This window comes from Mycolicibacterium obuense (assembly GCF_055397605.1).
This window is the reverse complement of sequence record NZ_AP043663.1, coordinates 4,830,328-5,051,027: the sequence shown is the minus strand read 5'-3', so window position 1 is coordinate 5,051,027 and position 220,700 is coordinate 4,830,328. Positions and strand designations below refer to the sequence as shown.

Here is a 220,700-nt window from a genome sequence, read left to right as displayed (position 1 = left end):
AATCCGGTCTGCAACAACTGGGCCGACATCGGGTTGCCCGAGGTGTACCTCGATCCCGACCTCGCCGCGTTCAACGGCGCGACGGCCCAGGAATCCCCATCCGACATGACGCACTTCGTCAAACAGGCGGTCGGCGTCTTCGCCACGCCCGAGGCCGCCGGCCGCGCGTATCACCGCGTCGTCGATCGGACCGTCGGCTGCAGCGGCCAGACCACAGCGATGCATCTCGACAACGGCGCCACCCAGGTGTGGAGCTTCACGGGCGGGCCCGCCGGCGCCGACCAGGCCGACTGGGTCAAGCAGGAGATCGGAGCCGATCGGCGGTGCTTCGTCACCACCCGGCTGCGGGAGAACGTGCTGCTGCAGGCCAAGGTCTGTCAATCAGGCAACGGCGGACCCGCGGTCAACGTGCTCGCCGGCGCGATGCAGAACACCCTCGGCCAGTAACGCTGCACGCCCGGATGGGCACGTCATAGGTGTGTCACGCCGCCGAGGGGGGAATTGTCGGTGCGGTCTGGAAGATAAAAGGGAAGACTCGTCACGCAGATCGTCAACGATGGAAAGAGGGGGCTGATATGGCCCGCACCATGCCGTGCGACGTTTCCCACGGCAACACCCTCACCAGCGCCGAAGCCGCCGCCGAACGTCTCGTGGCGAGCTGCCTGGTCGACGGGCCGGTCGGCGGGGTGGGGCTGGAGGTCGAGGCGCACTGCTTCGTCCTGGCCGATCCGCAGCGCCGTCCCGGCTGGGACGAGCTGACCGCGACCATCGCGACGCTGCCGTCGCTCCCTGGCGGCAGCGTCGTCACCGTGGAGCCCGGAGGGGCGGTCGAACTGTCGGGTCCTCCTGCGGCCGATCCCGTCGCCGCGATCGCGGCGATGCGCGCGGATCGCGTTGCGCTGCGCTCGGTCTTCCGCGAGGCCGGCTTCGGACTGGTACTCCTCGGCGCTGATCCGCTGCGCCCGCCGCGCCGGGTCAACCCGGGCGGCCGGTACCAGGCCATGGAGCGCTTCTTCGAGACCAGCGGCACCGGGGAGGCCGGCGCGGCGATGATGACGTCCACGGCGTCGATCCAGGTCAACCTCGAGGCGGGGCCGCGGTCGCAGTGGGCGCAGCGGGTCCGGTTGGCGCACGCTCTCGGCCCCACGATGATCGCGGTCGCGGCGAACTCGCCGGTGCTCGGCGGCGGCTTCACCGGTTGGCAGTCCTCCCGGCAGCGGGTGTGGGGGCAACTCGACTCGGCACGATGCGGGCCCGTGCTCGGCGCCAGCGGCGACGACCCGGCCAGCGATTGGGCGCGGTATGCGCTGCGTGCGCCGGTGATGCTGGTGAACAGTCCGGACCCTGAGCCGGTCACGGAATGGGTGCCGTTCGCGGACTGGGCCGACGGGCGGGTGCTGCTCGGCGGGCGGCGGCCCACCAAGGCCGACCTCGACTACCACCTGACCACGCTGTTTCCGCCGGTGCGCCCGCGCGGCTTCATGGAGATCCGCTATCTGGACAGCGTGCCGGACGCGTTGTGGCCCGCGGTGGCGTGGACACTGACGGACCTGCTGGACGATCCGGCCGCCGCCGACATCGCCGCGGAAGCCACCGAGGAAGTCGCGACGGCATGGGATCGCGCGGCGCGAATCGGTCTGGCCGATCGACACCTGCATGCGGCGGCGCTGACCTGTGTGACCGCTGCCGCCGAGCGGGCGCCATCGGAGCTGACGGAATCGATGGACCTACTGGTGCGTTCGGTCGAGCGAGGCCGCTGCGCCGCCGACGACTTCGCCGACCGCGTGGTCAGTTCCGGCATCGCCACGGCGATCACCGAGATGGCAGAAGGGGACCTGTGACGACCCGCGAGCTCCTGGCCGAGGAACTGACCACCGCCCGGCACCGCACCCTGCGATTGGTCGATTTCGACGACGCGGAGGTGCGTCGGCAGTACGACCCCCTGATGAGCCCGCTGGTCTGGGACCTCGCGCACATCGGCCAGCAGGAGGAGCTGTGGCTGCTGCGGGGCGGCAACCCCGATCGCCCGGGCATGCTGACCCGCCAGGTCGATCAGCTCTACGACGCGTTCGTGCATTCGCGGGCCAGCCGGGTGGACCTGCCGCTGCTGCCGCCCGCCGACGCGCGCGCCTACTGCGCCACGGTGCGCAACAAGGTGCTCGACGCTCTCGATGCGCTGCCCGACGACCACCCCGAGGCGTTCACGTTCGGGATGGTGGCCAGCCACGAGAACCAGCACGACGAGACCATGTTGCAGGCCCTGAACCTGCGCTCGGGCGCCCCGCTGCTGGACCGCGGCGCCGCGTTGCCCGCCGGTCGCCCCGGGCTGGCCGGCACATGGGTCGAGGTGCCGGCCGGTGAGTTCGTGCTCGGCGTCGACCCGGCCGCGGAGCCTTTCTCTTTGGACAACGAGCGGCCCGCGCACACGGTCGACGTTCCCGCGTTCCGCATCGGCCGGGTGCCCGTCACCAACGGCGAATGGCAGCAGTTCATCGACGACGGTGGATACGACGAGCGCCGCTGGTGGACGGACGCCGGGTGGGCCCATCGTCAGCAGGCCGGGGTGATCGCGCCGCAGTTCTGGAACACCGGGACACTGGCCGGCACCCGCACCCGCTTCGGCCACATCGAGGACATCCCCGCCGACGAGCCCGTACAGCACGTCGACTTCCACGAAGCGCAGGCGTACGCGGCGTGGGCCGGTGCCCGGCTCCCCACCGAGATCGAGTGGGAGAAGGCATGCGCGTGGGACCCGGAGGTCGGCCGGCGCCGGCGCTACCCGTGGGGCTCGGACACCCCGTCGGCCGAGCGGGTCAACCTCGGTGGTGACGCGCTGCGGCCGGCTCCGGTCGGCGCCTACCCCGGCGGTGCGTCGGCCTACGGCGCCGAACAGATGCTCGGTGACGTGTGGGAATGGACCACCTCGACGTTGCGGCCGTGGCCGGGGTTCACGCCGATGGTGTACGAGCAGTACTCGAGCCCGTTCTTCGACGGCATCACCTCCGGCGACTATCGCGTGCTGCGCGGCGGGTCGTGGGCGGTGGCACCCGGCATCCTGCGGCCGAGCTTCCGGAACTGGGACCACCCGATCCGCAGGCAGATCTTCTCGGGTGTGCGGTTGGCCTGGGATGTGTAGGCACCTGGCCTGGCTGGGCCAGCCGGTGACGGTGGCCTCGCTGATGCTCGAGCCGCCGTCCGCGCTACTGGTGCAGTCGTATGCACCCCGCCGACAGAAGCACGGGCTGATGAACGCCGACGGCTGGGGCGCAGGGTTTTTCGACGGCACGAACCCGCGACGGTGGCGCAGCGCTGCGCCGCTGTGGGGTGACGTGTCGTTCGCGTCGGTGGCGCCGGCGCTGAGCAGCTCGTGCGTGGTCGCCGCGGTCCGATCGGCCAGCGTCGGAATGCCGATCGAACCCTCTGCGTCGGCGCCGTTCACCGACGGGACGTGGTTGCTGTCGCACAACGGGCTCGTCGATCGCGCGGTGCTGCCGTTGTCACCGCACGCCGAGTCGACCAACGACAGTGCGCTACTGGCCGCCCTCATCTTCGAGCGGGGGTTGGATGCGCTCGGAGACACCGTGGCCGCAATCGCCGCCGACGACCCGAATGCCCGGCTGAACATCGTGGCGGGTAACGGTTCTCGACTGCTGGCCACCACCTGGGGCGACACCCTGTCGGTGCTGCGCAGACCTGACGGCGTGGTGCTGGCGAGCGAACCCTATGACGATGATCCGGCGTGGCAGGAGATTCCCGACCGCCATCTTGTCGAGGTCATCGGCCACCACGTCGACCTCTCACCGTTGAAAGGATCGTGATGACTTTCTCGCTGGAGAACTACCTGGCCGCAGACGCCGCCGAGGCCGCGTTGCGCCGCGATGTGCGCGACGGGCTCACCGGCGACCCGAAGTCGTTGCCGCCCAAGTGGTTCTACGACTCGGTCGGCAGTGATCTATTCGATCAGATCACCCGGTTGCCGGAGTACTACCCGACGCGCGCCGAGGCGCAGATCCTCACCGCGCGGGCAGGGGAGATCGCTGCCGCCTCGGGAGCGGACACGCTCGTGGAATTGGGCAGTGGGACCTCGGAGAAGACCCGGCGGCTGCTCGACGCGATGCGTGAGCGCGGTGCCTTGCGCAGGTTCATCCCGTTCGACGTCGACGCCACGGTGCTCGAAGCTGCGGGCGCAGCGATCTCCGATGAGTACCCGGGCATCGAGATCGCCGCCGTGTGCGGTGATTTCGAGGAGCACCTGGGCAAGATCCCGGCCACCGGGCGGCGCCTGGTGGCGTTCCTGGGCTCCACGATCGGCAACCTGACCGCAGGCCCGCGCGCGGAGTTCCTCTCGTCGGTCGCGGCGATGATGCAGCCCGGTGACACCCTGCTGCTCGGCACCGATCTGGTCAAGGACACCGAGCGGCTGGTCCGCGCCTACGACGACAGCGCCGGGGTGACGGCGCGGTTCAATCTCAACGTGCTCGCCGTGGTGAACCGGGAACTCGGGGCAGATTTCGACGCCTCCGCGTTCACCCATGTCGCCCGGTGGAACGCGGAGGAGGAACGCATCGAGATGTGGCTGCGCTCCGATCGCGCGCAGCGGGTGCACATCCCGGCGCTCGAGCTGTCGGTCGACTTCGCCGACGGCGAGGAGATGCTCACCGAGGTGTCGTGCAAGTTCCGGCCGGCCGGCGTGGACGCCGAACTGCGGGCGGCTGGATTGACCCGCACGCAGTGGTGGACCGACGAGGCGGGCGACTTCGGGTTGTCGCTGGCGGTGAAGTGACACTCGCGCAGCAGTGGCGGGCCGCGCGCCCGCCGGCGGCCGGCGTGCACCTGGACAGCGCCGCGTGTTCGCGCCAGAGTGTGGCAGCCCTCGAGGCTGCGGCGCAGCACGCCAGGCATGAGGCGGAGGTCGGCGGTTACGTCGCCGCCGTCGCGGCGGCACCGGTGGTGGACGCGGGCCGCGCGGCGATGCAGGCGCTGGCCGGGATGGCCGATGCAGAGGTGTTCTTCACCACGGGGTCCAACAATGCGCTCGACATCCTGCTCTCCGACTGGGCGGGCGATCGTGTGATCGCGTGTCTGACCGGCGAGTACGGTCCGAACCTGGCGATCATGGCCCGCCACGGCTTCGAGATCCGCGAGCTGCCCGTCGACGGATTCGGGCGGCTCGACCTCGACGCCGTCGGCGCGGTCCTGTCCAACGACCCGCCCGCGCTGGTGCACCTGACGATGCTGGGCAGCCACAGCGGGGTGGTCCAACCGGCACGTGAGCTCGCAGGCGCGTGTCGCAGTCAGGGCCTGCCGCTGATCGTCGACGCGGCGCAGGGCTTCGCGCACCTCGACTGCACAGGCATCGGGGCCGACGCGATCTATTCGTCGTCGCGGAAGTGGTCGGCCGGACCGCGCGGCGTCGGCGTGCTCGCCACGCGACCCGGGCTGCTGTCGGAGGACATGCAGGCGCGGATCGCGCACGCCGAAACCAGCGTCGCCAACCATGTGGGGTTCTCGGTGGCCATCGGCGAACACGTCGCCGCCGGACCGGCGAACATCCAGGCCCGGCTGCGCGAGGTCGGCGCGCAGACCCGCCGTGCGCTGGCCGACGTGCCGGGTTGGCACGTGCGAGAGAACGTCGACGAACCGAGCGCGATCACGACGCTGACCCCGCCCGACGGCGTCGACGCCGCGGCGGTGCGCGCGGACCTGATCGTCCAGCACGGAATCCTCACCACGTTCATCGGCGTCGAGCGCGCGCCGAAGGAGATGACGCGTCCCGCCCTGCGCGTCTCACCGCACGTCGACGTCACCGACGACGACCTGGGGACGCTCGTCGAGGCATTGGTGGCCGTCACGCGGGTGTGACACGGCGCACTTCTGGTTATCCCTGCTGCACCATCACTGGAGGGGGACGCCACGATGACCGCCGCCGAGGCCGACACACCGGACACACCCGAGAAGTCCGGGAAGAAGCGCGACCGGACGCACTGGCTCTACATCATGGTGATCGTCGCGGTGATCGCCGGCATCATCGTCGGTCTGGTGGCCCCCGAGGTCGCCGGATCGCTCGGGGTGCTGGGGGAGCTGTTCGTCAAGCTGATCAAGATGATGATCGTCCCGGTCATCTTCTGCACCGTGGTCTTGGGCATCGGCAAGGTGAAGGCCGCGACCGCGGTGGGCAAGGTCGGCGGGCTGGCCATCGCTTACTTCCTGGTGATGTCGACCGTGGCGCTGGCGATCGGCCTGGTGGTCGGCAACATCATCAGCCCCGGCACCGGGTTGAACGTGCCCAACGATCCCGGCAAGGGCGTCGAGCTGGCCGGTGAAGCCGAATCTGCCGGCGGCACAATGGACTTCATCGCCAACATCATCCCGTCCACACTGTTCTCCTCGGTCACCGAGGGCAACGTGTTGCAAGCGCTGTTCGTGGCGTTGCTCGTCGGCTTCGGCATCCAGTCGCTGGGCGCCACCGGGGAGCCGCTGCTGCGCGGCATCGAGGCGCTGCAGAAGCTGGTGTTCAAAATCCTGATCGGCGTGCTGTGGCTGGCACCGATCGGTGCCTTCGGCGCCATCGCCGCGGTGGTCGGCGACACCGGTTTCGAAGCGGTCATCCAGCTCGGGGTGCTGATGGCCGCCTTCTATCTGACGTGCGTGATCTTCGTCTTCGGCGTGCTGGGCGCGTTGTTGTGGACCGTGGCGCGGGTGTCGGTGTTCAAGCTGGCCCGGTACCTCGCGCGGGAGTACCTGCTGATCGTCGCGACGTCGTCGTCGGAATCCGCGCTGCCGCGGTTGATCGCGAAGATGGAGCACGCCGGCGTCAAACCCGCGACCGTCGGCATCGTCGTGCCCACCGGCTACTCCTTCAACCTCGACGGCACCGCCATCTACCTGACCATGGCCTCGCTATTCATCGCCGACGCACTGGGTGACCCGCTGTCCATCCCCGAACAGCTCGGGCTCCTCGCGTTCATGATCGTCGCGTCCAAGGGGGCGGCCGGTGTCAGCGGCGCCGGGCTGGCCACGCTGGCCGCCGGCCTGCAGAGCCACCGACCCGAGCTGCTCGACGGCGTCGGGATCATCGTCGGCATCGACCGGTTCATGTCGGAAGCGCGGGCGCTGACCAACTTCTCCGGCAACGCCGTCGCCACCCTGCTGGTGGGGCACTGGACGCACAGCGTCGACGAGGAGCGGTTGCGCGACGTGCTCGACGGGAACCGTCCGTTCGACGAATCCACGATGGTCGACGACCACGACACCAGCGACCGGCCCAAGGAGACCTCTCCGACCGGATAGGTGGGGCCCTGCCCGCCCGTCCGCACTTGCGCTGCCCGACGATTCGGTTGTGCCCGTGAGCTGTTCTCCAGCTCACATCTGCCGTGCCATGGTGGTCCCCGACACCACCGTCGAGCACCGCAGAGAGGACCCCGCCATGAAGGTCGAAGATCTTCTGAAGCCCTTCCCCATCAAGGAGTTTCACCCCTTCCCTCGCGCCATGATGGGGCCCGGCGCGCATGAGATGGTCGGCCCGGAGGCCCTCAAGATGGGCTTCAAGCGGGTGCTGCTGATGAGCTCGGGCCTGCGCGGCACCGACATCGTGCACAACATGGCCGAGTCGCTGAAGTGGCACGGCCTCGAGGTCGTCGTCTACGACCAGGTGGAGTCCAATCCCAAGGACTACAACGTGATGGACTCGGTGAAGCTGTACCAGGAGAACGAGTGCGACAGCTTCATCTCCATCGGAGGCGGCTCCACCCACGACGCCTGTAAGGGCGCCCGCATCTCGATCGCCCATGACGGCCGCAACGTCAACGACTTCGAGGGCTTCAACAAGAGCGAGAACCCCAAGAACCCGCCGCACATCGCGATCTCCACCACCGCGGGCACCGGGTCGGAGACCTCGTGGGCCTACGTCATCACCGACACCACCACCGACCCGGACAACCCGCACAAGTACGTCGCGTTCGACGACGCCTCGGTGGCGACGCTGGCGGTCGACGACCCGGTGCTGTACTACGAATGCCCCGTCGACTACACCGCCCAGTGCGGCTTCGACGTGCTCGCCCACGCCTCCGAGCCGTACGTGTCCCGGCTGAACTTCGAACCGTCGCTGGGCAACGCGATCCGCGCGATCAAGCTGACCGCGGAGAACCTGCGCGAAGCCACCTGGAACGGAACGGATCTCAAGGGCCGCGAGGGCATGATGTACGCGCAGTACATCGCCGCGCAGGCCTTCAACTCCGGTGGTCTCGGCATCATCCACTCGATCTCCCACGCGGTCAGCGCCTTCTACGACACCCACCACGGCCTCAACAACGCGATCGCGCTGCCGCGCGTATGGGCGTTCAACATGCCGGTGGCGTACAAGCGCTTCGCCGACATCGCCCAGGCGATGGGTGTGGACACCTACGGCATGACCGACGTGCAGGCCGCCGACGCGGCGCTGGCCGCGGCGATCCGACTGCTGCGCGATGTGAACATCATCGAGCGCTTCGTCGACGTGAAGCAGGACAGCTACTCCAAGAACCGACTGGGCAAGGGCCCCACCAAGTTCTACGAGAACGCGCCGGTGATCAAGGGCGACAAGGCTGACGTCGACCGCATCACCAACCACGTACTCGGCGACGCCTGCACGCCGGGCAACGCCAAGGAGTGCACGTTCGACACCGTGCGTCCGGTGGTCGAGCACTGCATGAACGGCAGCCTCGACGAGCTGCTGCCCTGACATGTTGACTTCGGTGGAGCAGGTGCGCGAGGCGCTCGCCGGCGAGGGATACGTCGCCGACGAGCGCCTGGCCACCACGGTGTTCCTGCAGACCCGTCTCGACAAGCCGCTGCTGATCGAGGGACCGGCCGGCGTCGGGAAGACCGAGTTGGCCAAGGTGCTGGCGGCAGCCACCGGGCGGCGGCTGCTGCGCCTCCAGTGCTACGAGGGCCAGGACGAGACCAAGGCGCTCTACGAGTGGGATTACGGCAAGCAGCTGCTGTACACCCAGATCCTGCGGGAGAAGATCGGGCAGCTGGTGGCCGATGCGACGGACCTCGACGAGGCTGTCGAGCGCATCGGGACCCAGGAGAGCGTGTTCTTCTCCGACCGTTTCCTGGCGCCGCGACCTCTGCTCGAGGCGGTGCGGTCCGACGAACCGGTGGTGCTGCTGATTGACGAGATCGACCGCGCTGACGAGGCACTGGAAGCGGTGCTGCTCGAACTGCTTGGGGAATACCAGGTTTCGGTCCCCGAGCTGGGAACGTTCACCGCGAACCACGCGCCGTATGTGATCCTCACGTCGAACAACACCCGCGACCTGGCGGCGGCCCTGAAACGACGCTGCCTGCACCTGTTCCTCGACTACCCGGCGGCGGAACGGGAACTGCAGATCGTGCAGTCGAAGAACACCGGGCTCTCCGATGCGCTCGCCACCCAGCTCGTCGAGGTGGTACGTGGGCTCCGCGAACTGGAACTGCGCAAGGCACCCAGCATCTCCGAGACCATCGACTGGGCGCGCACCCTGGCCGTGCTCGGTGTGGACGACCTGTCGGCCCAGGTGCTCTCGGACACGGTGTCGGTGGTGGTCAAGTACGACAAGGACGTCCGCAAAGCGCTGGATGCGCTGCCGCGCCTGGTCGATCCGAATGCGACAGTGTCGGAACACAAGCACAACCACCACGATCACGGCCACCACCACGATCATGACCATCCGCACGGTCACGATCACGACCACGACCACGGGGACGACGGCCGGGCCGCGCGACTGGCCAAGGACAAACCCGGTCGCTTCACCGACGGCTACTACGGCACCCCGAAAAGGTCAGAGACCGCGACCTTGGGCCGACGCCGGGCACTGTGACCGATGGAAGCCACACTGCACCGGTTCGTCCGGCTGCTCCGCCTCGGCGGGGTGCGCGTCTCGATCCCCGAGGTGACTGACGCGATGCGGTGCGCTGGGCAGCCCGGTGTGTTGTCGTCCCGGGCTGTCCTGCGCACCGCACTGCGGGTGGCGTTGGTCAAAGACGAGCGGGACGGACCGATCTTCGACGAGATCTTCGATGCGTTCTTCAGCCTCGTGCGCGTCGGAGGCGACGACCGTGGGCACGGGCACACCCACGCCCACGATGACCTCGTCGACACCGGGCAGCTCGAATCCTTCACGCTCTCAGAGCAACCCAGTGAGACCCCGGAGCAGGGTCACGAGCACGGCAAGCCGTCGAGTATCCGTGACTACTTCAAACAGGAGGACCTCGCGCAGCGCTACAACCTGCATCAGGAGGCCAACAAGATCGACCTGGCGGCCCTGACCGACGAGATAGCGTTCAGCGATCAGGCTCGCGCAGGCGCCGACGATGCCTATCGGGTGCAGCTGTCCACCGACCGGCTGCACGGTGCATCGACCGTGGGCACCCTGTCGACATCGGCAGGCACCGCTGTCGACGCCGAGCTAACCATCGCCCAGCAGGAGGCGCTCCTGGGTTGGCTGGACGGCGAATTCGGGGATCAGGCCGGCGACGGCGACGATGCGGCTGCGCTGCGCCGGCGGCTGGCCGGGGTGCTGGAGAATCTGCCGCAGGCGCTCAAGCGTCACCTCGAGGCGCTGCTGGCGCTGGAGACCGCGATCGTCGAGACGCGTGAGCGGCGCGAGGCCCGGGTGGACCGGATCGGGGAGGCCGAACGAGCCGACCTCGAGGACTCGCTGCGCCGGCTCGCCCGCACGCTGCACGGCGCATTGACCCACCGGCGACGGGTCGCTGCCGCGGGACGTGTCGACTCCGGTCAGACGATGCGCCGGAACATGCGCTTCGACGGTGTGCCGTTCATGCCCGTCACCGTGCGGCGCGCCGAGGACCGGCCGAGGCTGGTCGTGCTGGCCGATGTGAGCCTGTCGGTGCGGGCGACGTCACGGTTCACCCTGAGCCTGGTGCACGGCCTGCAGGACCTGTTCACCCAGGTCAGGTCGTTCGTCTTCGTCGCCGACATCGCCGAGACCACCGAGCTGTTCCGCGACCAGCCCGGTGACCGGGCGCTGGGCCAGATCTTCGGCGGGGACGTGATCGACACGGCGGCGAACTCCGACTACGGCAGCGTCTTCGTCGACTTCCTCGCCGAGCACTCGTCGGCGGTGACCCGGCGCACCACGGTGCTGGTACTCGGCGACGGCCGCACGAACGGCCGCGACCCCAACCTCGCGGCCTTCGAGGAGATCACCCGCCGCGCGCGCGAAACCGTGTGGCTCACCCCAGAACCGCGCTACTCCTGGGGCCTGGGCAGCTGCGATCTACCCCGCTACGCCGAGTTTTGCGACCGGGTCCGGGTGGTGGCCGACCTGACGGGCCTGGAAAGCGCCGCCCACGAATTCGCGGCGGAAGCCGTGGGCAGGTGAGGCATGGGTCGTACCCTGAAAACGCGCGATCGCACCACGTGACCGCGGCCCGGGTTGGCGAGGCGAAATGACGACAGGACACACGCACACGGCGGTCGAGTCACGGCTGCTGAAGTTCCACGCCCCCGAGATCGTGTTCGGGGTGTCCTCGATGGTCGAGGCGGCCCACGCGGCGATGCGGCTTGGCGCGATGCGGCCGATGCTGGTCACCGATCCCGGACTGATCGAGGCCGGCTGGGCCGACGAGATGGTCGGCCACCTCGCCGAGCAGGGCATCGCGACGCGGCTGTGGCACGACCTGACGCCCAACCCCAAAGACCACGAAATCGCCGCGGGCTTCGAGCGCTACGCCGAGTACGGCTGCGACGTGCTGGTGGCCGTCGGCGGCGGATCGGTGATCGACGCCGCCAAAGGCGTGGCGATCCTGGCGGCCAACGGCGGCGACATCCTGGACTACGAAGGCGTGGACAAGGCCGAGATGCCGATCCCGCCGCTGGTGGTCGTGCCGTCCACCTCCGGCACCGGCGCCGACGTCTCGCAGTTCTGCATCGTCACCGACACCACCCGCAACACCAAGATCACGATCCTCGGCCGGGCGCTGGTGCCCGACATCACCGTCATCGACCCGCGGCTGCTGACCACGATGCCGGACTGGCTCAACGCCGCCACCGGCCTGGACGCCCTCACCCACGGCATCGAGGCGTTCGTCTCGCTGGGGCACAACCAGCTCACCGATCACCACGCGCTGCGGGCCGTGCAGATGGTGACCGACAACCTGGCCGACACCCTCTCCCGGCCCGACGAGATGTCGTCGCGCGTGCTGATGGCGCAGGCCGCGCTCGAGGCGGGGCTGGCCTTCACCAACGCGATCCTGGGCGCCACCCACGCGATGAGCCACCAGGTGGGCGGACTGCTCGACCTGCCGCACGGCGTCGTCAACGGCGTGCTGCTGCCGCACGTGATCCGGTTCAACGCCGAAGCCGACCCCGAGCCGTACAAGACCATCGCGACCTTCCTCGGGGTGGCCGATAAGGGGGCGCCGGCGGTCGAAGCGGCACTGGCGCTGGCCGATCGCATCGACGCGCTGGCCCGCGACGTCGGGGTGCCCCGCGGGCTCGCCGAACTGGGAGTGCAGCCCGAGGACCTGCCTCGGCTGGCCGAGACCGCGCTGTCGGATGCCTGCATGAGCACCAACCCGCGACCCGCCGACGTGGCCCAGATGCACGCCCTGTTCCAGGCGGCGATGTGAGATGACCGCCGCCGACGCCGGGCCGCCGGACCTGGCCAGGCTCACCGGGCTGCGTTCGGGCAAAGGCCGCTTCTACTCCGAATTGCGAGTCACCGCAGCGCGATTGGATCGGGTGATGGTGGCGCTGGACACCATCTCGCGCGCGCTGGTGCAGACGATCGACGGCCCCGAGAAGCTCGTCCGTGCCGTGGCAGAGGCGGCCCGCGCCACCCTGGACGCCGACTGGGTGCTGCTCGCCCTGGCCGACGGCGCGCTGCCCGAAGCCAGTGTGCGGCATCTGATCCTGGATTCCGGGGGAGTGTCGTATGCGTTCGAGGGACTGTGTGACGCCCGCGATCCGGGGGCCGCGCTGCCCGACGCGGTCCTCAACCGGCTCAACGACATCCTGCGGGGACAGCTCGCCGCGTTCCGGCTCCCGGTGATCGAGAAGCAGCACGCGCATGTACCGATCGAACTCGACGGCACGGTGATCGGAGCGTTCGCGGCCTGGACTCCGCCCCACCGGACGCTCGACGGCACCGACGCGATGGTGATGCGCATCCTCGCCAGCCAGACCGCCGTGGCGCTGCAGAACTCGGCGCTGTTCACCAAATCGGTGTCCCTGCTGGCACAGTCCGAGGCGCGCAACGCCGAGCTGCTGGCCACCCAGCGTGAACTGGGGGCGGTCCAGCGCCACCAGGTGCTCAACTCCGAACGTCACCGCATCGCGCGGGAGCTCCACGACAGCGTCGCGCAGACGGTGCTGTCCGCCGGCATGCAGATCGAGGTCTGTCGCAGCGAAATATCATCGCAATCAGACGAACTGGCGGGTCGGTTGGACCTGGCCAAGGAACTCACCCGGTCGGCCACCGAGCAGTTGCGTTCGGCGATCTATGCGCTGAACCAGCCCGCCGACGCGCAACGGTCCAGTCTGGCTGCGATGCTCGGCCAGCTCGCCACCGTGCACATGCCCGAGGATCTGCGGGTCACGCTGCGCGTCGACGGGTATGCCCGTGAACTGCCCAGCGATGTCGAGCACGCGCTGCTGAGGATCGCGGGGGAGGCGCTGTTCAACACCGCGATGCACGGTCACGCCACCCGGGCCAATGTGCGGCTGACCTACCGGCAGGATGCGGTCTCGCTCTCGATCGCCGACGACGGCACCGGTGACCCGGACAAGCTCCGCCTGATGCTGCGGATGGCCGAGGCCGCCGATGTCGACGGCCGGCACCGCGGCCTGGCCAACATGGCCGCACGTGCGGCCGGGCACGGAGGCACCTTCGGCGTGTACCGCTCCCGCCTCGGCGGCGTCCGCGTCGTGGCCCGCATTCCCTATCGTGCAACGGATCTCGCAGAAAGCCGGACGCCATGACACCCATCAGGCTGGTCCTCGTCGACGACCACGCGATCCTGCGTCAGGGCCTGCGCTCGGTCCTCGAACGTGCCGACGACCTCGTCGTGGTCGGCGAGGCCGCCTCGGAGACCGAGGCGGAGGCCGTCGTACGCGCCACGTCTCCCGACGTGGTCCTGCTGGACCTCAAGCTGTCGGCGGGTTCGGAGTTCGAGGGACTGACTTTGTGCGGCAAGCTCTCCGCTGCGTATCCGGATCTGGGCCTGCTGATCCTCACCACGTTCCTCGACGAGGACCTGGTGGTGCGGGCGGTGCACGCCGGTGCCCGCGGCTATGTGGTCAAAGACGTCGACACCACCGAGCTGGTGCGCGCGATCCGCGCCATTTCGGCCGGAGACAGCGCGTTCGATTCACGCAGCGCCGCAGCGGTGGTCCGGTCCCTGTCAGGACGCGGTGAACCCAAGGCGCAGCTCACCGACCGGGAAGTGGAGGTGCTCCGACTCCTGGCTGCAGGGTTGTCCAACAACAAGATCGGCGAGAAGCTCTACATCTCCGCGACCACGGCGAAGTTCCACGTCAGTAACATCATGCGCAAGCTCGAGGTGAGCAGGCGCGCCGAGGCGGTGTACGCCGCGAGCAAGCGGGGTCTGATCTAGCGATCGAGGATCAGCCAACCGCCGTGCAGTTCGAAGGTGCGCGCGCTGACGGTCGGGTGCCGGCGCATCAGGTCGTCGGCGAGCCGCTGCATCCGGGGCACGTCGAACCGCTGCACGTGGCCGTAGCACTCCCGCGGCTCGTCTTCGAACGGGACTGCGATCACCACGCGGCGGCGTGCCAGCCGCAGGGCTTCATCGCAGACGGCGATCATCACGCCGTCCGGGACGTGCTCGATCAGGTGCAGCGCGGTGACGGTGTCGACACTGCCTGACGGCAGCGGCACGGCCGTCGCATCGCAGGCCAGCGTGGTCAACGGCCGCTGCAATCGCGGGCTGACGGCGGTCAGCAGCCGCATCGTCGAGCCGTTGAGATCGGTTGCCGTCACGTCGATCTGGCGCGCCATGCGCAGCGGGAAGAAGCCGAAGCACGAGCCCAGATCGAGCAGCCGATCCCCTCGCACCTGTGCCTGCGCTTCGGCGTGGATGGGCCCGAAGGCGGTGTCGCCCCGTTCGAGCGCGCGCAGCGAGTTGCGATAGAACCGCAGCCACGACGCCAGGCTCCCGTCGACGGTCGAGCGCACCACACCCGTGAACACCAACTCGAATTCGGCTTGTCCGCGCAGCATCTCGGTGTCGACCAGGTACTCGGTCAGTAGCGATGTCAGTGCATCGGAGAGCTCGGCGGGGCTCAGATCGTGCTCGACGGAGAGCAGATCGTCGCGACGTTGCACACAGAACCGGCCGGCGCACACCGTCGCCGAGCTGCGGTGGGGCCGATGCGGGCCGCGCCGGCGGCTGACCCGGATGTGCTGGCCTCTCCACAGTCCCCGAGGTGACGGTGCCAGCGGATCGAGTTGCGCTGCTTGCATGTTCGACAACGCTAGGAGGCGGTGCGGGGGATTCGCGTGCCCCGATCGGGCGCGATGTGAGGTCCGCCCGGGTGGGTGGCTACTGCCCGATCGGTGAGTTCTTCTGAGCCGTTCCTGCTTCTAGCGTTGACGGCAACGAGATGTGAAGGAGTCACCATGGCCGCCTGGTTCGAAACCGTCGCCGACGCGCAGCGACGAGCCCGAAAGCGTTTGCCGCCCAGCGTCTACAGCGCACTCGTCGCAGGTTCGGAGAAGGGTGTGACGGTGTCGGACAACACCGCCGCTTTCGCCGAGCTGGGTTTCGCGCCCCACGTGGCGGGCCTGTCCGGTAAGCGGGACATGGCGACCACGGTGATGGGGCAGGCGATCTCGCTGCCTGTGCTGATCTCGCCGACCGGTGTGCAGGCCGTGCACCCGGACGGGGAGGTGGCGGTGGCGCGCGCGGCCGCGGCGCGCGGCACCGCGATCGGTCTGTCCTCGTTCGCGAGCAAGCCCATCGAAAAGGTCACAGCAGCCAACCCGGCCACGTTCTTCCAGATGTACTGGACCGGTGGCCTCGACAAGCTGCTGGCCCGCATGGAACGTGCGCGGAGCGCAGGTGCGGTGGGTCTGATCATCACCACCGACTGGTCGTTCTCCAACGGCAGGGACTGGGGGAGCCCGGCGATCCCCGAACGGATGGACCTCAAGGCGATGATGCGGTTCGCGCCGGAGGGAATCCGCAGGCCGCGTTGGCTTCTCGAGTTCGCGAAGACGGGGCGGGTACCCGACCTGACCGCGCCGAATCTCGCCGACGGCGGTGCGGCACCGACCTTTTTCGGTGCCTACGGCGAATGGATGCAGACACCGCTGCCGACCTGGGAGGACATCGCCTGGCTGCGGGAGCAGTGGGGCGGCCCGTTCATGCTCAAGGGGGTGATGCGCGTCGACGACGCTCGGCGGGCGGTCGACGCCGGCGTCACCGCGATCTCGGTGTCCAACCACGGCGGCAACAACCTCGATGGCACACCGGCCCCGATCCGCGCGCTGCCGGCCATCGCCGAGGCGGTCGGCGACGACGTGGAGATCGTGCTCGACGGCGGGATCCGCCGCGGCTCCGACGTCGTCAAGGCGGTGGCGCTCGGCGCCCGAGCGGTGATGATCGGGCGTGCCTACCTGTGGGGCCTGGCGGCCGGCGGGCAGGCCGGTGTCGAGAACGTCCTCGACATCTTGCGCGGCGGCATCGATTCGGCACTGCTGGGGCTCGGGTTGTCCTCCATTCAGGAGTTGGAGGCCACGAGTGTCATTGTGCCCCCGGCCTTTCGGAGAGACCTGGGCGGCTAAGCCGGTTTGTGGGCGGTGAGCAGGAACGCGCTCATCTTCGCCCGGCCCTTGTCGTCGCGGGCGTGCGGCGGCAGAGGAACCTCGGCGGGCATCTTCGCGTGGATGAAGGCCGGCCGGATCTCGTCGATGTCCCAGTACTTGCCGACGACGTCGCGAAGTTCGTCCTCGGTGACCTCGTTGGGCTTCTGCTCGACATCGGCCGGGAACGCGCCGCGCGCGAACACCAGGATGAAGTAGGTCGCGCCCGGTGCTGCGGCGCGGTGCACCGCCTGCACGTAGCCGTCGCGGCCCTCGAGCGGCAGCGAATGGAACAGCGTCGAGTCGATCACCGTCGAGAACCGGCCGTCGAACCCGGTGAAGGACGTGATGTCCGCGGCGAGGAACGTCGCGCCGGTCAGGCCGCGCTCCTGCGCCGCCGCCGTCGCAGCGGCGATGGCGGTCGGGGAGAGGTCGATCCCGGTCACGGTGTAGCCCTGCGCCGCCAGCGCCAGCGACAACTCGGCATGGCCGCAACCGGCGTCGAGTACCTCGCTGCGCACCCGCCCCGCGTCGATCAGGGCCGCGAGTTCGGGCTGCGGCTCACCGATGTTCCACGGTGGCTCAGCGGCGAAATCACTTTCGCCCCGATATGCGCTGTCCCAGTCCATGTCGTGGAGGTTGTCGGTCATGACCACAAGCTACGCGCCGAGCGGGAAGATCCGGCCGCGCCCGAGGCTTGAAGAAGGCAACACCGGCCACTGAAAGGCGGACCGACCATGATCAGGCCCCTGACCATTCCCCGCGGCTCCTTCGACCTCGCGGGTCTGCTCCACCTACCCGACGACCAGGGATCGTTTCCGGCGGTGGTGCTCTCCACCCCGGGCAGCAGCGTGAAGGAGCAGATCGGCGCCAACTATGCGTCCCGGTTGGCTGACCGGGGCATCGCCGCTCTCGTCTTCGATCCGGCGTATCAGGGAGAGAGCGGCGGGACGCCCAGGGATCTGGAAGACCCGTACCGTCGCGGCGAGGACATCTCGTTCGCCATCGATGCGCTCCAACGGGTGCCCGAGATCGATCCCGGGCGCATCGGGGTGCTCGGCATCTGCGCCGGCGGTGGCTACGCCGTGCACACCGCGCGCACCGATCACCGCATCCGCGCGGTCGGCACCGTGGTCGCGGGCAACTTGGGTGAGAGCTGGCGGTCGGCGGCCTTCGCCCCTGACGGCCCCGCTGCGGCACTCGACCGTCTTGCGGCAGAGCGCACCCGCGAGGTCCGGACCGGCCGGCTCGACCGCCTCAACTGGTTACCCGACACCGCCGAGGACGCCGTGGCCGCGGGCGTCACCGACATCGACAACACCCAGGCGATCGAGTACTACCGGACGCCGCGGGGCGGGCACCCGCGGTCGACGAACCGGCGGCTGGCCCGAAGCGATGCGCTGCTGATCGGCTACGACGCGTTCCACCTCGTGGACCGGCTGCTGACCCAGCCTCTACAGGTCATCGTCGCCGGGCGCCGGGGCGTGACCATGTCCTACGAGGCGGGCATGACACTGTGGGCGATGGCGCCGAATCCGATCGACCTGATGGTCATCGAGGGTGCCGGTCACTACGAGATGTACGACGTCCCGGAGTACGTCGACCAGGCCGTCGATCGACTGGCTGACTTCTACCGCGAACACCTGCGCGCGATCACGTAGGCAGCTCCCACGTGTGCACCGGATCGTTGGAGTGCATGCGCTCGCAGTACAGACGCAGCATCTCGGCCAGCGCCGCCGGCCGGCTCATACCGTGACCCTGCAGAGCCGCCACCGCCGCCGTCTGCCACACCGCGCCGTTGCGGCCCGACTTGGCGCGGCCCTCGATCACCCCGAGGTAGCGGTCGCGCACCTCAGCGGCCACCTCCCAGCGGCGCAGCCCCTCGTCGGCCAACGGCAGCAGATGCCGCAGCACCAACTCGTCGGGGGTGACCTCGCCAGCGCCCGGCCAGTACAGGCGCGCGTCCAGACCGTACTGGGCGGCAGCCTCGAAATTCGCCTGTGCCGTCGAGAAACTCAGCTTGGTCCACAGGGGGCGGTCCTCCTCGGACAGCGCCCGCAGCGCGCCGTAGTAGAACGCCGCGTTGGCCATCATGTCGACCACCGTCGGCCCCGCGGGCAGGACGCGGTTTTCCACCCGCAGATGCGGGCGGCCGGCCACCACGTCGTACACCGGCCGGTTCCAGCGGTAGATGGTGCCGTTGTGCAGCCGCAGCTCCGACAGCGTCGGTGTCCGGCCGGCGGCGAGTTCGGCGACCGGATCCTCGTCGGACAGCTCGGGCAGCAGTGACGGGAAGTACCGCACGTTCTCCTCGAACAGATCGAAGATGGAGGTGATCCACCGTTCCCCGAACCACACCCGCGGCCGCACCCCCTGCGTCTTCAGCTCGTCGGGGCGGGTGTCGGTGGCCTGGGCGAACAGCTCGATGCGCGTTTCGGCCCACAGCCGGTGGCCGAAGAAGTACGGCGAGTTGGCGCCCAGCGCGAGCTGCGGCCCGGCCAGCACCTGGGCGGCGTTCCAGTTGTTCGCGAAGTCGCCGGGTGACACCTGTAGGTGCAATTGCATACTGGTGCAGGCAGATTCGGGGGCGATCGAGGCGGTCTGCAGGCTCAGCCGTTCCGGACCGTGGATGTCGATGTCGATGTCCTCACCGCGCGCGGTGAAGATCGAGTCATTGAGCGCCTGATAGCGGGTCGACTCACTCATCCAGTGCCCGGACAGATGCTGGGGCATCAGCGTGGGCAGGATGCCGACCATCACGATGTGCGAACCGTCGCTGTTGGCTTTCGCCTCCGCGGCGTTCAGGCTGGCCCGCACCTCGCCCTCGAGGTCGAGTGCCGCGCGGCCGGGTAGCCGGCGCGGTGGCACGTTGAACTCGATGTTGTAGGCGCCGAGCTCCGTTTGATACGCGGGATCGGCGATCGCGGCGAGCACCTCGGAGTTGTTCATCGCGGGCTGATAGTCGGCGTCGACCAAGTTGCACTCGATCTCCATGCCGGTGAGCGGCTTCTCGAAGTCGAAGCTGGACTGCGCCAGCATCGTCTCGAACACGTCGAGGCACAGCTGCACCTTGCGCCGGTACTCGCGGCGATGCTCGCGAGTGAACTCGGTCTGCGTCAGTTCCTCGCCCACGACAGCCATTCAACGCCATCGCCCGCGATCGGGCGGCACAGTTGGCCGGCAAGGGTCTCAGCCAGCGCGGGTCGCGAGCATCACCTGCGGGCTGAGGCAGCCGCCGCGCAGTTCGACGTGCATGTCCGGATCGGCGTGGCGGGCCAGCGCGCGCAGCGCCGACGGGCTGTACGCCCGCAGCGAGCTGATCACGCCATCGTGGGCGAACGGCAGGAACGGGGCGAGTGGCAGCATCGTCGCCAGCCGGGCCAGGTGCAGCGGTGCGGGCGGCCGGGGTAAGTCGATGATCAGCAGTGTGGTGGCCGCGCGGGTGCCCTCGGCGAGGACCGCCGCCGCGTCCGTCGGCGACAGGTGGTGGAACGACAGCGCGAACACCGCGAGATCGAACGCGCCGTCATCGGCGTCGAGGGCGGTGGCATCCATCTGTGCGACGGTGGCGCGGGGATGGGCGCCCAGCTCGGCGGTGATGGCCGCGACAGATTCGGGAGCGACGTCGGTGACGGTGACGCGGGCGCTCGGATGCCACTCGAGGAGCCGACGCGACAAGCCGCCGTGTCCGGCACCCAGCTCGAGAATTCGCGGGTCGGGCACGTCGGCGACCTGTTCGAGCGCGAGGGTGGCGAACCGGTCGTGGTTGCCGAACACATCACCGGTCCAGTCCAGCGCGCGGATCACGCTGCGCTTGATCTGCGGATCGACGTCGTCGCGGTCCAGGTACTCCTGGCGGTCGGTCTCCAACAGACGATCCAGGCAGGACGCCTTGGGGCCGCCGCGGGGCATGTCCGCCAGGCGCGCGACGTCGCTCGCGGTGGTCAGGGCCCCACCTGGAACGGCACGACGGGCGGCAGACCGCCGCCGGGCATGGTGAACAACTCGGGGATCTGCGGCCGCTCGGTGGGCACCTTCGCCCCGTCGCGGTACACGAGCGTGCCGGTGTAGACGCCGTCGTCGTACCCGTCGTAGTAGAAACTGCCCGCGACGATGTACTGGCATTCGGCGTGTGTCGCGGTCACGGGGACGTAGACGCCGCCGAATTCGGGGTTTTCGCAACCGCTCCGCGGGTCGACGGGTGGGGGCGCCGGCTGGGCGAGGGCGGGCCCGCTGAGCAGGAGCGACGCGGCCGCTGCGGCGGCCATGAGACCGGCGAGCCTGTGGTGGCGGGGTCGAATGTTGATGATCGGCACCTTTCGTCGCGCCTTCGCGAACTCTAGCGCGACCCGGCGAGGTGTTCGGCCGATCGGCCCGGCCCGGTAGTTCATCATGGACGGATGGCCGACTTCGTCGCAGCAATCGACCAGGGCACCACCAGCACCCGGTGCATGATCTTCGACCACGACGGCGCCGAGGTGGGCCGCCATCAACTCGAACACGAGCAGATCCTGCCGCGCGCCGGCTGGGTCGAGCACAACCCCGTGGAGATCTGGGAGCGCACCGGTTCGGTGCTGGCGACGGCGCTGAACAAGACGAACCTGGCCGCCGGCGACCTCGCCGCGCTCGGCATCACCAACCAGCGCGAGACGTCGCTGGTGTGGAATCGCAAAACGGGACGTCCGTACTACAACGCGATCGTGTGGCAGGACACCCGCACCGACCGCATCGCCTCGGCGCTGGACCGCGACGAGCGCGGCGACATCATCCGCCGCAAGGCAGGCCTGCCGCCGGCCACCTACTTCGCGGGCGGCAAGGTGCAGTGGATCCTCGACAACGTCGACGGGGTACGCGACGACGCCGAGAAGGGTGACGCCATCTTCGGCACCACCGACACCTGGGTGCTGTGGAATCTCACCGGAGGGCACCGCGGCGGAGTGCACGTCACCGACGTCACCAACGCCAGCCGCACGATGCTGATGAATCTCGAGACGCTCGACTGGGACGACGAACTGCTCTCGTTCTTCGGCATCCCGCGTCAGATGCTGCCCGAGATCCGGCCGTCGTCGGTGACCGAACCGTTCGGTACCACCCTGGACACCGGCCCCGCCGACGGCGAGATCCCGATCACCGGCATCCTCGGCGACCAGCAGGCGGCGATGGTCGGACAGGTCTGCCTCGCCGAAGGCGAAGCCAAGAACACCTATGGCACAGGCAATTTCCTGCTCCTCAACACCGGGGAGAAGATCGTCCGCTCCGACAACGGACTGTTGACCACCGTGTGCTACCAGTTCGGTGACTCGAAACCCGTGTACGCGCTGGAGGGTTCGATCGCAGTGACCGGCTCGGCGGTGCAGTGGCTGCGCGACCAACTCGGCATCATCAGCGGAGCGTCGCAGAGCGAGTCCCTGGCCCGCCAGGTGGAGGACAACGGCGGCGTCTACTTCGTCCCCGCGTTCTCGGGTCTCTTTGCGCCGTATTGGCGTTCGGATGCGCGCGGCGCGATCGTCGGGCTGTCCCGCTACAACACCAACGCGCACGTGGCCCGCGCGACGCTCGAGGCGATCTGCTACCAGAGCCGCGACGTCGTCGACGCGATGGAGGCCGACTCCGGGGTGCACCTGGAGGTGCTCAAGGTCGACGGCGGTATCACCGCCAACGACCTGTGCATGCAGATCCAGGCCGATGTGCTCGGCGTCGACGTGGTGAAGCCCGTGGTCGCCGAGACCACGGCGCTGGGCGCGGCCTATGCCGCGGGCCTCGGCGTCGGGTTCTGGGAGGGCGCCGACGATCTGCGCGCGAATTGGCAGGAGGACAAGTGCTGGTCGCCGGACTGGTCCGATGACCAGCGCGCCGAGGGATACGAGGGGTGGCAGAAGGCGGTGTCCCGCACGCTGGACTGGGTCGACGTCGAGTGATTTCGGCGTGCTTGTCAACGCTGAGCGACGACAAGCACGCCGAAATCGCTAGTTGTCGCCGGCGGCGACCAGCGAGCGCAACGTGACGTCGGGGTTCTCCCGCGCCACGTTCTCCAGCCGCCACTTGGTGGAGAACACCGCGAGCAGCACGCCATCGCTGCGGGTGAGCACCTCCACCGAGGCCAGCCTCTGCAGCACCTCGGCGCCGTCGGCGTCGCAGATCCGAGCGACGGTGTAGGGCAACGATTCCAAGGTGATCGCGGCGCCGAACTCGCTGGCCATCCGATGGCTGGCCACCTCGAACTGCATAGGGCCGACCGCGGCCAGTACCGGCGCCTGCTCACCGCGCCGATCGGAGCGCAGCACCTGCACCACACCCTCCTGGTCCAGCTGCTCGATGCCCTTGCGGAACTGCTTGTGCTTACTCGGATCCTTGCCGCGCGCGACCGCGAAGTACTCGGGGGAGAAGCTGGGAATCGGCGGATACACCACGGGCACTTCGGAATACAGCGTGTCCCCGGGACGCAGTGCCTGTGCGTTCGCCAAACCGATGACATCGCCGGGCCACGCGGTGTCCAACGTGGACCGCTGCTGACCGAACACCGTCTGCGCGTACTTGGTGACGAACGGTTTGCCCGTCGCCGCATGGGTCAGCACGTCACCGCGCTCGAAGGTGCCCGAACACACACGCGCATAGGCGATTCGGTCCCGGTGCGCCGAATCCATACCGGCCTGCACCTTGAACACGAATGCGCTGAACGGTGCCGTCGCCTCCCGCCGGTGGCCCTCGGCGTCGAGTGCCCCCGAGGGCGGCGGGGCGAGCTCGGCCAACACGTCCAGCAGCTGGTTCACCCCGAAGTTGAGGGCCGCCGAGGTGAACAGCACCGGGCTCGACGTGCAGTTCCGGAACGTCTCGGGATCGAAATCCGCGTCGTCGGCGCTGAGCAGCTCCGACTCCTCGACCGCGGTGTCCCAGTCCACGCCCGCGGCGTCGTGGGCTCGGTCCGGGTCGATGTGCTCCTCGGGCGCCGCGGTGGCGCCGCCGGCGGTGCGGGTGAACCGGATGTAGTTACCGGTGCGCCGATCCAGCACGCCCTTGAAATCGCCGGCGATGCCGACCGGCCACGTCAGCGGTGTCGGCTTGAGCCCGATGCGCGTCTGGATCTCGTCGATCAGCTCGAGCGCATACCGGCCGGGGCGGTCCCACTTGTTGATCACCGTGATGATCGGGATGCGGCGATGGCGGCACACCTGGAACAGCTTGAGCGTCTGCGGTTCCAGGCCCTTGGCCGCGTCGATGAGCATGACCGCCGAATCGACGGCGGTCAGCACGCGGTAGGTGTCCTCGGAGAAATCGGCGTGACCCGGGGTGTCGAGCAGGTTGATCACACAGGTCGAGCCGGTCTTGGTGACGTACGGGAACTGCAGCGCCGTCGACGTGATCGAGATGCCGCGCGCCTTCTCCATCTCCATCCAGTCCGACACGGTGGAACGGCGCCCGGCCTTGCCGTGGATGGCGCCGGCCTCGGTGATGGCTTTGGCGTGCAGCACCAGAGCCTCCGTCAGCGTGGACTTGCCGGCGTCGGGGTGACTGATGACGGCGAAGGTCCGTCGGCGCTGCGCTTCGGCCGACAACTGGTCGGGCCGAGACCCGGCGGTGGAAGTCGTCATGATGACCTCGATGGTATTGCCGCCGGCGGCGAAACGAAGAATCGCTGGTCGAGGCTAGGCGGCAGCGTCGAGTGCCTGCTTGGTCTCGTCGTCGAGCTCGATGTCGGCGACGGCCGTGTTCTCCTCCAGGTGCGCCACCGAGGACGTGCCGGGGATCAGCAGCACGTTGGGCGCCACGGTCAGCGTCCACGCCAGCGCGATCTGCGCCGGCGTACGGCCCAGCTTCTCGGCCTCGGCCCGCACCGCGGGATGACCCAGGACAGGGTTGTCGGCCGCGAACGCCGAACCCAGCGGGAAGAACGGCACGAACGAGATGCCGTGCTCGGCGCACAGCTGAAGGACCGACTGCGACCTCCGGTCGACCAGGTTGTAGGCGTTCTGCACCGTGACGATCTCGGTCTTGTCCAACGCGATGCGCAGGTGGTCTTCCGACGCGCTGCTCAACCCGATGCCCTCGATCAACCCCTCGTCGCGCGCGGCGATCATCGCGTCGAGCTGGCGGGGGAACAGGTCGGTGTCGACGGGCCCGACGCTGTTGGGATCACCCGAGTGGATGCGCAGGTTGACCGCGGCGATGCGGTCGGCGCCCAGGGTCTCGAGGTTCTGTTCGATGTCGGCGCGCAACTCGTCGGGCTGCTGGGCGGGATTCCAGTTGCCGGCCTCGTCGCGGCGGGCTCCGACCTTGCTGACCAGGGCCAGGTTCTCGGGATAGGGGTGCAGGGCTTCGCGGATCAGCTCGTTGGCCACGTTCGGTCCGTAGAACTGGGCGGTGTCGATGTGGTTGATGCCCAGCTCGAGTGCCCTTGTCAAAACTGCGATGGCCTGGTCGTGGTCGCGGGGCGGACCCATCACGCCCGGACCGGGCAGCTGCATGGCGCCGAATCCGACACGGCCGACGACGTGGTTCCCGAGGCTGAAGGTCTCCATGGTGTCTACATACACCAAACCGGCGCGGTTTCATCCCCCATGAGCAGATCCGACACCGACGGTGGAATCCGTCCTCTGCGATCAAGGCGCACTCGGGCTGCGATTGTCACGATCAGCGCAGCCCCACGACACGAGGAGACACCGTGACGACCGTCAGCCAATCACCGACCGCCGCGAACGCGGCCAGCGCTCGTGCCGTCGAGGCCTACGTGTTCGGCTATCCGCTGGTGACCATGGAGTACACCCGGCGAGTTCTCACCAACGCCGCCACCCCCGCGGGAACCGCCGCGCCGATGGGTCAGTTCGTGCGGATGAGGCAGTACCCGAACGCGCAGTTCCGGGCCGTCACGGCGCCCAACGCCGACACCCTCTACACGACCGCATGGTTCGACGTCGACGAAGAACCCTGGGTGATCAGCGTGCCCGACATGGGCGACCGCTACTTCCTGCTGCCGATGCTCGACGGCTGGACCAACGTCTTCGCATCCCCGGGTTCGCGCACGACCGGCGGTGCAGCGCAGACCTTCGCGATCACCGGCCCCCGCTGGCGGGGCACCCTGCCGCCCGGCGTCGTCGAGTACGCGTCTCCGACCGCGCTGGTCTGGCTGCTGGGCCGCATCTACTGCAGCGGCACCGCGCAGGACTACGAGGCGGTGCACGGGTTGCAGGACCAGATAACCGCGGTGCCGCTGTCGAGCTTCGGCACGCCCTACACCCCCACGCCGGGCGCCGTGGACCCGACGGTGGACATGACGACCGCGGTGCGGGAGCAGGTCAACGGTCTTTCCGGAGAGTCCTACTTCACGGTGCTGGCCGACCTCCTGAGGACCAATCCGCCGGTGGCCGCCGACGCGCCGCTGATCGACACGCTGGCGGCGCTGGGAATCGTGGCGGGACAATCCCTCGACGTCGACTCGCTCGACCCGCAGGTTCGCGAGGCCATTGCCGCAGCGCCCGGACCCGCCCAGCGCATGATCATGTCCGGAGCCGATGACGCCGTCGCGGCGGGGACCCTCGCATACGCCAACGGCTGGCAGTATTCGACCCATCTCGGTGAGTACGGCACCGACTACCAGTTTCGGGCATACGTGACCGCGATCGGGTTGGGAGCGAACCTGTCCGCCGACGCCGTCTATCCAAAGTCCGAGGGCCCGGCGCCGGGCGAGAAGTACCGCGGTACGTCGGCCCACGTGCTGCACTTCGAGGACGGAGAGTTGCCCCCGGTGAGGGGATTCTGGTCGCTGACCATGTACGACTCCGACTACTTCTTCGTCGACAACCCGTTGAACAGGTACACGCTGAGCCAGCGAGACGATCTTCAGTACAACCCCGACGGCTCGGTCGACCTGTACATCCAGGCCGACGATCCCGGTACGGACAAGCACGCCAACTGGTTGCCGGCACCGCGAGGCGAGTTCGTCCTGATGTTGCGGCTCTATTGGCCGACGGAGACGCCACCGTCGATAGTGGGCGGCAGCTGGGTCCCGCCGCAGGTCAGTGCGGGCTGATCACTCTGCAGCGCAACGCAATCGGGTGCGATAGGCGCTCGGCGTGCTGCCGAACCAGCGCTGGCACGCACGGGTGAGTACCGCCGGCTCGGCGAATCCGAGTTGGCGTGACAGCTGCACCAGGCTCACGTCGGTGTCTCGCAGGATTCGGATCGCGATGTCGCGCCGGACACCGTCGATCACGGCGGAGAACGAGGTGCCCTCCGCGGCCAGCCGGCGTTGCAGAGATTTGGGATGGAGGCCGAATTGCTTGGCTACGGTCTCGACGGTCACGGTGCCGCCCGGGAGCAGCGGACCCGTCAGCCGCGCCACGGACTGCGCGGCGGACGAGCCGCAGGAGTCGATCACGCCGACCAATGCGTCGATCGCGGCCTGATGACTGTCGGATTCCTCCGCCAGCGGACGAGTCAGATCGAGCGCGTTCAGCGTGAATCCGTTGACGGTGTGGTTGAAGTGGACCGAAGCGCCGAAATACCTGGTGTAGTCCGATTGGGCCGAGAGCGGTGCGTGGGCCAGATGTACAGACAGCGGCGCATAGTCGGCGCCGAGGAACAGGCGCAGCAGGCGCAGCATGATTCCCAGGGACAGCTCGGCGGTCTGATGGTGGCGGACCGGCGGATCCAGGCCCAACCGCCACTGCCAGAACACGACGTCCTCGCGCGGTCCATCATCCCCGAGGTGCACGGCGATCGCGGGACTGTAAGCGCCCATGAAGTTCTCGAGGATCCCTAGCGCCTCGCCGACGGTCTGCGCTGTCCGGGCCGCCACGCCGAGCGGGCCGATTACTTCGATGCCCTGGCGCAAGGCGAGCCGGCGCCCGAAGTCCGGTGTCCGGGTCAGCGCGGCCGTCCGCTCGGCGGCGTGGATCGCATGGCGCAACGGCACGAAAACATCCGTGCGGCCGCAGTCCTCGACCCGCAGACCCAGCGGCGTCAGGACAGCCTCGGCGTCCCCGCCGAGCTCGGCCGTCAGCTCGGCGAAACCGTGCATCGCCGTGGCGGCGATCAGCTCCATGCCCACAGGATCGGGAGAGGGGGGCGACGTGGTCAAGTCCACGCCGCCCCCCTGTTCGATGTTCAGTCCTCGCTGAGGATCTGATAGATCTCCCGTCGCGCGGTGTTGACGATCTCGACGATGCGCTGCTGCTGCTCACTGGTGGCGGCGTGCGCAGACTGCGCGACCGCTCCCATCAGCTGGCCGACGGCGGTGCGCAGGCCCATCGCCGTCGGGTCGGCGCCCGAGGTGATCTCGTCCCACGGCGGGGTCTCGATCTTCTCCGCGGCGGCGCGACCATCGTCGGTCAGCTCGAAAAGCTTCTTGCTGCCTTCGCTTTCGGTCGCCACCAGCAGACCTTCGTCGACGAGCAACTGCAGAGTGGGATACACCGAACCGGGGCTCGGCTTCCACAGCTGCTGGCTGCGCGCGTCGATCTCCTGGATCATCTCGTAGCCGTGCATCGGCCGCTCTGCGAGCAGCGCGAGGATGGCTGCGCGCACATCGCCGCGCCGGCCGCGACCGCCGCCGCGCCGGCCGCCGCCGCGTCCGCCCGCACCGAATCCGAAGGGCCCGGGTCCAGGTCCGAATCCGAAGCCAGGTCCGAACCCGGGGCCGCCGGGTCCACCCGGCGCGAAGGGGCCGAAACCGGCCTGCCCGCGGTGCTCGCGCACGTGATCCCTGAATTCGCGACGAGCCTGCCTGCGGTGTTCATGCAGCGCGCGCCGGTCCTGCGGGCCGAACCCGAAACCGAAGCCGCGCTCTGGAGGGGTGAATGGGGTGTTCATGTGGTGTGTCCTTACGTCATGGGGAGCGCCAGTCTGCGCTCCGATGCATTGACGATATATCGAGAACTATCGAGATGCAACGTCCAATTTTCTCCTGAGGTGTCAGGCTGGGGTGATGACCGACACCGACATCGATGGCCAGGCGGCCCCCGTCGACACGTTCCGCACCGGCAACTACGCGCCCGTGCCCGACGAGCTCACTGCCTTCGACCTGCCCGTCGAGGGTGCGATCCCCGCCGACCTGTCGGGCTGGTACCTGCGCAACGGACCCAACCCCCGCGCCGACGGCGGACACTGGTTCACCGGGGACGGCATGGTGCACGGCGTGCGCATCGAAGGCGGCCGGGCGGCGTGGTACCGCAACCGGTGGGTGCGCACCGACAGCTTCGACGAACCGTTCGGTGTCTACAACCCCGACGGCACGCGCAACCTGCGCTCCAGCGTCGCGAACACCCACATCGTCAACCACGCCGGCAAGACCCTGGCGCTCGTGGAATCCTCACTGCCGTACGAGATCACCAATGATTTGGATACCATCGGGGCCTACGACTTCGGCGGCAAGCTCGTCGACGCGATGACCGCGCACCCCAAGATCTGCCCGACGACAGGCGAGCTGCACTTCTTCGGCTACGGAAACCTACTCGGCCCCAACGTCACCTATCACCGCGCGGACGCCTCCGGTGACCTGGTGATCAACCGACCCGTCGACGTACCCGCGATGACGATGATGCACGACTTCGCGCTGACCGCCGATCATGTTGTCTTCATGGATCTTCCGGTGGTGTTCAACCTCGAGGCCGCGATGCGCGGCACCATGCCGTTCCGCTGGGAGGACGACTACGGAGCGCGGCTGGGCGTGCTGCGCCGCGCGGATCCGTTCGGTGAGGTGCGCTGGTTCGACATCGACCCCTGCTACGTGTTCCACGTCGTCAACGCCCACGACACCGACGATGGATTGATCCTACAGGCGGTGCGGTATCCCGAATTATGGCGAGACAGCAGCGATTTCGGACCCAAAGCCGTCATGTGGACGTGGACGATCGACCTGCGCCGCGGCACCGTCACCGAAGCGCAGCTCGACGACCGGGCGGTGGAGTTCCCGCGGATCGACGACCGGTTGGTGACCCTTCCGGCACGCTTCTCGGTGTCCGTCGCCGGTGCCGGCCTGATCCGTCACGACCTCGTCTCCGGCGCCGCCCAGGAGCACCGCTTCGGCACCGAGGCCGCCCCGGGAGGGCCGGGAGAGGCCGTGTTCGTACCCGCCGACGGCCCAGCCGACGAGAGCAGCGGCTGGTATCTGGCCTACGTCTACGACGCCGCGCGGGACGGCAGCGATCTCGTGATCATCGACGCCGCTGACTTCACCGGCCCGCCCGTCGCCAGAATCACTCTCCCGCAACGTGTTCCGTACGGATTTCACGGCAACTGGATCTCCGACTGAGTCAACGAGCCGCCGTGCGATGCTGCTGCGGGCTCACACCGTACACCCGCTTGAACGCGGTGCTGAGCGCGAACGGGCTGCCGTAGCCCACCTGGCGGGCCACCGCGGCAACCGTGGCGCCCGAGTGGAGCAGATCAGCTGCAAGTGCGAGCCGCCAGCCCGTCAGAAAAGCGATCGGCGGCTCGCCGACCAGATCGGTGAAGCGGCGGGCGAACGCCGCCCGGGAGCATCCGACCGTAGCCGCCAGCCGCTGCACCGTCCACGGATGAGAAGGATTGCGGTACATCAACTTCAGGGCAGGACCGATCAGCGCGTCGTGCTCGGCCCGCCACCAGGTCGGGGCCGCCTCATCGCGGTCGAACCACGCGCGGACCGCGGTGATCAGCAACAGATCCAGCAGCCGGTCCAGGTACGTCTCCTGTCCCGGACCGTCACGGCCGGCCTCGTGCGACAGCAACGTGACCAGCGCCGGATCGGCAGGCATCACGGCCACCGGAGGCAGCGCGTCGAGGAGGCGGGCACCCACGATGCTGTGCCCCTCGTAGGCGCCGATCACCGACCGGCACGCGCCGGTGCTGCTGTTGCCCCAGGTGCGCACCCCCAAGGACATCTCGAAACGCAGATCGTCCCCCGACACCGTCGTGCAGCGCTGACCGGGATGGATGACGATCATCGGTCGTGTGCCGGCATCGTCGGCGAACACGTAGGGCTCGGTGCCGCGCGTCAGCGCCAGCTGGCCCGCCGTCAGCTCGACCGGCTGCCCGTCGGCGGGGACGATGACCGCGCGGCCGTGGGTCTGACAGATGACCGTCAGCGGCGCCTCGTCGCACACCCGCATCGACCACGGCGGGTCCAGCCGCATCCGCAGGATGAAGGCACCCCGGGCGCGGATGCCGTCCAGCAATCCGGCGAGTGCATCCATGCCGGCAGCGTAGACGCTCGATGATGCGTATGCGGTTTTCACCTATGGATAGTCTTCGGTGAGACGTGTGGACTGTGCTGATGACCAGCACCCTGACTGTCGTCTCGTCCGCTTCCGCGCTGGCCAGCGCGGCGGCGGGCGGCATGATGTTCGTGTTCTCGACGTTCGTGATGGGCGGGCTGGACCGCGCCGGCCCGCAGGACGCCATCGCGGCGATGCGGGGGATCAACGCCGCGGCGCAGACCAGCGCGACGTTCCTCCTCGCGTACTTCGGGGCCGCGCTGCTGGCCATCGCGATGGGGGTGATGGCAGCGGTGGTCTCGTCGCCGGGTCGAGGGTGGCTTCTGGCCGGCGCGGTCCTCGGGGTGGCGGGGGCGGTCGTCACCGTGGCGGCGAACGTGCCTCTGAATGACGGGCTCGACGCAGCCGTCGCCACACCTGAGGTGTGGCAGGCCTACCTGGCGAATTGGACCTCGTGGAACCACGTGCGGACGGTCACGAGCCTGGTCGCCGCGGCGCTGACGATGATCGGCGTGGTGCGTCAGTAGGGATTCGGGGCCGGTGGCCGCAGCCGCGACAGGGCCCGGCGGTGCCGCTCGGCGAGCACCGCCGCGAGTACCTGACCGGCCGGCGTGCCCGGCGGGGGCGGCGGGGAGATCTGCGCGACCACCTCCCCGGTGATGCGGCCGGCCATCTCGTCACGCACGCGCGGGTCGAGCTGATGCGCCCGGCTCAGGAATTGCCGCGCCATTTCGGCACTTTCGGGCCGCAGCGCCGACAGTTCGAGAGTCGAGGCCCACGGGGCGAGTTGCGGCGGCATCATCGGCGGCGGCGCCATCCGCGGGCCCCGTTCGGTGATCACGACCGTGCCCGCGAAGATGTCGCCGATCCGTTTGCCCTGCGGGGACACCAGACTGCAGATCACGGCCGGGCCGCCCATCAGCAGCCAGATCTCCAGATAGCCGGCCAGCGCACGAAAAAGGGCCTGGCGGAACCGTTCTGGGCTGCCGTCGTCGGAGACCACGCGCAGCCCCATCGCCATCTTGCCCAGCGACCGGCCCCGGGTGGCCGTCTCGAACGCCACCGGATAGCCGACCAGGCCCAGCACGATGAACACGATCAGCACCGCATCGGAGAGTGCCGAATCCCACTGCGAGAGCGTCAGCGCCCACAGCACCACGCCCAGCACGTAGACGATCACGATGACGACGACGTCGATCACCGTCGCCACGACGCGGACCGGCAACTGGGCGATCTGGATGTCGAGAACGACCGCGTCACCGGTCACCACCGGTTGCTGCGGACTGACCATGACGCCACGCTACTAAAGTCGACCGCGTGGATGTCGACGCGTTCGTGCTGGCGCACCGGCCGGCCTGGGACCGTCTCGACCATCTGGTGAAACGGCGCCGGCGGCTCACCGGCGCCGAAGCCGACGAACTGGTGGACCTCTACCAGCGGGTGTCGACGCACCTGTCGATGGCGCGGTCGTCGTCGGCGGACGCGGTGCTCATCGGAAAGCTCTCCAGCCTGGTGGCGCGGGCCCGCTCCGTCGTCACGTCCGCGCACGCCCCGCTGTGGCGGGAGTTCGTGCGGTTCTGGACGGTGTCGTTCCCCGTCGTCGCGTACCGCTCCTGGCGGTGGTGGGCGGGCACTGCGGTCGCGTTCTTCGTCGTGTCGGTGGCGTTGGCGGTGTGGGTCGCCGGCACGCCCGAGGTGCAGGCGACCATCGGCACACCGAGCGAGGTCCAGCAGCTGGTCAACTCGGAGTTCGCCGACTACTACAGCGAGCATCCCGCCGCGTCGTTCGCGTTCAGCGTGTGGACGAACAACGCGTGGATCGCCGCGCAGTGCGTGGTGGCCGCGATCCTGCTCGGAATCCCGATCCCGTACATCCTGTTCCAGAACGCGCTGAACTTCGGAGTCCTCGCGGGCGTGATGTTCAGTGCGGGCCGCGGCGACGTGTTCCTCGGGCTGATCACACCGCACGGCCTCATCGAGTTGACGGCGGTGTTCCTCGCCGCGGCGGCGGGCATGCGGCTCGGCTGGTCGGTGGTCTCGCCGGGGGATCGGCCGCGTGCGCAGGTGCTCGCCGAGCAGGGCCGGGCGATGATCTCGGTGGCAGTGGGGCTGGTCGCGGTGCTGGCGGTCGCGGGGCTGATCGAGGCCTTCGTCACGCCGTCGCCGCTGCCCACGTTCGTGCGGATCGCGATCGGTGTGGCCGCGGAAGCCTGCTTCATCGGCTACGTGGTGTATTTCGGCCGGCGGGCGATGCGCCGCGGCGAGACCGGGGACATCGACGACGCCCCCGACTACGTGCCGACGGGCTGACCCCCTACAGGCGGCCGGTGGCTTTCAGCGCCAGGTAGTGATCGGCGAGGGCCGGCGCCAGCTCCTCCGGCGGGGCGTCGACGACATCCACACCGCGGCCGCGCAGCCGCGACGCCACGTCCCGCCGATCGCCCCGGGCCCGCTCGGCGGCCGCGGCGTCATACACCTCGACCGCATCGGCGCGGCCCGCCGCGAGCGCGTCGACCCGCGGATCGGACACCGCGGCCAGCAGCACCTGATGCTTGGCCGTCAACTGCCCGAGCACACCCATGAGCCCCTCGTCGATCGCGGTGGCGTTCAGGTCTGTCAGCAGCACCACCAGCGCTCGGCGCCGCACCCGCCGCAGCACCGCCGCCACCATCGCGCGTGCGTCGGACTCCACCAGCGCAGGCTCCAGCGGCGCCATCGCCTCCACCAGCTGGGCCAGCAGATCGTTGCGCGACGCGTTGAACACACCGGCCCGGGTCACCCGATCGTGGGCGAGGAAGTCGACGTGATCGCCGGCCCGCGCCGCCAGCGCCGCCAGCAGCAGCGCCGCATCCATCGACCAGTCCAGCCGCGGCCAGCCCGCCGGCTCTGCCGCCGTGGGATCGACACCGATGCGGCCCGCCGACGTCCGCCCGGTGTCCAGCACGATCACCACTCGACGGTCCCGCTCCGGCCGCCACGTCCGCACCACCACATCGGCGCGCCGGGCGGTGGCCCGCCAGTCGATCGAGCGGATGTCGTCACCGACCACGTATTCGCGCAGCGAGTCGAATTCACTACCCTGGCCGCGGATCATCGCCGGTGTCGCACCGTCAAGTTCACGAAGTCTGGCAAGCCGCGACGGCAGGTGCTTGCGCGAGAGGAACGGCGGCAGGATGCGGACCCCGCCCTCGACCCGATGCGAACTCTGCCGGCCCGCCAACCCCAGAGGACCCAGCGACCGGGCGGTCACCGGCCCGGGCACCTGGTCGCCGCGCCGCACCGGATTCAGCTGCGTGATGATCGAAACCTGTTGTCCAGCAGCGAGATCGACAGGATGGGTGCGCGGTGTCGCGGCCGCGCTGGGCGCCCATGCGTCCCGCACCACGCCGCGGAAGCGCGAGCGCCCGCGATTGACGATGCGCAGACTGGTCTCGACCGGCTGCCCCAACCGGGCCGATCGCGTGCCGCTGCGGGCGAACTCGAGTGAGCGCGGACTACCTGCCAGCACGACGTCGACGAGCACGGCGACAGCGAGCAGCGCCAGCAGGACAACGAAAGTGGTTGCCGGATAGGGTGACAACCCGACCGGCACTGCGCACGCCGCGGCGATCAGCCCCGTGCGCCCGGTCAGGATCACCAGCGGGGCACCGGCACCGCAGAGAGGATGCCGTCCAGCACGCCGTCGGCGCTCGCGCCTTCCAGCTCGGCTTCCGGGCGCAGCGCCACCCGATGCCGCAACGTCGGCCGGGCCATCGCCTTCACGTCGTCGGGGGTGACGTAGTTGCGCCCCGAGAGCCACGCCCAGGACCGTGCCGTGGCCATCAGCGCCGTCGCGCCACGCGGCGACACCCCCAGCTTGAGTGACGGGGAATGCCTTGTGGCGCCGACGATGTCGACGATGTAGCCGAGCACCTCGTCGGCGACCAGCACCCGCCGCACCGCCTCCCGGCCCGCGGCCAACTCCGCCGGTCCCGCGACGGGCCGCACGGCGGACAGATCCCGCGGGTCGAACCCGCGCGCATGCCGGTCGAGGATCGCGATCTCCTGATCACGCGGGGGCAGCGGGATGTCGAGCTTGAGCAGGAACCGATCCAGCTGGGCCTCGGGCAGTTGGTAGGTGCCCTCGTACTCGATCGGGTTCTGCGTGGCGGCCACGATGAACGGGTCGGGCAGCGCCCGTGGATCGCCGTCGACGCTGACCTGGCGCTCCTCCATCGCCTCCAGCAGGGCGGCCTGCGTCTTGGGCGGCGTGCGGTTGATCTCGTCGGCCAGAAGCAGATTGGTGAACACCGGCCCGGCACGGAAGGTGAATTCCGCGGTACGGGCGTCGTAGACCAGCGAACCCGTGACGTCACCGGGCATCAGGTCCGGGGTGAACTGCACCCGCTTGAACTCCAGCTGCAACGCCGCCGCCAGCGTGCGCACCAACAGCGTCTTCGCGACGCCGGGAACCCCTTCGAGCAAGACGTGGCCGCGGCACAGCAGCGCGACGACCAGGCCGCTCACCACCGCGTCCTGACCGACCACGACCTTGCCGATCTCGGCGCGCAGAGCCATCAGCGCGGTGCGGGCCCCCTGCTCGGAGTGGTCTGCTGTGCTGGGCTGTGTCACGACTGCGCGACCTGCCTTTCGATGTCGTCGAGTGCGCCGGCCAGGGCCACCAGCTCAGGGTCGGTCTCCGGCGGCCGCCCGTACAGGATATGGGCGACCCACTGGGGGTCCTGCCCGCTGCGCTGCGCCGCGGCGGCGGCGACGACGGCCCCTGCGACGGCGTCGGGTCGCAGGCCCAGCCGCGGCAGCAGACGTTGCCGGGCCGCGGCGCGCAGCGCGTCGGCGGCGCGATCACGTGCCCGTCGTGACCGGTACAACCGGCCGCGGCCCTCCACGGTCTCCGAGGCACGCACCACCACCGGCAGCGGTTCGGCGACCAGCGGCCCCACCCGGCGGCTCCGCCACAGCGCGAGCAGTGCGACGGCCACCACGAGCTGGAGCACCACCCAGGTGACCTGGTCGGGGATCAGGTCCATGATGTCGGCGTCGCCCGCCGACCCGGCGCCTTCTCCGTGCTGGGGTGCGTACCAGATCACGGTGGTGCGCGTGCCCGCGAGGTTCATCGCCAGCGCGGCGTTGCCCTCGTCGAGCAGACCGCCGTTGGTCAGGAAGCTGGAATCGCCCACCACGGTGACGGTCCGGCCGTCGTCGTCGTACCGGGCCAGCACCCCGCCGTAGCAGCGGGTCACGGCCGTGGAGCCCGCCGCGGTGAACGTGTCTGCCGCGCCGAACTGCACCGGCCCCGCGCGCTGTGCTTCGCGCAGATCGCAGTCCGGTGCCAGGCCGCCGAATTCGGTGGCGTCGCCGCTGCGCACCGCCGGTGCCAGCGCCTCGCGCGTCTTGCCGATCGGGGCGAGGAGAAGCCGGTCACCGGGCAGAGCCGCCAGGCGGCGCAGCTGATCGTCGTCGTAGAGCCAGAACGTCTGCCCGGCCACCAGCAGGGTGTCCGGACGGGCGGCGCGCTCGACATCGGCCAGGGTTTCGGCGACGACGACGTCGATTTCGTTGTCGCGCAACAGGGTGACGAGTGCGCGCGCGCCGTCGGGAGACGTCGATGCGGCCTCCAGTGGACCGCCGGGGCGCGGCGCGGTGAGCCAGGTGCTCAGCGTCGCGACCGCGACGATGGCGGCCACCGCGAGCAGGACCCACCGCCAGGTCTTCCATCGCTGCCCGAGCGTCGGACCGATCGCGGTCGTCATCGCACCGGAGCCCAGGGTGGCTGCGCCGACGATCCCTGCGACGCGGCACCCGTCGACGGCCGTCGACCCAGGGCGTCGTCGAGAGCCGCCACCGTCCGATACCGGTCTTCGGTACCGGGTACCTTGCCGTAGCTGACGTCGTTGAAGACCCCAGCGGCAGAGACGAATTCGGATGCCATGTCGGGCAGCGCGCGGCCGGCGTCCTGGGCCAGTTCGGTCGCCGTGCGACCCGCGGCCGCGCTGAGGACCCCGTCTTCCTCCAGTTGGCGGGCCACCGCGCGCAGCCGGTGGCCGATCGCGGGGGTCCATTCGGCCTGCGCGGCATGACGCTGCGCGGTGGCTCGGTGTTCAGCCGCGGTGAGCACGTGACCGGCGAACAACTCGTCGTCGGCAGTTCCGCTGCTGCGCATGGCTCGTCGCGCGATGCGGATGACCACCAGGACGGCGATGACGGCCAACAGCAGAAGGACCGTCACGGTCACCCAGCCGCCCGGTAGCGATGCTGCCTCGGAAGTGATGCGGTAGAGCAGGCGATCGAGCCATTCGAGGAGTTGATCGGTCAGCGACGGCCGTGGATAGATGGCTTTGGACAGCTCGTTCTGCGCCGCGTCCCGGGCTGCGTCCCGGTCGATGTCGATCGGTGCCACGTCACCGCCGGCCGGTCAGCCACAGATCGTCGGTGGAGTGCGCTGCCGTCGGCGTCTGCACCGCGCCGGTCTGCAGCACGAGGTCGAACGCCTCGGAGCGGATCCGTCGGTCGGTGTACTGCAACACCACGATTCCCGCGCTGAACGGACCGGTGATGATCTGGCCGATCGCCCCCCCGACCGCGATGATGACCAGCGCGACCATGGCAGCCGACACGCTGCTCCCGGTGGTCAGCAGCACCTGGCCGCCGAAACTGAACGGGATCGCGACGGCCCCGGCGACCAGCTGGGCGACCAGCATCGCGAGCAGGCGGATGCCCAGGACCCGCCAAAAGTCGCCGCGGATCAGCGCGAACGAGCGGCGGACCGCCGAGACGATGTCGAGACGCTCCAACACGATCGCGGCGGGGGTGAACGCGAGCATGGTCCCGACGTAGACCAGAACCGCCAGAGCCCCCACGCCGAGCGGGATGGCGACCGCCACGGCCGCCCACCCGTTGACGAAGACCCCGACCGCGGCGACGATCGCCACCCCGATGCCGATCAGCACGAGCGCGCCGACCGCCTCGAGCACGGTGAATCCGAGCAGCGCCCACAGGCGCGGCTTCAACCGCTGCCACGCCTCGCCGATCGTGATGCCGGAACCGAAGATCGCGCGCCCGATGACCACGGTCAGAAGGCCGCTCAACAGGATCGTCGACAGCGCGGTGGCCAGGCCCGCGGTGAGGCTCGACAGCATCGACGCGATGCCCGCGCCCGTCTCGAACATGGTCGCGCCGGTCGCGGCACTGTCGATCGCCTGCTCGACATCACCGCTCAAGGCCAGGGGCCACAGCGACAGGATGAGCGCCAACACCTGCGCGGCGACCACGACGATCGCGGTCAGGCCCAGCGTGGCTTTCGGATTGGCCCGCATGTAGGCGAACGCGCCGTTGAACATGTCCGACAAGGTCAGCGGCCGCAGCGGCACGATGCCGGGGCGCAGAACCGGGGGAGGGCCCCACCCCGGTGCCGGCCCGAAGCCCGGCGGCGGAAACCACCCGGGCGGAGGCCCGTAACCCGGTGGCGGTCCGTAGCCGGGCGGTGGCCCGTAACCGGGCGGTGGCCCGTAGCCGGGAGGGGGTCCGTAACCGGGCGGTGGCCCGTAGCCGGCGGGAGGGCCAGGGGGCGGGCCGTATCCACCGGCGTCATGGGTCATGATCACCATCTTGTCGACCGCGCCGAATCTTGACAACGCGGCCCCCGGGAGGGCGGGTCGTTTCGGCACGGGCGTGCCGGGTACTCCCGCCGCATGACCCGATTCGGCTACACCCTGATGACCGAGCAGAGTGGCCCCAAAGATCTTGTCCGATACGCTGTTTCGGCAGAACAAGCCGGTTTCGACTTCGAAGTCTCCAGCGATCACTACTTCCCGTGGCTGGCCTCGCAGGGGCACGCCCCCTATGCGTGGACAGTGCTGGGCGCGGTGGCGCACGCGACCGAACGTGTCGAGTTGATGACGTATGTGACGTGCCCGACGATGCGCTACCACCCCGCCGTCGTCGCGCAGAAGGCGGCGACGCTGCAGATCCTCGCCGACGGCCGGTTCACCCTCGGGGTCGGCACGGGGGAGAACCTCAACGAGCACGTCGTGGGGCAGCGCTGGCCGACCGTCGCACGCCGCCAGGAGATGCTGCGCGAGGCCATCCAGATCATCCGCGAACTGCACACCGGCGAGCTCGTGGACTGGAAAGGCGAACATTTCGAGGTCGATTCGGCCCGCATCTGGGATGTGCCGGAGGTGCCGGTGCCGATCGCGGCGGCCGTCTCCGGGGACCGGTCGGTGGAGGCGTTCGCCCCGTTGGCCGACCATCTGATCGCCGTGGAGCCGAACAAGGATCTTGTCGACGCCTGGCACGAGGCCCGCCGCGCGACCGGGCTGCCCGGGGATGTCCGGGTGATCGGTCAGATCCCGATCAGCTGGGACCCCGACCGCGACGCCGCGGTCGAGCGCGCCCACGACCAGTTCCGGTGGTTCGCCGGCGGGTGGGCGGTCAACGCCGACCTGCCGACGACGATGGGCTTCGACGGAGCCACCCAGTTCGTGCGACCGGAGGACACCGCGGACTCGATCCCGTGCGGGCCCGACCTCGACGCGATCGTCGACGCCGTCTCGGAGTACTGGAAGGCCGGGTTCACCGACATCGCGCTGGTCCAGGTCGGCGGCGACACGCAGGACGCGTTCCTGAGCGAGGCCGCGGGACCGCTGCTCGAGAAGCTGCGCGACGCCGCGTCGTGAAACGAGCGTCGTGAAACGAGCGTCGTGAAAGATCGAAGCGTGAGGAGGCCCCTGTGACGCGAGGTAGCGGAATCTACGACGACGAGAGCGGCTCCACGGCTGACAAGACCGGGGACATAGAGAAGGATCCCGACCGCGACACCCCGGACGTGGACAAAGAGAGCGGCGAACCGACGGCCTAACGCGTTGCGACCGGGTCGTGGCGGCGCTTGGTCTCCAGCCGGTACCACGTCCACCAGAACAGCAGCGCTGACGCGATCGACCCCGCCGCAGCCAGCCACTGCGAACTGAGGAACAGCCGCCACGCCGTCGGCTCGTCCTCCACGTGAGCCGCGATCGCATGCAGCATCTGCACGGCACCGAGGGCGAGGCAGGCCGCACCGATGAGACTCGCGGCGACGACGAACACCGTGCGCAGCACGTAGCGCTGCGGACTCGGAGACACCACGGCGCGGATTCGTCCGGTGCGCGACAGCAGCAGAGCCGCCAGGCACGCCACGGCCAACGCGACCGCGTCGGCGGCCAGCGTGTCCGACAGCCGGTGCGCCTGGATGATCACCGTGTACGCGCCCATGCCGACCGCCCACGTCAACGTCAGGAACATCGCGATGCCGCGAAACCGGTACGGCATCACGATCATCGTCGCGAACAACAGACACATGGCCGCCGTCGTGTGTCCGCTGGGCAGCGTGTTCTCCGCGAACTGCCCGTCCACCTCGGTCAGGTCGGGCCGCGTGAGCACGTGGAACTTGAGGATCTGCGTCACCGCCTGGCCGCCCAGGATGACGCCCACCCCGGCGACGGCCAACCACACCTGACGACGCAGCAGGCCGATCGCCGCCACCAACACCGTGGCGGCGATCTGCGAGCTCACCGAGATGGTGTGGAACGCGCGCAGGGCAACCCTGTGCAGATCGGGATCCACCTGGTCGGCGCCGCGCAGCGCGGTGTCCTCGACACGCTGGCCGAGGGTGGTCTGCACGGCCAGGAGATACACCGCGACGAACACGAGCACCGCCACGATCAGCACGGCCGTCCACTGGCGGCGTGCGCGTCGGAGCCGGTCGTCGCCGACGTCGGCGATCCGCCGCCGTGCCCTCGTCACCGGGTGAGTGGGTGTCATGGTGATCCCCGAGAGTAGTCAGCCGCCGGTCCACCCGCCCGGTTCCGCGTTAGCCGAGATCGGGGCTTGTTGGGGGCCGAGTCACACCCCCCGTTCGCGCCGACGTGGGGCCGACACTGGCTGCATGACCAGAGTTCTCGACGTCGACGTCCGCCACGGTCGGGCTTGGGTCGGCCCCGATCAGACGGTCCGCATCGGCTACACCGTGGCGATACCGGCGATACCGGCGGAACCCACGAGGACCGTCGTGCTGCTCCACGGCGCCCCCCAGACCCGATACGAGTGGCGCAAGGTCATGATGCCGCTCGCTGCCGCCGGCTACCGGGTGATCATGCCCGACTATCGCGGCGCCGGCGCATCCGACAAACCCCGCGACGGATACGACACGTGGACCATGGCCGGCGACATCTTCAATCTGGTGCGCGAGACGCTGGGTGTGGCGGAACCCATCTCGCTCGTCGGCCACGATCTCGGATCGATGCTGGCCCTGAGTTTCGCGCTGCGCTACCGCGATGACGTCGTGAGCGTCACCTTCATGGAGGCTCCGCTGCCGGGCACCGCGTACTACGACTGGCGAGTCGTCCAGAAGTCGGCGTGGCAGTTCGCCTTTCACGCCAACACCGACATCGCGGTGTACCTGACGCACGGACGTGAACGGTGGTACATCAACCGGTTCTTCGACGACTTGAGCTACCAACCGGACGCGATCTCCAACGACGACCTCGACGTGTACGCCCGCGCTTTCGAAGCGCCCGGAGCCATGCGGGCGATGTGTGAGGTGTACCGGGAACTCGACCGCGACGCCGACGACAACCGGGCCGCGCTGGCCGAACACGGCAAGCTCACCATCCCGGTGCTGGCCTCCGGCGGTGCTTCGAATCCTCTGGCCCGCAATTTCCGGGCGATGTGCGAAGAGGTCGCCCATTCGGTGACCGAGCAGCTCGTCCCGGACTGCGGCCACTGGGTGGCCGAGGAACAGCCGGAGTACTTCACCCAGATGTTCTGCGACTTCGACGCGTCCGCCCGGGGCGCGCACATCACGAAGAAAGGGCAGTGAAATGGAGGGATCGACCATGGGTGACGTCACCCCGAAGACGATCGACATTGCTGGAAAGACAGTGTCACGCTTGGGTTTCGGATCGATGAGATTCACGGGCCGCGGAATCTGGGGTGAGCCGCAGGACCGAGACGAATGCATCGCCGTGGCCAGGCGGGCAGTCGAGTGCGGCGTGCAGTTCATCGACACCGCCGACTCCTACGGCCCGCACGTCGCCGAGCAGATCCTGTACGAGGCACTGCATCCGTACCCCGAAGACGTCATCATCGCGACGAAGGCGGGCTTGACCCGCAACGGGCCCGATGTCATCGACACCCCGTCCGGCCCGAAGCGCCTCGGCCCTGCGGCATGGCCGCCGGTCGGGCGGCCCGAGTATCTGCGGCAGCAGGTGCTGATGAGCATGCGCCGCCTGGGGGTCGACCAGATCGATCTGCTGCAGCTGCACCGGGTCGACCCGAAAGTGCCGTTGGCAGATCAGATCGGTGAGCTCAAGGCGCTGCAGGACGAGGGCAAGATCCGACACATCGGAATGTCGCAGTGCACCATCGAGCAGCTCGACGAGGCGCGCCAGATCGCCGAGATCGTCAGCGTGCAAAGCCGATTCAACGTCATGGACCGCAGCGCGGGCGACATGCTCGAAGTATGCGAACGCGACGGGCTCGCCTTCATACCGTGGGCGCCGGTGGCCCAAGGCGGGCTCGATGCCGCGCACCGTGCGCTCGCCGATGTGGCCCGCGCACACGGCGCCACGGTGGGTCAGGTGGCCGTCGCCTGGCTGTTGCATCTCTCCCCGGCGATGCTCCCGATCCCCGGCACCTCGCGCCGCGCGCATCTGGAGGAGAACCTGGCCGCCGCCGAGGTGCCCTTGACCCCGGAAGAGATCGACCAACTGAGCGCGGCTACGTAGCGGCGGCCACCGTCATGAGCGGTTCCAGCTGATCGACGGCGTCGGGATGCGACCCGCTCTCGACGGGGCAGTAGATGAACAGCCGCTGGTCGGGCGCATCTGCCACCTCGAGCGCCTCGAAGTGCAGGTGCAACTCGCCGGCCTGCGGATGGCGGAACACTTTGTCCTCGCTGGTGCGCGGACGCACGTGATGGGTCGCCCAGAGATCGGCGAACACAGCACTGTGTGCGGAGATCTCCTCGACCACCTCGGCGACGCGGTCGTCAGTCGGGAAACGGGTCAGACCGGACCGGAGATTGCCGACGACCTGTGCGGCCACCTGGTGCCAATGAGTGTAGAAGTCATGTGCGGCAGGATCACAGAACACCATCCGGGCGACATTGTCCGTGTCACCGAAGGCGCTGTACATCGCACGAGCGGGCGCGTTGATCGCCAGGATGTTCATGCCGATGTCGACGACGTATGCCGGCACCCGCATGCCGTCGTCGAGAAGGGTCTGGACCCCTCGGGAGACTGTGGACACCGTCGTCGCGTGAGCCGGTGTGGTGAGCGGGACGGGATGGACGAGGGAGACGAGGTAGGCGGTCGCGTGCGCGTCGAGCCGCAGCGCACGCGCGAGCGCGCGGAGTACTTGCAGTGACGGTCGCTGCTCCCGTCCCTGTTCGAGCCGCCGGTAGTAATCGGTGCTCAACCCGGCGAGGAGAGCCAGCTCTTCGCGACGAAGGCCACGAACCCGTCGACCGTCGCCGGGCACCAGGCCGACGTCGCGCGGCGTCACCGCTTCCCGCCTCGCGCGTAGGAACGACGACAGCTCCGCGGATGGATACGCCATAGCCCTGAAAGCGAGACGGCCCCGACCGGTATTCCCGGTCGGGGCCTCTCACCTGTCCACACGAGTCGGGGTGGCGGGATTCGAACCCACGACCTCTTCGTCCCGAACGAAGCACGCTACCAAGCTGCGCCACACCCCGTGTGAAGCCACGACAGCGTATCGCACGGGGTGCAGAAGAAGCCAAACGCATGACACGCCGCGGGATGGAATGGGTATGTCAGTGGTGTTGTGCACACTGACGAACAGCAACGACCGAAACGAGGCGGGTCATGACCGGACTAGGTGCATCGCTCTACCTGGGCTTCTTCGCGCTGGCAGCGCTCTGGCTGTTCCTCACCTCGGACGGGCCGCTGACCCCGCTGTCGCGGAGGTCACACGATCAGGGCCAGGAGCCGGACCGTTCGAACTCGGCGAGGACCTCGGCCGGTTCCGACGGATCGAGTCCGTGGCTGGTGAGCCACTCCTCGCGAAAGTAGGTGTCGGCGTAGCGTTCCCCGCCGTCGCACAGAAGCGTCACAATGGAGCCGGACCGGCCGGCCTCTGCCATCTCACACAGCAGCTGGAACGCACCCCACACGTTCGTCCCGGTCGACGGACCCACCCGTCGGCCCAGTACCCGGCTCACGTGGTGGGCCGCCGCCACCGAGGCGGCGTCGGGCACCACCATCATCCGATCGACCACACCCGGCAGGAACGACGGCTCCACCCGCGGCCGCCCGATGCCTTCGATGCGTGAGGACATCCCGGTGACCACGTGTGGGTCGTCGTGCACATACGACGGGTAGAACGCCGAATTCTCCGGATCGACCACGCACAGGCGGGTCGGGTGCCTGCGATACCGCAGGTAGCGGCCGATCGTCGCGCTGGTGCCGCCGGTGCCCGCCCCGACGACGATCCACTCCGGAATCGGATGGGTCTCGCGCACCATCTGGTCGAAGATCGACTCGGCGATGTTGTTGTTGCCGCGCCAGTCGGTGGCACGCTCGGCGTTGGTGAATTGGTCGAGGTAATGCCCGCCCGTCTCCTCGGCCAGCCGCTGCGCCTCGGCATACACCTGCGCCGACTCGGTGACGAAATGGCAACGCCCGCCCTGGGATTCGATCAACGCCACCTTGGTCGCACTGGTCGACGCGGGCATCACCGCGATGAACGGTAACCCGATCATCGATGCGAAGTACGCCTCCGACACCGCCGTCGAACCCGACGAGGCCTCGATCACCGTCGTCCCCTCGCAGATCCACCCGTTGCACAGCGCGTAGAGGAACAGCGACCGCGCGAGCCGGTGCTTGAGGCTGCCCGTGATGTGGGTGCTCTCGTCCTTCAGATACAGCGCCAGATCGCAGTCGCGGCCCCACCGCGACGGCAGCGGATAGCGCAGCAGATGAGTGTCAGCGCTGCGCCGCGCGTCGGCCTCGATGAGCCGAACGGCGTTGTCGACCCAGGAACGGGACCGGTCCTGCGCGGCGGAGGCGGCCGGATGGCTCACCGCGCCGATACGGTCGGATGTGACTGTCCGGCAACGCTTCCCGCATCGGAGCCACCCGTCGGTGTCGCGACCAGCGTCAACAACGTGGCCTCCGGGCGGCAGCAGAACCGCAGCGGCGCGAACGGCGACGTGCCGATCCCCGCCGACACGTGCAGCTGGGTGCGTGCACCCCACCGGGACGGGCCCTTGACCCGCGACCGGTCCAGCTCGCAGTTGGTGACGATCGCGCCGTAGAACGGCAGGCACAGCTGCCCACCGTGAGTGTGCCCCGCCATCACGAGCTGATAGCCGTCGGCGGCGAAACGATCGAGCACCCGCGGCTCGGGGGAGTGCGTCAACCCCAACGTCAGGTTCGCCGTCGGATCGGCCGCCCCTTCGATGGTCGCGTAGCGGTCCCGCGACAGGTGCGGATCGTCGACGCCCGCCGCAGCGATCCGCAGACCCGCGACGTCGAGATCGCGGCGGGTGTGTGTCATGTCCAGCCAGCCGCGCTCGGTGAACGCCGCACGCAGATCCTGCCAGGGCAGCGGTTCACCGTGAATGCGGTGCGTGGGCTTGGTCAGATAGTTCGCCGGGTTCTTCAGCCGTGGCGCGAAGTAGTCGTTGCTGCCGAAGACGAACACCCCGGGCACCGACAGCAGGTCGCCGAGGGCCTGAACCACAGCCGGCACGGCCTTCGGATGCGCCAGGTTGTCCCCGGTGTTGACCACCAGATCGGGCGCCAGGCCCGCGAGGTCACGGAGCCAGGCCTGCTTGCGGCGCTGCCCCGGACGCATGTGGATGTCACTGATGTGCAACACCTTCAGCGGTGACGAACCCGGCGACAGGACCGGCATGGTCGCCTCTCGAACCACGAACGCGTTGCGTTCGATCACCGAGGCGTAGGCGATGCCGGCCACAAGCGTGCCGGCCGACACGAGGGTGGTGTTCTTTGCGGCGCTTTTCACCTTCGAACCAGCAGAACCAGGCATCGTTCAAGCGTACTGCCACCGGCTGAGCCGCGAGCGGCGCGCGCCGATCAGGGGGGTGGTGGCGGCGCGGGCGGCGGCGGGCCGAGCACCGGCACGGTGATCGGCGGCAGACCCGGGATGTTGATCACGGTCTCCCCGACCGGAGGCGGCGGGGCACCCGGCGGCAACGCGCCAGGCGGAGGCGGCGGCGGCGCCGGGGCGATGCCGTTGGAGATCTGGATCGTGATGATCGACCCGGGCACCGTCTGCCCACTCGGCGACGTCCCGACGACGGTGCCGTAGGACGACCCGCTGTTCACCGGCGTCGCCTGGTCGGCGACCTGGAAGCCGGCCTCGCGCAGCCGGGCGCGCGCAGTGTCCTGGCTCATCCCCGCCACGCTCGGCACCCGCGACCCGGGCGCGCCGTCGACGTAGCGCGGGTCGGTCGGCGGCAGCGTGACGTCGGTGAACGGGGTGGTCAGCGGTTCCATGGCGGTGAACCAGGTGCGGGCCGGTTCGTTGCCGCCGAACAAGTTGCCGTCACCGCACTGACGCAACGGGAACGAGCACAGTTCGCCGGGGGAGTTCGAGTCGTCGTAGATGTAGTTCGCGGCCGCGAAGTGGTTGGTGAAACCCAGGAAGCCCGACGAGCGGTGCGCCTCGGTCGTGCCGGTCTTGCCTGACATCGGCAGGTTCCAGCCGACCGAGCCCGCCGCGCCGGCCGCGGTACCGCCGCCCTGGTCGTCCTTGCTCATCGCATTGGCCAGCGTGTTGGCCAGGCCCTCGGGCACCGCCTGCTCGCACGTCTCCGTCGTCACGGCGACCTCTTCGCCGCGGCGGTCCAGGACCTGCGCGATCGGGTTGGGCGGGCACCACGTGCCACCGGAGGCGAGCGTGGCGGCGACGTTGGACAGTTCCAGCGCGTTCACCTCGACCGGACCCAGCGTGAACGATCCGATGTTCTGGCGCTTGATGAAGTCGGCGAGGCTCTCATTGCTCTCGGGGTCGTAATCCCTCGCCGTCCCGGGCAGCGCGTAGGAGCGCAGCCCGAGTCGTACCGCCATGTCGACCGTGCGCTGCACGCCGACCTGCGCGATCAGCTTTGCGAACGCGGTGTTCGGCGATGTCGCCAGCGCATCGGTGACGCTCATCTGGCCGCGGTAGTTGCCCGCGTTCTGCACACACCACGTGGCCGGTGGGCAGCCCTTGGCGCCGCCGGAGCCCAGCCCCTTGGCCTCGAACCGCGACGGCGCGTCGAGCGTGGCGTTGATGCCCATCCCCATGTCCAGGGCCGCGGCGGTGGTGAACACCTTGAAGATCGATCCGGCGCCGTCACCCACCAGGGAGAAGGGCTGCGGCTGCATCGTCTCCCCGGCGTCGAGGTTCAGCCCGTAGGTGCGGTTGCTGGCCATCGCCAGCACCGGGTGGCTCTCCTTACCCGGCTGGATCACGCTCATCACGCTCGCGACCCCGTCCAGATCGGGAGCCGCGATGCCGTCGATCGACGACTTGACCGTGTTCTGCACGTCCGGGTCCAGCGTCGTCTTGATCAAGTAGCCACCCTTGGCCACCTGGTCCTTGCTGATCCCGGCGCGCGCCAGGTAGTCGAGCGCGTAGTCGCAGAAGAACGCCCGGTCACCGGCGGCGATGCAGCCACGCGGGAGCTCCTTGGGCGTCGGCAGGATGCCCAGCGGCTCCTGCTTAGCCGCGCGCAACGCGTCCGCCTGGTCGGGGATGTTCTCGATCATCGTGTCGAGCACCAGGTTGCGCCGCGCCAGCGCGCCGTCGGGGTTGGTGTACGGGTTCAGCGTGCTCGTCGACTGCACCATGCCGGCCAACAGCGCGGCCTGCTGCCAGTTCAACTCCGAGGCGTTGACACCGAAATAGGTCTGCGCCGCATCCTGGATACCGAAGGCGCCGTTGCCGAAGGACACCAGGTTGAGGTAGCGGGTCAGGATCTCCGGCTTGGTGAAGGTCTTGTCCAGCGTGAGGGCCATCCGGATCTCGCGCAGCTTGCGCGCCGGCGTGGTCTCGATGGCGGCGCGCTTCTCGGCGTCGGTCTGGGCGATCACCAACAGCTGGTAGTTCTTCACGTACTGCTGCTCGAGCGTCGATCCGCCGCGGGTGTCGAGGTTGCCCGACAGGTAGCCCGAGAGGCCTGTCAGCGTGCCCTGCCAGTCCACACCGTTGTGCTCGGCAAACCTCTTGTCCTCGATCGAGACGATGGCCAACTTCATCGTGTTGGCGATCTGATCGCTGGGTACCTCGAAGCGCCGCTGGCTGTAGAGCCATGCGATGACGTTGCCCTTGGCGTCGACCATCGTCGACACCTGCGGGACCTCACCCTCGACCAGCTGAGCCGATCCATTGGCGACCACATCGGAGGCGCGATTGGACATCAGGCCGATTCCGCCGACGACGGGGAACATCAGTCCCGCGGCGATCACGCTGGCCAGAAGTACGCACCAGGCGAGCTTGATCACCGTGACCGCACGCGGCGGCCCGGCCTTGTCCTCCTCCGGCATGGGTACAGAGTAGCGACGCCCGCTCAGCACACCGTCTCCAGAGCGCCTCCTCCTGCCTCCTGGCAGGACCTGACAAACGCCGAGGTCGCGCACCAGGTTGGGCACTGTACCGCCGGGACTGCACGGTTGTCCCAAAAAAGTGGTCACGAACGTATTGCGCAAAACGCCGGTGACCACCTAAATTGAGCGCACAGTGCGATACAGGTCACACAACGACCTCGCAGTGTGGCGTAGATCGCACCTAGGTGATCGACGTCGGGGAATCAGCCGTCTGCGTTGTCGGGGCGCGGCCAGAACTAAGGGGATCGCTGGTGTCAGTTACCAAGCCCGCCGCACGCAAGACCACGGAGAATCCTTCGGGCGATTCCATTCTGCACGGCGCAGAGGCAGAAGCCCGTATTGCCTGGGTTTCGCAAGCTCGGTGTCGCCAGACTGATCCCGACGAGCTGTTCGTCCGCGGCGCCGCGCAGCGCAAGGCCGCGGTCATCTGCCGGCACTGCCCCGTCATCGCCGAGTGCGGCGCCGACGCTCTCGACAACCGCGTGGAGTTCGGTGTGTGGGGCGGGATGACCGAGCGTCAGCGTCGCGCCCTGCTCAAGCAGCACCCGGATGTGGTCTCCTGGTCGGACTTCTTCGCCGCTCAGCGCAAACACCGCAGCGCGGGCTAGAGGCCTAAGTCCTTCCCGGGCGTCAAAATTTGCCTGGGGTCATCTGATCGCCGACCGAGCGGCCTGACTGCGTCAGGCCGCTGTCGTCTCTCCGGTGATCTGATCGGCGATGGCGCGGAGCGCCTCGAGGTCCGACACGTCGAACGGCAGGGACGGCACACCGACGATCGCCACATGGGGGTTGGCGCCGGTGAAGCGCGACAGCAGCCGCACCTCCCGTTTGGCCGTCGACGCCCGGTCGGCATGCACCCGCAGCACTCCGGCCGTGAGCGAGTCCGGATCGGAGCCGTCCAACTCATCGGCGGCCTTGCTGGCCGTGTCGGCGTTCAGGTCGCACAGCGTCGGGTGGGTTCGGTTGAGGATCAGCCCGGCCAGCGGCATGCGCTCCGAGGACAGTCGGTCGACGAAGAACGACGCCTCGCGCAGGGCGTCCGGTTCCGCCGCCGAGACGACGACGAACTGGGTGCCGCGGCGCTTGAGGAGTTCGTAGGTCCGGTCGGCCTTCTCCCGGAACCCGCCGAACGTCGCATCCAGCGACTGGACGAAACCGGCTGCGTCCGAGAGCATTTGGGAGCCGAGGATCGTCGACATGCCCTTCATCGCCAGGCCCACCGCGCCGGTGACCAGGCGGCCGATGCCCCGGCCGGGTGCCAGCAGAACCCGCCACAGCCGGCTGTCCATGAAGCTGCCCAGCCGCTTCGGCGCATCCAGGAAGTCCAGCGCATTGCGCGACGGCGGGGTGTCCACGACGATCAGATCCCACTTGTCCTCGGCCAGAAGCTGTCCCAGCTTCTCCATGGCCATGTACTCCTGCGTACCCGCCAGAGATGTGGCCACGGTTTGGTAGAACTGGTTGTCCAGGATGGCGTCGGCGCGCTCGGATCCGGAGTACTGGACGACCATCTCGTCGAACGTCCGGCGCATGTCGAGCATCATCGCGTGCAGCTCACCGGACACCTCCGGCGCCAACGGGACACGCTGGGGAACGTTGCCCAGATCCTTGATGCCGAGTGCCTGGGCGAGTCGCTTGGCCGGGTCGATGGTCAGGACGACGACGGTGCGGCCGTACTCGGCGGCCCGCAGCGCCATCGCGGCGGCCGTCGTGGTCTTCCCGACGCCGCCCGCGCCACAACACACGACGACGCGATTGCCCCTGTCGCGCAGGATCGACCCCATGTCCAGGGCCATCGGAGCGGTGCTCATCATCTGCCTCTCGTCACCGCACGCCCTGCTGGGCGAGCGCTTCGGCCAATTCGTACAGACTGCCGAGATCGACGCCGTCGGCGATGGCCGGCAGGTCGAGGCGCGGGACCGCGAGATCAGTCAGCTGCTCCGCGCTTTCCGCCCGCGCCGCGATACGCGTTGCGTGTTGGATCGTCTCGGTCAGCAGTCCTGCGAAATCGTTGTCCGACAACGTGATCCCTGCACTCGACAGGCCCGCGCGGACCTCGTCGGCGTCGATGCCGCCCTCGGCGGCCTTGGCCAGATCGTCGGGCGGTAGGTACGCCGGGATGTTGCGGTTGATGATCACCGAGCCGATCGGCAGTTCCATCTCGCGCAGTTCGGCGATCGCCTCCAGGGTCTCCTGCACCGGCAGCGCTTCCAGCAGCGTGACCAGGTGGATCGCGGTGAGGTCGGAGTGCAGCAGCCGCACCACGCCGTCGGCCTGCGAGTGCACCGGTCCACCCTTGGCCAGATCGGACACCGCCTTGGTCACGTCGAGGAAACGCGCGATCCGGCCCGTCGGCGGCGAGTCGACGACCACCGCGTCGTAGTACCCGTACTTGCCCTTGGCTTCCTTCGGGGTGCGGGTGACCACCTCTTTGATCTTCCCGGTGAGCAGCACGTCCCGTAGGCCAGGAGCGATCGTCGTCGCGAATTCGACGGCCCCGATGCGGCGCATCGCGCGCCCGGCCAGCCCCAGGTTGTAGAACATGTCGAGGTACTCCAAGAACGCGGCCTCGGTGTCGATGGCCAGGGCGTTGACCTGCCCGCCGCCCTCGGCGGTCGCGATCTTGACTTCCTCGTAGGGCAGCGGCGGGACGTCGAAGAGCTGCGCAATGCCTTGCCGCCCTTCGACTTCCACGAGCAGCACCTTGCGACCCCCGGCGGCCAGGGCCAGAGCCAGCGCCGCGGCGATCGTCGACTTGCCGGTGCCACCTTTGCCGCTGACGAAATGCAGGCGCGCCTCGGTCAGCCGCGCCGGCCACGAACCGTGCGGTGAGCCCTCTGCTGTGGTTGCCACCACTGCATGCTAGCCATAGCGGTTCCGCCGCCGGATAAGCTCAGCCGCATGAGCGAATCAACCCGGTGGGAATACGCGACCGTCCCGTTGCTTACGCATGCGACCAAACAGATCCTCGACCAGTGGGGCGAGGACGGTTGGGAGCTGGTGTCGGTGCTGCCGGGGCCCACCGGCGAGCAGCACGTCGCTTACTTGAAGCGCGCCAAGTGACGCAAACATGGTCCGAGCGGCTGGGAGAGCTGGGCATCGCCCTGCCCGAGGTCGTCGCCCCGCTCGCGGCCTATGTGCCCGCGGTCCGCACCGGAAACCTCGTCTACACCGCCGGGCAGCTGCCCATCTCCGGCGGCGAGCTCGTCGAGACCGGCAAGGTGGGCGCCGAGGTGTCGGTCGAGGACGCCGCCCACCTGGCCCGTCGCTGCGCGCTCAACGCGCTCGCGGCCGTCGACGCCCTCGTCGGGATCGACGCGGTGGTGCGGGTGGTCAAGGTCGTCGGCTTCGTCGCATCCGGACCCGGGTTCGGCGGCCAACCCGTCGTCATCAACGGCGCCTCGGAACTGTTGGGCGAGATCTTCGGTGACGCGGGCGCGCACGCGCGCTCGGCCGTCGGGGTGTCGGAACTGCCGCGCAATGCACCGGTGGAAGTGGAGCTCATCGTAGAGGTCCAGTAGATGGAGCACCCCGCGTACGGACTGCTGCGGCCGGTCACCGAGACCGCGTCGGTGCTGCTCTGCGACAACCCGGGGCGCATGACGCTCGACGGCACCAACACCTGGGTGCTGCGTGGCCCCGGCAGCGACGAGATGGTGGTCGTCGATCCCGGCCCGGACGACCGCGACGAGCACATCGAGCGGCTCGCCGCGCTGGGCCGCATCACCCTGGTGCTGATCAGTCACCGGCACGAGGACCACACCGGCGGGATCGACCGGCTCGTCGACCTGACAGGCGCGGTCGTGCGGGCGGTGGGCAGCGGGTTCCAGCGGGGGATGGGCGGGCCCCTGGTCGACGGGGAAGTGATCGACGCGGCCGGGCTGCGCATCACCGTGATGGCCACGCCGGGCCACACCGCGGACTCGCTGTCGTTTCTGCTCGACGATGCCGTGCTGACCGCGGACACCGTGCTGGGCCGCGGCACGACCGTCATCGACAAAGAAGACGGCGCCCTCGGCGACTATCTGGAGTCGCTGCGCCGGCTGCGTGGTCTCGGCCACCGCACGGTGCTGCCCGGGCATGGTCCCGACCTCGACGATCTGGTCGCGGTCGCCGACGCCTATCTGGCGCATCGGCACGACCGCCTGGATCAGATTCGCGGTGCGCTGCGCGACCTCGGCGACGACGCCACCGCGCGGTCGGTCGTCGAGCACGTGTACACCGACGTCGACGAGAAGCTGTGGGACGTGGCCGAGTGGAGCGTGCAGGCGCAGTTGGACTACCTGCGCCGCTGATCCCTAGCGGGCCCGCCTCGCCAGCCGCTCGGAGTCGCTGATCAGCACGCTCTTGCCCTCGAGGCGGATCCAGCCGCGGTGGGCGAAGTCGGCGAGCGCCTTGTTCACGGTCTCGCGGGATGCGCCGACGAGCTGCGCGATCTCTTCCTGCGTCAGATCGTGGGTGACGCGCAGCGCGCCGCCCTCCTGCGTGCCGAAGCGCTGGGCCAACTGCAGCAGCTGCTTGGCCACCCGGCCCGGCACGTCGGTGAAGATCAGGTCCGCGAGGTTGTTGTTGGTGCGGCGCAGCCGGCGGGCGAGTACCCGCAGCAACTGCTCGGCGATCTCGGGGCGATCGGCGATCCATGCGCGCAGCGCCTCACGGTCCATAGACACCGCCCGCACCTCGGTGATGGTGGTGGCACTCGATGTGCGCGGGCCCGGATCGAAGATCGACAGCTCGCCGAACATGTCCGACGGTCCCATGATCGTCAGCAGGTTCTCGCGGCCATCCGGTGAACGCCGGCCGATCTTCACCTTGCCGGTGATGATGATGTAGAGCCGGTCGCCGGGCTCACCCTCGGCGAACACGGTGTGCCCGCGGGGAAAGTCGACAGGCTGGAGCTGCTTGGTCAGCGCAGAAACAGCGCTGGGTTCGACCCCTTGGAAGATTCCGGCCCTGGCCAGGATCTCGTCCACGTTGCCCCTTTGGAAGATGTTGGTGGTCAGACACGTCCAGCCGACGTCGGTGACGACGGCTGGATCAGTCTAGAGCCATGCCCTGTCGTGACCAGCCCACGCTACACAGAATTGGCATGTCGGGTCTGCTGAAACCCGTTATTGAGGCTGTGTGGGAACGACGCAGTCGTCGGCAAACCCGGTGCGGCCTGCGCGCGCACTGGTGCCGCTGCCACCTCGCGCTCCACCCGCCGCCGGTTCTGGTCGCTGATCGCGGTGTCCAGTCCGTCGCGCACGAGTGCGTCGACGTCGCTGGCCTCGGCCTGACTCAGGAAGTCGGCAACCTCGGCTGCCGAGATGGTCTGCTCGCGCAGCCCGGCCTCCACCCTCTCGAGCCCGAAGGTCGCCAACATCAACAACCCGGGTATCAGCGCGACGAGCAACCACGACACATGCGGAAGTAAACACGGCGAAGGTCTCGGAGGGATCACGAAAAGCCCTCGTTAACGACCTTTCTGAAGTCCTTTCCGAGGTCGACTCGCCCTCTGCCGTGTCGGGGGTGCTCAGTACCCTGACGAGGTGACCGCGACCAGCCGGACCGCCAAATCGGTAACCACATCGGCCGCCAAGTGGGACCGAGAGACCCACCTGGGTCTGGTGCGGCGGGCCCGCCGGATGAATCGCACACTGGCCGAAGCATTTCCGCATGTGTACTGCGAGCTCGATTTCACCAATCCCCTCGAGCTCACCGTTGCCACCATCTTGAGCGCGCAGAGCACCGACAAGCGCGTCAACCTGACCACGCCCGCGTTGTTCGCGACCTATCGCACCGCGCAGGACTACGCCCAGGCCGACCGGGCGCAGCTCGAGGAACTGATCCGTCCCACCGGGTTCTTCCGCAACAAGGCGTCGTCGCTGATCCGGCTGGGGCAGGAGCTGGTCGAGCGGTTCGACGGCGAGGTGCCCGCCACTCTCGACGAACTGGTGACGCTGCCCGGCGTGGGGCGCAAGACCGCCAACGTCATCCTCGGCAACGCGTTCGACGTCCCCGGGATCACCGTCGACACCCATTTCGGCCGGCTGGCCCGGCGCTGGCGCTGGACCGCCGAAGAGGACCCGGTCAAGGTCGAGCACGCCGTCGGAGAACTGATCGAGCGTCGCGAATGGACGCTGCTCAGCCACCGGGTGATCTTCCACGGCCGGCGCGTGTGTCATGCCCGCAAGCCCGCCTGCGGGGTGTGCGTGCTCGCCAAGGACTGCCCCTCCTACGGCATCGGGCCCACCGATCCGCTGGTGGCGGCCCCGCTGGTGAAGGGGCCCGAAACGGAGCACCTTTTGGCCCTGGCCGGCCTCTAGAGCGCCGATGAGCACATCGGCACGGTGGAGCGTCGTGGCGCTGGTGGTCCTCATCGCGCTCGGGATCGCGCTGTTCAACGAGTTGGGTGACGATCCGGCCGGTCCCGCCGCACCCGCGGCGCCCGGAGCGGTGTCCGCGCGCGACAAACGTGACGCCGACACCCCCGCCGCCCTGGCGGGTCCGCGAGCCGAGGCCGCTCTGGCTGCGTGCCCGACCCCTGGTGCCGGCCCCGGGCCGGACGTTCTGCGCGGCATCGTCGTCGAATGCGCCGGCGACGGAGCCCCGGTCGACGTCGCGCGGGCGGTCGCGGGGCGGCCGACGGTGCTCAACTTGTGGGCCTACTGGTGCGGTCCGTGCGCCGACGAACTACCGGCGATGGCGGAGTACCAGCGCCGCGCCGGGTCGCAGGTCCAGGTCCTCACCGTGCACCAGGACGAGAACGAGACCGCCGGGTTGCTCCGGCTCGCCGAGCTCGGCGTGCACCTGCCCACACTGCAGGACGGCCGGCGCCAGATCGCTGCTGCGTTGCAGGTCCCCAACGTGATGCCGGCGACGGTGGTGCTGCGCGCGGACGGTAGCGTGGCGCAGATCCTGCCCCGGTCGTTTGCCACCGCCGACGAGATCGCCGCCGCAGTGGACCCGACGATAGGAGTGAGGTGAGCTGGGAGATCGCCGACGGTGAGCTGACGCCTGACGCCGCACCGCCCTGGTTGGCCCCGCTCGTCACCGATCCGACCTTGATCAAGGACGCCTACCGCCGCCGCGTCCCGGCCGAGGTCCTCGCCGCGCTGACCGCGGCCAACGCCACCGCAGCCGTCACCGGCGCCCGTCGCGATGCCGCTGTGCTCGTGCTGTTCTCCGGCCCGCAGGACGGCGCACCCGGCGAGCTTCCCGCCGACGCGGACCTCCTGGTCACCGTCCGGGCTGCCACGCTGCGCCATCACGCCGGTCAAGCAGCGTTCCCGGGCGGCGCCGCCGACCCGGGCGACCGCAGCCCCGTGCACACCGCGCTGCGTGAAGCCACCGAGGAGACCGCCCTTCAGGCGTCCCGACTGCGAACTCTGGCCACCCTGGACACGATGTTCATCCCGCCGTCGGGATTCCAGGTCGTACCGGTGCTCGCGTACTCCGTCGACCCCGGGCCCGTCGCGGTCGTGGACCAGTCCGAGACCGCCGTCGTCGCCCGGGTCCCCGTACGCGCGTTCGTCAACCCGGCGAATCGGCTCATGGTGTACCGCAAGGAGAACACCCGCCGCTCGGCCGGTCCGGCGTTCCTGCTCAACCAGATGCTGGTGTGGGGATTCACCGGCCACGTGATCGCCGCGATGCTCGACGTCGCCGGCTGGACGCAGCCCTGGGACACCGACTCCGTGCACGAACTCGGCGATGCAATGGCGCGTCTGGAGGCCGAGGGCAGCTACGGTGAGGTCCAACGATGACATCGTCACAGTGGCTGGACATAGCCGTACTCGCAGTAGCGCTGATCGCCGCCATCTCGGGCTGGCGATCCGGCGCGCCCGGTTCTGTGCTGGCCCTGGTCGGTGTCGTGCTGGGCGCGGTCGCCGGTGTGCTGCTGGCCCCGCACGTGGTCAACCACATCGACGGGCCGAGGACCAAGCTCTTCGTCACGCTGTTCCTCATCCTGGCGCTGGTGGTGGTCGGCGAGATCGCTGGTGTGGTCCTCGGGCGCGCGGTCCGCGGCGCCATCCGCAATCCCACACTGCGCGTGGTGGACTCGGTGATCGGCGTGGCCGTGCAACTGGTGCTGGTGCTGACCGCGGCGTGGCTGCTCGGCACCGCCCTGATCTCCTCGCCGCAACCGAATCTGGCCGCCGCCGTGCAGGGGTCGAGGGTGATCGCCGAGGTCGACTCGGTGGCGCCGAACTGGCTGCGCTCCGTCCCGGGCCGGCTGTCCGGGCTGTGGGACACCTCTGGGCTGCACGACGTCCTGAAGGACTTCGGGCCGACCCCGGTCGCCGCCGTCGACGCGCCGGACGCGTCGCTGGCCACTTCGGCCGTCGTCGGGACCACGCGATCCAGCGTCGTCAAGGTGCGCGGTGTCGCGACCAGCTGCCAGAAGGTGCTGGAGGGCAGCGGTTTCGTCGTCGCCCCCAACCGGGTGATGTCCAACGCCCACGTCGTCGCCGGGTCGGACAGCGTCACCGTCGAGGTCGACGGGCAGACCTACGACGCCAAGGTCATCAGCTACGACCCCAACGCCGACATCTCGATTCTCGACGTGCCCAACCTGCCGTCCGCGCCGCTGCAGTTCGTCGACACGGAGGCCCCAGCCGGCACCGACGGCATCGTGATGGGCTATCCCGGCGGTGGTGACTTCACCGCGACGCCCGCGCGGGTGCGCGAGGTGATCGAACTCAACGGTCCCGACATCTACCGCAGCACCACCGTGACGCGCGAGGTGTACACGATCCGCGGCACCGTCAAGCAGGGCAACTCCGGCGGGCCGATGATCAACCGATCGGGCAAGGTGCTCGGCGTGGTGTTCGGCGCGGCTGTCGACGACGTCGACACCGGTTTCGTGCTGACCGCCCAAGAGGTGTCCCGGCAGATGGCCAAGGTCGGCAACGTCGCGCCGGTGGCGACGGGCGCCTGCATCAGCGGCTGATCAGCCGTACACCTGCCGAAGGAACCGGTCCAGCTGCGCGTTGACCGCTCCCGGCGCCTCTTCGTGTGCGAAGTGTCCTGCGCCGTCGACAGATACGTAACGGCCGTGCGGGGCATAGTTCTGGGTGCGGTACACCGGGTCGGCGAGCACATACGGGTCGCTGTCGCCGCGCAGATGCAGCACGGGCACCGCGATCGGGCGCTTCATCGAGCGCATGAATCGGCGACCCTCGCTGCGCAGCTGACTCCGCACCGCCCACCGCTGATACTCCAGCGCTGAATGAGCGGCCGACGGGATCTGGATCGCCCGCCGCAGCAGGGGCATGGTCTCGGCGAAGTCGTCGGTCGCCTGCCACGGGGCGCTGGACCGGGCGCGCACGATGCGCTCGAGTTCGGCGGCATCGTGTCGGGTCAGAGCGCGTTCCGGCCACATCGGCAACTGATAACGCAGCATCCAGGGCAGCAGCGCCCGGCCTTGATCGCGGCGGCGCACCGTCGACGCCCGCAGCGCCGCCGGATGCGGCGAGCTGACCACCGCTATCGCGTGCACCACGCGCGGATGCAGCACCGCGGTGGCCCAGCAGACCAGGCCGCCGTCGGCGTGGCCCACCAGCGTCGCGGTGTTGTGTCCCAGCGCCCGCACCAGACCCGCCGTGTCGCCGGCGAGCGTCCACCCGTCGTATCCGCGCGGCGGCTTGTCGCTGCCGCCGTACCCGCGCAGATCGACCGCCACCACCCGCGCTCCCGACAACCCCCGCAGCTGATGCCGCCAGGACCACCAGAACGAGCCGAAGCCGTGCAGCAGGATCACCAGCGGGCGGTCGGTCAGCGGCCGCGACTGATCGTCGGCACCCGCCTCCCGCTCGGCCTCGACGACGTGAAAGCGAATGCCGTTGGCGTGCACGTCCAGATGGCGCCACGGTCCGCCGACGCGAACGACCGACGGATCGGGTGCGGCCATTACCAGCCGGACGGGTCCGTCGTCGCCGGCTGCTTGCCGTTCGTACCCGTGGTGACGGCCTTCTTGTCGGCGCCGCCGCCGAACGCCTCGGGGATCTCCTTGACCGATTCGATGGTCTTGCGGGGACCACGGATGCGCCTCACCTTGAGGAAGCCGATCAGGGCCAACACCGCGGTGACCACGACCATGAATCCGAACACGATCAGGAACGCCGCCCAGCGCCACAGCCACGTGTCGAGCAGCTCGGCGACGAAGAAGAAGAAAAAGAACGTGGAGTAGAACAGCACCACCAGCGCCAAGATGAAGAAGACGCTGCCGGTCAGGCCCTTCTTGACGTCACGGGTGATCTCGGCCTTCGCGAGCTCGACCTCGGCGCGGACCAGGGTCGACACCTGGGCTGTCGCATCCTTGACCAGATCACCGATCGACGGGTCCGGCTTCGGCGCATGCGGGTCCACAAGCGGTATGGATGTCACCGTCGCCGGTGCGCCGTTACTGCGATCGCTCACAAGAGCTTCCTTCCCCGCATGTGATCTGGTCGCGGCTTATGTTGCCACGTGGCGTGAAACGAAACGATCCGGCGGTGACGTTAGACTGCCTTGATTCCTTCCATGGCGGGTCGGGCCGTGATCATCGGGGTATCGATTGGGGCGAGCGTGACGACGAACGACCAGCCAGGAGTTCTTTCTGCGACCTCTGCGGTGCTGATGCTGCTCGGTGCGGGTCTCATCGGCGCCACCGGTGTCGCTCACGCGGCCGCTCCGGTCACCCTCGGCGGAGGTTCCGGTCTGGTCGTCAACGGCGACACGCTCTGCACGTTGACCGCGATCGGGTCCGACCGCAGCGGAAACCTCATCGGCTTCACCTCGGCGCACTGCGGCGGGCCCGGCGCCGTCGTCGCCAGTGAGGCCGAGCAGGATGCGGGCATCGTCGGGACCATGGTGGCCGGCAACGACGTGCTGGACTACGCGGTCATCAAATTCGACCCGGCCAAGGTGCGTCCCGTCAACGAGATCAACGGGTTCCGCATCGACGGCATCGGACCCGACCCCACGTTCGGCGAAGTGGCCTGCAAGCTGGGCCGCACCACCGGCTACTCGTGCGGCGTCACCTGGGGACCCGGGCAGCAGCCCGGCACGATCGTCAACCAGGTGTGTGGACAGCCCGGCGACTCCGGCGCCCCCGTCACCGTCGACAACAAGCTCGTCGGCATGATCCACGGCGCGTTCTCCGAAGACCTGCCCACCTGCGTGGTCAAGTTCATCCCGCTGCACACGCCTGCGGTCACGATGTCCATCAACACCCAGCTGGCCGACATCACCGCAAAGAACAGGCCGGGCAGCGGGTTCGTCCCCGTCGGCCCGGCCTGACCTCACGCTCTATCGGCTCAGCGCACCGCGCGGCGCACGCGAATCGCGGCGCTGACGACCAGCGCGATCACCGCACCGACGCCGGCGGCGCCGAGCAGCGCGACCCCCTGGGCGAGGTCGAAATTCCAGCCGATGAAGTTGATCGTGGTGTGCACGGTGTTCTGCAGCACGAACACCGCCAGCGCGACGACCAGCAGGAACGCGACGGCCAGCGAGAACTTCGCGGCGACACCCGAACGACGGGCGGGGGTGTGCTCGGTGGTGCGGTGCGTGGTCATGGTCGATCCCTCTTTTCTGTGATCCGTTGTGTCACAGATGGAGACGGGATCGATCGGCGAAACCGAACGTCGCGCGGGCGTGACGCTGCACACCCGCGCGACAGGTTTACTTGCTGGCCCGGATCGCTTCGAAGACGCTGGGGTCGACGAGGGTGGACGTGTCACCGAGTTCGCGGCCCTCGGCGACGTCGCGCAGCAGCCGGCGCATGATCTTGCCGCTGCGGGTCTTGGGAAGCTCCGGTACGACGTGGATCTCCCGCGGCTTGGCGATGGGGGAGATCTCCCGGGCGACTTCGGCGCGCAGCTCGTCGACCATCGACTCCTCCCCGCCGTGGGCGCTGGACTTGAGGATCACGAACGCGCAGATCGCCTGGCCGGTGTGCTCGTCGGAGGCGCCGACGACCGCGGCCTCGGCCACCCCGGAGTGACCGACCAGGGCCGATTCCACCTCCGCGGTGGAAATGCGATGCCCGGAGATGTTCATGACGTCGTCGATGCGGCCCAGGACCCAGATCTCGCCGTCCTTGCCGTAGCGGGCGCCGTCACCGGCGAAGTACCAGCCCTGCTCGGCGAAACGCGACCAGTAGGTCTCCTTGAACCGCTCCGGATCACCCCAGATACCGCGCAGCATCGACGGCCACGGCTTGTCGAGCACGAGGTATCCGCTGGCCTGCTCGCCGTGATCGGTGCCCGGGGCGAGTTCGTTGCCGTCGTCGTCGACGATCTTGGCCGAGATGCCGGGCAGTGCGCGCATCGCCGAGCCCGGCTTGCAGCTCGTGACGCCCGGCAACGGGGAGATCATGATCGCGCCCGTCTCGGTCTGCCACCAGGTGTCGACGATCGGGGTCTTGTCCGCGCCGAACGCCATCCGGTACCAGCGCCACGCCTCGGGGTTGATCGGCTCGCCGACCGAGCCCAGCAGCCGCAGGCTCGACAGGTCGTGCTCGGCGGGGATCTGGCGGCCCCACTTCATGAAGGTGCGGACCAGCGTGGGGGCGGTGTAATAGATGGTGACGCCGTACTTCTCGATGGTCTCGAAGTGCCGGTGCTCGTTCGGCGAGGCGGGCGTGCCCTCGTAGACGACCTGCGTGACGCCGTTGGACAGCGGCCCGTAGACGATGTAGGTGTGCCCGGTGACCCAGCCGATGTCGGCGGTGCACCAGTAGACGTCGGTCTCGGGCTTGATGTCGAAGACGTTGACGTGGGTGTACGACGCCTGCGTCAGGTAGCCGCCCGAGGTGTGCATGATGCCCTTGGGCTTGCCGGTCGTGCCTGAGGTGTAGAGCAGGAACAGCGGATGCTCGGAGTCGAACGCCTCCGGGGTGTGGTCGGTGGAGGCCTTGGGCACGACCTCGTCCCACCACAGGTCCCGCCCGTCGGTCCACGGCGTGTCGATACCGGTGCGGCGCACCACCAGTACGTGCTCGACCGGGCTGTCGTCACCGAGGCCGGCGATGGCGTCGTCGACGCCGTCCTTGAGCGAAACCGCCTGCCCGCGTCGATACTGACCGTCGGTGGTGATGACGATCTTGGCCTGCGCGTCGTCGATGCGGGCCTTCAAGGCGCTGGCGGAGAAACCGGCGAACACCACCGAGTGCATCGCGCCGAGGCGGGCGCAGGCGAGCATCGCGATGATGGCCTCGGGCACCATCGGCATGTAGATCGCCACCCGGTCACCGGTGACGAGGCCGAGTTCGGTCAATGCGTTGGCGGCCTGGCAGACCTCGTCCTTGAGCTCGGCGTAGGTGATGGAGCGCGAGTGCCCGACCGGTTCACCCTCCCAGTGGATCGCGACGCGGTCGCCGTTGCCGGCCTCGACATGGCGGTCGACGCAGTTGTAGGCGACGTTGAGCGTGCCGCCCACGAACCACTTCGCGACCGGTGCCTCCGACCAGTCCAGCACGTCGGTGAAGGGCGTGTCCCACGCCAGCCGCTCGGCCTGGGTGCCCCAGAACGCCAGCCGGTCCGATTCGGCCTCGTCGTAGAGGGCCTCAGTCGCGTTGGCCTGGGCGCTGAACTCGGGGGCAGGCGGGTACGAAGCCTGAACGTCGGCGTGCGTCTCGGTCATGACTGTGAGGGTAGTCACCCAACGTTGCATCGACGTTGGCGACTCACAACCGTCGCTGCGGGCGGCACCCGGGAGGCGACGAACGTCGCAACCGGCGCGCCGATCGGTCCGCCGACCATCGATTAGCGTGTGCGGGCGTGACCGATCCGCTTGCCCCGCTGACCACTCTGCCCGGCGTCGCCGAGGCGGGGGAGGAGGCGCGCGAGGCCCTGGGCCGGGCGCACCGGCACCGAACGAACCTGCGGGGCTGGCCGGGTACCGCCGCGGAAGCCGCGCTGCGGGCAGCCCGGGCATCGTCGGTACTCGACGGTGGTCCGCTGCAATTCGCCTCCTCCGACACCGACGGTGAGAAGGACCCGGTGCTCGCCGGGGCGCTGCGCGTCGCCGAAGCGCTCGAAGGTGGTCAAGGCTCTCTGATCGGGGTGTGGCGGCGCGCCCCGCTGCAGGCCATCGCCCGGCTGCACTCGCTGGCCGCGGCCGACCTCGTCGACGCTGATGCGCTCGGCCGGCCGCGTACCGATCCGGACATCGGCCGCCGACTGGAGCTGCTCGCCGACCTCGCGACGGGCGGCACGCGGGTACCGGCGACCGTGCTGGCCGCGGTCGCGCACGGGGAGCTGCTGACGCTGGCCCCGTTCGGCAGCGCCGACGGCGTGGTGGCGCGCGGGGTGTCCCGGCTGATCACGATCGCCAGCGGACTGGACCCGCACGGGCTGGGAGTGCCGGAGATGCACTGGATGCGCCGGTCGGGCGACTACACCGCAGCGGCACGAGGATTCGCGTCGGGAACGCCGGCCGGACTGACGGCGTGGCTGGTGCTCAGCAATGAGGCGCTGCATGCGGGCGCTCGCGAGGCGCTGTCCATCGCTGCCCCAGCGTCGTCCTGACGGGCCCTCCCGACCCGTCCTCCTGACCGTGTCCAGCAAAGCAAAAGCGGGCGGCGTTCCGAAGTAATTCGAAAAGTACTTCGGCGCGCCGCCCGCCAGCACGAGCCTCCGGTTACCATGCGTGCGTTGTGGGTTGCGTGGGTGGCCTCGGCGCTGTGCGATCCGTTTCGGCTGCGACCCCACCCAAAGGGCCGTCGTGGCCGTCCGATCTTCGCACTTACGCAGGCCCGCAACACTTTTGCCTGTTCCGCGGCATGTGCGCCGCGTGGGTTCCGGGACTCGTGCTGGGGAGCCGAGGTCGGGAGATCGAGCCTTCTCTTCCGGCTCGACCTTGGCCTCACCCGGCTTCCGTGGTTCCTTTGTACTACGTGACCGCGGTCACAGCAAGGGTCAAACGCGTCGGTTTCCCGATTCGTTACGCGGAGCTGTCCAGCTACCGCGGTGAGGGTCAGAAGGCGGTAGAGGTCAGAAGGCGTCAGAAGGCGAAGCGCCGCAGCAGGGTGTAGGTCAGTGCGCCCGCTGCCAGCGCGCTCACGCCGACAGCTGCTGTGGTCGCGACCGCGGCGCCAGACGGTGCGGGTAGCCGGTCGCGCAGCGACACGGGCTTGGAGAACGACCGCACCGGCCAGTCGCGGGCGGCGGCTTCTTTGCGCAACGCACGGTCGGGATTGACGACGGTCGGATGTCCGACCGTCGTCAACATCGGCAGGTCTGTGATCGAGTCCGAGTAGGCGTAGCAGTGCTCGAGCGCATAACCCTCCCGGGCGGCCAGCGCGCGGATCGCCTCCGCCTTGCCTTCTCCGTAGCAGTAGAACGCGATGTCACCGGTGTAGCGGCCGTCCTCGACCACCATCCGGGTGGCCATCGCGTGGGTCGCCCCCAGGGCCCGCGCGATGGGCCCGACGATCTCCTCGCCCGATGCCGATACGACGACCACGTCGCGACCGCACAGCTTGTGGTCGGAGATCAGGTCTGCAGCTTCGGCAAAGACCAGCGGATCGACGATGTCGTGCAACGCCTCGCCCACCACCGACTTGACCTGTTCGACGTCCCACCCCGCGCACATCGTCGTGATGTGGGCGCGCATCCGGTCCATCTGGTCGTGATCGGCACCCGACATCGTGAACAGGAATTGGGCGTAGGCGGATTTGAGGACCGTCCTCCGATTCATTAGCCCCTGGCTGAAGAACGGTTTGCTGAAAGCCAGCGTGCTCGATTTCGCGATGACCGTTTTGTCGAGATCGAAGAACGCGGCGGTGGGTACGGGGCGTTCGGGCGGGGGCGTCCCGCCGGTGGCTTCGGCGCCCGTCACAGGCTCGGAGGGGGTCACAGCGTCAGCATAAGACGCGCTCGCGTGACAGATTGCGGCAGATCGTACAAACTGGCAGTTCACGACACGTGTCTTCGACTGCAATCTTTTCTGGATCTGCTCCGACTTCTCTGCGGTGTGGTCTTGCGCCCGCCCGCGCAGGCGTGTGTATAGTGGGCATCACTCGGCTTATGCCGGGTGTGCATCAGCCCGACCCCCCGGGGCTGATACACGACGACCTCCGCCTCCTCCCCCCCTGGCGGGGGTCGTCCCTTTTCTGGGGTCTTTCGCAATGCGGATAGGCCACCTCATTCCAGTTGGTTGCGGAACGCCGTTTTCGGCGAAGTTCTCCCTGCTGATTCGCCGGCCTGTGGACAAGTCCACGGTCATCCACAGATCCGCGCGCGGCTCTGGCTGAGCGCGGCGACGCCGCGCAGCCTGGGAAACATGACCGCAGCCGCCATTCTGATCGTCGTCTCCGACCCCGTCCTGCGCGGGCTGGTGGATCGGGTGGTCGCCGCCGCCGGGGTGCACGCGGTGCGCAGTGCCGATCCCTCGGACCGGCGCGTGTGGGCGGGCGCAGCAGCGGTCCTGCTCGATGCCGCGGCGGCCCGCTCGTGCGCACAACGCGGCATGACCCGACGCGCCGGGGTGGTCCTGATCAGCGGTGCTGCTCCCGATGGCGCGCACTGGGAAGCCGCTGTCGCGGTGGGGGCGCACCACGTCCTGACGCTGCCCGCCCAAGAGGCCGACCTGATGGCGGTGCTGACCGAGGCTGCCGACGAGGCGCGCGCCGGGGGACCCCGCGGCGCTGTGGTGGCGGTGATGTCGGGCAGAGGCGGGGGCGGCGCGTCCGTGTTCTCGGTGGCGTTGGCCCGGGCTGCGAAGGAGGCACTGCTCGTCGACGTCGACCCATGGGGTGGCGGTCTCGACCTCGTGCTCGGCAGCGAAACCGAGTCCGGTGTGCGTTGGCCGGATCTGACCCTGGCCGGCGGACGGCTCGCCTATCCGGCCCTCCGGGCCGCGCTGCCGCGGGTCCAGCACGTCGCTCTCCTCGCGGGCAGCCGCGTACTGGCCGGTGAACGCGCTGCCGGGGAGATCGATCCGCAGGCTCTGAGTGCGGTGATCGATGCCGGCGCCCGGGCGGCGGTGACGGTGGTGTCCGATGTCGCTCGCCGCCCCAGCGCGGCCACGGAGACAGCTTTGGCTGCAGCGGATCTGGTGGTTTTGGTCACACCCGCCGACGTGCGATCCTGCGCCGCCGCGACGGCGACGGCCCAGTGGGTGCTGGCCTCCAATCAGAACACCGGCCTGCTCGTGCGCGGGCCTTCCCCGGGCGGATTGAGGCCCATCGATGTGGCGCGCATCGTCGGTCTGCCCATTCTGGCGACGATGCGTCCTCAGCCGGGCCTGGACCAGAATCTGGAACGGGGCGGGGTGCGACTTCGGGGAAACTCCCCGCTGGCGAGCGCGGCCCGGTCGGTGCTGGCCGTCCTGGAGACGAAGCCGCATCTCGAATCGCCGGGTGAGGTCGCCGCGTGAACGCGCCTCTGCTGGACCGGGTCCGTGAACGACTCGCGGCGGACGGCGTGCCGTTGAGGCCCAGCGTCGTGGCCGCCGCGATCCGCGCCGAGTCCGGCGGCGTCCTCGGCGACACCGAGGTGCTGACGAATCTGCGTGAACTGCAGACCGAGCTCGTCGGGGCGGGCATCCTCGAACCGCTGCTGACGGCGCCCGACACCACCGATGTGCTCGTCACCGCCCCTGACGCCGTGTGGGTCGACGACGGAACTGGTTTGCGACGCACCGGCGTGCGATTCGCTGACGAGGCCGCGGTCCGGCGCCTCGCCCAGCGGCTCGCGCTGACTGCCGGCCGCCGCCTCGACGATGCCCAACCGTGGGTCGACGGGCATCTCGCCGATCTCGGGAGTGCGGCCGGGAAAACGCTGAACGTACGGCTTCACGCCATGCTGCCGCCGATCGCCGCCGGTGGCACCTGTCTGTCACTTCGTGTGCTACGCCCTGCCAGCCAGGATCTCGACGCGCTGGCGGCCACCGGCACCATCCCCGCCGAGGCGGCAACACTGCTACACGGCATCATCGCCGCCCGGCTCGCGTTCGTGGTGAGCGGCGGTACCGGCAGTGGCAAGACGACCCTGCTGGCTGCGCTGCTCGGTGCGATACCCGCCCAGGAGCGCATCCTCTGCGTCGAGGACGCGGCAGAGCTGGCACCTCGCCATCCGCACCTGGTCTCGCTGGTGGCGCGAGCGGCCAACGTGGAAGGGGTCGGTGAGGTCACCGTTCGCGACCTGGTTCGGCAGGCCCTGCGGATGAGACCCGACCGCATCGTCGTCGGCGAGGTGCGCGGCGCCGAGGTGGTCGACCTGCTCACGGCTCTGAACACCGGTCACGACGGCGGCGCGGGAACCGTCCACGCCAACAGCCCGGGCGAGATCCCCGCCCGGTTCGAGGCGCTCGCCGCACTCGGCGGACTCGACCGGGCGGCTCTGCACAGCCAGCTCGGCGCGGCGATCCACGTGGTGCTGCACATGTCGCGAACCCGGTCGGGTGGTCGCCGGCTCGCCGAGATCGGTGTACTCCATCGCGACAGGGACGGTCAGGTGTCCGTGCTGCCGAGCTGGAACGCCGACACGGGTCCGGGGGAGGGCGCCGACGCGCTGCGCCGGCTCGTCGACCGCAGGAGCCGGACATGACTGTGGCCGCAATGGCGTTGGCGCTGGCCCTGCTGGTGCTGCCACCCGCGACGCGGGCGCCGGTGCGACGCGTGGCAGCGCGGCCGCGTCGGCGACCGCCGGTGATGCTGGTGGCGCTGCTCGCCTGCGCCGCGCTGGGTGCTGTGGTCCCGATGACAGCGGTGCTGGCAGCCGCGACGATGCTGGCAGTGCTGCTGGTGCGCCAACGGTGGCGCACCAGGCGGCGGGCGAGCGCACGCGAGTCGACTGCACTGCACGGTGCTCTCGAGGTCCTGGTGTCCGAACTGCGTGTCGGGGCCCATCCCGTGGCTGCGATCGACACGGCGTCTCGCGAAATCGAGGGGCGCGTCGGGGAGTCGTTCGGCGCGGTCGCGGCCCGCGCGCACCTCGGTGCCGACGTCGTGTCGGGGCTGCGGGCGGAGTCACGACGCTCGCTGGTGCCGGGCCACTGGGACCGGCTGGCGGTGTGCTGGCAGCTCGCGCAGCAGCACGGGCTGGCCATCGCGTCTCTCATGCAAGCCGCCCAACGCGACCTCGCCGAACGCGAACGGTTCCGGTCCCGGGTGGATGCCGGGATGGCGGGCGCACGCACCACGGGCACGGTGCTCGCCGGGCTGCCGGTGCTGGGCGTGCTGATGGGCTGCGCGATCGGTGCCGACCCCCTCGGCTTCCTGCTCTCCGACGGCGCCGGTGGATGGCTGTTGTGGATCGGAACCGCGCTCGTCGGAGCCGGTCTGCTGTGGTCGGACCGCATCACGGCGTCGGTGCTGGAATGACCTGGGCCGCAGTGTCGCTGGCGCTGGCCGTTCTGGTGCTCCCGCAACCGTCCGCGGCGCGCAGGCTGGGAGCGCGGCGGGTGCAGGCGCCGGGGCGAGGGGCGCCGCCGTCCGACGGACCGCTGGCGGTGGCGGCGACGCTCGACGCGTTCGCGGCGTGCCTGCGCGCGGGCATGGCGGTGTCGACCGCCGCCGCAGCGGTCGCCGCCGCGGCGCCGCACGCGCTGGCGCATGTTCTGCGCCGCGGTGCGGACCTGCTGGCCCTGGGTGCGGACGCCGGCCGGGCCTGGGCAGACCCCGCCGACGACGGGGATGCCGGCGACGTCGGAAAGGCGCACGTGCGTGCCTATCTGCGCATGGCGCGCCGGTCGGCGGCCTCCGGGGCCGCGCTGGCGCAGGGTGTCGAAGACCTCGCCGCCACGCTGCGCGCCGAGGCGTCGGACGCAGCCGGGGCGAGGGCCGAGCGGGCAGCCGTGCTGATCGCCGGCCCGCTGGGGCTGTGCTACCTGCCGGCGTTCATCTGCCAGGGCATCGTGCCGGTCATCGCGGGGCTGGCCGGAGACGTCCTGCGATCAGGAATGTTGTGACAACCAACCAGGAGGATCTGCATGTTCACTCAACGACTCGCCGATGTGCGCGCGCGGCTACTCGTGCTCGCGGTGGCCGACGACGGAATGTCGACCGTCGAATACGCGATCGGCACCATCGCCGCCGCGGCGTTCGGGGCGATCCTGTACACCGTCGTGACAGGCGACTCGATCGTCGGCGCACTGACGAACATCATTACCCGCGCGCTGAACACGAACACCTAGATGCCGGTTTCGCGACCGTCGAGGCGGCATTCGCCATCCTCGCGCTCGTGGCGGTGGTGGCGATCTGCCTGGCCGGGCTCACTGCGCTCACCATGCAGGTGCGGTGTGTCGACGCCGCCAGGGAAGCCGCCCGGTTGGCCGCGCGCGGCGACGAGGGCGTGGCTCTGGCGACCGCCCGCCAGATCGCGCCGCCGCAGGCGGCGATCGAGCTCCGGCGTGACGGCGGATTCGTGGTCGCGACGGTCGCGTCGCGCGCGGCACTCCTGCCGGGCATCGCGATCAACGCCCGGGCCGTCTCGGCGCTGGAGCCGGGTGCATGACGACACCGGCGCCGCGAGCGTGCTCGCGGCATTCCTGATCGCGGCTGTGGCGGCTGTCATGGCCGGCGGCGCCCTTCTCGGTTCGGCCGTGGTGGCCCGGCACCGGGCGGCCGCGGCGGCGGACCTCGCGGCGCTCGGTGCGGCCGCAGCGCTGCCGAGCGGTCGTGAGGCGGCCTGTGCGACGGCTGTTTCCGTCGCGCGGTCGATGGCCTCTACGGTGATCGGGTGCGACGTCGATGGGTTGGACGTGCTGGTGACCGCCGAGACGGCGCCGGGCTTCGGCGCTGCGCTGGTCGGCCCGGCGACAGCCGCCGCCCGCGCGGGACCGCTCGGCGAGCCGGGGTTTACGTCGCCGTAAGGCGGGATACGCACCCCTCATGACCGGCCGCGAACTGCTCGCCGGCCGCTACGAGGTGCGCGGCCTGCTCGGTCGCGGCGGCATGGCCGAGGTCCGCGACGGCTGGGACACCCGCCTATGCCGACCCGTCGCCGTCAAAGTGCTGCATCCTCAGATGTCCGACGATCCGGACCTGCGCCGCCGATTCGAGGTCGAGGCCAAGGCGGCGGCGGCGCTGGAGCATCCCAATGTCGTCGCCGTGCACGATTTCGGTGATCACGACGGGGCGCCGTTCATCGTGATGGAACGGCTGCCGGGCCGCACGCTGCACGACATCATGGGCGCAGGTCCCATGGCGCCGTACCAGGTCCGCGTAATCCTCGACGATGTCCTCGCGGGCTTGGGCGCCGCCCACGCGGCGGGCGTGCTGCACCGCGACATCAAGCCGGGCAACGTCCTGCTCTCCTCGGCCGGAGATCGGATGAAGGTCGCCGACTTCGGCATCGCCAAGACGGGCGGCGCTTCATCAGCCCTCACCGGGACCGGTCTGATCATCGGGACGATGTGCTACATGAGTCCGGAGCGCGTCACCGGGGCGCCGGCGTCGGTGGCCGACGACCTCTACGCCGTCGCGGTGATCGGCTACGAGGCGCTGGTCGGTCACCGTGCCTTTCCGCACGACAACCCCGTTTCCCTGGCCCGTGCGATCGTCGACACGCCGCCGCCACCATTGGCCGAGGTGCGTAGCGACGTCGATCCCGTGCTGGCCGCAGTGATCACCCGCGGAATGGCGCGCGACCCGGCGCATCGGTTCGCGAGCGCCGACCACATGCGAGCGGCGCTGGCCGGTGATCCCGCCGCCCTGGCGCCGCGGCCCGTTGCCGCTGCGCCCCGACCGGCCACCCGGGTCATGGCCGCGCCTCTGCCGCCGACGGCCGGATACCCGCCTCCCGCCCCGGTGCGTGCGCGACCGGGGCGTCGGAACCCGCGCCGCTACGTGCTCGCCGGGGCCGCCATCGTGGCGGCGTTCGTCGTCTCGGCGTTGGCGTTGGCGCTCGATCCCTTCGGCTCATCACCCTCGCCGGCGTCGGTCAGCACGAGCACCAGCGTGACACCGCCGACGACGCCGAGCAGCGTGACTCCGGTGACATCGGCGCCCGCGCCGGTCGTGGCGCCCCCGCCCCCGCCGCCCGCCGAGCCGCCGCGAGGGGGTCCGGGACCCGGCCGTGGCCACGGCAACGGCAACGGCAAGAAAGACAAGCCCTAGCGGGCTCGATACGCCACGCCCGGGAGGTTCAGCGCTCTTCCAGTCGGGCGTCGGACAATTCGTCGTCGGTTGGGAGACGCAACTCGGCGAGACCCCCGATGACCCCGTCGTGCAGTTCGATGCGATGAACCGTCACGTGCACCGGCGTCCACCCGCCGTCGCGCGCGATCACCCGCAGCACGCCCGACACCGAACCCCCGTCGAAACCCTTGGCCATCTCCGCGACCGTGGGGCGATCGTGCGGATGAATCGCTTGCTCGCTGGACATTCCTGCGCGCCAGTCGAAGAAGGGCGCGGGATCGTCGAGCCATTTGACGAGCATCCAGTGCGCGGGGTCGACCAGCGCGCGGTGGATGCCCGGCCGGGCCAGGCCGGCGAGGATGCGCTCGGCCAGCGAGGCTTCGCCGTTGTCCTTGCCCTCGTGCACGCTGCGCCAGTTCATCGCCCGGCACACCAGCCGCGGTGCCCCGTCCTCGTCGCCGTCGTCGTCGATCTCCTCGAGCGAGCGCGCCACGAAGCCGACGGTGATCTGCTCCCCGCGGTAATCGGCGACGTCCCACGTCGTGCAGATCGTCACGCCTGGCCGCGGCTTGATCAGCATGCTGATCACCTCTGCCTCGTGCGGATTGAGATCCCGGCGTGGCAGATCGTCGGCGAACGCGCGACCCTGCGTCGGCTGAGTCGCCGGATCCCAGCCCCCGATCTTCAGCGATTCGACCGTGTCCGTGGCGGCGCCGTTGGTGAGATCCCACAGCATCGACCCCACCTCGGGGCGAGGCGGCGGGTCTTCGTCGGCGGCGCCGATCCACATCTGCACCCCGTGGATGCGACCGTCGGACATCGCCACCACCTCGGTGCGGATCACGCAGTCGTTCTTCGGCGTGATGCTGCTCAGTCCGCTGCCACCGCGCACGGTCTCGCTGATCGCGGTTTGAATTGCCATCAGGTGGGGGTTGCGTCGGAGCAGAGACGAGATCGGGATCAGATTCTTGGTGTGGGCCCCCTGAGCGACCACGGTCGGTTCGCTCCCCAGCGTCTCCACGAGCATCCAGTCGTGGCTCATGAGGTGATCCTACCGAGCCACCGGCTGCGGGATCCGCAGCAAAAAGCCGCGTCTCTATGTCGATATGGCCCGTGACGAGCACTTTCGGGTTGCCTCGGTGCACCTCGAACGGTAGGTTCCGAAGAGTCGAGGCGGGTACGGATTCCGTCGGCGGATCCGCGGCGATCGTCGAGGGGTCGGTCGTCACCCGCCGATCGTCACCGCCGGTCGTTCAAGGCGTCCAGCACCAGGCGCAGGACGGTGAGCGCGCCCTCCTTGTCGAGTGGATCGTTGCCGTTGCCGCATTTCGGTGACTGCACACACGATGGACACCCTGCAGGGCATTCGCACGCCTCGATCGCCGACGCCGTCGCGGACCACCACCGCGTGATGGCGCCGAAGCCACGGGCCGCGAATCCGGCGCCGCCGGGATAGCCGTCGTAGACGAAGATCGTCGGCAGGCCGTCCACCGGACCGACTGCGGTGGACACGCCACCGATGTCACCGCGGTCGCAACTGGCGATCAGCGGCAACAGGCCGATGGCGGCGTGTTCGGCCGCGTGCAGCGACCCGGGGGTCCGCAACGGATCGATTCCGCTGTCGGACAGGGCTTCTGGTGTGATGGTGCACATCACTGCCATGGTCTCCAGTGTGCGCGTGGGCATGTCGAGCTCGCAGAAGTCGATGACCTCGCCGTCGAGACGGCGGCGCAGGTAACCGGTGACGGTGTTGCTCACGCACACCGGCACCAGGCCGAGCGTCACCGGGCCGTGCGTCGAACGTTCGCCGGGTCCGGTGACCGTGATGTCGGTCAATTCCCGTGCGAAGGTGGTGTATCCGGGATCTTCGGCGTGTACGAACGCGATGCCGTCCTCGAAGTCCAGGGAATCCACCAGATAGCTCTCGCCCTGGTGCAGATAGACGGCACCCGGGTGCACCGAGGCGGCGGCCTGGCCGGCACCGGCGTTGCCCAGCATCCGGCCGGTGTCCGCCTCGAGGATCGCGATCTGACCACCGATCGATCCCCGGATGTCCACGGCGGGGTGGGGATCGAGGCCGGGCGTCGGGAAGTATCCGCTGGGCCGGCGGCGCAGCAGTCCGTCGTCGACGAGTGCGCGGGCCACGGCCTCGGCGTCCCACATCCGGACTTCTGCGTCAGTCAGCGGGAGTTCAGTGGCCGCGCACAGCAATTGAGGACCCAGCACGTAGGGATTGGCCGGGTCAATCACGACGCGTTCGATCGGCTTGTCCAGGAGAGCAGCGGGATGATGCACCAGATAGGTGTCGAGCGGGTCGTCGCGGGCGATGAGCACCACCAGAGCGCCCTGGCCGCGCCGGCCCGCCCGCCCGGCCTGCTGCCAGAACGACGCGACCGTGCCCGGAAAGCCCGCCAGCACAACAGCGTCCAGTCCGGCGATGTCGACACCGAGTTCGAGCGCATTGGTCGTCGCCATGCCACGCAATCGCCCGTCGGCCAGCGCGCGTTCCAATGTGCGGCGATCCTCGGCCAGGTATCCCGCCCGGTAGGAGGCCACCGCTGCGGCCAACTCCGGGTCGGTCTCCGCCAACCGCGTCCTGGCGCCCAGCGCCGTCAGCTCCGCGCCGCGTCGGGACCGCACGAACGTCAAAGTTCGTGCGCCCTCGGTGATCAGGTCGGCCATCACGCGTGACGCCTCGGCGCCCGCGGAGCGCCGCACCGGTGCGCCGTTCTCCCCGACGAGGTCGGTGAGCAGCGCCGGCTCCCACAGCGCCACCGTGCGGGCCCCCTGCGGTGAGCCGTCTTCGGTGACCTCGATCACCGTCTGGCCGATCAGTTCGGCCGCGGTGGTCGCGGGTTCGGCGGTGGTCGCACTGGCGAAGATCACGGTGGGCATCTGCCCGTCGGGGGAGTAGCGCGCGCACAGCCGCAGCAGCCGGCGCAGCACCATGGCGACATTCGAGCCGAAAATGCCGCGGTAGTAGTGGCATTCATCGACGACGACGAATTTCAGGTGGCGCAGGAAAACCGCCCACCGGGCGTGGTTGCGCAACATCGACAGGTGGATCATGTCGGGGTTGGAGAAGATCCATCGGGAGCGTTCCCGGGCGAACCGACGGACGTCGGCGGAGGTGTCGCCGTCATACGACGTCGGGGCGACGTCATCGAGCCCCGCCGCTGTGCTGAGCGAGGCGACGGCGCGCAACTGGTCGTGTCCGAGTGCTTTGGTCGGCGACAGGTACAGCGCCCGCGCCCGCGGATTGTGTGTCAGCGCCGTCAATATGGGGAGCTGGTAGGCGAGCGACTTGCCCGATGCAGTGCCCGTGCTGAGTACGACGTGCCGCCCCGCGTGGGCGTGCTCGGCGGCGGCGAGCTGATGTGACCACGGGGCGCCGATGCCGTGATCGGCGAACGCCTGCACCACATCTGAGGGTGCCCATGAGGGCCATGCGCGGGCGTGCGCGCGGCGGGCCGGTAAGTCGGCCACGTGGCGCAGCGGACGTTCCCCCGACCCGGTGCCGTCGACCGCGCAGGCGAGCAGCGCGCGGCCGAACCCCAGCGTCGGATCGGGCACCTCGGAGCCTTCCACACATCCCCTACGTCGTGTCGTACGTGAATTTCTGACTACATGATGCTGCGCAACCGCTTGTCGGACTGTCGCAGCAGCGTCAGACATGGTTGACTAACGGCGGTCGCAGCTCCTGTCTTCGTGTATACGCACTCGCAGGAACAACGTTGCGGTCGCGGTTCCTGCGAGGGTTGTAGGTCGGGTCGAGTTCCGAGCACTCCACGAAGGTATGGCGGTCGGAACGGGCCCGGTACACCGGAAGTCGGTGAATCGCCCCGGTAAGAAGAGAAGGAAATTACGAAAGATGCCACAGGGAACTGTGAAGTGGTTCAACGCGGAGAAGGGCTTCGGCTTCATCGCCCCCGAGGACGGCTCCGCTGACGTTTTTGTCCACTACACGGAGATCCAGGGTTCCGGCTTCCGCACCCTGGAAGAGAACCAGAAGGTCGAGTTCGAGGTCGGCCAGAGCCCCAAGGGCCCTCAGGCCACCGGCGTTCGCGCCGTCTGAGTCACCTTAAGACCTGGCACCCCCGCGTCACCGCTCGTCGGCGGCGCGGGGGTGTTTCGTTTTGGCGGAACACGAGAACCGCAGCGCCGCGTTCGCGTCCGCATCCGCTGTGAAGATGGCCCGCTGGCCTACTGTCATCTGTGTGAGCCAGCTGTCCTTCTTCTCGGCTGAGTCGGTGCCGCCGGCCGTCGCCGATCTGACGGGGATGCTGGCCGGGCCGGGGCAGGCTTTGCTGGTCTCTGCCGTCCAGGGTCAGGCAGCGCGGCTGTCGGTGGTGGTGGACCGGTCATGGCGTGCCGAGGGGCTGGCGGAGATGATCTCCGACGCGGGGCTCACGCCGGAGATCTCGCGCACTGACGAGAACACGCCGCTGGTGCGTACCGCGGTCGATCCCCGGTTGACCGTGATCGCGCGGGAATGGACGCGCGGCGCGGTGAAGACGGTCCCGCCGCAGTGGCTGCCCGGACCGCGGGAGTTGCGGGCCTGGACGCTGGCCGCGGGTAGCCCGGAGGCCGACGACCGCTATCTGCTCGGGTTGGACCCGCACGCGCCCGACACCCATTCCGTGCTCGCATCGGCGATGATGCGGGTCGGAATTGCACCCACGCTGATCGGCACCCGCGGCTCGCGGCCTGCGCTGCGTATCAGCGGCCGACGGCGGCTGTCGCGCCTGGTAGAGAACGTTGGGGAACCTCCGGAGGGCGCCGAGGCGTTGGCGTCGTGGCCGCGTGTCTAACGGCTGAGGGACGGGTGCTCGGCGGGGAGCCGGTTTGCGTCGGCACGCGCAGAGTGCGAAATTGTTCGTTGCCGGGGCGGGGTGGCGCAACGATGTGCGAGCCTGCCGACGGCACAGAGAATAAGTAGTAGGAGTCGAGACAGTGAACCGGATAGGTGGCTGACGGAGACCGCGACCGCGGTGGAAACGGCAGAGTGCGGCGGCTCGTCATAGTCGAGTCGCCTACCAAGGCGCGCAAAATCGCCGGCTATCTCGGGTCCAACTACATCGTCGAGTCGTCCCGCGGACACATCCGTGACCTGCCGCGCAACGCGGCCGACGTCCCGGCGAAGTACAAATCGGAGCCGTGGGCCCGTCTCGGGGTCAACGTCGAGGAGAACTTCGAGCCGCTCTACATCATCAGCCCGGAGAAGAAGAGCACCGTCGCCGAGCTGAAGGACCTGCTCAAGGGCGTCGACGAGCTCTATCTGGCGACGGACGGTGACCGCGAGGGCGAGGCGATCGCCTGGCACCTGCTCGAAACGCTCAAGCCGCGCGTCCCGGTCAAGCGCATGGTGTTCCACGAGATCACCGAGCCTGCGATCCGCGCTGCCGCCGAGGATCCACGCGATCTGGACAACGCGCTGGTCGACGCCCAGGAGACCCGCCGCATCCTCGACCGCCTGTACGGCTACGAAGTCAGCCCCGTGCTGTGGAAGAAGGTCGCGCCGAAGCTCTCCGCGGGCCGGGTGCAGTCGGTCGCGACGCGCATCATCGTGCAGCGGGAACGCGAGCGGATGGCGTTCCGCAGCGCCGGCTATTGGGATGTCACCGCCGAGCTCGACGCCAGCGTCTCCGACGCGCAGGCCACGCCACCGACGTTCACCGCCAAGCTGAACACGGTCGACGGGCGGCGTGTGGCGGCCGGGCGTGACTTCGATTCGCTGGGCGGGCTGAAGAAGCCCGACGAGGTGCTCGTCCTCGACGAGTCGGCGGCGAACGCGCTGGCCTCGGGCTTGCGTGGGGCGCAGCTGCAGGTGGCTTCGGTGGAGCAGAAGCCCTACACCCGCCGGCCGTACCCGCCGTTCATGACGTCGACGCTGCAGCAGGAGGCCGGGCGCAAGCTGCGGTTCTCCTCCGAGCGCACGATGAGCATCGCGCAGCGGCTGTACGAGAACGGCTACATCACCTATATGCGTACCGACTCGACCACGCTGTCGCAGTCGGCCATCAACGCGGCCCGCACTCAGGCCCAGCAGCTCTACGGCGAGGAGTACGTGCATCCGTCGCCGCGCCAGTACACCCGCAAGGTGAAGAACGCGCAGGAGGCGCACGAGGCGATCCGGCCCGCCGGTGACGTGTTCGCGACGCCGGGCCAGCTGCACTCCGCCCTGGACACCGACGAGTTCCGGCTCTACGAGCTGATCTGGCAGCGCACCGTGGCCTCGCAGATGGCCGACGCACGCGGCACCACGCTGAGCTTGCGCATCGCCGGGCAGGCTTCGTCAGGCGAGCAGGTCGTGTTCAACGCCAGCGGCCGCACGATCACGTTCGCCGGCTTCCTCAAGGCGTACGTGGAGAGCCTCGATGAGCAGGCCGGCGGTGAGGCCGACGACGCCGAGAGTCGACTGCCGAACCTGACGCAGGGCCAGCGCGTCGACGCCAAGGGTCTGACCGCCGACGGGCACACCACGAGCCCGCCGGCCCGCTACACCGAGGCCTCGCTGATCAAGGCGCTCGAAGATCTGGGCATCGGCCGGCCGTCGACCTACAGCTCGATCATCAAGACCATCCAGGACCGCGGCTACGTGCACAAGAAGGGCAGTGCGCTGGTGCCGTCCTGGGTGGCGTTCGCTGTCATCGGCTTGCTGGAGCAGCACTTCGCGCGTCTGGTCGATTACGACTTCACCGCGGCGATGGAAGACGAGCTCGACGAGATCGCCGCGGGTAACGAGCGAAGGACCAACTGGCTGTCCAACTTCTACTTCGGTGGCGAGCACGGGGTGGACGGCTCGATCGCCCGGGCCGGCGGTCTGAAAAAGCTGGTGGGCGGCAACCTCGAGGAAATCGACGCGCGAGTTGTCAACTCCATCAAGCTGTTCGACGATGCGGAGGGGCGCGCGATCAATGTCCGCGTCGGCCGCAACGGCCCGTACCTCGAGCGAATGGTGGCCGATCCGGACAATCCGGGCGAGGTCAAGCCGCAGCGCGCCAACATCAACGACGAGCTGACGCCGGACGAGTTGACTCTCGAGCTGGCCGAAAAACTCTTCGCCACACCGCAAGAGGGTCGATCGCTGGGCGTCGACCCCGAGACCGGGCACGAGATCCTGGCCAGGGACGGTCGGTACGGGCCGTACGTCACCGAGGTGCTGCCCGAACCGCCCGACGACGGCGAGGCTGGGGCGACGGCGAAGAAGGGCAAGAAGCCAACGGGTCCGAAGCCGCGCACCGGATCGCTGCTGCGGTCGATGGATCTGGAGACGGTGACGCTCGAAGACGCGTTGAAGCTGCTGTCGTTGCCGCGTGTGGTGGGCGTCGACCCGGCCAGCGGTGAGGAGATCACCGCGCAGAACGGGCGCTACGGCCCATACCTCAAGCGCGGCACGGACTCTCGCTCGTTGGCCACCGAGGAGCAGATGTTCGACATCACCCTCGACGAGGCGTTGAAGATCTACTCGGAGCCGAAACGCCGCGGCCGCCAGGGCGCGGCGACACCTCCGCTGCGTGAGCTGGGCAACGATGCGGCGTCGGGTAAACCGATGGTGATCAAGGACGGCCGCTTCGGCCCGTACGTCACCGACGGTGAAACCAACGCCAGCCTGCGCAAGGGCGACGACGTCATGTCGATCACCGACGAGCGCGCCTCGGAGCTGCTGGCTGACCGGCGCGCCCGCGGACCGGTGAAGAAGAAGGCTGCGGCGAAGAAGGCTCCGGCCAAGAAGACGGCCGCCAAGAAAGCGCCGGCGAAGAAGGCTGCCAAGAAGGCCTGAGTCAGCGCGAGGACTTCGACACGTCGCCGGTGACCTCGACCTCGGGCGGCGTGACCAGTCCCACGGGCCGGGCCAGCTGCGTCGGGGCGGTGCGGCCGCGCAGGTTCACCGTCTCCCCGACGTCCCAGCACAGCGCCTCGGAGTCCAGGGCCTCGCTGACCGCGATCGCCGAGGCGAGCACGTGGCCCTTCTCCAGCTTCGCCAGCTCGGTGAGGCGCGCCGCTTCGTTGACGGGGTCGCCGATCACGGTGTACTCGAAGCGTGCCTGGGCGCCGATGTGGCCGGCGATCGCCCGCCCGGCCGACACTCCGATGCCGAATTCGGTCTCGCCCAGCACCTCGATCAGCTCGTCGTGCAGCTCGCGGGAGGCGGCCAGAGCGGCTCCGGACGCGTCGGGATGTTCGATCGGTGCACCGAAGATGGCCAGCGCGGCGTCGCCCTGGAACTTGTTGACGAACCCGCCGTGCCGGTTGACGGTGTCGACGACGACGCGGAAGAAGTCGTTGAGCAGGTTCACCACCTCGGCTGCCGGCCTGGTGGCGGCGAGGTTCGTCGAGCCGACCAGGTCGACGAAGAGCACGGCCACGTCGCGCTCCTGGCCGCCCAGCTCGGTGCCGCGCTCGAGCGCGCGGCGGGCGACGTCCTCGCCGACGTAGCGGCCGAACAGGTCGCGCAGCCGCTGCCGTTCGGCCAGGTCGCGGACCATGTCGTTGAACCCGGCCTGCAGCAGGCCCAGCTCGCTGGCGTCGTAGATCTGCATGTGGGCGTTGTAGTTGCCGCGTTGTACCTCGCCCAGCGCCCAGCGCAGCTGCCGCAGCGGGTCGGCGATCGACATAGCCACCAGCACGGTGCTCGACAGCCCGATCACCAGGGCGACGATCGCCAGCAGCAGGATCGTGGTGATCACCCGGTCGGCCGGCGCGGTCAGGATCTCGAACTTGCTCGCGACGAGAGCGAGCAGGATGGCGACCAGCGGCACCCCGGTGGACAGCACCCATGTCAGCACCTGCCGCAGGATGACGCCGGGTGCGTGGAACTTCTCCGGGACTCCGCCGCGCAGGGCGGCCACTGCGACGGGGCGCAGCACGCGTTCGGACTGCAGGTAGCCGATGATCGCGGTGGCGGTCGCGCCGAGGCCGGTCGCGACGGCGACGACGGGGGCGGACTTGCTGGCCACCGGCCAGCTGGCCACGATGAACACCACCGACCCCAGCAGCCAGTTCGTCGCGCTGATCACCGAGCGGTAGAAGGGCATGCGCAGCGCCCGCATGCGGGCGACCTCGGTGTCGGCGGGGTCGCGGTCGCCGAGCAACATGTCGCGGCGCTGCCAGCGCATCACCGGGATCAGCATGCGCAGCGTCAGATACGACGCCACGGTGAACGACACGAACAGGTAGCCCAGGAAGATCGACAGGTTGTAGGTCGGCAGGTCCTGCAGCTGGATGCGGTCCTCCGGGGGGAGCCCGAACCGCAAGAAGCCGAGCACCAGCAGTGCGCCGATGATGTCGGCCTGCAGCATGCCGAGCGTGAACACCGGCCAGGGGGTGCGCGCGACCCAGCGGACGAATGCACGGATTCGCCCCACCTCGATCGCTTCGGCAGCCACCAGATCACCGTATCGGGCAATGCTGACGCGTACGGGGCCTCTGGGACGGACGTGTCGGTTCGCAGCACTACTGTTATCGGCGATGGCGGGTGTTTTTTCGCGTCTGGTGGGCCAGGACGCTGTGGAGGCGGAGCTGACCGCTGCGGCCTGGGCGGCACGTGGTGATTCCGCTCACAGCGGGGCTGCCGAGGTGGGCACGATGACCCATGCGTGGCTGATCACCGGTCCGCCGGGGTCGGGACGGTCGGTGGCGGCGCTGTGTTTCGCGGCTGCGCTGCAGTGCACCTCCGACGGTGTGCCCGGGTGCGGGGAGTGCCGGGCCTGCAGCACCACGATGGCGGGCACGCACGCCGACGTACGCAGGATCATCCCGGAGGGGTTGTCGATCGGGGTGGACGCGATGCGCACGATCGTGCAGATCGCGTCGCGCCGGCCGGGGACCGGCCGCTGGCAGATCGTGGTCATCGAGGACGCCGACCGGTTGACCGAGGGCGCGGCCAACGCGCTGCTCAAGGTGGTGGAGGAGCCGCCGCCGTCGACGGTGTTCCTGCTGTGTGCGCCGTCGGTGGACCCCGAGGACATCGCGATCACGCTGCGCTCGCGGTGCCGGCACATCGCGCTGGTCACCCCGGGGGTCGACGCGATCGCCAAGGTGCTGGTGGAGCGGGACGGGCTGCCGGAGGCCGACGCGGCGTGGGCGGCGTCGGTGAGCGGCGGCCACGTCGGCCGGGCCCGCAGGCTGGCCACCGATGAGCAGGCCCGCGAGCGGCGCAAGCGGGCGCTGGGTCTGGCGCGGGAGGCGGCGACGCCGTCGCGGGCGTACGCCGCGGCCGAGGAGTTGGTGCTGACGGCCGACGCGGAGGCGAAGGCGCTGACCGGGGACCGTAACGAGGCCGAGGCCGAGGAGTTGCGTACGGCACTGGGTGCCGGCGGCACCGGGAAGGGCACCGCCGGCACGATGCGCGGGGCGGCGGGCGCCCTCAAGGACCTGGAGAAACGGCAGAAGTCCCGCCAGACCCGTGCCTCCCGCGATGCGTTGGACCGGGCGCTGATCGACCTCGCCACCTACTTCCGGGATGCGCTGCTGATCGCGTCGAGCGCTGAAGACATCGCGCCCAACCATCCGGACATGGCGGACAAGGTGGCTGCGATGGCCGCGCATGCCTCACCGGCCGCGCTGTTGCGCTGCATCGAGGCGGTGCTCGACTGCCGCGAGGCACTGGCGATCAACGTCAAGCCGAAGTTCGCCGTCGACGCGATGGTCGCCACCGTGGGCCAGGCCCTGCGCGGCTGACCGTTTTGGGCGCACGCGACGCCCTGCCGTAGACTCGTCCCGCCCGACCAGGCCGCCTTAGCTCAGTCGGTAGAGCGATTCACTCGTAATGAATAGGTCGGGGGTTCGATTCCCCCAGGCGGCTCAGGATTAGGTTCTTCGTCCACTGAGGCGAAGAACTCGCGAACGCTGACATTCAGCGCTCTAGCAATGCGCTCCAGCTCGTCGACTCGAAATGAGTCCTGCTCACGCTGGGGCTTGAACCGACGGCTCATCGTTGACTTCGTGATGCCGGTCAACTTTGCCAGGGCGGCTTGATCCAGATTGGCTCGCGCGGTTGCGGCTCGCACTTCGGCAGCGACTCGAGCCCAAGAGCTGGCCGGCGAAACCGGAAACTCGATCACGTTCGTCATGCGCTGATCATAACCCGCTAGACGGGCAAATCAACCGCTCAACGGGCGAAGATCCCGCTTAGTGCATCACATCGCCTCAATGAAACTAAATCCCACACATGGGCGCGTCGCGCTTGACCTGATCCCATGTGTGGGACACGATCCCTTGCATGAGTTCTCAGCTCACGGAGGGGCTTCTCGAAGAGATTCGGGTTGAGGCAGCCCGGCGACGCATCACCCAAGCCGCGATCGCCCAACACCTCAAGATCTCGACATCGGCTATGTCCCGTCGCATGCTCGGCGAGTCCGAGTTCACTGTCCGCGAGCTCGAGCTGGTGGCCGATTTGTTCGGGATCACCGCAACTGACCTTCTCTGCCGGCGAGCTAGCGCGTGAGCGGCACCGCAGTGTTGCTCCTGACACTTCTCCTACTCGCGATGGTTGTCGGGCCGGCCTGGCGTGCAGCGCACTCAGCGCGATGGTGGCGCGATGCTCTGCCCAACGTGAGGCGTTTCCGGTGAGTTCGGGCGGTGCTATCCGCGGGCTGCTCTGGATGCTGAGACTGCTGCTTTCGCCTTTACGTCGCCGGCCAACGACGGACGGTCCGAGATCACGGGTGTACGCCGACGCACTGGCCCGGGCGGACGAGGCGCTCTCCGCTCCCGGTAATGAGTCTGCTGCCCCGCCGCCGCTGGTCGAGGCCCCCACGCCTCGAGGGGCCTCGGCCAGCCCGCGTGTGACCGATCGTCTCGGCCCGGCGGAACGCGATGCCGTGTGGGAATGCTTAGAGCTTGCCCCAATTCCGGGCCACTGGCGAGCGCTTTACCGCTGGCAATCCACACCGATCAGCCCTGACGCAGGTTGGTGGGAAGTCTGCCGGCACGATGTGTGGACACTCGCCAGTGCCGGCGATCGTGACGTCACTGCAGAGACGATCAGCTCGGGTACGCAGCCCGATTTCGTTGTCGAGTTCCGCGAACTCGCGAATCACCCTGACCGAGTTGGGCTTATGGGGTGGCACCAGGTTCACGAGACTTACAGTGGCGATTCACCTGCGGCCACCGCTGCCGCCGCGGGTGACAGCCCGGCCGGGATGAGCGACGCGGTAACCCCCGCTGCAGCGCCCCCGGCCGGGCGCTACTACTTCAGTTACTACCCCGACGAGATCTCGCTGATGGTCGCCGATGCCGCAGCGCCATTCGTCGATCCCGCGATCGCCGCGATGATCGGCGCACGCGCAGCCCAGGCGCTGCTCGACGCCACAGTGCGGCCGCGATGACCGTGACAACCGCGGGGCAGTGGCTGCCCGCCATCGACCCCTCAGCACGGTTTTCTGACGACGACCGCGAGGCGTGGTCAGACCTGCTGTACCTGCGGGACCTGGCCGACGCCGTCCTCGAGGCAATCGACCGGAACTTCCGAGCGATCGCTGACCGCATCCTGGTGCGCCCCGACGCGAGCATTCGCGCGCTGGCGCAGCTGCACGGCATCCACCCCTGCGCGCTGACCGGTGATGCCAATACACAAGCCCCCCCCGCTCGAAATTGCGGGGCGTGAGGAAGAAAGGCGGGCCGTCACGCCAGACGACCCGCCGCGACAACGGAACAGCTGAAAGGAATCCCGATGTCACTCAGCACGGTAACCCAGGCCCGCTACGAGATCCGGGAAGGACTCACCGGCCCCGACCAATGTCCGTTCCTCGAGGCGGTGGTCGACGGCCAGGGCGTCGCGATCGTCATTCGGCTGTCGCAGGCCGAGGAACCGCGCTGGTTGCTGTCGGTCTACACCGAGGTCGCTGCCGCGGTCCGGGCACCGCATCCGGTCGGCGCACGCATCGTTGACGAGAGCCAGGCGCGCCAGTGGCTCGAGCTGATCGCCGCTCTGTACGCGGCCGCCACGGATGGCGAGGTCGACGTGATGCTCGATGATCCCGTTGAAGCAATCCGCGAGTGCGCGAATGACTTTCCGCGCGAGGTAGGCAATTCATCGCGGCTCGCGGAGCTGCTCGACACCGAGGTGGGGCGGTGAGGCCCCGCCAGCTGCGCCGCCGCCTCATCCTCGCGGGATTCGGCGGGATGCTCGTCGCGGCGGCCTCGACGCTCGGCGCGGTGCACCTGGCCGGACCCGTCGATCGCGACACCGCGGTCGTTGTCCAGGTGACCCGATGACCGGCCCCGAGATCATGGCCGCGCTGACACGCATGCGAGTGCGCCACGGTCTCACGCAGCGCGAAGTCGCGGAAGCCGCAGAAGTGACGCAGGCGCATGTGTCGCAAATCGAGAACGGTCACCAGACCCCGAGACTTGAGACGCTGCTGCGGTACGCCGACGCCGTCGGCGCCGAGATCGCCGTCGCGCGCCGGCACGGCGTGATGCCGCCGGCTCTCCCGCGGAGGCTCCACGGCGTCAGTAGGCGATTCGCGCAGGGGATGCGGCGATGACCGCCCGGGCGGCTCTGCGGCGGCTCGCAGCGGTGCTGATGGTCGCGGCCTACATCGCCGTGTGGTTCAGCGACACCGCCTGCGGCCTGCTGGCCGCCGCCGCGGGAGCATGCATGGTCGTCGCCGGGCTGCTGCGCCACCTCGACGACGACTGCGGCTACTCCGACACCGTTTACGGCCCTGCCGCGATGTACGGCCCCGTCGCGCCCGCACCCGAGGTCATCACAGGCGACGCCGACATCGACGCGCTACTCGACGACCCCGAGCAGTGGTACCAGAACCGCGAGGCGGCGATGTGGCCCCCCGAAGCAGGAGCACCGGAATGAGACGACCCATCCGCGTTACCCAGCGCGAGAACGCCGATGGCGATTTCTGGTACACAGTGCGCGCTGGCAACGGCGAGAACACCACTACCTCGAAGATGTACCCCGAGAGGTGGCGGGCCACCCGCGCCGCCCGAGCGTTCATCGCCGCGATCGCGCCGGCCCCGATCGTGTTCGAGTACTGGTCCGGCCCGACAGTGGCCTCCGTGCGCGCCGGCATCGACCGTGGCGCGGTCCGCTTCCACCGTGAGCGCATCCGATGAGCACCGAAGCCGACGTCTATATCGCCGCGCTACAGCCAGCCGAGATCTTCGCCGACACCGCCTATCAGCGGGTCCTCGACGTGCCGCGGGCCCGCAAGATGGCCGGCACATGGGACCGACGCCTCGCCGGCATCCTCGAGGTCTCCGACCGTGGTGAAGATGCCAACCCGCGCTATGCCGTGCTCGACGGTCAACACCGTTGGGCGGCAGCACGATTCCTCCAGACCCCCCCCAGTCTGGTGGCCAACGTGCATAGCGGCCTCTCTCTGGCCGACGAGGCCGCGCTGTTCGATCGCCTCAATCGGCAACGCAAGCAGATCACCACCTGGGACCATTGGAAAGCGCGCAGAGCTGCCGACGACCCGATGGTCGTGGCGATCGAGCGCACCGCCGCCACAGTCGGCCTGCGGATCACCGAACTCACCGGCACCGACGGGGCGGTGTGGTGCATCGGCACGCTCGAAAAGATCGCGGCATGCGCCGGCGGCCTCGAGTTGCTCGCATCGACGCTGACGGTGCTGACCTCAGCGTGGGGCCATCAACGCGCAGCATTCGAGGCCCCACTGGTCGCAGGTATGGCCATGACGCTCTACACGTTCGACGAGCGCCTGGACGCTGACCGCCTGACCGATGCGCTGAGCGACATGCCGCCGAAGCGAATCCGCGTCAACGCGTCCACCATGCGCGACTCCGGCATGTCCGGATCGCTCGGCAAGCTCTCGGCCGTCGCGATCCTCAACCAGTACAACCAGAAGTCGGGGAGGCGGCTCGCGTGGCCCACCAATTGGAAAGGCGTGCTGCCGAAACCGAAACAGGACGGCGGCGCCCCGCAATCTCCACGGACGGCCGCGGCCACATCCTCAACCGCCGACTCCTCCGCACCGGCCGCGCGTGCCGCTACCCCCGCACCGACGACAGCGGCGCGCGAGCTACCGCAGATCGGCAACCCGGGTAACCACCCGCCGCTAGCGGTGCCCAACGGTCTACCGCCCGAGCACCCGGAGACCGACAGCCACGCTGACGCCGTCATGGCGATGGCAGACCGCACCGACGCCGACATCGCCCAGGCGCTCAACATCCCCGAACGCTCAGTCCGCCGCATCCGCGCAGACCTTGGTCTAGAGCCCGTCTCATGATCCATGATCCGGTGCGCCCGCCGATCCCCGCGACGTGCGAGTCACGCCCGACGGTTGCAGGCGTCGTAATCCCCTGGGCGAACGTGCATCTGGCGGACGGCGGTGTCGACTTCCGCTCGCAGCATGAGAGCAAGGTGCAACGGTGCTGGGTCGAGGGCCGCTGCCAGGTGTGCGGCAAGCGCATCGCCGAGCCGCCGATCGTGTTGCTCGGCGGTCCCCGTCAGGTGGCGAGGCTGCAGTTCGACGAGCCGCCGATGCACCCCGAGTGCGCGGCCTACGTTTCTCGCGCCTGCCCGATGGTGGCCGGTCGCCTCGAGCGCTACGCCGACCGCGACACCGTCACCGAAGGCCGCCGCGGCGAGATTTGCAGCGTCCCGGGCTGTAACTGCGGCGGGTGGGTGCCCACACCGGGCCTGACTCCCGGCCCGGGCGGCGACCCGGCACACGACTGGTTCGCGGTTTACGTGTCGAGCTACTCGCTCGGCGTCACCGAGGACCGCCGCGATCGCGTCCACTCCGGCATCGTCGAGCGCGCACAAGTCCTCGCAATCCGCCACATCTCCGCGCCGGGCGCCGGCCGGATGTGGGAACGCACCACGCTTGACGAGGCGGCCGCCAATGCCTAGCACGACGGCACCCCGGACACTGGAGATTCGCGCACGCATCCTCGACGTCCTGCGCGAGGCCCACCCCCACACCGTCACCACGCGAGCAGTCCAGACGGCTCTCAGCGGCACCGTGCGCGCCTACCCAGGCGTGGTCTACCCGCAGCTGCTCGCCCTGAGCCTGCTGGGCCGGGTGGAGCGCGTTCCGCACCTCACCAACAATCGCGGCGCCCACTGGCGCTACGTCATCGATGAGGGCGAACCCGAGTGAGGGGCATGTGGACTAGTGCGCTGGCACCGCTGCACCGGCACGCGGCCTACCGCCGCCGGCTGTGTGTCGAGTGCCAGCAAGTCCCGCCGGCCGCCGGCATGCCACGCTGCTACCCCTGCCACGCCGCCTACACCGGCACACGGCTGACGCCGAGCCAGGCCCACGCCGCCAGAATTCGCGCGATGACCGGCCCACGACCCAGCGTCGAGGTCCGCGCGCTCGCCTACTACCTCGAGCGGTTCATCGCCGTCGTGAGCGAGGCGAGGGTGTGAGTACCGATCTCAAGGCGATGATGCGCGAACACCAGCGGTTCATCGACGTGTGCAGCGACCCCGACCTCGACGCTGACGCAAAGCTATTCGCGTGCCTAGTGCTCACAGTAATGCATCAGCGTGAGGTTGCCGGTCGCAAGAGTCTCAAGCACCGCAGCCTGTTCCAGGCCGTGGCAAACATTTCGAATCACCACAACCCGAACTACTGGATTCGCCGCGTAATCCAAAAGGACATCCCGCGCTATGAACCGCCAGAGGTCGATGTCAACGCAGGCTGCCTGGCGCCGATGGTCATGCGCGAGGGTCCGTGCGGCAAGCGGGTCATCGTCAGAGGCGTCGACCGCGATCCGCTGACCGGCGAGGGCGTGCCCTACGCGTTCTGCTCGCGGCACCGAAACCACCGCGATGACTGGCGCATTCAACAGAACCACAAGCAGTGGATAGAGAATGGGAAGCCATCGCCAGCACCGAACGCGGGCGGGGTGTTGCAGCGCTATTTCGACTCGGACTGGGATGCCCTCTACCAGTGGGCCGCGCCGTACATCACGCCGCTCAAGGGCGAGAAGCCGCCGACACTGCCCAAACCTTCACTCAGGCTGATCGAGGGCGGCGCGACGTGATCCCGCCGATCGAGGACTGCAACTACGCCGCCAAGCCGACCGGCAAAGGAACGTTCGTCGGCCGCGTCCGCGAATTCCCAGATCTGCGAACCAGACCCTACGAGAGGTCGATCGACGCGCTCGACGACATCATCAGCCAGACCCGTGATCGCCTCGCTGCGATCGCCAGTCAGCGCCGCGGTTTCGGTCCCGAAGTGCCGCAGGGGTCACGATGAGCGGCGACTACGCGGGCGCGGTGCGCGACATCATGCTGGCCCTGGCGCGCGCCGGGATCAACACGCTGCCCCGCGCCACCGAGTCACCCAGTGCTCCCGTCTGGGAGCAGATCTGGGGCGAGCTCGTTGCCATCCGACGCGATCGCGGGATCTCTCAAGAGGACATGGCCGAGCGAGTCGGCTACGCCCGTCACTCGCTGTCCATGATCGAGAACGGGCGTCGCGGACGACACGACTTGCGCACGATGGCCACCTACGCCGCCGCGCTCGACATCGACCTGCATTTCGTGTTGACACCCCGAACACGGGGAGTCGGCTGATGGCGCCGAACGCGCCGAAACCGTTGGTGCGCCGCATGTTCGCCCTGTTCCGAGAGGGTCGCGTCGAGGCGCGCGAGCACCGCCTGGCGGTCTGCTCGTTTGTCACCTGGCGAACCGTCCGATCGACCGACGAGCTCGCCGAACCTGACATCTACGCGGTGGTGTCAACGCTGCAGTACTGGAAGTCATGCGGCGAGATCGAGTACCGCTGCCGACGTATCGCTGAGAAGATCCAGGAGGTCACAGCGACGTGAGTGACAATGTCCGAACCCTGATGACGCCCGAAACCCGGCGCCACTGGACACGTTTCATCTTGGGCTGCCAGGACCTGACCGCGGCGGCCAAGACCGTGTTGATCGCGCTGGAAACGTTCGCCGACTACCGCGACGGCACCAACGCGCACCCCGGTGAGGCGCTGCTTGCCCAGATCTGCGGCCTGCAGACCCGCGCCGTGCGCTACGCCCTCGAGCGCGGCCGCGAGCTCGGTTTGATCGAGCAAACCGCGCCGGCCAACTCGCGGGCCGGCCGGGCCGCGGTCTACCGGCTCCTGCCGACCCCCGCCGAGAGGGCCACGACCGGCACAGCCGTGCCGGTAAAAGAGCCCACGACCGGCATGGCGGTGCCTGTGAACAACTCCACGACCGGCACGCCCACGACACCACGACCGGCACCGCCACAACACCACGACCGGCACGGCGGTGCCGCCCACCCTCCAAGTACCTCCCAAGTACCAACTCAGGTGCGTGACTGGGGTACGTCACCAGGCGAGCCAATCACCGCACACACACCCCGACCGCCATCCCGATTCTGCGAGCAGCACCCGCAGGGAACCCGCGGCAACTGTGGCGGATGCGCAAACGCACGAACAGCTTTCGAAGCCTGGCAAGCCGACGAAGCCGCCCGCGACGTCGCGATCGCCACCGCCGACGACCTCAGCCGCAGACGCCGCCGGCGGCTCGCCGAGCAGTGCCCCGATTGCGCCGGCACGAACATGCGCGTTCACCCCGACGACGTCGACAGCGCGATCCGCTGCAAGCACGAGTCCGTCCGGATGGCCGAGCATGCATGACCTCGAGCACGAAGAGCTGGCGATCCCCGCCGCCGGCCCCGGCCGCCGCGCGATCGCCCAGGGCCCCGTCGTCGAGGCCTACGCCGATGCTGACATGCATTTGCCCTGCCCAGGCTGCGGCACCGACGCTTTCGAGTACTGTCGGCACCCGTCGGGAGCTCTCCGCAGAATCCCTTGTTCACAACGCATCTCGAAGGACACCGATGGATAACCCGGCTCTCTACCCGCAGGAGTACTTCACCGGCGCGATACGCGTTTTCACGCCACGACGAACTTTCGACCGTGCCGCCGCGATTGCAGAGCTGATCGATGCCACTGTCGCGTGGACGCAGCGCCAGGTCGAACGGTTTCTGCTGCTGACGAACGACGACGAGCTCGAGATGGCGTGGGTGCGATTGCAGAGGGCGCTTGCCGTCGTCGAGTGGGAGAACGGACGCGCCACCCAGGCTGCCGGGATCGATCCCGCCTACGACGACGAGACCATCGCCGAGCTGCTCGCTGGGATGCGCGGATGATCACTCAACCGGCCGAGAAGCCCCGCACCCAGAAGCCCTGGCTGTTGGCCGCGATCCGCGACCTGCGCACCGCGATCGACCGTCTCATCGCCCCCAGCGACGCCTACGTCAACAACACCTACATCCGCACCCCCGGCCTGTACGACCAACTCGTCACATCGCTTGCAGGACAGCAGGGAAGCCGCAACGGCAGCCACCCCCGATCACTCCCACCGGTATGGGTCGACGCCGTCGAACAGCACCAGAACATCGACACCATGATCTTGATCTGGACAGGCGCCGGCGGCATGACCGGCCTCCGCCGGCTGGCCGCCCAACCCTGGACACCCGACAAGATCCGCGAGCTGCGCCGCAAGACCAGCATCATCAACGCCTGGGCCGACGACATCGACCAGCTGCTCAACCATGACCACGTCCGCCCCCTCCACGCCCCATGCCCCACGTGCGGCGCCGAGACCGTCCACGTCCGCGACAGCGCCGGTGAGCTCGTCCGCACACCCGCACTGCAGATCAGCGTCGACACCGGCTGCACCTGCCAGAACCCGGAGTGCGAGGCCTACTGGGCACCAGAGCAATTCGTAGATCTCTGCAAGCAGCTGAACATGCCCCTGCCCGCGGGAGTACTCGAGTGACACCAGAAGAACTCCTGCAAGCGATCTTTGGCGCGCAACCCGGCGACGGCCCATGCGAGTGCGTCTGCCCAGGATGCAGCGCTGGCGACCACTGCGACCGCGCATCGTGCGCGCAGCCAGCCTGACGTACCGCAACATTATCGGCGAAAGGAACCAGCCAGTGACCGTCCACACTCATCCGCTCAGCGTCACGCCGCGGCTCATCATGTTCGACACCGAAGAGCAGTTGCACGACCACGCCGAGAAGCTCAACCAGATCGGTGTCTCACCCGACGTTCCGATTATGGACTCGCGTGGCATAGCCGTCCTGGCCTGCCGAACCGCACCGGGCGGTGACGGCTGGGGCTTCGAGTACTACTCGCCCGGTGAGGACGGCTTCATGCACTGCTGCGGCTGCGCTGATCACAGGCCGATCGACTGCTCGTACCGCGCACCCGACTGGCGGCCATTCTTTCCGGTCACCGGCCTCGTCTGCTACGACCTCACCGGCGTCGAAGGAATTCTCTGATGGCTTGTATTCATCAGGGCTGTGAGTGTCGGTTCGTCGGCTGTGGGACCGACCATCCACCCGACTGGGTACCGAAGATGACGGCCAACATCAACGGCGTGGTGGTGGTCGGAGAAGACCAGGCGGACTGCATGGCGCACTACATGTTACAAGCCGGATACCCAACCGATCGGCCCGAGCACCTGCTCGGGGTGGCTGAGCGCGTCGTCGCACGCAACCCGCTCGCTTCCGGCCAGACATAAGAGAGGTTTCCGTTTCGTGGGTTACGACATGTACGTCGTGGACAAACAGGGCGACGCCGTCGAGTGTGAGCACTCGTATCTGCGCCGCAACATATTTGGCGGTAGAGCACTGGCTGAGCAGTTGGTCGAGGCAGGCATGGGCTACTGGCCGCGAGCCGCCAAGCCACCTGCCCCGCGCGCACCATCGACCATCGAGTGGGATGGTGATCTGCAACGGTGGCGCGGACCAGGAGCGGACGAATACGCCGCCGCAGAACTTGCATACCTGCGCAACACGTGGGACGAACGACCCGGCATCGCGGTCTACAAGCTGTGCGGCAGCAACGACGATTGGTGGGTCACGCAGATCGAGTGCCACTCAGCGTTGCAACTATGGAAACAACGCGGGCGGCCTGAAATCGACAGCGACATCCTGCCGTTCCTCCAAGCTGCGGCGTGCCACGCCGGTTTCCGCGTCGGTTGACCGAAAGGCATCACACCTGCCGGTGCACGACCGCGAGTACTTGATCCCGAGTCATTCCCGGCTTCATGTCGGAGAGCAGCCCGCTGACATGCCGGCGTGCGGCTGCCCGAGAGTCGTGTCGGTGCCGGCCGTTTTGATCGCGGCCACGGACCTCGACTGTCCACTCGACCAGGAACGGTTCCGTGCTGAGATCGTCGGGAGCCAGTTCGGTGACCACCACGCGCGTCACGTGTTGCGGCATCGCAACCGCTCATCGAGTAGCTCGTCAAGCTGCCTGTCACCTGGCTCTTGGCCGTGCTCGCGGATGGCCCAACGCACGGCCGCCACGATACGCAACTCCGCGTCGATGCCGTCCAGATCACGCACGCATGGTTGGACGCACGAGCGCCCCCATCGGTTCCCGCACCGGACCATGACACGCCGCGTGTCGACGCGAATGCTTGCGACCAGTCGAAACGTCGTGCATAGTGGGCGACGCGCTACACGTGTGTCAAAAACCACGGTGGCGCTTCTCCGTCTCAGGAGCAGAATCCATGCCTGATACCTCGCCAGGCGTCGGACCATCCGCCGCGATCAACCGCTACTGGACCGTCGGCGAAGGCCGCGCGAAATGGGCCAACAGCCCGCACCCGTACACCACGCTCGTTGCACTGCTGCGCGAGCACGTCTCCGAACACATCGCCAAGGGCCTGGCCGCCGAGTACTACCACCGCGTGTTCGGTCGCTGGCCCGGCCAACAGCGCGGCGACAAATGACCTGGGGCCAGGGCTCGACGATCCCGAAGCGGATCAAAGATCAGGTTCGGCGCCGCGACCAGACCTGCCGGTTGCAGTACCCCGGGATCTGCACCGGACGCATCGACGAGTTCGACCACCCCGACGGTTTGGCCGCCCACGGTCAGCAGCGCACGGCCGTGCGCTCGGCCGCCGAAGTCCAGGGCGTCTGCGAGCCCTGTCACGACCACAAGACCGAGGAGCAGCGCACCGCCGGCATCGCTCGAGCACGAGCTACCCGCGGATCGCTGTCGAAGCGCTACCGCGATCGCGAACCTCACCCGGGCCGGCGGAACTCGTGACCGCATGCAGGCTGTTCCCGCCGGAATATGACTCGTCTCGCCACTGTGGAGAGCACGGCGGTACCGCTTGGCTGTACGGTTCGCACCCCCTACGTTGCGATCGCGCTTCTCAGGGTGCGCCCGAGGCGGGCCTGAGCGGTCCGGAGCCTGATTGAAGCACCTGCAGGTTTCGAATCACCTTCGGTGGATTGTGTTGGTGCTGAACGAAAAGCCGGGTGAGTTCGCATGCAGCAGCGTGGTTGCTATGGCATCTCGGGCGGCGACCGGCCCCTTGGGGGTCACCCCCTACCCCCGCCCTACCTTCCGAAGGGATACCCAGTCACATGAATCCGACCGTCGGCCGCATCGTGCACTACCACTCGAAGATCGGCGACGGCATTGTCTCGCCGGCCATCGTGCTGCGCACCCGGGACACGACCAACCTTGACGTCATCGAGCGTTGGGGACCGAGCCCCGACGGCACCCTGTCCGGCAAGGGCCGACCCGAAGCACTGGTGCCCGAGCTGCCCGACGACACGACAGTGGACCTGCTCGTGCACGGGCTCGGCGGTGACTACCGCGAGTACGCCATCCCGTTCTCCGAGGCATCCGAACCGGGCACCTGGTCCTGGCCTCCTCGGTCATAGATCCCCCGTAGTCGGCCAGGACGCCGACTCACCATCCCACGGTTCCAGGAGGACCACCGATGACCGACACCGACGAAGCACCGCCCAAGGCACCGCCGCCGCCCGCCGACCTCAAGAGGATCGGCCGCAAGGACGGACCCGGCCGTGCGCTGTGGAAGCAGATCGCCGGCTCGGGCACCGGCCCGGTCAAGTACGTCCTTCGCCCCGATGAGCTTCACATCCTGGCCGAGGCATGCCGTGAGGCTGACCTGATCGCAGCCATCGATGAAGAGTTCCGCAACGACACTCGAGGATTCATCGTCCGCGGATCGATGGGCCAACCCGCCGCCAACCCGCTCATCTCAGAGCTGCGTCAGCATCGCCAGTGCTATGCCAACCTGCTCTCGAAGATCAAGCTGCCCGACGACGATGCTGGCGCCGGCGAAGGCCCTCGATCGACAGCTGCCCGCAACGCAGCCCAGTCCCGCTGGGGCAAGACCGGATGATCCCCGTCGCGCTCACCTGGTATCCGCCTCGAGCACCCGAAGTCACCGTGCACACGTCCATGCCACAGGTGCCCGCTGTAGGCGAGAGCGTCGCCCTCGACCTCGACGTACCGATCATGAGCGTGCGGCATGTGCGGTGGGTGTTAGAGGGCGAGTCCGGCCGCTGGGCTGCAGAACTGTCCCTCGGCTGATGGCGAGGGCTGTTTCGTCCACTGCTCTGATCAAGCAGCACGACTACAGCCACATCACGAACTGGTACCGCGAGACCCTGCCGAAGGTTGCGCCGCCCAGGCAGTTTCAGTGGGAGCCGATACGCATTGGCCCAACGTGGGACTGGGACCCGACTCGAGGATGGAACCTGCCCGAGCACACGATGGGCTGGGAGCTGCTCGGCTGGTGCGGGTACTGGCTGCGCGACTCGAAGGGCCAGGACTGGCAGTTCACTCCTGAGCAGGCGCGGTTCATCCTGCATTACGAGTCGCTCGACGAGTTCGGCCAGCTGCTGTTCCGCACTGCGGTGTTCCAGCGACTGAAGGGCCACGGCAAGGACCCGATGGCGTGCGCGATCGCCTGCGCGAAGGCCTTTGCCCCAACGACGTTCGACCACTGGGACGACGATGGGGAACCGGTCGGCCACGAAGAGCACGCGGCGTGGGTGCAGATTGCCGCCGTGTCGACCGAGCAGACGCAGAACACGATGAAGATGTTCCCGATCATGCTCAAGCCGGAGACCAAGGCCCGGTTCGGCATTCAGATCGGCCGCCGCAACGTGTGGGGTCTGGGCGATACGCGGCAGATCCAGGCGCTTGCGTCGAACTTCCTGGCGCTCGAGGGCAACCGCCCGACCCAGGTGATCCGCAACGAGCCGCAGAACTGGAACGACAGCAACCAGGGGCACGAGCTTGCCGGCGCGCTCGACGGCAATGTCACCAAGATCGAGGGCGGCGTTGGCCGGATGCTCGACATCCAGAACGCCTTCCGCCCCGGCCAAGACAGCGTCGCTGAACGCGTCCGTGAGGCCTGGGAAGCCACCCAGGACACCGAGGACCGGCAGGCCAAGTTCACCGCCGTCAGGATGCTCATGGACAGCCTGGAGGCACACCCCGAGGCGCCGCTGACCTACGAAGACGCACCGGAGGTCCTCGAGTCGGTGTGCGGCGACTCGACCTGGCTCAACATCCCGGCTATGACGGACTCGATCGCGACAGGTTCGAACACGCCGAGCGAGTCTCGACGCAAGTGGTACAACCAGATCATCGCCGCGGCTGACCAGTGGGTGTCGCCGCAAGAGTTCGATCCGCTCTACCGCGAGGAATGGCCGGCGGCCGGCGAACCGGTCCTGATCTTCGGCGACGGATCGAAGTCAGACGACCACACCGCGGCGGCCGGCGTGCGCATCAGCGATGGCCTGGTCTTCCCGATCGGTGTGTGGATGCCCACCAAGGTGCCCGGCCCCAGCGGCAGGGACATCATCATTCCGGTCAACCGCGGACTGGTCGACCGAGAGCTGAGGGAAGCACTCGACACCTTCGACGTGCACGGCTTCTGGTTCGACCCCTCCGACGCTCGTGACACCGAGACCGGAGAGCGGTTCTGGGAGCCCTACTGCGACGGCATCGCCAAGGACTACCAACGCCCGCTATCCCGCTTTCCCGCGGTGAAGCCCGGCAGACGACACGCACACGCTGTCATCTGGGACATGCGCGATGAGCAGAAGCTTCGCGAGTTCACCGAGGGCTGCGAACGCGCCCTGACTGACATGGTCGGCGAGAAGGACGACGAGGGCGTCGTCATCGGCCCCTCACCGACGCCGCTGTTCCACACGTGCCCACAGCCCAACGTGGGCGGCAAGGGCGTGATTGCCCGCCAGCACGTGCTCAACGCGAGGCGCCGGCCGAACAAGTTCGGTGTGGCGATCGGCAAAGAACACCGCGAGTCCCGCAAGAAGGTCGACTGGGCGGTGTGCATGGTCGGCGCCCGCATGATGTGGCACCAGTTCCACGCCCAGGCGCCCGCCAAGGGCCGCGCACCCGGCACCGGCCGAGTGACCACCCTGCAATGACGAGATCGGAGAACGCGTGACCGGACCCGCCGCGCTGCCCGCTCTCGATTCGGCGGCCCTGATGCCGATGACCTTGTACGCGCCCGCCGGCCAAGATCTCAGCCTGTCCGATACCGAACGTCGGATCATGAACTTCCTGTCCATGCAGCTTCTCGACCCCAAGCGTCGGGCAGCGTTGGACCTATCGAAGATGTACGCCGACGGAATGAACACCGTGACGTCGCTGGGGATCGCGATCCCGCCCGAAGTGGAGCCATTGCGAGCCGTGATGGGATGGTGCGGCGCCGCCCTGGCGGCCCGCTCCGAGCGGCTGACCCTGCAGGGATTCCGGATGCCCGGCAAGACAACCGTGGATGACGATCTGCAGTTGATCTGGCAAGCCAACGATCTCGACGCCGAGTCCACACTGGTGCACGACGACGCACTGACTTACCACGCCGGATTTGCCGTGGTCGGCGTCCAGGCCGACAGCGATGTGCCGCTGACCACCATCGAGTCGCCACTGAACATGACCGCGGTCTGGGATGCCCGTGCCCGCGAGGTGTCGTCGGCCTACCAAACGTTCATCGACACCGACCCCGGATCCGAGACCTACGCGCGCCAACGCGCAACGCTCTACACACGCTCGGCCACAGTGCAATTGATCTCAGGCCAGCAGGGCTGGGAAGTCTACGATCGCAACGATCACGGGATGGGCTTCGTGCCCGTGCTGATGTTCGCCAACAACCCGACAGCGTTGAACCGCTACGGCACTTCGGAGATCGCGCCGTCGTGGCGCAACACCCAGGACCGTGCAGCCCGCGGCGTCGTCCGCAACGAGGTCGCCGCGGAGTTCTTCGCCGCTATGAAGTTGTGGCTGCTCGGCGTCAAGGCTGACGATCTGCGTCGTCCGGATGGATCGCCGGCCACGGCGTTCGAGACTTTCGTGGGTCGCCTGTCGACGCTGGAAGCCGATCAGAACGGTGTCCTTCCCGAGGTGTTCGTGCAGCAGGGCCAGGACCCGTCGGGGCTCATCAAGTTCATCGATCACCAGGCGTCGGTGTTCTCGGGTCACGCTGCGATCCCACTCGACTATCTGGGCATCGTCTCGGATGGCAACCCGACGTCGGCCGACGCGATTACCAAGGGTGACTATCGGCTGATGAAGCGTGCCGAGCGGCTGATCACTCAGTTCGGCAATGTCTGGGAGGACTGGGCGCGAATGGTGTTGCGCATCAGCAAGTCTCGTAAAGGCGAGGAACTTCCCGCAGAGCTGGAGCGCCTCGAGTCGGACTGGGCGCGCCCAACGATACCGACGCCGAACGCCGATGCGGTCACGGTCACCACTCAGGTCAACGCCGGGATGATCTCTCCCGACTCCGACGACGCCCTGGCCGCGTGCGGCTGGACCCCGGTGCAGCGCAGCCGCATCACCGCAGATCGCGATCGCTACCGTGGCGAGGCGCTCGACCAGCAATTGCTCGCCGGTGTGAAGACGACGGCTCAGCAGCCGCTCGACGGAGAACAACCGGCGGCCCTGAATGGGCTGCAGCAGCGTCGTAATGGTGTCGTCGCCAGCAGTTGAGCAGCAGGCGCAGCGCAACGCCGCCATTGCTGCGCTCGCGGCCCGCGACCTGAGATCTGTGTGGCCGAGGGTGGACTGGGAGTCGCCGGAGGGACTCGGCACGGTGCAGCGGCTGTACCGGACGATCGTGACCCAACGAGGCCGAACCGCCGCCACCGCGGCGGCACGCTTCTACGACACCATCCGCGCTCAACAGGCCCTCCGGACGAGTTACCGCGCGACTGTCGCGCCGCCACCGGCGGCCGAGCTGCTCAACGAGGCCGTCGCTGGTGCATTCCGCGGAATCCATATCGTCGAGCTCGACGACCACAGCCACGACGCCGACCACGTGAACGTGACGAGCGAGCTTCCAGTCGATCAGCGAGTACCCGCGCGGCTCGAGCAGAAGCTGCAACGCCACGTCCTGCAAGCAGGCCGCGACACCATCGCGCTCAACGCCGCGGAAGACGCTGCCAACCCGGTCTACATTCGGGTGCCCCGCGGCGACAAAACCTGTGGCTTCTGCATCATGTTGGCCTCTCGCGCAATCGATGTCGGATTTTCCGGCTACGGCGCCAACTCCGTGCAGTGGTCAGAAGCCGAGGGGCGCAACATCCATGTGACCACCGGCCGAGGTCGCACGCCGACCGCATCGGTCACCGGTAAGACGCCACTCGGCCGGAAGTACCACAACAAATGTGACTGCGAGCCCGTTCCCCTGTTCCCCGGTCAGAACGAGTGGGACGTGTCCCCAAGGTTCACCGACTACCAGGACATGTACTACAAGGCATCCGCGGATGCCGGGTCCAGCAGCGACACCAAAAAGATCCTCGCGTCCATGCGCCAGCTCTACGGCGTGAGGTGAAGACCCCCGCCGCCCGAGGTGGACGGCGCGTGATTGCCCAGGAGGCACTCGAGCATGACATTCCCCAACCAGCCCGCTCCGACTCCGATGAGCATGCCCGGCGCCCAGCAGGCTGCCGCGGCCGCCGCGCAGCAGCAAGCCCCGCCCGCCGCACCACAGGCGCCGGCGGCCGGCACCCAGCAACAGCCCGAAGCGCCCCAGACACCGCCGCCGGCCCCTCAGCCTCCGGCCGCCGGCCAGCAGCCGCCGTGGGGTTCCGACACCGACTTCGACCCGCAGAAGGCGTGGAACCTCATCCAGAACCTTCGCGGCGACAAAGATCAGCTGAACCAGCAACTAGCGGCCGCGCAGCCGGTACTTGCCGAGCACGAACGACTGCGCCAGGCATCGCTCAGTGACAACGAGCGCTTGAGTGAGCAGCTGTCCCAGGCCAACTCTCGCGGCGACACGTGGCGCACCCAGGCGGTGCGTTCGACTGTCACCGCCATGGCCGCGGGCAGGTTCGTCGACACCGAGACCGCGCTGGCGCTGATCGGCGACGTGTCTGGCTTCGTCGAGGGCGACACGATCGACGCCGCGAAGATCACTGCGGCACTCGACAAGCTGGCAGCCGACAAACCGTTCCTGGTGGCGCAGCCAGGCGGTCAGCATCCGCCGGCACCCGGTGGCTTCACCCCGAATCCCGCGCAAGGTCAGTCAGGTGCTGGCCAGGCGAGCGCGCTGGACGCGCAGATCAAGGCCGCGCAGGACCGCGGCGACTTCGCGACATCGATCGCACTCAAGCAACAGCAGCTGCTCAACAAGAGTTAGGAGACCGTCATGTCCGGAGTCACCGGAATCGGTACCACATTCAATCTGCCCAACTACCACGGCGAACTGTTCGGGCTGACCCCCATCGACACCCCCTTGCTGTCGATGGCCGGCGGCCTGGGTGGCGGCAAGCAGGCCACGTCGACCGAGTTCGAATGGCAGACCTTCGATCTGCGCGAGCCGGCCATTCGACCCCGCCTCGAGGGCGCCGACGCACCCAACCCGGAAGAGCGGGTCCGTGGCAACGTCAAGAACGTGGTCCAGATCTTCCACGAGACGGTGGCCACCAGCTACACCAAGCAGTCCACCCCCGGACAGCTGGCCACGACCCAGGCCGCCCCGTACAACACCGCCGACGGTCTCGGGATGGGTAACCCCATCATCAACGAGCACACCTGGCAGGTCACCCAGGCGCTCACTCAGATCGCGCGGGACGTGAACTACTCGTTCTGGCACGGCAAGAAGAACGTGCCGGCCGACAACACCACAGCCCGCCAGACCGGTGGCCTGTTGTCGGTGATCAGCACCAACAAGGTGATGGCCACGGGCACGACCGAGGTCTCCGCGACGGCCGCGACCGACACCATCACGTCGGCCTCCAACGGCCTGACCAACGGTGACCAGGTCACGTTCACCGACGTCGGCGAGTCCACCGCGCTGCGCGTCGACCGCACCTACTACGTCGTCAACTCGGCCTCGGGCACGTTCAAGGTCGCGGCCACCCCCGGCGGCGCCGCGATCACCGTCGGCACCGCCAACGTGAAGTACGTGCGGTCCTCCGGCAGCGGCTCGGTCGGGATCACGACCGACGCGATCAACGCGTTCGTTCAGGGCATCTTCGACAACGGCGGCCTGGTGCAGGGTGCAACGCGCACGCTGTTCGTGCCCTCGATCCAGAAGACTCGGATCACCAAGGCCTACGCCACGTCCTACGGGTCGAACGTCAACGGTGCCCTGGGCACCTCGACCGGCCACACCGTGGGCGGCGTCGCTGTCGATCGCATCACCACCGACTTCGGCGATCTCAACATCGTCGTCGAGCGCGCTCTGCCCAAGGACTGCATCGTCGCGGCGTCCATGGAACAGATCGATCCCGTGTTCCTGCTCAAGCCGGGTAAGGGCGTCCTGTTCGAGGAAGAGCTGGCCAAGACCGGCTCGGCCGACAAGACGCAGATCTACGGCGAGATCGGCCTCAAGTACGGCAGCGAGCGCGCCCACGGCGTGCTGCGCGGCCTGGCGGTGGCCTGACCGATGGCCATTGAGCTCGAGCTGCCCGACCCGTACGCCGACGCCGCGCTACTCGCGGCGTACTGGGGGCGGCTGCTGTCGTCCGCCGAGCAGGCTCGTGCCACGAACCTGCTGGGTTGGGCAGCTCAGCTCATCAACGAACAACCCGGTTTCGAGGAGTTCGACCCGAACATCTGCGCACAGGTGTCGATGGACATGGTCAAGCGGGCCATGGCCGCCGGCGATCGCGAGGGCGTCTCGGCCACCACCCTCAGCCGGGCGATGGCCGACCAGTCCGCATCGGAGACGAACAACTACGTCAACCCGATGGGCAACCTGTACCTCACCGCCTACGAGAAGGACCGTCTGGCCGGCAGGACCGGCCAGCGCGGCGGCTCGTTGACGTTGTCGTCGAACGTGCGGGTGCCGGCCGAGCCGTGGAACAACCAGCCCTCAGCGCAGACCGATGCCAGTTCTTGAGCCGCGGTTCGCGATCCCCGTCACCCCCGAGCGGGACAACGGCGAGGACGGCAACCCCGACTGGACGGATCTGCCGGCGACCACGATGGTCGTCTCGCTCAGCGCGCCAACGCTGTTGGATGGCAAAGGCTCTCGGTTCAGTCAGAGCGGCACGATCTTCGTCCCGCGTGGCTATGACCTCAAGCACGGCGATCGCCTGCCCTACGACGGCGTGAAGTACTCCGTTGTCGGCAGGCCACGCGGCAATCACGACCACGCCCTCACCGGTGAGGACTTCGGGTGGGTTGCGTTCACCGTGACTGGCGGCGGGGGATAGGTGGACGTCCTCGTCTACCCGGCCCCAAACCCGGCGATCAGCGAGGCGCTGCTGTCGATGCGGATGCGCGGCATCGTGCTCGAGGTCGCCGAGCTCGCCCAGGCGCTCTACCGCGAGGAAGTGGCCAAGCGGACCGGGCGCATGGCCAGCCTGGCGCGGGCGTCGACCGAGAAGGGCGGCGCCAAGAGCGACCGGTGGATCGGCGTACTCACCGTCGGCGGCCCGTTCGGCGACGAAGGCGCGGTGCCGCACGACATGGGCGCCGACGTCGTGATCGACGGCGAAGTCGTCGGCGAGCAACACCCCGCACACGACCTCAACCGTGTGCTGGAGATCCTCTCGATTGCGAGCTACCTGTGAGCCTGACGTTCCCCGGCTTCCCGGAGTACTCCGGCGGCTACCCGAACATCGAAAACCTCGCCAAGACAGCGTTCTCCGGGGTGCTCGACGGGTCGGGTATCTCGCCGACGTACTGGTTACCTAAACCCGATAAGGTAACCGAATTTTTCGGGACCGGCGGCAACGGTTACCTGCGGATCTATCGCACCGGCGGCGCGATCAACCCGGTTGAGAAGCGCGACGAACCGCGGGTGCAGTTCGCCGCGCTGTGCAAGTCCCGCGATGACTCGTGGGAGCTGATCGAGCTCGTCCGCCAGGTTCTTCACGAGGGGTACGGGCAGGCGGCCGCGATCGTGCCTGACACCCCGCACAAGCTGCAACTGTCCGGCGAAGTCGTTGGACCACAACTGATTCCAGAGCTGTTGCAGGACAACAGGCTCGTTCCGATCACCTGCGAGTTCTTCACGTGGCGCCCGAAGGGCCTACCGAACTACCGCCAGGCCCTCGGCCTGTAACCACACGAAAGAAGGCAACATGTCCGGAATCTCTCTCCTGCAGGGCGGTCAGTCCGACCTCGAGCTCGCCGCCGCGGACGCCGCAGTGCTGCTCGCTCCGTACCTGGGGACCACTCCGATCCTCAACCTCGAATCCAACACCGGCGGGCTCGATCTCACCAAGATCGGCGCCTCGAGCCCCTTCGAGACGGTCGGCAACTGGACCAAGGACGAAGGCGTCACGCTGACCAACAAGCCGGTCATCAACGACATCAAGTCGCATGGCAAGGGCTCGCCGACGCGCAAGATCGCCTCGGAAGCCGCGAAGGGGATCACCTACACCCCGCAGGAAACCAAGCTGATCAACCTGCAGAACGCGTGGGGCTTCCCGCTCTCCGCGGTGACGGTGTCGACGACCGGCGGCATCAAGATCAACATCCCGAACCTGCCCTACAACATCCAGTGGCGCGCGGTGCTGCTCGCCTGGGATTCGTTCAACGGCAAGGACATCTTCAAGTGGTGGGTCGCCAACAAGGCCACCGTCGGCGACCGCCAGGACCAGCAGATGAAGGACTCCAACACCGACAACCTCGGTGTCTCGCTGTCCTTCGAAGATCCGGGCGGCGGCATCGACCCCGTCATCTTCGGCATCTGCGGCGAGGGCTGGGTGGACCTGTCCGCTGTGACCAACACCGGCTTCGCGACCGGCACCCCGTTGACCGGAATCGACGCCACCCCGGGCACCGTCACCCTCGACCTGTCCGACGCACAGACCCAGCAGATCACGGTCACCGATTCCAACAACGTGAACCGGACCGCGCAGGCGTCCTACGGCACCAGCGACGAGACCAAGGCCACCGTCAGCGCCAGCGGCCTCGTCACCCCGCACGCGACCGGCACGGCGACGATCACGGCCACCTACGGCGGTCACACCGACGCCGTCACAGTCACCGTCGTCGCCTGATTCAGACATGCCAGGTGGCCGGCTCGGCCCAGGCGACCGAGCCGGTCACCCCGCACCCCGCCAACTACCCCCGACGAACAGAATGAGGTTCATCGAATGGCGTCCAGGAGACGTGATTACGGATCGCTGTCGCCGCGGCTGCAGGAGCTCTCAGCCAAGACGACACCCGTCGAGCCCTACCAGGTCACCGACGAGATCAGCATCGAACACCCCGGCCGCAAGCGCCGCGACGAACTCAACGAGGCCTACGCGCAGATCACGACGTGCAATGCACGTTCCGCCGCGCTGCTGAGCAGCCTCAACGACGCCCCCCGACCGCCGAACACACCGGCCGACGACGCGACCGACGAGCAGGTGGCCGAGTTCGAACGGCTCAACGCAGAGTTCGATGCGCTGATGGCGACGTGGGTCGAGCGCATGAACAAATTCGACGAGAAGTCCGAACAGTTGGCCGCCGACTCGGCCGCTGCGTCGAAGCGCTACCAGCAGGCACTGTTCGGCCCGGCCTACGACGACATCATGGCGCTGTCGGAGAACTGGGACCCCCAGTTGTGGGACGACTTCGTAGCCGACGTCAACTCCTGGTGTGGCCGCGGGGTCAATCCGCCCCCGGACGGCACCTGCAGGACATGCGGCCAGGTCGTCGACGCGGAGGAAGCGGGAAAAGCGCCGTCATCCTCGACCTGATCGAGCACTACTGGGATCAGATCGAGGCCGATTTCGCCACCGAGCTCGGCGGCACGGACGCACGTGACTGGATTCGTGGTGATCGACCATGGGACCAGTTCCTGAACTACTGCGTGACCGTCGCTCAGAGGCCCGGAACGAAGCTCTACGCCGCCCAGCTGAACGACGACAGATACCTGCCGGAGTTCGAGAAGCTGCTTGCCGAAACCGAGCCGTCGACCCGACCGCCCCTGGAAGGCCATAGCCGCCTGGTGCAGGCGATCTACATGCTGGCCAACGAAGTTCGTGCGCAGACCCGGATCATCGGCCGCGTCGAGCTGCGCCCGATAGAGGGTCCCGAGATGCCGGCTGACCGCATTCGTCAACAGAAGAAGGCCACCGGTTTGGCCCGAATTGCCTCACTACTGAAGGGAGGGTGACCCCTTGGCATACAACGCTGGCGAAGCCCGCCTCGCAGTAGTCCCCGACCCAACAGGGTTCAAGGCCAAGCTCGAGGCCGACATGCGCCGCGTGCAGGCCAGTTTCGCCGTTCAGGTCACCGCCGACACCACCACCGCCGCGCAGCACCTCGCGGCGTTCCGTGCCCGCGAGGCTGCCAACGCAGTCAACCTGCGCGTCGACGTCGATACCGGCCGCGCGCAAGCGCAGCTCGCCGCGCTGCGCACCGCAAGCTCCGGTCTCGGCGGCGGCGGTGGCGCTCTCGGCATCAACGCCGGCCTGCTGGGACTGTCCGCCGTGGGCCCTGCCGCGTTGGGCGTCGCGCAGCTCGCCGGTGCGCTGCAACAGCTTTCACAAGCGGCGTTCGTGGTGCCCGGCGCGATCGGCGGCGCGGTCGCGTCCATCGGGACCTTGGCCATTGGCGTGTCTGGCGTCAAGACGGCCTACGAGGCCGTCACCGCGGCCGCAACCAGCTCGGGACAGAATCAGGCCGCCCAGGCGCGGCAGTCTGCCGGAGCGGCCAACACGCTGCGCAACGCGCAGAAGGATCTTGCTCAGGCCTACCGCGATACGCGCCAGGAAGTCACCGACCTCAACATCGAGCTCAACGGTGGCCGAATCAGCGAGAAGCAGGCCATCAACGACGCGCTGCGAGCACGCCGGGATCTGATGACCGGCAGCTACAAAGACGCGCTCGATTATGCCGACGCGCAACTGCGGGTCGAGGCCGCCGATCAGCGGGTCGTCGAGTCGCACCAACGCAACATCGACCTGCAGGATCGGGTCAACGAAGCCAACGCGCAGGGCATTTCGGGTAACGAGCGTGTTGTTCGCGCGCAGCAGGCCGTTGCCGACGCCCAGGCCAACGTCGCGGCCACCGCCACCGCAGCGTCGATGATGCAGCAGAAGGCCAACGAAGAGATGGCCAAGCTTGCACCGAACGCCCGCGAGTTCGTCGACGCGCTCGTCGAGACCAAGGACGCGCGCGACAAGATCCGCCAGGCAGCCCAGCAGCCGCTGTTCGCGGGCTTGGCCGGTGAGCTGAAACAGCTCACCTCGAGCCTGCTGCCGTCGGTCACCGCCGGTGTGGGGAACATCGCTACCGCGTGGAACCGCAACATTACTCAGCTGATGCGCTCGGTTGGCTCTGACAACAGCCGCGGGCTACTCGACCGCATCCTGGGCAACACCGCCGACGCGCAGGATCGGTTCACCCGCGCGATCGATCCACTGGTCCGGGGCATCGGCACTATCGTCGCGGCCGGCTCCGACTCCCTGCCCCGCATCGCCGACGCCGTCGGCGCGGTCGCCGATCGCTTCGCCAACTTCATCGAAGGCGCCGACTCTGACGGTCGTCTGGCCCGCTGGATCGACGAGGGCATCGACGGGTTCACCGATCTGGGCAACATTGTCCTCAACATCGGTAAGAGCTTCACTGCGATCACCCAGGCGGCCGGCGGGAACCTGCTGTCCACGCTGAGCGATCTCACCGGCCGGATGGCCACATTCCTCAATTCCGCTGACGGACAACAGGAACTGCGCGAATTCTTCCAGCAGGCCCGCCAGGACCTCGAAAACTGGCGACCCATCCTCGAATCGCTGCCCGGCCTGTTCCGCGGGCTGATGGACGCGGGGCGCGAGTGGGCGGCCATCATCCTGCCGCCGCTGGCGGACATCTCGAAGTTTCTCGGTGAGCACCCCACCCTGATCGCTGGAGTGGTCACTGCGTTCGCCGCGTGGAAGACGATCTCGGGCGTCTCCACCCTGATCGACAACCTGACCAAGATCAACAACTTGCTCGGCTCCGGCGGTAAAGGCGGCAAGGGCGGCAAGGGCATTCTTGGGAAACTGGCGCTGATCACCGTCGGCGGTGTCGCGCTCGATCAGCTGCTCAGCGACGACGACGCCAACAGCCCCACTCCGCCGGGTGTCGGCGACGCGCTGGGCAACCTGGGGTCCAACATCGCTGCCGGCGCTGGGAGCGGGGCCCTGGTGGCCGGCGTGCCCGGCGCGATCGCCGGAGGCGTGGGCGGCGCGGGCAAGAGCGTTGTCGACCGCGCCACCGGAGATCTGCAGCGCGGCCGCGCCGAAGCCGATCGCCGCGCCGCCGAACAGGCCGACCAGCACCGCAACGACACCACCGGACCGTACGCGCCGGCCCAAGCCGGCGGACCAACGCTCGACGCTGAGTTGCGCGACAAGGTCGCGGCCGGTCTCGTACCGGGGTACTCGCTGGCACCGGACGGCACCATCCTCGGACCCGACGGCAAGCCGGTGCCCGCGTTCGACGGCGGCGGCCCGACGCCGTCTGGCCGCGGACCCGGCCCGACCGGCGGCTGGCTCGCCGAGATCCACGACGACGAGTGGATTCTGCCCAAGCACGCTCGCCAGGCCGTGGGCGATAAGGCGCTGTGGGCGCTCACCCAGGGCCGCAGTTTCGAGCCCGGCGGCTACGTCGACCAATACGGGAACCCGGTCACCCCCGGCGCAGCACCCGGGCCGGCGGCCGGCGCGGCACCGCAGATCGCGGCAAACCCGTACCAGGGCGGCGGGGTCCCCGGCATCCTCGGCTCGTTCCTCCAGGGCATCCAAGGCCCGATCGGTAATGCCATCAGCCTGGGCAGCGGCCTGGCCAATGCAGCCGGCGCGGCGCCTGGGGTCGATCCGGGCATGCAGACCCAGCACGGGCTCGGCATCACCCCGCCCGGCCCTACCGCTGGAGCCGCGCCCAGCTTCGCCGACCGCATGTCCCAGGTGCCCGGTTTGTGGGGCCTGGTGGCGTCCTCAGCGAGTTCCGACCCGGTCGGCAACATGAGCGCCTGGGGACAGCAGACCGCCTCGTGGCTGGGCAACTGGGCGTCGAACACCCTGACCAGTTTCGGGTCGGCGCTGTGGCAAGGCGCGCTCGGCTTTTTCGGCCTTGAGAATTCGATCCTGTCGCCGAACAACGCGTGGAACCAGGCCGGACAGAAGGCCGGCCAGTTCTTCCTCGGCAGCGACGGCCCCGTCGGCGCTCTGCTCGGCAGCGGCGCGTCAGGTTCGGGTGCCGCGCCGCAACTGGGTCAGCAGGCGATCACGCTCGGGGACGGCACGCAGATCGCGATCCCCACGTTCGGCACCGCCAACGGCGCAGCCGGCGCCGCACCGGAACCCTACGGACTGCCTGCCGGATCGAACAGCGGCGGCTATGGCGGGGCCGGCGTGTAGTTCCCGCCGTGGGTGTACCAGCTCGGCGCCGCGTTCGGCGTGAAGCCCAGCACCTACCCCGGGCACCAGGAAGACAGCGGCGTCAACAAGGGCATCGACTGGGTCGGCCCGGTCGAGAACATGCAGCGCTTCGCCGAGTACCTGTCGTCTATCGGCGGCATGGAACAGGTCATCTGGCAGAACCCCACGACCGGGCAGCGCATCGGCGTCGCCGACGGCCGCCGCGTGGGCCCCGGCACCGACCAGCCGGGCTACTACCGCAACGACTGGGCCGACCACGCCAACCATGTCCACACCCGCCAGAGCTTCTCGATCCCGCTGCCGGGCGGGGCGTCGGTCGCCTCGGCCGGCGCCGATGCTGCAGCACCGCAGTGGAATGCGAACTGGCAGGCGATCGCTCAGGGCGAGTCCGGCGGTAACTGGGCGATCAACACCGGCAACGGCTACTTCGGCGGTCTGCAGTTCCTGCAGTCGAGTTGGGAAGCTGCGGGCGGAACGAAGTTCGCGCCGCGAGCTGACCTCGCGACCCCGACGCAGCAGATGATGACGGCTGAGCGTCTGCTGGCCATGCAGGGCCCCGGTGCGTGGCCGAACACGTTCGTGCCGGCCACCCACGATGTCGGCGGCCTGGTCCCGCCCGGGGCGTCGATGGTGGTCAACCGCACCGGAGGTAACGAGTACATCCTGAACCGGCCGCAGGCCGAGACCGCGGCGCACGCGTTGGCGGCGCAGAAGATCCTGCCGAAGCCGCGCGGCGGCTTCCAGCCGGTGCCCGACGCCAAGGTCAAACAACTGCCCGCGCCGATCGAGTCCGGGGCTGCCCCAGCCGCCCAACCGCCGGCGTCCGTCGCGCAGCCGCCGGCCACCGTGCCGGAGCCGGCCGCGCCGCCCAGCGGTCCCGAAGCGCCCACGCCCGTGACTGCTGGGGCGGCGCCGCAGATCGCGCCGGCCACACCCGGCGGCACGAACCACAACCTCTCAGCGATCGACACGGCAATCTCCTCCGGCGCAGCGACGTTGGGCAACATCGCGTCTACAGCCGCGTCGATGGGTGCCGGCGCCGCAGGCGCGGGCCCCGCGGCCGGCGCGGTGGGCTCGCTCGTCGGCGGACTGTTCCAGCAAGGCGGCAAGATCGCCCAGGACCTGGTCAACGTCGGCTCGAGCTTCCTGGTGGGCTCGGTCCCCGGATCGTTCGGCGGACCGCCGGGATCAAACCCCTACGGGCAGACGGTGCGCGCTGAGCAGAACGTGCCGGTGACGGCAACCCCACGGGTGCAGAACAACACGTTCCACGGCATGGATATCCCGAAGGTGTTCCAGCAGTTGGATCTTCGTGAGGCGCAGGCCTCCCAGGCGGAGCTGGCGAACAAATGAGACATCAGCTCGACACGATCGATGTGCTCGGGGTCAACGGGGACTTCTGCCGCATCTCCCCACCGGGCATGTCCTGGGGTCCCGAACTTGCGCGCGGATCGACCGGCCTGTTCGACATGCCGATCCAAACAGAATGGGGCAGTTACGGTTACGGGCAGTTCTTCCAGTCCTGGAAACCGAAGCGCCGCGATGTGGTGTGGACGATCCACATCATCAATCCCGAGACCGGCACCCGCCTTGATCAGGACTCCGATCTGTGGCACCTGATCTACTCCCGCTGGAAGGCGATGTTCATCTCGCCGAGCAGAGAAGCGGTTATCCGCTACACGAGCGCCGACGGTGTGCGCAACCTCGGCCTGCGCACCCTGGACACGACGAAATCGTTCTCCACGCAGCCGTTCGAGGGCGGTGACCCGCACGAGTGGGCGTACGGGTCGGTGACGCAGACGCTGGCCGCCGAGCTGCCGTTCTACGTCGGCCGCCCCGACACGTTCGAGTGGTCCAGCGACGGCCCGGGCGACTTCTTCTTCAAGCTGCCCTATTTCAATCCCTCGGCCGTGGACATCTGGGCCGAGTGGGACGTGTCCTGGGGCGCGAAGTACCAGCTGCCGGATTACTCGTTCGCCAATGAGATCTACGGCCGCGGGATCGCCGATCTGGGCAAGACGGTACCCACCCCGACGATCCTTGAGTCCGACGGCGAAACGTCGGTGTTTACTCGCCCAGACCTCGAAACCTACATCTCGGTCAACGAAACGCCGGTCGGGTTCCGCGCAGCTGGAATGGATTTCGAGTACCCCATCCCGCCCGGGGAGGGCGACGCCGACCCTGAGAACGGCGCCACGGTCCGGGTGATCGGAGCGACCGAGCAGGTCCACGTGAAGCTGACCCTGCCGCGGTGGTACGACACCCCCTTCTCGGCGCCGTTGGTGGTGTGACGGTTGCCCACACTGGAAGCCTTGCGCCAGTCCCGCGCGATCACCGACGAGATCCGCAGACAGCGCAAGGCGATTCAGCGTGCCCAGACCGAAATCCGGCTGTATCGCAACAACCCGACAGGTGAGCCGGGACTACTGCCGCGGGGGCGGCTGAGCGCCCTCGACACCGCTGAGCACAAGTTCCAGAAGCGCAAGAACGTGTCCTCGCCGGGCATGTTCCGCATCCCGACGAGCCACTATCTCGCCAAGTGGATTGCCTCGATCCCGAACACCCCCGAGGAATGCAAGAACGTCGTCGTGCGGGTCGACCGGTGCGGCGGCGCCTGGCGCTGGACCGGGCAGCTGCACCACTGGGTGGTCGAGAAGATCGACGGCGTCGGCTACCTGACCGCGCATTTCAACGACGACATGCAGGTCATCCAGTTTCTGCTCGGACCGCCGAATCCCGCACTGCCACTGGGGCTTTTTCAGTTCCCGCGCGATTTCTTCATCTACTCGCCAGGGATCTGGGGCGCCGCCACCACCATTTTCCTGAACATCTGGCGGCAGCAGGCGAACATCTGGACGCTGCCCGACGATCCTTTCGATCCCGAGCAGTGGGACGACTTCTGGGACTGGGGCGACTGGCAGGTCCACGTCAAATGCCCGTCCTTCCTGAAGGACTCGTCGCTGTGGGCGCTCTACGCGTCCCGCATGAACTCGATCGACTCGGTGATCGCCGACGGCCTCGACGACGGCCAGCTGTGCCTGGACTACCGCCGCATCTTCACCGACGAGGGCGAAACCACCACCGGCCTGCTGAACAACAACATCGCCAACGGCGCCCTGGTCTTCGAGATCACCGACCGATCCGGGTTCGCCCGCGAGGACGGCACCTTCACCTCCGGATCGTCGGTCGGCGGCTTCACCCGCACCGTGATCGACTGGATCGACGGCGTGGTCGTCGACTCCCGCCGCTTCCGCCAAGACGACCAGTCGCTCTACCCCGACGAGTACTGGCAGCGCGGCTGGCTCGGCACCCTGGCGGCCGCGCCCGGCGTGTGCGTCCGCGACTCGCAGTGGAACGATCTGCAGTCCAAGACCACCTACTCGCCGGCCACCGCATCCCAGGTCGTCGTCGGCGGTGACAACCCCACCGCCGACGCGATCGCCCAGCTGACGATCTCAGCGGTCGGCAACCTGCTCGGCTACTTCCTGCTGTTCGGTTTCGACTCAGCCGGCGACATCGCCGCCGATCTGATCATGCCGTTCCTGGTCGGCACCATCCTGGCCTGGGCGCAGTTCGAGAACGGCGATCGCGCCACCTCGATGGGCTGGGTGCACCTGTGGGAGATCTACCAGTCCGGCGCCGAGCAGAACGTGTGGTCGCTCTCAGCTGCCGCGACCGCCCGCGGCGGCATGAAAGCCACCGACTCCGAGACCAACCACACCTTCGTCGTCGACGACTCGACCTGGGTCATCCCCGGGCTGCACTACCAGATCGGTGACCGGATCTCCTCGAGCGACGGCGAGATCCAACGCATGGGCATCGACATGCTGTTCATCAACCAGACCGAGGAACAGACCCTCAGCGGCAACGACACCGGCCACTCGGAATTCCTGACCAAGTGCGGCCAGTCCAAGGCCGCGATGTCCCGCGGCGAGCGGCACTCCAAGCTGCTCAAGCGCGCACTCGACAAGATCGCCGACATCGGCGTCCACCTGATCCAGTGACAAGGGAGCACAACATGATTCACGAGGTGCTGTGGTGCAGTCACTGATCGGTGCCGTCATCCTGTCGCGGGGCAGCGTGTGGAAACCGCATCCGATGACCGATCCGCCCTACCTGCACCCCAACAACAACGGCGTGCAGGTCTGGCCCGACGGCGCCTACTGCTTCGCCCGGTTCACCGACAGCTCCGGCGACCTGATCATCGACGACCTCGAGCTCCCCATCCAGCCCGACGGCATCTACCCCCGCGGTGACGCCGAAGAGATGGACCTGATCCCCAACGGCGCGAACTTCGAGATCTACATCGACCACCAGGGCGACGTCGAACAGATCCGCCACGGCAACGTGCTGCGCCGCGAAGCTTTCTACGCCACCCCGCCCTCGAAAGCAGCCATCCCACCGCAAGCGTTCTCCGACTCATTCCAACGCGACGCGCTGGGCACCAAGTGGAAGCCCGTCACCGGCCGCACAAAGATCTACGACCACTCCGCACTCGGCCTACCCAACGGGGTCTGCGTCGACGGCATCTGGGACCAGAAAAGCTCGATCCGCTACGTGCGCGAATTTACCGGCGACGCCATCGAAGTCCGCGTCCGCGTGGTCAACCCGTGGTCCTCGCAGAACGGCAAGAGCGGGTTCATCGTCTGCGCGGACATCAACCTGACCACCGGCCTGGTGATGCAGCTCGAGACCAGCGTCGGCAACAAAAAGCTGCACCTCGGAACACTCAGCGGACCCAACGCGATCGTCGACCGGATCACACCGGTCGCGAACACCGTCGCCAACCTCGACGACTACCTGATCCGAGTCACCGGTGACGGCACCGTGCTGTCGCCGATGGTCACCTCCGTCTACAAGGGCGACAGTCTGTCTCCGATGGCCCGGTGGACCGACGAGGCCGCGATCGTGCCGCACGGCCGCGGCTACCGGCACATGGGGATGAACTTCGACGCGGCCCTGCTGAATTCCGGTGTGCGGGTGGTCAGCTGCGCAGCACGGGATGCCGTGTGAGCGCTGAGCTGCTCACGCGACAGTTGTGGTTCGTCGCGCCGCCCGGGCGCGCACCGATCGCCAAGAAGCTCGTCACGGCCGGCTGGCAGCACCACGAGGACCTCGCGACCCGCAAGGCCGTGCAGGAGCCCGGCACCGAGCGGATGGGTAACTGGGCGCCGCTGCGGCTGGCCCCGCTGTCGGCCACCGCGGACATGCTGTCCCCGCCCAAGCCCAACCCGCGAGCCGCCGAAGAGATCGCCGCGCTGGCCACCACGCTCGGGTTCATCCCGCACGCCTCGCGCGTCGACATTGCCACTGGCTTCCACCAGCTTGGGTGGCGGTGGGAGCCGAGCTCGCTCGGCGATGTGGCCGCGGCCGCGACGCACCCTGCCAAGCCGGGCAGCCCGCCGCCCAGCGACATGCCGTCGGCGCTGCAGGCGCTGCGCCGTGTGCCGGCGCTGCGCGACCTCGCTGACCGCGTCGAGGAAGCTCTGGCGGCGGCCGAGCGCGGCGACACCTCGCTGCGCGAGCAGCTCGGCGCCGAGCTGCTCGGCAGGTTCGGCGACGTCGAGCGCAAGCTGATCGCCCACCGCGATGCCGGCGATATGGAACCCGACAAGCTCGAGCCCGAAAGCGACACCTGATGGCGGTGATGCCCGACGGGCCGGCCGGGATCGACCCCAAGGCAGCCAAGTACGGGTTCACCGGCAACAACGGTTCGATCTCCGGCGCCGCCGGACGCACCCAAGACGTCGTCGTCCGCGAGCTCAAAGAGGACGCCTACGGCACAGACTTCGGCCGCAACGACCCGTGGGACGGGCACCCCAAGATGCCGCAAGGCCCGCTGCTGTGGTCCGTGCTCAACGCCCTGTCCAAGAGCCTGCTCAAACGGCCAGGGGACATCTGGCCGAACATCAACGACCTGTTCGACGGCCTCGAGGCAATCCCCGACAAGCTCACTGAGCACACCGAGGCAATCACCACCCTCGAGCAGATCGCCGCCGCATCGAACGCCACCCCCGCCTGGCTGTCTGCGCTCGACGACATGGCCAGCGTGCCGCGTGCGCTGCTGCAGACCGTGGCGATTGCGTCGGGTTCCAACAACAAGCCCCGCTACGCCGACATCCTGACCGCAGAGGACACCGTCGGATACTTGCATCAGGGAGTGCTACCGACCATCCGTCCGGTCGCGGGCAAAGGGTCGTCGGTCGGCGACATTCTCTACATCCCGGTGGTGGCCGACCGCGTCGGAACCGCCACCACGATCCGCTGGGTAGTCGGCGCCGACACATCGATTTTCTCGATCGACTACTACGAAATCGCGCTGTGCGGCTACAACCCGCTCACGGGGAACGTCGAGAAGATCTGGACATCCGGAGACATCAAAGACGCTGAGGCCAACGTCGGCAGCCTAGGAGACCTCCCCGACGAAACGAGTATCGCGCTCACCGGTGCCGGCGGCCAGACCAAACCCGGCCAGCTGCTATTCGTCGCACACCAGCAGACCGCCCCCGGGCTGCTGCAGACCACGCGACGATTCGCCGCGGTACCTGAGCCGCCCCTGAGCCGCAACGTTCCCGTCCTCGACGCCTGGTGCTACGTAGTTCCCGCCTACTCGCAGGGCATCCCCTCGAGCTATGCGTTCGCCGACATGGTGCGCGAGAACCGTTACATCCCTTGGGCGTCCATCACGGTCGACGCCGTCGATATCGGAGAGGCAGCGTAGATGAGCGTGCTCGAGCAGCTGGCCGACCATCTCGACGAGCTGGCGGACCAGCTCGAGGACCTGGTCACCGCGGGGGAGTACCTGTGGTTCCGACCAACCACCAACACCTTTCATGCGAGCACCACACTGGCGCCGCCGCAAGCCGGCGATCTGTACCTGTTCGTCGCATCGTCCGGGTGGGTCAGTCAATGGGCAGGGGACTGGGATGCCGCCGGCCTGGCCCTTGTCGACGCTCTCGCGGCGACTATGGCAGATACGGAGAACTGATGGCCTCGATCATCACGCTGTGCCTGGCGCCCGCTGGCAACCTCGGGCGTGCAACATTGGCACCGAACCACTTACGCGGTGATCTGTTCCGCGACAACTACGTTCGACGCGACGTCCGCTACACCACCATCCCCAGCATGGACAACGCCGAAGAGGGGCGCGACAACCTCGACGCTGCGCTCCACGCCTACCCTGGCAAGAAGATCGTCGAGACCCATTCGATGGGCACACAGGTGGCCTGCAAGTGGCTGCGCGACATCGGCCCCGACTCCGACATCGACCCCGACGACGTCATCTTCGTCGGCACCGGCAACCCGGAACGCAAGTACGGCGGAGTGACGACCGTGCCCGACGCCGGCCTGCCGGCGATCTACGGCGGCATCGGGCCGCCCGCGGACACCCCGTACACGATGTACGACATTGCCCGGCAGTATGAATTCTGGTGCGACTACCCGACCGGGGAGATGAACGACCTGGCTCACCGCGCCGCGATCGCCGGATTGTTTCTGCACCTGGACTACTCACAGGTCGCGGTCAACGACCCCGCCAACGTCGAGCTCGTCGAGGGCAACGTGCATTACCTGCTCGCACCGACCTGGCCGGTGCCCACGGTCGGAAAAGCGTTCCGCGCCAGCGCCGCGGTGCAACAGGCCGACGACGACGACCGACCCGTCATCGACTCGGCCTACAACCGGCCCTTCACTGTGCCGACACCGACCGTGCGGCGCATCACCTCATTCCTCGGCTGGAACACCGCCACCAAGCGCCTGGTGAATACCTACGTACCGCGCTGGAAGCCCTTCGGATGAAAGCAAGGTTCTGATATGCCGGCTATTCGACGGCTAGTGAAATCCGCTGATGGACTGTGGATTCCGCAGTGGCCGAAAGCGCCCAGCGAGGTCGAGGGCTACGGCATCGGCTGGCTGCAGATCCTCGGCCCCAACGACTTCATCGTGGCGCACAACTTCATCGTCGAGGGCACCGGCATCGTGCAGGTGTCCGGCACCCATACGCGCAGCATGTCGGTGTGGTGGGGCACCGGCGGCGTCATCAACACCACCTGCGACGTCATCCACGAGATCACCAGCGACACCGGCCGCCGGCTCTCCCAGACCATGCGACTGCACATCGTCAAGAAGTAGAGAGGCGCGTACGAAACCATGAGTGATTCAGCAGGATTCAGCGAGTTCGTCCTGAACGGACTGCTCAACACACTGTGCCGCGGTGACGCGCTGGTCATCCCGGGGTGGTTCGGGCAGATGCACCTCGAGGACCCCGGCCTGGGCGGTCTGCTCAACCCCTCGATCGACGACGATCGCACGCAGGTGTTCTTCAGTGCCGCCGACAACGCCGCGATCGAAAACACCGGCGTGCCGGAGTGGTCGTCGAGCACCGGCCAGATCGTCAAGTGGATCAGCTTCCACGACCGCATCGACCCGAGCACGTCGGTGTGGATCGGCAACGGCCGGCTCGCCAAGCCGGCCGAGCTCGCCAACGGCGACGATTTCCAGCTCGACACCGCGGCGATCGCGTTCGTGCAGGGCCTGGCGGCGTCCTGATGCCGGCCAAACTCGACGCCGTCTCGGTCGGTCAGGACCTGTTCGGCGGCGGCACCAGCTCAGGCAGCGAGTCGGTCAATCACCCCGGCAGCAGTCTCGCCCAGGACGTCGCGGCGTTCCTGGCCGTGCTGCTGACCACGGAGGTCGACTTGACCGCCGCCACGTTCGCCCCGACATGGGGCGGAACGGCGATGAGCCTGCTGGCCGCGCCGCGCCGCTGGGACTCCAACAAGGGCATGCTCGCGGTGTACAAGCTCGAGGACCCCCCGCCGGGGCCGCGTACGGTCACGCTCGCCTACAGCGGCGTCCCGACCGAGTTGCTCACCCGCAACCTGATGCTCATCCCGAGCACCTATCAGGGCGTCGAGTCGATCGGCACACCGGTGGACGCCGGCGGCGGATCAACGACGAGCAACAGCCTGACCGTCAACACCGGCCTGCCGGCCCACCGCGGCGTGTCGTGGCATGGCGTCGGCAAAGGCCGCACATACACCAAAACCGGCAACAACCGAACCAAACGGCAATCCTTGGCGATGCTGGGCGGGGGGTCGCTGCTGCAGCAGGACGCCGCCGGCAACAACGGATCGCTCACCCTGACCGCCACTCACAACCTGGCCACGCCGAACTGGGCAGCGTTCGCCGTTGACCTTGCACCCGCCAAGGTGCGCGGATCGGTCACCATCCCGCTCGGGATCTCACTTGCCTGCAGCGGCGGCACCTACCGCACCGCCCCGCCCGGCAAGTTCTGGGAGATCCCCGCCGGCGCGCCCATTAACGAACTAGCCTGACCAGATTGGGGATTGACCACCCATGGCGACTGCTCATCGCATCGAAACACCGATCTCCGACATCACCGCTCGCGGAGACAACCGGCCGTGGACCTTCGCCACAGTTCTGCGAGCGGCTGACGGGCACCTCATCACCGACACCTCTCGACCGGTGACACCCGAAGGCGGGGTGCTCACCGTCGACCTCCTGCCGGGTTACGTCGAAGCGCGACACGGCAACAAGCTGTACCAATTCCTCGTTCCAGACATCCTCCCCGGGGGATACACCCTTGCCCATCTGCTTGAGGATGCGATCTCGTACCCGCCAAACGTTCCAGCCGAGCTGCTCGCCGTAGCAGTCGGCAAGTACGTCACGGACAACGTCGAGACCATCGCGTCGTCGCTCAATCCGGCCCTCGTCGCCAGCAGCGACCTGCTCAAAAGTCTTGCTGCAAATCCTGATCAGATCGCTGTCGGAACTATCACCCGGTCCTCAAACGGGGCCGCCATAGGGTTCTCAGTTGCATGGCCTGACGGTGCTACCGGAGTACTCACCGGCACAGAGTCCATCGACTTTCCCGGAGCCATCAATTCCTATGCCGTAACCCACGTTCTCGCTGGAGTGACGACCACTTACACCCAACCCGCCATGACCCGCGACACCTCTGGTGCGGTGACGGCCCGACCCGCGATTGTGGTGAGCTGAGTATGGGAATCCTTGACGCGCCCACTGTTTGGTCGAGGCTCCCAGGGCGGCCCGCCTACTATGTCGATGATTACGGCCCGGATAAGACCGGCGCTACGTTCTCTGATACCGCCGTTGCTGCTGCTCGCGCAGCGATGGGCACTAAGCCGGGCGTGTTGGTGTTCGGCGCCGGCACATACAAGCTCGCGAGCGGTCTTGCGACGTTCAAGGCGGGCCAGTCGGCCAAGGGGCAAGGCATCGGTGCGACGATCATCGACTTCCGCGGCAGCAACGCCGGCGCTGTCACTTTCCGGGAGGCATCGGTCGCCCTAGCCTCCCCTCAAGGTTCCGCGAAGCTTGATGATCTCACCATCATGGGCTGGAACGCGGGCGTAAACTCCTGGGGCCTGCGCTACGGCGACATCGGCGAATTTGACTGCAACATCCGCATCGTCGGGTTCGGGCAGTCTGGTAGCAAGGGCCTGTGGGGCGACAACCGCTACTCATGGTCCGAGCGATGCCACATCCGAGCATCCGTCGAAAAATGCACCGAATGCGTTGTCTTCGAGAACAACACCGGCTACGACGTCGATACGGCGGGAAGCTTCGACTACAGCTCGTACGACCTTGCCGTTCAGGCCGGCGTCGGCCAAAACGGTGTTTCCATCCGCAAGGGTTCGGTCGCGGTCGCATCCGGCAATCCGGGGACGCAGTTCGTTGGTGTGGACGTCAAGATGCGTGGAAACTTCGGCACTCACGCTTCCGCGAACACAGGTGTCGCGTTCGGGGTGGGCACCGAGGGGGATTCCACCGATCACACTGAGTTCCTCGGCACCCTCGACATTGGCGTGGAGAACTCGGGTGGCCTCGCGGTCACCCACAAGGATTTCAATGTCAGCGCGAACGCCCGTGTGAACGCTACGGGCAGCATCAATTTTGGCGGCAGCCAGGTGTGGGCGGCCGGCTCCGCGAACGTCTTCACCGTCGCATTCTCTGGTCGCATCAACTCCCGCTCACTCGGCGGTGTCACCATCAACCAAGGGCTGCGCACCATCGGCTCGGTGACCGGCACCGATCTTCGCCGCACCTATTCCTCCGGCGCGCTGATCTTCCAGATGGACACCGGCAACGTCGGGTTCTACCAGTTGCCGAACGGCGCCTCCACCGTCTACTTCCGGTACAGCGGCTCACAGAGCACATCCCCGCCCCAAGTGGCCATGTACGTCGTACGGCTGCAACAGCCCGCCTCGGGCGCTCCTGCCACCGTCAGCTCTTGGGTGGCGGGCACCGCGGGAACGCCGATCGCGGCCGGAAATATCATCTGGCCGAACGGAACCCCGGTTCTGTCGACCGTCAACGGGGCTCACGATCTGTTCGTGTTCTACACCAACGATCACCTGAACTACTACGGAGTGCATCTGACAGCGTCGCCGGGCGCGACGCAGGCGTATGTCGATTCGGCCCCTATGGTGCCGGACCGTCTCACAGCCGGGTTCCTGACCATTCCCCGGTGGGCTACGAACACCACCTCCGTCGGGCTCGGGGGTAGCGGGTCACTGTTGCTGTCGTATCTCGATGCGGATAAGGCCGCCACCCTGACCACGGTGGGGGTGCGGTCCGGCGGAACCGCCGCCGGCGCGACACCGACCCTTGCTCGGATCGGGCTGTACAGCGTGGCAGCGAGCGGTGACCTGACGTTAATCGCCTCGACCGCCAACGACACTGCCCTGCTCGCGGCGGCGAACACCAACTATTCGAGGGCGCTGACGGCAGCATCTGCCGGCTCTAACGTTGTGGCTCGGGCGGCGCGGCTGGCCGTAGGAGTGTTGGTGGTGTCGGGCGCGACGATGCCCACGTTGGTCGGGAACTCAGGCAACGCGGGATCGGCCGAGCTCGCCGTCGCCCCGAGGCTGTGTGGAATCCTGCCGGGCCAAAGCGATCTGCCAGCGTCGATCACCGCCGCAAGTCTGACGAACTCCGGGTCATCCCAGTTCTATGCCAGGATCTCCTGATATGGGCCAGCATCGGTGCGAAGTTCCGGTCCGCGGCGAGGTGCCGAAGGGCATGTATCCGGCACAAACTTGGATTTGCCCAGGATGTCGCAGAGAGTGGGAGATCGACGAAACCGAGGACGGCGATTTCGTCTGGCGCATCAACCAGCAACCCTCGCGCGAGGAATTGGTCATCCGCGCTCTGAGCAAGGTCATCCTTGAGGAAAGCCCTGTGAGCGTGCTCGAGACCTTGGAGACGTGGCGACCACCGTCACTGACGGACGAAGAGTTGGACGCCGCGCGTGACTACTTCACGTCACAACACGATCAGCAGTGAAGCGCCGAGTAGCCGCCCGCAAGCGTTTCCGCGCTGGCCGGTCAATGCCGTAGCCGATCACCGTGGCCAGGGTTATCGCCGCGGCTGCGGCTGTCGCAACCGCCCATAGTTGAGGCAGCGCCTCCAACGCCAGCATGATCACGTACCCGATGTTCTGATGCACCAGATACACGGGATACGACAACTCACCGAGGTAGTTCGACACCGGCCGCACCTTCTCGGATAGCCGTATGTGGAGGGTGACGATCACCAGGACGGTGCTGACCAGCAGGGCCGGCAACACCATGACATCGCCGGGGGCGACGACGCAGAACGACGCCACAATCACAGCGGCGGGAAGCAGCTTCTTCCCGGTGCGGTGGGCAACGTTCAACGCGATACCCACGATGAACAACGGCATCCAGTACGCGATCCCACCCACGATGCCCGTCACAGTGTTGTCGACGAGGAAGCTCAGCACCCGGACGCCGAAACCAACCGCCAGCCAAGCGAACAGCGTGAGGAACAGCCAACGGTCAGTCAGAGCCCGGGTGCGGGCGAGAACCCCGATGGTGACGTAAAACGTCAACTCCACCGCCAACGTCCAGTACGCCCCGTCGACGTAGGGGACGTTGAAAAACCCCTCGAGCATGGTGAGGTTGAACAGCGCAACCGGGGTTGACACTTCCCGCCCGGGCAGTCCGACCACAGCTACCACAGTGAAGGTGAGGATGACCGCGACCCAGTAGGCGGGGTAAAGGCGGATCGCCCGGTTCGCGAAGAACCGTTTCGTGGGGTCTTTGCAGGCGGAGTTGAAGATCACGAAGCCTGAGATGATGAAGAACAGCTGTACCCCGTACTGGCCCCACTGGAAGACGGGGTGTGCAGGACCGAGGTCGTCGTACAGCTGGGGTCCGCGGTACAGGTAGTGGTAGGCGACAACAGCGAGGGCCGCGAACCCGCGCAGCCCATCAAGCGCCCACAGGCGGTCAGACGTTTTCGCGATGTTCTCGGCCACAATCCCCCCGGAGTTGGCTCTAGCCGCCTGGCCCGGCGGGCTGCTGCGGCCTGTCAGGCGCTAGCCCAGGAATGGGAATGTCAAGCGTTCCCGCATTGGGTTGATTCAAGGCGTAGATGGCCACAGAGATCGTGACGACCGTCAACACCGCAAGCAGCACATAGCCCACAATTCGGCGTTTGTCTTCCCACTCTGGCTCACGCCTTGAACGACGACGTTTTCTCATCTCACCCCCCATGGCGAAGTCCGAACTCTACCCGAAAGGTGACATGACCGCTCTCGCACAACCCGATCGCGTTTGGTGGCAGATGTGATGCGCTGCGTGGCCGCGATCGCGGCCGGCTCCGCGCTCGGCGGCCTCATCGCCGTGTTCATCGCTGCTGGCCTGTCCGAGTTCTTCGACGCGCCACTGATCAAGAGCCTCTGAGAGGGCAACGGATGACGCAGAAGATCCTCGGCTACGACAAGGCCCGCCTCGGCCAGGACACCGGCTGGTTCTGTGGGCCGGCGACCACGCAGACGATCTTGTCCGGTCGTGGTCAGCTCGTCGACGAGGCGACGCTGGCCGGGGAGCTCGGAACCGACCAGGGCGGCACCGACTACGTCGGGCTCATCGAGAACGTGCTTGATCGACGACTCGGCGTGCCCTACCGCACGGTTTGCCTGACCAACTACCCCGGCCAAGGCCAGGTAGAGCAGCTCTGGTCGAACATTCGGCAGTCGATCGACGGCGGGTTCGGTATCGCCGTCAACTGGGTTGTGCCGCCGGGCAACCGGCCGCAAGCCATTCTCGACACGGCATCGCCGTCGTACCCGTCGAATCGCACCATCTACCACTACGTCGCGATCATGGGTTACGACGATCAGGCGCGCGCCGTGTGGGTGGTCGACTCGGGTTTCTGGCCGCGTGAATACTGGCTCAGCTTGACGCAGCTCGCGACACTGATCGTGCCGAAGGGCTACGCCTACGCCGACGTCGCGCCGGCGGAAAACGTACCGACGCCGACCTCACCAAGCATCGACGCCGTGGCCACGCTGTCGGAGGCCATGGGCGGCGTGGTCTCGCTCGACCGCTACGGCCAACTGCTGCCGGCGTTTTCGTCCGCGCTGGCCGCCTGCGACTGCACCACCGTCGACCGCATCGCCATGGTCGCCGCGCAGTGGGGCCACGAATCGGTCGGTCTGAAGTACTTCACCGAGCTGTGGGGACCGACATCGCAGCAGCTCACCTACCAGGGCCGCATGGGCAACGATCAGCCTGGCGACGGCTACCGATACCGCGGCCGCGGACCCCTGCAGGTGACCGGCAAGGACAACTACCGCGCCCTTTCCCAGTGGGCATTCGGCCGCGGCCTGGCCCCGACGGCCACCTTCTTCGTCGACCAGCCCGACCAACTCGCCTCCGACCAGTACGGCTTCATCGGTGCGATCTGGTACTGGACCACCCACAACGTCAATCGATGGGCCGACGCCCGCGACATCGAGAACGCGTCGAAGGCCATCAACGCCCCGGCCTGGATCGGCACCAGCCGCCGCGCCTACGGCATCGACGACCGCATCGCCCGCTACAACCGCGCCCTCGGCATGGGCACCGACCTCCTGGCCCTCGTCGAGGACTGGGCGACCCCGTACAACGAACTGATGGGAATCTGACCATGGCATCTGCACAGGACGTCACCAACGAGCTCACCGGCGCCGGCGACAACCACGTCGTGAAGCTCTGGCGAAACGTCGCTGACTGGGCGAAGGACTCCGCGAACGTTCGCTCGTTGCAGGACAAGGTGTCTCGCGTTGCACGCGAGCTCCTCGAGGGTGCGGCGCTACCCGGCGAGACCTACGACGCGGGCCGCGAGGACGGCGCGAACTTCGGGCCGCTGGGCATCCGCAACGCGATCTTCCGGGTGCTGTTCGAAGTCACGTTCTGGCAGCCCCGTCTCCCGCTCGCCCGGCTGCGCGGCAAGCGCAGCAACAAGGACACGCTGCTGGGCCACGCCCGCGACGCGGCCAGCTATGGCGACGTCATCGACCGCAAGCTCGACGCGATCGCCGCCAAGCTCGGCGTCGACCTCAGCGACATCGGGTGACCACCCTCGAACTCACGGCGTCCGGCACCTGGGCAGCCTGGGACCTCGGTTACCCGGCCGACGTCGGCCGGGCCCTCGACGGGGAATGGGACCCGGTGCTGGCCGAGCTGCTCGGCGTCGAGCGCCGGTTCCGCTGGCAGGGCATCGGCTATCCCGCCGTCGGGTTTCTCAACCCCGACCCGAACACGTCCTACGACGAGTCCGTCGCGATCGGCGTCACCGAAGGCCTGCGCCTCGTCGAGGTGCTGATCGGGCCGCTGCCCCCGATCGTGCACGCCGTCGAGGATCTCGACGACCTAGTCTTCGACGAGCTGACCGAACTCGACCTGGATCTCATCGGGTACAGCCAGGGCGCCGAGGTCGTCATCCGGATCGCGATGGCACTGCTGCAACGAGGGCTGCGGCCGCGTCGCATCGCCACGTTCGGATCACCGTGCCGGCCGCCCGGCCCCACCCTCGTCGGGAACAACCCCCCGGGGTCCGGGATCTCACGGCTGTACACGCCGAAACCGTTGCGGCGCATCACCTGCGACATTGTGCGCGATAAAGGTGAAATGTACGGCGGCGCCCGGGAGGACACTTACCTGCCCGAGTTCTACGGCCTGTTCGTCAAGGCCGAGGTGTCGATACCGTTCGCGGCCGCGGCGCTGCAGTGGGCCATGCCCTACGTCGCCGGGGGGCTCGGCGCGGTCCTGACCGGCAACCCGTTCGCTCTGCTGAAGGTCGTCGACCTCAAGAAAGCCGCGGCCACCGCGGCACAACTCATCGACTTCGCATCAACGCAGGCGCACACCTCCTACCACCTACCCGCACCCGAGTTCGGCGGCCGCACCGGCATACAGGTCGCCATCGACTTCCTCACGGCCGCATAGGAGTCTCACCATGACCGATTCGCGCGAAGACCACGTCCATACTTCCGCCGAGATACCCGCCCCCACATTCCTCGAGCGCACTGCTCAGCTGCGCCAATACCTGTACGGCATCCTCACCCCCGCGGTCGCCGTGCTGATGGGCTACGGCATCGTCGACGCCAACACCGCGGTCCTGTGGGTCGGTCTCGGCGCCGCGGTGTTGCTCGGCGGCACCGCCACCACGGCCATCACCGCGCAGCGCCGCCGCGGCGACCTGCCCTGATGCCACCTGGATTCTGGGCGAGCATTGGCAACCTTTCCGCACCCGCACTGGCCACCGTCGTGTGCGCGCTGCTGATCTGGGCGCTGGTCACTGAGCGTCTCGTGATCGGCAAGCAATACCGCGCCACGCTCGCCCGCGCGATTGACGCTGAGCAGGCGCGCGACACCGCGGTTGCGGCGCTGATCGAGAAGAACGTCGCCGACCAGGCGAGCACCAGCCTGCTCGGCACCATCCGCCGCGAGATCGCAGCATCCAGGCAGGACACGTGATGTGGCCCTGGCAGCGTGTCGCCGAGGCCGAGCGTCACGCCGAGGCGGCACAGGAGAGTCGCAAGGCCGTAGACCAGCTCGCCGAGCACTCGCGCGAGGTGACCGCGAAGTATCGAGATGCGGTGCGTGCGAATGGATTCACTGAGATGCTGCAACAGGCCATGAGTCGGAGAGAGGCGTAATGCGGGGGATCTATGCCGTCGGCGGATCGATCATCACCTCGACGTTCATCATCGACGCACTGGGAGCCACGGTCGACTACTGGCGGGCGGCCGCGTGGTCACTGACCCTCGGTGCAGTGTTCGTGACGATCTTCACGATCCTCTACCTGCTGCGGTCGAACTGGCGGTCCAACCGCATCGGCCGCATCTTCCTCGCGAAGTCGGTGCTGCTGAGTGCGGCGCTCTGGCAGATCGTCGCGACGACGTGGATCGGGCAGGACTACCCGTTCCGCAACGAGATCCGCTTCACGATCTACGCGGTGCTCGCGCTGGCGTACTTCACGATGGACATCGCGTTGATCCGCGAACAGAACCTCGATCGTGGGGGTGAGCCGCGAACCGGCCCGCGGCCGCGAACAGATCTGCCGCCTCTGTAAGCGCTCATCCGGTCGCGATGAAGGCCTCACCATAGGTACCGCGAAGGTCCCCGCATAAGACCCAGGCGTGTTGCTGGTCGGCACGGGCGACGAGGTCCGCGCGGCAACGGCACTCGATGCGGATCACGGACAGCAGTGCCCACACGACGAACCAGGTCACCGCGACGGCGGCGATGTACCAGAAGTACGCGCCGATCGCGCCGATGACGAACAGCAGAGCAAGCAGTTGCCTCATGCCGCACGCGCCTCGGGAGTGCCAGCGGGCTGCCGTTCGTCGTCGGGCAGCGTCACGGCGACCGCGATGCGGGTCAGCGCGAGCAGCACTGCGACGTCGACGTCGGCTGCTGGCTGCTGATGCTGGTGTGGCATGTGGGTGCTCGCCTCCGATAATTGGTACTTACGTCAACCTGCGCGCAGCAGGGATCGCATGTCGATGGGTGCCGTCGTTGTCCCGCTCACCGGCGCTGCCGGCGTAATTCGGCGCCGCATCGGGTCCAGGCTGTCGATGCCGGCGATGCGCCGCTCATCCGTGACCTTGGTGTAGATCTGCGTCGAGGCTACCGACGCGTGCCGCATCAGTTCCTGTACGGTGCGCAGGTCGACGCCGTTGGCGAGCAACTCGGAAGCGAACCAGTGCCGCAGCTGGTGCGCCGAGCCCTGGACGCCGGCACGCGTCATGGCGTCCTTGATCGAGCCGCCCACGGATTCCCGCCGCTGATGGCCGCGATCGCTGCCGGGGAACCACCATCCGGTGCGCGGCATGTCGAATCGGTAGGCGTGTTCCACGATCCGGTGATGCAGCGGCAGGGTCACGGTGACGTCGCCTTTCCCGTGCACGGTGATCCTGCGTTCGATCAGATCGATGTGCTCGCCGCGCACGCGGGCGATCTCGTGGACGCGGAAGCCAGCAAAAGCGGCGAGCAGGATCATGGCGCGTGTCCGGCGATGCATACGAACGCCGAGCACGCGGCAGAGGTCAGAGTTGGTGACGGGGCGGGGCTCGCTGCGAGGGCGTTTTGGTTTGCCGATCTTGACCATGGGGTTGTCGATCCGGTGCCCCTGAACCTGCAGCCACAGGAACCAGGCCGTCAACGCTGAGTGGTAGGTCATGCGCGTCCGAGCTGACCAATCACCCTGTGCAAGCCACACAGCGATCTGAGAGTCCGTCACCAGCTCGGGGGCGGTGCGTGACCACTTCGACATCCGCTTGATCGTTTCGACTCGCTCGATCACCGTGCGGTGAGACAACGACTGGGCGTACTGCCAGATTTGCCACATCTCAACGAGGTTGCGGGCCGAACCCGGTACATCCCCCATGACAACCGACTGTGCCGGAAAGTGATGAATCTGACAAATCGTGCCGTCAGCAACATGTGAAACCACGCGTTCGCAACCTATGCCAAGCGGCGGTCCGGACGGCCAGCGCCCCGGAATATAGGAGTGGGTTTCCGCCGATTCCTATAGGCTTCTAATGAATAGGTCGGGGGTTCGATTCCCCCAGGCGGCTCCACCTTCCTCGTCGTCTCCCGACGCCCCCTGACTCCCACCGACGACTAGGAGACAGTCATGACGACGTCGGTCACCGTTGCCGTCGCGCAGTTCGCCCCCGGTGAGGACAAGGACGTCAACCTCGAGGCCATCAGGGGTCACGTGACCGAGGCCGCGACGCAGGGCGCGAAGCTGGTGGTGTTTCCCGAGTACGCGATGTTCACCGCGTCGACGATGGACGAGCGATTCCTCGGTTCGGCGGAGCCTCTGGACGGGCCGTTCGTCTCGGCGCTGCAGGAGCTGGCGCAGCGCGAGGCGGTGACGATCGTCGCCGGCATGAACGAGACCACCGACGGCGCGGAGCAGATCCACAACACGCTGTTGGCGATCGACGACGGCGGCGAGGTCGCGGCCACCTACCGCAAGGTGCACCTGTACGACGCGTTCGGCTACACCGAATCCGACGTCGTGCGAGCCGGCGAGATCGCCACCCCGCAGACATTCACCGTCGGCGCACTGACCTGCGGCATGCAGACCTGCTACGACCTGCGCTTCCCCGAGTCCACGCGGCGGCTGGTCGACGCCGGCGCCGACGTCGTGCTGATCCCGGCGGAGTGGGTGCCCGGCCCGTTGAAGGAGAACCACTGGACCACGCTGGTGCGTGCCCGCGCGATCGAGAACACCGTCTATGTCGCGGCTGCCGACCAGTGCGGCCGGTTCGGTGCGGGCAACAGCATGATCGTCGATCCGATGGGTGTGGTGCTGGCCTCGCTGGGTGAGGACGCCGGAGTGGTGTCCGCGACGCTGAGTCCCGACCGCATCGAGCAGGTCCGCCAGAAGAATCCGGCGCTGACACTGCGTCGGTTCACCGTCGTCGAACGCTGAGGGGTCGAACGCTGAGGGTCACCGCGGGGCGAGGAAGCCGACGGGCCCCGACGCCATGCACACCGACAGTGCGGCGGTGTTGGCGATCACGGTGATCGCGTCGCCCGCACCGGGCAGCCTGACGAACACCCGGTTGAGTCCGGGCCGCACCGGCACCTTGACCTGGTCTCCCTCGCTGAGCTGCACGAGGATCGAACCATCGGAATTGGCAAGATAATTCAGCTCCACCGTCCAGTCGGCGGGCAGCAGCGGCCCGTCGAGCGGCATGCGGACGGGGAAGTCGGGTTGCACCAGGTATCCGCACCGCGGATCGGGGCCGGGTCGAATGCTGCGCACCCACGTGACGACGGCGTCGACGAGCCGGCCTGAGGAGTCGAGCATCCTCAGATCGGTTGTGGCCGAGCTGAATTCAGGACGGTCGGAGAGCAGCGCGAACATGTGCGAGGTGAGGTTCTCCGGCCACGCCACCCGCTGCAGCACCAGCGGGTCGACTTCCTGGTCCAGCATCGGCGCGCTCGAGGCGGCGTGTGCGGCGGCCAGCCCGGCGCGGGCATCGAGCAGGTACGCCTTGGTCGGATTGTCGCGCCAGCTGGTCAGGAACGTCGAGGTGGAGTACAGGCTGCTCACCACGAAAAGTGTCGCTGCGCAGGCAAAAACGGGGCGCTCCCACCGGGCCGGGGCGCGCCGCGCTGGTGCGCGTATGCCGATCGCGGCGAGCAGCGTCAGAACGACCACCAGGTCGGGCAGGTAGCGCAGTGTCTGCGCGAGTTCCAGCGCGGTGAAGCGGGAGGATCGCATCAGATAGATCGGCACCTGGCACGCCATCGCGTAGCCCAGCGCCACGGCCCACACTGCGCCCAGCCGCCGGCGCCGCGACACCGTCACCACCACCGCGGCCGCCAGCGCCACCCACCCGAGCACCATCACGGCCACCGGCGGGGTGGCCCACGGCGAGGCCGGCGCCCAGCGCTGCCACTCCCACGGTCCGCCCACGAGACCGGGCACGATGCCGTGGGTGACGGAGCGCCACAGCAACTCACCGGTCATCGCCAGGTCGAAGCTCCACCGCTGCTGGTCGACCACTGTGACGTAGACACCCACCCACGCCGCCGTCACCGCCAGGCACGCCAGCCACAGAGGGCGGCCACGGCGCCACACCTGCCCGACGCTCGCCGATTCGGTCACGTAGCCGTACACCGCGGCGATCGCGAACGCCGCGAACGGGATGATCGCGGCCTTCTCGAAGAACAGCAGCCCGCCGAAGAGCGCCGCCGTACCGGTCACCGCGTAGCGGACGGCACCGGTGCGTACCAGCTGGATCGCATCGGCACACACCCACGCCAGCGCGGCCAGCATCGGCAGGGAGTTCAGCCCGGCCGCCCACCACGCGAAGCTCGGCACTGCCAGCGGCGTGAAAAGGGCGAACGTCAACGGGGTCAACAGCGCCGGCCGCCATCCGAGGATCGCGTGCAGTGCGCGCAGCAGCGCCAGAGCCGCGACCAGGGACAGCACCAGGAGGCTGATCGCGGGACCGATCCAGTTGAGCGGGGCGATCCTGGTGGTCAGTCCGGCCAGCAGGAACGCGCCGGGCATGACGTGGCCGTCGTGGTCGTCGAACAGGTAGCCGGGCGAGAGCAGCGGCTGGGTGCCGGCGCGGCCGACGAGGATCAGATCGTCCCAGTAGAAGTAGCCGCCGAACGCGAGCGCCGCCCGGACGGCCAGGTGCAGCACGATGAGGGCGACGGCGGCGCGGGCGACCCATTTCATGACGCCTGCGACTGTACGGATGCGCGGGCCACGACGGTGCCGCCGGTATGGTGACCCCGTGCGCACACTGGTCACCGGGGCAGCCGGTTTCATCGGATCGACACTGGTCGACAGGTTGCTGGCCGAGGGTCACACGGTGATCGGGCTCGACGATCTGAGCTCGGGCCGCAGCGAGAATCTGGGGCCGGCCGAGCGGCACGACACCTTCGACTTCGTCAAGGCCGACATCGTCGACGCCGACCTGGTGTCCCTGCTCGCCGACGTCAAGCCGGAGGTGATCTTCCATCTGGCCGCTCAGATCTCGGTCAGCCGCTCGGTCACCGAGCCGGTGTTCGATTCCAGCGTCAACGTGGTGGGAACGGTGCGCCTCGCCGAGGCCGCCCGGCTGGCCGGCGTCCGAAAGGTCGTGCACACCTCGTCGGGCGGGTCCGTGTACGGCGCCACGCCCCGCTATCCCACCGATGAGAACAACCCGCTCGACCCGGCCTCGCCGTATGCGGCCAGCAAGGTCTGCGGCGAGGTGTACTTCGGGATGTTCCGCAACCTCTACGGGTTGGACTGCAGCCACATCGCACCCGCCAATGTGTATGGGCCGCGCCAGGATCCGCACGGCGAGGCCGGCGTCGTCGCGATCTTCTCCCGCGCGCTGCTCGCCGGGCGGCCGACGAAGATCTTCGGGGACGGATCGGATACGCGCGACTACGTGTTCGTCGACGACGTCGTCGACGCGTTCGTCCGTGCCTCCGGGGACGCCGGCAGCGGGCAGCGCTTCAACATCGGCACAGGCGTGGAGACCTCGACGCGGCAGCTGCACACCGAGATCGCGCGCGCTGCAGGCACATCCGATGAGCCTGAGTTCCACCCGCCGCGCCTGGGCGACGTGCGCCGGTCCTGCCTGGACAACAGCCGCGCCAACGAGGTGCTGGGCTGGCAGCCGCAGGTCCGGCTCAGCGACGGGGTCGCCCGGACTGTGGACTACTTCCGCGCCGAGATCTGATCCCCGGGATCGTCGACGGGCTCGCGTGCGTTCTGCAGCGCCACGGCGCGGGCCAGCCGGGTGTACTTCAGCTCGATGTCCTTGAACCGCATGTACGTCGACAGTGTGGTGAACGCGAACGCGATGATCAGCACGTACTCCAGCAGATCGGTGCCGCGGTCCACGCCCAGCCAGTTCGCGACCACGGTGGTGTCGTCGGGACGCAGGATCGCGTAGATGCCGGCGATCACGAACAGCACGTAGCCGACCTTCACCCACGCCTTCGAGCGGGCGCTGCCGCGCGAGCGCAGCAGGTACACCAGCAGCGCGAGCACCGATGCGATCAGCAGTACCTGAATCCAGTTCATCGGGTGGTCCTCCTGCGCAGCAGGCCGTCGAAGACGATGTTGACCCCGTTGAGCAACGGCTGGCCTTTGGCCTTCGAGTAGTCGGTGTAGCGGATGTCGACGGGCACTTCGGCCACCCGCCAACCCTTTTCGTCGGCCAGGACGATGAATTCGCCGGCGTGTCCCATCCCGCTGATGGTCAGGTCGAGTTCATCGGCGACGCGGCGATTGAACACCCGCAGCCCGTTGTGTGCGTCGGTCAGGCCGAGGCTGCGGTTGCGTCGGCTCAGCGTCGCCACCGTCCGCAGGACCAGCCGCTTGAGCGGCGGGGTCTGGGTCGGGCCGCCGGCGAAGCGGCTGCCGACGACGAGGTCGACGTCGCCGGCGCGCAGGCGGTCGATCATCGTGACGACATCGTCGACCCGGTGCTGGCCGTCGGCGTCGAACGTCGCGAACAGTGCGGCGCCGGGCCGGGCGCGGGCGTATTCGACACCGGTCTGGATGGCCGCCCCCTGACCCAGGTTGACCGGATGGGTGACGACGTGCGCGCCGGCACGCAGTGCGGCGTCCCCGGTGCCGTCGCTGCTGCCGTCGTCGACGCAGACCACCTGGGGGAACACGGCGCGCACCTCACCGATGACCTCCTCGATCACCGTCGCTTCGCAGTAGGCGGGAATCACGATCCACACGTTGCGGGAGCGCTGGTCAGAGGGGCCGGAGATGTCGATGCGCAACAAAGTACACCGCCTAGCGTGGCGGAACCTTGGCAAGGGCGACGAGGTGAACGGCGATGCCGAGCAGCGGACCGCACAGCAGCGCCACAACGGTCCGCACCTCGAGGTCGAGCGGCAGCGCCAGCAGCGCCGCGGCGGCGACCGTCGCCGACACCCAGCCGACGGCGTAGGCGCGCTGCAGCGCCGCGGCGACCGCGGCGGCCCCGGTCAGCGTGAGCAACGCGATCATCACCGCCGCCGCGGTCAACCAGCCCAGCAGGACTCCGTCGGCCACGTAGTCGGCGCCGAAGGCCTCCCGCAGCAGCCACGGGCCGAACACCGCGGCCGCGGCCACGCCGACCGCGCCCAGCACGACCACGGCCGCCGCCGGGACGATCAACGCCCGCAGGCGATGTGCGCGCTGGTCCACGAAGTGGGCGATCAGGTTGCCCTGCATCGCGGTCAGCGGGACGAGCAGCGGGGCGCGGGTCAGCGTGACGGCCAGGATCACCACGCCGCCGGCGGCGCCGAGATCGCCCGAGGTGGCCTTGAGCAGCACCGGAAAGCCCATCACCAGCACGGCGCTGGCCCCGGCCGCGGCGATCGAATGGCCGGCGCCGCGAAGGAACGTCGCCGTGGTGCCCGGGGTGTGCAGGCGGGCCGCAGCGCGGGTCACCGGTGAGCCGGCCAGCATCAGCAACCAGCCCACCGCGCCCGCGACGGTCGCCCACAGATAGCCGCCCAGGCCCCAGCCGAGCGCGAAGCTGCCCGCGGCGACCGCGACCCGCAGCAGCGCGTCGGCGACCATCAGCGCGCCGTACTCCGACCAGTTGTTCCCTCCGGCGAGCAGGCCCAGCAGGGTGGTGTGCACGCAGAATCCCGCGAGCCCCGCGGCCAGCAGGGCCACGCTGAGCAGACGGGCGTCGGCGAACACGTGGCCGGCCCACAGCGGTGAGGTGACGGCGATCGCGGCCGCGGCGGCCAACCCGACCCCGACACCGATCCGCACCGGGCTGGTGCGCTGGCCACCGGGCTCGATCGTCGCGGCCTGCCGGACCTCCCGGGTGGTTTCCTGCAGCAGCCCGAAGGCGGCGCCGCTGGCGAGGCCGAAGGCGCCCCAGAACACCCCGAACACCGAGAACCCGGCGGGTTCGAGGTCCCGGGCGGCCAGGTAGAGCACGGCGTATCCGCACAGCGCCGACACCGCGGTGGCGGCCCCGACGCGCACGACGCTGCTACGCGTGACCGCGCCCGGGCCGACGGTCGCGTCGGTCACGGATTGTCCAGCGGCGGAACGGCGGTCGCGTAGAGCCAGGCCGCCCACAGCGGGCGCAACGACTCGTCGGCGTAGCGGGCCGCCAGCCCGATGAAGTCGTCGGTCACCACGCTGGCGTGCCGGTGCCTGGTCGTCCAGTCCTTGAGTAGGGCGAAGAACTGCTTGTCGCCCAACCTGTTTCGCAGCGTGTGCAGGGTCAGCGCGCCGCGTTTGTAGACGCGGTCGTCGAACATGTCGCGGGGACCGGGGTCGGCGAGGATCAGATCCTGCGCAGAATGCGTCAGACGGTGGTGGTAGTGCCGGGCCCACTCATCGGCGCTGCGCTGCCCGCAGTGTTCGGACCACAACCATTCGGCGTAGCAGGCGAAACCTTCGTGTAGCCAGATGTGGCGCCACCTTTGGACGGTGACGGAATTGCCGAACCACTGATGGGCGAGCTCGTGGGCGATCAGCCGTTCGGCGCCGCGCTGCCCGTCGCAGTGGTTGGCGCCGAAGATCGAGATGCCCTGGGCCTCCAGAGGGATCTCGAGGTCGTCGTCGGTGATCACCACCGTGTACCCGGTGTCGAGCGGGTAGGGGCCGAAGAGCTTGGTGAACAGTTTCAACATCTGGCCCTGCCGGCCGAAGTCGTGAGCCACCCGATCCCGCAGCCGTTCGGGGGCCACAGCGTGGATCGACACCCCGTTCTTGGCGATGCGGTGCCGTTCGTACATGCCGATCTGCAGCGTGATCAGGTACGTCGACGTCGGCTCGGTCTGTTCGTAGGTCCACGTCGTCATCGCCGCCCGCACTCGCCGCTGCAGCAGCTTGCCGTTGGCCAGCGCGAAATACGGGCTCTCCGTGCTGATCTGGATGCCGAAGCTGGCCTTGGCGCTGGGGTGGTCGTCGCACGGGAACCACGACGCCGCGCCGTTGGGCTGACCGGCGACCAGGGCGCCCTCGGTGAGTTCCTCGAAACCGACCGCACCCCACATCGATCGGACCGGGCGGGGCGTGCCGCCGTAGCGGACGACGATCGTCATCGCCGCGCCGGCGCGCAGCTTTTCGGTCAGGCTGATGTGCAGTTTGCCGTTCGTGGTGCGGAAGTTGCCCGGCCGCTTGCCGTTCACGGTGACCTTCGACACCGACAGCGCCGCCGAGAGATCGAGGGTGAACGTCTGCAGTTCGGCGAGGGTGACCGCGGTGATGGTGGCCGAGCCGGTCAGCCGATTGATCGCGACCTTGTACTCGAGGTCGAGTTCGTAGCGCGACACCCGATAGCCGAAATTGCCGGTGCCGGGTAGATACGGGTCGATGACCGGTGGCGTTCCCTTCTTGGCGGCCTGCTTGCGGGCCCTCACGCGGCCGCCGGCTTCTTCGCCTTGCCGCCGGTGTCCGCGCGTTTCTTGCGCGGCGGCAGCCACGGCGCGATCGGATTGCCCTGCCACCGGGTGGACGGCGGTACCTCGTCGCCGCGCACCACCAGCGACGCCGGGCCGACGGTGGCGCCGGCGCCCAGGCGTGCTGCGGGCAGCGCCACACAGTGCGGGCCCAGCGTCGCACCGGCGTCGATCACCACCGTGTCCATCCGCATGATCCGGTCGTGGAACAGATGGGTCTGCACTACGCAGCCGCGGTTCACCGTCGCACCGTCACCGAGCGTCACCAGATCGGCCTCGGGCAGCCAGTACGTCTCACACCACACTCCGCGTCCGATCGTCGCGCCCAGTCCGCGCAGCCACATGTTCATCACCGGTGTACCCGACGCGGCCCGGGCGAACCACGGCGCCGCGACGGTCTCGACGAAGGTGTCCGACACCTCGTTGCGCCAGACGAACGACGACCACAGCGGATGTTCGATCGCGGTGATGCGGCCCATCAGAAGCCATTTCGCTGCGACGGCGATCCCGCCGGCCACCGCTCCCGCGATCAGCAGCGCGAGTCCGGTCAGCAGCGCGGCACCCAGCCAGCCGACGGTTCCCGCCAGGGCCTGCGCGGCCAGCAGCACCCCGATGCCGATCGCGAACGTGACGACGACGGGCACGAACCGGAACGTCTCGACCACCGCGCGCAGCACACGCAACCGCGTCGACGGGTGGAACGTGCGCAGCGCGTCGGCCGCCGTGGGTTGGCGGCGCAGCCGCATCGGCGGACTGCCCAGCCACGACGAGCCGGCCTTGGCCTTGTGCGGGGTCGCCGAGAGCACCGCGACCAGACCGTCGTCGGGGACCCGGCGGCCGGGCTGGGTGATGCCGGAGTTGCCGAGGAACGCCCGCTTGCCGACCGTCGCGCGCGCCACGTGGATCCAGCCGCCGCCCAGCTCGTAGGAGGCGACCATCGTGTCGTCGGCGAGGAACGCGCCGTCCTCGACGACGGTGAACTTCGGGATCAGCAGCGCGGTGGAGATCTCGGTGCCCTTGCCGATCGTCGCGCCCAGCAGCCGCAGCCACCACGGCGTCGCGAGTCCGGCGTAGATCGGGAACAGGTAGGTGCGCGCCCCGTCCATCAGCCGCTCGGTCGCCCACAGCTGCCATCCCGACCGGCTGCGCACCGGGTGGTAGCCCTCGTGCAGGCCGACGGCGAGCAGGCGCACCCCGATCACGGTCAGCGCGGCGTAGACACCCATCGCCGCCGCGGTCGCCGGGATCGTCGCAGCGAGTGCGGGCAGCAGCGCGTCGGTCAGCGTCGCGGTGCCCCGCACGGCCCAGCCGATCACGGCGAGCCCGGCGGCCAGCGCGGCCAGGGGCAGCGCACCCAGCAGCATCGAGGTCACGCCGTACACCGCCACCCACACCGGGGCGCGTGGCGGCCGGTGGTCGGGCCACGGGTGTTTGGCCTTGCCGGACTTCACCGCGGGCGAGCCCTTCCAGTACTGCCCGTTCTTGACCTTGCCGACGACGCCGGAGCCCGGTGCCACGTCGGCGTTCTTGCCGACCACCGCACCGGGCAGCAGCGTGGTGCGCGCGCCGATGGTCGAGTCGTTGCCGATGGTGATGGGCCCGACGTGGAACTCGTCGCCGTCGATCCAGTGTCCGGTGAGGTCCACCTCGGGTTCGATCGAGCAGCGGTGCCCGATCCGCAGCATGCCGGTGACGGGCGGCGCGGAGTGCAGGTCGACCCCGCTGCCCACCGAATTGCCCAGGGCGCGTGCGTAATACACCAGCCAGGGCGCGCCGGCCATGTTCTCCGCGCCGCTCGCGTCGGCCAGCCGCTCGGCCAGCCAGATGCGCAGGTGCACCGACCCGCCGCGGCGGTAGGTGCCCGGCGTGAGCGTGCCGACGAGGATGCGCGCGCCGAGCACCGCGATGCCCATCCGCCCGGGCGGGGACACGAACAGCAGGAAGCCGGCGAGTATCCACCACCAGCTCAGCGGTCGCGCCCATCCCACCAGGTCGGTCGCGGCGGCGAGGTTGTTGGCGACCGCCAGCCACACCACCCACTGCATGCCGGTCAGCGTTGCCAGCGGCACCGTCAGCGCCACCTGGACGGCCTGGGTCAGCCGGGACACCGGGCGCACGGTCCTGGTCTCGACGGCCGGCGGTGGCTCCAGTTCGTCGAGATACCCGGCGAGCGAGCCCAGGCGCGGATGGTCGTAGAGGTCGGCGACGGTGACCTGCGGGTAGCGCTGCCGCAGCACAGCGATCAGCTGGGCGGCACTGAGCGATCCGCCGCCGAGGGCGAAGAAGTCGGCGCCCGGCCCGTCGATCGGGGCGGCGAGCACGTCGCGCCACAGTCCGGCGAGCCAGCCGAGCGTGCCGCCGAGTTCGGCGGTGGTGTCGTCGTCGGCGGGCCCGACGGGCCAGGGCAGCGCATCGCGATCCACCTTGCCCGACGTGCGGGTCGGCAGTTCGTCGACGACCACCAGCCGCGGCACCAGCGCCGCGGGCAGCGATTCGGCCAGCCGGGCCCGGGCGGTGGTCAGATCGAAGCCGGCGCCGGGTGCGGCGACGACGTAGCCGACGAGCAGCGGGGTGCCGCTGGCGGTGCGACGCACAGCCGCTGCGCCGCCGCTGACTCCGGGCAGGTGCACGAGCGCGGTGTCGACCTCGCCGAGTTCGATCCGTCGACCGCCGACCTTGACCTGGTCGTCGGCGCGTCCCATGAAGTAGAGGCCGTCGTCTTCGAGCCGGACCAGGTCACCGCTGCGGTAGGCGCGGCTCCACGCCAGCGTCGGGAGTGCGCCGTACTTCTCCGCGTCCTTGTCCGGGTCGAGGTAGCGGGCCAGCCCGACCCCGCCGATCACCAGCTCGCCGACCTCGCCGACGGGCACCGGGTTCCCGGAGGCGTCGACGACGGCCAGGTCCCAGCCGGGCAGCGGCAGCCCGATGCTGACGGGCCCGGTTCCGGTGAGTCGCGCCGCGCACGCCACCACGGTGGCTTCGGTGGGGCCGTAGGTGTTCCACACCTCCCGGCCCTCGACGGCCAGGCGCGAGGCCAACTCCGGTGGGCACGCCTCGCCGCCGAAGATCAGCAGCCGCACCGCTTCGAGCGCCTCGGCCGGCCACAGCGAGGCCAGCGTCGGCACCGTGGAGACCACGGTGATGTCGCGCGACACCAGCCACGGGCCCAGGTCCATGCCGCTGCGCACCAGCGAGCGCGGCGCCGGAACCAGGCATGCCCCGTGCCGCCAGGCCAGCCACATCTCCTCGCACGACGCATCGAATGCCACCGACAGCCCGGCCAGCACCCGGTCACCCGGGCCGAGCGGGTTGTCCTGCAGGAACATCTCGGCCTCGGCGTCGACGAACGCCGCGGCGTTGCGGTGGGTGACCGCGACGCCCTTCGGGGTGCCCGTCGACCCCGAGGTGAAGATGATCCAGGCGTCGTCGCGGCTCAGCGGAGCCGTGGCGCGCCATCCGCGCGACGTACCGGGGCCCCGGATCAGGCCGCGTTCGGTGATCACTCCGACGACGTCGGCCTCGGTGAACACCAGTTCGGCCCGCTCGGGCGGATCGTCGGCGTCGACGGGCACGTACGCCGCGCCCGCGGCGAGGGTGGCCAGGATCGCGACGTAGAGCGCATAGCTGCCCGACGGCATCCGGATGCCGATGCGGTCGCCGCGGCCGATGCCGCGCACCGCCAGCCAGGCCACGCTGTCCTCGACGTCGGCGATCAGCTCGGCATACGTGAGCTGCACGGTGCCGTCGTCCAGCGCCGTCGCGTCGGGGTGGCGCCGCGCGGTGTCGTAGAGGATGTCGATCAGCGTGCGCGCGGGCGGGGCCTGGGCAGACAGCAGGTACTGGTCGGGGATCTCCGAGGTTGGATCCGGTGCTGTCACGGGTACAAACTACTCATTGCGCGAGGCTGCTTCTCGCCGTCGGGTGGCCGCTGATTCGCGTGTCGACGGCGCGCCTGGCAGAATCGCCCGCTTGGAGGGGAGTATTCCTTCGCCGCAGTGTCGTCATCACGTCGCCCGTCTGAGGGCGACCGGTGCTGCGGGCCGGGCGCCGGACACGGCGGCGGTGGAAGAGACCTCCGGCGTTGAACGACGACCGGAGGTTTGATGAACGTCAGTGCTCTCGAGTGGGGGATCACGCTCAGCGTGACCATCGCGATCCTGCTCTTCGATGTGATCGTGATCGGGCGCCGCCCCCATGAGCCGTCCAAGCGGGAAACCGGTACCGCGTTGACGATCTACGTCGGTCTCGCGATCGCGTTCGGGGTGTGGACGTGGTTCTTCCACGGCAGCCAGTACGGCGTGGAGTTCTTCGCCGGGTGGCTCACCGAGTACAGCCTGTCGGTGGACAACCTGTTCATCTTCTTGATCATCATGGCGAGCTTCAAGGTGCCGCGGGTGTACCAGCAGCAGGCGCTGCTCGTCGGCATCATCCTGGCGCTGATCTTCCGCGGCATCTTCATCGCACTGGGCGCCGTCGCGATCGAGCAGTTCTCCTGGGTCTTCTACCTCTTCGGCGCGTTCCTGGTGTACACCGCGATCAAGCTGGTGCGCGACACCGACCACGACGACGACGGCGAGAACGGCGTGGTCCGATTCGCCCAGAAGCACCTGAAGTTCACCGACACCTGGGACGGCTTGAAGCTGTGGGTGAAGGAGAACGGCTCCGGACGATTGATGACGCCGATGTTCCTGGTGATCATCGCGCTCGGCACCACCGACCTGCTGTTCGCGCTCGACTCGATCCCCGCGATCTACGGCCTGACCCGGGAGCCCTATCTCGTGTTCGCCGCCAATGTGTTCGCGCTGATGGGTCTGCGTCAGCTGTACTTCCTGCTCGGCGACCTGCTCAAGCGGCTGGTGTATCTGTCGCAGGGGTTGGCGTTCATCCTGGGCTTCATCGGGGTGAAGCTGCTGCTGCACGCATTGCACGAGAACGAGGTGCCGTTCATCAACGGCGGCGAGCCGCTGAAGGTGCCGGAGATCCCGACGCTGGCCAGCCTGGGCGTCATCGTCGTCACGCTCGCGATCACGACTGCGGCGAGCCTGTACAAGACCCGGGTGCACGACGTGCGTAAGAACGGCGAGGCAGCTGGCGACGAGGCTCCCGAGGGGGCTGACGAGACCGATCCCGCGGCGGGCACCAGCCGCTGATTCCGTTGCGCTCGCCCTGATTGCAACGGGTGCGCGCAGTGGGGGGATCTGGTTAGCGTGGGCTCATGCGGATCTTTCTCGAGGATGACGCCGGGCTGCGCGAGCTCACCGATGGTGGTCAGCCCACCATCCGGGTGGCGGCTCCTGACCTGCAGCGGGCCCGTCAGGTCCGCTCGCGTATCCGGTCGGGTCCGGGAAATGCCGCGGTGATCCTGGACGTGACGGTCGCTGTGGCCGGGGACTTCCGCTCGGCACGAGGAGCGTTCAGTGAACTCGGTGCCGCCTCGGGGGACACGATCCGCTACGCGGGCACCATCGCCGGGTTGGCCGGGCTCGTCGGCGACATCGCGTCGGCCGGGGTGGCCGACGGGGTGACGCTGATCGGTGCGTCGGCGCAGCAGGATCTCGACCGCATCGGGCGGGACGTGTTGCGCGTGCTGAGCGCCCGCGATCAGGTCCGCGCGTCCTGAAGCGCCCCGTCGATCAGCCGCGCGTAGCGCAGCGAGCGGGTGGTGCCCGTCGTGCCCCCGCCCATCTTGTTCATCACGTAGGCGAACGTCGCCCGTCGGTCGAGGTCCATCACGACCAGTGAGCCACCCCAGCCGCCCCACCAGCAGACTCTGCCGGGCGGGACGGCGGGCACGCTCTCGGGCGTCGGCAGCCCGAAGCCGAGGCCGAACCGCAGCGGAATGCCAAGGACCAGATCGGTGCCGTGCGACTGCTCGACGAAGATCTGGTCGATGGTGGCGGGGGAGAGCACCTCCGTGCCTTTGACCGTGCCGCCCAGCGATATCGCGCGCAGCGCGCGCACCAGCCCGCGGGCGTTGCCGTGGCCGTTGGCGCCGCCGATGTCGGCGCGTCGCCACGGTGCGGTCTCGGCAACCGCGACACCGTAGGCGCCGGGTGGGAACGCCGCGAAGGTCCGGACCGCCGGGTGGTCGGGGCCGAGCCGGTCCAGGCCGCGGTCGCGGGGTGGGGGAGCGAGCAGCTCGGCGATGCGGGGCTCGTCGGATTCGTGTGCACCGATCTGCACGTCGGCGGCCATCGGTTCCGAAATACTCTCTCGGACAACGTCTTTGAGGTGCGTGCCGGTGATTCGTCGGATCACCTCGCCGATGAGGTGGCCGTAGTTCATCGCGTGGTAGCCCGACGCGGTGCCCGGCTCCCACCACGGGGTCTGGTCTGCCAGATGGGCGGTGGCGCGCTCCCAGTCGTAGATGTCCTCGACGTCGAATGGCACCTGCCAGCCCGACACTCCCGAGGTGTGTGCGAGCAGGTGGCGCACCTCGATGCGGTCTTTGCCGTGCGCCCCGAATTCCGGCCAGTATCTGGTGACCGGCGCGCCGGGGTCGAGCTCGCCGGCGTCGATGAGCAGCAGGGCCGCCAGCGCGGTCAGCGTCTTGGTGCAGGACCAGAAGTTGACGATCGTATCCTGTTGCCAGGCAATGGTTTTCGCTCGATCAGCATGGCCGCCCCACATGTCGGCGACGAGTTCACCGTCGACGTCGACGGCCAGTGACGCGCCGAGCTCCTCGCCCGACTCGATCTCGTCGGCCAGGGCGGCGGCGAGGGGATCGAAGCGGGGCTCCCACCGACCGTGCACGGCACCACGCATAGGGGCGAGCCTAGGCGGTCACCAGTTGTCGTAGCCGCCCTCGGGGCCGAGCATGCGTTCCAGCCGGGTGCGGTTGATCTTGGCCAGTTCGTTGCGCACGATCTTGCGTTCGGTCTCGTAGTCGTTGAGCAGTCGGTCGCCCATCGTGGCCAGCACGGTGTCGGCGCTGTAGCCGTTGACGTACATCACGAAGCCGAAGCCGAAATGGTCCAGGTAGGTCTTCGAGGCGTCGGCCAGCTGCGCCATCATCTCGGGCCGCGCGTCGGCGATCGCGCACTGCTCTGCCTGGGACTTCTCGCTGCCGGGCCGACGGCCGATGTCGGGGTAGGCCTGCAGGATCGAATCGATCGAGTCCTCGCCGAGGGCGAAGAGCAGCGAGTCGGCGCAGCGGAACAGCTGGTCGTGGCTGGTGAAGGGGCGCTGTCGGGCCAGGTCGGCGGCCAGCGGCACGCTGGAGCAGCATTCGTAGACGGCGTGCACGGCGCGGCGCATCGGCAGCGCGTTGAACGCGTCCAGTCCGATTCCCTGATGCAGTAGCACACCGCCATGATCGAACGGTCAAACGGCGCGGACGTTACGTCGTGTTACAGGCAGGTCAATTCCCGCGCGGGGAGAAAACTAGTGGCCCTCGGTCTTGAAGCGCTCGATCGACCGGTTCACCTCGGCCTCGGCGTCCTCGCGGCCCACCCAGTCCGCGGCGTGCACGAACTTGCCCGGCTCGAGGTCCTTGTAGTGCACGAAGAAGTGCTTGATCGCGTCGAGCTCGAACTCCGACACGTCGCCGATGTCCTGGATGTGGTCCCACCGCGGATCGGCGAGCACGCACAGCACCTTGTCGTCGCCGCCCTTCTCGTCGGTCATGCGGAACATGCCGACGGGGCGGGCCTCGACGATGCAGCCGGGGAACACCGGCTCGGGCAGCAGCACCAGCGCGTCCAGCGGATCGCCGTCCTCGCCGAGGGTGTCCTCGATGTAGCCGTAGTCGGTGGGATAGCCGAACGCGGTGAACAGGTAGCGGTCCAGCTTCACCTTGCCGCTGTCGTGGTCGACCTCGTACTTGTTGCGGGAACCCTTCGGGATCTCGATGAGAACGTCGAACTGCACCGGGGAGGCTCCTTCGCATGACGGGCGATCAACAGGCCGGAACCACCTTAGTGGGGAGCGATACCCTGCACTACAGGGGCTTCCGGAGTGATCGAGCGATAGGGGAACTATGCGGCCGACACGATGGCGGCGGTCCACCTATGCCCTGGTCGGCTTCGCCGTGGTGTTCGTGGTGGCGATCGTCGTCGCCGCGGCTGCGCTGATCGCCGGCCGGCACACGTCCGAGGCAGTGGCCGTCAAGCCTGCACCGGCGCCTGCGACCGCTGACCCCGGCGTCGTCCCGGTGCCCGACACCGCCGACATGCCGACCGTCGCCGGGCTGGCCAACGCGTTGCGCGGGGTGGTGGCCGATCCGAACCTCGGCCAATTCACCGGGCGCATCACCGACGCCCTCACCGGCGATGAGCTGTGGTCGCAGGGCCCGCATGTGCCGATGCAGCCCGCCTCGGTGAACAAAATGCTGACCACCGCCGCGGCGTTGCTGACGCTGGACCGCGACGCCCGCCTGACGACGACAGTGGTGGCCACCTCGCCCGGGACGGTGGTGCTCGTCGGCGGCGGCGATCCGACGCTCTCAGCAGCCCCGCGCGGCACCGACACCTGGTACCGCGACGCCGCCCGGATCGTCGACCTCGCCGACCAGGTGCGCCGCAGCGGGACCACCGTGCGCACGGTCGCGGTCGACGTCAGCGCCTACTCCGGCCCGACGATGGCGCCGGGCTGGGACCCGGCCGACATCGACGGCGGCGACATCGCCCCGATGGAGGCGGTGATGCTCGACGGCGGCCGCACCCAGCCCGTCACGGTGGACTCGGCGCGCTCGCGCACCCCGGCACTCGACGCCGGGCGTGCGCTGGCGATCGCGCTCGGCGTCGACCCGCAGAAGGTGACGGTGCTGCCGTCGGCTGCGCGGGGTCGCGAGATCGCCTCGGTGCAGTCTCCGCCGCTGATCCAGCGGCTGCGCGACATGATGAACGCCTCGGACAACGTGATGGCCGAGTCGACGGGCCGGGAGGTTGCCGAGGCGACGGGCCGCCCGCAGAGTTTCGCCGGTGGGGTCAGCGCAGTGCTCGCCGCGTTGGACGACGCCGGGATCGACACCGGCGAGGCGCGGCTGCTGGATTCCAGCGGGCTGTCGGTGGACGACCGGCTGACCGCCGAGACGCTCGACGAGGTCGTCGGCGCGGCAGCCGGTGATGACCACCCCCGGCTGCGTCCGCTGGTGGACCTGCTCCCGATTGCCGGTGGCAGTGGCACGCTGTCGAATCGCTACCTCGACAGCGCCGGCCGCGGCGCCGCCGGCTACCTGCGCGCCAAGACCGGCTCGCTGACCGCCACCAACTCGCTGGCCGGCATCGTGACCGACACCAGCGGCCGGGTGCTGACCTTCGCGCTGCTGTCCAACCAGGCCGGCCCCAGCGGGCGCACCGCGCTCGACGCGTTCGCCGCCACGCTGCGCACGTGCGGGTGCCGCTCATGACCCAGACGTTCTCGGTTGGCAGCGCGGTGGATTGGAACCTGGCTGCCTCGTTCGGCGGCAAGCTGGCCCGTCCCGAGCCGCCGTCCACCGACTACACCCGCCGGCAGGTGATCGCGCAGCTCGCCGACTCGGCGCGTGCGGCCGAGGTGCCGGTGCGTGAGGTGACCGGTCTCGCCGAAGGGGCGGACATCCCGGAGGCCCGCATCGTCGACCGGCCGCAGTGGATTCGCGCGGCCGCCGGCTCGATGCGGACGATGACCGGCGGAGGCGCCGATGGGAAACCCCGTGCCATCAGCGGGCGCATCGCCGGCGTGCAGACAGGCGCGGTGCTGGCGTTCGTGTCGTCGGGGATTCTGGGGCAGTACGACCCGTTCGCCTCTCACGATGGCGGCGAGCTGCTGCTGGTCTACCCGAACGTCATCGCGGTGGAGCGGCAGTTGCACGTGCAGCCGGCCGACTTCCGGATGTGGGTCTGCCTGCACGAGGTCACCCATCGGGTGCAGTTCCGCGCCAATCCGTGGCTGGCCGGTCACATGTCCGACGCCCTCGGCGTGCTCACCCAGGACGCCGGCGACGACGTGACGCAGGTGGTGGGGCGGCTGGCGGAGTACGTCCGCGAGAAGCGTTCCGGCCATGCTGCAGACGCCAATTCGGCGGGCATCCTCGGGCTGGTGCGCGCGGTGCAGTCCGAGGCGCAGAGCGAGGCGCTGGACCGGCTGCTGGTGTTGGGCACGCTGCTCGAAGGGCACGCCGACCACGTGATGGATGCCGTGGGGCCCGCAGTCGTTCCGTCGGTGGCCACCATCCGTCACCGGTTCGACCAGCGCAGGCACCGCCGCCAGCCCCCGGTGCAGCGGCTGCTGCGGGCACTGCTGGGGATCGACGCCAAGATGGACCAGTACACGCGCGGCAAGGCGTTCGTCGACGCCGTGGTGTCGAAAGTCGGGATGGCGCGGTTCAACACGATCTGGACCGGCCCGCACACCCTGCCGCTGCCCGACGAGATCGACGAGCCGCAGCGATGGATCGACCGGGTGCTGTAGCGCAGCTGCGCGCGGCACTGCGCCGGTTCGCGGCCGAATACGGGCTCGACGGGCCCTGGTGCGTCGCGCTGTCCGGCGGGCCGGACTCGCTGGCCGTGACCGCGGTCGCCGCAGAACTCCGGCCGACGACGGCGCTGATCGTCGACCATCGGCTCCAATCCGGCTCCGACGCCGTCGCCGCCACCGCACGCGACCAGGCGCTCGCACTGGGATGCGTTGACGCCCAGATCCTTTCGGTGGACGTCGGCTCCGGCGGCGGGCCCGAGGCGGCGGCGCGCGCCGCGCGCTACGCGGCGCTGGAGCAGGCTCGCGACGGGTCACCGGTGCTGCTCGGGCACACGCTCGACGACCAGGCGGAGACGGTGCTGCTGGGCCTGGGCCGTGGATCGGGCGCGCGCTCGCTCGCCGGGATGCGGCCCTACGATCCGCCGTGGTGCCGGCCCCTGCTGGGGGTGCGACGCAGCGTCACCCACGCCGCGTGCGCCGAACTCGCGCTGACGCCGTGGCGCGATCCGCACAACGAGGACCCGCGCTTCACCCGGGTGCGGCTGCGCGCCGAAGTGCTGCCGCTGCTGGAGGACGTGCTGGCCGGCGGCGTCGCGGAGGCGCTGGCTCGCACCGCCGCGGCGCTGCGGGAGGACACCGACGCGCTCGACGGGATCGCCGCCGAGATCGTCATCACTCCCGAGCTGGCGGTCGCGACACTCACGGCGCTGCCCGCCGCGGTGCGCCGCCGCGTGCTCCGGCGGTGGCTGCTCGACGGCGGCGCCGTGGGCCTGACCGATGCGCAGATCCGGTCGGTCGACGCGCTGGTGACGGCGTGGCGCGGGCAGGGCGCGGTGGCGGTACCGAGCGCGATGGCGCGGCGTCGGCTCTTCGCCGGCCGGCGGGGCGCGGTGCTGACGCTCTACCGGGAGCCGGTCGCCGACTGAGCACCAGTACGCTCTAGGGCGTGCCTGCGCATGGGGAGTTGTATCCCGGGGACATCAAGTCGGTGTTGCTGTCGGAGGAGCAGATCCGCTCCAAGACGGCTGAACTCGCCGCCCTGATCGCCGCCGATTACCCGACGCCGGGGGAGGGGCAGCAGGACCTGCTGCTGATCACGGTGCTCAAGGGCGCGGTCATGTTCGTCACCGACCTGGCCCGGGCCATCCCGCTGCCCACGCAGCTGGAGTTCATGGCGGTCAGTTCGTACGGCTCGTCGACGTCGTCGTCGGGGGTGGTGCGCATCCTCAAAGATCTCGATCGCGACATCAACGATCGCGACGTGCTGATCGTCGAGGACATCGTGGATTCCGGGCTGACGCTGTCGTGGCTGCTGCGCAACCTGGCCACCCGGCGGCCGCGCTCGCTGCGCGTGTGCACGCTCCTGCGCAAGCCCGAGGCGGTGCGTGCCGACGTCGACATCGAATACATCGGCTTCGACATCCCCAACGAGTTCGTCGTCGGCTACGGCCTGGACTACGCCGAGCGCTACCGCGATCTGCCCTTCATCGGCACGCTCGACCCCAAGGTCTACACGGACTGACCCCTCACCCGCCCAATCCGACGTTTGGGCGCGAAAGCGCGAGAAGTTCTCGCCATTTCGTCGATCTGGACGCAGGATCGAAGCCATGACCGAGACCGCGCTCCGCATCTGCCCCTTCTGCGAGGCCACCTGCGGCCTGACGCTGACCATCGACGCCGGCCGAGTGGTCGGTGCCCGGGGCGATCGCGACGACGTGTTCAGCGCCGGCTTCATCTGCCCCAAGGGCGCCAGCTTCGCCGAACTCGACAACGATCCCGACCGGTTGCAGGCACCGCTGGTCCGCCGTGACGGCGTGCTGACCGAGGCGACGTGGGAGGAGGCGTTCGCCGCGGCCGCCGACGGCCTCGGCGCGGTGATCCGCGAGCACGGCGGCGCCGCCGTCGGGGCGTACCTGGGAAACCCGAACGCGCACACGGTCGCCGGTGCCCTGTACCCGCCGCTGATCATCCGCGGCCTGGGTACCCGCCAGGTCTTCTCGGCGAGCACGCTGGACCAGATGCCCAAGCACGTCTCGCTGGGTCTGATGTTCGGCAGCCCGGTCGCGTTCACGGTGCCCGACCTCGACCGCACCGACTATCTCGTGATCATCGGGGCCAATCCGCTGGTCTCCAACGGCAGCGTGACCACCGCCCCCGACTTCGGCGGCAAGATGCGCGACATCCGCAAGCGCGGCGGCCGGATCGTGGTCATCGACCCGGCCCGCACCCGCACTGCCGAGCTCGCCGACCGGCATCTGGCGCCACGCCCCGGCACGGACGCGGCGCTGCTGTTCGCCGTCGTCCACGTGCTGTTCGACGAGAATCTGGTCGCCCTCGGTGACCTGGCCGAGCATGTCGCCGGTCTCGACGAGGTGCGCGCTGCGGCGCGCGGCTTCACCCCCGCCGCCGTCGCCGACTATTGCGGCGTCGACGCCGCCGAGATCGAGACGCTCGCGCGGGAACTCGCCGCGGCACCCAGCGCGGCCGTCTACGGCCGCATCGGTACGTCGACGGTCGAGTTCGGCACGTTGGGCAGCTGGCTCGTCGACGTCGTCAACATCCTGACCGGCAACCTGGACCGGCCCGGGGGTGCGATGTTCCCCTGCTCGCCGACGGCTCCGGCGCCGCGCGGGCACCGTCCCGGCAAGGGGTTCCGCACCGGCCGCTGGCACAGCCGCGTCTCGGGTCGCCCCGAGGTGCTCTCCGAACTGCCCACCCCGGTCCTCGCCGAGGAGATCGAGACGCCGGGCGACGGCCAGATCCGGGCGATGATCACGGTCGCGGGCAACCCGGTGCTGTCGGCCCCCGACGGCGATCGGCTCGACAAGGCATTGAGCGGGCGATTCATGGACTTCATCCTTTGTGTGGACCCCTACCTGAACGAGACGACCCGCCACGCCGACGTCATCCTGCCGCCGCCCCCGCCGTCGCGCTCCCCGCACTTCGACTTCGCCCTCAACGGGCTCGCGATCCGCAACAATGCGCGCTACTCACCGCCGGTGCTGCCGCTCGACGGCCGACCCAGCGAGGCCGAGATCATGTCCCGGTTGGCGCTGGTCGTGTTCGGCATGAGCCAGGACGCCGACCCGGCGCTGGTGGACGAGCAGGTCATCGCCACCACCCTGGCCAAGGAGACCGCCGACCCGTCGTCGCCGGTTGCCGGCCGCGCGGTCGACGAACTGACCGCGATGCTGCCGGCAGGTCCCGGCTACGAGCGCCGGCTCGACATGATGCTGCGCCTCGGCGCGTACGGCGACGCGTTCGGCGCGCGCCCCGACGGGTTGACGTTGCAGCGGCTCAAGGACGCACCGCACGGCGTCGATCTGGGTCCGTTGCAGCCCCGGCTGCTCGAGGTGCTGCGCACGCCGTCAGGCCAGGTCGAACTCGCGCCGCCCGCTCTGATCGAGGACGCGGCGCGGCTGCGGGAGGCCGTGGCGCGGCCCGCTGAGGGCTTCGTGCTGATCGGGCGGCGGCACCTGCGCAGCAACAACAGCTGGATGCACAACCTGCCTGCGCTCGCGGGCGGCACCAACCAGTGCACGCTGCGGATGCACCCTGACGACGCAGCCGATCTGGGCGTCACCGACACCGCCGTCGTCAAGGGCGCCGGCGGCGAGCTGGTGGTGCCCGTCGAGATCACCGACGGCATCCGGCGCGGGGTGCTGTCCCTGCCACACGGCTGGGGTCACGACCGCCCCGGCACCGGGCAGCAACTGGCCGCCGGTCAGCCGGGCGTCAACGTCAACCAGCTCAACGACGGGTCGCTGCTCGATCCGCTGTCGGGCACCGCGGTGCTCAACGGCGTCCCGGTGACCGTCGGACCTGCTAGCTGAGCTGCCACACCACCGTCACCGAGAACCCGACGGTCTGCTGACCCGGCTCGAGCGGCACCGCGGCCTCCATCGCTCGCGGCATCGCGGGCATCGGCACCGGCGGAGTGGGGGAGGCGGACTCGGAGATCGAGATGACGTCGCCGAGGTCGAGTCCGGACAGTTGCGCGTACTGGTTGGCGCGGTCCTTGGCGTCGTTGAACGCGCGGGCGCGGGCATCGCGTACCAGCTGGGAATCGTCGTCGATCGAGTAGTTGATCGAGTTGATGCGGGAGGCATTTCCTCCGGTGCTGACGATCAGACCGATCGCGTCCGATGCCTTGGCCAGGTCGCGGATCGTGACGGTGATCGAGTTGGTGGCGCGATACGCCGAGATCGTGGTGCTGTCGCTGCCGTACTGCGGCTGTAGATCGGCTGCCGTGGTGGCGATGTCCTTGCGGTCGATCCCGGCGCCGACGAGCGCGTCGATGACGGCCTGCTGGCGCTCGTTGGTCTGGCTCATCGCGCCGGTGGCGTCGGCGGCCTGGAATTCCATGGATGCATTGACGGTCAACGTGTCCGGGGTGCCCTTGACCTGACCTTCACCGACGACGGTGACCTGACGGGCGTCCGTGCCCGGCGACGCGGTAGGCCCGGACCGCGCATCGCAGGCGGCTGCCGACGCCGCGACGACGCCGGCGGCGGCCACGGCCAGAGCGATGCGGACGGGTCTGCGGGGTGAGTGAGGCATGGCTGGCACAGTAACCCGCCGCGCCCGGCAATCGGGTCACTCGGCGCGGTGGCGTCCCCAGCCCTTGTGGGTCTTCTTCGCCGGCTTCGGTGTGCTCGCTGCGGCCCCGTCGTCTGCGGGCGGCGCGGTGACGGTCGGTGTGTCGGCCTGCTGCCGGTCGTCGTCGGACCGGGCCGCCTTCCGTGCCGGCGTCGCGTCTGAGTCCTCTTCGGCGACAGCGCGTTTCGAGAAAAGAGTGCGACGTTCGGGCGTGGCTTGCTGGGTCTCCTCGGAGGCCGCGGCGAGTACTGTCTGCTCGGGTTCGGGCGCGACGACGGCTGCTTGTTCGGGAGTGTCCAGATACGGCCGGTCGTAGGCCTTTTCGATGATGTCGGTGAGCGGACCGTTCAGCTTCGCCGCCAGCTCGTCGAACCCCAGGGCGCGCAGGGGTTTGAGCAGCGGAAGCTCTGTCGTCGGGACGAACACGTAGGTGGTGTTGCCCTCGGTCCACACCACGTTGTCTGGATCGTCGAGGTCCACGCCGCGGTAGTCCAGATGCATCGGCGAGAGCATGCCGGCCGCGACGTTGGCCAGCGCCAACAGGTTCAGCGGCCGGTCGGGGAAGTCGGCCATCGGATCGTATTGGCGGACCACGTCGATCACGTGATAGTCGGTCGGCTCGATCGGCGGCATGAGACCGCCGTAGGCCCGCCGCGGATTGCCGATCAGGACGAAGGACACCTCGTCGGGCGAGGGTGCGCCGGCGACCCCGGAATGCTGGGCCATCCACTCCTCGGCCACGCCGGCGCCATTGCTGAAGCCCAGCACGACGGTCGGTCCGCTGCCGATGGCCTGCGCTCCGGTCGTGATCTCCGACAGTCGCCTGTCCAGGGCGCGCACCCCGTTGCTCGTCGCGAACGGCACGTAGTCCAGCCGGGAACATGCGCCGGTGGCGCAGAGCGATCCCTGCAGCGCGGTATCCAGGGACCACACCGGCCACAGCGGGCTGATCGTCACCACGGAACTCGCCGGGGGCGGATCCGCCGCGGCGGCGGACGACGGGGGTGCGGTGCCCAACGACAGCACCGCGCTCGCCGCGACCACCGGCGGGACGATGTAGCGAGCAGACAACCGCGGCAGGCCGAGCGACGGCCGGCCTATCGGTTCGGGCTCACGCAGGGAGTGTTCGAGGTCGTCGAGAACCGCGACCAGCAGTCCGTCCCGGTCGCCGAAGTGGCCGTACAGGTCGTCGGCGCTCACGCCTGCCGCCTCGGCGACGTCGGCCATGCTGGCGGTCGGCCCGAGATCGGCGAACGTCTGGCGCGCTGACGTCACCAGCACATCGCGATCGGACCGGCCGTCAGACGCGCAGCGACGCTTTGCTGTGAAATTCACGTCAATTTCCCCCCGGTCGCATGCCGCCCCAACCCGCAGCAAACGTACCCGGGAATGGTCCGAATCACACCTCAAACCGCGAGGAACTCGATCAACAATCGACTCAGCTCCTCCGGCCGCTCCTCGGTCAGCCAATGCCCGGCACCCTCGAGCAGCACCTCCCGGTAGGGTCCGCTGACCAGTTCGCTGGCGCGGTGCCGCGGGGTGTAGGCCAGGGTTGCGTCGGCGGTGCCGCCGATGAACAGTGCCGGCACGCTGATCGTGGCCGCCGGAGGGTCTGCGGTGAGCTCCCAGTTGCGGTCGAAACAGCGGTACCAGTTCAGCGGCGCCGTGAACCCGCCTCGGGTGAACGCCGCGACGTAGACGCCGAAGTCTTCGGGGGAGATCCAGTCCGGCAGAGTGCCCGGATCGCCGATGCGGTCGAGGAACCCGGCCGGGCCCGGGGCGAGCATCCGCAGAGCGGCAGCCTCGTCTCCGGCGGGCGGTGTCGCGAACAGTGTGCGCAGCGTGGTCGCCGGATCGCGGTCGAGCTCGTCGTCGGCGGGACCCGGCTCCTGGAAGTAGAGAATGTAGAAGAAGTGGTCGCCGAACAGTTTCCGGAACGCCTGCGTGGTCGGCACCCGAGGGCGCGGCACCGGGGGCAGGCTCACGCCGGCCACCGCGCGGAACCGGTCGGGCGCCAGCAGCGGCGCCGCCCACGCCACCACTGCGCCGAAGTCGTGCCCGACCACCGCCGCCTGCTCGGCACCGGCTGCATCGAGCAGGCCCACGACATCGCCGACCAGCGCGTCCACCGCGTAGGCCCCGACCTCGGCAGGCTTGTCCGAGTCCCCGTATCCCCGCTGGTCAGGGGCAAAGACGTGAAAGCCCGCCTCGGCCAGTGCCCGCACCTGGTGTCGCCATGAGTGGGCCAGCTCGGGAAACCCGTGCAGGAGGACGACGACGGGTGCGCCCGGCTCCCCGGCCTCGGTCACCTGCAGCGTCACCCCGTTGGTCCGGACTCCTCGCGTGCGCACGGCGTCCAGCTTCGCGCGAAAGTGCTCCCATCGTCGTCCCAACCACGGAATCGCGACGATAGGAGCACTCTCGCGGCGCGGCACCCACGTAGCGCGGTGGCGTCCGGAGTCCCGGGGAACTCCAGAGGCCGCCGAACGTTGGTCTAGCGGTAGCCTTGAGGTTTCCAGCTGCGCGTTAGTGGAAGGATTTTGGCCGGGGTTCTCTCACCCAGGCCGCACACATCGATGAACCGGACCGATGCATGAACCGTAAAAATGTGATCCGCACGCTCACGGTGATCGCCGTGGTCCTGTTGCTGGGGTGGTCCTTCTTCTACTTCAGCGACGACACCCGCGGCTACAAGCCCGTCGACACGTCGGTGGCGATGTCGCAGATCACCAGCGGCAACGTGACCAGCGCGCAGATCGACGACCGCGAGCAACAGCTGCGGCTGGAACTCAAAGACGGCAACGGCGACACCGAGAACAGCGACAAGATCATCACCAAGTACCCGACCGGGTACGGCGTGACGCTGTTCGAGGCGCTGCAGGGCAAGAACGTCAAGACCAACACCGTGGTCAATCAGTCCAGCGTGCTGGGCTCGCTGCTGATCTACATGCTGCCGCTGCTGTTGCTGGTCGGCCTGTTCGTGCTGTTCTCCCGCATGCAGACGGGCGGCCGGATGGGGTTCGGCTTCGGTAAGTCGCGCGCCAAGCAGCTGTCCAAGGACATGCCCAAGACCACGTTCGCCGACGTCGCCGGCGTCGACGAGGCGGTCGAGGAGCTCTACGAGATCAAGGACTTCCTGCAGAACCCGAGCCGCTATCAGGCGCTCGGCGCCAAGATCCCCAAGGGCGTGCTGCTCTACGGCCCACCCGGCACCGGTAAGACGCTGCTCGCCCGCGCCGTGGCCGGCGAGGCCGGGGTGCCGTTCTTCACGATCTCCGGCTCTGACTTCGTCGAGATGTTCGTCGGCGTCGGCGCCTCTCGCGTGCGTGATCTGTTCGAGCAGGCCAAGCAGAACAGCCCGTGCATCATCTTCGTCGACGAGATCGACGCGGTCGGCCGCCAGCGCGGCGCCGGCCTGGGCGGCGGGCACGACGAGCGCGAGCAGACGCTGAATCAGCTGCTCGTCGAGATGGACGGCTTCGGCGACCGCCAGGGCGTCATCCTGATCGCCGCGACCAACCGGCCCGACATCCTCGATCCGGCGCTGCTGCGGCCCGGCCGCTTCGACCGCCAGATCCCGGTATCCAGCCCCGATCTGGCCGGCCGCCGCGCCGTGCTGAAGGTGCACTCGCAGGGCAAGCCGATCGCCCCCGACGCCGACCTCGAGGGGCTGGCCAAGCGGACCGTCGGTATGTCCGGCGCCGACCTGGCCAACGTCATCAACGAGGCCGCACTGCTGACCGCCCGCGAGAACGGCACCGTCATCACCGGTCCGGCGCTGGAAGAGGCCGTCGACCGGGTGGTCGGCGGACCGCGCCGCAAGAGCCGCCTGATCAGCGAGCACGAGAAGAAGATCACCGCCTACCACGAAGGCGGCCACACGTTGGCGGCATGGGCGATGCCGGACATCGAGCCCATCTACAAGGTGACGATCCTGGCCCGCGGCCGCACGGGCGGCCACGCGATGGCCGTACCCGAGGACGACAAGGGTCTGATGACCCGCTCGGAGATGATCGCGCGTCTGGTGTTCGCGATGGGCGGACGCGCGGCCGAGGAGCTCGTGTTCCGCGAGCCCACCACCGGCGCGTCCTCGGACATCGACCAGGCGACCAAGATCGCCCGCGCGATGGTTACCGAATACGGCATGAGCTCCAAGCTGGGCGCGGTGCGTTACGGCAGTGAGCACGGCGACCCGTTCCTCGGGCGCACCATGGGCAACCAGGCCGACTACAGCCACGAGGTCGCCCAGATCATCGACGACGAGATCCGCAAGCTCATCGAGGCCGCCCACACCGAGGCGTGGGAGATCCTCACCGAGTACCGCGACGTGCTCGATGTACTGGCCGGTGAGCTCCTGGAGAAGGAGACGCTGCACCGCAAGGAGCTGGAGCAGATCTTCGGTGACGTGAAGAAGCGCCCGCGGTTGACGATGTTCGACGACTTTGGTGGCCGCGTGCCCTCGGACAAGCCGCCGATCAAGACCCCGGGCGAGCTCGCCATCGAGCGTGGTGAGCCGTGGCCCAAGCCGGTGCCGGAGCCCGCGTTCAAGACCGCGATCGCTCAGGCGTCCAAGGCCGCCGCCGAGGCGGCCCACCGCAACGGAGGAAACGGCACCAACGGCGCGAACGGTGCGCATGGCGGCCAGACCCAGCCTGACTACGGCGCCCCGGCAGGCTGGCATGCCCCCGGTTGGCCGCCTCCGCCGCAGCAGCAGGGTGCTCCTCAGCAGCAACCGCAGCCGGGTTACTGGTACCCGCCGTCGGGTTATCAGGGCCCACCGCCCGGGCCCCAGCCGCCGTACTATCCGCCGTATCAGCAGCAGTACCCGCAGCCCGCGCCGCCGGACCACGATCGTGGTCAGGACCAGGAGCATGGGCGCGGGGACAACGGACGCGGCACCCCGTCGGGCAACGGATAACGGAGGAGACCTCGATGACGCGGTCGCAGGAGATTTCGGCCACGCTCACCACCCCGGAATTCGATCAGGCGCGCGCGGAGGCCGCCGTGCGCGAGCTGCTGCTCGCCGTCGGTGAGGATCCGGATCGGCACGGCCTTCTCGACACCCCGGCCCGCGTGGCGCGCGCCTACCGGGAGATGTTCGCCGGCCTCTACACCGATCCCGACGACGTGCTCAACACGACGTTCGACGAGCAGCACGACGAGCTCGTGCTGGTCAAGGACATCCCGATGTACTCGACGTGCGAGCACCACCTGGTGTCCTTTCACGGTGTCGCGCACGTCGGCTACATCCCGGGCAAGGACGGCCGGGTGACGGGTCTGTCCAAGCTGGCCCGCGTCGTCGATCTGTACGCCAAACGGCCTCAGGTGCAGGAGCGGCTGACGTGCCAGGTGGCCGACGCCCTGATGCGCAAGCTGGATCCGCGCGGGGCGATCGTGGTGATCGAGGCCGAGCACCTGTGCATGGCGATGCGCGGTATCCGCAAGCCCGGGGCCCGCACCACGACCTCGGCGGTACGCGGGGTGTTCAAGACCAACACGGCCTCCCGCGCTGAAGCTCTGGACCTGATCCTGCGGAAGTGACAGCCGCCGACCTCGCGTCCTCCGCACCGGCCGGCGTGGCCGTGATGGGGGTCGTCAACGTCACCGACGACTCGTTCTCCGACGGTGGATTGTTCCTTGATCGGGACCGTGCGGTCGCGCACGGTATCGAGCTGGTCGCCCAGGGCGCCGCGATCGTCGACGTCGGCGGCGAATCCACCCGTCCCGGTGCCACCCGCGTCGACCCGGCGGTCGAGACCGCGCGGATTCTCCCGGTCGTCGCCGAACTCGCCGCCCACGGCATCACCGTCAGCATCGACACGATGCACGCCGGGGTGGCCGCCGCGGCATTGGAGAACGGGGCCCGCATCGTCAACGACGTCTCCGGCGGCCGAGCGGACCCGGACATGGTGCGGGTGGTCGCCGAGGCGGGGGTGCCGTGGGTGCTGATGCACTGGCGCTCGGTGGACAGTGAGCGGCCACACGAGGCGCCGATCTACCGCGACGTCGTGGCCGAGGTGCGCGACGAGCTGATGGCCGGCGTGGACGCCGCCGTGGCGGCCGGGGTGGCTCCCGACCGGTTGATCCTCGATCCCGGGCTCGGTTTCGCGAAGACGGCCGAGCACAACTGGGCACTGCTGGCGGCGCTGCCGGAGTTCGTCGCCACCGGTGTCCCGATCCTGGTCGGAGCGTCGCGCAAACGGTTCCTGGGGACACTGCTTGCTGACGCGGACGGGACGCCGCGGCCGCCGGGCGGCCGGGAGACCGCGACCGCGGCGATCTCGGCGCTGGCCGGCTGGCACGGGGCGTGGGGGGTGCGGGTGCACGACGTGCGCGCGTCGTGCGACGCGCTCGCGGTGGCGTCGGCCTGGAAGTCGGCGGGGCAGTCTGCGGGGCAATCGGCGGAGCAGGGAGCAGAGCGGCATGGCTGATCGAATCGAGTTGCGCGGCTTGCGGGTTCGCGGCAACCACGGGGTCTTCGAGCACGAGCGCCGGGACGGGCAGGACTTCGTCGTGGACATCACGGTGTGGATCGACCTGGCCGACGCCGCGGCCAGCGACGACCTCGCCGACACCCTCGACTACGGTGCGCTCGCGCAGCGGGCCGCCGACATCGTGGCGGGCCCACCACGGCAGCTGATCGAGACCGTGGCCGGTGATATCGCCGAGGACGTCATGGGCGACGAGCGCGTACACGCGGTCGAGGTGGTCGTGCACAAGCCGGCCGCGCCGATCCCGCTGGATTTCGCCGACGTCGCGGTGGTCGCACGCCGCTCACGCCGGGGCGGACGCGCGGCGGAGCCGCCCGCCCGTCGCGCGGCGGAGCCGCGATGACCTCGGTGGTGCTGTCCATCGGGTCCAACCTCGGAGACCGGATGGCGCACCTGCAGTCGGTGCTCGACGGGCTCGGCGATGCGGTCACCGCGGTGTCGCCGGTCTACGAGACCGCGGCGTGGGGCGGCGTCGAGCAGGGTGCCTTCCTCAATGCCGTCGTGCTGGCCGACGCCGCGCACGGGCCGCACGAGTGGCTGCACCGCGCCCACGAGATGGAGGCTGCAGCCCAGCGTGTGCGCGAACAGCATTGGGGGCCAAGGACACTCGACGTCGATCTGGTGGAGGTGCGCGACGGCGGCCGGGAGGTCACGGTCGACGACGACGTGCTGACACTGCCGCACCGCTACGCGCACGCTCGCGCGTTCGTCCTCGTCCCCTGGCTCGCCGTCGCCCCGTCGGCCACGCTGACGGTGCAGGGCAGGCCGACCCCCGTGGCGGAGCTGCTGGCCTCCCTCGACCCGGCCGAGCGTGCCGGCGTGCACCTCACCGACCACAGCTTGACGCCGCGGGTCGCGCGCTGATGGGGCTGACTCGTGCCCGCGACCTCGTCGCCGGGGCCGTCGCGGCCGCGGTGCTGGGTTATCTGCTGGTGCGGGCCACCTACCGGTATTTCCCGCCGATCACGGTGTGGACCGGCATATCGCTGCTCGGCGTCGCGGTCGCCCTCGCGGGCTGGGGCTTCTACGTGCGGGCGCGCGTGCGCGACGGCGAGATCGGAGTGGGTCGCGGGCGGCTGCATCCGCTGGCGGTGGCCCGCTCTGTGGTGATCGCCAAGGCGGCGGCGTGGATGGGCGCGGTCGTGCTGGGGTGGTGGGTGGCCGTGGCGGCGTACGTGCTGCCCCGCCGCGACGCATTGCGGGTGGCCGCCGCCGACAGTCCCGGAACTGTCGTCGCGGCGCTCTGTGCGCTCGCGCTGGTCGCGGCGGCGCTGTGGCTGCAGCATTGCTGCCGGTCCCCCGAGGACACCCCGCCCGACGCCGATCCGGCGACCGGCTGAGGGGCCGCGCGGCTTCGTGACCGAATCGCCGCAAGGGTCGACACGCGTGACGACCTGTGGCGGGTACAGTCGCCCCATGACCGATCCGACCCGCGGCGCCAGGATGCGTCGGGGCGGTCGGCGGCCCGGCTGGATCTTGATGTCGGCGTTGCTGGTGCTGGCCATTGCGGCCAGTTCTGCCCTGGTTTTCACCGATCGCGTCGAGTTGCTCAAGCTTGCTGTGATCCTCGCGCTGTGGGCGGCGGTGGTCGCGGCGTTCGTATCGGTGATCTACCGCAGGCAGAGTGACAGCGACCAGGCCAAGGTGCGGGATCTGAAGCTGGTGTACGACCTGCAACTGGAGCGTGAGATCTCGGCGCGCCGCGAGTACGAGCTGACTGTCGAGAGCCATCTGCGCCGCGAATTGGCGAGCGAACTGAAGGCCCAGTCGGCCGACGAGGTGGCTGCGCTACGCGCCGAGTTGGCCGCGCTGCGGGCGAACCTGGAGTACCTGTTCGACGCCGACCTGTCGGAGCGCCCGGCGCTGGAGCGCGATCGGGCCGAGGCGCCGTCGCTGCCCTCGGCTGGACGGGTCAGCAGCAGCCGCATCGACACCGAGGACGCCGACGCCCGCCGCGCCGCCATGGCGATCGAGCGCGACGAGCACGCCCCGGACACCGAGGAGAGCCCGATCATCGACGTGCCCGCCGAGCCCCACCCGGACGACAGCTGGCCTCAGGTGCGCGAGCCGGCCGAGCCGGCAGGTGGTGCGCACCGGCGCGCCGGGGCGCCGACCGGGCCGTGGACTCCGACACCCGCGCCTGCGACCCCTCACACTCCTCCGCAGGTGCCGTGGTTGCCACCTCAGACAGCACCGCAGAGCCCGCCGCCACCGCCTCGCCCGGCCGACATTCGCAGCTCGGCGGGTTCCTGGCAGCCCGCACCTGCCGAAGGCCGTTTCATCCCTGCGGGCCAACCTGGTTCGCACTGGTCCGCGCCACCGCCGTCGCCGCGGCCGACCCCTCCGCCGCAACGCCCGGAGCCTGAGCCGACCCCGGAGCCGGAGCGTGACGCCGAGTCCGAGTACGTGGGCCGGCGACGCGCTCCGGAGACGACCGAGGCGCCCCGGGGCAAGCACTCGTCGGCGTCGGAGCCGGCGCCGGAGCCGGAGCCGCCCGCCGAGGAGACCCCCGCCGCGCCCGACGACGTGGACGGCGGCGCGCACACCGGTGGTCAGTCGGTGGCCGAACTGCTGGCTCGGTTGCAGGCGAGCCCGTCGGGTGGTGGCGGGCGCCGCCGCCGCGAGGACTGATTTTCTCGCTGGGTTAGGCTGTGCGCGACCGGTACCCGCTCGCGGGACCGGACCGACAGAGAATCAGCGAGGGCGATGGTGGCGATGGTCCAGCCCCCGATCGGTGGGGCTCCTCACGACGGACTCCGCCCCGCTCGGCTGACCGTCGGCGTCGTGTCGGCGGGCAAAGTGGGGGCCGCGCTGGGTGCGGCGCTGGAACGGGCCGAGCACGTGGTCGCCGGGTGCAGCGCGGTGTCGCGCGCGTCCCGGGCGCGGGCGGCCCGCTGGCTGCCGGACACCCCGGTGCTGGCGGTCGACGAGGTCGCCGCGCGCGCCGAGTTGCTTCTGCTGGCCGTTCCCGATGCTGCGCTGGCCGAGCTCGTCGCCGGGCTCGCGGCCACCGGCGCGGTGCGGCCCAACACGATCGTCGCGCACACGTCCGGGGCCAACGGTATCGGCATCCTGGCGCCACTGGCCGAGCGCGGCTGCATCACGATGGCGATCCATCCGGCGATGACGTTCGCCGGCACCGACGAGGACGTGGATCGGTTGCGCGGCACCTGTTTCGGGATCACCGCCGCCGACGAGATCGGTTATGCGATCGCCCAGTCGCTGGTTCTGGAAGTGGGCGGTGAGCCGTTCCGGGTGCGTGAAGACGCCCGCACGCTGTATCACGCGGCGCTCGCGCACGGCAGCAATCACGTCGTCACCGTCGTGCTCGATGCACTGGAGGCGTTGCGGGCTGCGCTGTCCGGTCAGGAGCTGCTCGGCCAGGACATCGTGGCGGACGCCCCGGGAGGGCTGGCCGAACGGATCATGGGTCCGTTGGTGCGGGCGTCGGTGGACAACGCATTGCGGACGGGTCAGCGTGCGCTGACGGGACCGGTGGCCCGCGGGGACGCCACCGCGGTGGCCGGCCACGTGCACGCCTTCGAAGAGGTCAATCCTGCTCTGGCGCAGGCATATCGAACGAATTCCCACCGGACGGCGCAGCGCGCGGACGCACCCCGCGCCGTCTTCGACGTACTGGCGGAGGCCGAGTGACGATGCACACCGGGAAACTGAAATTCGCGGCGGGCGAACTTAACGTCTATGCCCGCCCGCAGGAGGTGTCCGACGTGACCCGCGCGCTGCGGACCACCGGGCGCCGCGTCATGCTCGTCCCCACGATGGGGGCGCTGCACGAAGGCCATCTGACGCTGATCCGCACCGCCAAGCGAGTGCCGGGCGCGGTGGTCGTGGTGTCGATCTTCGTCAACCCCTTGCAGTTCGGCGCCGGTGAGGACCTCGACGCCTATCCCCGCACGCTGGCCGACGATCTCGACGCGCTGCGCGCCGAAGGTGTGGAGATCGCCTACACCCCGACGGCTGCCGACATGTACCCGCAGGGCCGGCGCACCACCGTGGTGCCGGGACCGCTCGGCGCTGAACTCGAAGGTGCCGCGCGGACAACACATTTCGCCGGTGTCCTGACCGTCGTCGCCAAGTTGTTCAACATCGTTCGGCCTGACCGGGCGTACTTCGGCGAGAAGGACTATCAGCAACTGACGCTGATCCGGCAGATGGTCACCGACCTCGATCTGGGCGTGCAGATCCAGGGGGTGCCGATCGTGCGGGAATCTGACGGGCTGGCCATGTCGTCGCGCAACCGCTATCTCGATGCCGTCCAGCGGGAGCAGGCCGGCGCGCTCTCGGCCGCGCTGCTGGCCGGCATGTACGCCGCGGCTACCGGGGTGCCCGCCGCGCTGGATGCGGCCCGGGCCGTTCTCGACGAGGTGCCCGCGCTGGAGGTCGACTACCTCGAGGTGCGCGACCCGATGCTGGGCCCCGCACCCGTCGAGGGGCCGGCGCGAATGCTGGTGGCAGCCCGGCTCGGCACCACCCGGTTGCTCGACAACATCGCGATCGACGTCGGCGCCGGCGCCGGCATCGACGGTCATCCGCGCACCCCGAGTGGTGAGAGCCACGAACTGCCTTGGAGAAACTGAGTGCTGCTCGTCATCGACGTTCGTAACACCCACACCGTCGTCGGGTTGATCTCGGGGGTCGGCGATCACGCGAAGGTGGTGTCGCACTGGCGTATTCGCACCGAATCCGAGGTGACCGCCGACGAACTCGCGCTCACCATCGACGGTCTGATCGGCGACGACGCCGAGCGGCTCACCGGCGCAGCGGGCCTGTCCACGGTGCCGTCGGTGCTGCACGAGGTCCGCGTGATGCTGGAGCAGTACTGGCCTGCGGTGCCTCATGTGCTGATCGAACCCGGGGTGCGCACCGGTATCCCGCTACTGGTCGACAATCCCAAAGAGGTGGGCGCCGACCGGATCGTCAATTGCCTTGCGGCATATCAGAAATTCGGTACCGCCGCGATCGTGGTCGATTTCGGGTCGTCGATCTGCGTGGATGTGGTGTCGGCCAAGGGCGAGTTCCTGGGCGGCGCGATCGCCCCCGGTGTGCAGGTGTCCTCTGACGCGGCGGCCGCCCGCTCGGCGGCGTTGCGCCGGGTGGAGCTGACCCGGCCGCGGTCGGTGATCGGCAAGAACACCGTCGAATGCATGCAGGCGGGCGCGGTGTTCGGGTTCGCCGGTCTGGTCGACGGTCTGGTCAGCCGGGTGCGCTCGGACGTCGACGGCTTCGGCGGTGACGACGTCGCGGTGGTCGCGACCGGACACGGCGCGCCGCTGGTGCTCGCCGATCTCGCGACCGTGCAGCACTACGACCGTCATCTGACGCTCGACGGGCTGCGCCTGGTGTTCGAGCGCAACCGCGACGGCCAGCGCAGCAAGCCCAAGGGCGCCCGCTAGCAGCTGTGAGCGACTTCGGACCTGCTGGGCTGGTCATTTAAGCTGGCACGTCGTGACCGACGAATCCGGCAGCGCCGACTCCGACCGTGACATTTCCAGTGACATGTCGGGGGACATCCCCGAGCAGTTCCGGATCCGTCAGGCGAAGCGTCAGAAGCTGCTCGACGAGGGCCGGGAGCCCTATCCCGTCGAGGTCCCCCGCACGCACAGCCTCGCCGAGGTGCGCGCCGCCTTCCCCGAGCTGGCCGCCGACGAGACGACGGGTGAGTTCGTCGGGGTGTCGGGTCGGGTCATCTTCGCCCGCAACTCCGGCAAGTTGTGCTTCGCGACGCTGCAGGACGGCGACGGCACCCAGCTGCAGGCGATGATCAGCCTGAACCAGGTCGGGCAGGAATCCCTCGACGCGTGGAAGGCCGACGTCGACCTTGGCGACATCGTGTTCGTCCATGGTGAGGTGATCAGTTCGCGGCGCGGAGAGTTGTCTGTGCTGGCGGACTCGTGGCAAATCGCCTCCAAGTCACTGCGCCCGTTGCCGGTGGCCCACAAGGAGATGAGCGAGGAATCGCGGGTCCGGCAGCGGTACGTGGACCTGATCGTGCGTCCGGAGGCCCGCACCGTCGCCCGGCAGCGGGTCGCGGTCGTGCGCGCCGTGCGCTCGGCGCTGGAGCGGCGCGGCTTCCTGGAAGTGGAGACGCCGATTCTGCAGACTCTGGCCGGTGGCGCCGCCGCGCGGCCGTTCGTCACACACTCCAACGCCCTCGATTCCGATCTGTATCTACGGATTGCGCCGGAGCTTTTTCTCAAACGGTGTGTGGTGGGCGGATTGGACAAGGTTTTCGAGTTGAATCGGGTGTTCCGAAACGAAGGCGCCGATTCCACGCATTCTCCCGAGTTCGCGATGCTCGAGACATATCAGGCGTACGGGACTTATGACGATTCTGCGACCGTCACGCGGGAACTCATTCAAGAAGTCGCCGACGAGGCGATAGGTACACGGCAGGTGACATTGCCGGACGGCAGCATCTATGACCTCGACGGTGAATGGGACTCGATTGCGATGTATCCCTCATTGTCGGAGGGCCTCGGTGAAGAGATCACGCCCGCCACCAGTGCGCAACAATTGTGGCAGATCGCCGACCGGCTCGGTGTGGAAATTCCGCGCGACCGTGGTTACGGACACGGGAAATTGGTCGAGGAACTGTGGGAGCACGTGGTCGGTAACACGTTGTGGGCGCCCACTTTTGTCCGCGATTTCCCGGTGGAGACCACTCCGTTGACCCGCGCGCACCGCAGCATCGAGGGAGTCACCGAGAAATGGGATCTCTACGTGCGGCATATCGAGTTGGCCACCGGATACTCCGAATTGATCGACCCGGTCATCCAGCGCGAGCGATTCGAGGCCCAGGCCCGGGCGGCCGCCGCGGGCGATGACGAAGCCATGCTGCTCGACGAGGATTTTCTCGCCGCGCTGGAGTACGGAATGCCCCCGACGACGGGAACGGGAATGGGCGTGGATCGCTTGTTGATGGCGCTGACCGGGTTGTCCATTCGCGACACAGTTTTGTTCCCCATTGTTCGGCGCCACACATAGCATCTGTGCGTTGTTGAATGAAAAGCGCATTTATGGCACATTGATGCCGGGGTTCGGGGTCAGACGAGTTGCGGGGCAGAGAAGGGCATTGGGCCATGGCGAAAAAGGTCACCGTCACTCTTGTCGATGATTTCGACGGTGAAGGCGCCGCTGACGAGACCGTCGAATTCGGTCTCGACGGAGTGACTTACGAGATCGATTTGTCGGCCAAGAACGCCGCCAAACTCCGCAATGATGTGAACAAGTGGGCCGAAGCGGGCCGTCGGGTCGGTGGCCGTCGCCGCGGCCGAGCGGCCGCCACCGGCCGGGGCCGCGCCGCCATCGACCGCGAGCAGAGTGCCGCGATCAGGGAATGGGCGCGCCGCAACGGCCACAACGTGTCCACCCGGGGTCGCATCCCGGCCGACGTCATCGACGCGTTCCACGAGGCCACCTAGCAGCAACCTGGGCGGCAACCGCGCGGGCCGTTGCCAGGCCATCCCGGCCGGTTCGTTCGCTGTCGGCGAAGCCGCCGACCCTGCTCGCTCGAAACGATTCCGCCCGCCGCGGCGTTGCACTGGACAGCGTCAGGCCGTCACCCGCCGTTCAGCCCATGGAGAACAGACCCCGGAACCGACCGGGAACGGGCCGACAGGCGGGGCACCTGGAGCCGCCGCCCATTACAGTGGACGTCAGGTGCGGGCACGTCTTTTGCGTGCGGCACCCATCTATGCGATGGAGAGCAGGTAACCACGGATGTTCGAAAGATTCACCGACCGTGCACGTCGGGTTGTCGTCCTGGCTCAAGAAGAAGCCCGGATGCTCAACCACAACTACATCGGCACCGAGCACATCCTGCTGGGACTCATTCACGAGGGTGAGGGAGTGGCCGCCAAGTCACTCGAATCGCTGGGCATCTCCCTGGAGGGTGTGCGCAGCCAGGTCGAGGAGATCATCGGTCAGGGCCAGCAGGCGCCGTCCGGGCACATCCCCTTCACCCCGCGTGCCAAGAAGGTGCTGGAGCTGAGCCTGCGCGAGGCGCTGCAGCTCGGCCACAACTACATCGGCACCGAGCACATCCTGCTGGGGCTGATCCGCGAGGGTGAGGGTGTGGCCGCCCAGGTGCTGGTCAAGCTCGGCGCGGAACTGACCCGGGTGCGCCAGCAGGTCATCCAGCTGCTGAGCGGCTACCAGGGCAAGGAGACCGCCGAGGCGGGCACCGGCGGGCGCACCGGCGAGGCAGGCAACCCGTCGACCTCGCTGGTGCTCGACCAGTTCGGTCGCAACCTGACCGCCGCCGCGATGGAGGGCAAGCTCGATCCCGTCATCGGCCGCGAGAAGGAAATCGAGCGGGTCATGCAGGTGCTGAGCCGCCGCACCAAGAACAACCCGGTCCTCATCGGTGAGCCCGGCGTCGGCAAGACCGCCGTCGTCGAGGGCTTGGCCCAGGCGATCGTGCACGGCGACGTGCCCGAGACGCTGAAGGACAAGCAGCTCTACACGCTGGACCTCGGTTCGCTGGTCGCGGGAAGCCGCTACCGCGGTGATTTCGAGGAGCGCCTGAAGAAGGTGCTCAAGGAGATCAACACCCGCGGCGACATCATCCTGTTCATCGACGAGCTGCACACGCTCGTCGGTGCCGGTGCCGCCGAGGGCGCGATCGACGCGGCCAGCATCCTGAAGCCGAAGCTGGCCCGCGGTGAGCTGCAGACCATCGGCGCGACCACGCTCGACGAGTACCGCAAGTACATCGAGAAGGACGCCGCGCTGGAACGTCGCTTCCAGCCGGTCCAGGTCGGGGAGCCGACGGTGGCGCACACCATCGAGATCCTCAAGGGTCTGCGCGACCGCTACGAGGCGCACCACCGCGTCTCGATCACCGACGGTGCGATCGCGGCGGCCGCCACGCTGGCCGACCGCTACATCAACGACCGCTTCCTGCCGGACAAGGCGATCGACCTGATCGACGAGGCGGGCGCCCGCATGCGCATCCGCCGGATGACCGCGCCGCCGGACCTGCGCGAGTTCGACGAGAAGATCGCCGACGCGCGCCGGGAGAAGGAGTCCGCGATCGACGCGCAGGACTTCGAGAAGGCCGCGAACCTGCGCGACAAGGAGAAGCAGCTGGTCGCGCAGCGCGCCGAGCGTGAAAAGCAGTGGCGCTCAGGCGATCTGGATGTGGTTGCCGAGGTCGACGATGAGCAGATCGCCGAGGTGCTGGGCAACTGGACCGGTATCCCGGTGTTCAAGCTCACCGAGGAGGAGACCACCCGTCTGCTCCGCATGGAGGACGAGCTGCACAAGCGGATCATCGGCCAGGAGGACGCCGTCAAGGCGGTATCCAAGGCGATCCGCCGCACGCGCGCCGGTCTGAAGGACCCCAAGCGTCCGTCGGGCTCGTTCATCTTCGCCGGCCCGTCCGGCGTCGGAAAGACCGAGCTGTCCAAGGCGCTGGCCAACTTCCTGTTCGGCGAGGACGACGCGCTCATCCAGATCGACATGGGCGAGTTCCACGACCGCTTCACCGCCTCGCGGCTCTTCGGTGCTCCTCCGGGGTACGTCGGCTACGAGGAGGGCGGCCAGCTCACCGAGAAGGTGCGCCGCAAGCCGTTCTCGGTGGTGCTGTTCGACGAGATCGAGAAGGCCCACCAGGAGATCTACAACAGCCTCCTTCAGGTCCTCGAGGACGGCCGTCTCACCGACGGTCAGGGTCGCACGGTCGACTTCAAGAACACCGTGCTGATCTTCACGTCGAACCTCGGAACGTCCGACATCTCCAAGGCGGTGGGCCTCGGCTTCACCCAGGGCGGTGGCGAGAACAACTACGAGCGGATGAAGCAGAAGGTCAACGACGAGCTGAAGAAGCATTTCCGCCCGGAGTTCCTGAACCGTATCGACGACATCATCGTGTTCCACCAGCTGACACAGGACGAGATCATCAAGATGGTCGACCTGATGATCGGCCGGGTCGGCAACCAGTTGCGGGCCAAGGACATGACGATGGAGCTGACCGATCGGGCCAAGTCCCTGCTGGCCAAGCGTGGATTCGATCCGGTGCTGGGTGCACGGCCGCTGCGGCGCACCATCCAGCGCGAGATCGAGGACCAGCTGTCGGAGAAGATCCTCTTCGAAGAGGTCGGACCCGGCCAGCACGTGACAGTCGACGTCGAGAACTGGGACGGCGAGGGTCCGGGCGAGGATGCGGTGTTCACCTTCCACGGTGGGCCGAAGCGCTCCGAGCCTGCTGAGGCTGATCTGGCGCAGGCCGGCGCAGCCGAGTAGAAGCAACCGACGAACGGGCGGTCACCTTCGGGTGGCCGCCCGTTCGCCGTTCCGGCACGCTCGCGGCACGGTCGGTGCCCATGGCCGCGCTGCGCCCACTATGATCCGAATGCAATCGACGGTTGTCGGAATCTGGTGAGACTCCAGAACGGTCGCGCCACTGTGACAGTCAGACCCGATGCCGTCGGCACCCACCAACTGGGACGCGACATCCCGGAAAGGACCCCTCATGACCACTGGTGAATCCCGCAGAGCACGCGCGACAGCCATCGACTTCTCGGCCACCAAGGCCGCGCTGTGGCTGTCGTTGACCGCATTCCTCGCGCTCGTCGTGTTGTACTTCGTCGGCGTCGATCAGGGCGCGACGTCGGTGTTCGGCGACAACATGTACATCCACGAGTTCGTCCACGACGCTCGCCATCTGCTCGGATTCCCCTGCCACTGACGGGCAGAGGAAACGCAGACATGGAAAAGCAGATCATTTGGCGCGGGATCCTGTCCGGCGCCATTGCAGGTGTGTTCGCGTTCGTCTTCGCGAAGATCTTCCTCGAGCCGATCATCGGCCGGGCCATCGAGTTCGAGGACGGCATCTCGGCCGCGCACGAGCACATGGAGATGGCTGCAGGCGGTGGCCACTCGCACGGTGACGGTGGTGAACTGTTCAGCCGCGGCATCCAGTCCACCATCGGCATGGGCATGGGTGTCCTGCTGTTCAGCGTCGCTGTGGGCGCGCTGTTCTCGGTCGTGTTCGCGATCGCCTACGGGCGCATCGGGGACATATCGGCTCGGGCCACCGCGGTCGTCGTCGCCGCAGCGATGTTCGTGTCGGTGTGGCTGGTCCCCGCGCTGAAGTATCCGCCGAACCCGCCGGCGACCAGCGATGACGCCACCATCTTCCAGCGTTCGATGCTCTACCTGCTGATGGTGGGGCTTTCGGCACTGCTGATGGTTGCCGCGGTGTACCTCGGTCGTCAGCTCGCGCCGAAGCTGGGGGCGTGGAACGCGACGCTCGCCGGAGGTGCGGCCTATCTCGTCGCGGTATCCGCCCTGATGTTGGTCCTGCCGACGATCAGTGAGACCCCCGGTCCGATGGTCGACGACGCAGGCAGGATCGTGTTCCCGGGCTTCCCGGCCGTGGATCTGTACGAGTTCCGGCTCTATGCGACGGCGACTCAGGTGATCGTCTGGACGACGATCGGGCTGACGTTCGCGACGATGGTGTCGAAGCTCCTCGGCGAGAAGCGCAAGGACGCGCTGACGGTGTGAGCGGGGTCGTCCGGCTGACCCTCGTGTCGCACGGGATGACCGATGCGATGGCAGCCGGACGGTTCCCCACCGATGAACCGCTGAACGCGCTCGGGCGTAGGCAGGTGGCTGATGCCCCGACGGGGATCATGACCGCCGAGCGGGCCTACTGCGGTCCGGAGGCACGCGCCATCCAGACCGCCGATCTGCTCGGTGTGCAGGCACAGATCGAACCGAAGCTCGCTGATCTCGATCACGGACGGTGGCGCGGCGACGTGCTGAGCCGGGTGCAGCCCGCCGAACTCGCGATCTGGCTGACCGACCCCACGCAGGCGCCTCACGGTGGCGAGAGCGTCGTCGCGCTGATCGCCCGGGTCAGGGCGTGGCTGGACTCGCTGACCTCCGAGCGTGTCCGGGTCGTCGCGGCGACCCACCCGGCCGTTATCCGTGCGGCTGTCCTCGTGGTTCTCGACGCCCCACCGAAGTCGTTCTGGCGCATCGATATCGCGCCGGCAAGCCACACGGTGCTGCACTTTCGCGGCCACGCGTGGACGCTGCGGTCGTGATCGAGGTCCCGATCAGGGTGCGACGAGGCCGAACATCTGCCGCGCGATCGACAGCAGCCAGGACGCCGCGGTCGGGCTGCGGTACTGCGACCAGTTGGTCTGCATGCTGACCACCCAGCCCTGGCCGGTGCGGTCGGTGGCGAACCAGCTGAACGTCAGATCGCCGGGCAGATTGCCCGCTTTGGCCGCGATGTAGGGCCACTCGGTGCGGTCCAGGTCGATGCCCGGCACCGCCGACAGGATGTCGTGCACCGGCGCGGCGTCACCGGTCGCGTTGCGTTGCAGCGCCGCGTGCAGCCGGCAGATGTCGGCGGCGCTGGCGTACCACTCGGCACCGATGTCCGATGCCGGCATGTGGGTGCGCTGCGGATCCGGTTCGTACGGGCGCGAATTGGTCTGCTGGAGAAGCTGTGCGCGGCCGGCGTGGTTGGCCTGTTTCCACTGCTCGCGCAGGTTCGGTTCGCCCCAGCCCACCGAGAACATCTCGTGCATGGTCGGGAACGGCGTCATGCTGGCCGGGTCGTGGTGGCCGGCGGCGACGAGTGCGCGCTCGATCGCTCCCGGGCCGAGCCGGCCGATCAGCAGGTCGGTCGCCATGTTGTCGCTGGCCGAGATCATCTGCTGGGCCGCATCGCGCACCGACACCGTCGAGCCGGGGGGCAGCTTGTCGAAGCCCGAGGAACCGACGGCTTTCGCCTCCTTGGTGATGGTCAGCGGGTCCGTCCAGGCGACCGTGTGCGCCTTGACCGCATCGGAGAGCGCGTAGAGCACGTAGAGCTTGAAGATCGACGCCAACGGCAGCGACATCTCGGTGTTGGTGCCCGCGACCTTCTCGCAGCGGCCATCGACGACCTTGGCCACCTGATACGAGTACTTCGCGCCCGTCTTGGTGATTTCGGCGTCGGCGTCGCGGAAGGACGTGATTTTCGGCGGCACGAGGTCGACCGAGAAGCGATCCACCATGCCGGCGTCGTCGGTGCGCAGTTCGATGGTCTGCGAGACGCCGTACGACGTGAGGACGTGCAGCGTCGCGTTGCCGGCACCGACGTCGACCTCGGTGACGGTGAACGGGCGGTCCCACCACATCCGATCCATGGTTACGCCGACGGCCTCGACGACCTGCGGGGCGGCCAGCGTGCGGATGCCGTTCTCCCCGATGGGCCAGTCGCTGTTGAGCATGTCCATGGTCTGCTTGGCACGCAGACCCTGCGGGGTGTTGATCTGGATCGGGACGCCGTAGGCGGCGTCGGCTGGAGCGGGCCGGGTGGCGGCGCAGCCGTTCACCAATGTGACGACCGCGACGAGCGCGGTCGCGCAGGTGAGCGCGCGACGTATCCCGGCGCCCCTACGCCTGCGTGCGCGTTCCTGCAACGTCGAGCACAACCTCGAACTCCAGCAGTGATGCGCCCTTGGACACGGGGTTGGCGCGTTCCCCGGCGTGCGCCTCGATGGCGGGGCCGCTGGCCCAGGCCTGGAACGCTTCTTCGGACTCCCACTGGGTGACGACGAAATAGCGATCCTCGCCCTTGATGGGCCGCAACAGCTGGAACCCGAGGAAGCCTGCCTGGTTGTCGACGGCGTGGGCGCGGTGGGCGAAGCGCTTCTCCAGCTCCGGTCCGGCGCCGGGCGGGACCTCGATCGCGTTGATCTTCACCACCGGTGTGGCGTTCGCGTTCTGCTCGGACATGGCGTTCAGGCTACCGCGCCGCCGATGCCATGATGACGCCATGGAGCTGCTCACGGCCCACGGCGGTGCGGGGCGCCCACTGGTCCTCGTACACGGGCTGATGGGCCGGGGTTCCACGTGGTCGCGGCAGCTGCCCTGGCTCGCCGGTCACGGTCGGGTGTTCACCTACGACGCGCCGTGGCACCGGGGGCGGGACGTGCCCGACGCCCACCCGATCTCGACCGAGCGCTTCGTCGACGATCTCGCTGATGCGGTGTCCGGGCTGGGCGAACCGGCGGTGCTGATCGGGCATTCGATGGGTGGTCTGCATGCGTGGTGTCTGGCTGCGCAGCGTCCTGAGCTGGTCGATGCGCTGGTGGTGGAGGACATGGCGCCGGACTTCCGGGGTCGCACGACCGGGGCCTGGGAGCCGTGGCTGTACGCACTGCCGGTCGAGTTCGAGTCGGAGGCGCAGGTCGTCGACGCGTTCGGGCCGGTGGCCGGGCGCTACTTCCTGGAGGCGTTCGACCGCACCTCGACCGGGTGGCGGTTGCACGGGCAGCCGGCCCGCTGGGTCGAGATCGCGGCCGAATGGGGGAGGCGGGACTACTGGGCGCAGTGGCGCTCTGTCGATGTGCCGACGCTGGTGATCGAGGCCGGCGACTCGGTGACCCCGCCCGGACAGATGGCGCAGATGGCGCGCACAGGGCGGCAGACGACGTACGTGACGGTGCCCGGTGCCGGTCATCTCGTCCACGACGACGCCCCGGTGAAATATCGGGACGCCGTCGAGACGTTTCTATCGACGTTCGCCGGTGGCGGATGACCTCGGCCAGGAGGGTTGGCTTTCGAAGCGGGTGCGGATCGCATCCACGTCGTGGGCCACTCGGCCCAGGTCGCGGTCGTCTTCGAACAGTCGACCCGTGAACGGGGCGGCGATGCGGAACTGGTCGCGGTGCAGGCGCAGCACGCCGGTGCGGTGAGCCGCCCAGGTCAGCGCCGCGGCCAGGGCGAACGGGGCGGACAGGATCAGGAAGGTCAGTGCGATGCTCATGGCAGTAATGCTCCGCCTACGCAAGATCGTGCCACCAGTGGCAGAAGCGACATCCGTCGATAAGATGCTGCCATGACGATTCGGACGGTGTCCGCGCTGGTCCTCGACGGGTTGGCGGTGTTCGAGTTCGGCGTGATCTGCGAGGTCTTCGGCATCGACCGCTCCGCCGACGGTGTGCCGAATTTCGACTTCAAGGTGTGCGGACCCGAACCCGGCACGCCGGTGCGTACCACGGTGGGCGCCACGATCATCCCGGACCACGGGCTCGACGATCTCGTCGGAGCGGACCTGGTGGCGATCCCCGCGATCAGCGGCGGTGACTACCTCCCCGAAGCGCTCGAGGCGATCCGCAGGGCCGCCGATTCGGGATCGATCATCGTGACCGTGTGCTCCGGGGCGTTCGTCGCGGGCGCGGCCGGCCTCCTCGACGGGCGGCCCTGCACCACCCACTGGATGCACGCCGACGAGCTCGCCCGCATGTATCCGACCGCCAAAGTGGATCGCAACGTGCTGTTCGTTGACGACGGCAACCTGATCACCAGCGCAGGCACCGCCGCGGGTATCGACGCATGCCTGCATCTGGTGCGCCGCGAGATGGGCAGCGAGATCACGAACAAGATCGCCCGCCGCATGGTGGTGCCGCCGCAGCGCGACGGCGGTCAACGGCAGTACATCGACCAGCCGATCCCGGTGCGATGTTCGGAACGCTTTGCCCCGCACCTGGATTGGATTCTGGCCAACCTCGACAAGCCGCACACCGTCACGTCGCTGGCCCGCCGGGCGCACATGTCGGGGCGTACGTTCGCGCGCCGTTTCGTCGAGGAGACCGGCCGCACGCCTATGCAGTGGGTGACCGATCAGCGCGTGCTGTTCGCCCGCCGGCTGCTCGAGGAGACCACGCTGGACATCGACAACATCGCCGAGCAGTCCGGCTTCGGCAACGCCACGCTGCTGCGCCACCACTTCCGGCGCATCATCGGCGTCACCCCGTCGGACTATCGGCGTCGATTCGCCTCTGCCGCAGCCGAATCCGACTGCGCCGAGTCGGCCTGACCGGCTTCGCCCGCCGGAGCCTGATTGCCGGCTTCGCCGGCCGGAGTCTGATTGCCGGCTTCGCCGGCGAGAGCGAACCTGCCGTCCTCGGTCTGTTCCACCAGCCCGTCGACCAGCAACGAGTCCAGACACCGGTCCCGCTGTGCGGTGTCGGTCAGCCAGGCCACGTCGAGCTGCGCACGGGTGACCGGAATGTCGCTGCCGCGCAACACATCCAGCAGCTTGCCTCGCACCTGGCGGTCCGTACCGGCGAACTTCTGCACCTTGCGGGCCGGTCCGGTGCCGGCGGGGAAGCCCAGCGAGCGCCACGCACAGTGCGACAGCGGGCACACGCCGCATTTCGGAGAGCGCGCCGTGCACACGATCGCGCCGAGTTCCATCAGCGCCACCGAGAACGTCGGCGCCCTCTCGTCGTCGGGCAGTAGCGAGGCCACGTCGTCGAGGTCGCGCACCGACGCCGCCGCGGCGTCGTCACGCCCGTGCACCGCCCGCGCGACGACGCGACGCACGTTGGTGTCGACCACCGGCACCCGTTGGCGGTAGGCGAAGCACGCCACCGCCCGCGCGGTGTAGGCACCGATTCCCGGCAGCGAGAGCAGGGTGTCGACATCGTCGGGGACCACGTCGCCGTGGTCGGCGGCGATCACGGTCGCGCATTCGTGCAGCCGCTTGGCCCGCCGCGGGTAACCGAGCTTGCCCCAGGCACGCAGCACGTCGGCCGCGCTGGCCGCCGCGGTCGCCGACGGCGTGGGCCAGCGGGCGATCCAGTCCCGCCAGATCGGCTCCACGCGGGCGACCGGGGTCTGCTGCAGCATGAATTCGCTGACCAGGATCTGCCACGCCGAGACCCCCGGTTGCCGCCACGGCAGGTCGCGCTGCGCCTCGGCGTACCAGTCGAGAAGCTCACCCGTGTCGATCATCGATGCAGGCTGGGGCAGAATGACGGCCATGCCGAACACGAACCCGTTGACCGCGTGGAAAGCACTCAAAGAGGGTAACGAGCGCTTCGTCGCCGGGAAGCCGGAGCACCCTAGCCAGAGCATCGAGCACCGCGCCAGCCTGGCCGCTGCCCAGAAGCCGACGGCCATCGTGTTCGGGTGCGCCGACAGCCGCGTGGCCGCCGAGATCATCTTCGACCAGGGCCTCGGGGACATGTTCGTGGTCCGCACCGCCGGTCACGTCATCGACAGCGCGGTGCTCGGCTCGATCGAGTACGGGGTCGCCGTGCTCAACGTGCCGCTGGTCGTCGTGCTCGGCCACGACAGCTGCGGTGCGGTGGGTGCGACGTTGACCGCGCTCGACGACGGTTCGCTGCCCGGCGGCTACATCCGCGACGTGGTGGAGCGGGTCACCCCGTCGATCCTGGTCGGCCGTCGCGAGGGCCTCACCCGGGTGGACGAGTTCGAAGCCCGGCACGTCACCGAGACGGGCAGGCAGTTGCTGAGTCGCTCGACCATCGTCTCCAACGCGGTGTCCGAGGGCAGGCTCGCGATCGTCGGTTTGACCTACCACCTGGCCGACGGCCAGGTGGTGTTGCGCGACCACATAGGCGACATCGGCGAAAACTGAAAGGCAACACGCCGAGTGGCGTCAAACAGAGTCGCTTGAGCTGGCCTTACCGTGATGTCGTGCTGGATTTGGAACCGCATGGCCCGCTGCCCCAACAGATCTATTGGCGACGCAGGATGCTGGCACTCGGCGTTTCCGTGCTCGTCATCGGGATCATCGCGGCGGTCGTCGCGGTCGTCGTGATGAACAGCACCAGCACCGAGCAGCCGACCGCCAACGAGAACCAGGCGTCGCAGACCGCCGCGGCTCCCACGCCGCTGCCTGGCGACAATCCGGAGGTCAAGACTCCGATTCAGGCACCGGCCCAGCAGGCGCCGCCGCAGACCGCGACCCCGACGGCCGCCGTGGTGCCGCCGCCGATCCTCAAAGAAGGCGACGACTGCCCGGACTCGACGCTGGCGGTCAAGGGCATCACCAACCAGCCGCAGTACGTCGTCGGTGATCAGCCGAAGTTCACGATGGTGGTGACCAACATCGGGTTGGTCGCCTGCCAGCGCGACGTCGGCGCGGCAGTGTTGGCCGCGTACGTGTACTCGCTGGACAACCAGCGGCTCTGGTCGAACCTGGATTGCGCGCCGTCGAGTGAGACGCTGATCAAGACGTTCCAGCCGGGGGAGCAGGTGACCACCGAGGTGACGTGGACCGGGATGGGTTCGGCGCCGAACTGCCCGCTGCCGCGCCAGCCGATCGGGCCAGGCACCTACAACCTGGTCGTCCAGTTGGGCAACCTCCGTTCGGCGACGGTGCCGTTCATCTTGGCCCAGCCGCAGCAGGTCCCGCCGGTAGCGCCCGGCGCTGCGCCGGCGCCCGCCCCGGCACCCGCGGGCTGAGTTCAGGCCAGCCGGTCGGCGATCGTCGACTCGGCGAGCTGAGACAGGCCTTCTCGGATGTGGCGTGCCCACATCGAGCCGATACCGTCCACCGACTGCAGGTCGCTGGCGCTCGCGGCGAGCAGGCCCTGCAGAGAACCGAAGTTGCGGACCAGCAGGTCGACGTGCGCGAACTGCAGGCGCGGGATGCCGGACATGGCCCGGTAGCCGCGTGAGCTCATCGCCGAGTCCTGCGCCTCGGCCGTCGACGGATACCCGAAAACCCTTGCCAGGGTTGTGAAGTCGAGTAGCTCGCTGTCGGAGAGTCCGTCCAGCTCCTCCAACGTCGCGGTGACCTGCGCGGGGGTGGGAGGGTCGGGGTTGGCGTGATAGTCCCGCACGATCAGCTCGCGGTCGATGTCGTTGTCGCCCACCAGCTCGTCGAGCTGCAGCTTCAGCTGCCGGCCGTCGGTACCGAGTTCGACCACGTCGGAGTCGATCTCCAGGCTGATCCGGCGCACCATTTCGAGGCGCTGCACCACGGTCATGACGTCCCGCAGCGTCACGAAGTCCTCGATCTCGGCCATCGAGAGCTGTTTGCTCACTTCGTCGAGGCGGGTCTTGTAGCGCTCCAGCGTGTCGATGGTCTGGTTGGCGCGCGACAGGATGGTCGCCGACTCGGGCACGACGTGCCGCTCGCCGGCGACGTACACCGTCACGATGCTCATCGAGTGGCTGACGCTGATCACCGGATAGCCGGTCTGGATCGCGGTGCGCTCGGCGGAGCGATGCCGGGTTCCGGACTCCTCGGTGGGGATGGACGGGTCGGGTACCAGTTGCACGTTGGCGCGCAGGATCCTGCTCCCGTCACTGGACAGCACCACGGCGCCGTCCATCTTCGACAGCTCACGCAGCCGGGTGGGGGCGTAGCGCACGTCCAGGGAGAAACCGCCGTCGCAGATGGCCTCGACGCTGTCGTCGAACCCGATGACGATCAGGGCGCCGGTGCGCCCGCGCAGGATGCGTTCCAGCCCGTCGCGCAGCTGCGTGCCGGGCGCCAACCGGGCGATCGTCTCCCGCAGTGTCGGACGGGCCAACGGAACGACTGTGCGCGTGCTGCGTCCCGTCGACTTCACGGCCATCCGATCCCCTCGAGAGTTGGCTCAGTTCGCGTCATTCTGGCTGATCTGGCGCAGCACCCGCAATGCCGAGGCGATGTCGTCGGCTTCGAAGGTCCGCAGCCCGGCAGGCGCCGACGTCAGGCCGGCCGGCACGACCGCGGTGGTGAAACCCAGCCGGGCAGCTTCGGCCAGCCGGCGATCCATCCCGGTCACCCGGCGCAGGTCTCCGGCCAACCCGACCTCGCCGATCGCGATCGTCGACGTCGGCATCGCCAGATCGGTGAAGGCCGAGGCGATCGCCAAGGCGACCGCGAGGTCCGACGACGAATCGGTGAGCCGCATGCCGCCGACCGTGGACAGGTAGATGTCGTTGGCGCCGACGGGCAGTCGCGCCCGCTTCTCCAGCACCGCGGTGATCATCGCGGCGCGGGAGGAGTCGATACCGCTGACGGCGCGACGTGGACTGCCGTTGGCCGGCGAGCCGATCAGGGCCTGCACCTCGCCGATCATCGGGCGTTTGCCGTCGAGCGTCACCGTCACCGAGGTGCCGGGCACCGGTTTGGGACGCTGGTCCAGAAACAACCCCGATGCGTCCGCCACGCACTCGATTCCGTTGTCGTGCAACAGGAAACACCCGACTTCATCGGCGGCGCCGAACCGGTTCTTGACACCGCGCACCATGCGCAACGCCGATGCGCGGTCGCCTTCGAAGTGCAGCACGACGTCGACGAGATGCTCCAGCGAACGTGGTCCGGCGATCGCCCCGTCCTTGGTGACATGGCCGACCAGCAGCATCGCCACGCCGGTGGTCTTCGCCGCCATCGTCAGGGCAGTGGTGATCGCACGAACCTGCGTGACCCCGCCGGTGACACCGTCGGCTTCGGTGGTCGACATGGTCTGCACCGAGTCGACGATGACGAGCGACGGACGCACCGCGTCGATGTGGCCGAGCGCGGTCTGCACATCGGATTCGGCTGCCAGGTACACCTCGTCGTGGGTGCATCCGGTACGTCCGGCGCGTAGTCGGATCTGGCCGGCCGATTCCTCGCCCGAGAGGTAGAGCGCGCGCCGGCCCATCTGCGCCCAGCGGTGCGCCACCTCGAGCAGCAGCGTCGATTTCCCGACACCGGGATCGCCGGCGAGCAGGGTGACCGATCCGGGCACCACGCCGCCGCCGAGGACGCGGTCGAATTCGCCTATCCCGGTCGGGAAATGCCGTGTGGTCCCCGGATCGATCGAGCTGATCGGCACGGCGGGGGAGGCGGGTGCGATGGCGCGCCGGGTGGCTGTCCCGCCGACAGCGGCCAGCGCCACTTCGTTGACCGTGCCCCAGGTTCCGCAGTCAGGACAGCGACCCACCCATTTGGGTGTCGTGTGGTGGCATTCCGAGCAGCGATATTGCGAACGTGTTTTCGAAGTCCGGGCCACGGGTGCGACGGTATCGGCCCGCACCGACAACTGGTGGCGCGGCGCGCCCGTGTCGCGCGCTAGTGCCCGCCGGAGTGCTCGCCCGAGCTCTCCGAGACGGCCCCGCCGGCTTCGGAGACCTCGCGGCGCGGCGCCTCACCGGCGGAGATGGGCACCGGCACCGTGGTGTCACCCGCCTTCTCGAAGGTGAACGTGAAGTCATACGTCAGGCCGTTGGTGATGGGCTTGGTCAGCGCGACGCGCGCCTCTGCCGCGTCGGCGGGTTCGACCGCTTCCAGCGGGGTGGTCTGCCCGTCGGGGGTGCCGACGACGAGGACGCCGTTGGCGGGCAGATCCTTGCCGCCGGTCAGCGACACCGAGCCGACGTCGGAGGTGATGCGGACCAGTTTGTCGTTGGTGTCGGGCGAGGTGTTCGCGGCGGTGAAGATCAGCTCGACATCGCTGCCCGGGCGCACGTAGTCCGACGTCTGCTGGGCGCGCAGGTGGACGTTGCGCAGCACGATCGGGCCGGCTTTGCCACTGGTCCCGTTGATCGCCGGCTCCTGGGTCGCCGTCTGGGCCACCTGACCGGCACCGCAGCCGCTCAGCACGGCGGACAGTGCGATCGCTGCCGTCGCGACGGCGGTCGTGACAGAAGTGCGCCGATCTAAGGGGTTCACTCAGGTGCCTCCTGCTCGGCCGGCAGCGCGACGTGACATGCCGGTCTCCATCGTTCGACTATGCAGAGTAGTAGGTCGCGATGACGGGCGGTAGCGCAGGGCGCGCCTTGCACGGAATCGGCGGCCTGTCAACCCCCGATGTTGCTCCTCTGTGCCCCTGACCTGCATCGTTGGCGCACCCCCGGCGAGGGCGCGTGTTAAACTCGTCATGTGAAAGGGGCTCGAAACTGATGATTTTTAAGGTCGGAGACACCGTCGTCTATCCACACCACGGTGCTGCGTTGATCGAAGCGATCGAAACCCGAACCATCAAAGGCGAGCAGAGGGAGTACCTCGTCTTGAAGGTCGCCCAGGGCGATCTGACGGTCCGCGTGCCTGCGGACAACGCCGAATACGTGGGTGTGCGTGACGTCGTCGGCCAGGAGGGCCTCGACAAGGTGTTCCAGGTGCTTCGTGCCCCGCATACCGAGGAGCCGACCAACTGGTCGCGCCGGTACAAGGCCAATCTCGAGAAGCTGGCGTCCGGCGACGTGAACAAGGTCGCCGAGGTCGTTCGCGATCTGTGGCGTCGTGATCAGGAGCGTGGGCTGTCCGCGGGCGAGAAGCGGATGCTGGCCAAGGCTCGGCAGATCCTGGTCGGCGAGTTGGCTCTGGCGGAGAACACCGACGACGCCAAGGCGTCGATCATTCTCGACGAAGTTCTCGCTGCCGCATCCTGACGTGAATTTCCGCGTCGGTCTCGGCACCGACGTCCATCCGATCGAAGCGGGGCGGCCGTGTTGGCTGCTGGGTCTTCTGTTCGACGACGCCGACGGTTGTGCCGGTCACTCCGACGGTGACGTAGCCGCCCATGCTCTCTGCGATGCATTGTTGTCCGCAGCGGGCATGGGCGACATCGGTGAAGTCTTCGGTACGGACCGTCCCGAGTGGCGGGGGGTGTCGGGCGGCGACATGTTGCGGCACGTGCGCTCTCTGCTCGACGAGGCCGGGTTGCGTGTCGGAAACGCCGCGGTGCAGGTCATCGGCAATCGACCGAAGATCGGTCCACGCCGCGCCGAAGCTCAGCAGCTGCTCTCGGAGCTGGTGGGCGCTCCGGTGTCCGTGTCGGCCACCACCACCGACGGACTGGGCCTGACGGGCCGGGGTGAGGGCCTGGCGGCGCTCGCGACGGCCCTCGTCGCAAGCGATGCGGGTTCTGCCTGATCCGGCCGGTAAGCTGGCCCGTCGTGACCGAACGCCCTGCAGCTCCGATGCGGCTGTATGACACCTTGTCTGGCGGTGTGCGCGAATTCGCGCCACTGCGGCCCGGCCACGTGTCCATCTACCTCTGTGGCGCCACTGTGCAGGGTCTGCCGCACATCGGCCATGTCCGTAGCGGTGTCGCGTTCGACGTGTTGCGCCGCTGGCTGACCGCCAAGGGCTACGACGTGGCGTTCATCCGCAACGTCACCGACATCGACGACAAGATCCTGAACAAGGCCGCCGACGCCGGCCGGCCGTGGTGGGAGTGGGCCGCCACCTACGAGCGTGCGTTCTCGGCGGCCTATGACGCGCTGGGTGTGCTGCCGCCGTCGGCCGAACCTCGGGCCACCGGGCACATCACCCAGATGGTCGAGCTGATCGAGCGGCTGATCGAGCGTGGGCACGCCTACACCGGCGCGGGAGACGTGTACTTCGATGTGGCGACGCTGCCGGATTACGGCAAGCTGTCCGGCCATCGGATCGACGACGTGCACCAGGGCGAGGGCGTCGCGACGGGTAAACGCGACCAGCGCGACTTCACGTTGTGGAAGGGCGCCAAGCCCGGTGAGCCGTCATGGCCCACGCCGTGGGGACGCGGCCGCCCCGGTTGGCACACCGAGTGCGTGGCGATGGCGCACGAGTATCTCGGCGCCCAATTCGACATCCACGCCGGCGGTATGGACCTGGTGTTCCCGCACCACGAGAACGAGATCGCTCAGGCTGAAGCGGCCGGTGACGGCTTCGCCCGGTTCTGGCTGCACAACGGCTGGGTCACCATGGGCGGGGAGAAGATGAGCAAGTCGCTGGGCAATGTGCTCGCGATTCCCGCTGTGCTGCAACGGGTTCGGGCTGCCGAGCTGCGCTACTACCTGGGCAGCGCGCACTACCGGTCGATGCTGGAGTTCTCCGAGACCGCGCTGGCCGATGCGGCCAAGGCCTACACCGGTATCGAAGATTTCCTGCATCGGGTGCGTACTCGCGTGGGTGCGGTGGTCCCGGGCGAGTGGACGCCGAAGTTCGGTGCCGCGCTCGACGACGATCTGTCGGTGCCGATGGCGCTGGCCGAGGTGCACGCCGCCCGCGCCGAGGGCAACCGTGCGCTGGACGCCGGCGACCACGAGACGGCGCTGACCCACGCGATGTCGATCCGCGCGATGATGGGCATCCTGGGCGCTGACCCGCTCGACGAGCGTTGGGAGTCTCGCGACGAGACGTCCGCGGCGCTCGCCGCGGTGGACGTGCTGGTCCAGGCCGAGGTGCGGCGCCGCGGGGAAGCCAGGGCGCGCCGCGACTGGGCTGAGGCCGATGCGATCCGGGACCGGCTCAAAGAGGCCGGCATCGAGGTGACCGACACCGCCGACGGTCCCCAGTGGTCACTATCCGACGGAACGGACAAGTAGATGGCGGGCAACTCCCAGCGTCGCGGCGCGATACGCAAGGCAGGCACGAAGAAGGGCCCGACGGTCGGCTCCGGCGGGGTCCGGCGGCGCGGGCTGGAGGGCAAGGGCGCGACCCCACCTGCGCATGAGCGGCCCCATCATCCTGCGGCCAAGCGTGCGGCCAAGGCGGCGCGGCAGGCTCAGGGCAGGCACAAGAAGACCGACGACACCGAGACCGTTCTGGGCCGTAACCCCGTGGTGGAATGCCTGCGCGCGGGGGTGCCTGCGACGGCGCTGTACGTCGCGCTGGGCGCGGATTCCGATGAGCGCCTCACCGAGGCCGTGCAGACCGCGGCGGACCGAGGCATCGCGATCCTCGAGGTGCCCAAGCACGATCTGGACCGGATCGCCGCGAATGGTCTGCACCAGGGCATCGCGCTGCAGGTGCCGCCCTATGTCTATGCCCACCCTGACGATCTGCTCGCGCAGGCCAAGAAGGACGTCGCGCCGGCGCTGCTGGTGGCATTGGACAACATCTCCGATCCGCGCAACCTGGGGGCCATCGTGCGTTCGGTGGCCGCGTTCGGTGGGCACGGTGTGCTGATCCCGCAGCGTCGGTCGGCGTCGGTCACGGCTGTGGCGTGGCGTACCAGCGCAGGCGCGGCCGCCCGCACCCCCGTCGCCCGCGCCACCAATCTCACCCGTGCGCTGAAGCAGTATGCCGATGCGGGCATCCAGATCGTCGGGCTCGACGCCGGCGGGGACACCGCGATCGACGACATCGACGGCACCGGCCCGATCATGGTGGTGGTCGGTTCCGAGGGCAAAGGCCTGTCTCGCCTGGTGCGGGAGACCTGCGATGCCGTCGTGTCGATCCCGATGGCGGGGCCCACCGAGTCGCTGAACGCCTCGGTGGCCGCCGGGGTGGTGCTCGCCGAGATCGCCCGGCAGCGCCGCGGTTAGACGCCGATCACCTGCAGGCCCGCCCACAGCGCGGCCACGGCGGCGACCAGCGTGAGCGGTGTGGTGACCAGTCCGACGCGGCTGAATTCGGCGAAGCTGGGGTTCATGTCGCGGCGGACGACGCTGCGCCACAGCAGGTTGGCCAGCGATCCGACGTAGGTGAGGTTGGGGCCGATGTTGACGCCGATCAGCACGGCCAGGACGGCGCCGGGACCGAGCGGCGCCGCGAGCGGCAGCAGCACCAGCACCGCCGGCAGGTTGTTGACGATGTTCGACAGCACGGCGGCCACCGCCGCGATGCCCAGCAGCGCGAGCAGGCCCTGACCGTCGGGCAGCACCCGGTGCATGGCCGGCTCCAGTCCGTTGCGCATCACCGCCGCGACCACCACGCCCAGGCACAGCACGAACGCCAGGAACGGCAGGTCTATCGCCGCGACGATCCTGCCCACGGACGTGCGTCGGGTCACGAGGCCTCGTACGCCGAGCGCCGCTGCCCCGGCCAGAGCCGCCCAGGCCGGGGAGAGGCCGACCAGCGAGGTGACTGCGAAGCCGACCAGCGTTAGCCCGACGGTCACGAGTGCGAACAGCGGCAGGTCGACGGGTTCGGGCGGCGCCGGTTGCGGTTCGACGGCGAGGTCGCGGCGAAACAGCCAGCGCAGCAGCACGTACTCGACGGCGATGGCGACGAGCCACGGCAGCGACATCAGGGCAGCGAAGTGCAGGAAGGTCAGTCCGGCGGCACTGAACGCCAGCAGGTTGGTCAGGTTCGACACCGGCAGGAGCAGCGACGCGCTGTTGGACAGGTGCGCTGTCGCGTAGGCGTGCGGACGTGCCGGGACGGCGAGCGTGCGTGCGGTCGCCAGGACGACCGGGGTCAGCAGCACGACAGTCGCATCGAGGCTCAGGATCGCGGTGACGGCGGCCGACACGCCGAACACCGACAGCAGCAGCCGGTGCTGGCCGCCGGAGGTGGCGCGGGCCATCAGCACCCCGATGGCGTGGAACAGGCCCTCGTCGTCGCAGAGGCGCGCCAGCACCAGGACGGCGGCGAGGAACCCGACGACCGGCGCCAGTTCGCGGACCTCGACCCAGGCGCCGTGCCAGCTGATGGCGCCGGTGACGATGACGAGTGCGGCGGCGGGCACCGCCACCACCGCCTCGGGCCAGCCGTGCGGGCGCAGCAGCGCGAAACCCAGGACCGCGACGAGCGCGGCCACCGACAGGATCAGAGCCATGGGTCGGCGCGCTCCCAGAGGGTGGGCAGGTGGAGGGGGACGCCGTCCTCGGCGGCGAGCCGGCGCAGGACGCGGATGGACACGTCGAGGTCGTCGGCCGCGTAGGGCAGCGCGCGCAGTGGCTGATCGAGTGGCCGGAAGAAGTCGTCCCAGTGGATGAGCACGACGCGTCGCGCGCCGACGGTGCGGACGGTCTCGGCCCAGTACTCCACCAGGTAGCTCTCCGGCTGGAGCCCGAGTTGACCCACGCCGAGGTAGGCCACGTCGGCGCGCCGGCCGGCGAGAGCGCCGCGGCGGTAGCCGGCGCTGCCGACGATCAGGATGGTCCGTCCGGTGGGGCGATGGGTGACGAGCGTGGACCACGCCTCGCCGCAGCGGTACGCCGCAGCGCGTACCGGCGGCCGGACCGGCGCGGTGATCTCACCGGGGAAACGGTCGGGCGGGCAGTGGTGTCCCTCGATCAGGGTGACGTCGAAGGTTCCGGCGGCGACGGGTTCGCCGGGCGTGACGACGTCGACGCGATCGAGGTCGGCTCCGCGGGCGATGTGGGCGGCCGATGTTCCGCCGATGAGCCGGGCCCCGGTTCGGGCGGCGACGACGCCGGAGTCCATGGCGTGGTCGAAGTGGGTGTGCACGGGGGTGACTGCGTCGAGACGGGCGACGCCGAGGCGGGTCAGCGCCGCATCGATGCGGGATGGTGACGGCCGCAGGGGCCGGGTCGCGACGGCGAGCAGTTTTGGGCGAGAGAAGAAGCCGTCGGTCAGCACCGCGGATTGCCCGTCGTCGACGAGCAGGGTGGTGACGCCGGCCCACGCGACCGTCACCGGCGAGGCGGTCGTCGCCGTGGGTACGTCGAAGCGATCGGCGTACGCGGCGAGGTCGGGCCTGCCGAGCTTGAGACGCATGACCGACACCCTAGGGGGCGTCAGGGGGATGCCACGCGCCGTGGAGTTGCCGAAGCGCCACCCTTCTGACGATAATGACAATCGTTTTCACTTATTCATCGGAGGCGAACGTGAAGCGCGGCATTCATCCCGACTACCACCCGGTGGTCTTCCAGGACGCCAACACCGGGAAGACTTTTCTGACCCGTTCGACTGCGACGAGCGAGACGACGATCGACTGGCCGACGCCGGGCGGTGTTCAGCGATATCCCCTCATCGTCGTCGAGGTGTCGGCGGACTCACACCCGTTCTGGACGGGGAGTCATCGGATCGTCGACGCGGCAGGTCAGGTCGAGAAGTTCAATCGTCGCTACGGGCGGCGCGAAGCGCCGACGGCTGGTCAGTAGCTGTAGGTGTTCTTCGGTTGCGGGATCTGCTCGACCTGGTAGACCGCCAACGTCGGCCGGGACGAATCATCCTGCGCCGTGGCGACTTTGCCCTCGACGCGGATCCACGCGCCATCGGGCAGGCGGCCGGCAGCGGCGGCGGCAGGCCCGGTCAGGTCTATCCGCGCGAGCTGAGCGTCGGCGGCACAGCAGATGATCACGACGCGCCCCAGGTCCAGGTGGTCACCGTCGCGCATCGTGAAACCGGTGACGGTGACCAGCCGATCGTGCACTGTGCCGGAAGAGTCCTGAGCGAGGCGGATCAACAGATCGGGCAGCGACAGTTCGGGGGCGCGGCCGTCGGGCAGTGGCGGAAACGGCCGCCGCGCAGCGGTATTCGTCGTCTCCTGCATCTGCGGCCGGGCGGTCTGCGGGCCGATGGCGGGCGGAACGACGATGGCCAGCAACGCAATCGGCACGAGCAGCAGCCACGCCATCGCCGGGCGGTGTCCGTGGTGGTCCTGGTCGGCGGCGGTGGGCCCGCGTCGGATGTCGCGGACGATCGACACCAGGGCCAACAGCGCGAGCAGGATGCCGGCTGTCATCAGCCAGGGCTGCAGGGAGGGTTTGACGTAGCGCGCATAGGCCCCGCCGGCGGTGATCATCACGGTGCTGACTCCGACGAGGAGCAGAAGCGCGTTCTCGGTTTCGCGGCTCATCGGTTGCCCACGATCAGCAGGCCCACCCCGGACGCCATCAGCGTGGCGACGACGAAGGTCAACGGAGCGAAGCGCACCGCGAACGCGCGGCCGAACATGCCGACCTGCATCGCGAACAGTTTGAGGTCGACGGCCGGCCCGACGACCAGGAAGACCAGGCGCGGCAGCAGCGGCAGCATCGACAGGCTCGCAGCCACGAAAGCGTCTGCCTCCGAACACAACGAGAGCACGACGGCCAGCAGGGCCATGACGGCGATGCCGAGGATCAGGTGGCCGGCGAGGTGGTCGTACATCCAACTGGGCACCACGATGTGCAGCAGTGCGGCCGCGGCGGCCCCGAGGACGAGGAACGACGCGGCCTGCAAGAAGTCATGGCGCGCCGCCTCGGTGAACACCGCCCAGCGCGACCCGCCGTGAGCGTGCAGGTCCGGCATCTTCCGCGTGATCCACCGGGGTTGCCCGAAGCGGATCCACAGCGCTCCCACAGTCAGTGCGGTGAGAAAGGAAGCGGCGCAACGGGCGAACACCATCGCGGGCTCACCGGGAAAGGCGACTGCGGTCGCCACCAGCACCACGGGGTTGATCGCCGGGGCAGCCAGCATGAACGTCACCGCGGCCGCACCGACGGCGCCGTCGGAGTAGAGCCGCCGCGCGATCGGCACGGATCCGCATTCGCATCCCGGCAGTGCCGCGCCGCCGACCCCGGCGACGACCACCGCCGCCGCCGGATGGTGCGGCACCCACCGCGTCAGGCGCTCCGGCGTCACCATGGCCGCCACCAGGCCGCTGATGAGCACCCCGAGAACCAGAAAAGGCAACGCCTGCACGAAGATCCCGCAGAAGACGGTGGCCGCCGTGGCGACAACGGGGGTACCGGCCACTGCACTGCGCACCGTGGTCCCCGCCAGTGTCAGTGCGAGGACGGCGATGACGAGCACGTGCATCGATGTGATGCGCCGGAGTACCGGCGGCGTCCCGACGGCCACGTCGCCATTGTGCCATCGGCGATCTTGATCACCCTGGCTGCTCACTGGGGATCGGCCCGCTAGGGTGACCGCATGGCTTTTCAGGCGTTGTTGGTCAAGGCGGCATCGACGGTGGTGACAGGTGCTGTCGGAGTGGCGGCATACCAGGGTGTACGCAAGGCGATCGCTAAGGCCCCGCTGCACGAGATGTCAGTCTCGGCAACCGCATTGGCCCTGCGCGGCGCACGCAAGGCCGAAGAGGGCGCTGAGTCGGCGCGGCTGAAGGTCGCCGACGTGGTGGCCGAGGCGCGCGAGCGTATCGGAGAGGAAGCGCCGCCGCCGGCGGTGTCCGACACCGGTCACGACCACGAACACTGATCCGGTGGCGCCCACCGTCGTCTCCGACGCGGCGGGGCGGCTGCGGCTGCACGTGCCGTGGTTCCGCCACGATGCCTGCCGCGCGGTGGCGATCGAGGATGCCGTCGAGCGGATAGCCGGTGTCCGTGCGGTGCATGCCTATCCGCGGACTTCATCGGTGGTCGTGTGGTACTCCCCGAAGCGGTGCGAACGCGCCGCTGTTCTCGAGGCGATCGAGTCGGCGGCGGCCGTGTCTCGCGATCTCGTGCCGGCCCGGGCGCCCCACTCGGCCGACGTCGCCAACGCCGACGTGCTGCGGATGACCGTGGGCGGAGTCGCGTTGGCGCTACTCGGGATTCGGCGCTACGTGTTCGCGCGTCCGCCGCTGCTCGGACCGAGTAGCCGGCTGGTGGCCTCCGGAGTCACGATCTTCACCGGCTACCCGTTCCTACGGGGCGCGCTGCGCACACTGCGGGGCGGTCGCTCCGCGGGCACCGACGTGTTGGTGAGCGCGGCGACGGTCGCGAGTCTGGTGTTGCGGGAGAACGTCGTCGCGCTGACGGTTCTCTGGCTGCTGAACATCGGTGAGTACCTCCAGGATCTGACACTGCGGCGAACCCGGCGGGCGATCACGAGGTTGCTGCAGGGCAACCAGGACACCGTGTGGGTGCGGATGGCCGACGGTGTCGAAGTGGAGATGGCCACTGCGGAGTTGCGAGTCGGTGACGAGGTGGTGATCCACGATCAGGTCGCGCTGCCCGTCGATGGTGTCGCGGTCGACGGTGAGGCGATCGTGGACCAATCGGCCATCACCGGGGAGAACCTTCCGGTGGCGGTGTCCCCGGGCGCGCGGGTGTACGCGGGTTCGGTGGTGGTGCGCGGGCGGCTGGTGGTCCGCGCTGAGGCTGTCGGAGCCGAGACGACGATCGGCCGCATCATCGCGAGGGTCGAAGAAGCGCAGCACCACCGTGCCCCCATCCAGACCGTCGGGGAGAGCTTTTCCCGCCGTTTCGTGCCGGCCTCGTTCCTGCTGTCCGCGGCCACCCTTGTACTGACCCGCGATGTGCGGCGGGCGATGACGATGCTGCTCGTCGCCTGCCCGTGCGCGGTGGGCCTGTCGACCCCGACGGCGATCAGCGCCGCGATCGGCAACGGCGCCCGGCGCGGCATCCTGATCAAGGGCGGGTCACACCTCGAGGAGGCGGGTCGAGTCGACGCCGTTGTCTTCGACAAGACCGGGACGCTGACCGTCGGCCGCCCGGTCGTCACCAATCTCGTTGCATTTCACAAGGACTGGGAGCCCGAGCAGGTGCTGGCCTACGCAGCCAGTTCTGAGATCCATGCGCGGCATCCTCTGGCCGAGGCGGTGATCCGGTCCACTCAGGAACGTCACATCGAGATCCCGCCGCACGAGGAGTGTGAGGTGCTGGTCGGCCTCGGCATGCGGATGCGCGCCGACGGGCGGACTCTGCTGCTGGGCAGCCCGTCGCTACTGCGCCAGGAGAAGGTGCGGGTGACGAAGAAGGCGACCGAGTGGGTCGACACCTTGCGCCGTCAGGCGGAGACCCCCCTGCTCCTCGCCGTGGATGGTCGGCTCGTCGGCCTGATCAGCCTGCGCGACGAGATCCGCCCGGAGGCTCATAGAGTCCTGACACGATTGCGCGCCAACGGAGTTCGCCGCATCGTCATGCTCACCGGGGATCATCCGGATACGGCAGCCGTGGTGGCCGAACAGCTCGGCATCACCGAGTGGCAGGCGGAGGTCCTGCCCGACGACAAGCTCGCGATGGTGCGTCAGCTCCGAGACGAAGGGCACACCGTCGCGATGGTGGGGGACGGTGTCAACGATGCTCCTGCCCTCGCCGAGGCCGACATCGGCATCGCGATGGGGCTCGGCGGCACGGACGTCGCGGTGGAGACGGCCGATGTGGCGCTGTCGAGCGACGACCTGACGCGGCTGCTGGACGTCCGCGATCTCGGCGGCCGCGCTGTCGACGTGATCCGGCAGAACTACGCGATGTCGATCGCGGTCAACGCGCTCGGTCTGGTGATCGGCGCCGGTGGGGCGCTGTCGCCTGTGCTCGCCGCGGTCCTGCACAATGCCTCGTCGGTTGCGGTGGTCGCCAACAGTTCCCGGCTCATCCGCTACCAGTTGGGCGAGGAGTCAGCGGCGCGCTGACTGCTGGCGCAGACCGGCGACCGCAGCCGCCAGGCAGGCGGCCGCGACTGCGCCGGCGAACCACGGGAACACTGCGGCCAGATCCCACTCGGTGGCGGCCCAGCCGGCGACCAGTGTGGGCACGGCCATGGCGGTGTAGGCCGCCAGATAGAACGCCGACATGGTCTCGCCGCGCCGGCCCGCGGGCACGACGTCGGATAGGTGACGCAGTGATCCGCCGAAGCCGAGCCCGAAGGTGGCGCCGAGCAGCGCCGCGGCCACGAACACCAGCTGCGGCTGATGGGTCAGCAGTACCGGGATCGTCAGCAGCAGCGACACCGCCATCCCGATGTCTCCGATGATCGCCGAGTACCTGGCCGGCAGCCGTGTCGCGGCGAGTTGAGCCAGGGCCGCGGCGAAGGCCGTGCTGCCGACGACCGCGCCACCGAACACCAGGTTGTCGATGTGGGTCTGGCGCGCGGCCAGCGACGGGTACAGCGACAGCAGCACGCCCAGCACCGACCAGGACGCCATCGCGCCCATCGCGGAGAACCAGAAGTCGCCTCGGATCTCCTCCGGTACAGCGGGCTTGGCAATCCGAATCGGACCGGCGCTGCGGGCGGTGTGCGGTTCGCGCAGGGCCAGCACGCCCACTCCGACGATCAGGCACACCACTGCGACCACCGCGTAGGGGGTGCGCAGAGGATGCGGCGCGTACTGGGCGAGCAGTGCGGAGCCGAGGATCGCCACGGTCATGCCGACGTTGAAGCTGACCCCGGACAGCTGCCCGCTGCGCACGCCGTGGTCGGGGCGCAGGTCCAGCAGTGCGGCTGCTCCCGCGACGACGATCGAGCCGACGGCAGCGCCGTGGATGGCCCGGGCGAGCAGGAGCAGGGGCATGGTGTCGGCGATGAGGAAAACGCCCAGCCCGACGATCAGCGCGATCAGGGCGCCGACGAGCACCGGCTTGCGGCCCACCACGTCGGAGATGCGCCCGGACACCAGCACCGCGCCGAGGGCGGCGACCGCGTAGACGGCGAACACGATCGTGGTGGCCAGCGGGGACAGGTGCCAGGTCGACTCGTAGATGCCGTAGAGCGGGGCGGGAACGCCGGAGACGCCGAGCGCCACTCCGCTGAGTACCAGCAGCAGCGGATACGCCCAGCGCTGGGTTTCGGTGATCGGACGGTCGATCGCCACCATCTGGAGAACCCTTCCGCGTCGAGTACAGTACGACGGACATCGAACCTGCTCGAGCGTACGCTGGGTTCGACGATCATCAAACTCAGCGTGGTGAAGGACACTCCATGGCCGACGACGCGCACCCGGTGGCGCCAGTCCAGCAGGTGCTGGCTGCCCTGCACGATCCGGTTCGTCTGGAGATCGTGCGGCGCCTGCACAACGCGGGCACATCGCTGCAGTGTGGCGCTCTCTACGACGGCATCAACAAGTCCACGGCGACCCACCACTTCAAGATCCTGCGTGAAGCCGGGTTGACCGAGCGGCTGATCGTCGACGGTCTGACCTACCAGCGGCTCAGGGTCGACGAGGTCGAGGCCGCGCTACCCGGCCTGCTGGGCAGCGTCGTGAACGGTGCCAATCGGGCCGCCGGCGTCCCGGTCGGCTGAACCGGTCAGCTGAACGCGTTCAGCGCCACACCCTCGGCCTCCAGGCGCCCGCGCACCGCGGTGGCGATCTGCACTGCGCCTGGCGAATCACCGTGCACGCACACTGATTTCACCGAGATCGGGATCGTCGACCCGTCGACAGCGTCGACCCGTCCCCGGGTCACCATCGAGATCACCCGCTCGGCGATCTCGTCCGGATCATGCAGCACCGCGTTGCGCTCGCGCCGCGACACCAGCGCTCCGTCCGGCCGGTAGGCGCGGTCGGCGAACGCCTCGGGCACCGTGCGCACACCCAGTTGCTCGGCTTCGGTGAACAGCACCGAGCCGGCGAGTCCCAGCACGGGCAGCGCAGGGTTCACGGTGTGCACTGCCGCGATCACCGCACGCGCCTGATCTCGATGGCTGACCACCGAGTTGTACAGGGCACCATGAGGTTTGACGTACGACACGGTCGAGCCGGCGGCAGCGGCGAGTGCACTGAGCGCACCGATCTGATAGATCACGTCGGCCGTCAGATCCTCGGGAGGCATGTCGATGAAGCGGCGGCCGAAGCCGGCCAGATCGCGGTAGCTCACCTGGGCACCTATCTGCACGCCGCGCTCGGCGGCCAGCCGGCACGTCCGGGCCAGGGTGGCCGCATCGCCGGCGTGGAAACCGCACGCGACGTTCGCGCTGGTGACGATGCCGAGCATCGCGTCGTCGTCACCGAGCTGCCACACCCCGAAGCTCTCGCCGAGATCGGCGTTGAGGTCGACCGTCCGGGTGGCCATGCAGTCAGCGTAACCGCGCACGGGACCGTCGCCGGCTCAGTGTGAATGGTTGTGCGTGACGCCCCACGCCGGAAGGGGATCGGCGAACGTCAGCCAGTGGTTCTGGCCCGCCGCGAACTCCTCGTCGGTCAGCAGGGCCTCGGTCAGCAGCCGCTGCACCGACTCTCGGTCGAGCCTGACTCCGATGAACACCACCTCCTGGCCGGGCGCGATGTCGGTCGACGACCAGTACTGGGCCGGCTCGATGACCAGATTCGGCCCCGCCTGGGACCAGATCGCGGCGATGGTCGGTCGGGTGGCGATCCAGCAGAATCCCTTGCTACGCACGATGCGCGTCAGCTTTCCCAACGACTCGGCCAACCGCTGGGGGTGGAACGGCCGGTCGGACCGGAAGGTCATCGAGCTGATGCCGTACTCCTCGGTCTCCGGTGTGTGACCGTCGGCGATCTCCTCGTCCCAGCCGGGCGCCTCGGCGGCGAGGATTGGATCGAACAGCCCGGTGTCGAGTACTTCGCAGGTGTCCACGATGCCGTGATCGGTGTGGATCAGCTTGGCCCGGGGGTTGAGCCGCGTCACCAGGGTCTCGACGGTGCGGAGCGTGGCGGCGCTGACCAGGTCGGTCTTGTTCAGCAGGATCACGTCCGCGAACTCCACCTGGTCGACGAGTAGGTCGGAGATGCTGCGCGCGTCGCCGTCACCGGCGCTCATGGCCCGGTCGGCCAACGCTTCGCCCCTGGCGATCTCGAGGAGGAAGGTCGACACGTCGACGACCGTGACGAGAGTGTCGAGGCGTGCGAGTTGCCCGAGGCTCGAGCCGTCGTCGAACTCCCAGCTGAAGGTCGCGGCGACCGGCATCGGCTCGGAGATTCCGGTGGATTCGATGACCAGGTGGTCGAACTTGCGCTGACGGGCCAGCGCGCCGACCGCTTCGATCAGGTCTTCGCGCAGTGTGCAGCAGATGCAGCCGTTGGTGAGCTCGACGAGCTTCTCCTCGGTGCGGTCGAGGTGGCCCTGCCCCGCGATCAGTGCCGCGTCGATGTTGATCTCGCTCATGTCGTTGACGATCACCGCGACGCGCTTGCCGTCCCGGTTGGCGAGGATGTGGTTGAGCACGGTGGTCTTGCCGGCGCCCAGGAAGCCGGAGAGGACCGTGACGGGCAGGGTGGCGGAGGGGGAAGAGGTCACTCCTTAATGATAATCATTTCCAATAAGCACCGCGCCGATTGGGCAGAGGTTAATGGAAACGGTTATCGTTACCGCGTGACGACTCCGAACTTGACGGCCCGCCTGGCCGCCGCCGCGATTGCCCTTGCCTCGCCGATCGCCCTGGCCGCCTGCGGGAGCAGCAGTGAATCCGCTGCATCCTCGACCACCGCCTCTGCTGCGGGAGGTACCTGCCCCACCGCACCGATCAAGGTCGTCGTCAGCGTCGACCAGTGGGGTGACGTCGTCTCACAGCTCGGTGGTGCCTGCGCCACCGTCACCACGGTGCTCGCCGGATCGTCGGTCGACCCCCACGACTACGAGCCCGCGCCGTCGGACGCCACCCTCTTCGACGGCGCGCAACTGGTGGTGCTCAACGGCGGGCACTACGACGAATGGGCCGCCAAACTCGCCGCCTCGTCGGACCCGGACGCACCCGTCATCAACGCCGTGGACCTCAGCGGGGGCGGCGATCACGGCGGTGATGATCATGCCGAGGCCGGGGGCGATCACGGTGCTGATCATGTCGAGGAGGGCAACCCGCACGTCTGGTACAGCCCGGCCGTCGTCGGAGAGGTCGCCAAGGCAGTCACCGCAGAGCTCAAGAAGCTCTCACCCGGCGCTTCGGCGTACTTCGACGAGCGGTACACGGGCTTCACCAACGTCATGAAGCCCTACGACAACGAGATCGCCGCGATCAAAGCCGGCGCCGCCGGCAAGAGCTACGCTGCCACCGAGAGTGTGTTCGACGACATGGCGGCGGCACTGGGACTGGAGAATCGGACGCCCGAGGGCTACCGGCTCGCCTCGGCGAACGAGAGTGAGCCCGCCCCGGCCGATCTCGACGCGTTCCTGCGGCTGCTCGGCGACCGGAAAGTGGATGTGCTGATCTACAACACCCAGACCGAGGGTTCGGTGGTCGAACAGATCCGTGCGGCCGCCGAACAGGCAGGGGTCCCGGTCGTCGACGTCACGGAGACCGTTCCGCCGAACACCGAATCCTTCCAGACGTGGCAGGTCGAACAGCTGACCTCGCTGGCCAAGGCGCTCGGTGTCCGCGAATGACGCGGTAGCCGACCCGGCGCTGTCGTTCACCGATGTCAGCGTGGTCCGCGGTGGGCGCACGATCTGGTCGCAGTCGACGTTGCAGGTCGACGCCGGCCGGTTCGTCGCCGTCATCGGTGCCAATGGCGCCGGCAAGACCACCCTGCTCAACGTGATCCTCGGGCTGGTGCCCGCCGCCACGGGCACCGTCCGGATCTTCGGTGGGCAACCGGGCGCGCGCAACGACCTGATCGGGTACGTGCCCCAGGATTACGACGTCAACGCCACCGAAGCCATTCGCGCACGCGATGCGGTGCTGCTCGGCCTGACCGGGCACCGCTGGGGCTTCGCTCGGCCGACCGCGCAGGACCGTCGACGCGTCGACGACGCGCTGCGCCAGGTGGAGGCGACATCGTTCGGGAACAGGCGGCTCTCCGAGCTGTCAGGCGGGCAGCGGCAACGCATCGCGCTCGCCGGCGCGTTGGTCTCCGCGCCGCGGATGCTCATCCTCGACGAACCGCTGGCGTCGTTGGATCTGCGCAACCAGCACGAGATCGTCGAGCTGCTGGCGCGCCTGCGGCGGGAGCTCGGGGTGACGGTCATCGTCGTCGCCCACGACCTGAACCCGCTGCTGGCGACGCTGGACAGTGCGATCTACCTGCTCGACGGTCACGCCCACCACGCAGCGATCGACCAGGTGGTGGAGGCCGATCTGCTCACCCACATGTACGGCACCCCGATCAAGGTCGCGCACACCCTGCAGGGTGACCTCTACATGCGGAGTTCGGAATGAGACAGACCGTCCTGGCGGTGGGTTACCAGCACAACTGGGTGGACATCCTCAGCTCGTCGTTCATGCGCAACGCCTGGCTGGGCGGCACCATCGTGGCGCTGGCCGCCGGCCTGATGGGCTATTTCATCGTGGTCCGCAACTCGTCGTTCGCCGCTCACGCTCTGGCCCACATCGGGTTGCCAGGGGCCACGGGGGCCGTGCTGCTGGGAGTGCCCGCCGCGGTCGGTCTCGGGGTGTTTTGCGTGGGGGGTGCGCTGGTGATCGGGGCGCTCGGCAAACGAGCCTCCGATCGCGACGTGGCCACGGGCACCGTGCTCGCGTTCGCCACCGGGCTCGGTCTGCTCTTCAATTCGTTGGCCACCCGGAATTCGTCGACGCTGACGAACGTGCTCTTCGGGAACCTGTTGGCGATCACCGCGGAGCAACTGGCCGGGTTCCTGGCCCTTTTGGTGGTGTTGGGCGCGAGCATCGCGTTCATCTATCGCCCGCTGCTGTTCACCTCGGTCAACAGTCAGGTGGCCGAGGCCAGGGGCGTGCCGGTGCGGAGCCTGTCGATCGTGTTCATGGTGCTGCTCGGGATCACCGTCACCATGGCCGTGCAGGCGGTGGGCACGCTGCTGCTCTTCGCGCTGGTGGTCACGCCCGCGGCGACCGCCCTCACTCTGACCGCCCGGCCGGTGCTCGCGATGGCGGTCTCGGCGGCCATCGGTCTGCTGTCGGTGTGGGTCGGCCTGGCCGTTTCGGCGATGTTCAACCTCCCGCCGAGCTTCGTGGTCGTCTCGATCGCCTGTGGCATCTGGTTGGTGACCTGGACTCTTCACCGTCTGCCGCGCCGGAATCAGATGTCTGCTGCGGATCGCTCACAGTCCACTAACCTCTCGGAACATGTCCAGAAGTCCGACGCCGAGACGGCGCGCGACCCTGGCCTCACTCGCCGCTGAACTGAAGGTCTCGCGGACCACCGTCTCCAATGCCTACAACCGGCCGGATCAGCTGTCGGCCGAATTGCGGGAGCGGGTGCTCTCCACCGCCAAGCAACTGGGATATCCCGGACCCGATCCGGTGGCCCGATCGCTGCGGACGCGCAAAGCCGGAGCGGTCGGGCTGATGATCACCGAGCCGCTGAACTACTCCTTCTCCGATCCCGCGGCCCTGGATTTCGTCGCCGGCCTCGCCGAGTCGTGCGAGGCGGCGGGGCAGGGCCTGCTTCTGGTGGCGGTCGGGCCCAACCGCAGTGTGAGCGAGGGCTCGGCAGCGGTGCTGGCCGCGGGGGTCGACGGTTTCGTCGTCTACTCGGCCTCGGATGACGACCCGTACCTGCCGTTGGTCCTGCAGCGCCATCTGCCCGTGGTGGTCGTCGACCAACCCCGGGATGTACCCGGTGCGTCGATCGTGTGCATCGATGACCGCGCGGCCATGCGGCGGCTCACCGAGTACGTGCTCGAACTCGGCCACCGCGAGATCGGCTTGCTCACCATGCGGCTGGGTCGGGACTGGCCGCACAGCGGTCGCGGTCCGGCGCTGGCCGATCCTGACCGGGTGAGAAACCCGCAGTTCCACGTACAGAGTGAACGCATCCTCGGAGTGTCCGACGCGTTGACCGAGGCGGGCCTGAATCCCGATGCGCTGACCGTCGTGGAGAGCTACGAGCATCTGCCGACCTCCGGCGGAGTCGGCGCGGACGTCGCGCTGGAGGCGAATCCGCGAATCACCGCGCTGATGTGCACCGCCGACGTGCTGGCGCTGTCCGCGATGGATCGGCTGCGCGCCCGCGGGGTGTACGTGCCCGGTCAGATGACGGTGACAGGGTTCGACGGAGTGCCCGAGGCGTTGTCGCGCGGGCTGACCACGGTGCGCCAGCCGAGTGTCGAAAAGGGCCGCCGCGCAGGACAATTGCTGCACAATCCGCCGCGGTCGGGGTTGTCGGTGGTCGAGGTTCTCGACACCGAGTTGGTGCGGGGCCGCACCTCCGGTCCGCCCGCGTAGCCGTCAGCTCGGAGTGCTGAGCGCCGCGGCGATGCGATCGACGGTCGCGCGCTGCCACTGCAGATAGCTCATCCCGTCGGGGAGCGTGGAGCTGATCGAGATGATCGGCAGGGCGACCCCGCGAGCGGCCGCGGTGATCGTGTCGAGCCCCCCGCCCGTGGCCTGATCGTCGACGACGAGCGCCGAGACGCGGCGGGCAGTGATCGAGTCGCGCACCGCGGCGACGTCGGCGGGGGTGGGTGTGCGGCCCTGCTCCAGCGCGTCGGCGAACGCGGGCGGCGTCTTGTCGGCGATGCCGGCGTTGCGCACTGCGTAGGTCGCGACGGGCGCGATCGAGATCACCGACGCGCCGGGGTGGGCCTGGCCGATCGCGTGCTGGGCCAAGGTGAGCGTGTCGAGGTCCTCGTCGAATTGCTGTGCTGCCGCCGTGTAGTCCGCAGCGTGTTCGGCATCGGACTCCCCGAGGGTCTCGGCGATGCGGTCGGCCACCGCCTTGGCCGTCAGCACGTCGTAGAAGACGTGGTCGTCGGCCGGCGGCTGCAGTGGCGTCAGCGACAACGCATCGATGCGGGGGATGTCAGGTGCGTCTTTCAGGATCGGGGCGATCCACTGGTCGTACCGGCCGCCGTTGTAGACGACCAGCGACGCGTCGGCGACCTCGGAGACGGCGGCGGTGCCGGGAGTGAATGCTCGCGGGTCGGCGTCGGCCGGCATCAGCGAGCGCACCGTTGCGTGCTGCCCGACGACGGCCGCGGCGACACTGGCCCATGCCCCGGTGGAGGCGACCACGTTGGCGGTGCCGTGTTCGGCGTTCGGCGGGGTCTGCGAGCACCCGCACAGGGTGCTCACCAGCAGCGCGGTGACCAGGGGAACGGAGAAGCGCACTGTCGTCAGCCCCCGCGCGTCGACAGCAGGTGTGCCAGCGCGGCGGCCACGCCCTCGGGCGCATCGACCCGGTACGCCGCGGCAGTGTCACCGGGCCCGACCTTGACCCCCACATCGGCGTCGCCCAGTCGGCGGAACGCTTTCTCGTCGGTCACGTCGTCGCCGAAGAACACCACGGCGCCGGCGCGGTGCTCGGCGCGCAGGATGTCCAGCGCCTCACCCTTGTCGGTGGAGATGACCGCGAACTCCAGCACCGCCTTGCCGGTCGTGGCGTGGGCGTCCCAGTCCGAGGCGGCGTCCCACGCCGCGGCGAGCGCCGCCTCGCCGTCGGCGGTCGACGCATTGCGGACGTGCAGTGCGACGCTCGCCGGTTTGGTCTCGACGGTCACCCCCGGCTTGTCCGCGGCGATCTCCGAAAGCGTCTCGGTGATGCGGGCCAGCAGGTCGGTGTCGATGTCGTGGGCGAAGCCGGAGTCGAACTCTGCGCCGTGGCTGCCGACGAGGTGCACGGTCGCGGGCATCGAGGACAACGTGCGCAGGTCACGCAGGGCGCGGCCGGAGATCAGCGCGACCTCGGTGTCGGGGAGCTCGGCGAGCGCGAGCAGCGCATTGCCGGCGGCGGGCAGCGGACGGGCGTCGGCGGGATTCGACACGATCGGCGACAGCGTGCCGTCGAAGTCCGAGGTGACGAGCAGCCGCGGGACCTGCGCGACGGCGGCGAGGGCGGCAGACAGCTCCGGCGGCAGCACGCCTCCGATCCTAGGCGGGTCAGATCTTGGGTTGTTCGCCGTCGCCGATGAGCAGTCGCATCGCGAGGTCCAGCCGCTTGCTCACGTCGGTGGCCGAGGCGCGGCGGGTGAGCCAGGCCAGCAGATTCGACAGCCACACATCGGAGATCACGCGGGCGATGTGGTACTGATCCTCGGTCGGTTCACCCTCGCTCATCGCCCGGGCGAACATCGAGTCCATCAGCTTGCCCACATAGTCGACTTCGCCGGCGGCCGACGCGTCGGCGAACACGAACGCGCGCGTCATCGCTTCGGTGAGCAGGGGATTGCGCTGCATGGCGCGGTTGAGCTTGCCGACCATGATGTTGAGCCGCTGATACGGCGTCGCGCCGGCGGCCAGCACAGAACGGTCGGTCTTGGCGTCGATGCGTTCGAATTCGCGGCCCAGTGCGGAGACCAGCAGGTGGACCTTCGACGGGAAGTAGCGGTACAGGGTGCCGACCGCGACGTCGGCGCGTTCGGCCACCGCCCGCATCTGGACGGCCTCGTAACCGCCCTTCGACGCGATCGCCAGCGTCGCGTCGAGGATGCGCTTGCGGCGTTCCCGCTGTGCTTCGGAGCCGAGTTCCGATTCCGCCAGCACCGCGACGTTCATCACCTGCCGGGGGCGGGCGTCCGCTCCCGCGCCGTCGGTGCGCGCCGACGACCCTGTTGCGGACTGAGACGACCCGGACATGCGGTGTGGCTCCTTCGGTGCGCTGCGGCAGATGCATGGGTATGCAACCGAAGGAAAACGATACGCATTCCGGTCGCGACTTTCTCGCCACCCTCTGCGCGTCACCAACGATCTGGTCTGCTGCGATGGCGTTCGACTTGACGTTCGAACACTGGCACTATTAGAACACGTTCTAGTGGGAAGCATGGGGTTCTCACCCAAAGCCTAGGAGTCACGGTGCCGGCAACCATCAGCGACGAGCAGTCCGCCGCACGCGAGCTGGTCCGCGATTGGGCGGCGGGCTCCACGTCGCTCGAGGCTGTGCGCGACGTCGAGCAGGGCGCCCCCGATGCGTGGCGCGCCCCGTTCGACGCGCTGGCCGCGTTGGGCATTTTCGGCGTCGCGCTGCCCGAGGAGCTCGGCGGCGCCGACGGCACGGTCGCCGATCTGTGCGCGATGCTCGAGGAGGCGGCGGCCGGTCTGATCCCCGGTCCGGTGGCCACCACGGCGCTGGCCACGCTGGTGCTCGACGGCGCCCAGGGCGATCTGGTGGAAGCCCTGGCCTCGGGGCAGCGGACGGCCGGTCTCGCGCTGCGCGCCGAGCTGACGCTCACCGGGGAGAGGGTGTCGGGGATCGCCGCGACGGTGCTCGGTGCGACCGCCGACGGGGTGCTGCTGCTGCCGGCCGGGGACACGTGGGTGCTGGTCGACGCGACGGCCGACGGGGTCGTGGTCGAACGCCGCAAGGCCACCGACTTCTCGCGCCCGCTGGCCCGGGTGACTGTCGACGGTGCGCCAGCGACGACGCTGGACGTGCCGGCTCAACGCGTGGTGGACCTCGCGGCGACGGTGGCGGCGGCCGAGGCCGCGGGGGTGGCCCGCTGGCTGCTGACGACGGCGACCGAGTACGCCAAGGTCCGCGAACAGTTCGGCAAGCCGATCGGCAGCTTCCAGGCGATCAAGCACATGTGCGCCGAGATGCTGCTGCGCAGTGAACAGGCGTCGGTGGCCGCGGCGGATGCGGCGCGCGCTGCGGGCGAGTCCGATGACCAGCAGTTGTCGATCGCCGCGGCCTTGGCCGCGTCGGTGGGGATCGACGCGGCCACAGCCAACGCCAAGGACTGCATCCAGGTGCTGGGCGGTATCGGCATCACCTGGGAGCACGACGCGCACCTGTATCTGCGCCGCGCCTACGGCATCGGGCAGTTCCTGGGCGGGCGGTCGCACTGGCTGCGCCGGGTGGCCGCGCTGACGCAGCAGGGGGTGCGCCGCGATCTGCACATCGATCTCGCCTCGGTCGCGGATCTGCGACCCGAGATCGCCTCGGCGGTGGCCGAGGTGGCCGCCGCTCCGCAGGACCGTCGGCAGGTCGTGATGGCCGAGACGGGCCTGCTGGCGCCGCACTGGCCGCGACCGCACGGCCGCGACGCGGGCCCGGCCGAGCAGCTGCTCATCGACCAGGAGCTCGCGGCGGCCGGGGTCACCCGCCCGGATCTGGTGATCGGCTGGTGGACGGTCCCGACGATCCTGGAGCACGGCAGCGCCGCGCAGGTCGAGCAGTTCGTCCCGCCGACGCTGCGCGGCGAGCTGCAGTGGTGTCAGCTGTTCAGCGAGCCGGGCGCCGGGTCCGATCTGGCGGCGCTGCGGACGAAAGCTGTTCGCGCAGGGGGTGGTTGGAAGCTCACCGGGCAGAAGGTGTGGACGTCGGCGGCACAGAAGGCGCATTGGGGTGTGGCGTTGGCGCGTACCGACCCGGACGCCCCGAAACACAAGGGCATCACCTACTTCCTGATCGACATGACCAGTCCCGGCATCGTGATCCGGCCGCTGCGCGAGATCACCGGTGACGAGCTGTTCAACGAGGTGTTCTTCGACGACGTCTTCGTGCCCGACGAGATGGTCGTCGGTGCGGTCGACGACGGCTGGAAGCTGGCGCGCACGACGCTGGCGAACGAGCGGGTCGCGATGGCCCAGGGCACCGCGCTGGGCAACCCGATGGAAGAGCTGCTGCGGGCGCTGTCGGAAGCCGATGTCGATGATGCGCAACAGGATCGGCTCGGCGCGCTGATCTGTACCGCCCAGGTGGGTTCACTGCTGGATCAGCGCATCGCGCAGCTCGCGGTCGGTGGCCGGGATCCCGGCCCGCAGGCCAGTGCCCGCAAGCTCATCGGGGTGCGGTACCGCCAAGCGCTCGCGGAGTTCCGCATGGAGCTGTCCGACGGTGCCGGTGCGGTGGAGAACCAGCAGGTGCACGACTTCCTGAACACGCGATGCCTGACCATCGCCGGGGGTACCGAGCAGATCCTGCTGACGATGGCGGGGGAGCGGCTGCTCGGGCTGCCGCGTTAGCCGAAGCGGGTCTGCGCGCAGGCCGTCGGCGTGGTCAGGTTGACCCCGCCGTAGACCACCTGGATCTGCGAGCACGCGATGAAATCGGCGCCCGTCGCCGGCAATCCGTTCCGCCACTGCGTGGGCACGGAGTCGCCGTCCGAGGTGAAGCGCGCGATGTCCCCGCCGCCGAAGTAGGTGATGGACAGCTCGACGTCGTTGATCGAGCGGTACATCTTGGAGAGCACGTTCTCGTGGTTGGCGCCCTTGAGTTCGCGAGGGTTGCCCGACGGGGCGCTGTAGGTCGCCTGCTGCCAGACGTCGCGGTCCGAGCTGCGCAGCGTCACGGTCTGGCGGGCCCACGTGTCCTGGGGGAAGCCGGTGGGGCCGCCCGGCGTCAGCAGGCTCGCTGTGGTGGTGAAGAAGCACCGGGCCTGGGCTGAGTCGCAGTTGGCCGATACCTGCATCTGGATGGAGGTGGCGGGGTCGACGGCGATCGAGCTGGTCTTGGTGTCCGATGCGGCGGCCGCAGTGCCCGAGGGGATGAGGGCCGCCATCGCCAGGGTCGTCGCACCTATCACCGCGAGCCGCTTCATTCTGGCGAACCTAGCGCGCTGCTCACTCGTCATAGGTCACTTCGACAGAATCCGAGAGCGGATGCGCCTGGCACGCCAGGATCAGGCCTTCGTCGAGGTCTTGTTGTTCGAGCACATCGTTGATCTCCATCTCGATGTCACCGGACTTCTTGACCACCGCGCAGGCGCCGCAGTGCCCCTCGCGGCAGGAGAACGGGGCGTCGAGGCCCTTGTCGAGCAGCACGTCGAGCAACTTCGCGCGCCGCGGCCAGGTCAGTTCGTGAGTGGTGCCGTCCAGCGTCACCACGGCGGTCGCGGGGCCTTCGTCGCCGTCGTCGGTGTCGTCGAGCACGACCGCGGCGAACGGATCGGAGTCCAGTGACTTGAACACCTCGATGTGCACGCGTTCGGGCGCCGAGCCGCACGCGGTCAGTGCGTCCTGCGCGGCCGCCATGAACGGGCCGGGCCCGCACAGGAACGCTTCGCGGTCGCGGTAGGGGGCGAGCAGCGCTGCCAGCGCGGATGTGCTCGGCAGCCCCTGCACGGACTCGAGCCAGTGCACCGTGGTCAGCCGGTCAGGGTGTGCGTCGGCGAGTTCGCGCAGCGCGGCGGCGAAGATCACCGAGTCCTGGTCGCGGTTGGCGTAGACGAGGGTGACCTGCCCGCTGCCCTGGGCCAGAGCGGACTTCAGGATCGCCATCATCGGCGTGATGCCGCTGCCTGCGGCCAGGAGCAGGAAGTCGCTGTCGAGGTCGGCGGGCACGAAGGTGCCCGAGGGGGCGAGCACGTGGACACGCATACCGGGGTGCGCGTTGTCGCAGAGCCAGTTGGACGCGTATCCGTCGGCGGTGCGCTTGACCGTGACGGTGAGCGGGTCGCCGGTGAACGGCGAGCTGCACAGCGAGTAGCAGCGGGCCACCGAGCCGGTCCGGTCGCTGGGCACCCGCAGGGTCAGGAACTGCCCGGGCCGGTACCGCAGTCTGTCGGCGGGCACCTCGTCGGTCGCAGTGAACACCAGCGAGCGGGCGTCGGCGGTCTCGTCGATCACCTTCGCGATCTCCAGCTCGAGCACGTGCGCGCCCAAGGGCTCGTCGGTCACAGGCTGCTCTCTCTCCACGTCATCAGAGGGTCATAACTAGAACAGGTTACAGAAATGCATGTCCGCAGGTCCAGCCACCACAGGACGCCGCTACTCGACACAAATCGTAACGTGTTCTAATCTTTGTGCAGGTCCGTACTCCTGGGAAGGCTTGTCCAGTGACGTCCATTGAACAGCGCGACGTGCAGTCAGTTCTCGCCGGCATCGACGATCTTCTGCCGCGCATCGCCAAGCGTGCCCCGGCCGCCGAAGAACTCCGCCGCCTGCCCGACGACACCGTCGCCGAACTCGACGAGGTCGGCTTCTTCAAGCTGCTGCAGCCTGAGCAGTGGGGTGGCCTGCAGTGCGACCCCACGCAGTTCTACGAGGCCGTGCGCCGCATCGCGAGCGCCTGCGGCTCCACCGGCTGGGTGTCCTCGATCATCGGTGTGCACAACTGGCATCTTGCGCTGTTCGATCAGCAGGCCCAGGAAGACGTGTGGGGCGACGATCCCACGGTCCGGGTCTCGTCGTCGTATGCGCCGATGGGGGCGGGCACCGTCGTCGACGGTGGTTACCTGGTCAGCGGCGCATGGCAGTGGTCCTCGGGCTGCGACCACGCCACCTGGGCGTTCCTGGGCGGCCCGGTGATCAAGGATGGCCGGCCCGTCGATTTCGGCAGTTTCCTGATCCCGCGTTCGGATTACCGCATCGATGACGTGTGGAATGTGGTGGGGCTCAAGGCCACCGGCAGCAACACCGTCGTCGTCAAGGACGTCTTCGTCCCGCGGCACCGGTTCCTGTCGTACAAGTCGATGAACGACGGCACCGCCGGCGGGTACGAGACCAACTCTGCGCCGGTCTACAAGATGCCGTGGGGCACCATGCATCCGACGACGATCAGCGCGCCGATCATGGGGATGGCCTACGGCGCGTACGACGCTCACGTCGAGCATCAGGGCAAGCGAGTGCGTGCGGCGTTCGCCGGCGAGAAGTCCAAGGAGGATCCGTTCGCCAAGATCCGGATCGCCGAGGCGGCCAGCGACATCGACGCCGGCTGGCGTCAGTTGATCGGCAACGTCGGCGAGGAGTACCAGCTGCTCCAGTCCGGTCAGGAGATCCCGTTCTCGCTGCGCGCCCGGGCTCGCCGCGACCAGGTGCGCGCCACCAAGCGGGCCATCGAGTCGATCGATCTGCTGTTCGAGGCTTCCGGTGCCACGGCGCTGAACTCCGACCAGCCGGTGCAGCGGTTCTGGCGGGACGCGCACGCCGGCCGAGTGCATGCGGCCAACGAGCCCGAGCGTGCCTACCTGATCTTCGGTAACGACGCGTTCGGTCTCCCGCCCCAGGACACGATGGTCTAGTGACCTCGTTCGCCGCCGAAGCTGCTCAGCAGCAGGAGATCACGTTCGAGTCGACCTCGCGGTACGCCCAGGTCCGTGACGACATGCGATTGCACTACCACGAGGCGGGTGATCCCGAGTCGCCCACGGTGGTGCTGCTGCACGGCGGCGGGCCCGGCGCGTCGAGCTGGTCGAACTTCAGCCGCAACATCGGCGTGCTGGCCAAGCACTTTCACGTGTTGGCCGTCGATCAGCCCGGCTACGGGCACTCCGACAAGCACACCGAGCACGAGCAGTACAACCGGTACAGCTCCACCGCGCTGCTCGGTCTGTTCGACCAGTTGGGCATCGAACGCGCTGCGCTGGTGGGCAATTCGCTCGGCGGCGGTACCGCGGTGCGGTTCGCGCTGGACAACCCGAAGCGGGCCGGCCGCCTGGTGCTGATGGGTCCGGGCGGGCTGAGCGTCAACCTGTTCGCCCCGGATCCCACGGAGGGCGTCAAGCTGCTGGGCCGTTTCGCCAACGATCCGACCCGGGAGAACATCGAGAAGTTCCTGCGCATCATGGTGTTCGATCAGTCGTTGATCACACCGGAGCTGGTCGAGGAGCGGTTCCAGATCGCCAGCACCCCCGAGTCGCTGGCTGCCACCAAGGCGATGGGAAAGTCGTTCGCCGGCGCGGACTTCGAGCTCGGCATGATGTGGCGCGATGTGTACAAGCTGCGGCAACCGGTGCTGTTGATCTGGGGCCGTGAGGATCGGGTCAATCCGCTCGACGGTGCGCTGGTGGCGCTCAAACAGATCCCGCGCGTGCAGCTGCACGTGTTCGGGCAGTGCGGGCACTGGGCGCAGCTGGAGAAGTTCGACGAATTCAACAAGCTGACCATCGATTTCCTCGGAGGGTGACGTCGTGACGATCCGTTCGCTCGGATACCTGCGTATCGAGAGCACCGACGTCGCCGCGTGGCGGGAGTACGGGCTCAAGGTGTTGGGCATGGTGGAGGGCTCCGGCGCCACCGAGGGCGCGCTCTATCTCCGGATGGACGAGTTCCCCGCCCGGCTGGTCATCGTCCCCGGTGAGCACGACCGGCTCCTCGTCTCCGGCTGGGAGACGTCGAATGCGGCTGCGCTGCACGAGGTTCGGCAGCGCCTCGACGTGCAGGGGGTGCCGTACAAGGAGGGCACCGCCAGCGAACTGGCCGAGCGCCGCGTCGACGAGATGATCACCTTCGACGATCCGTCCGGCAACACCCTCGAGGTGTTCCACGGGGTCGCGTTGGAGCACCGCCGCGTGGTGAGCCCGTACGGCCACAAGTTCGTCACCGAGGAGCAGGGGCTGGGGCACGTCGTGCTCACCACCCGCGACGATGTCGAGACGCTGCATTTCTACCGCGACGTGCTCGGCTTCAGCCTGCGCGACTCGATGAAGCTGCCGCCGCAGCTGGTCGGCCGTCCCGCCGACGGCGCCCCCGCGTGGTTACGCTTCCTCGGGGTCAACCCCCGCCACCACAGCCTGGCGTTCATGCCCGGCGAAACCCCCAGCGGCATCGTGCATCTGATGGTCGAGGTGGAGGGCGCCGACGACGTCGGGCTGTGCCTGGACCGGGCCCTGCGCCGCAAGGTCAAGATGTCGGCGACGCTCGGCCGGCACGTCAACGACAAGATGCTGTCCTTCTACATGAAGACACCGGGCGGGTTCGACATCGAATTCGGTTGTGAAGGACTCGAAGTCGACGATCACAGCTGGGTGGCCCGGGAGAGCACCGCGGTCTCGCTGTGGGGCCACGACTTCAGCGTGGGCTTCAAGTAGCAGTGTCCAGCGCACCGATCGACCCGCGCACCTTCCGGAATGTGCTCGGTCAGTTCTGTACGGGCATCACGGTCATCACGACCGTGCACGAAGACGTTCCCGTGGGCTTCGCCTGCCAGTCGTTCGCCGCGCTGTCGCTGGACCCCCCGCTGGTGCTGTTCTGTCCCACGAAAGTGAGTCGGTCCTGGCAGGCGATCGAGGCCAGCGGGAAGTTCTGCGTGAACGTCCTGCACGAGAACCAGAAGGACGTGTCGGCGCGATTCGGGTCTCGCGAACCCGACAAATTCGCCGAGATCGAGTGGTCGCCCTCGCCGCTGGGGTCGCCGATCATCGGGGACACGCTGGCCCACATCGACTGCACGGTCGCGTCGGTGCACGACGGGGGAGACCACTTCGTGGTGTTCGGCGCGGTGCATTCGCTCTCCGATGTGCCGCACAAGAAGCCGCGGCCGCTGCTGTTCTATCAGGGGCAGTACACGGGCATCGAGCCTGACAAGACCACCCCGGCCGATTGGCGCAACGACCTCGAAGCGTTCCTCACCGCCACCACGGACGACACCTGGCTCTGACCGTCGGGCGAATTACATGCCTGTCATTCATCCCCAATGTGGATAACCCTGTGGATGAACGCCACGATCGTGTCCGCGACCTCCCGATGGACGGTCTCGTTGAGGATGTCGTGCCGAGCGCCGGGGAACTCGACGAGCTCGAGCGGAGCGATGGTTTCGGCGTAGGCACGCACCGCGCTGACCGGTGCGATCGGGTCCTGGCCGCCGTGCACGGCAAGTGTCGGCACGGCCAGCGCCGGGAGATCTGCGCCGAACCGGTCCCAGGCCCGATCCAGCTCGCGGGCCAGGGCGCGGCTGTCGGCTTCGACGAAAGCCAGCGGGTCGTTGACCATCGCGTCGAGATAGAACGGATCGGCGGACAGCCACGCAGGGTCCAGATCCAGCGACGTGTCGACGTCGAGCAGTTCGGGCACCGGAACCAGCGGCGCGCCGGAGATGACCGTGCCGGCGTACCGGTCGCCGTGCTCGAGGGCGCGCGCGAGTGTGACGACGGCGCCGTAGGAATGCCCCTGGGCGATCACCGGGATACCGGGGTGTGCCTGGCCGGCGAGTTCGGTCAGGCTCTCGGCAAGTGCCGAGCTGTCCTCGAGGGTGCCGACGTCACCGCGGTCGCCACCGGTGAGGCCGTGGCCGAACTGGTCCACCGCCCACAGGTCGATGCCGGCGGCGTTCAGCGCGAAGCCGTAGCGGTGATACACCCCGGTGTGTTCGCCGAAGCCGTGCAGGAAGACGACCGAGGCACTCGGGTCGGGAACCGCCCAGTGGCGGTAGTAGGCGGGTCCGCGGGGATGGTCGAGGAAGGGCATGGCTCACGCTAAACGGCGCCGAGCAGGACGTCGCGTTGCTCGGTCATCTGGGTCTGGATCGCGTCGACGAGGGCGGCCACCTCGGGGCGCCGCCGCGTCTCGGGCCGGGCGACGAGCCAGTACGCCAGCCGGACCGACACGGTGTCGGTCAGCACCCGTATCAGATCGTCGTGCCGGTCGGCCATGAAGCAGGGCAGCAGCCCCAGGCCTGCGGCCGCTCTGGTGGCTTCGACGTGGACGAACACATTCGTCGAGGTCACCGATTCGCGCATCGCGGGGGCGAAGCTGGTCGCCAGGTCCAGATCGTCGACCTGCAGCATCGAGTCGATGAAGTAGACGAGCGGGAAGTGGGCGAGGTCGGCGATGTCGGCGGGCGGTCCGTGTTCGGCGAGGTAGCCGCGCGAACCGTAGAGGCCCAGGCAGTAGTCGCCCAAGCGTAGGGCGGTGGCCCGGTGGACGCGGGGATCGCTCCCGGGTTCGGCGACCACCACCTCGAGGTCGAGTCCAGAGCGCTGCTGGGTGGCGCGCCGGGTCGCGGCCACGATCTCGACCGCGACCTTCGGGTGCCGGCGTTGCACCGCGGCGGCGGCGGGTGCGGCGATGTAGGCGGAGAACCCGTCGGTGGCCGAGAGTCGGACGACGCCCTCGAGAGTGCGGTTGCCCGACGGGTCGACGGTGAGCGAGCGCACCGCTGATTCGACGGCCTCGGCCGCCGCGAGGGCGTCGCGGCCCAGCTCGGTGAGCTCCCAGCCGCCCGCCACCCGAGCCAGAACGCGTCCGCCCATCGCCTGTTCGAGCGCGGTGATGCGGCGGCTGATCGTCGTGTGGTTGAGGCCCAGTTCCTCGGCTGCGGTGGTGTAGCGGCCCGTACGTCCGACGGCGAGCAGCACGAGCAGGTCGTCGGGGCTGGGCCGGCGTGCTGAGGTCACTTCTGCATTTTTGCAGATCGGCGGTGCGGTTTTGGCCATTGCTGCGATGGGTAGCTGCAGGAATACTCATTGCGATCTGTGGTGGGCGTCACAACGAAGGGGTGTGGATGAGTACGCAACAGGACGGCGGGTCGGTCACGACCGGTCTCAAGCGCGTCGTCGCGGCGTCGATGGCCGGCACTGTCGTGGAGTGGTACGAGTTCTTCCTCTACGCCACCGCTGCGACGTTGGTGTTCAACAAGGTGTTCTTCGCCGAGGGCACGAGTGAGGCCGCGGGTCTGATCGCAGCGCTGCTGACCTACGCGGTCGGCTTCATCGCGCGTCCGCTCGGCGGGGTGGTGTTCGGGCACTTCGGCGACAAGCACGGCCGCAAGAAACTGCTCCAGTTCGCGATCCTGCTCGTCGGCGTGGTCACGTTCCTGATGGGCTGCCTGCCCACCTATGCGCAGATTGGGGTGTGGGCACCGATCCTGTTGGTGCTGCTGCGCTTCCTGCAGGGCTTCGCGGTCGGCGGGGAGTGGGGCGGCGCGGTGCTGTTGGTCGCCGAGCACAGCCCGAGCAAGGATCGCGCGTTCTGGGCGAGCTGGCCGCAGGCCGCGGTGCCGGTCGGCAACATGCTGGCCACCGTGGTGCTGCTGGTGCTCACCGGCACGCTGTCCGACGAGGCGTTCCTGTCGTGGGGTTGGCGCGTGGCGTTCTGGCTGTCGGCAGTGGTCGTGCTGATCGGCTATTACATCCGGACGAAGGTGACCGACGCGCCGATCTTCGTGGAGGCCCAGAACGAGGTCGAGCGGGTCAAGGCGGTGTCCTACGGCGTGTTCGAGGTGCTGAAGCGTTATCCCCGTGGGGTTTTCACGGCCATGGGCCTGCGGTTCGCCGAGAACATCATGTACTACCTCGTCGTCACGTTCTCGATCGTCTACCTCAAGACACATGTGGGTGCCGACACCGGCGACATCCTGTGGTGGCTTCTGGCCGCACACTTCGTGCACTTCCTGGTCATCCCTCAGGTCGGCAAGCTCTCGGACCGGTTCGGGCGTCGCCCGGTGTACATGGTCGGAGCCGCGCTGGCCGCCACATGGGGCTTCTTCGCGTTCCCGATGATGAACAGCGGTGACTACCTGTTGATCATGGCGGCGATCATCTTGGGCCTGATGATCCACTCGCTGATGTACGCGCCGCAGCCGGCGATCATGGCGGAGATGTTCCCGACGCGGATGCGCTATTCGGGTGTCTCGCTGGGCTATCAGGTGACCTCGATCGTGGCCGGCTCACTCGCCCCGGCGATCGCGACCTGGCTGCTCGACGACTTCGGGACGTGGATACCGATCGCGGTGTATCTCGCGGCTGCCGCGGTCATCACGTTCGTCGCCGCGTGGTTCACCCGAGAAACCAATGGTCTCGACCTGAAGTCGCTCGACGAGGCTGACCGTGAGCAGCTCGCCAAGGCGGGCATCGCATGAGTGGGCCGGGCATGAACGAGCTGCAGGGTCGCACCGCCCTGGTGACGGGAGGGGCGAGCGGTATCGGCGCCGCGTGCGCCCGCGAACTGGCGTCCCGCGGCGTGTCCGTCACGGTCGCCGACATCGACGATGTCGGCGCGAAGACGCTGGCCCAGGAGATCGGTGGCACGGCATGGTCGCTGGACCTGTCGGATGTCTCGGCGCTGGAGGACCTGCAGCTCGAGGTCGACATCCTGGTCAACAACGCCGGCATCCAGAGCATCAGCGAGATCGAAGAGTTTCCCCCGGACCGCTTCCGCGCGATGTTGGCGTTGATGGTCGAGGCGCCGTTCCTGTTGATCCGGGCGGCGCTGCCGCACATGTACCGCGAGGGTTACGGACGCATCGTCAACATCTCGTCCATCCACGGGCTGCGGGCGTCACCGTTCAAGGTGGCCTACGTGACGGCCAAGCATGCGCTCGAAGGGCTGTCCAAGGTCACGGCGCTGGAGGGCGGGCCGCACGGCGTCACCAGCAACTGCGTGAATCCGGGCTACGTTCGAACCCCGTTGGTGACAAAGCAGATCGCCGACCAGGCGCGAACACATAACATCCCTGAGGATCAAGTGATCACCGACATCCTCCTCAAGGAGAGTGCGGTCAAGCGGCTCGTCGAGCCGGAGGAGGTCAGCGCATTGGTGGCATGGCTGGCGACACCCGCCGCAGGGATGGTCACCGGGGCGTCGTACACGATGGACGGCGGGTGGAGCGCCCGTTGACGACGACGACCGAGACGCCGCAGTGGGTGCCCTCCGAGGACGACATCGCCCGCGCGCGGGTCACGGATTTCGCGCGGTTCGCCGAGCGGCGGACCGGGGGTGCCTATCCCGACTACCAGGCCCTGTGGCAGTGGTCGGTCGACGACCTCGAAGCGTTCTGGTCGGCGCTCTGGGACTACTTCGACCTCGGTGACCGCGGTTCGACCGTCCTCGAGAGCACCGAGATGCCTGGCGCGCAGTGGTTTCCGGGAACCACCTGCAACTACGTCGACGCAATCGTGCGCAACGCCCGGTCCGATCGCCCGGCGATCATCTCGGTCAGCGAGGGCGGACCGGACCGTGAGATGTCGTGGGATGAACTGCTCGGGCGCACCGCGGCGTTCGCGGAGAAACTTCGTGCCGGCGGTGTGGCTGCCGGCGATCGCGTGGTGGGCTACCTGCCCAACATCGCAGAGGCGGTCATCGCGTTCCTCGCGACCGCCAGCATCGGCGCGGTGTGGAGTGCCTGCGGTCAGGACTACTCGGCCAAGGCTGCGCTGGATCGGCTCGGCCAGCTGGAACCCACGGTGCTCGTGGCTGCCGACGGCTATCACTTCGCCGGCAAGTACCGCGACAAGCGTGCTGACGTCGCGGCACTGCGCGAGGGACTGCCCACGCTGAAAGCCACGTTCACGCTGACCGATCTCGAGGAGGTCAGCGCGCGTGGCCTCGACAGCGAGGCCGTGCCGTTCGATCATCCGCTGTGGATCCTGTTCTCCTCGGGCACCACGGGATTGCCGAAGGGAATCATGCACGGCCATGGCGGGGTCGTGGTGGAGCACCTGAAAGCCGTTGCACTGCAGTCTGACATCGGTTCCGAGGACACGTTTTTCTGGTACACCAGTCCCAGTTGGATGATGTGGAACTTCCAGGTCGCCGGTCTTCTCGTCGGCGCCACGATCGTCTGCTACGACGGCAGCCCCAATGCTCCCGAGCCCGACGCTCTCTGGGGCATCGCGGCGCGCGTCGGTGCGACGGTCCTGGGCACCAGCCCCGGATACGTGCTGGGCTGCATCAAGGCTGACGCCGACCCCGCACAGACCCACGACCTGTCGGCCCTGCGCAGCATCGGCATCACCGGCTCGTCGCTGCCGGCGTCGTCGTCGCAGTGGCTGGCAGACCATGTCGGAGTGCATGTCGCCTCGATCAGTGGGGGCACCGATGTGGTGTCGGCATTCATCGGTGGCGTGCCCACCGTGCCGGTGTGGCCCGGCGAGCTGTCGGCACCGTTCCTCGGCGTGGCACTCGATTCCTGGGACGAGGCGGGCACTCCGGTCCGCGGCGAGGTCGGTGAGCTCGTCGTCACCAAGCCGATGCCCTCGATGCCGATCGCGTTCTGGAACGATCCTGACCAAAGCCGTTACCGTGAGGCCTATTTCGACACCTATCCGGGGGTGTGGCGGCATGGCGACTGGATCACGATCACCGATCACGGCAGCGTGATCGTGCACGGCCGATCCGACTCCACCCTGAACCGCCATGGCATCCGCATGGGCAGTTCCGACATCTACCAGGCCGTCGAGGGTCTCCCCGAGATCGCCGAGGCGCTGGTGATCGGCGCAGAACAACCGGACGGCGGATACTGGATGCCGTTGTTCGTGGTTCCCGCCGAGGGTGTCGAGCTCGATGACGCTCTGCGGCAACGCATCAACGATGTCATCCGCACCGAGGTCTCGCCTCGTCACGTGCCCGACGAGATCATCGTCGCGCCGGGCGTGCCGCACACCCGCACCGGTAAGAAGCTCGAGGTCCCGATCAAGAAACTGTTCCAGGGCCGCGACGCAGCCACGGTCGTCGACCGCAGCGCCATCGACGATCCCGATCTCCTGGACTGGTACGTCACGCAGCGTCGCGACTGACCAGGTCGATCGCGAGTACTCCCTCGACCACGCTGTAGCGGCGGGCAGGCGGTGGTCCGGGGAGTGGTGGTGCGGTGGAGTGGTAGGTGGCGCCGGTGGGGGTGGTGTAGTCGGCGCTGTGGCGGCCCTCGGCCTCGCGGGTGGTGACGGTCCAGCCAGGGGCTTCTTTGGCGTAATTGCAGGCTTCGCAGGTGCCGAGCCCGTTCAGAGCAGACGTCTTCCCTCCCCGGCGGGCGGGGGTGGCGTGGTCGTGGTGGCGGATCGGGGCGTCGCAGTAGGGGGTGCGACAGGTCTGATCGCGCAGCCCAATGAACGCGGCCAACCCTTTCGGGAAGATCCGGGCCCGGGATTCCATCGCGACCAGTTGGCCAGAACTCGGATGCCGGTAGAGCTTCCGCAGGGTGGCCCTCGCCGACTCATCAGCCACCGCATCCGACACCAGATCCCGCACGACCGCGGCCGGGACGGGCCCGTAACCCTCGATCCAGCCGGGACTGGTGTCGTCGCCGACCAGGGTGGTGTCGGCCATGATCAGGTTGACTGCGATCGGCACCGGTGTCTCGGCCGGGCGGGCGGTCACTCGGTGGTAGAGGGTGTCGGTCATGACCTGTCCACGGGGTCGGCCGTCGCCGCACAGATCTGCTTCCCGGCGCAGTGCGGCGTAGACCCCGATGCCCTGGGCCAGCGGCATCAGCGCGGTCAGGTACACCATGCCGTTCGGCGCGGGCCGGGTCGACATCCGCGCGGATGCCGCTGCGCGTTCTTTGCGTTGCACGACGGCGGCCGCGTCGAGGCGCGCGGTGATCGCCGCGGCGGCGGCCTCGATGCGCGCATTGCCCAGTCCCACGAGTGCGTCGGTGTCGGCGCACAGTTCCCGGTCCAGTGCCCGCCGGTCCTCGACCATCAGGCAGGCCGATTGTTTGACGATCAGCGTGGCCCGGTATTCGGTCAACAACCCGGCTTCCAGCGCGGCCAGCGTGTAGGGCATCTCGTGCACCAGCGCCTGGGCGAAGCCGAGGTGCTGATTCCCGCGGGCCGGCGAATCCGCCCGTGCCAACGCCACTTCCGAAGCCAACCCCCGCCCGCGCCGTCGCAACGGCATCCCCACCTCAGCCTCGGCGGCGCGGCGTTTCTCGGCCCATGATGCGGTCGCGCGGACCTGTGTCGCCGCAGCCTGGGCCTTCAGTTGTTCGCAGCGGGTCACGACCTCGCGCAGCTCAGCCTCCGAGGCCGAACCATCGAAATCGAACACCTGTGCGAACATGATCCCGACGCTACACCCGACCTCCGACAGGTGGGCTGTGCAGGAACATCGTCACCGCAGCCACGCACCGATGCGCCGCAGCGCCTCGTCGATGTCGGAGGTCGGGCCGGCGAAAGACAGTCGCACGGACGCGCCACCGCGCACCGTGTCGAAGTCGACTCCCGGCGCGATCGCGACGCCGGTGTCGGACAACAAGTCCGAACAGAACTGCAGGGAATCCGTCGTCAGCTGCGAGACGTCGGCGTAGACGTAGAACGCCCCGTCGGCCGGCGCGAGTCGATCGATGCCGATCGCTCGCAGCCCGTCCAGCAGCAATGTGCGGTTGGCGCCGTAGCCGTCGAGCAGCGCTTCCGCCTCGGCGATGGACTGGTCGGTGAAGGCGGCAACAGCCGCCATCTGAGGCAGTACCGGTGGGCAGATGGTGAAGTTCCCCGTCAGCCGGTCCACCGCCCTGCGCAACTCCTGCGGAACCAGCAGCCAGCCCAGCCGCCAGCCCGTCATCGCGAAGTACTTCGAAAAGCTGTTCGCCACAACGGCTTCTCGGGAGGTCTCCCACGCGCAGCTGGTCTCGGGCGCACCGGGGTAAACCAGGCCGTGGTAGACCTCGTCACTGATCAGGCGCACACCGGATTCGGCGCACCACCTCGCGATCGCCGCCAACTCGGCCGGCGGGATCACGGTCCCGGTGGGGTTCGCGGGACTCGCCACGATCACGCCGGCGATCGGCGGGTCGAGGGCGGTGAGCATGTCCAGAGTCGGCTGGAAGCGCGTGTCAGGGCCGCACGGCAACTCCACGACTTCGCAACCCAGCGCGGTGAGGATGTTGCGATAGCAGGGGTATCCGGGGCTGGCGATCGCAACGCGGTCACCTGCGTCGAAACAGGCCAGGAACGCGAGCAGGAACCCGCCCGAGGAGCCGGTGGTGATCACGACGTCGTCGGGGTCGACAGTCAGGCCGTGCCGATGGTCGTAGGTCGCGGCGATCGCAGCACGTAACTCGGGGATGCCGAGTGCGACGGTGTAGCCGAGACGATCGTGATTCAGCGCGGCGATGGCCGCCTCGCGAACGGCCGCCGGCGCGCCCGCGCTGGGCTGGCCGGCGGACAGGTTGACCAGATCGCCGTGCGTGCGTTGGCGCTCCGCCGCGGCGAGCCAGACATCCATCACGTAGAACGGCGGGATGCCGGACCGCAGCGAAACGCTCATGCCGCCAGGCTAGAACAGTTCCGATTCGAGGCGGCGTACCTGTTCACGCGGCGCTCCGAGCAGCTGCGCGCTGCCATGGGCGCGTTTGAAGTAGAGCTGGATGTCGCTCTCCCAGGTGATCGCGATACCACCGTGCATCTGCACCGCCTCGGCCGCGACACCGGAGAGCGCCTCGCTGGCGGCCAGCCGCGCCCGCGCCGCCGACACCGGTGAGGGTGCCGCGGTGTACTCGGAGACGGCCTCGTCGACGATCGCACGGGCCGTCTCGACCGCGACGTACTGGTCAGCCATCCGGTGCTTGAGCGCTTGGAAGCTTCCGATCGGCCGGCCGAACTGGACCCGGTCCTTGGTGTAGGCGACCGTCAGATCCAGGCAGCGCGTCGCCGCACCCACCTGCTCGGCCGCAATGAGGATCGCCGCCATGTCGGCCAGCCCGGGGTCGGGTCCGAGCACCGTGGTGTCGGAGGGCTCCAGCGCTGCGAGCGGACGGGTGATGTCCATCGCCGTCACAGCGGTGGTGGTGAAAGTCCGCCAGTGCGTCAGGTTTTCCCCATCGGCGGCGATCACGACATCGGCCGTGTTGCCGTTGATCACGTACCCGGGATCGAACACGACGGTGCCGATCGAACGACCTTCGGTGAGCGCCTCGAGGAGATCTGCCGGTGGTTCGGGCAGCGAGAGCAGAGCGAGTTCGGCGAGCGTGGTACCCAGTAGCGGCGTCGGCACCAGCCGCTTGCCGAGTTCGCCGAGCACCACGGCCGCGTCGGCGAGTTCGCCGCCTGCGCCGCCGAGTTCCTCGGGCACCACCAGGGCTGCGGCACCGACCTGTTCGCACAGCATCGACCACAGTGCCTCGTCGTACCCCCGTTCGGACGCGGCCGCCGCGCGTACCGCCTCGGGAGAGGCGTGTTTGTCGACGAGCGCTGCGACGGTGTCGCGCAACAACTCCCGTTCGTCGGTCGATGTCACAGTGCCTCCAACACTCGTCGACGGTGCCACGTGGGGTCGCCCCAGGCCGATCGCAGCGCCTGAGCCCGGAGCAGCAGCAGCGACAAGTCGTGTTCCTGGGTGTATCCGATCGCGCCGTGGGTCTGCAGCGCCGAGCGGGCGGCGAGCAACGCCGCGTCGGCGGCGGCGACTTTCGCGGCGCTGACGTCACGCGCGGTGTCGGGGGAGCCGTCGGCCAGTGCCAGCGCGGCCCCGTACACCAGGGGGCGCGCCATCTCGACGGCGATCAGCACGTCGGCGAGCTTGTGTTTGATCGCCTGGTAGGTACCGATGACAGTCCCGAACTGGCTGCGCTGCTTGGCATAGGAGACCGACGCGTCCAGCATGGCCTGCGCGGCCCCCACCAGTTGTGCGGCGGTGGCGAGCGCGCCGAATTCGAATGCGCGCTCCACGTCGGCGGGGCGCGTGTCACCGCTCGCGGTCACCTCGAACAGGTGGCGGGCGGGGTCGACGGATGCGTGCCGCTCGCCGGGCGTGGCCTCACCGACCGCGCCGTCGGCGACCAGCAGCACCAGCCCGGCGGTGTCCGCGTCCACGGCGCGGGGAACCTGTGGAGGTGCGGCGACGGTGGCGACCACCTCGCCCGCGGCCAGTGCGCCGGACCGCTCGTCATCGGCGAGCAGAATCGGTGCGACCGCAATCGATTCGGTGACCGGCCCGGGAACGTTCCACCGGCCCAGCCGCTCCAGTGCGACCACGAGGTCGACGGGGTGAGCGTCGATGCCGTCGAACTGTTCGGACACCATCAGAGCGGTCACGCCCAGGTCGGACAACTGCGCCCAGATCTTGCGGCCGGGCGCGGTGTCACCGGCCGCCCACGCGCGCACGGCGTCGGGGATGTTGGCCGCGCCCAGGGCGGCATCGATGCTCGCGGCGAAGTCCCGCTGCTGTTCGTCGATCTCGAAATTCACGTCTCGTCTACTTTCGGGGCAGGCCCAGCAGCCGCTCGGCGATGATGTTGCGCTGGATTTCGTTGGTGCCCGCATAGATCGGGCCGCCGAGTGCGAACAGCAGGCCCTCGGTCACGCTGTCCATCAGCTCGCCGTCGGCGCCTCGGAGGTCAAGTGCGGTCTGATGCAGTGCGACGTCCAGGTCGGACCAGAACACCTTGGTGATCGACGACTCGGCGCCCAGTTCGCCGCCGGCGGCCACTCTCGTCACGGTGCCGAACGTGTGCAGTCGGTAGGCCTGGGCCTTGATCCACGCATCGGCCACACGATCGGTGAACTCAGGCTTTGGATCACTCTTCCATTGCTGCACAAGCCGTTCGGCGGGAGCGAGGAAGCGGGCCGGGCTGCGCAGCGACATGCCGCGTTCGTTGCTCGACGTGCTCATCGCCGCGCGCCAGCCGTCGTGCACGCCACCGATGACGTCCTCGTCGGGCACGAACACGTCGTCGAGGAAGATCTCCCCGAAGCCGGTCGCGCCGCCGAGTTGGGCGATCGGTCGCACCGTCACACCGTCGGCTTTCAGGTCGAACATCACGTAGGTCAGACCCTTGTGCCGCTGCGCCTCCGGATCGGAGCGGAACAGTCCGAACGCGCGCTCCCCGAACACCGCGCGCGAACTCCAGATCTTCTGCCCGTTGAGCAGCCAGCCGCCGTCTGTGCGCGTTGCGGTCGAGCGCAGCGACGCCAGGTCGCTGCCCGACTCGGGCTCCGACCACGCCTGCGCCCAGATCTCCTCGCCGCTGGCCATCTTCGGCAGGATGCGCCTCTGTTGCTCTTCGGTACCGTGCGCGAACAGTGTGGGTGCGAGCATCGAGGTGCCGTTGGCGCTGGCTCGCCCCGGCGCACCGGCACGGAAGTACTCCTCCTCGAAGACGATCCACTGCAGAAGTGTGGCGTCGCGGCCGCCGTAGCTCTGCGGCCAGGTGATCACCGACAGGCCGGCGTCGAAGAGGATCTTGTCCCAGCGCCGGTGCTGTTCGAACCCCTCGGCGGTGTCGTAGGACTCGGTGGGGAAGTCCGCGGTGTGGGCGGTCAGGAACTCGCGCACCTCGGCGCGGAACGCCTCGGTGTCGTCGTCGATGTTGAGGTCCATCAGTTCCTTTCTCGCAGTTGTGGTTTGACGACCTTGCCACCCGGGTTGCGCGGCAGCGCGTCGAGGAACTCCACCGTGCGCGGGGTCTTGAAGTTGGCGAGGTGGGCGCGCGCGTGGTCGATCACCGTCTGGGCGTCCAGTTCGGTTCCTGGCAGCGTCACGACGAAGGCCTTGCCGACTTCGCCGAGCCGCTCGTCGGGCACTCCGATGACCGCGACTTCGGCGACGCCGGGCAGCCGCGCGAGGACCTGCTCGATCTCGGCGGGGTAAACGTTGAAGCCACCGCAGATGTACATGTCCTTGAGCCGGTCGGTGATCTTCAGATTGCCCGCCTCGTCGAGCTCACCGACGTCACCGGTGTGCAGCCAGCCCTCGGCGTCGATCGCCGCCGCCGTCGCCTCCGAGTCGTCGAGGTAGCCGAGCATCACGTTGGGCCCGCGCAGCAGCACCTCGCCCTGCTCACCGATTCGCAACTCGAAGTCGGCGATGGGGCGGCCCGACGTGGTCGCGACGGTCACCGCGTCGTCGTCGGCCCGGCACATCGTCCCGAACCCGGCCGCCTCGGTGAGCCCGTACGCGGTGAGCACGATGTCGATGTCGAGCTCTTTCTGCATCCGCTCGATCAGCACGACCGGAATGGTGGCGGCACCCGTGACCGCGAAACGTAGTGAGCTGAGGTCGAATTCGGCACGACGCGGATGGTCGAGAAGTGTTTGATAGATAGTCGGCGGCCCGGGTAGCACGGTGATGCGGTGCTCCTCGACCGCCTGCATCGCGGTCTCGGGGTCGAAGGTCAGGGCCGGGAACAGCGTGGCGCCGGTCTGCAGGCAGGCCAGGATGCCGGCCTTGTAGCCGAAGTTGTGAAAGAACGGGTTGATGCAGAGGTAGCGGTCGGCGCTGGTGAGCTGGCCGCACGCCGCCCACGCCGCCGACGCGTCCAGGGATTGCCGGTGCGCGCAGCGCACGCCCTTGCTCCGTCCGGTGGTGCCGGAGGTGAACAGGATGTCGGAGACGTCGTCGGCGCCGACGGCGGCCGCGCGGGCGTCGACCGCGGCCAGATCCGTCCCGGTGGCGACGAACTCCTCCCATGTCCCGTCCTCGGCATCGACCGGGATGCGCACGATGTCCCGCAGCTCCGGAAGGGCCGAGCGCTCGATGCTCGCGGCCTTGTCCGAGCCGAGGAAGTCGCCGGAGGCGAACAGCAGCGGCGCGGCGGTGCGCGCCAAGATGTCGGTGGCCTCACTGGTGGTGTAGCGGGTGTTCAGTGGGACGAGGACCCCACCGGCATGGTGGATGGCCAGGCAGGCCACCACCCAGTGCCAGGTGTTCGGCGACCAGATCGCGACGCGATCGCCGGGGGCGATGCCTGCTGCGAGCAGGGCGGCCGCGGCTTGGCGGACCTCGGTCCGCAGCTGCGCGAACGTCAGTGTCTTGGTGGGTGTGACCACGGCGGGGTGGTCGGGGAGTTCGCGAGCGATGTGGTCCAGAACCGCGGGAGTGGTTCTCGCGGCGGTGGTCATGGAACTCCTTGGGGATCGGTTACCCGAGCAAGTGCTTGGTAGGTTAGCCTACAGGGGTGATTGAGGTCCAGGAGTTCAGGGCGCAGGTCCGCGACTGGCTGGCCGAGAACCTGGTCGGCGACTATGCGGCACTCAAGGGGTTGGGTGGCCCCGGTCGGGAGCACGAGGCCTTCGAGGAGCGGCTCGCGTGGAACCGCCATCTGGCGGCCGCGGGTCTGACGTGCCTGGGCTGGCCGGAAGAGCATGGTGGCCGCGGGTTGTCGGTGGCGCACCGCGTCGCGTTCTACGAGGAATACGCGAAGGCCGATGCGCCCGACAAGGTCAACCACCTCGGTGAGGAACTGCTCGGGCCCACGCTGATCGCGTACGGCACGCCCGAGCAGCAGAAGCGGTTCCTGCCGAAGATTCTCGACGTCACCGAATTGTGGTCGCAGGGCTACTCCGAACCCGGTGCGGGCAGCGATCTGGCCAACGTGTCGACCACGGCCGTGCTCGACGGTGACCAGTGGATCCTCAACGGACAGAAGGTGTGGACGTCGCTGGCGCACTGGGCGCAGTGGTGTTTCGTGGTGGCGCGCAGCGAGAAGGGCTCCAAGCGGCACGCCGGCCTGTCCTTCCTGCTGGTGCCGCTGGACCAGCCCGGCGTCGAGGTTCGCCCGATCATCCAGCTCACCGGCGACTCGGAGTTCAACGAGGTGTTCTTCACCGACGCCCGCACCGATGCCGACCTCGTGGTCGGGGAACCGGGTGACGGGTGGCGCGTGGCGATGGGATTGCTGACCTTCGAGCGTGGCGTGTCGACACTCGGGCAGCAGATCCGTTATGCGCGTGAGCATTCGAACCTCGTCGAGCTGGCCAAGAAGGTCGGTGCCGCAGACGATCCACTGATCCGGGAGCGGCTCACCCGCTCGTGGGCGGGGCTGCGGGCGATGCGCTCGTTCGCCTTGGCGACGATGGACGAAGAACGCCCGGGACAAGATTCGGTGTCGAAGTTGCTGTGGGCCAATTGGCATCGCGAGCTGGGGGAGATCGCGATGGACGTGGTCGGTGTGGCGGGCCTGACGCTGCCCGAGGGAGAATTCAGCGAATGGCAGCGGCTGTTCCTGTTCTCCCGCTCCGACACCATCTACGGCGGCTCGAACGAGGTGCAGCGCAACATCATCGCCGAGCGGGTGCTCGGCCTACCGAGAGAAGGGCGGCCCTGATGAGCGCTTGCGCGAAGAGGAGACGATCAGCGTGACCGACTTGTCCGTCGCCCCGGCGGAGATCGAGGGGCACAACCTGCTGACCGGCAAGGTGGTCCTGGTCACCGCCGCGGCAGGCACCGGGATCGGGTCGACGACGGCGCGGCGCGCACTGGCCGAAGGTGCCGACGTCGTGGTCTCCGACTATCACGAACGCCGCCTGGGCGAGACGCGCGACGAGCTCGCCGCGCTCGGTCTGGGCACGGTCCACGCCGTGGTGTGTGACGTCACCTCGACCGCGGCGGTCGACGGGTTGTTCGCGGAGGCGGTCGAGAAGGCCGGCCGGCTCGACGTGCTGGTCAACAACGCAGGGCTCGGCGGTCAGACCCCGGTGATCGACATGACCGACGACGAGTGGGACCGGGTGCTCAACGTGACGCTGACCTCGGTGATGCGGTCGACGCGCGCAGCGCTGCGGTACTTCCGCGACGCCGGCCACGGCGGCGTGATCGTCAACAACGCCAGCGTGCTGGGCTGGCGTGCGCAGCACTCTCAATCCCATTACGCCGCAGCCAAAGCCGGGGTCATGGCGCTGACGCGGTGCAGCGCGCTCGAGGCGGTCGAGTACGGCGTGCGCATCAACGCGGTGTCGCCGAGCATCGCCCGGCACAAGTTCCTGGAGAAGACGTCGAGCTCTGAGCTGCTCGACCGGCTGGCCCAGGGTGAGGCGTTCGGCCGGGCGGCCGAACCGTGGGAGGTCGCGGCCACGATCGCGTTCCTGGCCAGTGACTACTCCAGTTACCTCACCGGTGAGGTGATCTCGGTGTCGAGCCAGCACCCATGAGCGCCGGGGCCACGAACACCCGTCGCGACGAGCTTCTCGCACTCGCCGCGACGATGTTCGCCGAGCGCGGGTTGCGCGCCACCACCGTGCGCGACATCGCCGACTCCGCCGGAATCCTCTCGGGCAGCCTCTACCACCACTTCTCGTCGAAGGAGGAGATGGTCGACGAGGTGCTGCGCGGCTTCCTCGACTGGCTCTTCGAGCGCTACCGGCAGATCGTCGAGACCGAACCGAATCCGCTCGAACGGCTCAAGGGCCTGTTCATGGCGTCTTTCGAGGCCATCGCCACCCGGCACGCGGAGGTCGTGATCTACCAGGACGAGGCCAAGCGGCTCTCGGCGCAGCCCCGGTTCTCCTACGTCGAGGAACGCAACAAAGAGCAGCGCAAGATGTGGGTCGACGTCCTCACCCAGGGGATCGAAGAGGGGCATTTCCGTCCCGACGTCGACGTCGACCTCGTCTACCGATTCATCCGCGACACCACCTGGGTGTCGGTCCGGTGGTACCAGCCGGGCGGTCCGCTGACCGCCGAGGAGGTTGGCCGGCAATACCTTTCGATCGTTCTGGGTGGCATCACCCCGACAGAAGGAGTCCACAATGGCTGAAGCGTTCGTCATCGACGCGGTCCGCACCGCGATCGGCAAGCGCAACGGATCGCTGGCCGGTGTGCATCCGGTCGATCTCGGTGCCGCCGGGTGGCGCGGCCTGTTCGACCGTAACGACGTCGACCCGGGCGCCGTCGACGACGTGATCGCCGGATGTGTCGACGCGATCGGCCCGCAGGCCGGCAACATCGCGCGGCTGTCGTGGCTGGCGGCCGGCTTCCCCGAGGAAGTCCCCGGTGTGACCGTCGACCGCCAGTGCGGATCCAGCCAGCAGGCCATCTCGTTCGGCGCGCAGGCGATCATGTCCGGCACCGCGGACCTCATCGTCGCCGGCGGCATGCAGAACATGAGCCAGATCCCGATCAGTTCGGCCATGACCGTCGCAGAACAGTTCGGATTCACCTCTCCCACCAACGAATCCAAGAGCTGGCTGCACCGCTACGGCGACCAGGAGATCTCCCAGTTCCGCGGGGCCGAGCTGATCGCCGAGAAGTGGGACATCAGCCGTGAGGACATGGAGCAGTTCGCGCTGACCAGTCATCAGCGCGCCCAAGCCGCGATCCGGGCCGGCCACTTCGACAACGAGATCCTCGAGGTGGACGGCTTCCGGGTGGACGAGGGACCACGCGACACGTCGCTGGAGAAGATGGCCACCCTCAAGACCTTGGTCGACGGTGGCCGGCTGACCGCGGCGATGGCGAGCCAGATCTCCGACGGCGCCAGTGCGGTGCTGCTCGCCTCAGAGCAGGCGGTCAGGGACCACGGTCTGAAACCCCGTGCGCGCATTCACCACATCAGCGCCCGCGGCGCCGATCCGGTGTTCATGCTGACCGGTCCGATTCCCGCCACCCGCTACGCGCTCGACAAGGCCGGGCTGACAATCGACGACATCGATACGGTCGAGATCAACGAGGCGTTCGCGCCGGTGGTGCAGGCCTGGCTCAAGGAGACCAAGGCCGACCCCGAGAAGGTCAACCCCAGCGGCGGGGCGATTGCGCTCGGTCACCC

At 68.6% G+C, this 220,700-nt stretch carries 236 protein-coding genes, 2 tRNA genes and 1 pseudogene (2 of these 239 only partly in view); 160 read left to right on the top strand and 79 right to left on the bottom strand.

Translation table 11 applies throughout. The features are described 5' to 3' along the window. The 13 genes from ACZ50N_RS24410 to ACZ50N_RS24350 form a co-directional block, all read left to right on the top strand. Positions 1-447: the 3' portion of a sensor domain-containing protein gene (locus ACZ50N_RS24410; RefSeq protein WP_073684589.1), read on the top strand. 216 nt of this gene lie to the left of the window's left edge; 447 of the gene's 663 nt are visible here — the last part of the coding sequence; the start codon falls outside the window, past its left edge; its stop codon occupies positions 445-447. Between the two features lie 128 nt (positions 448-575). Continuing rightward, positions 576-1,841, top strand: coding sequence for an ergothioneine biosynthesis glutamate--cysteine ligase EgtA (gene egtA / locus ACZ50N_RS24405; protein ID WP_464473995.1), 1,266 nt, complete (start codon positions 576-578; stop codon positions 1,839-1,841). Beyond that, positions 1,838-3,136 carry an ergothioneine biosynthesis protein EgtB gene (egtB, locus tag ACZ50N_RS24400; RefSeq protein ID WP_133414590.1) on the top strand — a complete coding sequence of 433 codons (1,299 nt, stop codon included), beginning with the start codon at positions 1,838-1,840 and terminating at the stop codon, positions 3,134-3,136. Before egtA ends, egtB begins: the two co-directional genes overlap by 4 nt. Beyond that, the gene (gene egtC, locus ACZ50N_RS24395) at positions 3,129-3,818 is read left to right on the top strand and encodes an ergothioneine biosynthesis protein EgtC (protein ID WP_464473994.1); all 690 of its coding nucleotides are present in this window, start codon (positions 3,129-3,131) and stop codon (positions 3,816-3,818) included. The genes egtB and egtC overlap by 8 nt, the downstream gene beginning before the upstream one ends. Beyond that, on the top strand, positions 3,818-4,783 hold the full coding sequence (egtD, locus tag ACZ50N_RS24390) for an L-histidine N(alpha)-methyltransferase (protein WP_464473993.1): 966 nt from the start codon (positions 3,818-3,820) through the stop codon (positions 4,781-4,783). The genes egtC and egtD overlap by 1 nt, the downstream gene beginning before the upstream one ends. Further along, positions 4,780-5,862: an ergothioneine biosynthesis PLP-dependent enzyme EgtE gene (egtE, locus tag ACZ50N_RS24385; RefSeq protein ID WP_464473992.1), complete on the top strand. Its 1,083-nt coding sequence runs from the start codon at positions 4,780-4,782 to the stop codon at positions 5,860-5,862. The genes egtD and egtE overlap by 4 nt, the downstream gene beginning before the upstream one ends. A gap of 54 nt (positions 5,863-5,916) precedes the next feature. Then, the gene (locus ACZ50N_RS24380) at positions 5,917-7,290 is read left to right on the top strand and encodes a cation:dicarboxylate symporter family transporter (RefSeq protein WP_464473991.1); all 1,374 of its coding nucleotides are present in this window, start codon (positions 5,917-5,919) and stop codon (positions 7,288-7,290) included. A 136-nt stretch (positions 7,291-7,426) separates the two neighbouring features. Continuing rightward, positions 7,427-8,719 (top strand): NDMA-dependent methanol dehydrogenase, encoded by a 1,293-nt coding sequence (gene mdo, locus ACZ50N_RS24375; protein WP_046364053.1) that lies wholly within the window; start codon positions 7,427-7,429, stop codon positions 8,717-8,719. Between the two features lies 1 nt (position 8,720). Beyond that, positions 8,721-9,842 carry an AAA family ATPase gene (locus ACZ50N_RS24370; RefSeq protein WP_464473990.1) on the top strand — a complete coding sequence of 374 codons (1,122 nt, stop codon included), beginning with the start codon at positions 8,721-8,723 and terminating at the stop codon, positions 9,840-9,842. A 3-nt stretch (positions 9,843-9,845) separates the two neighbouring features. Next, the gene (locus ACZ50N_RS24365) at positions 9,846-11,369 is read left to right on the top strand and encodes a VWA domain-containing protein (protein ID WP_464473989.1); all 1,524 of its coding nucleotides are present in this window, start codon (positions 9,846-9,848) and stop codon (positions 11,367-11,369) included. Between the two features lie 67 nt (positions 11,370-11,436). Then, positions 11,437-12,618 (top strand): iron-containing alcohol dehydrogenase, encoded by a 1,182-nt coding sequence (locus ACZ50N_RS24360; RefSeq protein WP_048422574.1) that lies wholly within the window; start codon positions 11,437-11,439, stop codon positions 12,616-12,618. 1 nt (position 12,619) lies between these two features. After that, the gene (locus ACZ50N_RS24355; protein WP_073684462.1) at positions 12,620-13,969 is read left to right on the top strand and encodes a MadS family sensor histidine kinase; all 1,350 of its coding nucleotides are present in this window, start codon (positions 12,620-12,622) and stop codon (positions 13,967-13,969) included. Continuing rightward, complete coding sequence (locus ACZ50N_RS24350) at positions 13,966-14,604, top strand: MadR family response regulator transcription factor (protein ID WP_073684463.1); 639 nt, start codon at positions 13,966-13,968, stop codon at positions 14,602-14,604. Before ACZ50N_RS24355 ends, ACZ50N_RS24350 begins: the two co-directional genes overlap by 4 nt. On the opposite strand, the gene mftM is transcribed toward ACZ50N_RS24350, so the two are convergent. After that, a complete protein-coding gene (gene mftM, locus ACZ50N_RS24345; protein WP_464473988.1) occupies positions 14,601-15,473 on the bottom strand; it encodes a mycofactocin oligosaccharide methyltransferase MftM in 873 nt (290 codons plus the stop codon). The two genes, ACZ50N_RS24350 and mftM, sit on opposite strands and share 4 nt — an antisense overlap. A gap of 156 nt (positions 15,474-15,629) precedes the next feature. Between mftM and mftD the strand changes: the two genes are divergently transcribed. Beyond that, positions 15,630-16,796: a pre-mycofactocin synthase MftD gene (gene mftD, locus ACZ50N_RS24340; protein WP_464473987.1), complete on the top strand. Its 1,167-nt coding sequence runs from the start codon at positions 15,630-15,632 to the stop codon at positions 16,794-16,796. On the opposite strand, the gene ACZ50N_RS24335 is transcribed toward mftD, so the two are convergent. Then, positions 16,793-17,443 carry a class I SAM-dependent methyltransferase gene (locus ACZ50N_RS24335; RefSeq protein WP_073684473.1) on the bottom strand — a complete coding sequence of 217 codons (651 nt, stop codon included), beginning with the start codon at positions 17,441-17,443 and terminating at the stop codon, positions 16,793-16,795. The two genes, mftD and ACZ50N_RS24335, sit on opposite strands and share 4 nt — an antisense overlap. 108 nt (positions 17,444-17,551) lie before the next feature. On the opposite strand from ACZ50N_RS24335, the gene ACZ50N_RS24330 reads away from it, so the two are divergent. Further along, positions 17,552-18,475, top strand: a complete 924-nt coding sequence (locus ACZ50N_RS24330; RefSeq protein WP_464473986.1) for an alpha/beta hydrolase — start codon at positions 17,552-17,554, stop codon at positions 18,473-18,475. Here ACZ50N_RS24330 and ACZ50N_RS24325 read toward each other — a convergent pair. From ACZ50N_RS24325 to ACZ50N_RS24315, 3 genes are read right to left on the bottom strand one after another with little or no spacing between them, the layout of a single operon-like run. Next, positions 18,468-19,955 carry a glutamate-cysteine ligase family protein gene (locus ACZ50N_RS24325; protein WP_133414583.1) on the bottom strand — a complete coding sequence of 496 codons (1,488 nt, stop codon included), beginning with the start codon at positions 19,953-19,955 and terminating at the stop codon, positions 18,468-18,470. The two genes, ACZ50N_RS24330 and ACZ50N_RS24325, sit on opposite strands and share 8 nt — an antisense overlap. A 48-nt stretch (positions 19,956-20,003) precedes the next feature. Then, the gene (locus tag ACZ50N_RS24320; RefSeq protein WP_464473985.1) at positions 20,004-20,726 is read right to left on the bottom strand and encodes a class I SAM-dependent methyltransferase; all 723 of its coding nucleotides are present in this window, start codon (positions 20,724-20,726) and stop codon (positions 20,004-20,006) included. A gap of 32 nt (positions 20,727-20,758) precedes the next feature. Next, entirely contained in the window at positions 20,759-21,082 is a 324-nt protein-coding gene (locus tag ACZ50N_RS24315; RefSeq protein WP_277243105.1) for a hypothetical protein, read from the bottom strand. 132 nt (positions 21,083-21,214) lie between these two features. Between ACZ50N_RS24315 and glpK the strand changes: the two genes are divergently transcribed. Beyond that, entirely contained in the window at positions 21,215-22,732 is a 1,518-nt protein-coding gene (gene glpK / locus ACZ50N_RS24310) for a glycerol kinase GlpK (RefSeq protein WP_464473984.1), read from the top strand. Between the two features lie 48 nt (positions 22,733-22,780). Here the strand turns inward: glpK and ACZ50N_RS24305 are convergent, their stop codons facing one another. Both ACZ50N_RS24305 and ACZ50N_RS24300 read right to left on the bottom strand, forming a co-directional pair. Next, positions 22,781-24,403 (bottom strand): peptide chain release factor 3, encoded by a 1,623-nt coding sequence (locus ACZ50N_RS24305; RefSeq protein ID WP_464473983.1) that lies wholly within the window; start codon positions 24,401-24,403, stop codon positions 22,781-22,783. 54 nt (positions 24,404-24,457) lie between these two features. After that, the gene (locus tag ACZ50N_RS24300) at positions 24,458-25,330 is read right to left on the bottom strand and encodes an oxidoreductase (RefSeq protein ID WP_464473982.1); all 873 of its coding nucleotides are present in this window, start codon (positions 25,328-25,330) and stop codon (positions 24,458-24,460) included. 143 nt (positions 25,331-25,473) lie between these two features. Here ACZ50N_RS24300 and ACZ50N_RS24295 point away from each other — a divergent pair, with 143 nt between their 5' ends. Continuing rightward, positions 25,474-26,838, top strand: coding sequence for a DUF1254 domain-containing protein (locus ACZ50N_RS24295; RefSeq protein WP_046365869.1), 1,365 nt, complete (start codon positions 25,474-25,476; stop codon positions 26,836-26,838). On the opposite strand, the gene ACZ50N_RS24290 is transcribed toward ACZ50N_RS24295, so the two are convergent. Together ACZ50N_RS24290 and ACZ50N_RS24285 are read right to left on the bottom strand one after the other, a co-directional pair. Continuing rightward, positions 26,839-27,852, bottom strand: a complete 1,014-nt coding sequence (locus ACZ50N_RS24290; protein WP_464473981.1) for an AraC family transcriptional regulator — start codon at positions 27,850-27,852, stop codon at positions 26,839-26,841. 62 nt (positions 27,853-27,914) lie between these two features. Beyond that, positions 27,915-28,619 carry a PadR family transcriptional regulator gene (locus tag ACZ50N_RS24285; protein ID WP_048422584.1) on the bottom strand — a complete coding sequence of 235 codons (705 nt, stop codon included), beginning with the start codon at positions 28,617-28,619 and terminating at the stop codon, positions 27,915-27,917. 115 nt (positions 28,620-28,734) lie between these two features. Here ACZ50N_RS24285 and ACZ50N_RS24280 point away from each other — a divergent pair, with 115 nt between their 5' ends. After that, on the top strand, positions 28,735-30,060 hold the full coding sequence (locus ACZ50N_RS24280; protein ID WP_464473980.1) for a carotenoid oxygenase family protein: 1,326 nt from the start codon (positions 28,735-28,737) through the stop codon (positions 30,058-30,060). Position 30,061: 1 nt separating this feature from the next. Here ACZ50N_RS24280 and ACZ50N_RS24275 read toward each other — a convergent pair whose 3' ends face one another. Further along, positions 30,062-30,982, bottom strand: coding sequence for an AraC family transcriptional regulator (locus tag ACZ50N_RS24275; protein ID WP_464473979.1), 921 nt, complete (start codon positions 30,980-30,982; stop codon positions 30,062-30,064). Between the two features lie 80 nt (positions 30,983-31,062). Here ACZ50N_RS24275 and ACZ50N_RS24270 point away from each other — a divergent pair, with 80 nt between their 5' ends. Beyond that, positions 31,063-31,530, top strand: coding sequence for an anthrone oxygenase family protein (locus ACZ50N_RS24270; protein WP_048422620.1), 468 nt, complete (start codon positions 31,063-31,065; stop codon positions 31,528-31,530). On the opposite strand, the gene ACZ50N_RS24265 is transcribed toward ACZ50N_RS24270, so the two are convergent. Continuing rightward, positions 31,524-32,294: an RDD family protein gene (locus tag ACZ50N_RS24265; protein ID WP_048422587.1), complete on the bottom strand. Its 771-nt coding sequence runs from the start codon at positions 32,292-32,294 to the stop codon at positions 31,524-31,526. The two genes, ACZ50N_RS24270 and ACZ50N_RS24265, sit on opposite strands and share 7 nt — an antisense overlap. Before the next feature lie 26 nt (positions 32,295-32,320). Between ACZ50N_RS24265 and ACZ50N_RS24260 the strand changes: the two genes are divergently transcribed. Continuing rightward, positions 32,321-33,313: a stage II sporulation protein M gene (locus tag ACZ50N_RS24260; RefSeq protein ID WP_464473978.1), complete on the top strand. Its 993-nt coding sequence runs from the start codon at positions 32,321-32,323 to the stop codon at positions 33,311-33,313. A 4-nt stretch (positions 33,314-33,317) separates the two neighbouring features. Here ACZ50N_RS24260 and ACZ50N_RS24255 read toward each other — a convergent pair whose 3' ends face one another. The 5 genes from ACZ50N_RS24255 to ACZ50N_RS24235 are packed head-to-tail and all read right to left on the bottom strand — an operon-like array spanning position 33,318 to position 38,598. After that, positions 33,318-34,640 carry a DUF58 domain-containing protein gene (locus tag ACZ50N_RS24255; protein WP_464473977.1) on the bottom strand — a complete coding sequence of 441 codons (1,323 nt, stop codon included), beginning with the start codon at positions 34,638-34,640 and terminating at the stop codon, positions 33,318-33,320. Further along, on the bottom strand, positions 34,637-35,560 hold the full coding sequence (locus ACZ50N_RS24250; RefSeq protein WP_162938624.1) for an AAA family ATPase: 924 nt from the start codon (positions 35,558-35,560) through the stop codon (positions 34,637-34,639). The genes ACZ50N_RS24255 and ACZ50N_RS24250 overlap by 4 nt, the downstream gene beginning before the upstream one ends. A 50-nt stretch (positions 35,561-35,610) precedes the next feature. Then, positions 35,611-36,753: a DUF4350 domain-containing protein gene (locus ACZ50N_RS24245; RefSeq protein WP_464473976.1), complete on the bottom strand. Its 1,143-nt coding sequence runs from the start codon at positions 36,751-36,753 to the stop codon at positions 35,611-35,613. Next, positions 36,750-37,400: a DUF4129 domain-containing protein gene (locus ACZ50N_RS24240; RefSeq protein WP_464473975.1), complete on the bottom strand. Its 651-nt coding sequence runs from the start codon at positions 37,398-37,400 to the stop codon at positions 36,750-36,752. Before ACZ50N_RS24240 ends, ACZ50N_RS24245 begins: the two co-directional genes overlap by 4 nt. A gap of 1 nt (position 37,401) precedes the next feature. Beyond that, positions 37,402-38,598 carry a DUF7847 domain-containing protein gene (locus ACZ50N_RS24235; protein ID WP_110814722.1) on the bottom strand — a complete coding sequence of 399 codons (1,197 nt, stop codon included), beginning with the start codon at positions 38,596-38,598 and terminating at the stop codon, positions 37,402-37,404. 93 nt (positions 38,599-38,691) lie between these two features. Between ACZ50N_RS24235 and ACZ50N_RS24230 the strand changes: the two genes are divergently transcribed. Next, positions 38,692-39,678: an LLM class F420-dependent oxidoreductase gene (locus ACZ50N_RS24230; RefSeq protein ID WP_048422592.1), complete on the top strand. Its 987-nt coding sequence runs from the start codon at positions 38,692-38,694 to the stop codon at positions 39,676-39,678. Positions 39,679-39,731: 53 nt separating this feature from the next. Then, entirely contained in the window at positions 39,732-39,860 is a 129-nt protein-coding gene (locus ACZ50N_RS24225; protein ID WP_269083506.1) for a hypothetical protein, read from the top strand. On the opposite strand, the gene ACZ50N_RS24220 is transcribed toward ACZ50N_RS24225, so the two are convergent. Next, a complete protein-coding gene (locus tag ACZ50N_RS24220) occupies positions 39,857-40,783 on the bottom strand; it encodes a phosphatase PAP2 family protein (protein WP_464473974.1) in 927 nt (308 codons plus the stop codon). The two genes, ACZ50N_RS24225 and ACZ50N_RS24220, sit on opposite strands and share 4 nt — an antisense overlap. Positions 40,784-40,925: 142 nt before the next feature. Here ACZ50N_RS24220 and ACZ50N_RS24215 point away from each other — a divergent pair, with 142 nt between their 5' ends. Both ACZ50N_RS24215 and ACZ50N_RS24210 read left to right on the top strand, forming a co-directional pair. Further along, positions 40,926-41,858 (top strand): alpha/beta hydrolase, encoded by a 933-nt coding sequence (locus tag ACZ50N_RS24215; RefSeq protein ID WP_464473973.1) that lies wholly within the window; start codon positions 40,926-40,928, stop codon positions 41,856-41,858. A 16-nt stretch (positions 41,859-41,874) separates the two neighbouring features. Continuing rightward, a complete protein-coding gene (locus ACZ50N_RS24210) occupies positions 41,875-42,765 on the top strand; it encodes an aldo/keto reductase (protein WP_133414567.1) in 891 nt (296 codons plus the stop codon). Here the strand turns inward: ACZ50N_RS24210 and ACZ50N_RS24205 are convergent. The 5 genes from ACZ50N_RS24205 to ponA2 all read right to left on the bottom strand — a co-directional run bounded on the left by ACZ50N_RS24205 (position 42,758) and on the right by ponA2 (position 48,558). Next, complete coding sequence (locus tag ACZ50N_RS24205) at positions 42,758-43,597, bottom strand: helix-turn-helix domain-containing protein (RefSeq protein ID WP_133414566.1); 840 nt, start codon at positions 43,595-43,597, stop codon at positions 42,758-42,760. The genes ACZ50N_RS24210 and ACZ50N_RS24205 overlap by 8 nt on opposite strands. 65 nt (positions 43,598-43,662) lie before the next feature. After that, positions 43,663-43,736 (bottom strand) — tRNA-Pro (locus ACZ50N_RS24200). 240 nt (positions 43,737-43,976) lie between these two features. After that, positions 43,977-45,083 (bottom strand): L-cysteine desulfhydrase Cds1, encoded by a 1,107-nt coding sequence (gene cds1, locus ACZ50N_RS24195; RefSeq protein ID WP_464473972.1) that lies wholly within the window; start codon positions 45,081-45,083, stop codon positions 43,977-43,979. After that, on the bottom strand, positions 45,080-46,054 hold the full coding sequence (locus tag ACZ50N_RS24190) for a metallophosphoesterase (protein WP_046366276.1): 975 nt from the start codon (positions 46,052-46,054) through the stop codon (positions 45,080-45,082). The genes cds1 and ACZ50N_RS24190 overlap by 4 nt, the downstream gene beginning before the upstream one ends. Before the next feature lie 47 nt (positions 46,055-46,101). Beyond that, a complete protein-coding gene (gene ponA2 / locus ACZ50N_RS24185; protein WP_048422596.1) occupies positions 46,102-48,558 on the bottom strand; it encodes a transglycosylase/D,D-transpeptidase PonA2 in 2,457 nt (818 codons plus the stop codon). A gap of 311 nt (positions 48,559-48,869) precedes the next feature. Between ponA2 and ACZ50N_RS24180 the strand changes: the two genes are divergently transcribed. After that, positions 48,870-49,226, top strand: coding sequence for a WhiB family transcriptional regulator (locus ACZ50N_RS24180; protein WP_046365143.1), 357 nt, complete (start codon positions 48,870-48,872; stop codon positions 49,224-49,226). A 72-nt stretch (positions 49,227-49,298) separates the two neighbouring features. Here ACZ50N_RS24180 and bagB read toward each other — a convergent pair whose 3' ends face one another. Together bagB and bagA are read right to left on the bottom strand one after the other, a co-directional pair. After that, on the bottom strand, positions 49,299-50,429 hold the full coding sequence (gene bagB, locus ACZ50N_RS24175; protein WP_464475703.1) for an ATPase BagB: 1,131 nt from the start codon (positions 50,427-50,429) through the stop codon (positions 49,299-49,301). Between the two features lie 13 nt (positions 50,430-50,442). After that, positions 50,443-51,471, bottom strand: a complete 1,029-nt coding sequence (gene bagA, locus ACZ50N_RS24170) for an ATPase BagA (protein WP_046365145.1) — start codon at positions 51,469-51,471, stop codon at positions 50,443-50,445. Positions 51,472-51,519: 48 nt separating this feature from the next. Between bagA and ACZ50N_RS24165 the strand changes: the two genes are divergently transcribed. The 3 genes from ACZ50N_RS24165 to ACZ50N_RS24155 are packed head-to-tail and all read left to right on the top strand — an operon-like array spanning position 51,520 to position 52,913. Continuing rightward, a complete protein-coding gene (locus ACZ50N_RS24165) occupies positions 51,520-51,681 on the top strand; it encodes a Sp36 family protein (protein ID WP_110798036.1) in 162 nt (53 codons plus the stop codon). Further along, a complete protein-coding gene (locus tag ACZ50N_RS24160) occupies positions 51,678-52,139 on the top strand; it encodes a RidA family protein (protein ID WP_464473971.1) in 462 nt (153 codons plus the stop codon). Before ACZ50N_RS24165 ends, ACZ50N_RS24160 begins: the two co-directional genes overlap by 4 nt. Beyond that, on the top strand, positions 52,140-52,913 hold the full coding sequence (locus ACZ50N_RS24155) for an MBL fold metallo-hydrolase (protein WP_046365141.1): 774 nt from the start codon (positions 52,140-52,142) through the stop codon (positions 52,911-52,913). It begins immediately after the preceding gene. A 3-nt stretch (positions 52,914-52,916) separates the two neighbouring features. Here ACZ50N_RS24155 and crp read toward each other — a convergent pair whose 3' ends face one another. After that, positions 52,917-53,591 (bottom strand): cAMP-activated global transcriptional regulator CRP, encoded by a 675-nt coding sequence (gene crp, locus ACZ50N_RS24150; protein WP_046365140.1) that lies wholly within the window; start codon positions 53,589-53,591, stop codon positions 52,917-52,919. A 101-nt stretch (positions 53,592-53,692) separates the two neighbouring features. Further along, positions 53,693-54,022, bottom strand: a complete 330-nt coding sequence (locus tag ACZ50N_RS24145; protein WP_046365139.1) for a hypothetical protein — start codon at positions 54,020-54,022, stop codon at positions 53,693-53,695. Positions 54,023-54,149: 127 nt separating this feature from the next. Here ACZ50N_RS24145 and nth point away from each other — a divergent pair, with 127 nt between their 5' ends. From nth to marP, 4 genes are read left to right on the top strand one after another with little or no spacing between them, the layout of a single operon-like run. Further along, positions 54,150-54,926 (top strand): endonuclease III, encoded by a 777-nt coding sequence (gene nth / locus ACZ50N_RS24140; RefSeq protein ID WP_048422598.1) that lies wholly within the window; start codon positions 54,150-54,152, stop codon positions 54,924-54,926. 7 nt (positions 54,927-54,933) lie between these two features. Next, entirely contained in the window at positions 54,934-55,587 is a 654-nt protein-coding gene (locus tag ACZ50N_RS24135; protein WP_133414562.1) for a TlpA disulfide reductase family protein, read from the top strand. After that, complete coding sequence (locus ACZ50N_RS24130) at positions 55,584-56,366, top strand: NUDIX hydrolase (protein ID WP_046365136.1); 783 nt, start codon at positions 55,584-55,586, stop codon at positions 56,364-56,366. Before ACZ50N_RS24135 ends, ACZ50N_RS24130 begins: the two co-directional genes overlap by 4 nt. Further along, positions 56,363-57,553, top strand: a complete 1,191-nt coding sequence (gene marP, locus ACZ50N_RS24125) for an acid resistance serine protease MarP (RefSeq protein WP_046365135.1) — start codon at positions 56,363-56,365, stop codon at positions 57,551-57,553. The genes ACZ50N_RS24130 and marP overlap by 4 nt, the downstream gene beginning before the upstream one ends. Here the strand turns inward: marP and ACZ50N_RS24120 are convergent, their stop codons facing one another. Both ACZ50N_RS24120 and ACZ50N_RS24115 read right to left on the bottom strand, forming a co-directional pair. After that, positions 57,554-58,513, bottom strand: coding sequence for an alpha/beta fold hydrolase (locus ACZ50N_RS24120; protein WP_464473970.1), 960 nt, complete (start codon positions 58,511-58,513; stop codon positions 57,554-57,556). It lies immediately after the preceding gene. Next, entirely contained in the window at positions 58,513-59,022 is a 510-nt protein-coding gene (locus ACZ50N_RS24115) for a phage holin family protein (RefSeq protein ID WP_046365133.1), read from the bottom strand. The genes ACZ50N_RS24120 and ACZ50N_RS24115 overlap by 1 nt, the downstream gene beginning before the upstream one ends. A 198-nt stretch (positions 59,023-59,220) precedes the next feature. Here ACZ50N_RS24115 and ACZ50N_RS24110 point away from each other — a divergent pair, with 198 nt between their 5' ends. Further along, positions 59,221-59,883: a S1 family peptidase gene (locus ACZ50N_RS24110; RefSeq protein WP_046365144.1), complete on the top strand. Its 663-nt coding sequence runs from the start codon at positions 59,221-59,223 to the stop codon at positions 59,881-59,883. Positions 59,884-59,900: 17 nt separating this feature from the next. Here the strand turns inward: ACZ50N_RS24110 and ACZ50N_RS24105 are convergent, their stop codons facing one another. Both ACZ50N_RS24105 and acs read right to left on the bottom strand, forming a co-directional pair. Then, a complete protein-coding gene (locus ACZ50N_RS24105) occupies positions 59,901-60,161 on the bottom strand; it encodes a lipopolysaccharide assembly protein LapA domain-containing protein (protein ID WP_464473969.1) in 261 nt (86 codons plus the stop codon). Between the two features lie 106 nt (positions 60,162-60,267). Beyond that, entirely contained in the window at positions 60,268-62,229 is a 1,962-nt protein-coding gene (gene acs / locus ACZ50N_RS24100; protein WP_073683884.1) for an acetate--CoA ligase, read from the bottom strand. A gap of 137 nt (positions 62,230-62,366) precedes the next feature. On the opposite strand from acs, the gene ACZ50N_RS24095 reads away from it, so the two are divergent. Continuing rightward, entirely contained in the window at positions 62,367-63,116 is a 750-nt protein-coding gene (locus tag ACZ50N_RS24095) for an oxidoreductase (RefSeq protein ID WP_464473968.1), read from the top strand. 475 nt (positions 63,117-63,591) lie between these two features. On the opposite strand, the gene ACZ50N_RS24090 is transcribed toward ACZ50N_RS24095, so the two are convergent. After that, positions 63,592-64,428, bottom strand: a complete 837-nt coding sequence (locus ACZ50N_RS24090) for an HAD-IB family hydrolase (RefSeq protein ID WP_464475702.1) — start codon at positions 64,426-64,428, stop codon at positions 63,592-63,594. Between the two features lie 444 nt (positions 64,429-64,872). Here ACZ50N_RS24090 and ssd point away from each other — a divergent pair, with 444 nt between their 5' ends. From ssd to ACZ50N_RS24050, 8 genes are read left to right on the top strand one after another with little or no spacing between them, the layout of a single operon-like run. After that, complete coding sequence (ssd, locus tag ACZ50N_RS24085) at positions 64,873-65,967, top strand: septum site-determining protein Ssd (protein ID WP_046365128.1); 1,095 nt, start codon at positions 64,873-64,875, stop codon at positions 65,965-65,967. Continuing rightward, the gene (locus ACZ50N_RS24080; RefSeq protein ID WP_133414557.1) at positions 65,964-67,139 is read left to right on the top strand and encodes a TadA family conjugal transfer-associated ATPase; all 1,176 of its coding nucleotides are present in this window, start codon (positions 65,964-65,966) and stop codon (positions 67,137-67,139) included. The genes ssd and ACZ50N_RS24080 overlap by 4 nt, the downstream gene beginning before the upstream one ends. Further along, complete coding sequence (locus ACZ50N_RS24075) at positions 67,136-67,915, top strand: type II secretion system F family protein (RefSeq protein ID WP_464473967.1); 780 nt, start codon at positions 67,136-67,138, stop codon at positions 67,913-67,915. Before ACZ50N_RS24080 ends, ACZ50N_RS24075 begins: the two co-directional genes overlap by 4 nt. Continuing rightward, positions 67,912-68,502: a type II secretion system F family protein gene (locus ACZ50N_RS24070; protein ID WP_464473966.1), complete on the top strand. Its 591-nt coding sequence runs from the start codon at positions 67,912-67,914 to the stop codon at positions 68,500-68,502. Before ACZ50N_RS24075 ends, ACZ50N_RS24070 begins: the two co-directional genes overlap by 4 nt. A gap of 21 nt (positions 68,503-68,523) precedes the next feature. Beyond that, positions 68,524-68,727 carry a DUF4244 domain-containing protein gene (locus tag ACZ50N_RS24065; RefSeq protein ID WP_046366851.1) on the top strand — a complete coding sequence of 68 codons (204 nt, stop codon included), beginning with the start codon at positions 68,524-68,526 and terminating at the stop codon, positions 68,725-68,727. Between the two features lie 47 nt (positions 68,728-68,774). After that, positions 68,775-69,047, top strand: coding sequence for a TadE family type IV pilus minor pilin (locus ACZ50N_RS24060; protein WP_464473965.1), 273 nt, complete (start codon positions 68,775-68,777; stop codon positions 69,045-69,047). Beyond that, complete coding sequence (locus ACZ50N_RS24055; protein WP_464473964.1) at positions 69,040-69,405, top strand: Rv3654c family TadE-like protein; 366 nt, start codon at positions 69,040-69,042, stop codon at positions 69,403-69,405. Before ACZ50N_RS24060 ends, ACZ50N_RS24055 begins: the two co-directional genes overlap by 8 nt. A gap of 19 nt (positions 69,406-69,424) precedes the next feature. Continuing rightward, a complete protein-coding gene (locus tag ACZ50N_RS24050; RefSeq protein WP_464473963.1) occupies positions 69,425-70,651 on the top strand; it encodes a protein kinase domain-containing protein in 1,227 nt (408 codons plus the stop codon). Positions 70,652-70,679: 28 nt separating this feature from the next. Here the strand turns inward: ACZ50N_RS24050 and ACZ50N_RS24045 are convergent, their stop codons facing one another. After that, a complete protein-coding gene (locus ACZ50N_RS24045) occupies positions 70,680-71,714 on the bottom strand; it encodes a PAS domain-containing protein (RefSeq protein WP_073685146.1) in 1,035 nt (344 codons plus the stop codon). Between the two features lie 197 nt (positions 71,715-71,911). Continuing rightward, entirely contained in the window at positions 71,912-74,260 is a 2,349-nt protein-coding gene (locus tag ACZ50N_RS24040; protein ID WP_464473962.1) for a DNA 3'-5' helicase SftH, read from the bottom strand. A 283-nt stretch (positions 74,261-74,543) separates the two neighbouring features. Here ACZ50N_RS24040 and ACZ50N_RS24035 point away from each other — a divergent pair, with 283 nt between their 5' ends. From ACZ50N_RS24035 to topA, 3 genes are all read left to right on the top strand, one after another. Next, positions 74,544-74,747, top strand: a complete 204-nt coding sequence (locus ACZ50N_RS24035) for a cold-shock protein (RefSeq protein ID WP_006243848.1) — start codon at positions 74,544-74,546, stop codon at positions 74,745-74,747. A gap of 142 nt (positions 74,748-74,889) precedes the next feature. Continuing rightward, positions 74,890-75,483, top strand: coding sequence for a hypothetical protein (locus ACZ50N_RS24030; RefSeq protein WP_046364511.1), 594 nt, complete (start codon positions 74,890-74,892; stop codon positions 75,481-75,483). 155 nt (positions 75,484-75,638) lie between these two features. Then, a complete protein-coding gene (topA, locus tag ACZ50N_RS24025; RefSeq protein WP_046364506.1) occupies positions 75,639-78,455 on the top strand; it encodes a type I DNA topoisomerase in 2,817 nt (938 codons plus the stop codon). A 1-nt stretch (position 78,456) separates the two neighbouring features. Here topA and ACZ50N_RS24020 read toward each other — a convergent pair whose 3' ends face one another. Next, on the bottom strand, positions 78,457-80,061 hold the full coding sequence (locus ACZ50N_RS24020; protein WP_046364505.1) for an adenylate/guanylate cyclase domain-containing protein: 1,605 nt from the start codon (positions 80,059-80,061) through the stop codon (positions 78,457-78,459). Positions 80,062-80,143: 82 nt separating this feature from the next. Here ACZ50N_RS24020 and ACZ50N_RS24015 point away from each other — a divergent pair, with 82 nt between their 5' ends. Both ACZ50N_RS24015 and ACZ50N_RS24010 read left to right on the top strand, forming a co-directional pair. Beyond that, the gene (locus ACZ50N_RS24015; protein ID WP_464473961.1) at positions 80,144-81,355 is read left to right on the top strand and encodes a DNA polymerase III subunit delta'; all 1,212 of its coding nucleotides are present in this window, start codon (positions 80,144-80,146) and stop codon (positions 81,353-81,355) included. A 51-nt stretch (positions 81,356-81,406) separates the two neighbouring features. Next, positions 81,407-81,479, top strand: a tRNA-Thr gene (locus ACZ50N_RS24010). A gap of 34 nt (positions 81,480-81,513) precedes the next feature. Here the strand turns inward: ACZ50N_RS24010 and ACZ50N_RS24005 are convergent. Beyond that, positions 81,514-81,747: pseudogene (locus ACZ50N_RS24005) on the bottom strand (helix-turn-helix domain-containing protein); the annotation flags it as partial. A 149-nt stretch (positions 81,748-81,896) separates the two neighbouring features. Here ACZ50N_RS24005 and ACZ50N_RS24000 point away from each other — a divergent pair. The 22 genes from ACZ50N_RS24000 (at position 81,897) to ACZ50N_RS23895 (ending at position 91,619) form a co-directional block, all read left to right on the top strand. After that, positions 81,897-82,121, top strand: a complete 225-nt coding sequence (locus ACZ50N_RS24000) for a helix-turn-helix domain-containing protein (protein ID WP_464473960.1) — start codon at positions 81,897-81,899, stop codon at positions 82,119-82,121. A 697-nt stretch (positions 82,122-82,818) separates the two neighbouring features. Beyond that, complete coding sequence (locus tag ACZ50N_RS23995) at positions 82,819-83,004, top strand: hypothetical protein (RefSeq protein ID WP_464473959.1); 186 nt, start codon at positions 82,819-82,821, stop codon at positions 83,002-83,004. Then, on the top strand, positions 83,001-83,282 hold the full coding sequence (locus tag ACZ50N_RS23990; protein WP_464473958.1) for a hypothetical protein: 282 nt from the start codon (positions 83,001-83,003) through the stop codon (positions 83,280-83,282). The genes ACZ50N_RS23995 and ACZ50N_RS23990 overlap by 4 nt, the downstream gene beginning before the upstream one ends. Before the next feature lie 66 nt (positions 83,283-83,348). Beyond that, positions 83,349-83,753, top strand: a complete 405-nt coding sequence (locus ACZ50N_RS23985) for a hypothetical protein (protein WP_464473957.1) — start codon at positions 83,349-83,351, stop codon at positions 83,751-83,753. Next, entirely contained in the window at positions 83,750-83,893 is a 144-nt protein-coding gene (locus ACZ50N_RS23980; protein WP_464473956.1) for a hypothetical protein, read from the top strand. The genes ACZ50N_RS23985 and ACZ50N_RS23980 overlap by 4 nt, the downstream gene beginning before the upstream one ends. Continuing rightward, positions 83,890-84,165, top strand: coding sequence for a type II toxin-antitoxin system RelB family anti-toxin (locus ACZ50N_RS23975; protein ID WP_464473955.1), 276 nt, complete (start codon positions 83,890-83,892; stop codon positions 84,163-84,165). The genes ACZ50N_RS23980 and ACZ50N_RS23975 overlap by 4 nt, the downstream gene beginning before the upstream one ends. After that, positions 84,162-84,491: a hypothetical protein gene (locus tag ACZ50N_RS23970; RefSeq protein WP_464473954.1), complete on the top strand. Its 330-nt coding sequence runs from the start codon at positions 84,162-84,164 to the stop codon at positions 84,489-84,491. Before ACZ50N_RS23975 ends, ACZ50N_RS23970 begins: the two co-directional genes overlap by 4 nt. Then, positions 84,488-84,751: a hypothetical protein gene (locus tag ACZ50N_RS23965; protein ID WP_464473953.1), complete on the top strand. Its 264-nt coding sequence runs from the start codon at positions 84,488-84,490 to the stop codon at positions 84,749-84,751. Before ACZ50N_RS23970 ends, ACZ50N_RS23965 begins: the two co-directional genes overlap by 4 nt. Further along, complete coding sequence (locus ACZ50N_RS23960; protein WP_464473952.1) at positions 84,748-85,887, top strand: DUF6551 family protein; 1,140 nt, start codon at positions 84,748-84,750, stop codon at positions 85,885-85,887. Before ACZ50N_RS23965 ends, ACZ50N_RS23960 begins: the two co-directional genes overlap by 4 nt. After that, positions 85,884-86,513, top strand: coding sequence for a hypothetical protein (locus ACZ50N_RS23955; RefSeq protein WP_464473951.1), 630 nt, complete (start codon positions 85,884-85,886; stop codon positions 86,511-86,513). Before ACZ50N_RS23960 ends, ACZ50N_RS23955 begins: the two co-directional genes overlap by 4 nt. Then, positions 86,506-86,763, top strand: coding sequence for a hypothetical protein (locus ACZ50N_RS23950; RefSeq protein ID WP_464473950.1), 258 nt, complete (start codon positions 86,506-86,508; stop codon positions 86,761-86,763). Before ACZ50N_RS23955 ends, ACZ50N_RS23950 begins: the two co-directional genes overlap by 8 nt. Positions 86,764-86,768: 5 nt before the next feature. Further along, on the top strand, positions 86,769-87,035 hold the full coding sequence (locus ACZ50N_RS23945) for a hypothetical protein (protein ID WP_464473949.1): 267 nt from the start codon (positions 86,769-86,771) through the stop codon (positions 87,033-87,035). Further along, positions 87,032-87,655, top strand: a complete 624-nt coding sequence (locus ACZ50N_RS23940; protein ID WP_464473948.1) for a hypothetical protein — start codon at positions 87,032-87,034, stop codon at positions 87,653-87,655. The genes ACZ50N_RS23945 and ACZ50N_RS23940 overlap by 4 nt, the downstream gene beginning before the upstream one ends. After that, the gene (locus ACZ50N_RS23935) at positions 87,652-87,870 is read left to right on the top strand and encodes a hypothetical protein (protein WP_464473947.1); all 219 of its coding nucleotides are present in this window, start codon (positions 87,652-87,654) and stop codon (positions 87,868-87,870) included. The genes ACZ50N_RS23940 and ACZ50N_RS23935 overlap by 4 nt, the downstream gene beginning before the upstream one ends. Next, positions 87,867-88,190 (top strand): type II toxin-antitoxin system RelB family anti-toxin, encoded by a 324-nt coding sequence (locus tag ACZ50N_RS23930; protein ID WP_464473946.1) that lies wholly within the window; start codon positions 87,867-87,869, stop codon positions 88,188-88,190. Before ACZ50N_RS23935 ends, ACZ50N_RS23930 begins: the two co-directional genes overlap by 4 nt. Next, the gene (locus ACZ50N_RS23925; RefSeq protein WP_464473945.1) at positions 88,190-88,444 is read left to right on the top strand and encodes a hypothetical protein; all 255 of its coding nucleotides are present in this window, start codon (positions 88,190-88,192) and stop codon (positions 88,442-88,444) included. The genes ACZ50N_RS23930 and ACZ50N_RS23925 overlap by 1 nt, the downstream gene beginning before the upstream one ends. Beyond that, on the top strand, positions 88,441-89,259 hold the full coding sequence (locus ACZ50N_RS23920; RefSeq protein ID WP_464473944.1) for a hypothetical protein: 819 nt from the start codon (positions 88,441-88,443) through the stop codon (positions 89,257-89,259). The genes ACZ50N_RS23925 and ACZ50N_RS23920 overlap by 4 nt, the downstream gene beginning before the upstream one ends. Positions 89,260-89,462: 203 nt before the next feature. Then, the gene (locus tag ACZ50N_RS23915) at positions 89,463-89,774 is read left to right on the top strand and encodes a hypothetical protein (protein WP_464473943.1); all 312 of its coding nucleotides are present in this window, start codon (positions 89,463-89,465) and stop codon (positions 89,772-89,774) included. Further along, positions 89,771-90,406 (top strand): DUF7341 domain-containing protein, encoded by a 636-nt coding sequence (locus ACZ50N_RS23910; RefSeq protein WP_464473942.1) that lies wholly within the window; start codon positions 89,771-89,773, stop codon positions 90,404-90,406. Before ACZ50N_RS23915 ends, ACZ50N_RS23910 begins: the two co-directional genes overlap by 4 nt. Before the next feature lie 73 nt (positions 90,407-90,479). After that, a complete protein-coding gene (locus tag ACZ50N_RS23905) occupies positions 90,480-90,914 on the top strand; it encodes a hypothetical protein (protein WP_464473941.1) in 435 nt (144 codons plus the stop codon). A 77-nt stretch (positions 90,915-90,991) separates the two neighbouring features. Continuing rightward, the gene (locus ACZ50N_RS23900; protein WP_464473940.1) at positions 90,992-91,156 is read left to right on the top strand and encodes a hypothetical protein; all 165 of its coding nucleotides are present in this window, start codon (positions 90,992-90,994) and stop codon (positions 91,154-91,156) included. A 28-nt stretch (positions 91,157-91,184) separates the two neighbouring features. Further along, positions 91,185-91,619 (top strand): hypothetical protein, encoded by a 435-nt coding sequence (locus ACZ50N_RS23895; protein ID WP_464473939.1) that lies wholly within the window; start codon positions 91,185-91,187, stop codon positions 91,617-91,619. Between the two features lie 10 nt (positions 91,620-91,629). On the opposite strand, the gene ACZ50N_RS23890 is transcribed toward ACZ50N_RS23895, so the two are convergent. After that, a complete protein-coding gene (locus ACZ50N_RS23890) occupies positions 91,630-91,860 on the bottom strand; it encodes a hypothetical protein (protein ID WP_464473938.1) in 231 nt (76 codons plus the stop codon). A gap of 292 nt (positions 91,861-92,152) precedes the next feature. On the opposite strand from ACZ50N_RS23890, the gene ACZ50N_RS23885 reads away from it, so the two are divergent. The 31 genes from ACZ50N_RS23885 to ACZ50N_RS23735 all read left to right on the top strand — a co-directional run bounded on the left by ACZ50N_RS23885 (position 92,153) and on the right by ACZ50N_RS23735 (position 119,585). Next, positions 92,153-92,374, top strand: a complete 222-nt coding sequence (locus ACZ50N_RS23885; protein ID WP_464473937.1) for a hypothetical protein — start codon at positions 92,153-92,155, stop codon at positions 92,372-92,374. Beyond that, a complete protein-coding gene (locus tag ACZ50N_RS23880) occupies positions 92,371-92,694 on the top strand; it encodes a hypothetical protein (RefSeq protein WP_464473936.1) in 324 nt (107 codons plus the stop codon). The genes ACZ50N_RS23885 and ACZ50N_RS23880 overlap by 4 nt, the downstream gene beginning before the upstream one ends. Positions 92,695-93,017: 323 nt before the next feature. Further along, the gene (locus ACZ50N_RS23875; RefSeq protein ID WP_464473935.1) at positions 93,018-93,320 is read left to right on the top strand and encodes a hypothetical protein; all 303 of its coding nucleotides are present in this window, start codon (positions 93,018-93,020) and stop codon (positions 93,318-93,320) included. A gap of 59 nt (positions 93,321-93,379) precedes the next feature. Further along, on the top strand, positions 93,380-93,805 hold the full coding sequence (locus tag ACZ50N_RS23870) for a hypothetical protein (protein ID WP_464473934.1): 426 nt from the start codon (positions 93,380-93,382) through the stop codon (positions 93,803-93,805). Between the two features lie 190 nt (positions 93,806-93,995). Continuing rightward, positions 93,996-95,867 (top strand): terminase large subunit domain-containing protein, encoded by a 1,872-nt coding sequence (locus tag ACZ50N_RS23865; protein ID WP_464473933.1) that lies wholly within the window; start codon positions 93,996-93,998, stop codon positions 95,865-95,867. A gap of 16 nt (positions 95,868-95,883) precedes the next feature. After that, complete coding sequence (locus tag ACZ50N_RS23860) at positions 95,884-97,431, top strand: phage portal protein (RefSeq protein WP_464473932.1); 1,548 nt, start codon at positions 95,884-95,886, stop codon at positions 97,429-97,431. After that, positions 97,388-98,275 (top strand): VG15 protein, encoded by an 888-nt coding sequence (locus ACZ50N_RS23855; protein ID WP_464473931.1) that lies wholly within the window; start codon positions 97,388-97,390, stop codon positions 98,273-98,275. The genes ACZ50N_RS23860 and ACZ50N_RS23855 overlap by 44 nt, the downstream gene beginning before the upstream one ends. A gap of 54 nt (positions 98,276-98,329) precedes the next feature. Then, positions 98,330-99,085, top strand: coding sequence for a hypothetical protein (locus ACZ50N_RS23850; protein ID WP_464473930.1), 756 nt, complete (start codon positions 98,330-98,332; stop codon positions 99,083-99,085). 9 nt (positions 99,086-99,094) lie between these two features. Then, a complete protein-coding gene (locus tag ACZ50N_RS23845; protein ID WP_464473929.1) occupies positions 99,095-100,333 on the top strand; it encodes an SU10 major capsid protein in 1,239 nt (412 codons plus the stop codon). A gap of 3 nt (positions 100,334-100,336) precedes the next feature. Then, the gene (locus ACZ50N_RS23840) at positions 100,337-100,792 is read left to right on the top strand and encodes a hypothetical protein (RefSeq protein ID WP_464473928.1); all 456 of its coding nucleotides are present in this window, start codon (positions 100,337-100,339) and stop codon (positions 100,790-100,792) included. Then, complete coding sequence (locus ACZ50N_RS23835) at positions 100,779-101,108, top strand: hypothetical protein (RefSeq protein WP_464473927.1); 330 nt, start codon at positions 100,779-100,781, stop codon at positions 101,106-101,108. The genes ACZ50N_RS23840 and ACZ50N_RS23835 overlap by 14 nt, the downstream gene beginning before the upstream one ends. Beyond that, entirely contained in the window at positions 101,109-101,468 is a 360-nt protein-coding gene (locus tag ACZ50N_RS23830; protein WP_464473926.1) for a hypothetical protein, read from the top strand. Continuing rightward, positions 101,465-101,962: a phage tail termination protein gene (locus ACZ50N_RS23825; RefSeq protein ID WP_464473925.1), complete on the top strand. Its 498-nt coding sequence runs from the start codon at positions 101,465-101,467 to the stop codon at positions 101,960-101,962. Before ACZ50N_RS23830 ends, ACZ50N_RS23825 begins: the two co-directional genes overlap by 4 nt. Before the next feature lie 19 nt (positions 101,963-101,981). Further along, positions 101,982-102,905 carry an Ig-like domain-containing protein gene (locus tag ACZ50N_RS23820; RefSeq protein WP_464473924.1) on the top strand — a complete coding sequence of 308 codons (924 nt, stop codon included), beginning with the start codon at positions 101,982-101,984 and terminating at the stop codon, positions 102,903-102,905. Between the two features lie 96 nt (positions 102,906-103,001). Further along, a complete protein-coding gene (locus tag ACZ50N_RS23815; protein WP_464473923.1) occupies positions 103,002-103,592 on the top strand; it encodes a hypothetical protein in 591 nt (196 codons plus the stop codon). Further along, complete coding sequence (locus tag ACZ50N_RS23810) at positions 103,535-104,011, top strand: hypothetical protein (protein ID WP_464473922.1); 477 nt, start codon at positions 103,535-103,537, stop codon at positions 104,009-104,011. The genes ACZ50N_RS23815 and ACZ50N_RS23810 overlap by 58 nt, the downstream gene beginning before the upstream one ends. 4 nt (positions 104,012-104,015) lie before the next feature. Continuing rightward, the gene (locus tag ACZ50N_RS23805; RefSeq protein ID WP_464473921.1) at positions 104,016-107,237 is read left to right on the top strand and encodes a hypothetical protein; all 3,222 of its coding nucleotides are present in this window, start codon (positions 104,016-104,018) and stop codon (positions 107,235-107,237) included. Positions 107,238-107,249: 12 nt separating this feature from the next. After that, positions 107,250-108,611, top strand: coding sequence for a transglycosylase family protein (locus tag ACZ50N_RS23800; RefSeq protein WP_464473920.1), 1,362 nt, complete (start codon positions 107,250-107,252; stop codon positions 108,609-108,611). After that, entirely contained in the window at positions 108,608-109,549 is a 942-nt protein-coding gene (locus tag ACZ50N_RS23795; RefSeq protein ID WP_464473919.1) for a hypothetical protein, read from the top strand. Before ACZ50N_RS23800 ends, ACZ50N_RS23795 begins: the two co-directional genes overlap by 4 nt. Positions 109,550-109,570: 21 nt before the next feature. Beyond that, positions 109,571-111,262: a Gp37-like protein gene (locus ACZ50N_RS23790; RefSeq protein WP_464473918.1), complete on the top strand. Its 1,692-nt coding sequence runs from the start codon at positions 109,571-109,573 to the stop codon at positions 111,260-111,262. Between the two features lie 34 nt (positions 111,263-111,296). Beyond that, positions 111,297-112,271, top strand: a complete 975-nt coding sequence (locus ACZ50N_RS23785; protein ID WP_464473917.1) for a hypothetical protein — start codon at positions 111,297-111,299, stop codon at positions 112,269-112,271. Next, positions 112,268-112,897, top strand: coding sequence for a hypothetical protein (locus ACZ50N_RS23780; protein WP_464473916.1), 630 nt, complete (start codon positions 112,268-112,270; stop codon positions 112,895-112,897). The genes ACZ50N_RS23785 and ACZ50N_RS23780 overlap by 4 nt, the downstream gene beginning before the upstream one ends. Continuing rightward, positions 112,897-113,979: a hypothetical protein gene (locus ACZ50N_RS23775; protein ID WP_464473915.1), complete on the top strand. Its 1,083-nt coding sequence runs from the start codon at positions 112,897-112,899 to the stop codon at positions 113,977-113,979. The genes ACZ50N_RS23780 and ACZ50N_RS23775 overlap by 1 nt, the downstream gene beginning before the upstream one ends. Then, complete coding sequence (locus ACZ50N_RS23770) at positions 113,980-114,246, top strand: hypothetical protein (RefSeq protein ID WP_464473914.1); 267 nt, start codon at positions 113,980-113,982, stop codon at positions 114,244-114,246. Beyond that, entirely contained in the window at positions 114,246-115,055 is an 810-nt protein-coding gene (locus tag ACZ50N_RS23765) for a PE-PPE domain-containing protein (protein ID WP_464473913.1), read from the top strand. Before ACZ50N_RS23770 ends, ACZ50N_RS23765 begins: the two co-directional genes overlap by 1 nt. Before the next feature lie 36 nt (positions 115,056-115,091). Further along, positions 115,092-115,388, top strand: a complete 297-nt coding sequence (locus ACZ50N_RS23760; protein WP_464473912.1) for a phage fiber-tail adaptor protein — start codon at positions 115,092-115,094, stop codon at positions 115,386-115,388. 18 nt (positions 115,389-115,406) lie between these two features. Then, on the top strand, positions 115,407-115,805 hold the full coding sequence (locus ACZ50N_RS23755) for a phage tail fiber protein (RefSeq protein WP_464473911.1): 399 nt from the start codon (positions 115,407-115,409) through the stop codon (positions 115,803-115,805). Continuing rightward, a complete protein-coding gene (locus ACZ50N_RS23750) occupies positions 115,805-116,593 on the top strand; it encodes a hypothetical protein (protein WP_464473910.1) in 789 nt (262 codons plus the stop codon). The genes ACZ50N_RS23755 and ACZ50N_RS23750 overlap by 1 nt, the downstream gene beginning before the upstream one ends. A gap of 22 nt (positions 116,594-116,615) precedes the next feature. Continuing rightward, on the top strand, positions 116,616-117,278 hold the full coding sequence (locus ACZ50N_RS23745; RefSeq protein WP_464473909.1) for a hypothetical protein: 663 nt from the start codon (positions 116,616-116,618) through the stop codon (positions 117,276-117,278). 2 nt (positions 117,279-117,280) lie between these two features. Next, the gene (locus ACZ50N_RS23740) at positions 117,281-119,269 is read left to right on the top strand and encodes a hypothetical protein (protein WP_464473908.1); all 1,989 of its coding nucleotides are present in this window, start codon (positions 117,281-117,283) and stop codon (positions 119,267-119,269) included. Between the two features lies 1 nt (position 119,270). Continuing rightward, on the top strand, positions 119,271-119,585 hold the full coding sequence (locus ACZ50N_RS23735) for a hypothetical protein (RefSeq protein WP_464473907.1): 315 nt from the start codon (positions 119,271-119,273) through the stop codon (positions 119,583-119,585). On the opposite strand, the gene ACZ50N_RS23730 is transcribed toward ACZ50N_RS23735, so the two are convergent. Continuing rightward, positions 119,560-120,582, bottom strand: a complete 1,023-nt coding sequence (locus ACZ50N_RS23730; RefSeq protein ID WP_464473906.1) for an acyltransferase family protein — start codon at positions 120,580-120,582, stop codon at positions 119,560-119,562. The genes ACZ50N_RS23735 and ACZ50N_RS23730 overlap by 26 nt on opposite strands. 438 nt (positions 120,583-121,020) lie before the next feature. Between ACZ50N_RS23730 and ACZ50N_RS23725 the strand changes: the two genes are divergently transcribed. The 7 genes from ACZ50N_RS23725 to ACZ50N_RS23695 are packed head-to-tail and all read left to right on the top strand — an operon-like array spanning position 121,021 to position 124,667. Further along, entirely contained in the window at positions 121,021-122,235 is a 1,215-nt protein-coding gene (locus tag ACZ50N_RS23725; protein ID WP_464473905.1) for a C39 family peptidase, read from the top strand. 2 nt (positions 122,236-122,237) lie between these two features. Further along, on the top strand, positions 122,238-122,666 hold the full coding sequence (locus tag ACZ50N_RS23720) for a hypothetical protein (RefSeq protein WP_464473904.1): 429 nt from the start codon (positions 122,238-122,240) through the stop codon (positions 122,664-122,666). Continuing rightward, entirely contained in the window at positions 122,663-123,538 is an 876-nt protein-coding gene (locus tag ACZ50N_RS23715; protein WP_464473903.1) for a hypothetical protein, read from the top strand. Before ACZ50N_RS23720 ends, ACZ50N_RS23715 begins: the two co-directional genes overlap by 4 nt. Before the next feature lie 10 nt (positions 123,539-123,548). Further along, the gene (locus ACZ50N_RS23710) at positions 123,549-123,800 is read left to right on the top strand and encodes a phage holin (protein WP_464473902.1); all 252 of its coding nucleotides are present in this window, start codon (positions 123,549-123,551) and stop codon (positions 123,798-123,800) included. Continuing rightward, a complete protein-coding gene (locus ACZ50N_RS23705; RefSeq protein ID WP_464473901.1) occupies positions 123,800-124,069 on the top strand; it encodes a hypothetical protein in 270 nt (89 codons plus the stop codon). The genes ACZ50N_RS23710 and ACZ50N_RS23705 overlap by 1 nt, the downstream gene beginning before the upstream one ends. Beyond that, positions 124,069-124,251 carry a DUF7620 family protein gene (locus ACZ50N_RS23700; RefSeq protein WP_464475701.1) on the top strand — a complete coding sequence of 61 codons (183 nt, stop codon included), beginning with the start codon at positions 124,069-124,071 and terminating at the stop codon, positions 124,249-124,251. The genes ACZ50N_RS23705 and ACZ50N_RS23700 overlap by 1 nt, the downstream gene beginning before the upstream one ends. Further along, a complete protein-coding gene (locus tag ACZ50N_RS23695) occupies positions 124,251-124,667 on the top strand; it encodes a putative phage holin (RefSeq protein ID WP_464473900.1) in 417 nt (138 codons plus the stop codon). The genes ACZ50N_RS23700 and ACZ50N_RS23695 overlap by 1 nt, the downstream gene beginning before the upstream one ends. A gap of 4 nt (positions 124,668-124,671) precedes the next feature. Here ACZ50N_RS23695 and ACZ50N_RS23690 read toward each other — a convergent pair whose 3' ends face one another. From ACZ50N_RS23690 to ACZ50N_RS23680, 3 genes are read right to left on the bottom strand one after another with little or no spacing between them, the layout of a single operon-like run. Further along, positions 124,672-124,902 (bottom strand): hypothetical protein, encoded by a 231-nt coding sequence (locus ACZ50N_RS23690; protein ID WP_464473899.1) that lies wholly within the window; start codon positions 124,900-124,902, stop codon positions 124,672-124,674. Continuing rightward, complete coding sequence (locus ACZ50N_RS23685) at positions 124,899-125,036, bottom strand: hypothetical protein (RefSeq protein ID WP_464473898.1); 138 nt, start codon at positions 125,034-125,036, stop codon at positions 124,899-124,901. Before ACZ50N_RS23685 ends, ACZ50N_RS23690 begins: the two co-directional genes overlap by 4 nt. A 33-nt stretch (positions 125,037-125,069) precedes the next feature. Further along, on the bottom strand, positions 125,070-125,705 hold the full coding sequence (locus ACZ50N_RS23680; protein WP_464473897.1) for a tyrosine-type recombinase/integrase: 636 nt from the start codon (positions 125,703-125,705) through the stop codon (positions 125,070-125,072). A gap of 528 nt (positions 125,706-126,233) precedes the next feature. Between ACZ50N_RS23680 and ACZ50N_RS23675 the strand changes: the two genes are divergently transcribed. Continuing rightward, complete coding sequence (locus ACZ50N_RS23675) at positions 126,234-127,040, top strand: carbon-nitrogen hydrolase family protein (RefSeq protein ID WP_464473896.1); 807 nt, start codon at positions 126,234-126,236, stop codon at positions 127,038-127,040. Positions 127,041-127,058: 18 nt separating this feature from the next. Here ACZ50N_RS23675 and ACZ50N_RS23670 read toward each other — a convergent pair whose 3' ends face one another. After that, the gene (locus ACZ50N_RS23670; protein WP_464473895.1) at positions 127,059-128,900 is read right to left on the bottom strand and encodes a hypothetical protein; all 1,842 of its coding nucleotides are present in this window, start codon (positions 128,898-128,900) and stop codon (positions 127,059-127,061) included. Between ACZ50N_RS23670 and ACZ50N_RS23665 the strand changes: the two genes are divergently transcribed. After that, positions 128,866-129,804 carry a GDP-mannose 4,6-dehydratase gene (locus ACZ50N_RS23665; protein ID WP_046364501.1) on the top strand — a complete coding sequence of 313 codons (939 nt, stop codon included), beginning with the start codon at positions 128,866-128,868 and terminating at the stop codon, positions 129,802-129,804. The genes ACZ50N_RS23670 and ACZ50N_RS23665 overlap by 35 nt on opposite strands. Here ACZ50N_RS23665 and ACZ50N_RS23660 read toward each other — a convergent pair. Genes ACZ50N_RS23660 through ACZ50N_RS23640 form a run of 5 tightly spaced genes read right to left on the bottom strand, consistent with a single transcriptional unit; the run spans position 129,783 to position 137,376 of the window. After that, positions 129,783-130,151: a DUF2304 domain-containing protein gene (locus tag ACZ50N_RS23660; protein ID WP_046364500.1), complete on the bottom strand. Its 369-nt coding sequence runs from the start codon at positions 130,149-130,151 to the stop codon at positions 129,783-129,785. The genes ACZ50N_RS23665 and ACZ50N_RS23660 overlap by 22 nt on opposite strands. Next, positions 130,148-130,867, bottom strand: a complete 720-nt coding sequence (locus ACZ50N_RS23655; RefSeq protein ID WP_464473894.1) for a polyprenyl-phospho-N-acetylgalactosaminyl synthase PpgS — start codon at positions 130,865-130,867, stop codon at positions 130,148-130,150. The genes ACZ50N_RS23660 and ACZ50N_RS23655 overlap by 4 nt, the downstream gene beginning before the upstream one ends. 10 nt (positions 130,868-130,877) lie before the next feature. Then, positions 130,878-132,119, bottom strand: coding sequence for a hypothetical protein (locus ACZ50N_RS23650; RefSeq protein ID WP_048421900.1), 1,242 nt, complete (start codon positions 132,117-132,119; stop codon positions 130,878-130,880). Continuing rightward, the gene (locus ACZ50N_RS23645) at positions 132,116-133,459 is read right to left on the bottom strand and encodes a M1 family metallopeptidase (protein WP_046364509.1); all 1,344 of its coding nucleotides are present in this window, start codon (positions 133,457-133,459) and stop codon (positions 132,116-132,118) included. The genes ACZ50N_RS23650 and ACZ50N_RS23645 overlap by 4 nt, the downstream gene beginning before the upstream one ends. After that, positions 133,456-137,376 (bottom strand): Pls/PosA family non-ribosomal peptide synthetase, encoded by a 3,921-nt coding sequence (locus ACZ50N_RS23640; protein ID WP_464473893.1) that lies wholly within the window; start codon positions 137,374-137,376, stop codon positions 133,456-133,458. The genes ACZ50N_RS23645 and ACZ50N_RS23640 overlap by 4 nt, the downstream gene beginning before the upstream one ends. Positions 137,377-137,601: 225 nt before the next feature. On the opposite strand from ACZ50N_RS23640, the gene ACZ50N_RS23635 reads away from it, so the two are divergent. Both ACZ50N_RS23635 and ACZ50N_RS23630 read left to right on the top strand, forming a co-directional pair. Continuing rightward, positions 137,602-138,648, top strand: coding sequence for a TerC family protein (locus ACZ50N_RS23635; protein WP_046364497.1), 1,047 nt, complete (start codon positions 137,602-137,604; stop codon positions 138,646-138,648). A 65-nt stretch (positions 138,649-138,713) separates the two neighbouring features. Beyond that, positions 138,714-139,118 (top strand): hypothetical protein, encoded by a 405-nt coding sequence (locus tag ACZ50N_RS23630; protein ID WP_464473892.1) that lies wholly within the window; start codon positions 138,714-138,716, stop codon positions 139,116-139,118. Here ACZ50N_RS23630 and ACZ50N_RS23625 read toward each other — a convergent pair. The 3 genes from ACZ50N_RS23625 to ACZ50N_RS23615 all read right to left on the bottom strand — a co-directional run bounded on the left by ACZ50N_RS23625 (position 139,100) and on the right by ACZ50N_RS23615 (position 141,367). Further along, complete coding sequence (locus tag ACZ50N_RS23625) at positions 139,100-140,263, bottom strand: serine hydrolase domain-containing protein (protein WP_464473891.1); 1,164 nt, start codon at positions 140,261-140,263, stop codon at positions 139,100-139,102. The two genes, ACZ50N_RS23630 and ACZ50N_RS23625, sit on opposite strands and share 19 nt — an antisense overlap. Before the next feature lie 18 nt (positions 140,264-140,281). Further along, positions 140,282-140,803: a 2-oxo-4-hydroxy-4-carboxy-5-ureidoimidazoline decarboxylase gene (locus ACZ50N_RS23620; protein ID WP_046364494.1), complete on the bottom strand. Its 522-nt coding sequence runs from the start codon at positions 140,801-140,803 to the stop codon at positions 140,282-140,284. Between the two features lie 78 nt (positions 140,804-140,881). Further along, the gene (locus ACZ50N_RS23615; RefSeq protein WP_046364493.1) at positions 140,882-141,367 is read right to left on the bottom strand and encodes an inorganic diphosphatase; all 486 of its coding nucleotides are present in this window, start codon (positions 141,365-141,367) and stop codon (positions 140,882-140,884) included. A gap of 109 nt (positions 141,368-141,476) precedes the next feature. Between ACZ50N_RS23615 and dacB the strand changes: the two genes are divergently transcribed. The 5 genes from dacB to ACZ50N_RS23590 all read left to right on the top strand — a co-directional run bounded on the left by dacB (position 141,477) and on the right by ACZ50N_RS23590 (position 147,729). After that, the gene (gene dacB / locus ACZ50N_RS23610) at positions 141,477-142,847 is read left to right on the top strand and encodes a D-alanyl-D-alanine carboxypeptidase/D-alanyl-D-alanine endopeptidase (RefSeq protein ID WP_048421896.1); all 1,371 of its coding nucleotides are present in this window, start codon (positions 141,477-141,479) and stop codon (positions 142,845-142,847) included. Continuing rightward, positions 142,844-143,890, top strand: coding sequence for an Rv3626c family coenzyme F420 biosynthesis-associated protein (locus ACZ50N_RS23605; protein ID WP_464473890.1), 1,047 nt, complete (start codon positions 142,844-142,846; stop codon positions 143,888-143,890). Before dacB ends, ACZ50N_RS23605 begins: the two co-directional genes overlap by 4 nt. Next, complete coding sequence (gene tilS / locus ACZ50N_RS23600; RefSeq protein WP_464473889.1) at positions 143,869-144,822, top strand: tRNA lysidine(34) synthetase TilS; 954 nt, start codon at positions 143,869-143,871, stop codon at positions 144,820-144,822. The genes ACZ50N_RS23605 and tilS overlap by 22 nt, the downstream gene beginning before the upstream one ends. Positions 144,823-144,842: 20 nt before the next feature. Then, a complete protein-coding gene (gene hpt / locus ACZ50N_RS23595; protein WP_046366108.1) occupies positions 144,843-145,418 on the top strand; it encodes a hypoxanthine phosphoribosyltransferase in 576 nt (191 codons plus the stop codon). An 85-nt stretch (positions 145,419-145,503) separates the two neighbouring features. Beyond that, positions 145,504-147,729, top strand: a complete 2,226-nt coding sequence (locus tag ACZ50N_RS23590) for a molybdopterin oxidoreductase family protein (RefSeq protein WP_046676653.1) — start codon at positions 145,504-145,506, stop codon at positions 147,727-147,729. On the opposite strand, the gene ACZ50N_RS23585 is transcribed toward ACZ50N_RS23590, so the two are convergent. The 3 genes from ACZ50N_RS23585 to ACZ50N_RS23575 all read right to left on the bottom strand — a co-directional run bounded on the left by ACZ50N_RS23585 (position 147,722) and on the right by ACZ50N_RS23575 (position 150,855). Further along, positions 147,722-148,456 (bottom strand): SIMPL domain-containing protein, encoded by a 735-nt coding sequence (locus ACZ50N_RS23585; RefSeq protein WP_073682131.1) that lies wholly within the window; start codon positions 148,454-148,456, stop codon positions 147,722-147,724. The genes ACZ50N_RS23590 and ACZ50N_RS23585 overlap by 8 nt on opposite strands. Before the next feature lie 36 nt (positions 148,457-148,492). After that, on the bottom strand, positions 148,493-149,830 hold the full coding sequence (locus ACZ50N_RS23580) for a PE-PPE domain-containing protein (protein WP_464473888.1): 1,338 nt from the start codon (positions 149,828-149,830) through the stop codon (positions 148,493-148,495). 71 nt (positions 149,831-149,901) lie between these two features. After that, complete coding sequence (locus ACZ50N_RS23575; RefSeq protein ID WP_464475700.1) at positions 149,902-150,855, bottom strand: alpha/beta fold hydrolase; 954 nt, start codon at positions 150,853-150,855, stop codon at positions 149,902-149,904. A gap of 233 nt (positions 150,856-151,088) precedes the next feature. On the opposite strand from ACZ50N_RS23575, the gene ftsH reads away from it, so the two are divergent. The 16 genes from ftsH to ACZ50N_RS23495 all read left to right on the top strand — a co-directional run bounded on the left by ftsH (position 151,089) and on the right by ACZ50N_RS23495 (position 167,063). After that, complete coding sequence (gene ftsH / locus ACZ50N_RS23570; RefSeq protein WP_046366112.1) at positions 151,089-153,413, top strand: ATP-dependent zinc metalloprotease FtsH; 2,325 nt, start codon at positions 151,089-151,091, stop codon at positions 153,411-153,413. A 14-nt stretch (positions 153,414-153,427) separates the two neighbouring features. Continuing rightward, positions 153,428-154,036, top strand: a complete 609-nt coding sequence (gene folE, locus ACZ50N_RS23565) for a GTP cyclohydrolase I FolE (protein ID WP_048421892.1) — start codon at positions 153,428-153,430, stop codon at positions 154,034-154,036. 44 nt (positions 154,037-154,080) lie between these two features. After that, positions 154,081-154,926 (top strand): dihydropteroate synthase, encoded by an 846-nt coding sequence (gene folP / locus ACZ50N_RS23560; RefSeq protein ID WP_048421931.1) that lies wholly within the window; start codon positions 154,081-154,083, stop codon positions 154,924-154,926. Further along, complete coding sequence (gene folB / locus ACZ50N_RS23555; RefSeq protein WP_464473887.1) at positions 154,919-155,329, top strand: dihydroneopterin aldolase; 411 nt, start codon at positions 154,919-154,921, stop codon at positions 155,327-155,329. The genes folP and folB overlap by 8 nt, the downstream gene beginning before the upstream one ends. After that, on the top strand, positions 155,326-155,850 hold the full coding sequence (gene folK, locus ACZ50N_RS23550; protein ID WP_464473886.1) for a 2-amino-4-hydroxy-6-hydroxymethyldihydropteridine diphosphokinase: 525 nt from the start codon (positions 155,326-155,328) through the stop codon (positions 155,848-155,850). Before folB ends, folK begins: the two co-directional genes overlap by 4 nt. Next, entirely contained in the window at positions 155,850-156,326 is a 477-nt protein-coding gene (locus tag ACZ50N_RS23545; protein ID WP_046366116.1) for a DUF3180 domain-containing protein, read from the top strand. Before folK ends, ACZ50N_RS23545 begins: the two co-directional genes overlap by 1 nt. 76 nt (positions 156,327-156,402) lie before the next feature. Beyond that, positions 156,403-157,617: a DUF6779 domain-containing protein gene (locus ACZ50N_RS23540; RefSeq protein ID WP_464473885.1), complete on the top strand. Its 1,215-nt coding sequence runs from the start codon at positions 156,403-156,405 to the stop codon at positions 157,615-157,617. Positions 157,618-157,701: 84 nt separating this feature from the next. Further along, on the top strand, positions 157,702-158,640 hold the full coding sequence (locus ACZ50N_RS23535) for a Rossmann-like and DUF2520 domain-containing protein (RefSeq protein WP_464473884.1): 939 nt from the start codon (positions 157,702-157,704) through the stop codon (positions 158,638-158,640). A 2-nt stretch (positions 158,641-158,642) separates the two neighbouring features. Then, positions 158,643-159,584, top strand: a complete 942-nt coding sequence (panC, locus tag ACZ50N_RS23530) for a pantoate--beta-alanine ligase (RefSeq protein WP_464475699.1) — start codon at positions 158,643-158,645, stop codon at positions 159,582-159,584. Further along, positions 159,585-160,400, top strand: coding sequence for a type III pantothenate kinase (locus ACZ50N_RS23525; RefSeq protein WP_464473883.1), 816 nt, complete (start codon positions 159,585-159,587; stop codon positions 160,398-160,400). It begins immediately after the preceding gene. 103 nt (positions 160,401-160,503) lie between these two features. Further along, positions 160,504-161,991, top strand: a complete 1,488-nt coding sequence (lysS, locus tag ACZ50N_RS23520) for a lysine--tRNA ligase (protein ID WP_464475698.1) — start codon at positions 160,504-160,506, stop codon at positions 161,989-161,991. Positions 161,992-162,086: 95 nt separating this feature from the next. Further along, entirely contained in the window at positions 162,087-162,428 is a 342-nt protein-coding gene (gene lsr2, locus ACZ50N_RS23515) for a histone-like nucleoid-structuring protein Lsr2 (RefSeq protein WP_046362846.1), read from the top strand. Between the two features lie 298 nt (positions 162,429-162,726). Beyond that, positions 162,727-165,252: an ATP-dependent protease ATP-binding subunit ClpC gene (gene clpC1, locus ACZ50N_RS23510; RefSeq protein ID WP_073684497.1), complete on the top strand. Its 2,526-nt coding sequence runs from the start codon at positions 162,727-162,729 to the stop codon at positions 165,250-165,252. A gap of 229 nt (positions 165,253-165,481) precedes the next feature. Next, positions 165,482-165,697 (top strand): CbtB domain-containing protein, encoded by a 216-nt coding sequence (locus tag ACZ50N_RS23505; RefSeq protein WP_046362848.1) that lies wholly within the window; start codon positions 165,482-165,484, stop codon positions 165,695-165,697. Positions 165,698-165,717: 20 nt separating this feature from the next. Continuing rightward, positions 165,718-166,518, top strand: coding sequence for a CbtA family protein (locus ACZ50N_RS23500; protein WP_464473882.1), 801 nt, complete (start codon positions 165,718-165,720; stop codon positions 166,516-166,518). After that, positions 166,515-167,063 (top strand): histidine phosphatase family protein, encoded by a 549-nt coding sequence (locus ACZ50N_RS23495; protein WP_464473881.1) that lies wholly within the window; start codon positions 166,515-166,517, stop codon positions 167,061-167,063. The genes ACZ50N_RS23500 and ACZ50N_RS23495 overlap by 4 nt, the downstream gene beginning before the upstream one ends. A gap of 12 nt (positions 167,064-167,075) precedes the next feature. On the opposite strand, the gene ACZ50N_RS23490 is transcribed toward ACZ50N_RS23495, so the two are convergent. Together ACZ50N_RS23490 and mhuD are read right to left on the bottom strand one after the other, a co-directional pair. Continuing rightward, positions 167,076-168,434, bottom strand: a complete 1,359-nt coding sequence (locus ACZ50N_RS23490) for a serine hydrolase (RefSeq protein ID WP_419196973.1) — start codon at positions 168,432-168,434, stop codon at positions 167,076-167,078. Then, a complete protein-coding gene (gene mhuD / locus ACZ50N_RS23485; protein WP_046362852.1) occupies positions 168,409-168,750 on the bottom strand; it encodes a mycobilin-forming heme oxygenase MhuD in 342 nt (113 codons plus the stop codon). Before mhuD ends, ACZ50N_RS23490 begins: the two co-directional genes overlap by 26 nt. Positions 168,751-168,790: 40 nt before the next feature. Between mhuD and ACZ50N_RS23480 the strand changes: the two genes are divergently transcribed. Next, positions 168,791-169,555 carry an alpha/beta fold hydrolase gene (locus ACZ50N_RS23480; RefSeq protein ID WP_046362853.1) on the top strand — a complete coding sequence of 255 codons (765 nt, stop codon included), beginning with the start codon at positions 168,791-168,793 and terminating at the stop codon, positions 169,553-169,555. On the opposite strand, the gene ACZ50N_RS23475 is transcribed toward ACZ50N_RS23480, so the two are convergent. After that, positions 169,529-169,783, bottom strand: coding sequence for a hypothetical protein (locus ACZ50N_RS23475; RefSeq protein WP_046362854.1), 255 nt, complete (start codon positions 169,781-169,783; stop codon positions 169,529-169,531). The genes ACZ50N_RS23480 and ACZ50N_RS23475 overlap by 27 nt on opposite strands. Before the next feature lie 72 nt (positions 169,784-169,855). Between ACZ50N_RS23475 and ACZ50N_RS23470 the strand changes: the two genes are divergently transcribed. Continuing rightward, positions 169,856-170,836 (top strand): helix-turn-helix domain-containing protein, encoded by a 981-nt coding sequence (locus tag ACZ50N_RS23470; RefSeq protein ID WP_464469891.1) that lies wholly within the window; start codon positions 169,856-169,858, stop codon positions 170,834-170,836. Here the strand turns inward: ACZ50N_RS23470 and ACZ50N_RS23465 are convergent. Further along, entirely contained in the window at positions 170,779-171,786 is a 1,008-nt protein-coding gene (locus ACZ50N_RS23465) for an iron-sulfur binding domain-containing protein (RefSeq protein WP_464473880.1), read from the bottom strand. The genes ACZ50N_RS23470 and ACZ50N_RS23465 overlap by 58 nt on opposite strands. Between ACZ50N_RS23465 and ACZ50N_RS23460 the strand changes: the two genes are divergently transcribed. Further along, entirely contained in the window at positions 171,785-172,405 is a 621-nt protein-coding gene (locus ACZ50N_RS23460) for a carbonic anhydrase (RefSeq protein ID WP_046362857.1), read from the top strand. The two genes, ACZ50N_RS23465 and ACZ50N_RS23460, sit on opposite strands and share 2 nt — an antisense overlap. Before the next feature lie 59 nt (positions 172,406-172,464). Further along, a complete protein-coding gene (locus tag ACZ50N_RS23455) occupies positions 172,465-173,235 on the top strand; it encodes a hypothetical protein (RefSeq protein ID WP_198529206.1) in 771 nt (256 codons plus the stop codon). Between the two features lie 2 nt (positions 173,236-173,237). On the opposite strand, the gene disA is transcribed toward ACZ50N_RS23455, so the two are convergent. The 3 genes from disA to ACZ50N_RS23440 are packed head-to-tail and all read right to left on the bottom strand — an operon-like array spanning position 173,238 to position 176,422. Beyond that, entirely contained in the window at positions 173,238-174,356 is a 1,119-nt protein-coding gene (gene disA / locus ACZ50N_RS23450) for a DNA integrity scanning diadenylate cyclase DisA (protein WP_046362858.1), read from the bottom strand. A gap of 21 nt (positions 174,357-174,377) precedes the next feature. Then, on the bottom strand, positions 174,378-175,763 hold the full coding sequence (gene radA / locus ACZ50N_RS23445; RefSeq protein WP_133414531.1) for a DNA repair protein RadA: 1,386 nt from the start codon (positions 175,761-175,763) through the stop codon (positions 174,378-174,380). Positions 175,764-175,822: 59 nt separating this feature from the next. Beyond that, the gene (locus ACZ50N_RS23440) at positions 175,823-176,422 is read right to left on the bottom strand and encodes a copper chaperone PCu(A)C domain-containing protein (protein WP_046362859.1); all 600 of its coding nucleotides are present in this window, start codon (positions 176,420-176,422) and stop codon (positions 175,823-175,825) included. A 230-nt stretch (positions 176,423-176,652) separates the two neighbouring features. Between ACZ50N_RS23440 and carD the strand changes: the two genes are divergently transcribed. The 4 genes from carD to rlmB are packed head-to-tail and all read left to right on the top strand — an operon-like array spanning position 176,653 to position 180,006. Then, entirely contained in the window at positions 176,653-177,141 is a 489-nt protein-coding gene (carD, locus tag ACZ50N_RS23435) for an RNA polymerase-binding transcription factor CarD (protein WP_046362860.1), read from the top strand. 1 nt (position 177,142) lies between these two features. Further along, positions 177,143-177,625 (top strand): 2-C-methyl-D-erythritol 2,4-cyclodiphosphate synthase, encoded by a 483-nt coding sequence (ispF, locus tag ACZ50N_RS23430; protein WP_048421885.1) that lies wholly within the window; start codon positions 177,143-177,145, stop codon positions 177,623-177,625. 47 nt (positions 177,626-177,672) lie between these two features. Then, positions 177,673-179,064, top strand: coding sequence for a cysteine--tRNA ligase (gene cysS, locus ACZ50N_RS23425; RefSeq protein ID WP_046362862.1), 1,392 nt, complete (start codon positions 177,673-177,675; stop codon positions 179,062-179,064). Further along, positions 179,065-180,006 carry a 23S rRNA (guanosine(2251)-2'-O)-methyltransferase RlmB gene (gene rlmB / locus ACZ50N_RS23420; protein ID WP_464473879.1) on the top strand — a complete coding sequence of 314 codons (942 nt, stop codon included), beginning with the start codon at positions 179,065-179,067 and terminating at the stop codon, positions 180,004-180,006. Here the strand turns inward: rlmB and ACZ50N_RS23415 are convergent. Together ACZ50N_RS23415 and ACZ50N_RS23410 are read right to left on the bottom strand one after the other, a co-directional pair. Continuing rightward, complete coding sequence (locus tag ACZ50N_RS23415; RefSeq protein ID WP_464473878.1) at positions 180,003-181,241, bottom strand: SLC13 family permease; 1,239 nt, start codon at positions 181,239-181,241, stop codon at positions 180,003-180,005. The two genes, rlmB and ACZ50N_RS23415, sit on opposite strands and share 4 nt — an antisense overlap. Further along, positions 181,232-182,146: an MBL fold metallo-hydrolase gene (locus tag ACZ50N_RS23410; RefSeq protein ID WP_046362895.1), complete on the bottom strand. Its 915-nt coding sequence runs from the start codon at positions 182,144-182,146 to the stop codon at positions 181,232-181,234. Before ACZ50N_RS23410 ends, ACZ50N_RS23415 begins: the two co-directional genes overlap by 10 nt. A gap of 110 nt (positions 182,147-182,256) precedes the next feature. Here ACZ50N_RS23410 and ACZ50N_RS23405 point away from each other — a divergent pair, with 110 nt between their 5' ends. Further along, positions 182,257-182,532 carry a type B 50S ribosomal protein L31 gene (locus ACZ50N_RS23405; RefSeq protein WP_046362865.1) on the top strand — a complete coding sequence of 92 codons (276 nt, stop codon included), beginning with the start codon at positions 182,257-182,259 and terminating at the stop codon, positions 182,530-182,532. Here the strand turns inward: ACZ50N_RS23405 and ACZ50N_RS23400 are convergent. Together ACZ50N_RS23400 and ACZ50N_RS23395 are read right to left on the bottom strand one after the other, a co-directional pair. Further along, complete coding sequence (locus ACZ50N_RS23400; RefSeq protein WP_133414529.1) at positions 182,526-183,230, bottom strand: TIGR03943 family putative permease subunit; 705 nt, start codon at positions 183,228-183,230, stop codon at positions 182,526-182,528. The genes ACZ50N_RS23405 and ACZ50N_RS23400 overlap by 7 nt on opposite strands. Then, positions 183,227-184,174 carry a permease gene (locus ACZ50N_RS23395; protein WP_133414598.1) on the bottom strand — a complete coding sequence of 316 codons (948 nt, stop codon included), beginning with the start codon at positions 184,172-184,174 and terminating at the stop codon, positions 183,227-183,229. The genes ACZ50N_RS23400 and ACZ50N_RS23395 overlap by 4 nt, the downstream gene beginning before the upstream one ends. A 114-nt stretch (positions 184,175-184,288) precedes the next feature. Between ACZ50N_RS23395 and ACZ50N_RS23390 the strand changes: the two genes are divergently transcribed. Together ACZ50N_RS23390 and ACZ50N_RS23385 are read left to right on the top strand one after the other, a co-directional pair. Further along, positions 184,289-184,573 (top strand): DUF1490 family protein, encoded by a 285-nt coding sequence (locus tag ACZ50N_RS23390; RefSeq protein ID WP_046362867.1) that lies wholly within the window; start codon positions 184,289-184,291, stop codon positions 184,571-184,573. Positions 184,574-184,577: 4 nt separating this feature from the next. Further along, positions 184,578-186,731 (top strand): heavy metal translocating P-type ATPase, encoded by a 2,154-nt coding sequence (locus ACZ50N_RS23385; RefSeq protein WP_133414528.1) that lies wholly within the window; start codon positions 184,578-184,580, stop codon positions 186,729-186,731. On the opposite strand, the gene ACZ50N_RS23380 is transcribed toward ACZ50N_RS23385, so the two are convergent. Continuing rightward, complete coding sequence (locus ACZ50N_RS23380) at positions 186,717-187,913, bottom strand: MFS transporter (RefSeq protein WP_133414527.1); 1,197 nt, start codon at positions 187,911-187,913, stop codon at positions 186,717-186,719. The two genes, ACZ50N_RS23385 and ACZ50N_RS23380, sit on opposite strands and share 15 nt — an antisense overlap. 104 nt (positions 187,914-188,017) lie before the next feature. On the opposite strand from ACZ50N_RS23380, the gene ACZ50N_RS23375 reads away from it, so the two are divergent. Next, complete coding sequence (locus ACZ50N_RS23375) at positions 188,018-188,338, top strand: ArsR/SmtB family transcription factor (protein ID WP_048421879.1); 321 nt, start codon at positions 188,018-188,020, stop codon at positions 188,336-188,338. 5 nt (positions 188,339-188,343) lie between these two features. Here the strand turns inward: ACZ50N_RS23375 and ACZ50N_RS23370 are convergent, their stop codons facing one another. After that, positions 188,344-189,108: a LamB/YcsF family protein gene (locus ACZ50N_RS23370; protein ID WP_133414526.1), complete on the bottom strand. Its 765-nt coding sequence runs from the start codon at positions 189,106-189,108 to the stop codon at positions 188,344-188,346. A gap of 36 nt (positions 189,109-189,144) precedes the next feature. Further along, positions 189,145-190,293 (bottom strand): GTP-binding protein, encoded by a 1,149-nt coding sequence (locus tag ACZ50N_RS23365; RefSeq protein ID WP_464473877.1) that lies wholly within the window; start codon positions 190,291-190,293, stop codon positions 189,145-189,147. Between the two features lie 141 nt (positions 190,294-190,434). On the opposite strand from ACZ50N_RS23365, the gene ACZ50N_RS23360 reads away from it, so the two are divergent. The 4 genes from ACZ50N_RS23360 (at position 190,435) to ACZ50N_RS23345 (ending at position 194,134) form a co-directional block, all read left to right on the top strand. After that, on the top strand, positions 190,435-191,376 hold the full coding sequence (locus tag ACZ50N_RS23360) for a metal ABC transporter solute-binding protein, Zn/Mn family (RefSeq protein WP_464475697.1): 942 nt from the start codon (positions 190,435-190,437) through the stop codon (positions 191,374-191,376). Further along, positions 191,363-192,148 (top strand): metal ABC transporter ATP-binding protein, encoded by a 786-nt coding sequence (locus tag ACZ50N_RS23355; RefSeq protein ID WP_464473876.1) that lies wholly within the window; start codon positions 191,363-191,365, stop codon positions 192,146-192,148. Before ACZ50N_RS23360 ends, ACZ50N_RS23355 begins: the two co-directional genes overlap by 14 nt. A 62-nt stretch (positions 192,149-192,210) precedes the next feature. Beyond that, entirely contained in the window at positions 192,211-193,089 is an 879-nt protein-coding gene (locus ACZ50N_RS23350; protein WP_236693825.1) for a metal ABC transporter permease, read from the top strand. Next, positions 193,034-194,134 (top strand): Rv3575c family transcriptional regulator, encoded by a 1,101-nt coding sequence (locus tag ACZ50N_RS23345; RefSeq protein ID WP_048421875.1) that lies wholly within the window; start codon positions 193,034-193,036, stop codon positions 194,132-194,134. The genes ACZ50N_RS23350 and ACZ50N_RS23345 overlap by 56 nt, the downstream gene beginning before the upstream one ends. A gap of 3 nt (positions 194,135-194,137) precedes the next feature. On the opposite strand, the gene ACZ50N_RS23340 is transcribed toward ACZ50N_RS23345, so the two are convergent. From ACZ50N_RS23340 to kstR, 3 genes are read right to left on the bottom strand one after another with little or no spacing between them, the layout of a single operon-like run. Beyond that, positions 194,138-195,019 (bottom strand): metal ABC transporter solute-binding protein, Zn/Mn family, encoded by an 882-nt coding sequence (locus tag ACZ50N_RS23340; RefSeq protein ID WP_464473875.1) that lies wholly within the window; start codon positions 195,017-195,019, stop codon positions 194,138-194,140. Between the two features lie 5 nt (positions 195,020-195,024). Further along, entirely contained in the window at positions 195,025-195,768 is a 744-nt protein-coding gene (gene otsB / locus ACZ50N_RS23335) for a trehalose-phosphatase (RefSeq protein WP_166429251.1), read from the bottom strand. A gap of 19 nt (positions 195,769-195,787) precedes the next feature. Next, on the bottom strand, positions 195,788-196,483 hold the full coding sequence (gene kstR, locus ACZ50N_RS23330; RefSeq protein WP_046362876.1) for a cholesterol catabolism transcriptional regulator KstR: 696 nt from the start codon (positions 196,481-196,483) through the stop codon (positions 195,788-195,790). Between the two features lie 216 nt (positions 196,484-196,699). On the opposite strand from kstR, the gene ACZ50N_RS23325 reads away from it, so the two are divergent. Beyond that, the gene (locus ACZ50N_RS23325) at positions 196,700-198,811 is read left to right on the top strand and encodes an acyl-CoA dehydrogenase family protein (protein WP_464473874.1); all 2,112 of its coding nucleotides are present in this window, start codon (positions 196,700-196,702) and stop codon (positions 198,809-198,811) included. Here the strand turns inward: ACZ50N_RS23325 and ACZ50N_RS23320 are convergent. Both ACZ50N_RS23320 and ACZ50N_RS23315 read right to left on the bottom strand, forming a co-directional pair. Beyond that, a complete protein-coding gene (locus ACZ50N_RS23320; protein WP_464473873.1) occupies positions 198,808-199,386 on the bottom strand; it encodes a hypothetical protein in 579 nt (192 codons plus the stop codon). The genes ACZ50N_RS23325 and ACZ50N_RS23320 overlap by 4 nt on opposite strands. Before the next feature lie 22 nt (positions 199,387-199,408). Then, positions 199,409-200,464 (bottom strand): 2Fe-2S iron-sulfur cluster-binding protein, encoded by a 1,056-nt coding sequence (locus tag ACZ50N_RS23315; RefSeq protein ID WP_464473872.1) that lies wholly within the window; start codon positions 200,462-200,464, stop codon positions 199,409-199,411. A gap of 158 nt (positions 200,465-200,622) precedes the next feature. On the opposite strand from ACZ50N_RS23315, the gene hsaA reads away from it, so the two are divergent. The 4 genes from hsaA to hsaB are packed head-to-tail and all read left to right on the top strand — an operon-like array spanning position 200,623 to position 204,164. Continuing rightward, on the top strand, positions 200,623-201,807 hold the full coding sequence (hsaA, locus tag ACZ50N_RS23310; protein WP_046362880.1) for a 3-hydroxy-9,10-secoandrosta-1,3,5(10)-triene-9,17-dione monooxygenase oxygenase subunit: 1,185 nt from the start codon (positions 200,623-200,625) through the stop codon (positions 201,805-201,807). Continuing rightward, positions 201,807-202,691: a 4,5:9,10-diseco-3-hydroxy-5,9,17-trioxoandrosta-1(10),2-diene-4-oate hydrolase gene (gene hsaD, locus ACZ50N_RS23305; protein ID WP_048421869.1), complete on the top strand. Its 885-nt coding sequence runs from the start codon at positions 201,807-201,809 to the stop codon at positions 202,689-202,691. The genes hsaA and hsaD overlap by 1 nt, the downstream gene beginning before the upstream one ends. A gap of 4 nt (positions 202,692-202,695) precedes the next feature. Next, positions 202,696-203,595 carry an iron-dependent extradiol dioxygenase HsaC gene (gene hsaC / locus ACZ50N_RS23300; protein ID WP_464473871.1) on the top strand — a complete coding sequence of 300 codons (900 nt, stop codon included), beginning with the start codon at positions 202,696-202,698 and terminating at the stop codon, positions 203,593-203,595. 2 nt (positions 203,596-203,597) lie between these two features. Next, a complete protein-coding gene (gene hsaB / locus ACZ50N_RS23295) occupies positions 203,598-204,164 on the top strand; it encodes a 3-hydroxy-9,10-secoandrosta-1,3,5(10)-triene-9,17-dione monooxygenase reductase subunit (RefSeq protein WP_046362883.1) in 567 nt (188 codons plus the stop codon). Positions 204,165-204,187: 23 nt separating this feature from the next. On the opposite strand, the gene ACZ50N_RS23290 is transcribed toward hsaB, so the two are convergent. Together ACZ50N_RS23290 and ACZ50N_RS23285 are read right to left on the bottom strand one after the other, a co-directional pair. Beyond that, on the bottom strand, positions 204,188-204,970 hold the full coding sequence (locus ACZ50N_RS23290; protein WP_048421866.1) for an alpha/beta fold hydrolase: 783 nt from the start codon (positions 204,968-204,970) through the stop codon (positions 204,188-204,190). An 8-nt stretch (positions 204,971-204,978) separates the two neighbouring features. After that, complete coding sequence (locus ACZ50N_RS23285) at positions 204,979-205,938, bottom strand: LysR family transcriptional regulator (protein WP_464473870.1); 960 nt, start codon at positions 205,936-205,938, stop codon at positions 204,979-204,981. A 68-nt stretch (positions 205,939-206,006) separates the two neighbouring features. Between ACZ50N_RS23285 and ACZ50N_RS23280 the strand changes: the two genes are divergently transcribed. From ACZ50N_RS23280 to ACZ50N_RS23270, 3 genes are read left to right on the top strand one after another with little or no spacing between them, the layout of a single operon-like run. Further along, complete coding sequence (locus ACZ50N_RS23280; RefSeq protein ID WP_046362887.1) at positions 206,007-207,362, top strand: MFS transporter; 1,356 nt, start codon at positions 206,007-206,009, stop codon at positions 207,360-207,362. 11 nt (positions 207,363-207,373) lie between these two features. Beyond that, the gene (locus ACZ50N_RS23275; protein ID WP_110797920.1) at positions 207,374-208,120 is read left to right on the top strand and encodes a 3-hydroxybutyrate dehydrogenase; all 747 of its coding nucleotides are present in this window, start codon (positions 207,374-207,376) and stop codon (positions 208,118-208,120) included. After that, positions 208,117-210,018, top strand: coding sequence for an acetoacetate--CoA ligase (locus ACZ50N_RS23270; protein ID WP_464473869.1), 1,902 nt, complete (start codon positions 208,117-208,119; stop codon positions 210,016-210,018). Before ACZ50N_RS23275 ends, ACZ50N_RS23270 begins: the two co-directional genes overlap by 4 nt. On the opposite strand, the gene ACZ50N_RS23265 is transcribed toward ACZ50N_RS23270, so the two are convergent. From ACZ50N_RS23265 to fadD3, 6 genes are read right to left on the bottom strand one after another with little or no spacing between them, the layout of a single operon-like run. Then, the gene (locus ACZ50N_RS23265; RefSeq protein ID WP_464473868.1) at positions 209,999-211,282 is read right to left on the bottom strand and encodes an HNH endonuclease; all 1,284 of its coding nucleotides are present in this window, start codon (positions 211,280-211,282) and stop codon (positions 209,999-210,001) included. The two genes, ACZ50N_RS23270 and ACZ50N_RS23265, sit on opposite strands and share 20 nt — an antisense overlap. Positions 211,283-211,333: 51 nt before the next feature. Next, on the bottom strand, positions 211,334-212,488 hold the full coding sequence (locus ACZ50N_RS23260) for a pyridoxal phosphate-dependent aminotransferase (RefSeq protein ID WP_133414514.1): 1,155 nt from the start codon (positions 212,486-212,488) through the stop codon (positions 211,334-211,336). A gap of 9 nt (positions 212,489-212,497) precedes the next feature. Beyond that, the gene (ipdE2, locus tag ACZ50N_RS23255) at positions 212,498-213,457 is read right to left on the bottom strand and encodes an acyl-CoA dehydrogenase IpdE2 (RefSeq protein ID WP_133414513.1); all 960 of its coding nucleotides are present in this window, start codon (positions 213,455-213,457) and stop codon (positions 212,498-212,500) included. Further along, entirely contained in the window at positions 213,454-214,407 is a 954-nt protein-coding gene (locus ACZ50N_RS23250; RefSeq protein ID WP_464473867.1) for an acyl-CoA dehydrogenase family protein, read from the bottom strand. Before ACZ50N_RS23250 ends, ipdE2 begins: the two co-directional genes overlap by 4 nt. Before the next feature lie 7 nt (positions 214,408-214,414). Further along, complete coding sequence (locus ACZ50N_RS23245) at positions 214,415-215,539, bottom strand: acyl-CoA dehydrogenase family protein (protein ID WP_073682837.1); 1,125 nt, start codon at positions 215,537-215,539, stop codon at positions 214,415-214,417. Further along, positions 215,539-217,059 (bottom strand): 3-((3aS,4S,7aS)-7a-methyl-1,5-dioxo-octahydro-1H-inden-4-yl)propanoate--CoA ligase FadD3, encoded by a 1,521-nt coding sequence (fadD3, locus tag ACZ50N_RS23240; protein WP_133414511.1) that lies wholly within the window; start codon positions 217,057-217,059, stop codon positions 215,539-215,541. The genes ACZ50N_RS23245 and fadD3 overlap by 1 nt, the downstream gene beginning before the upstream one ends. Positions 217,060-217,115: 56 nt before the next feature. Here fadD3 and ipdE1 point away from each other — a divergent pair, with 56 nt between their 5' ends. The 4 genes in view from ipdE1 to fadA6 are tightly spaced (at most 31 nt apart) and all read left to right on the top strand, a layout consistent with a single transcriptional unit that may run on beyond the window. Next, positions 217,116-218,264 (top strand): acyl-CoA dehydrogenase IpdE1, encoded by a 1,149-nt coding sequence (gene ipdE1 / locus ACZ50N_RS23235; protein WP_133414510.1) that lies wholly within the window; start codon positions 217,116-217,118, stop codon positions 218,262-218,264. Between the two features lie 31 nt (positions 218,265-218,295). Beyond that, a complete protein-coding gene (ipdF, locus tag ACZ50N_RS23230) occupies positions 218,296-219,087 on the top strand; it encodes a (5R,7aS)-5-hydroxy-7a-methyl-1-oxo-2,3,5,6,7,7a-hexahydro-1H-indene-carboxyl-CoA reductase (protein ID WP_048421927.1) in 792 nt (263 codons plus the stop codon). Then, positions 219,084-219,692, top strand: a complete 609-nt coding sequence (gene kstR2 / locus ACZ50N_RS23225; protein ID WP_046362808.1) for a TetR family transcriptional regulator KstR2 — start codon at positions 219,084-219,086, stop codon at positions 219,690-219,692. Before ipdF ends, kstR2 begins: the two co-directional genes overlap by 4 nt. After that, positions 219,685-220,700, top strand: the 5' portion of a protein-coding gene (gene fadA6 / locus ACZ50N_RS23220) for a steroid 3-ketoacyl-CoA thiolase FadA6 (RefSeq protein WP_464473866.1). 133 nt of this gene lie beyond the right edge of the window; only the first 1,016 of its 1,149 coding nucleotides appear in the window; its start codon is at positions 219,685-219,687; the stop codon falls past the right edge of the window. Before kstR2 ends, fadA6 begins: the two co-directional genes overlap by 8 nt.

What these genes read in the sequence shown, in the direction of transcription:
- egtA (WP_464473995.1), top strand. Translation starts at nt 576, where the DNA reads ATGGCCCGCACCATGCCGTGCGACGTTTCCCACGGCAACACCCTCACC.
- egtC (WP_464473994.1), top strand. Translation starts at nt 3,129, where the DNA reads ATGTGTAGGCACCTGGCCTGGCTGGGCCAGCCGGTGACGGTGGCCTCG.
- egtD (WP_464473993.1), top strand. Translation starts at nt 3,818, where the DNA reads ATGACTTTCTCGCTGGAGAACTACCTGGCCGCAGACGCCGCCGAGGCC.
- ACZ50N_RS24380 (WP_464473991.1), top strand. Translation starts at nt 5,917, where the DNA reads ATGACCGCCGCCGAGGCCGACACACCGGACACACCCGAGAAGTCCGGG.
- mdo (WP_046364053.1), top strand. Translation starts at nt 7,427, where the DNA reads ATGAAGGTCGAAGATCTTCTGAAGCCCTTCCCCATCAAGGAGTTTCAC.
- ACZ50N_RS24370 (WP_464473990.1), top strand. Translation starts at nt 8,721, where the DNA reads ATGTTGACTTCGGTGGAGCAGGTGCGCGAGGCGCTCGCCGGCGAGGGA.
- ACZ50N_RS24365 (WP_464473989.1), top strand. Translation starts at nt 9,846, where the DNA reads ATGGAAGCCACACTGCACCGGTTCGTCCGGCTGCTCCGCCTCGGCGGG.
- ACZ50N_RS24360 (WP_048422574.1), top strand. Translation starts at nt 11,437, where the DNA reads ATGACGACAGGACACACGCACACGGCGGTCGAGTCACGGCTGCTGAAG.
- ACZ50N_RS24355 (WP_073684462.1), top strand. Translation starts at nt 12,620, where the DNA reads ATGACCGCCGCCGACGCCGGGCCGCCGGACCTGGCCAGGCTCACCGGG.
- ACZ50N_RS24350 (WP_073684463.1), top strand. Translation starts at nt 13,966, where the DNA reads ATGACACCCATCAGGCTGGTCCTCGTCGACGACCACGCGATCCTGCGT.
- mftM (WP_464473988.1), bottom strand. Translation starts at nt 15,473, where the DNA reads ATGCAAGCAGCGCAACTCGATCCGCTGGCACCGTCACCTCGGGGACTG.
- mftD (WP_464473987.1), top strand. Translation starts at nt 15,630, where the DNA reads ATGGCCGCCTGGTTCGAAACCGTCGCCGACGCGCAGCGACGAGCCCGA.
- ACZ50N_RS24335 (WP_073684473.1), bottom strand. Translation starts at nt 17,443, where the DNA reads ATGGACTGGGACAGCGCATATCGGGGCGAAAGTGATTTCGCCGCTGAG.
- ACZ50N_RS24330 (WP_464473986.1), top strand. Translation starts at nt 17,552, where the DNA reads ATGATCAGGCCCCTGACCATTCCCCGCGGCTCCTTCGACCTCGCGGGT.
- ACZ50N_RS24325 (WP_133414583.1), bottom strand. Translation starts at nt 19,955, where the DNA reads ATGGCTGTCGTGGGCGAGGAACTGACGCAGACCGAGTTCACTCGCGAG.
- ACZ50N_RS24320 (WP_464473985.1), bottom strand. Translation starts at nt 20,726, where the DNA reads ATGCCCCGCGGCGGCCCCAAGGCGTCCTGCCTGGATCGTCTGTTGGAG.
- ACZ50N_RS24315 (WP_277243105.1), bottom strand. Translation starts at nt 21,082, where the DNA reads ATGGCCGCCGCAGCGGCCGCGTCGCTCCTGCTCAGCGGGCCCGCCCTC.
- glpK (WP_464473984.1), top strand. Translation starts at nt 21,215, where the DNA reads ATGGCCGACTTCGTCGCAGCAATCGACCAGGGCACCACCAGCACCCGG.
- ACZ50N_RS24305 (WP_464473983.1), bottom strand. Translation starts at nt 24,403, where the DNA reads ATGACGACTTCCACCGCCGGGTCTCGGCCCGACCAGTTGTCGGCCGAA.
- ACZ50N_RS24300 (WP_464473982.1), bottom strand. Translation starts at nt 25,330, where the DNA reads ATGGAGACCTTCAGCCTCGGGAACCACGTCGTCGGCCGTGTCGGATTC.
- ACZ50N_RS24290 (WP_464473981.1), bottom strand. Translation starts at nt 27,852, where the DNA reads ATGGAGCTGATCGCCGCCACGGCGATGCACGGTTTCGCCGAGCTGACG.
- ACZ50N_RS24285 (WP_048422584.1), bottom strand. Translation starts at nt 28,619, where the DNA reads ATGAACACCCCATTCACCCCTCCAGAGCGCGGCTTCGGTTTCGGGTTC.
- ACZ50N_RS24280 (WP_464473980.1), top strand. Translation starts at nt 28,735, where the DNA reads ATGACCGACACCGACATCGATGGCCAGGCGGCCCCCGTCGACACGTTC.
- ACZ50N_RS24275 (WP_464473979.1), bottom strand. Translation starts at nt 30,982, where the DNA reads ATGGATGCACTCGCCGGATTGCTGGACGGCATCCGCGCCCGGGGTGCC.
- ACZ50N_RS24270 (WP_048422620.1), top strand. Translation starts at nt 31,063, where the DNA reads ATGACCAGCACCCTGACTGTCGTCTCGTCCGCTTCCGCGCTGGCCAGC.
- ACZ50N_RS24265 (WP_048422587.1), bottom strand. Translation starts at nt 32,294, where the DNA reads ATGGTCAGTCCGCAGCAACCGGTGGTGACCGGTGACGCGGTCGTTCTC.
- ACZ50N_RS24250 (WP_162938624.1), bottom strand. Translation starts at nt 35,560, where the DNA reads ATGGCTCTGCGCGCCGAGATCGGCAAGGTCGTGGTCGGTCAGGACGCG.
- ACZ50N_RS24245 (WP_464473976.1), bottom strand. Translation starts at nt 36,753, where the DNA reads ATGACGACCGCGATCGGTCCGACGCTCGGGCAGCGATGGAAGACCTGG.
- ACZ50N_RS24235 (WP_110814722.1), bottom strand. Translation starts at nt 38,598, where the DNA reads ATGACCCATGACGCCGGTGGATACGGCCCGCCCCCTGGCCCTCCCGCC.
- ACZ50N_RS24230 (WP_048422592.1), top strand. Translation starts at nt 38,692, where the DNA reads ATGACCCGATTCGGCTACACCCTGATGACCGAGCAGAGTGGCCCCAAA.
- ACZ50N_RS24215 (WP_464473973.1), top strand. Translation starts at nt 40,926, where the DNA reads ATGACCAGAGTTCTCGACGTCGACGTCCGCCACGGTCGGGCTTGGGTC.
- ACZ50N_RS24210 (WP_133414567.1), top strand. Translation starts at nt 41,875, where the DNA reads ATGGGTGACGTCACCCCGAAGACGATCGACATTGCTGGAAAGACAGTG.
- ACZ50N_RS24205 (WP_133414566.1), bottom strand. Translation starts at nt 43,597, where the DNA reads ATGGCGTATCCATCCGCGGAGCTGTCGTCGTTCCTACGCGCGAGGCGG.
- ACZ50N_RS24190 (WP_046366276.1), bottom strand. Translation starts at nt 46,054, where the DNA reads ATGCCTGGTTCTGCTGGTTCGAAGGTGAAAAGCGCCGCAAAGAACACC.
- ponA2 (WP_048422596.1), bottom strand. Translation starts at nt 48,558, where the DNA reads ATGCCGGAGGAGGACAAGGCCGGGCCGCCGCGTGCGGTCACGGTGATC.
- bagB (WP_464475703.1), bottom strand. Translation starts at nt 50,429, where the DNA reads ATGAGCACCGCTCCGATGGCCCTGGACATGGGGTCGATCCTGCGCGAC.
- ACZ50N_RS24165 (WP_110798036.1), top strand. Translation starts at nt 51,520, where the DNA reads ATGAGCGAATCAACCCGGTGGGAATACGCGACCGTCCCGTTGCTTACG.
- ACZ50N_RS24155 (WP_046365141.1), top strand. Translation starts at nt 52,140, where the DNA reads ATGGAGCACCCCGCGTACGGACTGCTGCGGCCGGTCACCGAGACCGCG.
- ACZ50N_RS24135 (WP_133414562.1), top strand. Translation starts at nt 54,934, where the DNA reads ATGAGCACATCGGCACGGTGGAGCGTCGTGGCGCTGGTGGTCCTCATC.
- marP (WP_046365135.1), top strand. Translation starts at nt 56,363, where the DNA reads ATGACATCGTCACAGTGGCTGGACATAGCCGTACTCGCAGTAGCGCTG.
- ACZ50N_RS24120 (WP_464473970.1), bottom strand. Translation starts at nt 58,513, where the DNA reads ATGGCCGCACCCGATCCGTCGGTCGTTCGCGTCGGCGGACCGTGGCGC.
- ACZ50N_RS24110 (WP_046365144.1), top strand. Translation starts at nt 59,221, where the DNA reads ATGCTGCTCGGTGCGGGTCTCATCGGCGCCACCGGTGTCGCTCACGCG.
- ACZ50N_RS24105 (WP_464473969.1), bottom strand. Translation starts at nt 60,161, where the DNA reads ATGACCACGCACCGCACCACCGAGCACACCCCCGCCCGTCGTTCGGGT.
- acs (WP_073683884.1), bottom strand. Translation starts at nt 62,229, where the DNA reads ATGACCGAGACGCACGCCGACGTTCAGGCTTCGTACCCGCCTGCCCCC.
- ssd (WP_046365128.1), top strand. Translation starts at nt 64,873, where the DNA reads ATGACCGCAGCCGCCATTCTGATCGTCGTCTCCGACCCCGTCCTGCGC.
- ACZ50N_RS24075 (WP_464473967.1), top strand. Translation starts at nt 67,136, where the DNA reads ATGACTGTGGCCGCAATGGCGTTGGCGCTGGCCCTGCTGGTGCTGCCA.
- ACZ50N_RS24070 (WP_464473966.1), top strand. Translation starts at nt 67,912, where the DNA reads ATGACCTGGGCCGCAGTGTCGCTGGCGCTGGCCGTTCTGGTGCTCCCG.
- ACZ50N_RS24065 (WP_046366851.1), top strand. Translation starts at nt 68,524, where the DNA reads ATGTTCACTCAACGACTCGCCGATGTGCGCGCGCGGCTACTCGTGCTC.
- ACZ50N_RS24050 (WP_464473963.1), top strand. Translation starts at nt 69,425, where the DNA reads ATGACCGGCCGCGAACTGCTCGCCGGCCGCTACGAGGTGCGCGGCCTG.
- ACZ50N_RS24045 (WP_073685146.1), bottom strand. Translation starts at nt 71,714, where the DNA reads ATGAGCCACGACTGGATGCTCGTGGAGACGCTGGGGAGCGAACCGACC.
- ACZ50N_RS24035 (WP_006243848.1), top strand. Translation starts at nt 74,544, where the DNA reads ATGCCACAGGGAACTGTGAAGTGGTTCAACGCGGAGAAGGGCTTCGGC.
- ACZ50N_RS24015 (WP_464473961.1), top strand. Translation starts at nt 80,144, where the DNA reads ATGGCGGGTGTTTTTTCGCGTCTGGTGGGCCAGGACGCTGTGGAGGCG.
- ACZ50N_RS24000 (WP_464473960.1), top strand. Translation starts at nt 81,897, where the DNA reads ATGAGTTCTCAGCTCACGGAGGGGCTTCTCGAAGAGATTCGGGTTGAG.
- ACZ50N_RS23995 (WP_464473959.1), top strand. Translation starts at nt 82,819, where the DNA reads ATGAGCGACGCGGTAACCCCCGCTGCAGCGCCCCCGGCCGGGCGCTAC.
- ACZ50N_RS23990 (WP_464473958.1), top strand. Translation starts at nt 83,001, where the DNA reads ATGACCGTGACAACCGCGGGGCAGTGGCTGCCCGCCATCGACCCCTCA.
- ACZ50N_RS23985 (WP_464473957.1), top strand. Translation starts at nt 83,349, where the DNA reads ATGTCACTCAGCACGGTAACCCAGGCCCGCTACGAGATCCGGGAAGGA.
- ACZ50N_RS23975 (WP_464473955.1), top strand. Translation starts at nt 83,890, where the DNA reads ATGACCGGCCCCGAGATCATGGCCGCGCTGACACGCATGCGAGTGCGC.
- ACZ50N_RS23970 (WP_464473954.1), top strand. Translation starts at nt 84,162, where the DNA reads ATGACCGCCCGGGCGGCTCTGCGGCGGCTCGCAGCGGTGCTGATGGTC.
- ACZ50N_RS23965 (WP_464473953.1), top strand. Translation starts at nt 84,488, where the DNA reads ATGAGACGACCCATCCGCGTTACCCAGCGCGAGAACGCCGATGGCGAT.
- ACZ50N_RS23960 (WP_464473952.1), top strand. Translation starts at nt 84,748, where the DNA reads ATGAGCACCGAAGCCGACGTCTATATCGCCGCGCTACAGCCAGCCGAG.
- ACZ50N_RS23955 (WP_464473951.1), top strand. Translation starts at nt 85,884, where the DNA reads ATGATCCATGATCCGGTGCGCCCGCCGATCCCCGCGACGTGCGAGTCA.
- ACZ50N_RS23950 (WP_464473950.1), top strand. Translation starts at nt 86,506, where the DNA reads ATGCCTAGCACGACGGCACCCCGGACACTGGAGATTCGCGCACGCATC.
- ACZ50N_RS23945 (WP_464473949.1), top strand. Translation starts at nt 86,769, where the DNA reads ATGTGGACTAGTGCGCTGGCACCGCTGCACCGGCACGCGGCCTACCGC.
- ACZ50N_RS23930 (WP_464473946.1), top strand. Translation starts at nt 87,867, where the DNA reads ATGAGCGGCGACTACGCGGGCGCGGTGCGCGACATCATGCTGGCCCTG.
- ACZ50N_RS23925 (WP_464473945.1), top strand. Translation starts at nt 88,190, where the DNA reads ATGGCGCCGAACGCGCCGAAACCGTTGGTGCGCCGCATGTTCGCCCTG.
- ACZ50N_RS23915 (WP_464473943.1), top strand. Translation starts at nt 89,463, where the DNA reads ATGGATAACCCGGCTCTCTACCCGCAGGAGTACTTCACCGGCGCGATA.
- ACZ50N_RS23910 (WP_464473942.1), top strand. Translation starts at nt 89,771, where the DNA reads ATGATCACTCAACCGGCCGAGAAGCCCCGCACCCAGAAGCCCTGGCTG.
- ACZ50N_RS23905 (WP_464473941.1), top strand. Translation starts at nt 90,480, where the DNA reads ATGCAGCGCTGGCGACCACTGCGACCGCGCATCGTGCGCGCAGCCAGC.
- ACZ50N_RS23900 (WP_464473940.1), top strand. Translation starts at nt 90,992, where the DNA reads ATGACGGCCAACATCAACGGCGTGGTGGTGGTCGGAGAAGACCAGGCG.
- ACZ50N_RS23895 (WP_464473939.1), top strand. Translation starts at nt 91,185, where the DNA reads ATGTACGTCGTGGACAAACAGGGCGACGCCGTCGAGTGTGAGCACTCG.
- ACZ50N_RS23890 (WP_464473938.1), bottom strand. Translation starts at nt 91,860, where the DNA reads ATGCCGCAACACGTGACGCGCGTGGTGGTCACCGAACTGGCTCCCGAC.
- ACZ50N_RS23885 (WP_464473937.1), top strand. Translation starts at nt 92,153, where the DNA reads ATGCCTGATACCTCGCCAGGCGTCGGACCATCCGCCGCGATCAACCGC.
- ACZ50N_RS23880 (WP_464473936.1), top strand. Translation starts at nt 92,371, where the DNA reads ATGACCTGGGGCCAGGGCTCGACGATCCCGAAGCGGATCAAAGATCAG.
- ACZ50N_RS23875 (WP_464473935.1), top strand. Translation starts at nt 93,018, where the DNA reads ATGAATCCGACCGTCGGCCGCATCGTGCACTACCACTCGAAGATCGGC.
- ACZ50N_RS23870 (WP_464473934.1), top strand. Translation starts at nt 93,380, where the DNA reads ATGACCGACACCGACGAAGCACCGCCCAAGGCACCGCCGCCGCCCGCC.
- ACZ50N_RS23865 (WP_464473933.1), top strand. Translation starts at nt 93,996, where the DNA reads ATGGCGAGGGCTGTTTCGTCCACTGCTCTGATCAAGCAGCACGACTAC.
- ACZ50N_RS23855 (WP_464473931.1), top strand. Translation starts at nt 97,388, where the DNA reads ATGGGCTGCAGCAGCGTCGTAATGGTGTCGTCGCCAGCAGTTGAGCAG.
- ACZ50N_RS23850 (WP_464473930.1), top strand. Translation starts at nt 98,330, where the DNA reads ATGACATTCCCCAACCAGCCCGCTCCGACTCCGATGAGCATGCCCGGC.
- ACZ50N_RS23845 (WP_464473929.1), top strand. Translation starts at nt 99,095, where the DNA reads ATGTCCGGAGTCACCGGAATCGGTACCACATTCAATCTGCCCAACTAC.
- ACZ50N_RS23840 (WP_464473928.1), top strand. Translation starts at nt 100,337, where the DNA reads ATGGCCATTGAGCTCGAGCTGCCCGACCCGTACGCCGACGCCGCGCTA.
- ACZ50N_RS23835 (WP_464473927.1), top strand. Translation starts at nt 100,779, where the DNA reads ATGCCAGTTCTTGAGCCGCGGTTCGCGATCCCCGTCACCCCCGAGCGG.
- ACZ50N_RS23820 (WP_464473924.1), top strand. Translation starts at nt 101,982, where the DNA reads ATGTCCGGAATCTCTCTCCTGCAGGGCGGTCAGTCCGACCTCGAGCTC.
- ACZ50N_RS23815 (WP_464473923.1), top strand. Translation starts at nt 103,002, where the DNA reads ATGGCGTCCAGGAGACGTGATTACGGATCGCTGTCGCCGCGGCTGCAG.
- ACZ50N_RS23810 (WP_464473922.1), top strand. Translation starts at nt 103,535, where the DNA reads ATGCGGCCAGGTCGTCGACGCGGAGGAAGCGGGAAAAGCGCCGTCATC.
- ACZ50N_RS23795 (WP_464473919.1), top strand. Translation starts at nt 108,608, where the DNA reads ATGAGACATCAGCTCGACACGATCGATGTGCTCGGGGTCAACGGGGAC.
- ACZ50N_RS23775 (WP_464473915.1), top strand. Translation starts at nt 112,897, where the DNA reads ATGGCGGTGATGCCCGACGGGCCGGCCGGGATCGACCCCAAGGCAGCC.
- ACZ50N_RS23770 (WP_464473914.1), top strand. Translation starts at nt 113,980, where the DNA reads ATGAGCGTGCTCGAGCAGCTGGCCGACCATCTCGACGAGCTGGCGGAC.
- ACZ50N_RS23765 (WP_464473913.1), top strand. Translation starts at nt 114,246, where the DNA reads ATGGCCTCGATCATCACGCTGTGCCTGGCGCCCGCTGGCAACCTCGGG.
- ACZ50N_RS23755 (WP_464473911.1), top strand. Translation starts at nt 115,407, where the DNA reads ATGAGTGATTCAGCAGGATTCAGCGAGTTCGTCCTGAACGGACTGCTC.
- ACZ50N_RS23750 (WP_464473910.1), top strand. Translation starts at nt 115,805, where the DNA reads ATGCCGGCCAAACTCGACGCCGTCTCGGTCGGTCAGGACCTGTTCGGC.
- ACZ50N_RS23745 (WP_464473909.1), top strand. Translation starts at nt 116,616, where the DNA reads ATGGCGACTGCTCATCGCATCGAAACACCGATCTCCGACATCACCGCT.
- ACZ50N_RS23740 (WP_464473908.1), top strand. Translation starts at nt 117,281, where the DNA reads ATGGGAATCCTTGACGCGCCCACTGTTTGGTCGAGGCTCCCAGGGCGG.
- ACZ50N_RS23735 (WP_464473907.1), top strand. Translation starts at nt 119,271, where the DNA reads ATGGGCCAGCATCGGTGCGAAGTTCCGGTCCGCGGCGAGGTGCCGAAG.
- ACZ50N_RS23725 (WP_464473905.1), top strand. Translation starts at nt 121,021, where the DNA reads ATGACGCAGAAGATCCTCGGCTACGACAAGGCCCGCCTCGGCCAGGAC.
- ACZ50N_RS23720 (WP_464473904.1), top strand. Translation starts at nt 122,238, where the DNA reads ATGGCATCTGCACAGGACGTCACCAACGAGCTCACCGGCGCCGGCGAC.
- ACZ50N_RS23710 (WP_464473902.1), top strand. Translation starts at nt 123,549, where the DNA reads ATGACCGATTCGCGCGAAGACCACGTCCATACTTCCGCCGAGATACCC.
- ACZ50N_RS23705 (WP_464473901.1), top strand. Translation starts at nt 123,800, where the DNA reads ATGCCACCTGGATTCTGGGCGAGCATTGGCAACCTTTCCGCACCCGCA.
- ACZ50N_RS23700 (WP_464475701.1), top strand. Translation starts at nt 124,069, where the DNA reads ATGTGGCCCTGGCAGCGTGTCGCCGAGGCCGAGCGTCACGCCGAGGCG.
- ACZ50N_RS23695 (WP_464473900.1), top strand. Translation starts at nt 124,251, where the DNA reads ATGCGGGGGATCTATGCCGTCGGCGGATCGATCATCACCTCGACGTTC.
- ACZ50N_RS23690 (WP_464473899.1), bottom strand. Translation starts at nt 124,902, where the DNA reads ATGAGGCAACTGCTTGCTCTGCTGTTCGTCATCGGCGCGATCGGCGCG.
- ACZ50N_RS23685 (WP_464473898.1), bottom strand. Translation starts at nt 125,036, where the DNA reads ATGCCACACCAGCATCAGCAGCCAGCAGCCGACGTCGACGTCGCAGTG.
- ACZ50N_RS23680 (WP_464473897.1), bottom strand. Translation starts at nt 125,705, where the DNA reads ATGGTCAAGATCGGCAAACCAAAACGCCCTCGCAGCGAGCCCCGCCCC.
- ACZ50N_RS23675 (WP_464473896.1), top strand. Translation starts at nt 126,234, where the DNA reads ATGACGACGTCGGTCACCGTTGCCGTCGCGCAGTTCGCCCCCGGTGAG.
- ACZ50N_RS23670 (WP_464473895.1), bottom strand. Translation starts at nt 128,900, where the DNA reads ATGAAACCGGCTGCCCCGGTGACCAGTGTGCGCACGGGGTCACCATAC.
- ACZ50N_RS23660 (WP_046364500.1), bottom strand. Translation starts at nt 130,151, where the DNA reads ATGAACTGGATTCAGGTACTGCTGATCGCATCGGTGCTCGCGCTGCTG.
- ACZ50N_RS23635 (WP_046364497.1), top strand. Translation starts at nt 137,602, where the DNA reads ATGAACGTCAGTGCTCTCGAGTGGGGGATCACGCTCAGCGTGACCATC.
- ACZ50N_RS23630 (WP_464473892.1), top strand. Translation starts at nt 138,714, where the DNA reads ATGCGGATCTTTCTCGAGGATGACGCCGGGCTGCGCGAGCTCACCGAT.
- ACZ50N_RS23625 (WP_464473891.1), bottom strand. Translation starts at nt 140,263, where the DNA reads ATGCGTGGTGCCGTGCACGGTCGGTGGGAGCCCCGCTTCGATCCCCTC.
- dacB (WP_048421896.1), top strand. Translation starts at nt 141,477, where the DNA reads ATGCGGCCGACACGATGGCGGCGGTCCACCTATGCCCTGGTCGGCTTC.
- ACZ50N_RS23605 (WP_464473890.1), top strand. Translation starts at nt 142,844, where the DNA reads ATGACCCAGACGTTCTCGGTTGGCAGCGCGGTGGATTGGAACCTGGCT.
- tilS (WP_464473889.1), top strand. Translation starts at nt 143,869, where the DNA reads ATGGATCGACCGGGTGCTGTAGCGCAGCTGCGCGCGGCACTGCGCCGG.
- ACZ50N_RS23590 (WP_046676653.1), top strand. Translation starts at nt 145,504, where the DNA reads ATGACCGAGACCGCGCTCCGCATCTGCCCCTTCTGCGAGGCCACCTGC.
- ACZ50N_RS23585 (WP_073682131.1), bottom strand. Translation starts at nt 148,456, where the DNA reads ATGCCTCACTCACCCCGCAGACCCGTCCGCATCGCTCTGGCCGTGGCC.
- ftsH (WP_046366112.1), top strand. Translation starts at nt 151,089, where the DNA reads ATGAACCGTAAAAATGTGATCCGCACGCTCACGGTGATCGCCGTGGTC.
- folE (WP_048421892.1), top strand. Translation starts at nt 153,428, where the DNA reads ATGACGCGGTCGCAGGAGATTTCGGCCACGCTCACCACCCCGGAATTC.
- folP (WP_048421931.1), top strand. Translation starts at nt 154,081, where the DNA reads ATGGGGGTCGTCAACGTCACCGACGACTCGTTCTCCGACGGTGGATTG.
- folB (WP_464473887.1), top strand. Translation starts at nt 154,919, where the DNA reads ATGGCTGATCGAATCGAGTTGCGCGGCTTGCGGGTTCGCGGCAACCAC.
- folK (WP_464473886.1), top strand. Translation starts at nt 155,326, where the DNA reads ATGACCTCGGTGGTGCTGTCCATCGGGTCCAACCTCGGAGACCGGATG.
- ACZ50N_RS23545 (WP_046366116.1), top strand. Translation starts at nt 155,850, where the DNA reads ATGGGGCTGACTCGTGCCCGCGACCTCGTCGCCGGGGCCGTCGCGGCC.
- ACZ50N_RS23540 (WP_464473885.1), top strand. Translation starts at nt 156,403, where the DNA reads ATGACCGATCCGACCCGCGGCGCCAGGATGCGTCGGGGCGGTCGGCGG.
- ACZ50N_RS23535 (WP_464473884.1), top strand. Translation starts at nt 157,702, where the DNA reads ATGGTCCAGCCCCCGATCGGTGGGGCTCCTCACGACGGACTCCGCCCC.
- panC (WP_464475699.1), top strand. Translation starts at nt 158,643, where the DNA reads ATGCACACCGGGAAACTGAAATTCGCGGCGGGCGAACTTAACGTCTAT.
- lysS (WP_464475698.1), top strand. Translation starts at nt 160,504, where the DNA reads ATGTCGGGGGACATCCCCGAGCAGTTCCGGATCCGTCAGGCGAAGCGT.
- lsr2 (WP_046362846.1), top strand. Translation starts at nt 162,087, where the DNA reads ATGGCGAAAAAGGTCACCGTCACTCTTGTCGATGATTTCGACGGTGAA.
- clpC1 (WP_073684497.1), top strand. Translation starts at nt 162,727, where the DNA reads ATGTTCGAAAGATTCACCGACCGTGCACGTCGGGTTGTCGTCCTGGCT.
- ACZ50N_RS23505 (WP_046362848.1), top strand. Translation starts at nt 165,482, where the DNA reads ATGACCACTGGTGAATCCCGCAGAGCACGCGCGACAGCCATCGACTTC.
- ACZ50N_RS23500 (WP_464473882.1), top strand. Translation starts at nt 165,718, where the DNA reads ATGGAAAAGCAGATCATTTGGCGCGGGATCCTGTCCGGCGCCATTGCA.
- mhuD (WP_046362852.1), bottom strand. Translation starts at nt 168,750, where the DNA reads ATGTCCGAGCAGAACGCGAACGCCACACCGGTGGTGAAGATCAACGCG.
- ACZ50N_RS23480 (WP_046362853.1), top strand. Translation starts at nt 168,791, where the DNA reads ATGGAGCTGCTCACGGCCCACGGCGGTGCGGGGCGCCCACTGGTCCTC.
- ACZ50N_RS23475 (WP_046362854.1), bottom strand. Translation starts at nt 169,783, where the DNA reads ATGAGCATCGCACTGACCTTCCTGATCCTGTCCGCCCCGTTCGCCCTG.
- ACZ50N_RS23470 (WP_464469891.1), top strand. Translation starts at nt 169,856, where the DNA reads ATGACGATTCGGACGGTGTCCGCGCTGGTCCTCGACGGGTTGGCGGTG.
- ACZ50N_RS23460 (WP_046362857.1), top strand. Translation starts at nt 171,785, where the DNA reads ATGCCGAACACGAACCCGTTGACCGCGTGGAAAGCACTCAAAGAGGGT.
- ACZ50N_RS23465 (WP_464473880.1), bottom strand. Translation starts at nt 171,786, where the DNA reads ATGGCCGTCATTCTGCCCCAGCCTGCATCGATGATCGACACGGGTGAG.
- disA (WP_046362858.1), bottom strand. Translation starts at nt 174,356, where the DNA reads ATGGCCGTGAAGTCGACGGGACGCAGCACGCGCACAGTCGTTCCGTTG.
- carD (WP_046362860.1), top strand. Translation starts at nt 176,653, where the DNA reads ATGATTTTTAAGGTCGGAGACACCGTCGTCTATCCACACCACGGTGCT.
- cysS (WP_046362862.1), top strand. Translation starts at nt 177,673, where the DNA reads ATGCGGCTGTATGACACCTTGTCTGGCGGTGTGCGCGAATTCGCGCCA.
- rlmB (WP_464473879.1), top strand. Translation starts at nt 179,065, where the DNA reads ATGGCGGGCAACTCCCAGCGTCGCGGCGCGATACGCAAGGCAGGCACG.
- ACZ50N_RS23415 (WP_464473878.1), bottom strand. Translation starts at nt 181,241, where the DNA reads ATGGCTCTGATCCTGTCGGTGGCCGCGCTCGTCGCGGTCCTGGGTTTC.
- ACZ50N_RS23410 (WP_046362895.1), bottom strand. Translation starts at nt 182,146, where the DNA reads ATGCGTCTCAAGCTCGGCAGGCCCGACCTCGCCGCGTACGCCGATCGC.
- ACZ50N_RS23400 (WP_133414529.1), bottom strand. Translation starts at nt 183,230, where the DNA reads ATGAGCCGCGAAACCGAGAACGCGCTTCTGCTCCTCGTCGGAGTCAGC.
- ACZ50N_RS23395 (WP_133414598.1), bottom strand. Translation starts at nt 184,174, where the DNA reads ATGCACGTGCTCGTCATCGCCGTCCTCGCACTGACACTGGCGGGGACC.
- ACZ50N_RS23390 (WP_046362867.1), top strand. Translation starts at nt 184,289, where the DNA reads ATGGCTTTTCAGGCGTTGTTGGTCAAGGCGGCATCGACGGTGGTGACA.
- ACZ50N_RS23380 (WP_133414527.1), bottom strand. Translation starts at nt 187,913, where the DNA reads ATGGTGGCGATCGACCGTCCGATCACCGAAACCCAGCGCTGGGCGTAT.
- ACZ50N_RS23375 (WP_048421879.1), top strand. Translation starts at nt 188,018, where the DNA reads ATGGCCGACGACGCGCACCCGGTGGCGCCAGTCCAGCAGGTGCTGGCT.
- ACZ50N_RS23370 (WP_133414526.1), bottom strand. Translation starts at nt 189,108, where the DNA reads ATGGCCACCCGGACGGTCGACCTCAACGCCGATCTCGGCGAGAGCTTC.
- ACZ50N_RS23350 (WP_236693825.1), top strand. Translation starts at nt 192,211, where the DNA reads ATGCGCAACGCCTGGCTGGGCGGCACCATCGTGGCGCTGGCCGCCGGC.
- ACZ50N_RS23345 (WP_048421875.1), top strand. Translation starts at nt 193,034, where the DNA reads ATGTCCAGAAGTCCGACGCCGAGACGGCGCGCGACCCTGGCCTCACTC.
- kstR (WP_046362876.1), bottom strand. Translation starts at nt 196,483, where the DNA reads ATGTCCGGGTCGTCTCAGTCCGCAACAGGGTCGTCGGCGCGCACCGAC.
- ACZ50N_RS23320 (WP_464473873.1), bottom strand. Translation starts at nt 199,386, where the DNA reads ATGAAGCGGCTCGCGGTGATAGGTGCGACGACCCTGGCGATGGCGGCC.
- ACZ50N_RS23290 (WP_048421866.1), bottom strand. Translation starts at nt 204,970, where the DNA reads ATGCCCTTCCTCGACCATCCCCGCGGACCCGCCTACTACCGCCACTGG.
- ACZ50N_RS23285 (WP_464473870.1), bottom strand. Translation starts at nt 205,938, where the DNA reads ATGGCCAAAACCGCACCGCCGATCTGCAAAAATGCAGAAGTGACCTCA.
- ACZ50N_RS23280 (WP_046362887.1), top strand. Translation starts at nt 206,007, where the DNA reads ATGAGTACGCAACAGGACGGCGGGTCGGTCACGACCGGTCTCAAGCGC.
- ACZ50N_RS23275 (WP_110797920.1), top strand. Translation starts at nt 207,374, where the DNA reads ATGAACGAGCTGCAGGGTCGCACCGCCCTGGTGACGGGAGGGGCGAGC.
- ACZ50N_RS23265 (WP_464473868.1), bottom strand. Translation starts at nt 211,282, where the DNA reads ATGTTCGCACAGGTGTTCGATTTCGATGGTTCGGCCTCGGAGGCTGAG.
- ACZ50N_RS23260 (WP_133414514.1), bottom strand. Translation starts at nt 212,488, where the DNA reads ATGAGCGTTTCGCTGCGGTCCGGCATCCCGCCGTTCTACGTGATGGAT.
- ACZ50N_RS23245 (WP_073682837.1), bottom strand. Translation starts at nt 215,539, where the DNA reads ATGGACCTCAACATCGACGACGACACCGAGGCGTTCCGCGCCGAGGTG.
- fadD3 (WP_133414511.1), bottom strand. Translation starts at nt 217,059, where the DNA reads ATGACCACCGCCGCGAGAACCACTCCCGCGGTTCTGGACCACATCGCT.
- kstR2 (WP_046362808.1), top strand. Translation starts at nt 219,084, where the DNA reads ATGAGCGCCGGGGCCACGAACACCCGTCGCGACGAGCTTCTCGCACTC.